Origin of the sequence: Pedobacter suwonensis (assembly GCF_044762335.1) — a bacterium.
GTDB lineage: Bacteria > Bacteroidota > Bacteroidia > Sphingobacteriales > Sphingobacteriaceae > Pedobacter.
In genome coordinates this window covers 1-230,686 of record NZ_JBIWEB010000008.1, presented here as the reverse complement: position 1 = coordinate 230,686, position 230,686 = coordinate 1, and the positions used below count along the sequence as shown (strand labels likewise).

General features: G+C 38.8%; 207 protein-coding genes and 1 riboswitch (1 of these 208 cut by a window edge). Of the genes, 119 read left to right on the top strand and 88 right to left on the bottom strand.

Going from position 1 to position 230,686, the window contains the following annotated elements:
* Nucleotides 1–381, bottom strand: partial view of a TonB-dependent siderophore receptor gene (locus ACIQXP_RS14915; RefSeq protein WP_387505847.1) — the start only. Its footprint begins 2,031 nt before the window's first position; the window shows 381 of its 2,412 coding nt (coding positions 1–381); it begins with the start codon at nucleotides 379–381; the stop codon falls past the left edge of the window.
* 252 nt (nucleotides 382–633) lie between these two features.
* Between ACIQXP_RS14915 and ACIQXP_RS14910 the strand changes: the two genes are divergently transcribed.
* From ACIQXP_RS14910 to ACIQXP_RS14900, 3 genes are read left to right on the top strand one after another with little or no spacing between them, the layout of a single operon-like run.
* The gene (locus ACIQXP_RS14910) at nucleotides 634–1,797 is read left to right on the top strand and encodes a PAS domain-containing sensor histidine kinase (protein ID WP_387505846.1); all 1,164 of its coding nucleotides are present in this window, start codon (nucleotides 634–636) and stop codon (nucleotides 1,795–1,797) included.
* Nucleotides 1,798–1,832: 35 nt separating this feature from the next.
* Complete coding sequence (locus ACIQXP_RS14905) at nucleotides 1,833–3,206, top strand: NAD-dependent succinate-semialdehyde dehydrogenase (RefSeq protein WP_387505845.1); 1,374 nt, start codon at nucleotides 1,833–1,835, stop codon at nucleotides 3,204–3,206.
* 15 nt (nucleotides 3,207–3,221) lie between these two features.
* Nucleotides 3,222–4,151, top strand: coding sequence for an NADP-dependent oxidoreductase (locus tag ACIQXP_RS14900; RefSeq protein ID WP_387505844.1), 930 nt, complete (start codon nucleotides 3,222–3,224; stop codon nucleotides 4,149–4,151).
* A gap of 114 nt (nucleotides 4,152–4,265) precedes the next feature.
* Here the strand turns inward: ACIQXP_RS14900 and ACIQXP_RS14895 are convergent, their stop codons facing one another.
* Entirely contained in the window at nucleotides 4,266–5,207 is a 942-nt protein-coding gene (locus ACIQXP_RS14895) for a cation diffusion facilitator family transporter (protein WP_387505843.1), read from the bottom strand.
* A 265-nt stretch (nucleotides 5,208–5,472) separates the two neighbouring features.
* Complete coding sequence (mgrA, locus tag ACIQXP_RS14890; protein ID WP_387505842.1) at nucleotides 5,473–6,462, bottom strand: L-glyceraldehyde 3-phosphate reductase; 990 nt, start codon at nucleotides 6,460–6,462, stop codon at nucleotides 5,473–5,475.
* A gap of 356 nt (nucleotides 6,463–6,818) precedes the next feature.
* Between mgrA and ACIQXP_RS14885 the strand changes: the two genes are divergently transcribed.
* On the top strand, nucleotides 6,819–7,991 hold the full coding sequence (locus ACIQXP_RS14885) for an aldose epimerase family protein (protein WP_387505841.1): 1,173 nt from the start codon (nucleotides 6,819–6,821) through the stop codon (nucleotides 7,989–7,991).
* A gap of 71 nt (nucleotides 7,992–8,062) precedes the next feature.
* On the opposite strand, the gene ACIQXP_RS14880 is transcribed toward ACIQXP_RS14885, so the two are convergent.
* Nucleotides 8,063–8,725, bottom strand: a complete 663-nt coding sequence (locus ACIQXP_RS14880; protein WP_293741372.1) for an HAD family hydrolase — start codon at nucleotides 8,723–8,725, stop codon at nucleotides 8,063–8,065.
* A gap of 204 nt (nucleotides 8,726–8,929) precedes the next feature.
* On the opposite strand from ACIQXP_RS14880, the gene ACIQXP_RS14875 reads away from it, so the two are divergent.
* Nucleotides 8,930–9,550, top strand: a complete 621-nt coding sequence (locus ACIQXP_RS14875; RefSeq protein WP_387505840.1) for a Crp/Fnr family transcriptional regulator — start codon at nucleotides 8,930–8,932, stop codon at nucleotides 9,548–9,550.
* Nucleotides 9,551–9,553: 3 nt separating this feature from the next.
* On the opposite strand, the gene ACIQXP_RS14870 is transcribed toward ACIQXP_RS14875, so the two are convergent.
* Nucleotides 9,554–10,180: a phosphatase PAP2 family protein gene (locus ACIQXP_RS14870; protein WP_387505839.1), complete on the bottom strand. Its 627-nt coding sequence runs from the start codon at nucleotides 10,178–10,180 to the stop codon at nucleotides 9,554–9,556.
* Between the two features lie 475 nt (nucleotides 10,181–10,655).
* On the opposite strand from ACIQXP_RS14870, the gene ACIQXP_RS14865 reads away from it, so the two are divergent.
* Entirely contained in the window at nucleotides 10,656–10,892 is a 237-nt protein-coding gene (locus tag ACIQXP_RS14865) for a hypothetical protein (protein WP_387505857.1), read from the top strand.
* A 24-nt stretch (nucleotides 10,893–10,916) separates the two neighbouring features.
* Entirely contained in the window at nucleotides 10,917–11,126 is a 210-nt protein-coding gene (locus ACIQXP_RS14860) for a DUF559 domain-containing protein (protein ID WP_387505856.1), read from the top strand.
* Here the strand turns inward: ACIQXP_RS14860 and ACIQXP_RS14855 are convergent, their stop codons facing one another.
* Nucleotides 11,127–11,477 carry a hypothetical protein gene (locus ACIQXP_RS14855; RefSeq protein ID WP_090980053.1) on the bottom strand — a complete coding sequence of 117 codons (351 nt, stop codon included), beginning with the start codon at nucleotides 11,475–11,477 and terminating at the stop codon, nucleotides 11,127–11,129.
* A 616-nt stretch (nucleotides 11,478–12,093) separates the two neighbouring features.
* Between ACIQXP_RS14855 and ACIQXP_RS14850 the strand changes: the two genes are divergently transcribed.
* A complete protein-coding gene (locus tag ACIQXP_RS14850; protein ID WP_293741356.1) occupies nucleotides 12,094–12,786 on the top strand; it encodes a lysoplasmalogenase in 693 nt (230 codons plus the stop codon).
* Nucleotides 12,787–13,086: 300 nt separating this feature from the next.
* On the opposite strand, the gene pbpC is transcribed toward ACIQXP_RS14850, so the two are convergent.
* Entirely contained in the window at nucleotides 13,087–15,459 is a 2,373-nt protein-coding gene (pbpC, locus tag ACIQXP_RS14845) for a penicillin-binding protein 1C (RefSeq protein WP_387505838.1), read from the bottom strand.
* 71 nt (nucleotides 15,460–15,530) lie between these two features.
* Entirely contained in the window at nucleotides 15,531–21,122 is a 5,592-nt protein-coding gene (locus ACIQXP_RS14840) for an alpha-2-macroglobulin family protein (protein WP_387505837.1), read from the bottom strand.
* Between the two features lie 212 nt (nucleotides 21,123–21,334).
* Between ACIQXP_RS14840 and ACIQXP_RS14835 the strand changes: the two genes are divergently transcribed.
* Nucleotides 21,335–21,772: a nuclear transport factor 2 family protein gene (locus ACIQXP_RS14835; RefSeq protein WP_387505836.1), complete on the top strand. Its 438-nt coding sequence runs from the start codon at nucleotides 21,335–21,337 to the stop codon at nucleotides 21,770–21,772.
* Between the two features lie 115 nt (nucleotides 21,773–21,887).
* On the opposite strand, the gene ACIQXP_RS14830 is transcribed toward ACIQXP_RS14835, so the two are convergent.
* Nucleotides 21,888–22,292, bottom strand: a complete 405-nt coding sequence (locus ACIQXP_RS14830) for a hypothetical protein (RefSeq protein WP_293741352.1) — start codon at nucleotides 22,290–22,292, stop codon at nucleotides 21,888–21,890.
* A 67-nt stretch (nucleotides 22,293–22,359) separates the two neighbouring features.
* Entirely contained in the window at nucleotides 22,360–24,924 is a 2,565-nt protein-coding gene (topA, locus tag ACIQXP_RS14825) for a type I DNA topoisomerase (RefSeq protein ID WP_387505835.1), read from the bottom strand.
* Between the two features lie 565 nt (nucleotides 24,925–25,489).
* Between topA and ACIQXP_RS14820 the strand changes: the two genes are divergently transcribed.
* Nucleotides 25,490–26,002: a glutathione peroxidase gene (locus tag ACIQXP_RS14820; RefSeq protein WP_387505834.1), complete on the top strand. Its 513-nt coding sequence runs from the start codon at nucleotides 25,490–25,492 to the stop codon at nucleotides 26,000–26,002.
* 539 nt (nucleotides 26,003–26,541) lie between these two features.
* On the opposite strand, the gene ACIQXP_RS14815 is transcribed toward ACIQXP_RS14820, so the two are convergent.
* Together ACIQXP_RS14815 and ACIQXP_RS14810 are read right to left on the bottom strand one after the other, a co-directional pair.
* Nucleotides 26,542–27,378, bottom strand: coding sequence for an MBL fold metallo-hydrolase (locus ACIQXP_RS14815; RefSeq protein WP_387505833.1), 837 nt, complete (start codon nucleotides 27,376–27,378; stop codon nucleotides 26,542–26,544).
* A 47-nt stretch (nucleotides 27,379–27,425) separates the two neighbouring features.
* Nucleotides 27,426–27,869, bottom strand: coding sequence for a MarR family winged helix-turn-helix transcriptional regulator (locus ACIQXP_RS14810; protein WP_293741348.1), 444 nt, complete (start codon nucleotides 27,867–27,869; stop codon nucleotides 27,426–27,428).
* A gap of 170 nt (nucleotides 27,870–28,039) precedes the next feature.
* Between ACIQXP_RS14810 and ACIQXP_RS14805 the strand changes: the two genes are divergently transcribed.
* Nucleotides 28,040–29,269 carry an MFS transporter gene (locus ACIQXP_RS14805; protein ID WP_387505832.1) on the top strand — a complete coding sequence of 410 codons (1,230 nt, stop codon included), beginning with the start codon at nucleotides 28,040–28,042 and terminating at the stop codon, nucleotides 29,267–29,269.
* A 139-nt stretch (nucleotides 29,270–29,408) separates the two neighbouring features.
* Here ACIQXP_RS14805 and ACIQXP_RS14800 read toward each other — a convergent pair whose 3' ends face one another.
* The gene (locus ACIQXP_RS14800) at nucleotides 29,409–30,425 is read right to left on the bottom strand and encodes a LacI family DNA-binding transcriptional regulator (RefSeq protein WP_293741371.1); all 1,017 of its coding nucleotides are present in this window, start codon (nucleotides 30,423–30,425) and stop codon (nucleotides 29,409–29,411) included.
* Nucleotides 30,426–30,680: 255 nt separating this feature from the next.
* On the opposite strand from ACIQXP_RS14800, the gene ACIQXP_RS14795 reads away from it, so the two are divergent.
* From ACIQXP_RS14795 to ACIQXP_RS14775, 5 genes are all read left to right on the top strand, one after another.
* Nucleotides 30,681–32,510 carry a glycoside hydrolase family 2 protein gene (locus ACIQXP_RS14795; protein WP_167543437.1) on the top strand — a complete coding sequence of 610 codons (1,830 nt, stop codon included), beginning with the start codon at nucleotides 30,681–30,683 and terminating at the stop codon, nucleotides 32,508–32,510.
* 126 nt (nucleotides 32,511–32,636) lie between these two features.
* Nucleotides 32,637–33,809 carry a glycoside hydrolase family 88 protein gene (locus ACIQXP_RS14790; protein WP_387505830.1) on the top strand — a complete coding sequence of 391 codons (1,173 nt, stop codon included), beginning with the start codon at nucleotides 32,637–32,639 and terminating at the stop codon, nucleotides 33,807–33,809.
* A 99-nt stretch (nucleotides 33,810–33,908) separates the two neighbouring features.
* Nucleotides 33,909–34,733, top strand: coding sequence for an SDR family oxidoreductase (locus ACIQXP_RS14785; RefSeq protein ID WP_387505829.1), 825 nt, complete (start codon nucleotides 33,909–33,911; stop codon nucleotides 34,731–34,733).
* Between the two features lie 76 nt (nucleotides 34,734–34,809).
* The gene (gene uxuA, locus ACIQXP_RS14780) at nucleotides 34,810–35,973 is read left to right on the top strand and encodes a mannonate dehydratase (protein WP_293741344.1); all 1,164 of its coding nucleotides are present in this window, start codon (nucleotides 34,810–34,812) and stop codon (nucleotides 35,971–35,973) included.
* A gap of 205 nt (nucleotides 35,974–36,178) precedes the next feature.
* Nucleotides 36,179–36,688 (top strand): YdeI/OmpD-associated family protein, encoded by a 510-nt coding sequence (locus ACIQXP_RS14775; protein WP_387505828.1) that lies wholly within the window; start codon nucleotides 36,179–36,181, stop codon nucleotides 36,686–36,688.
* A 35-nt stretch (nucleotides 36,689–36,723) separates the two neighbouring features.
* Here ACIQXP_RS14775 and ACIQXP_RS14770 read toward each other — a convergent pair whose 3' ends face one another.
* From ACIQXP_RS14770 to ACIQXP_RS14745, 6 genes are all read right to left on the bottom strand, one after another.
* The gene (locus ACIQXP_RS14770) at nucleotides 36,724–37,458 is read right to left on the bottom strand and encodes a polyprenol monophosphomannose synthase (protein WP_293741342.1); all 735 of its coding nucleotides are present in this window, start codon (nucleotides 37,456–37,458) and stop codon (nucleotides 36,724–36,726) included.
* A 445-nt stretch (nucleotides 37,459–37,903) separates the two neighbouring features.
* Nucleotides 37,904–39,385, bottom strand: coding sequence for a peptide MFS transporter (locus ACIQXP_RS14765; protein ID WP_387505827.1), 1,482 nt, complete (start codon nucleotides 39,383–39,385; stop codon nucleotides 37,904–37,906).
* Between the two features lie 64 nt (nucleotides 39,386–39,449).
* Nucleotides 39,450–41,045, bottom strand: coding sequence for a peptide MFS transporter (locus ACIQXP_RS14760; protein WP_293741340.1), 1,596 nt, complete (start codon nucleotides 41,043–41,045; stop codon nucleotides 39,450–39,452).
* A gap of 137 nt (nucleotides 41,046–41,182) precedes the next feature.
* Nucleotides 41,183–42,079: a hypothetical protein gene (locus ACIQXP_RS14755; protein ID WP_293741339.1), complete on the bottom strand. Its 897-nt coding sequence runs from the start codon at nucleotides 42,077–42,079 to the stop codon at nucleotides 41,183–41,185.
* A gap of 30 nt (nucleotides 42,080–42,109) precedes the next feature.
* The gene (locus tag ACIQXP_RS14750; protein ID WP_387505826.1) at nucleotides 42,110–43,285 is read right to left on the bottom strand and encodes an acetyl-CoA C-acyltransferase; all 1,176 of its coding nucleotides are present in this window, start codon (nucleotides 43,283–43,285) and stop codon (nucleotides 42,110–42,112) included.
* Nucleotides 43,286–43,767: 482 nt separating this feature from the next.
* Complete coding sequence (locus ACIQXP_RS14745; RefSeq protein ID WP_387505825.1) at nucleotides 43,768–43,911, bottom strand: hypothetical protein; 144 nt, start codon at nucleotides 43,909–43,911, stop codon at nucleotides 43,768–43,770.
* 97 nt (nucleotides 43,912–44,008) lie between these two features.
* Here ACIQXP_RS14745 and ACIQXP_RS14740 point away from each other — a divergent pair, with 97 nt between their 5' ends.
* The 6 genes from ACIQXP_RS14740 to ACIQXP_RS14715 all read left to right on the top strand — a co-directional run bounded on the left by ACIQXP_RS14740 (nucleotide 44,009) and on the right by ACIQXP_RS14715 (nucleotide 47,170).
* The gene (locus ACIQXP_RS14740; protein WP_387505824.1) at nucleotides 44,009–44,734 is read left to right on the top strand and encodes a lysophospholipid acyltransferase family protein; all 726 of its coding nucleotides are present in this window, start codon (nucleotides 44,009–44,011) and stop codon (nucleotides 44,732–44,734) included.
* A gap of 2 nt (nucleotides 44,735–44,736) precedes the next feature.
* Complete coding sequence (gene gatC, locus ACIQXP_RS14735; protein WP_387505823.1) at nucleotides 44,737–45,027, top strand: Asp-tRNA(Asn)/Glu-tRNA(Gln) amidotransferase subunit GatC; 291 nt, start codon at nucleotides 44,737–44,739, stop codon at nucleotides 45,025–45,027.
* A 125-nt stretch (nucleotides 45,028–45,152) separates the two neighbouring features.
* The gene (locus ACIQXP_RS14730) at nucleotides 45,153–45,911 is read left to right on the top strand and encodes an ABC transporter ATP-binding protein (protein WP_090987605.1); all 759 of its coding nucleotides are present in this window, start codon (nucleotides 45,153–45,155) and stop codon (nucleotides 45,909–45,911) included.
* Nucleotides 45,912–45,983: 72 nt separating this feature from the next.
* Nucleotides 45,984–46,532, top strand: coding sequence for a cob(I)yrinic acid a,c-diamide adenosyltransferase (locus tag ACIQXP_RS14725; RefSeq protein ID WP_293741335.1), 549 nt, complete (start codon nucleotides 45,984–45,986; stop codon nucleotides 46,530–46,532).
* A gap of 85 nt (nucleotides 46,533–46,617) precedes the next feature.
* Entirely contained in the window at nucleotides 46,618–46,839 is a 222-nt protein-coding gene (locus ACIQXP_RS14720) for a DUF2795 domain-containing protein (protein ID WP_010603503.1), read from the top strand.
* Nucleotides 46,840–47,011: 172 nt separating this feature from the next.
* The gene (locus ACIQXP_RS14715) at nucleotides 47,012–47,170 is read left to right on the top strand and encodes a lmo0937 family membrane protein (protein WP_109924584.1); all 159 of its coding nucleotides are present in this window, start codon (nucleotides 47,012–47,014) and stop codon (nucleotides 47,168–47,170) included.
* A 178-nt stretch (nucleotides 47,171–47,348) separates the two neighbouring features.
* Here the strand turns inward: ACIQXP_RS14715 and ACIQXP_RS14710 are convergent, their stop codons facing one another.
* The gene (locus tag ACIQXP_RS14710; protein WP_387505822.1) at nucleotides 47,349–48,014 is read right to left on the bottom strand and encodes a 2-C-methyl-D-erythritol 4-phosphate cytidylyltransferase; all 666 of its coding nucleotides are present in this window, start codon (nucleotides 48,012–48,014) and stop codon (nucleotides 47,349–47,351) included.
* Nucleotides 48,015–48,089: 75 nt separating this feature from the next.
* The gene (gene queA, locus ACIQXP_RS14705; protein ID WP_090987611.1) at nucleotides 48,090–49,139 is read right to left on the bottom strand and encodes a tRNA preQ1(34) S-adenosylmethionine ribosyltransferase-isomerase QueA; all 1,050 of its coding nucleotides are present in this window, start codon (nucleotides 49,137–49,139) and stop codon (nucleotides 48,090–48,092) included.
* A 201-nt stretch (nucleotides 49,140–49,340) separates the two neighbouring features.
* Here queA and ACIQXP_RS14700 point away from each other — a divergent pair, with 201 nt between their 5' ends.
* The 11 genes from ACIQXP_RS14700 (at nucleotide 49,341) to ACIQXP_RS14650 (ending at nucleotide 68,248) form a co-directional block, all read left to right on the top strand.
* A complete protein-coding gene (locus ACIQXP_RS14700; RefSeq protein ID WP_387505821.1) occupies nucleotides 49,341–50,585 on the top strand; it encodes an ABC transporter permease in 1,245 nt (414 codons plus the stop codon).
* Nucleotides 50,586–51,028: 443 nt separating this feature from the next.
* Nucleotides 51,029–53,380 (top strand): TonB-dependent receptor, encoded by a 2,352-nt coding sequence (locus ACIQXP_RS14695; protein WP_387505820.1) that lies wholly within the window; start codon nucleotides 51,029–51,031, stop codon nucleotides 53,378–53,380.
* A 3-nt stretch (nucleotides 53,381–53,383) separates the two neighbouring features.
* Nucleotides 53,384–54,472 carry a PepSY-associated TM helix domain-containing protein gene (locus tag ACIQXP_RS14690; RefSeq protein ID WP_387505819.1) on the top strand — a complete coding sequence of 363 codons (1,089 nt, stop codon included), beginning with the start codon at nucleotides 53,384–53,386 and terminating at the stop codon, nucleotides 54,470–54,472.
* 198 nt (nucleotides 54,473–54,670) lie between these two features.
* Nucleotides 54,671–54,823 carry an Rdx family protein gene (locus tag ACIQXP_RS14685; RefSeq protein WP_387505818.1) on the top strand — a complete coding sequence of 51 codons (153 nt, stop codon included), beginning with the start codon at nucleotides 54,671–54,673 and terminating at the stop codon, nucleotides 54,821–54,823.
* A 251-nt stretch (nucleotides 54,824–55,074) separates the two neighbouring features.
* Entirely contained in the window at nucleotides 55,075–59,067 is a 3,993-nt protein-coding gene (locus ACIQXP_RS14680; RefSeq protein ID WP_293741329.1) for a hybrid sensor histidine kinase/response regulator transcription factor, read from the top strand.
* A gap of 165 nt (nucleotides 59,068–59,232) precedes the next feature.
* A complete protein-coding gene (locus ACIQXP_RS14675; RefSeq protein ID WP_391527782.1) occupies nucleotides 59,233–60,531 on the top strand; it encodes a BNR repeat-containing protein in 1,299 nt (432 codons plus the stop codon).
* 14 nt (nucleotides 60,532–60,545) lie between these two features.
* On the top strand, nucleotides 60,546–62,714 hold the full coding sequence (locus tag ACIQXP_RS14670) for a glycoside hydrolase family 43 protein (protein WP_387505816.1): 2,169 nt from the start codon (nucleotides 60,546–60,548) through the stop codon (nucleotides 62,712–62,714).
* Nucleotides 62,715–62,718: 4 nt separating this feature from the next.
* Nucleotides 62,719–63,843 carry a glycoside hydrolase family 88/105 protein gene (locus tag ACIQXP_RS14665; protein ID WP_387505815.1) on the top strand — a complete coding sequence of 375 codons (1,125 nt, stop codon included), beginning with the start codon at nucleotides 62,719–62,721 and terminating at the stop codon, nucleotides 63,841–63,843.
* 18 nt (nucleotides 63,844–63,861) lie between these two features.
* Nucleotides 63,862–65,109 (top strand): DUF2264 domain-containing protein, encoded by a 1,248-nt coding sequence (locus tag ACIQXP_RS14660; protein WP_387505814.1) that lies wholly within the window; start codon nucleotides 63,862–63,864, stop codon nucleotides 65,107–65,109.
* 71 nt (nucleotides 65,110–65,180) lie between these two features.
* Nucleotides 65,181–66,302 carry a glycoside hydrolase family 43 protein gene (locus tag ACIQXP_RS14655; protein ID WP_387505813.1) on the top strand — a complete coding sequence of 374 codons (1,122 nt, stop codon included), beginning with the start codon at nucleotides 65,181–65,183 and terminating at the stop codon, nucleotides 66,300–66,302.
* Nucleotides 66,303–66,412: 110 nt separating this feature from the next.
* Nucleotides 66,413–68,248 carry a glycoside hydrolase family 35 protein gene (locus tag ACIQXP_RS14650; protein ID WP_387505812.1) on the top strand — a complete coding sequence of 612 codons (1,836 nt, stop codon included), beginning with the start codon at nucleotides 66,413–66,415 and terminating at the stop codon, nucleotides 68,246–68,248.
* A gap of 303 nt (nucleotides 68,249–68,551) precedes the next feature.
* Here ACIQXP_RS14650 and ACIQXP_RS14645 read toward each other — a convergent pair whose 3' ends face one another.
* Nucleotides 68,552–69,082 carry an OmpA family protein gene (locus tag ACIQXP_RS14645; RefSeq protein WP_293741322.1) on the bottom strand — a complete coding sequence of 177 codons (531 nt, stop codon included), beginning with the start codon at nucleotides 69,080–69,082 and terminating at the stop codon, nucleotides 68,552–68,554.
* A 179-nt stretch (nucleotides 69,083–69,261) separates the two neighbouring features.
* On the opposite strand from ACIQXP_RS14645, the gene ACIQXP_RS14640 reads away from it, so the two are divergent.
* Nucleotides 69,262–70,032 (top strand): SDR family NAD(P)-dependent oxidoreductase, encoded by a 771-nt coding sequence (locus tag ACIQXP_RS14640; protein ID WP_293741321.1) that lies wholly within the window; start codon nucleotides 69,262–69,264, stop codon nucleotides 70,030–70,032.
* A 1-nt stretch (nucleotide 70,033) separates the two neighbouring features.
* On the opposite strand, the gene ACIQXP_RS14635 is transcribed toward ACIQXP_RS14640, so the two are convergent.
* Nucleotides 70,034–71,845: a glycoside hydrolase family 15 protein gene (locus tag ACIQXP_RS14635; protein WP_387505811.1), complete on the bottom strand. Its 1,812-nt coding sequence runs from the start codon at nucleotides 71,843–71,845 to the stop codon at nucleotides 70,034–70,036.
* A gap of 90 nt (nucleotides 71,846–71,935) precedes the next feature.
* Nucleotides 71,936–72,634: an NUDIX hydrolase gene (locus tag ACIQXP_RS14630; protein ID WP_293741319.1), complete on the bottom strand. Its 699-nt coding sequence runs from the start codon at nucleotides 72,632–72,634 to the stop codon at nucleotides 71,936–71,938.
* 159 nt (nucleotides 72,635–72,793) lie between these two features.
* Here ACIQXP_RS14630 and ACIQXP_RS14625 point away from each other — a divergent pair, with 159 nt between their 5' ends.
* From ACIQXP_RS14625 to ACIQXP_RS14615, 3 genes are read left to right on the top strand one after another with little or no spacing between them, the layout of a single operon-like run.
* A complete protein-coding gene (locus ACIQXP_RS14625) occupies nucleotides 72,794–73,855 on the top strand; it encodes a UDP-glucose--hexose-1-phosphate uridylyltransferase (RefSeq protein WP_293741318.1) in 1,062 nt (353 codons plus the stop codon).
* 11 nt (nucleotides 73,856–73,866) lie between these two features.
* Nucleotides 73,867–75,018 carry a galactokinase gene (locus tag ACIQXP_RS14620; RefSeq protein WP_293741317.1) on the top strand — a complete coding sequence of 384 codons (1,152 nt, stop codon included), beginning with the start codon at nucleotides 73,867–73,869 and terminating at the stop codon, nucleotides 75,016–75,018.
* A 40-nt stretch (nucleotides 75,019–75,058) separates the two neighbouring features.
* Nucleotides 75,059–76,735, top strand: a complete 1,677-nt coding sequence (locus ACIQXP_RS14615) for a sodium/sugar symporter (RefSeq protein ID WP_090987648.1) — start codon at nucleotides 75,059–75,061, stop codon at nucleotides 76,733–76,735.
* A gap of 230 nt (nucleotides 76,736–76,965) precedes the next feature.
* Here ACIQXP_RS14615 and ACIQXP_RS14610 read toward each other — a convergent pair whose 3' ends face one another.
* Nucleotides 76,966–77,292 carry an RNA recognition motif domain-containing protein gene (locus tag ACIQXP_RS14610; RefSeq protein ID WP_293741316.1) on the bottom strand — a complete coding sequence of 109 codons (327 nt, stop codon included), beginning with the start codon at nucleotides 77,290–77,292 and terminating at the stop codon, nucleotides 76,966–76,968.
* A gap of 220 nt (nucleotides 77,293–77,512) precedes the next feature.
* Between ACIQXP_RS14610 and ACIQXP_RS14605 the strand changes: the two genes are divergently transcribed.
* From ACIQXP_RS14605 to ACIQXP_RS14595, 3 genes are all read left to right on the top strand, one after another.
* Complete coding sequence (locus ACIQXP_RS14605) at nucleotides 77,513–79,495, top strand: sialate O-acetylesterase (RefSeq protein WP_293741315.1); 1,983 nt, start codon at nucleotides 77,513–77,515, stop codon at nucleotides 79,493–79,495.
* A 172-nt stretch (nucleotides 79,496–79,667) separates the two neighbouring features.
* Nucleotides 79,668–82,178: a beta-L-arabinofuranosidase domain-containing protein gene (locus ACIQXP_RS14600; RefSeq protein ID WP_387505810.1), complete on the top strand. Its 2,511-nt coding sequence runs from the start codon at nucleotides 79,668–79,670 to the stop codon at nucleotides 82,176–82,178.
* A 73-nt stretch (nucleotides 82,179–82,251) separates the two neighbouring features.
* Complete coding sequence (locus ACIQXP_RS14595) at nucleotides 82,252–83,115, top strand: OmpA family protein (RefSeq protein WP_090987655.1); 864 nt, start codon at nucleotides 82,252–82,254, stop codon at nucleotides 83,113–83,115.
* A gap of 256 nt (nucleotides 83,116–83,371) precedes the next feature.
* On the opposite strand, the gene ACIQXP_RS14590 is transcribed toward ACIQXP_RS14595, so the two are convergent.
* Nucleotides 83,372–85,225, bottom strand: a complete 1,854-nt coding sequence (locus ACIQXP_RS14590; RefSeq protein ID WP_387505809.1) for a PAS domain-containing sensor histidine kinase — start codon at nucleotides 85,223–85,225, stop codon at nucleotides 83,372–83,374.
* A gap of 626 nt (nucleotides 85,226–85,851) precedes the next feature.
* Between ACIQXP_RS14590 and ACIQXP_RS14585 the strand changes: the two genes are divergently transcribed.
* The 5 genes from ACIQXP_RS14585 to ACIQXP_RS14565 all read left to right on the top strand — a co-directional run bounded on the left by ACIQXP_RS14585 (nucleotide 85,852) and on the right by ACIQXP_RS14565 (nucleotide 90,782).
* Nucleotides 85,852–86,421 carry a UbiX family flavin prenyltransferase gene (locus ACIQXP_RS14585; RefSeq protein WP_293741312.1) on the top strand — a complete coding sequence of 190 codons (570 nt, stop codon included), beginning with the start codon at nucleotides 85,852–85,854 and terminating at the stop codon, nucleotides 86,419–86,421.
* Between the two features lie 47 nt (nucleotides 86,422–86,468).
* Nucleotides 86,469–87,014: a hypothetical protein gene (locus ACIQXP_RS14580; RefSeq protein ID WP_387505808.1), complete on the top strand. Its 546-nt coding sequence runs from the start codon at nucleotides 86,469–86,471 to the stop codon at nucleotides 87,012–87,014.
* 91 nt (nucleotides 87,015–87,105) lie between these two features.
* Entirely contained in the window at nucleotides 87,106–88,428 is a 1,323-nt protein-coding gene (gene mtaB, locus ACIQXP_RS14575; RefSeq protein ID WP_387505807.1) for a tRNA (N(6)-L-threonylcarbamoyladenosine(37)-C(2))-methylthiotransferase MtaB, read from the top strand.
* A 350-nt stretch (nucleotides 88,429–88,778) separates the two neighbouring features.
* Nucleotides 88,779–89,933, top strand: coding sequence for a prolipoprotein diacylglyceryl transferase (locus ACIQXP_RS14570; RefSeq protein WP_293741309.1), 1,155 nt, complete (start codon nucleotides 88,779–88,781; stop codon nucleotides 89,931–89,933).
* Nucleotides 89,934–89,990: 57 nt separating this feature from the next.
* The gene (locus ACIQXP_RS14565) at nucleotides 89,991–90,782 is read left to right on the top strand and encodes an inositol monophosphatase family protein (RefSeq protein WP_293741308.1); all 792 of its coding nucleotides are present in this window, start codon (nucleotides 89,991–89,993) and stop codon (nucleotides 90,780–90,782) included.
* A gap of 371 nt (nucleotides 90,783–91,153) precedes the next feature.
* On the opposite strand, the gene ACIQXP_RS14560 is transcribed toward ACIQXP_RS14565, so the two are convergent.
* The 3 genes from ACIQXP_RS14560 to ACIQXP_RS14550 form a co-directional block, all read right to left on the bottom strand.
* Entirely contained in the window at nucleotides 91,154–91,657 is a 504-nt protein-coding gene (locus tag ACIQXP_RS14560; protein WP_293741307.1) for a hypothetical protein, read from the bottom strand.
* Between the two features lie 139 nt (nucleotides 91,658–91,796).
* A complete protein-coding gene (locus ACIQXP_RS14555; protein WP_090987668.1) occupies nucleotides 91,797–92,504 on the bottom strand; it encodes an LOG family protein in 708 nt (235 codons plus the stop codon).
* A 17-nt stretch (nucleotides 92,505–92,521) separates the two neighbouring features.
* Entirely contained in the window at nucleotides 92,522–94,030 is a 1,509-nt protein-coding gene (locus ACIQXP_RS14550) for a sodium:solute symporter (RefSeq protein ID WP_387505806.1), read from the bottom strand.
* Between the two features lie 183 nt (nucleotides 94,031–94,213).
* Between ACIQXP_RS14550 and recR the strand changes: the two genes are divergently transcribed.
* The 3 genes from recR to ACIQXP_RS14535 all read left to right on the top strand — a co-directional run bounded on the left by recR (nucleotide 94,214) and on the right by ACIQXP_RS14535 (nucleotide 96,790).
* Nucleotides 94,214–94,831, top strand: a complete 618-nt coding sequence (recR, locus tag ACIQXP_RS14545) for a recombination mediator RecR (protein WP_293741305.1) — start codon at nucleotides 94,214–94,216, stop codon at nucleotides 94,829–94,831.
* Between the two features lie 145 nt (nucleotides 94,832–94,976).
* Nucleotides 94,977–95,795, top strand: coding sequence for an SDR family oxidoreductase (locus ACIQXP_RS14540; RefSeq protein WP_293741304.1), 819 nt, complete (start codon nucleotides 94,977–94,979; stop codon nucleotides 95,793–95,795).
* 155 nt (nucleotides 95,796–95,950) lie between these two features.
* A complete protein-coding gene (locus tag ACIQXP_RS14535) occupies nucleotides 95,951–96,790 on the top strand; it encodes an alpha/beta hydrolase (RefSeq protein WP_293741303.1) in 840 nt (279 codons plus the stop codon).
* A 307-nt stretch (nucleotides 96,791–97,097) separates the two neighbouring features.
* On the opposite strand, the gene ACIQXP_RS14530 is transcribed toward ACIQXP_RS14535, so the two are convergent.
* Nucleotides 97,098–98,039 (bottom strand): ion channel, encoded by a 942-nt coding sequence (locus ACIQXP_RS14530; protein WP_293741301.1) that lies wholly within the window; start codon nucleotides 98,037–98,039, stop codon nucleotides 97,098–97,100.
* 284 nt (nucleotides 98,040–98,323) lie between these two features.
* Here ACIQXP_RS14530 and trpD point away from each other — a divergent pair, with 284 nt between their 5' ends.
* The 4 genes from trpD (at nucleotide 98,324) to trpA (ending at nucleotide 102,135) form a co-directional block, all read left to right on the top strand.
* A complete protein-coding gene (gene trpD, locus ACIQXP_RS14525) occupies nucleotides 98,324–99,313 on the top strand; it encodes an anthranilate phosphoribosyltransferase (RefSeq protein ID WP_293741300.1) in 990 nt (329 codons plus the stop codon).
* Complete coding sequence (locus tag ACIQXP_RS14520; RefSeq protein ID WP_293741299.1) at nucleotides 99,307–99,936, top strand: phosphoribosylanthranilate isomerase; 630 nt, start codon at nucleotides 99,307–99,309, stop codon at nucleotides 99,934–99,936. Before trpD ends, ACIQXP_RS14520 begins: the two co-directional genes overlap by 7 nt.
* A 164-nt stretch (nucleotides 99,937–100,100) precedes the next feature.
* Entirely contained in the window at nucleotides 100,101–101,282 is a 1,182-nt protein-coding gene (trpB, locus tag ACIQXP_RS14515) for a tryptophan synthase subunit beta (RefSeq protein WP_208864448.1), read from the top strand.
* An 85-nt stretch (nucleotides 101,283–101,367) separates the two neighbouring features.
* Entirely contained in the window at nucleotides 101,368–102,135 is a 768-nt protein-coding gene (trpA, locus tag ACIQXP_RS14510; RefSeq protein WP_293741298.1) for a tryptophan synthase subunit alpha, read from the top strand.
* Nucleotides 102,136–102,266: 131 nt separating this feature from the next.
* Here trpA and ACIQXP_RS14505 read toward each other — a convergent pair whose 3' ends face one another.
* The 3 genes from ACIQXP_RS14505 to ACIQXP_RS14495 all read right to left on the bottom strand — a co-directional run bounded on the left by ACIQXP_RS14505 (nucleotide 102,267) and on the right by ACIQXP_RS14495 (nucleotide 104,361).
* On the bottom strand, nucleotides 102,267–102,956 hold the full coding sequence (locus ACIQXP_RS14505; RefSeq protein ID WP_293741297.1) for an alpha/beta hydrolase: 690 nt from the start codon (nucleotides 102,954–102,956) through the stop codon (nucleotides 102,267–102,269).
* A complete protein-coding gene (gene ung, locus ACIQXP_RS14500; protein ID WP_387505805.1) occupies nucleotides 102,956–103,636 on the bottom strand; it encodes a uracil-DNA glycosylase in 681 nt (226 codons plus the stop codon). The genes ACIQXP_RS14505 and ung overlap by 1 nt, the downstream gene beginning before the upstream one ends.
* 206 nt (nucleotides 103,637–103,842) lie before the next feature.
* A complete protein-coding gene (locus ACIQXP_RS14495) occupies nucleotides 103,843–104,361 on the bottom strand; it encodes a thioredoxin family protein (protein WP_293741295.1) in 519 nt (172 codons plus the stop codon).
* A gap of 114 nt (nucleotides 104,362–104,475) precedes the next feature.
* On the opposite strand from ACIQXP_RS14495, the gene ACIQXP_RS14490 reads away from it, so the two are divergent.
* Nucleotides 104,476–105,015 carry a hypothetical protein gene (locus ACIQXP_RS14490; RefSeq protein WP_090987690.1) on the top strand — a complete coding sequence of 180 codons (540 nt, stop codon included), beginning with the start codon at nucleotides 104,476–104,478 and terminating at the stop codon, nucleotides 105,013–105,015.
* A 418-nt stretch (nucleotides 105,016–105,433) separates the two neighbouring features.
* Entirely contained in the window at nucleotides 105,434–105,988 is a 555-nt protein-coding gene (locus tag ACIQXP_RS14485) for a pyridoxamine 5'-phosphate oxidase family protein (protein WP_205056040.1), read from the top strand.
* Nucleotides 105,989–106,102: 114 nt separating this feature from the next.
* Here the strand turns inward: ACIQXP_RS14485 and ACIQXP_RS14480 are convergent, their stop codons facing one another.
* From ACIQXP_RS14480 to ACIQXP_RS14460, 5 genes are all read right to left on the bottom strand, one after another.
* The gene (locus ACIQXP_RS14480) at nucleotides 106,103–106,315 is read right to left on the bottom strand and encodes a hypothetical protein (RefSeq protein WP_090496044.1); all 213 of its coding nucleotides are present in this window, start codon (nucleotides 106,313–106,315) and stop codon (nucleotides 106,103–106,105) included.
* A gap of 137 nt (nucleotides 106,316–106,452) precedes the next feature.
* A complete protein-coding gene (lysS, locus tag ACIQXP_RS14475) occupies nucleotides 106,453–108,162 on the bottom strand; it encodes a lysine--tRNA ligase (protein WP_387505804.1) in 1,710 nt (569 codons plus the stop codon).
* A gap of 223 nt (nucleotides 108,163–108,385) precedes the next feature.
* On the bottom strand, nucleotides 108,386–108,784 hold the full coding sequence (locus tag ACIQXP_RS14470) for a VOC family protein (RefSeq protein ID WP_387505803.1): 399 nt from the start codon (nucleotides 108,782–108,784) through the stop codon (nucleotides 108,386–108,388).
* A 67-nt stretch (nucleotides 108,785–108,851) separates the two neighbouring features.
* Nucleotides 108,852–109,487 carry a DUF6597 domain-containing transcriptional factor gene (locus ACIQXP_RS14465; RefSeq protein WP_387505855.1) on the bottom strand — a complete coding sequence of 212 codons (636 nt, stop codon included), beginning with the start codon at nucleotides 109,485–109,487 and terminating at the stop codon, nucleotides 108,852–108,854.
* A gap of 110 nt (nucleotides 109,488–109,597) precedes the next feature.
* Nucleotides 109,598–111,511, bottom strand: a complete 1,914-nt coding sequence (locus tag ACIQXP_RS14460) for an AMP-dependent synthetase/ligase (RefSeq protein WP_387505802.1) — start codon at nucleotides 111,509–111,511, stop codon at nucleotides 109,598–109,600.
* Between the two features lie 291 nt (nucleotides 111,512–111,802).
* Between ACIQXP_RS14460 and ACIQXP_RS14455 the strand changes: the two genes are divergently transcribed.
* Nucleotides 111,803–112,519 carry a hypothetical protein gene (locus ACIQXP_RS14455; RefSeq protein WP_387505801.1) on the top strand — a complete coding sequence of 239 codons (717 nt, stop codon included), beginning with the start codon at nucleotides 111,803–111,805 and terminating at the stop codon, nucleotides 112,517–112,519.
* 54 nt (nucleotides 112,520–112,573) lie between these two features.
* Here the strand turns inward: ACIQXP_RS14455 and ACIQXP_RS14450 are convergent, their stop codons facing one another.
* The 3 genes from ACIQXP_RS14450 to ACIQXP_RS14440 all read right to left on the bottom strand — a co-directional run bounded on the left by ACIQXP_RS14450 (nucleotide 112,574) and on the right by ACIQXP_RS14440 (nucleotide 114,749).
* Nucleotides 112,574–112,900: a HesB/IscA family protein gene (locus ACIQXP_RS14450; RefSeq protein ID WP_090987437.1), complete on the bottom strand. Its 327-nt coding sequence runs from the start codon at nucleotides 112,898–112,900 to the stop codon at nucleotides 112,574–112,576.
* 99 nt (nucleotides 112,901–112,999) lie between these two features.
* Nucleotides 113,000–113,413: a Fe-S cluster assembly scaffold IscU gene (gene iscU / locus ACIQXP_RS14445; RefSeq protein WP_039476200.1), complete on the bottom strand. Its 414-nt coding sequence runs from the start codon at nucleotides 113,411–113,413 to the stop codon at nucleotides 113,000–113,002.
* 124 nt (nucleotides 113,414–113,537) lie between these two features.
* Nucleotides 113,538–114,749 (bottom strand): IscS subfamily cysteine desulfurase, encoded by a 1,212-nt coding sequence (locus ACIQXP_RS14440; RefSeq protein ID WP_090987435.1) that lies wholly within the window; start codon nucleotides 114,747–114,749, stop codon nucleotides 113,538–113,540.
* Nucleotides 114,750–114,866: 117 nt separating this feature from the next.
* On the opposite strand from ACIQXP_RS14440, the gene mce reads away from it, so the two are divergent.
* Together mce and ACIQXP_RS14430 are read left to right on the top strand one after the other, a co-directional pair.
* Complete coding sequence (gene mce / locus ACIQXP_RS14435) at nucleotides 114,867–115,274, top strand: methylmalonyl-CoA epimerase (RefSeq protein ID WP_387505800.1); 408 nt, start codon at nucleotides 114,867–114,869, stop codon at nucleotides 115,272–115,274.
* A 360-nt stretch (nucleotides 115,275–115,634) separates the two neighbouring features.
* The gene (locus ACIQXP_RS14430) at nucleotides 115,635–115,919 is read left to right on the top strand and encodes a hypothetical protein (RefSeq protein WP_145861376.1); all 285 of its coding nucleotides are present in this window, start codon (nucleotides 115,635–115,637) and stop codon (nucleotides 115,917–115,919) included.
* Here ACIQXP_RS14430 and ACIQXP_RS14425 read toward each other — a convergent pair.
* Complete coding sequence (locus ACIQXP_RS14425) at nucleotides 115,916–116,614, bottom strand: hypothetical protein (RefSeq protein WP_387505799.1); 699 nt, start codon at nucleotides 116,612–116,614, stop codon at nucleotides 115,916–115,918. The two genes, ACIQXP_RS14430 and ACIQXP_RS14425, sit on opposite strands and share 4 nt — an antisense overlap.
* Nucleotides 116,615–116,622: 8 nt before the next feature.
* Nucleotides 116,623–116,790, bottom strand: a complete 168-nt coding sequence (locus ACIQXP_RS14420) for a hypothetical protein (protein ID WP_159435299.1) — start codon at nucleotides 116,788–116,790, stop codon at nucleotides 116,623–116,625.
* A gap of 287 nt (nucleotides 116,791–117,077) precedes the next feature.
* On the opposite strand from ACIQXP_RS14420, the gene ACIQXP_RS14415 reads away from it, so the two are divergent.
* From ACIQXP_RS14415 to ACIQXP_RS14390, 6 genes are all read left to right on the top strand, one after another.
* Nucleotides 117,078–117,326, top strand: a complete 249-nt coding sequence (locus tag ACIQXP_RS14415) for a type B 50S ribosomal protein L31 (RefSeq protein WP_025142617.1) — start codon at nucleotides 117,078–117,080, stop codon at nucleotides 117,324–117,326.
* Nucleotides 117,327–117,398: 72 nt separating this feature from the next.
* On the top strand, nucleotides 117,399–118,565 hold the full coding sequence (locus ACIQXP_RS14410; RefSeq protein WP_387505798.1) for a putative sugar nucleotidyl transferase: 1,167 nt from the start codon (nucleotides 117,399–117,401) through the stop codon (nucleotides 118,563–118,565).
* A gap of 48 nt (nucleotides 118,566–118,613) precedes the next feature.
* Complete coding sequence (tpiA, locus tag ACIQXP_RS14405; protein ID WP_387505797.1) at nucleotides 118,614–119,375, top strand: triose-phosphate isomerase; 762 nt, start codon at nucleotides 118,614–118,616, stop codon at nucleotides 119,373–119,375.
* Nucleotides 119,376–120,224 carry a 50S ribosomal protein L11 methyltransferase gene (gene prmA / locus ACIQXP_RS14400; RefSeq protein WP_387505796.1) on the top strand — a complete coding sequence of 283 codons (849 nt, stop codon included), beginning with the start codon at nucleotides 119,376–119,378 and terminating at the stop codon, nucleotides 120,222–120,224.
* A 190-nt stretch (nucleotides 120,225–120,414) separates the two neighbouring features.
* Nucleotides 120,415–121,767: a UDP-N-acetylmuramate--L-alanine ligase gene (locus tag ACIQXP_RS14395; RefSeq protein ID WP_387505795.1), complete on the top strand. Its 1,353-nt coding sequence runs from the start codon at nucleotides 120,415–120,417 to the stop codon at nucleotides 121,765–121,767.
* Nucleotides 121,768–121,839: 72 nt separating this feature from the next.
* Nucleotides 121,840–122,166 carry a helix-turn-helix domain-containing protein gene (locus ACIQXP_RS14390; RefSeq protein WP_387505794.1) on the top strand — a complete coding sequence of 109 codons (327 nt, stop codon included), beginning with the start codon at nucleotides 121,840–121,842 and terminating at the stop codon, nucleotides 122,164–122,166.
* 232 nt (nucleotides 122,167–122,398) lie between these two features.
* Here the strand turns inward: ACIQXP_RS14390 and ACIQXP_RS14385 are convergent, their stop codons facing one another.
* From ACIQXP_RS14385 to ACIQXP_RS14365, 5 genes are all read right to left on the bottom strand, one after another.
* Nucleotides 122,399–123,517: a GNAT family N-acetyltransferase gene (locus tag ACIQXP_RS14385; protein ID WP_134203512.1), complete on the bottom strand. Its 1,119-nt coding sequence runs from the start codon at nucleotides 123,515–123,517 to the stop codon at nucleotides 122,399–122,401.
* Between the two features lie 72 nt (nucleotides 123,518–123,589).
* Nucleotides 123,590–123,781 (bottom strand): hypothetical protein, encoded by a 192-nt coding sequence (locus ACIQXP_RS14380; RefSeq protein WP_090987414.1) that lies wholly within the window; start codon nucleotides 123,779–123,781, stop codon nucleotides 123,590–123,592.
* 78 nt (nucleotides 123,782–123,859) lie between these two features.
* Nucleotides 123,860–124,435 (bottom strand): SMC-Scp complex subunit ScpB, encoded by a 576-nt coding sequence (gene scpB / locus ACIQXP_RS14375; RefSeq protein ID WP_387505793.1) that lies wholly within the window; start codon nucleotides 124,433–124,435, stop codon nucleotides 123,860–123,862.
* A gap of 250 nt (nucleotides 124,436–124,685) precedes the next feature.
* Nucleotides 124,686–127,691, bottom strand: a complete 3,006-nt coding sequence (locus tag ACIQXP_RS14370) for a ligand-binding sensor domain-containing protein (protein WP_387505792.1) — start codon at nucleotides 127,689–127,691, stop codon at nucleotides 124,686–124,688.
* Entirely contained in the window at nucleotides 127,681–128,466 is a 786-nt protein-coding gene (locus ACIQXP_RS14365; protein ID WP_387505791.1) for a LytR/AlgR family response regulator transcription factor, read from the bottom strand. Before ACIQXP_RS14365 ends, ACIQXP_RS14370 begins: the two co-directional genes overlap by 11 nt.
* 125 nt (nucleotides 128,467–128,591) lie before the next feature.
* Between ACIQXP_RS14365 and ACIQXP_RS14360 the strand changes: the two genes are divergently transcribed.
* Nucleotides 128,592–129,326 (top strand): ferritin-like domain-containing protein, encoded by a 735-nt coding sequence (locus ACIQXP_RS14360; RefSeq protein WP_293741279.1) that lies wholly within the window; start codon nucleotides 128,592–128,594, stop codon nucleotides 129,324–129,326.
* A gap of 18 nt (nucleotides 129,327–129,344) precedes the next feature.
* Nucleotides 129,345–130,214, top strand: coding sequence for a ferritin-like domain-containing protein (locus ACIQXP_RS14355; protein ID WP_387505790.1), 870 nt, complete (start codon nucleotides 129,345–129,347; stop codon nucleotides 130,212–130,214).
* Between the two features lie 215 nt (nucleotides 130,215–130,429).
* Here ACIQXP_RS14355 and mqnC read toward each other — a convergent pair whose 3' ends face one another.
* The 3 genes from mqnC to ACIQXP_RS14340 form a co-directional block, all read right to left on the bottom strand.
* Nucleotides 130,430–131,554, bottom strand: coding sequence for a cyclic dehypoxanthinyl futalosine synthase (gene mqnC / locus ACIQXP_RS14350; protein WP_293741277.1), 1,125 nt, complete (start codon nucleotides 131,552–131,554; stop codon nucleotides 130,430–130,432).
* 63 nt (nucleotides 131,555–131,617) lie between these two features.
* Nucleotides 131,618–132,235 carry a hypothetical protein gene (locus ACIQXP_RS14345; protein WP_293741276.1) on the bottom strand — a complete coding sequence of 206 codons (618 nt, stop codon included), beginning with the start codon at nucleotides 132,233–132,235 and terminating at the stop codon, nucleotides 131,618–131,620.
* A 1-nt stretch (nucleotide 132,236) separates the two neighbouring features.
* Nucleotides 132,237–132,620, bottom strand: a complete 384-nt coding sequence (locus ACIQXP_RS14340; protein WP_387505789.1) for a hypothetical protein — start codon at nucleotides 132,618–132,620, stop codon at nucleotides 132,237–132,239.
* A 403-nt stretch (nucleotides 132,621–133,023) separates the two neighbouring features.
* Between ACIQXP_RS14340 and ACIQXP_RS14335 the strand changes: the two genes are divergently transcribed.
* Together ACIQXP_RS14335 and ACIQXP_RS14330 are read left to right on the top strand one after the other, a co-directional pair.
* Complete coding sequence (locus tag ACIQXP_RS14335; protein ID WP_387505788.1) at nucleotides 133,024–134,268, top strand: M16 family metallopeptidase; 1,245 nt, start codon at nucleotides 133,024–133,026, stop codon at nucleotides 134,266–134,268.
* Nucleotides 134,261–135,532, top strand: a complete 1,272-nt coding sequence (locus ACIQXP_RS14330) for a M16 family metallopeptidase (protein ID WP_387505787.1) — start codon at nucleotides 134,261–134,263, stop codon at nucleotides 135,530–135,532. Before ACIQXP_RS14335 ends, ACIQXP_RS14330 begins: the two co-directional genes overlap by 8 nt.
* 142 nt (nucleotides 135,533–135,674) lie before the next feature.
* On the opposite strand, the gene ppnP is transcribed toward ACIQXP_RS14330, so the two are convergent.
* From ppnP to ACIQXP_RS14315, 3 genes are read right to left on the bottom strand one after another with little or no spacing between them, the layout of a single operon-like run.
* Nucleotides 135,675–135,956: a pyrimidine/purine nucleoside phosphorylase gene (gene ppnP / locus ACIQXP_RS14325; protein WP_293741273.1), complete on the bottom strand. Its 282-nt coding sequence runs from the start codon at nucleotides 135,954–135,956 to the stop codon at nucleotides 135,675–135,677.
* A 6-nt stretch (nucleotides 135,957–135,962) separates the two neighbouring features.
* The gene (locus tag ACIQXP_RS14320) at nucleotides 135,963–137,858 is read right to left on the bottom strand and encodes a DUF3857 domain-containing protein (RefSeq protein ID WP_387505786.1); all 1,896 of its coding nucleotides are present in this window, start codon (nucleotides 137,856–137,858) and stop codon (nucleotides 135,963–135,965) included.
* Nucleotides 137,858–139,861: a DUF3857 domain-containing protein gene (locus tag ACIQXP_RS14315; protein WP_387505785.1), complete on the bottom strand. Its 2,004-nt coding sequence runs from the start codon at nucleotides 139,859–139,861 to the stop codon at nucleotides 137,858–137,860. The genes ACIQXP_RS14320 and ACIQXP_RS14315 overlap by 1 nt, the downstream gene beginning before the upstream one ends.
* A 224-nt stretch (nucleotides 139,862–140,085) precedes the next feature.
* Between ACIQXP_RS14315 and guaB the strand changes: the two genes are divergently transcribed.
* The 10 genes from guaB to ACIQXP_RS14265 all read left to right on the top strand — a co-directional run bounded on the left by guaB (nucleotide 140,086) and on the right by ACIQXP_RS14265 (nucleotide 154,249).
* Nucleotides 140,086–141,555, top strand: coding sequence for an IMP dehydrogenase (gene guaB / locus ACIQXP_RS14310; protein WP_387505784.1), 1,470 nt, complete (start codon nucleotides 140,086–140,088; stop codon nucleotides 141,553–141,555).
* A gap of 353 nt (nucleotides 141,556–141,908) precedes the next feature.
* Nucleotides 141,909–144,488, top strand: a complete 2,580-nt coding sequence (locus ACIQXP_RS14305; protein ID WP_387505783.1) for a TonB-dependent receptor — start codon at nucleotides 141,909–141,911, stop codon at nucleotides 144,486–144,488.
* A 326-nt stretch (nucleotides 144,489–144,814) separates the two neighbouring features.
* The gene (locus ACIQXP_RS14300; protein WP_387505782.1) at nucleotides 144,815–145,408 is read left to right on the top strand and encodes an LOG family protein; all 594 of its coding nucleotides are present in this window, start codon (nucleotides 144,815–144,817) and stop codon (nucleotides 145,406–145,408) included.
* 103 nt (nucleotides 145,409–145,511) lie between these two features.
* The gene (locus tag ACIQXP_RS14295; RefSeq protein WP_387505781.1) at nucleotides 145,512–145,973 is read left to right on the top strand and encodes a MaoC family dehydratase; all 462 of its coding nucleotides are present in this window, start codon (nucleotides 145,512–145,514) and stop codon (nucleotides 145,971–145,973) included.
* A 59-nt stretch (nucleotides 145,974–146,032) separates the two neighbouring features.
* Entirely contained in the window at nucleotides 146,033–146,575 is a 543-nt protein-coding gene (locus ACIQXP_RS14290) for a hypothetical protein (RefSeq protein ID WP_387505780.1), read from the top strand.
* 495 nt (nucleotides 146,576–147,070) lie between these two features.
* Nucleotides 147,071–148,699: an acyl-CoA carboxylase subunit beta gene (locus ACIQXP_RS14285; RefSeq protein WP_293741266.1), complete on the top strand. Its 1,629-nt coding sequence runs from the start codon at nucleotides 147,071–147,073 to the stop codon at nucleotides 148,697–148,699.
* A gap of 226 nt (nucleotides 148,700–148,925) precedes the next feature.
* Nucleotides 148,926–149,882: a thioredoxin-disulfide reductase gene (gene trxB / locus ACIQXP_RS14280; RefSeq protein WP_090987376.1), complete on the top strand. Its 957-nt coding sequence runs from the start codon at nucleotides 148,926–148,928 to the stop codon at nucleotides 149,880–149,882.
* Nucleotides 149,883–150,771: 889 nt separating this feature from the next.
* The gene (locus tag ACIQXP_RS14275) at nucleotides 150,772–152,682 is read left to right on the top strand and encodes a beta-N-acetylhexosaminidase (protein WP_387505779.1); all 1,911 of its coding nucleotides are present in this window, start codon (nucleotides 150,772–150,774) and stop codon (nucleotides 152,680–152,682) included.
* A gap of 63 nt (nucleotides 152,683–152,745) precedes the next feature.
* A complete protein-coding gene (locus tag ACIQXP_RS14270; protein WP_387505778.1) occupies nucleotides 152,746–153,339 on the top strand; it encodes a hypothetical protein in 594 nt (197 codons plus the stop codon).
* Nucleotides 153,340–153,868: 529 nt separating this feature from the next.
* Nucleotides 153,869–154,249, top strand: coding sequence for a diacylglycerol kinase family protein (locus ACIQXP_RS14265; RefSeq protein ID WP_387505777.1), 381 nt, complete (start codon nucleotides 153,869–153,871; stop codon nucleotides 154,247–154,249).
* Here ACIQXP_RS14265 and ACIQXP_RS14260 read toward each other — a convergent pair.
* The 3 genes from ACIQXP_RS14260 to ACIQXP_RS14250 form a co-directional block, all read right to left on the bottom strand.
* Nucleotides 154,232–154,804 (bottom strand): DUF922 domain-containing protein, encoded by a 573-nt coding sequence (locus ACIQXP_RS14260; protein WP_391527781.1) that lies wholly within the window; start codon nucleotides 154,802–154,804, stop codon nucleotides 154,232–154,234. The genes ACIQXP_RS14265 and ACIQXP_RS14260 overlap by 18 nt on opposite strands.
* A 105-nt stretch (nucleotides 154,805–154,909) precedes the next feature.
* A complete protein-coding gene (locus ACIQXP_RS14255) occupies nucleotides 154,910–155,509 on the bottom strand; it encodes a hypothetical protein (protein WP_293742342.1) in 600 nt (199 codons plus the stop codon).
* Nucleotides 155,496–155,993, bottom strand: a complete 498-nt coding sequence (locus ACIQXP_RS14250; protein ID WP_039476083.1) for an RNA polymerase sigma factor — start codon at nucleotides 155,991–155,993, stop codon at nucleotides 155,496–155,498. The genes ACIQXP_RS14255 and ACIQXP_RS14250 overlap by 14 nt, the downstream gene beginning before the upstream one ends.
* A 157-nt stretch (nucleotides 155,994–156,150) precedes the next feature.
* Between ACIQXP_RS14250 and ACIQXP_RS14245 the strand changes: the two genes are divergently transcribed.
* The 4 genes from ACIQXP_RS14245 to ACIQXP_RS14230 all read left to right on the top strand — a co-directional run bounded on the left by ACIQXP_RS14245 (nucleotide 156,151) and on the right by ACIQXP_RS14230 (nucleotide 160,170).
* Nucleotides 156,151–157,524, top strand: a complete 1,374-nt coding sequence (locus ACIQXP_RS14245) for a dicarboxylate/amino acid:cation symporter (protein ID WP_387505775.1) — start codon at nucleotides 156,151–156,153, stop codon at nucleotides 157,522–157,524.
* A gap of 116 nt (nucleotides 157,525–157,640) precedes the next feature.
* Nucleotides 157,641–158,141: a hypothetical protein gene (locus ACIQXP_RS14240; RefSeq protein ID WP_293742340.1), complete on the top strand. Its 501-nt coding sequence runs from the start codon at nucleotides 157,641–157,643 to the stop codon at nucleotides 158,139–158,141.
* Nucleotides 158,142–158,308: 167 nt separating this feature from the next.
* Nucleotides 158,309–158,671, top strand: a complete 363-nt coding sequence (locus tag ACIQXP_RS14235) for a BlaI/MecI/CopY family transcriptional regulator (protein ID WP_090987357.1) — start codon at nucleotides 158,309–158,311, stop codon at nucleotides 158,669–158,671.
* A 5-nt stretch (nucleotides 158,672–158,676) separates the two neighbouring features.
* Nucleotides 158,677–160,170, top strand: a complete 1,494-nt coding sequence (locus ACIQXP_RS14230; protein ID WP_387505774.1) for a M56 family metallopeptidase — start codon at nucleotides 158,677–158,679, stop codon at nucleotides 160,168–160,170.
* A 244-nt stretch (nucleotides 160,171–160,414) separates the two neighbouring features.
* On the opposite strand, the gene ACIQXP_RS14225 is transcribed toward ACIQXP_RS14230, so the two are convergent.
* Nucleotides 160,415–163,075, bottom strand: coding sequence for a TonB-dependent receptor (locus ACIQXP_RS14225; protein WP_387505773.1), 2,661 nt, complete (start codon nucleotides 163,073–163,075; stop codon nucleotides 160,415–160,417).
* On the bottom strand, nucleotides 163,072–164,028 hold the full coding sequence (locus ACIQXP_RS14220) for a GLPGLI family protein (RefSeq protein WP_293742337.1): 957 nt from the start codon (nucleotides 164,026–164,028) through the stop codon (nucleotides 163,072–163,074). The genes ACIQXP_RS14225 and ACIQXP_RS14220 overlap by 4 nt, the downstream gene beginning before the upstream one ends.
* A 666-nt stretch (nucleotides 164,029–164,694) precedes the next feature.
* Here ACIQXP_RS14220 and rplU point away from each other — a divergent pair.
* From rplU to ACIQXP_RS14205, 3 genes are all read left to right on the top strand, one after another.
* A complete protein-coding gene (rplU, locus tag ACIQXP_RS14215; RefSeq protein ID WP_039476071.1) occupies nucleotides 164,695–165,006 on the top strand; it encodes a 50S ribosomal protein L21 in 312 nt (103 codons plus the stop codon).
* A 51-nt stretch (nucleotides 165,007–165,057) separates the two neighbouring features.
* Nucleotides 165,058–165,468, top strand: coding sequence for a 50S ribosomal protein L27 (rpmA, locus tag ACIQXP_RS14210; protein WP_293742336.1), 411 nt, complete (start codon nucleotides 165,058–165,060; stop codon nucleotides 165,466–165,468).
* 321 nt (nucleotides 165,469–165,789) lie between these two features.
* Nucleotides 165,790–166,638, top strand: a complete 849-nt coding sequence (locus ACIQXP_RS14205; protein ID WP_387505772.1) for a hypothetical protein — start codon at nucleotides 165,790–165,792, stop codon at nucleotides 166,636–166,638.
* Nucleotides 166,639–166,840: 202 nt separating this feature from the next.
* On the opposite strand, the gene ACIQXP_RS14200 is transcribed toward ACIQXP_RS14205, so the two are convergent.
* The 7 genes from ACIQXP_RS14200 to ACIQXP_RS14170 all read right to left on the bottom strand — a co-directional run bounded on the left by ACIQXP_RS14200 (nucleotide 166,841) and on the right by ACIQXP_RS14170 (nucleotide 175,332).
* Nucleotides 166,841–167,830 carry a polyprenyl synthetase family protein gene (locus tag ACIQXP_RS14200; RefSeq protein WP_387505771.1) on the bottom strand — a complete coding sequence of 330 codons (990 nt, stop codon included), beginning with the start codon at nucleotides 167,828–167,830 and terminating at the stop codon, nucleotides 166,841–166,843.
* Nucleotides 167,831–167,859: 29 nt separating this feature from the next.
* A complete protein-coding gene (rnr, locus tag ACIQXP_RS14195) occupies nucleotides 167,860–169,992 on the bottom strand; it encodes a ribonuclease R (RefSeq protein ID WP_387505770.1) in 2,133 nt (710 codons plus the stop codon).
* 139 nt (nucleotides 169,993–170,131) lie between these two features.
* Nucleotides 170,132–171,166, bottom strand: a complete 1,035-nt coding sequence (locus tag ACIQXP_RS14190) for a sialidase family protein (protein ID WP_293742332.1) — start codon at nucleotides 171,164–171,166, stop codon at nucleotides 170,132–170,134.
* Nucleotides 171,167–171,169: 3 nt separating this feature from the next.
* Nucleotides 171,170–172,876, bottom strand: a complete 1,707-nt coding sequence (locus tag ACIQXP_RS14185; protein ID WP_387505769.1) for an ABC transporter ATP-binding protein — start codon at nucleotides 172,874–172,876, stop codon at nucleotides 171,170–171,172.
* The gene (locus ACIQXP_RS14180) at nucleotides 172,876–173,136 is read right to left on the bottom strand and encodes an Imm32 family immunity protein (protein ID WP_387505768.1); all 261 of its coding nucleotides are present in this window, start codon (nucleotides 173,134–173,136) and stop codon (nucleotides 172,876–172,878) included. The genes ACIQXP_RS14185 and ACIQXP_RS14180 overlap by 1 nt, the downstream gene beginning before the upstream one ends.
* Entirely contained in the window at nucleotides 173,136–173,849 is a 714-nt protein-coding gene (locus ACIQXP_RS14175) for a 3'-5' exonuclease (protein ID WP_387505767.1), read from the bottom strand. The genes ACIQXP_RS14180 and ACIQXP_RS14175 overlap by 1 nt, the downstream gene beginning before the upstream one ends.
* A gap of 286 nt (nucleotides 173,850–174,135) precedes the next feature.
* Nucleotides 174,136–175,332, bottom strand: a complete 1,197-nt coding sequence (locus tag ACIQXP_RS14170) for a pyridoxal phosphate-dependent aminotransferase (RefSeq protein ID WP_387505766.1) — start codon at nucleotides 175,330–175,332, stop codon at nucleotides 174,136–174,138.
* Between the two features lie 113 nt (nucleotides 175,333–175,445).
* Between ACIQXP_RS14170 and ACIQXP_RS14165 the strand changes: the two genes are divergently transcribed.
* Genes ACIQXP_RS14165 through bioA form a run of 3 tightly spaced genes read left to right on the top strand, consistent with a single transcriptional unit; the run spans nucleotide 175,446 to nucleotide 178,173 of the window.
* Complete coding sequence (locus tag ACIQXP_RS14165) at nucleotides 175,446–176,432, top strand: cation diffusion facilitator family transporter (RefSeq protein ID WP_387505765.1); 987 nt, start codon at nucleotides 175,446–175,448, stop codon at nucleotides 176,430–176,432.
* Nucleotides 176,419–176,865 carry an NUDIX domain-containing protein gene (locus ACIQXP_RS14160; RefSeq protein ID WP_387505764.1) on the top strand — a complete coding sequence of 149 codons (447 nt, stop codon included), beginning with the start codon at nucleotides 176,419–176,421 and terminating at the stop codon, nucleotides 176,863–176,865. The genes ACIQXP_RS14165 and ACIQXP_RS14160 overlap by 14 nt, the downstream gene beginning before the upstream one ends.
* A 6-nt stretch (nucleotides 176,866–176,871) precedes the next feature.
* Nucleotides 176,872–178,173 (top strand): adenosylmethionine--8-amino-7-oxononanoate transaminase, encoded by a 1,302-nt coding sequence (gene bioA, locus ACIQXP_RS14155; RefSeq protein ID WP_387505763.1) that lies wholly within the window; start codon nucleotides 176,872–176,874, stop codon nucleotides 178,171–178,173.
* Nucleotides 178,174–178,230: 57 nt separating this feature from the next.
* On the opposite strand, the gene ACIQXP_RS14150 is transcribed toward bioA, so the two are convergent.
* The 6 genes from ACIQXP_RS14150 to ACIQXP_RS14125 form a co-directional block, all read right to left on the bottom strand.
* The gene (locus ACIQXP_RS14150; protein WP_293742324.1) at nucleotides 178,231–178,647 is read right to left on the bottom strand and encodes a VOC family protein; all 417 of its coding nucleotides are present in this window, start codon (nucleotides 178,645–178,647) and stop codon (nucleotides 178,231–178,233) included.
* A 153-nt stretch (nucleotides 178,648–178,800) separates the two neighbouring features.
* Complete coding sequence (locus ACIQXP_RS14145; protein WP_387505762.1) at nucleotides 178,801–179,181, bottom strand: hypothetical protein; 381 nt, start codon at nucleotides 179,179–179,181, stop codon at nucleotides 178,801–178,803.
* A gap of 67 nt (nucleotides 179,182–179,248) precedes the next feature.
* Nucleotides 179,249–180,622, bottom strand: a complete 1,374-nt coding sequence (locus ACIQXP_RS14140; protein WP_387505761.1) for an exonuclease domain-containing protein — start codon at nucleotides 180,620–180,622, stop codon at nucleotides 179,249–179,251.
* Between the two features lie 126 nt (nucleotides 180,623–180,748).
* Nucleotides 180,749–181,378: a hypothetical protein gene (locus tag ACIQXP_RS14135; RefSeq protein ID WP_293742321.1), complete on the bottom strand. Its 630-nt coding sequence runs from the start codon at nucleotides 181,376–181,378 to the stop codon at nucleotides 180,749–180,751.
* 12 nt (nucleotides 181,379–181,390) lie between these two features.
* On the bottom strand, nucleotides 181,391–181,744 hold the full coding sequence (locus ACIQXP_RS14130; RefSeq protein WP_244278888.1) for a response regulator: 354 nt from the start codon (nucleotides 181,742–181,744) through the stop codon (nucleotides 181,391–181,393).
* 124 nt (nucleotides 181,745–181,868) lie between these two features.
* The gene (locus tag ACIQXP_RS14125) at nucleotides 181,869–182,627 is read right to left on the bottom strand and encodes a LytR/AlgR family response regulator transcription factor (protein WP_387505760.1); all 759 of its coding nucleotides are present in this window, start codon (nucleotides 182,625–182,627) and stop codon (nucleotides 181,869–181,871) included.
* 423 nt (nucleotides 182,628–183,050) lie between these two features.
* On the opposite strand from ACIQXP_RS14125, the gene ACIQXP_RS14120 reads away from it, so the two are divergent.
* The 3 genes from ACIQXP_RS14120 to idi are packed head-to-tail and all read left to right on the top strand — an operon-like array spanning nucleotide 183,051 to nucleotide 185,320.
* Nucleotides 183,051–183,944 (top strand): MerR family transcriptional regulator, encoded by an 894-nt coding sequence (locus tag ACIQXP_RS14120; protein ID WP_387505759.1) that lies wholly within the window; start codon nucleotides 183,051–183,053, stop codon nucleotides 183,942–183,944.
* Entirely contained in the window at nucleotides 183,941–184,777 is an 837-nt protein-coding gene (locus ACIQXP_RS14115; RefSeq protein WP_293742318.1) for a phytoene/squalene synthase family protein, read from the top strand. Before ACIQXP_RS14120 ends, ACIQXP_RS14115 begins: the two co-directional genes overlap by 4 nt.
* Complete coding sequence (idi, locus tag ACIQXP_RS14110; protein ID WP_293742317.1) at nucleotides 184,778–185,320, top strand: isopentenyl-diphosphate Delta-isomerase; 543 nt, start codon at nucleotides 184,778–184,780, stop codon at nucleotides 185,318–185,320.
* Nucleotides 185,321–185,523: 203 nt separating this feature from the next.
* Here the strand turns inward: idi and ACIQXP_RS14105 are convergent, their stop codons facing one another.
* The 3 genes from ACIQXP_RS14105 to ACIQXP_RS14095 are packed head-to-tail and all read right to left on the bottom strand — an operon-like array spanning nucleotide 185,524 to nucleotide 186,891.
* A complete protein-coding gene (locus ACIQXP_RS14105) occupies nucleotides 185,524–186,261 on the bottom strand; it encodes a DNA-formamidopyrimidine glycosylase family protein (protein WP_387505758.1) in 738 nt (245 codons plus the stop codon).
* A 1-nt stretch (nucleotide 186,262) separates the two neighbouring features.
* Nucleotides 186,263–186,466, bottom strand: coding sequence for a KTSC domain-containing protein (locus tag ACIQXP_RS14100; protein WP_387505757.1), 204 nt, complete (start codon nucleotides 186,464–186,466; stop codon nucleotides 186,263–186,265).
* A gap of 44 nt (nucleotides 186,467–186,510) precedes the next feature.
* The gene (locus ACIQXP_RS14095; RefSeq protein WP_293742314.1) at nucleotides 186,511–186,891 is read right to left on the bottom strand and encodes a hypothetical protein; all 381 of its coding nucleotides are present in this window, start codon (nucleotides 186,889–186,891) and stop codon (nucleotides 186,511–186,513) included.
* Between the two features lie 112 nt (nucleotides 186,892–187,003).
* Here ACIQXP_RS14095 and ACIQXP_RS14090 point away from each other — a divergent pair, with 112 nt between their 5' ends.
* The 4 genes from ACIQXP_RS14090 to ACIQXP_RS14075 all read left to right on the top strand — a co-directional run bounded on the left by ACIQXP_RS14090 (nucleotide 187,004) and on the right by ACIQXP_RS14075 (nucleotide 190,732).
* The gene (locus ACIQXP_RS14090) at nucleotides 187,004–187,192 is read left to right on the top strand and encodes a hypothetical protein (RefSeq protein ID WP_387505756.1); all 189 of its coding nucleotides are present in this window, start codon (nucleotides 187,004–187,006) and stop codon (nucleotides 187,190–187,192) included.
* A 374-nt stretch (nucleotides 187,193–187,566) separates the two neighbouring features.
* Nucleotides 187,567–188,358 carry a HipA family kinase gene (locus tag ACIQXP_RS14085; protein ID WP_387505755.1) on the top strand — a complete coding sequence of 264 codons (792 nt, stop codon included), beginning with the start codon at nucleotides 187,567–187,569 and terminating at the stop codon, nucleotides 188,356–188,358.
* Nucleotides 188,336–188,719: a DUF3037 domain-containing protein gene (locus ACIQXP_RS14080; protein WP_387505754.1), complete on the top strand. Its 384-nt coding sequence runs from the start codon at nucleotides 188,336–188,338 to the stop codon at nucleotides 188,717–188,719. Before ACIQXP_RS14085 ends, ACIQXP_RS14080 begins: the two co-directional genes overlap by 23 nt.
* A gap of 105 nt (nucleotides 188,720–188,824) precedes the next feature.
* Nucleotides 188,825–190,732 carry an AAA domain-containing protein gene (locus ACIQXP_RS14075; protein ID WP_387505753.1) on the top strand — a complete coding sequence of 636 codons (1,908 nt, stop codon included), beginning with the start codon at nucleotides 188,825–188,827 and terminating at the stop codon, nucleotides 190,730–190,732.
* Between the two features lies 1 nt (nucleotide 190,733).
* Here ACIQXP_RS14075 and ACIQXP_RS14070 read toward each other — a convergent pair whose 3' ends face one another.
* Nucleotides 190,734–192,587, bottom strand: a complete 1,854-nt coding sequence (locus tag ACIQXP_RS14070) for a DNA topoisomerase 3 (protein WP_387505752.1) — start codon at nucleotides 192,585–192,587, stop codon at nucleotides 190,734–190,736.
* 202 nt (nucleotides 192,588–192,789) lie between these two features.
* On the opposite strand from ACIQXP_RS14070, the gene ACIQXP_RS14065 reads away from it, so the two are divergent.
* Nucleotides 192,790–193,242 carry a hypothetical protein gene (locus tag ACIQXP_RS14065; RefSeq protein ID WP_387505751.1) on the top strand — a complete coding sequence of 151 codons (453 nt, stop codon included), beginning with the start codon at nucleotides 192,790–192,792 and terminating at the stop codon, nucleotides 193,240–193,242.
* On the opposite strand, the gene ACIQXP_RS14060 is transcribed toward ACIQXP_RS14065, so the two are convergent.
* The gene (locus tag ACIQXP_RS14060; RefSeq protein ID WP_387505750.1) at nucleotides 193,239–194,024 is read right to left on the bottom strand and encodes a murein L,D-transpeptidase catalytic domain family protein; all 786 of its coding nucleotides are present in this window, start codon (nucleotides 194,022–194,024) and stop codon (nucleotides 193,239–193,241) included. The two genes, ACIQXP_RS14065 and ACIQXP_RS14060, sit on opposite strands and share 4 nt — an antisense overlap.
* Nucleotides 194,025–194,268: 244 nt before the next feature.
* Between ACIQXP_RS14060 and ACIQXP_RS14055 the strand changes: the two genes are divergently transcribed.
* Nucleotides 194,269–194,391, top strand: coding sequence for a hypothetical protein (locus tag ACIQXP_RS14055; RefSeq protein ID WP_262987391.1), 123 nt, complete (start codon nucleotides 194,269–194,271; stop codon nucleotides 194,389–194,391).
* Here ACIQXP_RS14055 and ACIQXP_RS14050 read toward each other — a convergent pair.
* Both ACIQXP_RS14050 and ACIQXP_RS14045 read right to left on the bottom strand, forming a co-directional pair.
* A complete protein-coding gene (locus ACIQXP_RS14050) occupies nucleotides 194,375–196,282 on the bottom strand; it encodes a DUF3857 domain-containing transglutaminase family protein (protein ID WP_387505749.1) in 1,908 nt (635 codons plus the stop codon). The genes ACIQXP_RS14055 and ACIQXP_RS14050 overlap by 17 nt on opposite strands.
* Nucleotide 196,283: 1 nt before the next feature.
* Nucleotides 196,284–198,257, bottom strand: a complete 1,974-nt coding sequence (locus tag ACIQXP_RS14045; protein ID WP_387505748.1) for a transglutaminase family protein — start codon at nucleotides 198,255–198,257, stop codon at nucleotides 196,284–196,286.
* Nucleotides 198,258–198,442: 185 nt separating this feature from the next.
* Here ACIQXP_RS14045 and ACIQXP_RS14040 point away from each other — a divergent pair, with 185 nt between their 5' ends.
* Complete coding sequence (locus ACIQXP_RS14040; RefSeq protein WP_090987285.1) at nucleotides 198,443–199,396, top strand: exonuclease domain-containing protein; 954 nt, start codon at nucleotides 198,443–198,445, stop codon at nucleotides 199,394–199,396.
* 87 nt (nucleotides 199,397–199,483) lie between these two features.
* A complete protein-coding gene (locus tag ACIQXP_RS14035) occupies nucleotides 199,484–201,343 on the top strand; it encodes a M1 family metallopeptidase (RefSeq protein ID WP_387505747.1) in 1,860 nt (619 codons plus the stop codon).
* A gap of 186 nt (nucleotides 201,344–201,529) precedes the next feature.
* Here ACIQXP_RS14035 and queG read toward each other — a convergent pair whose 3' ends face one another.
* Nucleotides 201,530–202,465 (bottom strand): tRNA epoxyqueuosine(34) reductase QueG, encoded by a 936-nt coding sequence (queG, locus tag ACIQXP_RS14030; RefSeq protein ID WP_293742303.1) that lies wholly within the window; start codon nucleotides 202,463–202,465, stop codon nucleotides 201,530–201,532.
* A 137-nt stretch (nucleotides 202,466–202,602) separates the two neighbouring features.
* Here queG and ACIQXP_RS14025 point away from each other — a divergent pair, with 137 nt between their 5' ends.
* Nucleotides 202,603–202,809, top strand: a complete 207-nt coding sequence (locus ACIQXP_RS14025) for a hypothetical protein (RefSeq protein ID WP_090987441.1) — start codon at nucleotides 202,603–202,605, stop codon at nucleotides 202,807–202,809.
* A 79-nt stretch (nucleotides 202,810–202,888) separates the two neighbouring features.
* Here the strand turns inward: ACIQXP_RS14025 and ACIQXP_RS14020 are convergent, their stop codons facing one another.
* The gene (locus tag ACIQXP_RS14020) at nucleotides 202,889–204,397 is read right to left on the bottom strand and encodes a GNAT family N-acetyltransferase (protein WP_387505746.1); all 1,509 of its coding nucleotides are present in this window, start codon (nucleotides 204,395–204,397) and stop codon (nucleotides 202,889–202,891) included.
* Nucleotides 204,398–204,613: 216 nt separating this feature from the next.
* Between ACIQXP_RS14020 and gatB the strand changes: the two genes are divergently transcribed.
* The 5 genes from gatB (at nucleotide 204,614) to ACIQXP_RS13995 (ending at nucleotide 210,803) form a co-directional block, all read left to right on the top strand.
* Complete coding sequence (gatB, locus tag ACIQXP_RS14015) at nucleotides 204,614–206,077, top strand: Asp-tRNA(Asn)/Glu-tRNA(Gln) amidotransferase subunit GatB (RefSeq protein WP_387505745.1); 1,464 nt, start codon at nucleotides 204,614–204,616, stop codon at nucleotides 206,075–206,077.
* The gene (locus tag ACIQXP_RS14010; RefSeq protein ID WP_387505744.1) at nucleotides 206,077–207,189 is read left to right on the top strand and encodes a redoxin domain-containing protein; all 1,113 of its coding nucleotides are present in this window, start codon (nucleotides 206,077–206,079) and stop codon (nucleotides 207,187–207,189) included. The genes gatB and ACIQXP_RS14010 overlap by 1 nt, the downstream gene beginning before the upstream one ends.
* A 103-nt stretch (nucleotides 207,190–207,292) precedes the next feature.
* The gene (locus ACIQXP_RS14005; protein WP_090987272.1) at nucleotides 207,293–207,982 is read left to right on the top strand and encodes a response regulator transcription factor; all 690 of its coding nucleotides are present in this window, start codon (nucleotides 207,293–207,295) and stop codon (nucleotides 207,980–207,982) included.
* A gap of 231 nt (nucleotides 207,983–208,213) precedes the next feature.
* A complete protein-coding gene (locus tag ACIQXP_RS14000; protein ID WP_293742299.1) occupies nucleotides 208,214–208,936 on the top strand; it encodes an RluA family pseudouridine synthase in 723 nt (240 codons plus the stop codon).
* A gap of 76 nt (nucleotides 208,937–209,012) precedes the next feature.
* Nucleotides 209,013–210,803, top strand: coding sequence for a chloride channel protein (locus tag ACIQXP_RS13995; protein ID WP_293742298.1), 1,791 nt, complete (start codon nucleotides 209,013–209,015; stop codon nucleotides 210,801–210,803).
* Nucleotides 210,804–211,006: 203 nt separating this feature from the next.
* Here the strand turns inward: ACIQXP_RS13995 and ACIQXP_RS13990 are convergent, their stop codons facing one another.
* Nucleotides 211,007–212,410 (bottom strand): sigma-54-dependent transcriptional regulator, encoded by a 1,404-nt coding sequence (locus tag ACIQXP_RS13990; protein ID WP_387505743.1) that lies wholly within the window; start codon nucleotides 212,408–212,410, stop codon nucleotides 211,007–211,009.
* Between the two features lie 274 nt (nucleotides 212,411–212,684).
* Nucleotides 212,685–212,879, top strand: a riboswitch (cobalamin riboswitch).
* A gap of 98 nt (nucleotides 212,880–212,977) precedes the next feature.
* Here ACIQXP_RS13990 and ACIQXP_RS13985 point away from each other — a divergent pair.
* The 7 genes from ACIQXP_RS13985 to ACIQXP_RS13955 all read left to right on the top strand — a co-directional run bounded on the left by ACIQXP_RS13985 (nucleotide 212,978) and on the right by ACIQXP_RS13955 (nucleotide 219,014).
* Entirely contained in the window at nucleotides 212,978–214,846 is a 1,869-nt protein-coding gene (locus ACIQXP_RS13985) for a TonB-dependent receptor plug domain-containing protein (RefSeq protein WP_387505742.1), read from the top strand.
* A 40-nt stretch (nucleotides 214,847–214,886) separates the two neighbouring features.
* Entirely contained in the window at nucleotides 214,887–215,477 is a 591-nt protein-coding gene (locus ACIQXP_RS13980) for a DUF6580 family putative transport protein (RefSeq protein WP_387505741.1), read from the top strand.
* A 126-nt stretch (nucleotides 215,478–215,603) separates the two neighbouring features.
* Complete coding sequence (locus ACIQXP_RS13975; RefSeq protein ID WP_387505740.1) at nucleotides 215,604–216,545, top strand: ABC transporter substrate-binding protein; 942 nt, start codon at nucleotides 215,604–215,606, stop codon at nucleotides 216,543–216,545.
* A gap of 7 nt (nucleotides 216,546–216,552) precedes the next feature.
* The gene (locus ACIQXP_RS13970; RefSeq protein WP_387505739.1) at nucleotides 216,553–217,236 is read left to right on the top strand and encodes a Sir2 family NAD-dependent protein deacetylase; all 684 of its coding nucleotides are present in this window, start codon (nucleotides 216,553–216,555) and stop codon (nucleotides 217,234–217,236) included.
* A complete protein-coding gene (locus ACIQXP_RS13965; RefSeq protein ID WP_387505738.1) occupies nucleotides 217,229–217,951 on the top strand; it encodes a Dph6-related ATP pyrophosphatase in 723 nt (240 codons plus the stop codon). Before ACIQXP_RS13970 ends, ACIQXP_RS13965 begins: the two co-directional genes overlap by 8 nt.
* 133 nt (nucleotides 217,952–218,084) lie before the next feature.
* The gene (locus ACIQXP_RS13960; RefSeq protein WP_387505737.1) at nucleotides 218,085–218,576 is read left to right on the top strand and encodes a YMGG-like glycine zipper-containing protein; all 492 of its coding nucleotides are present in this window, start codon (nucleotides 218,085–218,087) and stop codon (nucleotides 218,574–218,576) included.
* A gap of 99 nt (nucleotides 218,577–218,675) precedes the next feature.
* Nucleotides 218,676–219,014 (top strand): Dabb family protein, encoded by a 339-nt coding sequence (locus tag ACIQXP_RS13955; RefSeq protein WP_387505736.1) that lies wholly within the window; start codon nucleotides 218,676–218,678, stop codon nucleotides 219,012–219,014.
* Nucleotides 219,015–219,690: 676 nt separating this feature from the next.
* Here ACIQXP_RS13955 and ACIQXP_RS13950 read toward each other — a convergent pair.
* Together ACIQXP_RS13950 and ACIQXP_RS13945 are read right to left on the bottom strand one after the other, a co-directional pair.
* On the bottom strand, nucleotides 219,691–219,942 hold the full coding sequence (locus tag ACIQXP_RS13950) for a hypothetical protein (protein ID WP_090987251.1): 252 nt from the start codon (nucleotides 219,940–219,942) through the stop codon (nucleotides 219,691–219,693).
* A 16-nt stretch (nucleotides 219,943–219,958) separates the two neighbouring features.
* Nucleotides 219,959–220,648 carry a DUF3291 domain-containing protein gene (locus ACIQXP_RS13945; protein WP_387505735.1) on the bottom strand — a complete coding sequence of 230 codons (690 nt, stop codon included), beginning with the start codon at nucleotides 220,646–220,648 and terminating at the stop codon, nucleotides 219,959–219,961.
* Nucleotides 220,649–220,776: 128 nt separating this feature from the next.
* On the opposite strand from ACIQXP_RS13945, the gene ACIQXP_RS13940 reads away from it, so the two are divergent.
* The 8 genes from ACIQXP_RS13940 (at nucleotide 220,777) to ACIQXP_RS13905 (ending at nucleotide 227,045) form a co-directional block, all read left to right on the top strand.
* Nucleotides 220,777–221,256 carry a GAF domain-containing protein gene (locus ACIQXP_RS13940; protein ID WP_293742288.1) on the top strand — a complete coding sequence of 160 codons (480 nt, stop codon included), beginning with the start codon at nucleotides 220,777–220,779 and terminating at the stop codon, nucleotides 221,254–221,256.
* 13 nt (nucleotides 221,257–221,269) lie between these two features.
* Nucleotides 221,270–221,875, top strand: coding sequence for a DNA-3-methyladenine glycosylase (locus tag ACIQXP_RS13935; protein ID WP_387505734.1), 606 nt, complete (start codon nucleotides 221,270–221,272; stop codon nucleotides 221,873–221,875).
* Nucleotides 221,876–221,929: 54 nt separating this feature from the next.
* Nucleotides 221,930–222,418, top strand: coding sequence for a pyridoxamine 5'-phosphate oxidase family protein (locus tag ACIQXP_RS13930; protein WP_293742286.1), 489 nt, complete (start codon nucleotides 221,930–221,932; stop codon nucleotides 222,416–222,418).
* Between the two features lie 63 nt (nucleotides 222,419–222,481).
* The gene (gene kynU / locus ACIQXP_RS13925; RefSeq protein WP_387505733.1) at nucleotides 222,482–223,771 is read left to right on the top strand and encodes a kynureninase; all 1,290 of its coding nucleotides are present in this window, start codon (nucleotides 222,482–222,484) and stop codon (nucleotides 223,769–223,771) included.
* 12 nt (nucleotides 223,772–223,783) lie between these two features.
* A complete protein-coding gene (locus tag ACIQXP_RS13920) occupies nucleotides 223,784–224,644 on the top strand; it encodes a bestrophin family protein (RefSeq protein ID WP_293742284.1) in 861 nt (286 codons plus the stop codon).
* Nucleotides 224,644–225,546: a histone deacetylase family protein gene (locus ACIQXP_RS13915; RefSeq protein ID WP_293742283.1), complete on the top strand. Its 903-nt coding sequence runs from the start codon at nucleotides 224,644–224,646 to the stop codon at nucleotides 225,544–225,546. Before ACIQXP_RS13920 ends, ACIQXP_RS13915 begins: the two co-directional genes overlap by 1 nt.
* A 41-nt stretch (nucleotides 225,547–225,587) precedes the next feature.
* Complete coding sequence (locus ACIQXP_RS13910) at nucleotides 225,588–226,271, top strand: pseudouridine synthase (protein ID WP_387505732.1); 684 nt, start codon at nucleotides 225,588–225,590, stop codon at nucleotides 226,269–226,271.
* A 39-nt stretch (nucleotides 226,272–226,310) separates the two neighbouring features.
* Nucleotides 226,311–227,045 (top strand): hypothetical protein, encoded by a 735-nt coding sequence (locus ACIQXP_RS13905; protein WP_387505731.1) that lies wholly within the window; start codon nucleotides 226,311–226,313, stop codon nucleotides 227,043–227,045.
* A 183-nt stretch (nucleotides 227,046–227,228) separates the two neighbouring features.
* Here ACIQXP_RS13905 and ACIQXP_RS13900 read toward each other — a convergent pair whose 3' ends face one another.
* The 4 genes from ACIQXP_RS13900 to ACIQXP_RS13885 all read right to left on the bottom strand — a co-directional run bounded on the left by ACIQXP_RS13900 (nucleotide 227,229) and on the right by ACIQXP_RS13885 (nucleotide 230,612).
* Entirely contained in the window at nucleotides 227,229–228,587 is a 1,359-nt protein-coding gene (locus ACIQXP_RS13900; RefSeq protein ID WP_387505730.1) for an MATE family efflux transporter, read from the bottom strand.
* A 282-nt stretch (nucleotides 228,588–228,869) separates the two neighbouring features.
* On the bottom strand, nucleotides 228,870–229,499 hold the full coding sequence (locus ACIQXP_RS13895; RefSeq protein WP_090987228.1) for an AlbA family DNA-binding domain-containing protein: 630 nt from the start codon (nucleotides 229,497–229,499) through the stop codon (nucleotides 228,870–228,872).
* 10 nt (nucleotides 229,500–229,509) lie between these two features.
* The gene (locus tag ACIQXP_RS13890; protein WP_145854248.1) at nucleotides 229,510–229,995 is read right to left on the bottom strand and encodes a DUF4442 domain-containing protein; all 486 of its coding nucleotides are present in this window, start codon (nucleotides 229,993–229,995) and stop codon (nucleotides 229,510–229,512) included.
* A 287-nt stretch (nucleotides 229,996–230,282) separates the two neighbouring features.
* Nucleotides 230,283–230,612 carry a hypothetical protein gene (locus ACIQXP_RS13885; RefSeq protein WP_400453858.1) on the bottom strand — a complete coding sequence of 110 codons (330 nt, stop codon included), beginning with the start codon at nucleotides 230,610–230,612 and terminating at the stop codon, nucleotides 230,283–230,285.
* Nucleotides 230,613–230,686: the final 74 nt, after the last annotated feature.

Here is a 230,686-nt window from a genome sequence, read left to right as displayed (position 1 = left end):
CGGTTTTCTATTGGGAGTTTTATAAGCATTAACCGCTACTTCATCTAATTGTGAAGATGATTCTGCGATGGTGAAATCTGCATTTACGGTTTGACCGGTAGTTACAACAACTGACTTTTCCTGTGCAGAAATGCCTACCGAAGATATCTTGATGATGTACGTTCCAGATGGAACATTCTTGATTGTGAAATTACCTTTTTCGTCAGTTTGAGTGGTTTTACCCGTATTTTTCAAACCAACATTGATGTACGCTGCCGGGATCCCATCGCTGGTTTTGATAAGACCTGCAATTGACCCTGTTTTATCTTGTGCCATAATATTTCCTGTCAAAACCAGAAAAAGGACAATGAAATTTAAAAGAAACGTAAAATTTTTATTCATCTTATTTAGATTGATTCTTATTTGTCGCAAAGAAAACAATTTTGCGGATCAAAATCAAATTATTTTTATTTATTCTAAATAAGATTAATTGAAGTGCTGAACTCCTTTACATGAATTAAAAGCAATGAAAGATTATTAAAATCAACAATTTCGAAGAATAGCCAAACATTTGTGAAGTTAGGCTTGTATCATAACTAGTTCAATTGGTTTATTCAACATATTGTCGTAGCCCGGTTTTAATTTAAAGTATAAATGGAAAGATATTCAAAAGTTTTAAGCAATGACCAGCTTTTAGAGGTTCTTTCTTTATCAAAAGATGCAACAGCCATCTACACATCAGCAGATATTGTAATTGAAATGGCTAATGATGCCATGATTGATTTTTGGGACAAAGACCGTTCTATTATCGGTAAACCACTGGAAGATGCCGTGCCCGAATTAAAGGGGCAACCTTTTATTCATATGCTCAAAAATGTAATGTTAACAGGAGTAACAGATAAAGGTAATGCAATACCGGCTGAAACAATGAGGGACGGGAGGCTTCAAACTGCTTATTATAGCTACGAATACCGCGCAATAAAGGATGAGTCTGGAATTCCCTATTGTATTCTTCATACGGCCAGTGATGTTACCGACATGGTAAAAGCCGAAAACGCCATTAAAGAAACTGAACTACAGCGTGAAGCACTCGATCAGGAACAGATTTTAATCAGCATAAAGGAAGAACAACAAAAAAATGATTTTATCAGCATGGTAAGCCATGAACTGAAAACACCTTTAACTTCCATGAGTGCTTACGTGCAACTGATGCAGAGTAAAAACCTAGCAGATGTTTTTGTGATAAACACATTGGCAAAGGTTCAGAAGCAGATTCGCAAAATGAGTACCCTGATCAGTTCTTTTTTAAATGTATCACGTTTGGAATCGGGAGAAATTCAATTGAATTTGTCGCATTTTGACCTGGATAAGGTAGCCCTGGATGTGATAGAAGACTTAAGATTAATTTATCCCGGTAATCAAATCGATTTTGAAGCAGGAGCGTCTAAATTAATTTACGCCGATAAAGATAAAATTGGTTCTGTTATTTCAAATCTGATCAGCAATGCCGTAAAATATTCAGATTTAAACAGCACGGTTTTAGTTAAATCGGTAATCAGCGACAATGATGTTCAGGTGTCGGTAACTGACTTTGGTATTGGTATACAGGCCCATGATCTGGAAAAACTTTTTGACCGGTTTTATCGTGTTTCAAGCCAGCAGACCAGAACCATTTCGGGATTTGGAATAGGATTGTACCTAAGCGCTGAGATCATTAATTTACATAAAGCTAAAATCTGGGCAGAAAGTGAATATGGCAAAGGTTCTACCTTTCATTTCCGTATTCCATTTGCTTCTCAATCCACTAATCTAAAATAAACAACACAATTAAAATGCTCATTTGTTATTATTAAATGAGCATTTCGTCTATAAACCCCATAAATGGGGCAATCATAAAAAAATACGGGGAAGATACTGATCATTCGATCGGTCAGAAAGTAGATCAGGCGCACCAGGCATGGTTAAACTATAAGGAGACTGATTTCGAAACCCGTTCCGGATTACTGTTGCAGGTTTCAAAACTTTTAAGCGGACGCAAGGATAAGTTAGCCGAACTGATGGCCTTAGAAATGGGCAAACCATTAAAGGATGGTGTGTCCGAAATACTCAAATGTGCCGCCGTTTGCGAATACTACGCTAAAAATGGAGCCGCATTTTTAGCAGATCAGCTCATCGAAACAGATGCGTCCAAAAGTTATGTGAGCTTTCAACCTATCGGTGTGGTACTGGCCATTATGCCCTGGAATTTCCCATTCTGGCAGGTATTTCGCTTTCTTGCTCCCGCCTTAATGGCCGGCAATGCGGGTGTACTAAAACACTCATCGGGTGTTACCGGCTGCGCGCTCGAAATAGAAAGGATAATTGAAGATGCGGGATTTCCGGAACACGTTTTTAAAACGCTGATCTGCGACAGTAAGGCCATTCCGAAAGTAATCGAAAATCCATATATCAAAGCGGTAACATTAACGGGCAGTACTGAAGCAGGCAAAAAAGTAGCGGAACAGGCAGGCAAACTGATAAAAAAAACAGTTTTGGAACTTGGAGGTAGCGATCCGTATATTATTTTGGAAGATGCAGATTTGGAAGAGGCAGCAAAAATATGTGCCGAAGCCAGGTTGATCAACAACGGACAAAGCTGTATTGCCGCTAAACGCTTCATTGTACAAGAATCAGTAAAAGAAAAATTTACACAACTTTTTAAAGTCGAAATGGAAAGCAAAAGAACGGGCGATCCACTATTGGCTGAAACAGATCTTGGTCCAATGGCCAGGGCCGAACTTCGCGATGAGCTGCATCAACAAGTATTAAAAAGCATAGAACAAGGGGCAAAATGTATCCTGGGAGGCGAGATTCCGTCTATTGCTGGTCACCATGCCTATTATCAGCCCACTATTTTAACCCAAGTAAAAAAAGGTGTACTGGCATATGATGAGGAGCTGTTTGGTCCGGTAGCTGCCATCATTGCAGCAAAAGATGCCGATGATGCCATTTATATTGCTAATGATACCAATTTCGGCCTGGGGGCGGCTGTTTTTACTAAAAACAGTGCACTGGCAGAAGATATTGCGCGTAATAAACTGGCGGCAGGCTCCTGTTTCGTAAACCAGGGCGTAAAATCAGATGTTGCTTTGCCTTTCGGTGGTATCAATCAGTCTGGGTACGGCCGCGAGTTGAGTATGTTCGGTATCCATGAGTTTGTGAATATTAAAACAGTATATATCAAGTAATAATAATATCCTAATATGAAAGCAGTTAGAATCCATGAGTATGGCGGTCCGGAAGTGTTATCAATTGATGAAATTCCAATCCCCCAACCAGCTCCCGACGAAGTATTGATCAAAGTGCATTCAACCAGCGTTAATCCGGTTGATTGGAAAATCAGGGAGGGACATCATAAAGATAAATTTCCCGCAAAATTACCTTTAACACTGGGCTGGGACGTTTCCGGTACCGTGGAGGAAGTTGGAGAAAAAGTAAGCGAGTTTAAAAAAGGTGATGAGGTATATGGCAGACCTGATCCAACCAAAAATGGGGCCTATGCCGAGTACATCGTAGTAAAAGCCAATATCATCAGTGTGAAACCGACGAGTATAGGACATGCCGAAGCAGCTGCTGTGCCTTTGGCAGGTTTAACCGCATGGCAGGGTTTATTCGATCATGGTTTGCTAAAAGCCGGACAAAAAGTATTGATACATGCTGCAGCTGGTGGCGTAGGTACGTATGCTGTACAATTTGCAAAATGGAAAGGTGCTTATGTCATCGGTACCGCATCAGATACCAATACCGACTTTTTGAAGTGTTTGGGCGTTGATGAAGTGATAGATTATAAAATGGAAGATTTTGAGTCTGTGGTAAAAGATGTGGATCTTGTTTTGGATACCGTTGGAAAAGAAACGCAGTTCAAATCATTAAATATATTAAAAGAAGGCGGACGCGTAATTACGACTTTAATGCCGGAATTTGTGGCCGAAGCAAAGGATAAAAAAGTTCACCTGATTGGTTTTATGGCACAGTCCATTCCAGCGCAACTGACTGAAATAGCCGGTTTGATAGATTCAGGAAAAGTTAAACCCATTATTGATAAAGTTTTGCCTTTTACCAGTGCAAAACAGGCGCAAATGGAAAGTGAACAAGGACATACAAGAGGAAAAATTGTTTTGCAGGTCATCTAGCATCAATTATAAAGCAGCGCTGCAGTAAAGAGGGGGATTTTTGGATATCAATCAAAGATCTCTCCCTGGCCTGCTAAAACTGACCAGTTCGTTTGCATAGACAATTTAACTGTGTTATTCGAGATGAATATCAGTACTGAAATCATTTTCTGTTACATCAGCAGACTGCGGCTGGATAATCACAAACTTAACGACATTTAATTCTGCTTTAATTTTAGCTCTCAACCTGTCGATTGCATTGGTTAAATCGGTGGTGTTTAATTCTGCATGGAAGGTAAGAATGAGTACCAGTAATACTTCCTTTGGAGATTGATATTGTGATAAAACACTGGTTACGGTAATTACATCAGGATCATTTTCGACCAGTTTTTTAATTTTCTGCTGCGTTTCTGAAGTTAAACCTTCGCCCATGAGTAGACTGCGGCTCTCTCTTGCCAGTATAAACGATACAAAAATCAGAAGTGTGCCCACCAAAACCGAAGCCAGTCCATCTAAAAATGGTAAATTTAAATTGTGGCTAAGTACCATGAAAATAAAAACAATTACCAATCCTAAAACTGCGGCACCATCCTCAAAAAGCACTAAAAAGCCAGATGGATCTTTACTTTTAATGATCGCTTTCCACCAGGGTAAACCTTTGCGCGTTTTATTAAATTCTTTTATCGCAATGATTAGTGAGGTGCCTTCGAAAATAAAGGATAAACCCAATACCACGTAATTCCATGTTGGATTGCCCAAAACCTCCGGGCGGCGGATGTGTGCAATGCCTTGCGAAATTGAAACGACACCGCCTAAACCAAAAATCATAATGGATACAATGAACGACCAGAAATACAGCTCTTTCCCATAACCAAACGGGCGGGATTTATCTGGCGGTTTTACACTTCTTTTTAGCCCATAAAGCAATAAAAGCTGGTTACTGGTATCAACCGTAGAGTGAATGCCTTCTGCAATCATTGAAGAGCTGTTGGTAAACGCTCCAGCTATAAATTTGGTTACGGCGATTAATAAATTAGCTGCTAAGGCACTATAAATAGAATTATTGGCTCTTGCCATAAATTAAGAAATGTAATAGATTCATTTCTTAAACCCATTTAATCTCATTTGGTTTTAGAACAAATGATGAAATTGGGTTAATCCTTATTTCAATCATTGAATGCTCATTTCAATACAATATGTTTAAGATCAGCCTGGCTGATCCGCTATGTGGTTTTTGCCTGTGGGCGTAATGATTTTTAACGTCAACAGTTTTAAGACTTATAGATTCCGTGATGCTCCATCCGATAGCTATAGAATGAAGCATCATGGCTGTTACGAATTTTTAAGCTAAAATCTCGTCAATTAACTTGAGTTCGGCTTCGCTGAAGGCGATATTATCCAATGCTTTAATTGAATCCGTAATCTGTTCCGGTTTACTTGCACCAATGAGTACCGTAGTGATTCGATTATCTTTTAATATAAACGATAAAGCCATATGCGCCAGTTTTTGTCCACGGGATTGTGACAGATCATTTAATCTGGAAATTACCGCCAATTTCTCTGGAGTGATGTTACTTTCTTTCAGGAAAATTCCGCTTGTAGCTACCCTTGAGTCAGATGGGATCCCGTGCAAATATTTATCGGTAAGTAAACCTTGCGCCAATGGCGAAAATGGAATACAACCCACACCATTTTGCGATAAAACATCAAGCAAACCATTTTCAACCCAACGTTCAAACATCGAATATTTGGGTTGGTGGATTAAACAGGGCGTACCGTTATCTTTTAAAATCCTGATTGCTTTTTCGGCTTCTTCAGCCTGATAATTTGAAATACCGACATACAATGCCTTTCCCTGCTGCACCAATAGACTCAAAGCACCCATCGTTTCTTCCAATGGTGTTTCGGGATCTGGACGGTGGTGATAAAAAATATCCACATAGTCCAGCTTCATTCGTTTTAAGCTTTGATCTAAACTGGAAACCAGGTACTTTTTTGAGCCCCAGTCGCCGTACGGACCATCCCACATGGTATATCCGGCTTTACTTGAAATAATCATTTCATCACGATAGCCTTTAAAATTTTCGTGCAGTATTTTCCCGAAAACTTCCTCAGCCGATCCAGGGGGCGGGCCATAATTATTAGCTAAATCGAAATGCGTAATTCCGTTGTTAAAAGCAGTATAGATAAGGTTTTTGCTGTTTTCAAAAACGTTTACATGTCCGAAATTATGCCATAAGCCTAATGATATGAGCGGTAATTTAAGTCCACTCTTTCCGCAACGGCGATATTGCATTTTGTGGTAGCGATCGGTTGAAATAATTTGATTCATGCTTATAATTTGATTGTTGCAATAATAATTAGTTTTGACGGATTTTAGCTGCTGATAGTCAATATATTCTTAGTTTCATACGTAATCATAAGATAAACGAACAGGTTGCAGCTTGTTTTACCGAAATCCAAAAGATGATCGCTTTAATTATAAGGCATAAAATCATTATGAACAGAATCCTTTATTGAAATTCTGATCTCCGAATTGTTCTTCTACATTTTGTAATGGGTATTCTACAAATCGTATCGTTACGTTTTAATGGCGATAATATTTGTTTTTTAATTCATCTAAATCGTTTTATTTGTAAAATTAAGCGATATATTTATAATAAAAATCTAAACCAAGTATTCCAATTTATGAAATTAAAATCATTAGCAGGCCTGTGCGTAACTGCTGCAATCGGATTAGCTTCCTGCCAATCCGGAACCAAAAAATCTTCTTCAGCAGATACTTTGAAAAGTGCCCCTTTAGCAGTTGTAAAATTAGTTGCCGATTCTTTTAAAAAAGAAATTGATGGTAAACAGATTGCCTTGTACATTTTAAAAAATAAAAACGGTGCAGAGGCCGTTTTTACCAATTACGGTGGTCGCCTGGTTAGTTTAACGGTGCCAGATAAAGATGGGAAGCTGGTAGATGTAGTGGTGGGTTTTAAAAGCATTGGCGATTACGAGAAATCAACCGAACCTTATTTTGGTGCAACTATTGGCCGTTACGGTAACCGTATAGCCAAAGGAAAATTTACACTTGAGGGGAAAGGCTATTCGCTTTTTACCAATAACGGACAGAATACCCTCCACGGAGGCAAAAAAGGCTTTCAATATGTTGTTTGGGATGCAAGTCAACCTGTTGCCAATAGGTTGATACTGCATTATCTGTCAAAAGATGGAGAAGAAAATTTTCCAGGTAATTTAGATGTTAAAGTGACCTATACCTTAACAGACGAAAATGAATTGAAGATGGATTATGAAGCTAAAACCGATCAAACTACGGTGGTAAATTTAACCAATCACGCGTTTTTTAATTTAAATGGGGATGGAAGTGGAGAAATTTTAAACCATGAGGTGAAGATTTATGCAGATGAATATACACCTGTTGATTCTACCCTGATCCCGACCGGGAAAATAGAAAAGGTTAAAGGCACACCGTTCGATTTTACCACTGCTACAACTATTGGTGCACGCATAAATGATAAAAACGAGCAGTTAACTTTCGGTAAAGGTTATGATCACAATTATGTGCTTAATAAAACCAAAGCTATGGGCATGTTTCATGCGGCTACGGTAAAAGGAGACCAGTCGGGCATCATTATGGACATTTATACACAGGAGCCAGGTTTGCAATTCTACAGCGGAAATTTTATGCAAAGCAAAAATACCTTTAAAAGTGGTGCTAAAGATGATTTTAGAACGGCAATTGCCATGGAAACACAACACTTTCCAGATTCACCCAACCAACCTGCTTTTCCGTCAACGGTTTTAAAACCAGGCCAGATGTATAAAACAAGCTCTATATACAAATTCAGTAAATAATCTCTTTGCTTATTGATTTAATGAAAAATGATGATGAAACGTGCGGCCTGACTAATTCGGGCCGTATCTTTTTAGAAAAGTTCTTGTAACACGGGGTCAGTATAATCTTCTATAAATGCAATAATGTTATGATAGGCGGAAAACTCTGCTCTGGTGTGCATTGTTGTAAGTACAACACATTTCATTCCGGCATTTTGCGCCGCCTCAACACCTTTCGGTGCATCTTCAAAAACAATACATTGGTTAGCGGCCACACCCAAAATTTCAGCACCTTTGGTAAAGGTTTCAGGATCTGGTTTACTGTTCTCCACATCTTCGGCACTTACAATTGCTTTAAAGTAAGAACGGATATTTAAGTTATCGAGCACAAAGTTGATGTTGAAAGGGATGGCTGCCGAACCGATGGCCATCTGGATACCTGATTGTTGTGCTTTTTCCAAAAAATCGCCCAAACCGGTTATTAATGCCAAATGTGCTCTATACGCGGCCTGATACCTGCGTTCTTTTTCGATGGAAATCTGATCAATTTGTTCCTGGGTGAAATGGCCCACGCCAAATACACGTTCCAGCAAATCCTGGTTTTTGCCATACATCTGTTTCTTAACAGCGTCAAAACTGATGTTGGCACCTAAATCATGTGTAAGAATATCGTGCCAGGCTTTGTTGTGGAAAGCCATATCATTAATCATGGTACCGTTGAGGTCAAAAAGGAAAGCTTTGGGTTTATCGTTCATCATAGCGGCAAAATTATTATAATTTTTATCATTAAGTTAAAAGATACTTTGTCAAAACAAATAACCAAAATATAAATGCCTGAAGCTGTGTCATAATCAACAGATAAGACCATATATTCCTAAATATAATTTTTACTAGTTAGGCGCGTTTTTATCCTTTGGAAATCCTGTGTTCAAATAATAACTTGCACATTTTATAAAACCATGATCGATATGATGACCGATGCCTATGATGAGGGCGATGCTTTTATCAAATATTTAAATGAGCTGCAGCCATTAAGAAAAGAAATAATTGATCGGGTAAAGAAAGAGACATTTAAGATGGTGGTGCGAAAGAATGAAATTTTACCTGAATTAAACTACATTAACGGAGATTGTTTGTTCTTTATCCTTAAAGGATTGGTACGCGCTTTTATATTAGACGAAGGAAAGGACATTACCGCATGGTTAACAGCTGAAAATAACCTGATAGGGCAGATTAGAAATCCCGGGACACTCGTGCCAACCTACCGGGAACAATATCAGGCATTGGAAGATTCTGAACTGCTTATACTTCCTTACCGTTTTATAGATGATCTGTATGTTAAATTTCCTGAAACCAATATTTTGGCCAGAAAATTATTGGCTATACATTATCATACTTCGCAAGAACGGTCTGTTTTATCACGAATTCCTTCGGCTGAAATCAGGTATAAACAATTTCAAACAGGTTTTCCTGCTATAAAATCCAGAGTTCCGCTAAAATTTCTGGCGAGCTATTTAGGCATGCGGATTGAAACTTTAAGCAGGGTAAGGAAGAAAGAAAAACTGCAGGCAAAAGCTTAATCTCTATCCTTTTTTAAAATAGAAGTAGCAAAGCGGGAAAAGGCAGATTAAGCCTAACAGAAAACCACCTACCGTATCTGTAAGCCAATGTGCACCCAGGTAAATTCTGGATGGTGCAATGCCGATCATTAAAAAGGCTGAAATGTAGGTTACGATATTCCGGGTTAGCTTCGGCACATCTTTCAGCGTATTCATCAAAATGATTAAAAACCCAAAAAAGAGTGTGTAAGAAAGTACATGGCCGCTGGGATAACTTTGAAATCGGTTCACTTCAACCAGTCGTACGTAAAATGCAGTTGGACGTGGACGGTTGATTATATTTTTTATACCTAGAATAATTAGTCCCGATAATAAAACAGTCGAAATGAATATTCCTTCCCGTTTATATTGCTGTTGATAAAATACGATTGCCACGATTACTACAGATAGTAATGAGTAGGGGAGTTCGCCAAAAAAGCTGATGGCCAGCATTAATTTATCTAACCAGTCTGCATGGTATTGTTGAATAAACATGGAGGTTTTAATGTCAAAATCAAGTATGGGATGTTTTGCAATAAAGAAGCTTAAACAGGCAAAAGCAGCAATTAACAGGGCAAGTATAAAAATTAGCGTATTTCGTTTTAATGGCATAGTTATAAATTGATCAGGGCCAAAACTATGGATTTTATGCTGATAGCTGCAAAATTTACGGCTTTTAAAATGCTATAATTTAAAAGTAAGGGTTGTGGAAATTCGGTTTCTGTACTTAATAAAATAAAAACCTTAAAATATTCATCAAGAAAATCAGACTATTCATCAAGGAAATACACCTATCTGTATAACAAGTTGGGAGGTGTTGAAATGATTTCCAATCTTCGGGTCAGATAATAAGGATATCTATGCTTATGAGGTTGGCAGGAATATTTTCTGCCAACTGAAAAAGCTCACTTTTCGACAATTTACTCAAATTATACTTTTTGTATTAACGCTTCGGCCCAAGAGCACCTCCTTTAAAAGAGGAGGTGCTTAGGTTGTTCCCGTTTTTTCCATTTACCATCATTTTTAAACAATTCACGGTACTTTGGGTTAACTTAATTATGGAACCCAACCATATAAAGAAGAAGATATTAAAGTTCCGCGCTTTGAAGAAAGTGCGGGTTTTTACACCACCACACAGCGAAGCCAGAACATGTCTGAAATTGAGGCAAAAAATAGTTTGCCGGAGTTAAAACTTCGGAAAGCGCTTTGGGTAAGAAATTTGAGGTTTAGGATCCATCCGAAGAAAATTCACGGCAAACCAGATATCGTGATTAATAAATATAGACTGGCCATATTCGTTGATGGTGATTTTTGGCATGGCTAAAAATGGGATAAAAGGAAAGCCTCCATAAAAACAAATTCGCGTTTTTGGATTCCGAAGATTGAAGGAAATATACAACGCGGCCGACACGTAAATCAGCAGCTCAACGCCAGAGGTTATACGGTAATGCGGTTTTGGGAACATGAGCTTAACGAACATTTAAATACCTGTGTTAACCAGGTTATGCTTTATATCGAGGCTGCTAAAGTGGCAGAAATACCACAAGCTGACGATTGATTATTTTACGACAATCTGTTTTGGATCGGTAACTACTATCTGTTTTTTGCCTTTAAAATCTGAAACCACTCCGGTGACACAAACGTTATTTCCAATAAACATGCTTGCAGGTTCTGAAGGGAATTTACGCTCATCCTCTTTATTGATCACTATAGTGATCAGCTCTTTTGGATAGGCACCTCCCAAATTAATTAAGGTTAATTTATCTAAAGCTTTTGCGCTGTAAACCGAATCGCAGATGGAAACGTTTTTTCCGACATATTGAGCTACATCTTTGGCTAGTATCATCGTTTGGCTTTTTGCATAAAATGCTACTGCAGTTAGCGAAAGAAGGAGAGACAATTTTTTCATAGGTGGGATGATTTAGTGGACAATCAAATGTAGTGAGACATTAAATTAACCAACCAAAGTTAAGGTTGCGTTTGCTAATTATCAATAACTAATGCCAAACAAGCATAAATATTACAGTAATATATTTTTACGCTGATGAAGAAAATTGCTAAGCAAGTATGCCTGACTAAGCATTGTTATATGAATATAGATTAACTAAATGATCTATTCCATTTTTTTATTCTGATTGGCGTAGAATTGGCCTATAACTTTATAAACAACTTAATTACTACAGGCTCAATGATGGTATCGCCAATTAAGTCTGGGTATAGGTCAGCATCTCGCTGAGTTTTTTGAAAACAACTTTGTTTTTTGGATGCAAATATATTTTCGAACATGGGCGTTTTTCTGAATTGCCCGGGAGAATATGGGGTTGGATCCTGTTGCGTTAATTTCATATGTAGTTTTATTAGAACAGAAAGCATGGTAAATTAGATTCGTATATTTCAGGCCGCTTTTTGGTGCTTTGTTGGTCCTGTTTTGAAATTGCCGGTTGGTTATCAAGTAATTTTTATGGCGATCCACTTAATATCCGTAATTTGGTTTTTAAATTTGCAAAAGGCAAATCCCGTCATTGATGAAGACTAAGTTATTTTCTTTTATATTTTTTCTCGTATTCACAATTCAATTATATGCAGAATATACCAATGATATGCTGCTGCGCAATTTTGCCAAGCCGTTAATTGTAGTTGTGCTCTTAGTGTGGCTTTATGTTGGCTCGAATTTAAAAGGACGTTTCCACAAGCGGATTTTTGCAGGATTGATTTTTGCTTGGCTTGGCGATGTGCTGCTGATTTTCCAAAAAGATAAACCGAGTTTTTTTATCTATGGCTTAATCGCTTTTATATTTTGCCACATTTTTTACATCAGGGCATTTACACTTGATCATAAATCTAATCCTAATCACAAAACGCCATATTTTTTATGGGTTGTAGGCGCTTTTGCCATCTTTTGTTCAGGGTTGTTCTTCTACCTGCAGCCTAAACTGGGGCCCATGCAATTCCCCGTTTTAATGTATGCTATCATTGCCACGGTTATGGCCATCATGGCCTTCAATCGATATGGTAAAGTAAACATTTTCAGCTTTAAGCTCATTTTTTATGCGGCATTGTTTTTCTTGCTTTCTGATAGCATTTTGGCGGTTAATAAGTTTAGTCAGCCCATTCCACAAAGCGGAGCATTAATTATGGCAACTTATATGATTGCGCAGTATTTAATGGTGTATGGTACAATTTCGCGTCAGTTGGTAGTTACCAGAACGGAAGTGTAGTAAGCAAAATTTATTTTTTCCAGGGTAAACCAGCTGCTATTTTCATTCTTTAGAATCGTTTGGGTCATTTTCGAATTGGTTTTTCTATTGCTACCCAGGTTTTAAGATTCACAAGCCGCTGTACATCAATATGATAAGGTGGAATAGCCCGGATCCCGACATTCCGTCGGTAGAGGAACGTAAGCAATAGCGGTACTGCAAGCTGCCACGAACACTTAAGGCTCATTTACTAATAAACATTCAAACCCTAAATCATTAATGCATTAATTTATTATTCGGAAAGCAAGACTTGTAAAAATTTTACTTCTTTTCTTTATCTAAAATCGTAAAAGTTTGCACCAGCCGTTCGCCATTTTCATCCACCAATGTCAAAATATGTTTACCGGGCGGCGGATTAATGGCCAATTGATGAAAATTAGTGGTAGTGCTTATATATTCATGATCAATGTGCCAGTATATTTTAGCACCCGGATTTCTGTGCGCTGCATTAATTACGATTTTACCTCTGGTTCCGTCTAGCTCCAATGGGATGTAAACAATTGCATTGTTTTTAGGATAAATGACTTCCATCACACTGTTTCCACCTGAAAGATCACAACCAGCTTTAAAAGGAGGGAGGGATTTATAGCCGCTATTTTTTATTTTGTAATAGTATTCCATAGCCGGTGGTAAAATGAACCAGCTTTTGTGTTGCATCTGAGTGGTACTTTCACAATTGTCGGTAACCCTAAAAGTACCTGTTTGGTCTAAATGAACCAATTTGTGGAAAGGACAAACGGCTGTCTTTTCTCCGGCAACCGGAACAAGTTCCTGAATCACATCAGTACAATATTCTCCTGCTTTATAACCGCTTTGTCTACATATGTTAAGTTTTTTGAGTTTGGTTACAGGTGTTTCGAACCATTTACCATTAGGCAACAATCTAAAAATATCAAAGAGCACTGGCGCAGCCGCTTCTATGCCCACTAATCCTGGCCGGCCCTCACCATCTGCGTTACCTACCCAAACGCATACTACGTAATTTGGCGTCAAGCCTACGGCCCAGGCATCGCGGAAACCAAAACTGGTACCGGTTTTCCAGGCCACCCGTTGCGAAGATGAAAACTGTTCCCATAAGCCTTCATCACCAGGGCGCATTACTTCTTCCATGGCATTAAAGGTAGCCCATATGGCGCCGTGATCTAAAAATGAATTGCGCTGATAGTCTTTTTCCTCTTTAGTTTGATGACTAAAGTAAGTAGCCTGTTTATAATCTTCGGGATTGTAAAGGCCTTTATAGGTGTTAAAATGGTTCAGTGTGCGTACCATACCCATATAGGTGTTGGCCAGATCCCACATCGTAACTTCGCTGCCGCCCAAAATTAGCGACAATCCATAATGATCTGCCGGCTGGTTCAAGGTGCCTATCCCCAATTTCTTTAATTTATCATAAAAGCGTTCATATTTATACTGCTGCAACATTTTTACAGCGGGGATGTTTAAAGAGCGGCTCAGTGCTTTATCTGCAGCAATGGCGCCATCATAACCCAGATCGTAATTTTGTGGTGAATAACCGGCTATTTGAGTAGGGATATCGGGAATTATGGTATGCGGTAATATAAAGCCATCATTAAGCATACTGGCATATAGCAACGGTTTTAAAGTACTACCCGGGCTCCGAAGTGCCTTAATCATGTCTACATGGCTTTGCAACTCAGTATTTTCTGGTTGATATATATTACCTACATAACTCTCCACCTGGCCGGTTCTGGCGTTAAGTACCAAGGCAGAAATATTATTGATATCGTTTGCCCTATAGCGGTTGTTATATCGTTTTAATATGGCATTAACTTTTAGCTGTATGTTTTCATCCAGGGTAGAAGTAATTCTGGTATTTGGGATGTTAAGGTTGACACGTTCTGCTTTAAAGCGGTTTAATAGGTGCGGCGCATTCTGGGGCAGGGGCATAGGTTTGCCCGGAACTGGCTCTAATTTAGATAAATTAGCTGTTGTCTGATCGATATATTTTAACCTGGCAAGCTTATCCAACAGATCATTCCTTTTTTTGACAAGTCTGGTTGAGTTTTTACCGGGATGAACCAATGAGGGACTGTTGGGAAGAACGGCTAAGGTGGCCATCTCACCCCATGAAAGCGTTTTAGCATCGCGGCCGTAATACCGCCAGCTGGCAGCTTCTAAACCTACAACATTACTCCCAAAAGGGGCGTTGGCCGCGTACAGACCTATAATTTCTTCTTTTGAATATCTCATTTCTAAGCGGAAAGCTAAAATGACCTCCAGTAATTTTTGCCAAATGGTCCGGTCTTGTTTACGCGATAACCGGATAACCTGCATGGTTAGCGTACTGCCACCACTTACCACACTTTTTGCGCGCAAGTTTTGCCGCATGGCTCTGCTCATGGCCAATGCATCTACCCCAAAATGGCTATAAAACCGTTTATCTTCAAAAGCAATAATGCAATCCTTAAATTTTACAGGAACACGATCTGCCACCGGGAAACGCCACTGCCCGTCGCTGGCGATTGCAGCACTTAATAAATGCCCATTGCTGGCCTCGATAACATAGGAGGTAGGCGTTTTGAAAAGTTTTGACGGCAAGGAAAAAAGGAAAGCCAAAAGCAGTGTAAAGCAGATAAGATCGGAAATGAGGAAAGCTTTTGGGATTTTGTTCATTTTGTGTAAAAAACCTATCAGGTTTAGAAAACCTGATAGGTTTGAAATTTATTGTTAATTTAGTTTACAACTTATTTCACCACCTGCACCCATTTGCCAGGTTCAGTAGCCGAAATATCATTATTATACATCGCTTCACATTGAACGGCTGACAGATAGTATTTACCCAGGTAAGAAGCATTAAGCAGTACCTTATAAACCAAACTTTCGCCTTCCCTTACATTGAAATAAGTGAAAACACGATCATCTCTGATGTCCTGATAGGTGAAAGGAGATGATGCCAGAATACTTTGGTTATCATTTACACGGGTATTGATGATTTCCCATCCAGAAGGGAAAATCTGCGTTAATGCCATTTGTTCGTAGTAACCCATTCTGCCAGGGTTTTTGATGGTTACTTCGGCATAAAAATCTGTTCCTTGTTTCAGGGTAGTAGGGTCTAAAACTTTTCCGTTTAAACGTTTGTAGTTCACGCTCATTTCTAAAACATCAGGACGGTCAGGTAAAAAGTTATTCTGACCAGCAACTGGTTGTCCTTCTAAAACCAAACGTACAAATAGTACATTATTTCCATTATTGGTAACCGAAGCCGTATTTCCTTTAAAGGTTACCGGTATACTATTGATATATTGCGTAGAGTTTACAGGTGCAGACTTACCATCCAATACATATTGGTATTGCAGCTTACTAGCCGACTGGTTGGATCCGCAGAATTTAGCGATAGCCAATAAACTATAAGCAGTTGTTTGTGTGCTATACCAGGTGTTTTCACCCAGTTTGGCTGCTAAAGGTTGCAATAAACCTGCTGCTTTTGCTTTCTGACCAAGTAGTGTCAACGTTTCTAAAATCATAGCTTCGTCACGCACATCAGAGCCATAAGTTCCTCCCAATTGTTTATAGGGCTGAATGGATGTTTCCAGGCCTTTGATCATATTTTGAGCCACATCATTTTGCCCGGCCAGTTTATAGGCCGCTGCCAAACGCCACTTCGCTGATACAGATAAATATTGGAAAGCTTTCAAACGGTTCATAGCTGCCATCTCTGGTCTTTTAGCCATTGCCAGCACATATAAACGATATGCTTGCGATAAATCGCCGCCATAAAAATTATTGCTGTTTGGCGCCCAGTTTGTAGCCTTTGATTTTTGAAAGCGCAATAACTCATCTAAAAGACCAACGGGTAAGGTATAACCGGCATTTTGTGCTTCAATTAAAAAATGACCGGCATAATTACTTCCCCATTCATCCGATGTACCTTCGCCAGGCCAGTAAGATAAACCGCCGTCAGTCGTTTGGAAACCTTTAAGCCTATTTATTCCAGCTTTGATGTTTTTTTCCGTTTTAGCTTTCTGCTGTTGGTTCAATGGGCTTAACCGATCTAAGAATAACTGAGGGAATATGCCCGAAGTTGTCTGCTCGATACAGCCATGTGGGTATTGAATGAGGTAACTCAATCTTTTGCCCAGGTTAATTGCCGGGATAGAAGATACTTCCAGCGAACCTGAATTGGTACCCGTCATTCCGATTGGTAAATAATTTACAGCCCATTTGGTATGTGGCTGAACGGTTGCAGAAACCACATTGGTTACATATGGGTTTGGATTTCTGATATCCATTTCCACATCATAAACTGTTTTTTCGGCTCCGCTTTGTGCAATTACTTTCACTTTGGCAATACCAACGGTATTTGGTGCTTTTACCTCAAAATAGGCCATTTGTTCACCTGTTTGTTTGTAGTAAAGTTGTTGCTTGTTACTGCTCTGGACAATTAAATTATTGGTCTGCAGTTGTACCGATACATTTTTGAGGTTTTTCTCTGTGGCAAATACGGTTACCGGTAAAGTGAAACTTTCTCCAGGACCAATAACCCTTGGCAGGGTGGCTAAAACCATTAAAGGTTTTTTAACCTGAACTGATTTTTCTGCAAAACCATATGCCGCATCCTGTCCGGCAACTACCATAGCCCTTACGGCGCCAATATATTGTGGCAATTTAAACTTGTGCGTTTTACTTTCGCCTTTACCAATAGCAAATGGCCCCATAAATTTAACCACCGCTTTAAAACGGTTGGCTTTTGCCGGATTTAAATTTTTGTTGATGCTTCCATCACCGCCGATACTTAAAATTCGTTCTAAATTTCCACCCCAGGCGCCAAGAACATAGTCGAATAAATCCCATGTTTTAACCCCTAAACCCTCGCGGGCATAAAACACACCATGTGGATCAGGCGTTTTAAACCGGGTTAAGTCAAGCAAACCTTCATCAACCAGCGCAATGGTATAGGTCATGGCTTTGCCATTCTGTTCACCCACAGTAATGGTATTTTCGGTTTCCGGTTTAATCTTATCTGCCATTTTAATGGTCGGTTTTAAAATCGTTTGCGGATCTTCTATAGCAAGAGGAATAGCGCCATACATTCTGATCGGTAAATCGTTAACCGTCTGTGCGTGTGGTTGCAATAAAGTAATGTTGGCAAAAACATTAGGTGCCATCTCTTTTTCTGCCTTAAATTTAAATTGTGTTTGGCCTGCTTTGGTATCTACCCAGAACGTTTTTAACACATGGCTTCCATTTTCAATTGAAATGAGCGCTCTTCCATTTTTACCTGTTGGTATGGTTAAAGTAATATCCTCTCCAACAGTGAATTTTTCTTTATCAGCGGTGAACGATAACATGGAGGCTTCTGTTGGATTACTGCCTTGTTCTCGCTGTGCCCAACCCGGCCAATCGATATAAACTGATTTTCCGGTAACATGTCCGCCGTTTACATCGCGTACCAGAATCAGATAACGGCCCCATTCCGGTTCATCAACGCGTAAATTCCAGCTTCCTTTTCCATTGAACAAATTTACCTGATGACTTTCAACTAATTTGTTGTATTGATTTTGGGTAAAGTTGGCGTAAGTATACTGGTCATCCTGTTCCCACCACCAGCGCCATTGGGTTTTATATAATTCTACGGTAACCGTTTTGGTTCCAGTCAATAATTTTCCATCGGTATTTACATTAACAATTTCCACTTTATGATCTTTACCTGTAACCAACATACCACTTAGGCGGTCGCCTTTTGCGGTACGGATACCTAAGTAACTGTTGTACACATGATAAGGAATGCTAAAATTATCGATGCTGAAATTACCTCCGGGTTCGAAAACTTTTGTGGTAAAATTTGCCCTTAACACACCAGGCGCGGTATTATTCTCATTCAGGTTGGTGTTGACCTGAGCAGTACCGTTTTGGTTCAAAGTGCCTTCGAAAATTGTTTTTACCTGCGATTCGAAGTTAACCGTTGGATTATCAAAGCTAAAACCATCAAAACCTTTAAATTTGGTTTCGGTAGTATTTAAGTTTACATCAACCTTTGCTCTTAAGTTTTGTGCAACAGCACCAAAAAGCCACCTGGCCGATAGGGTAGCGGCTGATGTTCCTGCACTTAAATATGTTCTGTTGCCAATATTGAAATCAATTTTCAAACGGTTTGGCATTATGGTTTCAATTTTTAAAGTTTTGGTGAATGTAGCACCGCCAGCTTTTACCTTGGCCATCCAGTTTCCTGTTGGTGCAGTACTTTCTGTCGCAGTTTTAAAGGTATAAAACCCATTTAATGGCTTACCATTAATCAACCTTTTGTAAAGCTGACCTTTAGGGTTGTAAAATTCCATTGTTACCGGATAATTGGCCGGCAGTTTTTTGAGTTTATCTTCCAGAACAAAGGAAACAAATAAACTATCTCCCGGTCGCCAGACTCCGCGTTCTCCATAAATGAAACCCTTTAATCCGCTTTGAACAACATCACCACCCACATCGAATCTGCTTAGAGGCAGCGAGCTGCCATCGTCTAATTTAAGGTAGCCACGTTCCGAACCATTTTTGGCAATCAATAAAAAAGGCTGGCGTTTCAGGTCAAACCTGGCGAAGCCATCGCCATCAGTTTTGGTGGTGAAAATAATCTGTTTCTGGTAGTCCATTAATTCCAGATTTACACCACTTAATGGTTTGGCTGTTAATAAATTGGTTGCTACAATCAGCATGCTGTTATCATTACCACGTTTAGCCACCAAACCTATATTTGAAGCAATTAAGTTTCTGCTCGCCCAGCGCTGGCTGGTATAAAATGATGGTGTACATGGATTATCTTTATCATTCCATCTGTAATTAGACGGGTAATAATTGTTGTAACGCTGCCAGAAATCATCATCCTCATCAATTTTTTCACCGTAGCCTTCATAATCACCGTATTCACTTTCTTCGTCACTACCATCGGATTTGTCTTCTCCGGCTTTACAATTGTAGGCATTATACTCCTGTCTGAAGGCAATGGTAACCCTGTACATGGCTCCCGGCTCAGTACGGATCATTTTATCCAGATCAAGTGTAAAACGGTTTTTTTTATGAAGGTTAAGTGCCTTATCTTCATCTAAATGCACCGTTTTCTGCAGGATGGGTTTAGCCACCCGTCGCAACTCGTTACCATCCTTATAACTATTAGTCTGGAAAAACTGGGGGATATTATTTTCATAAATCTTAATCACCGTAACATCAACGGCTTTTAGATTGATCGCTTCAAAAGGTAAAACCAGCTTTCCGGAGTTCGGCAAAATGGCGCCGGCACCTGCAATGGTCACCGCTGGTAATTTATCTTCAAAAACAAGATTCGCCATTTTGCCATCAGACAATTTTTTCCCGTTGATGTTTTCAACCCCGGCGTTTACGTTAAGTGCATAATTGCCTTTCAGCTCTTCTCCAGCATAGACTTTAACCTGACTGGCATCAATGGTATACCTCAAATCACCCAAATTGCCCAGGGTAATCATACCGGTCAAATCCTGACCAACCCCAATCGGTTCAGAAAACTGAACCAGGGCATAATCCTCTTCACCCTGGATAGCCTTCATGTCGAGGATTTCGAATTTGTTGATTGCCGGAACGCGAATTGCTACTTCACCTTTTTGATCTGCATCAATGGCATCACCATCCCATTCTATTTTTAATGTTTGGTCGTTACCTATCTTTTTAATGCTATCAATGGTGAATTTCGAACTATTTTTAGCTGGATCATGTTGCCATTTAATTTTTAATTTCTGATCAAAATCCAGTGAGAGTGTTTTTTCTATTTTACTGGTTTCTTCCACATCAGCAGTAGCCAATTCACCGGTGAGTTTCATGTAATCCAGAGAAGTATTATTCTGAGAAACCAATCCGTTTTGAGAAAGTATTAGCCCTGGAGTGATGACTTTGAATTCGAATTCGAAATCTTCAAGACCTTTTTCTGTATCAGAAACTTCCGAAAGTTTAAAGGTAGCTTCGTAGTTTTTGCCTGGTTTAAGGTTTTCATCAGGTCTGAACTCAACGGTTTGAGGGTCTATCCAATAGGTCTTTCCAGATATGGACGGGGAGAAGTCGAAAAGCTCCCTTGTGTCTGCTTTTCCCAGATCCTGCATACCCGTTGCTGCATTTGCCAGGTGTACGCGGATGAAACTCTTTTTAGAGATGGTACCGGAAGTGTAGGCTTCGATGTATTTTGCGTAAGCCTGGTTTTCTTCGTTGCTTTTCTTTTTTTTATTGAAATAAATAAATACAATTGACGCTATCGAAACAGCAAGCAAGCCAATAAAAATAAATTTCTTTTTTGAGGACGATTGGTAGGTAGATGGTTGTTTCATAAATGAAATTTGTTAAGAGACATGAGATATAATCTTGCGGTTGGAGCAATTGCTATGCCGTAATTAAGCTATTTTGATCGTTAAAACCATATTTCATCAGAAAATTAACTAAATTCAACGTTAAACAGAATAATGTGGAAAATTATAACGAATATGTTGCTCTTGTAAAGGCTTTTGGATATGTTTACAACTTCAACTTTAAATGACCAGGTATGATCAAAAAACTCCTTATTTTTTCGTGTTTACTAATTTCTACAACTTTTTGTTTTGCGCAGAAGACAAATGCAGAAAAGGAAGTTAATAAAGCGGTAGATCAACTTATAAACTTAATGATCCATCCGGATAGCTTAGGCTTAGATAAGTTATTACTTAATAATTTAAGTTATGGTCACTCAAGCGGGAAAGTACAAACTAAGCAAGAGTTTATGCATTCGCTGCTTTCCGGTGAATCTGATTTTTTAGATGATATTGTTCTGGGCGATCCTAAAACAATTATTCAGGGAAATACAGCATTGGTAAGACATAAATTAATGGCTCAAACCAATGATAAGGGCATTAGAGGGAGTGTAAATTTGTACATCCTCCTTATCTGGAGCAAGGAAAAGGCTGGATGGAAGCTGCTTGGAAGGCAAGCGGTTAAGGTACCTTAGTTAAGTCTGAAGTCCTTAGTCCACAGTCTTAAGTCATTTGCTAGCGACTTAAGCTTGTGTAAGACTAATTTTTTAAACTGAATTCGACTCGGGACTCCAAACCCCAAACTCCAAACTATTTAATCATCACCCCAGGCTTGTTAACCAAAGGTATTTTGATCAGGTTGGAATCGATAATGCTTTCAGGCAGAAATATAAATTTTTTATCGTAAATAGTACTGCCGATGTAATAACTTAACCAATATTCGTTGGTTAAGCCAAAAACTTCCGGATCGATGGCTTCTACTCCAGCAAAAGAATTGGCTTCCATATCGCCAATAAAGTGTCTTAACACGGAAGTTTTTACCTGCTTGCCGTCTTTTTCACCATAACCTTTAGAGCTGATCAATACATTGGTTAAGGTCTCGTTTTTAAGATTAACAAGATAAACCGTCCAGTTTTTTACTTCGGGTGTTTCACCCATTAAAACAACGGCCATGGCAATATCTTCAACTATATTTTCAGGTAAATCTGCTTTCAACTGGGTTAACTGTTTAATTATATAATTTATTTTGTATGAGAGAATCCTAAAATCATTTAATCCTGGTCTATTTTTTCTTTGCAACTGCCTTTTTTGCCGGTGCCGCTTTTTTCTTTGCCGGTGCTTTTTTCTTCGTTTCGAAAGCGTTTGGCACTTGTTCCACAATCATTTTCTTAACGGTTTCCAAATCGATATCGGCCAGTTCTTCCGGTGTATATTTTTGCTTGGTTGCCTCATTATTCCGTAATTTAAGCATCTGTTTACCAAAACGGATAAAAGGACCCCAACGGCCATTTTCAATAGAAATTTTTTCGGCATCCCAGGTTTTGATATACCTATTGGCCTCTTTTTCTACTTTTTTGCTAATTAAGGTATTGATATCCTCTTGGGTTAAATTATCAAAATCATATCCTTTTGCAGGGATATTGATAAAGAGATCGTTCCATTTAATAAAGGGACCAAAGCGGCCTTTTCCTTTTGTTACGCCTAAACCTTCGTAAAAAGCAATAGGTGCATCGGCATCCATTTTTTCTTTGATAATTTCAACCGCACGTTCATAAGTTACCGATAGCGGCTCTTCGTTTTTAGGAAGAGAAATAAAGCTTTCGCCCCATTTAACGTATGGACCAAAACGGCCAACCCCAACCATTACCTCTTTGCCTTCAAAATCAGGGAGCTGGAAAGGAAGTTTAAACAGTTCCAGCGCTTCCTCTAAAGTAATGGTTGCGACAGACTGCGTGCGCATTAAACTGGCATATCGAGGCTTTTCCTCATCATCCAATTCTCCGATCTGAACCAAAGGGCCAAATTTTCCAACCTTGGTATATACATTTTTGCCACTTGCCGGATCTACCCCCAATAATCGCTCGCCGGTGGCACGTTCTGCTGTTTCAAGTGTTGTTTCTACCTCACTATGAAAGGGGTTATAAAATGAGTGCAACATTTTGGTCCATTCCTGTAACCCCTGTGCAATCTCATCAAATTCTTTCTCCACCTTTGCTGTGAAGTTGAAGTCGACAATTCCTTTAAAATGCTCCACTAAAAAATCGTTTACTACTTCACCAATATCAGTTGGGAAGAGTTTTGATTTCTCAGCACCGGTAATTTCTGATTTAATTTCTTTTTTTACTTTTCCATCTGCTAAAACAATAGCCGTAAAATTGCGCTTTTTGCCATCTCTATCTTCTTTTACTACATAACCACGGTTTTGTACCGTAGAAATAGTTGGAGCGTAGGTAGATGGACGGCCAATGCCCAGTTCTTCCAGTTTTTTAACCAAGCTGGCCTCAGTATATCTGGCTGGCGGACGGGAATAACGCTCCGTGGCCTGCATTTCTTTTATAAATAATTCCTGCCCTTTTGCTAAAGGAGGTAAAATGGCACCACCTTCTTTTTCTTCGTTTTCATCATCGTCGGTAGATTCCAGGTAAACTTTTAAAAAGCCGTCGAACTTTAATACTTCACCTTCAGCTACCAGGTGTTCTTTTCTGGTTGATGCAGTAATCTGGGCTGTGGTTTTTTCGAATAATGCTTCGCTCATTTGCGATGCAATAGAACGTTTCCAGATCAGATCGTACAAACGCTTTTCTGAAATATCACCATCTACCGTATGTCTGTCGAAATAAGTAGGGCGGATGGCTTCGTGCGCTTCCTGTGCACCTGCCGATTTGGTTTTATATACCCTTGGCTGATGATATTTTTCGCCATAAGCTGATTTAATTTCGGCGGCAGCAGCATTAACAGCAGTTTCTGATAAGTTGACCGAATCTGTTCTCATGTAGGTAATCTTACCGGCCTCATATAATCTTTGCGCTACCTGCATGGTTCGTGCTACCGAAAAACCTAATTTTCTGGAGGCCTCTTGCTGTAGGGTAGAAGTGGTAAATGGAGCTGCAGGATTGCGTTTGGCAGGCTTTGTTTCCAAACTGGTGATATCGAATTTAGCATTTACACAGTCCTGAAGAAACTTTTCTGCCTCAGCCTCCTTTTCAAAACGCTGTGGAAGTTCTGCCTTTACCATTTCTTTTCCTTTTCCGGTTGAGAACTGAGCGGTAATTTTATAGGCAGCAGTAGCATTAAAGTTTAAAACTTCACGCTCTCTATCTACTATTAAACGTACCGCTACCGATTGTACACGGCCTGCAGAAAGTGATGGTTTTACTTTTTTCCATAACACCGGAGAAAGTTCGAAACCCACTAAACGATCTAACACACGGCGTGCCTGTTGAGCGTTTACCAGGTTATAATCAATTCCCCTCGGACTATCAATTGCTTTTAAAATGGCCGGTTTGGTAATTTCATGAAAAACGATACGTTTTGTTTTCTCCACTTTCAGGCCTAAAGTTTCGAATAAGTGCCACGAAATGGCCTCTCCCTCGCGGTCCTCATCGGATGCTAGCCATACCATTTCGGCTTCTTTAGCTAGCTTTTTTAATTCAGAAACCACGTTTTTCTTATCGGCAGGCACCTCATAGGTTTGGGCAAAATTATTCTTGATATCAATCGCCATATCACCTTTAACTAAATCACGGATATGGCCATAGCTAGATTTCACCAGGAAATCTTTACCTAGATAGCCTTCAATAGTTTTAGCTTTTGCGGGTGACTCGACGATTAATAAATTTTTGGCCATGAAATACGTTTTTGTGCAAATAAAGCTATAATTAGGGCACAAATCCAAACCCGATGAGAATTTAATACAAAAAAAATCTCAAATGTTGGTAAAATATATAGGATTATCAGGCGGTTTTAATCTGGTTTTAATTCTTTTTGAAAAGCAGTTTCGTTGGTGGGTAGCTAAGGCTTGCTCCCGCCTGTTGCTTCAAATCTGCAACCGCCATTCCCTGGTCTCCGGGTTATCCGCTTCACTGGTGTTTAGGTGGCCTGGCCTTTACTAATATTGCGGTTTTATCAGCTTTATGCCGAACTAGGATTGCAAAAGATCAATAACCTGTTATTAACTGGTTTGATAATAGCGGAACAGCCCTCTGCGCAGCGGGGAAATAAGCGGTAGCAAGACCAATTACTACACAAGACACCCGCACTTTCATTTCCACACTATTGATAATGTTCGATAATAAAATAGCTCGATAGTGGAAAGAATTTGACGGAATTGGAAGCGGATAAATTAATTTACATGCAAATCACACTTGTAAAAACTATTTGTGGCTATATTCGTATATAAAATTAAAAAAACGATGATCAGCACTATTCTAATCCTATTAAACTTATTGGTGTCGCCACCAAAAAATGTTTACGATTTCAGCTTCAAAACCATTGATGGCAAGGAAATTAAACTTTCTAAATTTAAAGGCAAAAAAATCTTGATTGTTAATACTGCATCTAAATGTGGTTTCACACCGCAGTATGAAGATTTAGAAAAACTTCAGAAACAGTATGGTAAAAAAGTAGTTCTAATCGGTTTCCCTGCAGGTAACTTTGGCGGTCAGGAATTTTCTACCAATGCAGAAATTAAAGAATTTTGTACCGGAAAGTACAATGTTTCCTTTTTGCTGGCCGAAAAAAGCAGCGTTAAAGGCAATGATATTAGTCCATTATTTAAATATTTAACATCTCAGACCAATACCGAAGAGCAGGGCGATATCAAATGGAATTTTGAGAAGTTCTTAATCAATGAAAAAGGTGAATTGGTACACCGTTTCCGTTCAAAAACAAAACCTACTGATGAGGCCCTTACCAAATACCTGTAAAGGATGAAAAATAGATGACGTAAAAGGGAAAGATTGATTTGATCTTTCGCTCAACAAATAATTAAAAGGTAAAGTGGTAAATAGCCATTTTGCCTTTTTTTGTTTATTAACCTAAGTTCAATTACTATTTGCAGCTTCTAGGTGAATATTTGCTTAAGCTGGTGGTCACCCTGATTCGATAACTGTCAGATTTATTTCAGGGGCTTAGCTGCAATTAAAAGCTGACCGCGAGGTAGCTAAAGGGCAATTGAAAACACTGTTTATACTTGTAAAATAAACTCAGCATGAAACCATGGCTAGCCTGGAATGTAACCGGTTAAAAAAAAGAAAGGGGCTTAAATCCATAAGCCCCAAATAAACCAAACAAACTATTTATGAAGTATATATATAACGCCTGCCCGGATAAAAAGTTTTTGAAAAAAATAAATTTATCGACGATTGATTGGTGTCTTATTATTGAATAGTGGTTTGACTATCTAAGATAGTCGAAAACCGTCTAATCATTTATAAAAAAGTGCAGTTGTTTTTGACTCGAGATGCTAAAACAGGTTGAGCTGTGCCGGTTGGTACAGACTTGGATCGAAAGAATAAGGTTCCTGCGTGTTTTGGCTATTGCAAACGTAATAAAGCTCCGTTTCTTCATGTCTTGAAGCTACCTTGATAAAAGTATCGCCTGCTACATTTTTGAAAAGTTTTTCCACAAGGGCTGCATCATTATTGTCTTTTGATAAATGGCTCAATAATAAGTGGCTCATGTAAGGCGCTTTATGGTTGATGAACAGTTCTAAAGCCTGCGCATTGCTGAGGTGTCCGTGGCCGTTTGTAATCCTTCGCTTCAAAAAATAAGGATAGCTACCGTTTTCCAGCATTTGTGCATCATAATTAGCCTCTAAAAAAGCGGCATGGCAATTTTTAAAATGTGCAATCAGGCGATCGCATACCGAGCCTATATCTGTAAAAACACCAACACGTACTTCGTTACATTCAATCGTAAAGCTGTAGGGATCGGCCGCATCGTGGAATTTAGAAAAAGCAGCAACCTTTAAACTGCCGATCTGAATATGTTGCTGGTGCCTAAGGGAAAAGGTGTTGTTCGCGTCGAGCAGAAGCCTGCTGTTTCTTAAAGTTGGTGTACTAATGTAAACGGGGAGTTTGTATTTTTTAGCAAAAACGGCTAAGCCCTTGATGTGATCGCTATGCTCGTGCGAGATAAAGATTGCTTTTACTTTACTTATAGACAGCCCCAAACGGTTCATGCGGATTTCAACCTCTTTGCAGGTCAGGCCAATATCAACCAAAACGGCCTCATGATCATTACCAATGTAGTAACAATTGCCATTGCTGCCCGAATTAATTGAGGTGAAATACAGTGCCATTTAAGGTTGCAAGATAAGGCTTATTTAGCGAACGGGAAAAAGAAAAACTATGTCTTTGCATCATTGTGTTCTACCAGTCGCGAAAGTAATGGCAAGAAAGCCTGTATCAAATTGATTTCTTCTGAAGAAAAGATTTTTTCCATGGTTTGAACCAGCCACTCTTCTTTTATCTTTCGGGTAGCAATAAGATGTTTTTCTCCAAGTTCGGTTAATCCGATAAAAACTTTTCGCTTATCTTCCTCGCTGGGGAATCGTGCTACACATTTGGCATCGAAAAGTCGGTTGATGATCTGAGAAACGGCCTGTTTAGACACCCTTTCCATGTCGGCCAGCTCCGTAGACAGCAATTTGCCATGTTGCTCCAATAGCGACATGGTTAATATTTCTGCATTGCTAAATTCTGAACTTACGTTCTGTTTGCGTAACGCCCTGGTTAAGCGGGTAACCGTGCTTCTTAACTTTGCAGCAATTTCTTGTGTTTGAGTTGGCATTCTATTGGTAAATATACTTTACAAAGATAGCGCTTTATTTTTAATCATAAATGGTGGTGGCTTTTTGTAATGTTTAATTTTTGATTTTAAAATGATAAAAATTGTATTTTTTGGCTTAAGTAATGTTTATGTATTTTGTAACTTTGTAAAGTTACTTTACTATTTTAATCATGAGTATTTTTCGTTCGTTAAGGCATTATAATTACAGGCTGTTCTTTACCGGTCAGGCCATTTCATTAATTGGTACATGGATGCAGCGTGTTGCCATTAGCTGGCTGGTTTACCGTTTAACAGGGTCAGCTTTTTTATTGGGATTGATTACTTTTTTAAGTTTAATTCCTTCTCTGGTGTTGGCGCCCTATGCAGGAAGTTATTTAGACAGGCACAATAAATATAAAATATTGGTGATTACCCAGGTAATTCTGATGTTGCAGGCTGGCGCCCTGGCGTTAATGATCTGGTTTAAAGTGTACGATATGTTCTGGATTGCAGCACTTTCGCTGGTTCAGGGCCTGGTAAATGCTTTTGATGTGACGGCACGCCAATCGTTAATGGTAAATTTAATTGATGATAAAGAAGATTTGCCCAATGCCATTGCGCTCAACTCTTCTATGTTTAATGCGGCCAGGCTAATTGGTCCGGCGCTGGCAGGAGTGATTTTAAGTACCTTAGGAGAGGATATCTGTTTTATCATCAATTTTATCAGTTTTATTGCTGTATTAGCTTGCATGGTGATGATGAAGCTTAAACTTACCGAGCATCAAAAGTCAACGGAAAATATATGGGTTGACCTTAAAAAAGGATATGATTACCTTAAATCATCGCCAGACCTGGCCGCCATGGTATTAACAATGGCTGCATCAAGTTTACTGGTTATCCCTTTTACCACTTTGTTACCCGTTTTTGCAAAAGATATTTTCAGCGGGAATGCTACAACATTTGGCTGGTTCGAAAGTGCTGCCGGATTTGGGGCGTTCTTCGGGGCCATTTATATGGCTACATTAAAAGCAGGTCAGAATCTGCAGAAAATCGTCATGTTGTCGGGTGTTTTGCTGGCTGTTTCCGTTGTGGCACTCGCTATATCGCCATCACTTATTCTCGCATTAGTTTGTACCAGTTTAGCTGCTCTGGGTTTGATGGCCCAAAATTCATCTATTAACACTTATTTGCAAACACATGCCGATGATGCAATGAGGGGAAGGACAATGAGTTACTATATTATGGCTTATCAGGGCGTGTTGCCAATTGGCAGCTTGTTGATGGGTTATCTGGCTCATCTTTTCGGTACGCAGGTAGTGGTTGCTTTTGAAGGAATTGCAGGGCTATTAATTGTTGCGGCATTTGTGTATAACGAGCGGCACAGAAGTCAAGTGAATAGCAGTGCAGTTTCGTTGAATTAGTATTTTTAAGTGGTGTTAGATGTTTCAATCTTACACTTTATAAATAGATCAGGTGTAAAATAAAGCAAAACCAGTCAGATGGTAACATCTGACAGCACAGAAGTTGCGAACAAAACGCAGAATGCCTGTCAACAAATGCTTACCCGTGCACCACTAACTTACAGTCCACCATCACTTTCTGATGGTTTTTCATATCGATTTCTTTATTGATTAACCGGAACAGGAGTTTAATGGCATTTTCACCTACCGATTCGGGATTTTCTTCAATCGAGGCGATAGGGGGCGAATCGAGGTAATTAATAAATGCATTGTTTCCAAAACCTATGCTTTCAATTTTATCAAAGTTAGGATGGTTTGATGATTTAAGGTATTTTATAGCATCAAAAAGAATAGGTTCTTTAAAAGCCACAAGTGCAGTGGGCATATCGTCTGGATCGGCAAATAAATTCTTAATTGCAGCGATGGTATTTTCCCTGTCAAAATCAGTATAAGCAACAAATTTTGCTGAAAAAGCGACATCATTATCTTTTAAGGCATGAATATAGCCATTAAAACGGTCGTGTGTAAAATTGGTCATCTTTGGGCCGCCCAGGTAGGCAATTTTGGTATGCCCCCTGTTGATCAAAAATTTGGTGGCCTCATAGCAACCCTGAAAAGTGTTGCCCAAAACCTTGTGGCAGCTTAAATTAAAGCTCGGGTTGCGTGTGTAATAAACTACCGGAATGCCCATATGTTCAAACTGATTAAGGTGTGCAAAATCCTGTGTTTGTTTCGAAATGGCTACAATCAAACCGTCAACACGACTCCTTAACAGCATATTTGCCGACTGTATCTCCTTTGCCAGCTCATCATGCGATTGACTGATGATCACATTGTATCCATTTTGTGTTGCTACTTGCTCTATGCCATCAATACTTCTGGTGAAAAAATGGTCTAAAAGGTTAGGCAGGACTACTCCAATAATACGTGATTTCTTTTCCTTTAAGTTGATGGCAGATTTATTGGGCGTAAAATGTAGCTCGCGGGCCATTTCCTGAACACGCTGCTTCGTGTATGCATTTATGGTGGGGTAATTATTAAGGGCTTTTGATACCGTAGAAACTGACATCTTTAACTTTTCAGCCAAGAATTTCAGGGTTATGGGTGTATTGTTCATCATCTTTTCCGATAGCTATGCATAATTAAGAAAAAATGCCATTATTTCAAACGTTTGAAATAGGGTTTCAATTTGTTTTTAGCCTGTTTTGGTTCACTTGAAATCAATTAATCTCTTTAGCTTTTCTAAATTCGTTGGTTCAATATAACCAGGCAAAAACATAATAATGCTCAAATTTAGGCCAGTCGAAGCGAAACCGTCCGCAATTAATTGTTAGTTTTGAAACGATCAATTAATCATATTAAAATTTAAGTTATGCTAAAAACAACCTATAGCGTATTTTTAATCTGCTTTTCGCTTCTTTCCTCATTCAGTTACGGTCAGGTTACGGCTATACAGAACATTAAGGGCCGGAAAATACAGAGTCTTAATGGGAAATGGAATTATATTATAGATCCGTACGAAAATGGTTATTACGATTATCGTCATGATCCTTTTGATCAGTCTAAAAGTGGATCAGGAGGTTTTTATGATGATAAAGTGCAGAAAGACAAATCAGAACTGATTGAATATGATTTTGACCATTCGCCACAAATGAACGTTCCCGGCGATTGGAATTCGCAGTCAGAAAAATTAGAACTTTACGAAGGTAATATCTGGCTGCGCAGAAAGTTTGAGGCAAAACCTGAAAAAGGAAAAAAATATTTCGTCTACTTTGGAGCGGTAAACTACGAAGCACATGTTTACCTTAACGGGAAAAAACTTGGCGTGCACAAAGGCGGTTTTACGCCATTCCAGTTTGATGTAACCAATACTTTAAAAACTGGCGAAAACTCCATTGTACTTAAGGTCGATAATATCCGCAGGCAGGATGAAATTCCAACCGTAAATACCGATTGGTGGAATTATGGTGGCATTACCCGAGATGTTTTTTTAGCTGAGTTTCCGGAGCATTTTATCAGTGATTACAAACTGCAGTTGGTAAAGGGAAATAATAACCTTTTAAATTTCTCGGCAAAACTGGCTGATGCAACCGCCGGTCAGGAAATTACGTTGTCCATCCCCGAACTTAAGCTTGAAAGGAAATATAAAACAGATAGTGAAGGTAAAATAGCTGACGAATTTATCTGGAACAATTTAAGTTTATGGTCGCCGGAAACACCGAAATTATATGAGGTAAATATTAAAAGTGATAAAGAAAATATCAATGATAAAATTGGTTTCAGAACCATTCAGGTCAACGGCGATAGCATTCTGCTGAACGGTAAATCTGTTTTTTTAAGAGGGATATCACTCCATGATGAGAATCCGCTTTTAGCCGGGCGTTTACGATCAGAAGGAGATATGCGTATGATGTTACAGTGGGCTAAAGACCTGAATTGTAATTATGTGCGATTAGCGCATTATCCGCATAATGAAGAGATGATCCGCCTTGCTGATGAAATGGGCTTACTGGTTTGGGCCGAAGTGCCTGTTTACTGGACCATCAGCTGGACCAACCCCGCAACCTATGCTAACGCCAAAAAGCAACTGACTGATTTAATTGTACGCGATAAAAACAGGGCAAGTGTAATTGTCTGGTCGATTGGGAATGAAACGCCGCTAAGCGATGCCCGTTTGAGTTTTATGAGCAATTTGGCTGAAGCTGCCCGGGCATTGGATGATACCCGTTTGATTGCCGCTGCTCTAGAGGTACACCGCGAAGGAAATAATATGGTATTAAATGATCCTCTGGGCGAAAAAATAGATCTGGTTAGTTTTAATGAATATGCTGGCTGGTACTCTGGCGGTAACCCATCCGAAATTGTCAAATACAATTTCGATATCAAATATAAAAAGCCGGTTGTGATTTCAGAATTCGGTGGTGGCGCTTTGGCTGGTTTCCATGCCGATGAAAATACCCGCTGGAGTGAAGAATACCAGGAGGCCTTATATAAAAACCAGATAACAATGTTGAGCAAAATCGGTGCCTTGCGCGGCATGACGCCATGGATCTTAACCGATTTCAGGTCGCCACGGAGACAGCACCCGATCTATCAGAATTTTTGGAACCGTAAAGGGTTGATCAGTGAAACAGGTCAGAAAAAGAAAGCATTTTTTGTGCTAAAAGATTTTTACGACCAAATGCAGGTTAAATACAAATAGAACAATAAATAGGTTAAGCAAAATGGTTTTCAGAAAAAGGACGTCAGGTAAAGTTACTTCAAAGAATAAAGTTTGGAAAGGTAACGCTCATTTGACTAGCCGTAACCAAATAAATCTGTTTATCATATGAAGACAAAATTAATCCTGGTAGGAATAAGTATATTGATTGTCAATATGGTAAGGGCACAGAAATTAGATGTAGCTAAAGCCTTTGCATCGGCAGCCCAACAAACCAATGTATTGATCAAAAATGTAGATTCAGCACGCCGCATCAGGCCTGATCTCGTTTCGCCACGTACGGTAGAAAACGGACAGTTTAAAATGGTGGGATCAGGAGACTGGACCAGCGGATTTTTCCCGGCTGAACTCTGGTATTTCTATCAATATACAAAGGACAAAAGATGGCTGCAATTGGCCAGAAAGTATACTGAAGACATCAGGCCGGAGCAGTTTAACAAAGGAACACACGATCTCGGTTTCATGATCTATTGCCCGTTTGGTAATGGCTACCGCTTAACAGGCGATCCGGCTTACAGAGCGGTAATTATCCAGGCCGCAAAATCCTTATCAACCAGGTTTAATGCTACGGCAGGCGTGATCAAATCGTGGGATCATAATGGCGATAAATGGAAATATCCGGTAATTATCGATAACATGATGAACCTTGAACTCTTGTTCGAAGCCACGAGGTTAACGGGCGATTCATCTTTTTACAAAATTGCGGTAACGCATGCCAATACCACTTTAAAAAACCATTTCAGACCTGATTTTAGTTCTTACCACGTTATCGATTACGATACCTTGACAGGTAAAGTGCTTCAGAAAGTAACGGCACAGGGTTATGCAAACGAATCCGCCTGGGCCAGAGGACAGGCATGGGCGTTATATGGTTATACCATGTGTTATCGCGAAACTAAAAATAGGATTTATTTAACTCAGGCCGATGGGATTGCAGATTTTATCCTGAACGATAAAATTACCCCTGTTGACGGAATTCCTTATTGGGATTACAATGATCCGAAAATCCCTGAAACATCAAGAGATGCATCTGCTGCTTCCATTACCGCTTCTGCACTTTATGAGCTGGCAAAGTACAGTGCCCACGCTAAAAAATATAAAGCGGCAGCCGATAAGATCTTAAACTCACTCACTACTAAATACACGGGTAAAATTGGTTCAAACTATGGTTTCATTTTAACCCATAGTACGGGGCATCGTCCGGCCAAGTCCGAAATAGATGTACCGATCAATTATGCCGATTATTATTATCTGGAAGCTTTGCTTAGAAGTAAAAAATAAAATCCAGTCGCGGCGGTGGTTGTTTGAGAGAATGATATATGCTTGTGCAGTATTGAAGAGATAGATCAGAATTGAATATAATATTATAAGACATTAAAGATGATAAAAGAAATTGGAGGCCTGTTCTCATTGGAAAATAAGGTAGTAGTTGTAACCGGGGCTACAGGTGTTTTGGGTGAGGCATTTGTTAATGGTTTGTGCTCAGCCGGAGCCACCATCGTGGTGATCGGGAGAAACGAAGAGGTGGCTAAACAAAGGGTAGCAGAGGTAATTGATACAGGCGGTAAAGCGATTTATATTATTGCCGATGTGCTGGATGAACAGCAACTGATAGATGCGAATACAACAATCATCAAAACATACGGGCGTATAGATGCATTGGTGAATGCAGCAGGTGGTAATATTGCCGAAGCAGTAATCCAGCCCGGAAGCGATATTTTTGACCTTAATATTTCAGCTCTGAAACAGGCATTTGACCTCAATTTATTCGGAACCATTTTGCCTACGCAGATTTTCGGAAGAGAAATCGCAAAAATTGGCGGAAGTATCGTCAATATTTCATCTGTTTCTGCTAATCAGGCCGTTACACGTGTATTGGGTTACTCACTGGCCAAAACTTCAATAGATTGTTTTACCAAATGGATGGCTGTTGAGCTGGCCAACCGTTACCAGGATAAAATCAGGATAAATTCCATTGTACCTGGCTTTTTTATCACCAATCAGAACAGGGCACTATTAACCAATAATGATGGTTCTTTAACCGCAAGGGGGCAGGCCATTATTGCAAAAACCCCATTTAAACGCTTTGGCGCACCCGAAGAGTTAATCGGAGCATTGGTATACCTGCTGAGTGACGCCGCTAAATTTGTGAACGGCGAAAATATTAAAGTAGATGGTGGTTTTACCGCATTCTCCGGCGTTTAAGGAATGGATTTAACCGTGAAAATTTTTAAAATCAGACTCATCAGTGCAATCATATAAATCAGTGTAATTATATATCATGAAAAAATTAGAACAAACCTGGCGTTGGTATGGCCCTAATGATCCGGTTAGCCTGCAAGATGTTAAACAGGCAGGCGCTACAGGAATTGTAACAGCATTACATCATATTCCGCATGGTGAAGTTTGGCCTTTGGAAGATATCCGGGAAAGAAAAGCCATTATTGAGGCTGCAGGTTTAACCTGGTCGGTAGTAGAAAGCGTTCCCGTACACGAAGCCATTAAAACCCGAAGGGCCGATGCCGGGCAGTATATCGAAAATTATAAAAGTTCTTTGCGCAACCTGTCGGCCTGCGGTATTAAGATCGTTTGTTATAATTTCATGCCGGTATTAGATTGGACGCGTACACAGCTCGATCTCGAAATGACTGATGGATCAAAGGCACTTTATTTCAACTGGATCGATCTGGCCATTTTTGATCTCTATATCTTAAAGCGCGAAGGGGCGGAGGCAGATTATTCAAAATCTGTTTTAGATCGGGCTGCCGCTAAATTTGCCAGTTTGACCGAACAGGCTCTGGTTGATCTCCGCATCAATGTGTTAATGGGCATCCCGAACGAAAAAGAAATTGAACTGGAAACCCTGCGCAACAGCATTAACGAATATAAAGCGATTGGAACACAGGGTTTAAAAGAGAATCTGAAGTTTTTCTTATCATCTATTGCAGGGGTTTGTACCGAAGAAGGTATCAAAATGACCATCCATCCGGATGATCCACCTTATGCCATTTTAGGCTTACCAAGAATAGCAAGTACACTCGAAGATTTTAATTACATTATTAAAGAAGTGGACCAGGCTTTTAACGGTGTTTGTTTTTGTACAGGTTCGTTAGGTGCCGGTATGGGGAATAATACCTTAGAAATTTTTAATGCGGTTAAAGAAAGGGTATATTTTGCACATTTGCGTAACGTCAAAAAAGATGAAGACGGCAGTTTTTACGAAGCCGATCATTTAGGTGGTGATGTAAATATGTACGAGATCATGAAAGCGCTCACCGCAGAAAACGCAATACGCGATCAGGCCATCCCTTTCCGCCCAGATCATGGGCACCAGATGTTGGATGACCTGGCCAAAGTAAGCAATCCGGGTTATTCGGCTATAGGGCGATTAAGAGGTCTTGCTGAACTCAGAGGATTAGAGATTGGTGTTACAGGAAACTATTAGTTGAGATCATTGTCGGGGCAGGAACAAAAGCTTGCCCCGACTTTTTAGTAAAGCAATTTCATCGGGTTGTTTATTTTCTTGTCATTCTGATAAGCGGAGTCGGAAGAATCTTTTTGTTTGCGTGCGTTTCCAAACGCGTGCGTTGTAGTTAAACGTATTGTATCGTTAACGGTTTTTTTTCAATAGAATTTCTATATTTAAACTCATGATCCATCTCAAAGCAGAAATAGAACGTTTCGAAACCATGGGTGAAAAGACGGGCTGGAGTTATGTATTTATCCCGGCTGCTTTAGCCAACGGAATTAAACCCAATTGTAAAAAGAGTTTCAGGGTGAAGGGAAAGATAGATCAGTTGGAGATTAACGGTATGGCAGTTCTGCCAATGGGAGAGGGCGATTTTATTATAGCTTTAAAAAGCGATGTACGAAAAAAACTTAAAAAAGAAGCCGGGGCAGTTGTAGAATTATCTTTGGAAGAAGATAAAGATTTTAAAATTGAAATGCCTGAAGATCTTGAAATCTGCCTGTCAGAAGAAGCGCATTTAATCCAAAACTTTTTAAAACAGCCTCAATCGCACCAAAACTATTATATCAATTGGATTAACCAGGCTAAAACAGAAGCTACGCGTACCAAGAGAATAGTAATGACTGTTAAGGCAATGGATAAAGGACAGGATTTTGGTACAATGATACGGGAGTCTAAAGGAAAGTCCTGAATTTGATGCTAAACTCCAAACTTCCAGCTTCAAACTTAAGCTTCCCGACTATAGTTCCTGAACCAACTCGAAACTTTCATCTGGATTACACCTAAAAAAGCCTCCCTAAAAATGCGGGTACTCATTTTTGATGTTCCTTCAGTACGATCGGTAAAGATGATCGGAACTTCAACTACCTTAAAGCCAAATTTAATGGCGGTGAATTTCATTTCGATCTGGAAGGCATAACCTACAAACTTAATCTTGTTTAGTGGGATAGTTTCGAGCACAATCCTGCGGTAACATTTAAAACCGGCAGTAGCATCCTGAATGTTGATCCGGGTAATGATACGTACGTACATGGAAGCAAAATACGACATTAAAACCCTGCCCATTGGCCAGTTTACCACATTCACACCTTTAACATACCTCGAGCCAATGGCTACATCTGCGCCGTTTACACAGGCTTCGCGTAAACGCAGTAAATCTTCAGGGTTATGAGAAAAATCGGCGTCCATTTCAAAAATATAGGCATAATCATGTTGCAATGCCCAATTGAAACCATAAATATATGCGGTGCCTAAACCTTGTTTGCCTGCCCGTTCTTCAATAAATAAGTGCCCCTCGTATTCTCTTTGTAATGATTTTACAATTTCAGCAGTTCCATCAGGAGAACCGTCATCAATAATTAAAAGGTGAAAAGGCTGTGTTAAAGAAAAAACCTTCCTAATGATTTTTTCGATGTTTTCCTTTTCGTTGTAGGTGGGAATGATGACTAAACTATCTGACACGTGTGTTGTGGTTTTTAAATAAAATAAGTTTTGGCCTTTGTTTGGTTTACCGTTTCTTAGCTTTTAACGTGCGAAAGTAAATATTTAATATGAAATCATCATGAATTTTCATGAATTCGGGTGATTTGTCCCCCTCGGTCATTATTCTGAACTTGTCTTAGGAGTTATTTTAATACCATTATTTCTCATAGATTTTAGACTTTATGGTTTCCCGCTAATTTCAGCGGTCTGTTACAGATTAGATTTTACTTGCTAAACCATTGTTTCTAAACCCGATCGTCGTGTAAAGCCCGGAGGCCGAAGTATGAGGACGAGGACTTGAAACAAAGAGCGGGGCATCAGGCCTCCAAGAAATACTGTCCCTTCATTTTCAAATCTCCACATATCTCAATAGACAATCATTTATCGGATAAATTTCTCTACTCTGCTCGAAACGATGTCCTTCTTACCTCACCTCCTGCATTAACTTTTTAACCAGTTGCGAAAAAATAATCAATGCCAAACCCGCAATTAAAGAATATAATGCCAGCGTTTTATAACCTTCGGTATAAGCCATCAATTTAGTGGTTAATGTTGCATTCTCAATACTCGACATTTCTGCACCGAGTTTACCGGCAGCCAATTGCCCGAAAGCACTTGATAAAAACCAAAGTCCCATCATCATGCCGAACATCTTCTTTGGTGATAATTTGGTAATAATCGACATCCCTATTGGTCCCAAACAGAGTTCGCCTAGTGTCAATAATAAATAAGCGAAGGTAAATACGTTCAGTGAGCTAATCCCCTGGGCATTAGCAAAGAATCTGGTGGCGTAAAAGACATAAAAACTTAAAGCCAACAGGAGGAAACCTAATCCAAATTTCACTACCGTATTAGGTTCAATTTTACGCTTATACAGACCGAGCCATAAAATACCTACAACCGGACTGAAAACGATCACAAAAAATGAGTTAACGCTATTGTTTACCACATTCGGATCAATATTAAAGAAGAGGATTTTATGATCCAGGTTATCCTTTGCAAATAACGAAAGCGAACCACCGCTCTGCTCAGATATGGCCATAAAAATGAAGTAACAGAAGATGAATACAAAAGCGGCCAACAATTTATACTGAGCTTTTTTATCTTTTATTTTAAAGGTTTCGTATAAGAAATATACCAGGGCAATAATGCCGATCGTGTACATAAAATAATCAGTAAAATCGGTATTTTTCACCATGATGTAAATCAATGGAATACACAATACCGACCCTACATAAACGGCTGTTTCATACAGCTGCTGTTTTGATTTCTTAAGGTGCAGCAATGGAGAACTACCGATTGGTCCGAGATGTTTTTTAGTAAAAATGAATGTGCCTAAACCAAACATCATCACCAATGCGGCCGATAAGAAACACAAATGCCAGTTGTAATATTTACCAAGGTAGATACACATGGCACCGCCCAGTAAGCCACCAACATTAATACCGGCATAAAAAAGCCCGTAGCCCGCGTCTCTTCGATTGTCTGTCTCATGGTACAATTCGCCAACCATAGATGAAACGTTGGGCTTGAAAAAACCGGTTCCTATAATAGATAAGGTAATGCCTGCATAAAACAGATCGTGGGGAGAGAAAGCCAGGATCAGGTTCCCGATAATCATTAAAGTACCGCCCCAAAACAACGATTTTTTAAAGCCTAAAATCTTATCAGCGAAAATGCCACCTATAAAGGTAAATGCATAAACAAAAGCCTGTATAGCTCCGTACTGCAGGTTAGATTTCTGGTCGCTTAAGCCCAGTTGCTCTACCATGAAGAAAGCCAATACGCCACGCATTCCATAAAAGCAGAAACGCTCCCACATTTCAACTAACGACAAGTGCCAGAGCTGTTTTGGGTATTTGCCTTTAAAATTTTGAATTTCTTCTATTGAAACTGTTTTTTCCATTAAATAGGTTTAAAAATGAAAAGCCCGACAAAGATCGGGCTTTTGAGTAAAAGTATTTTTTTTACTAGTGAACTCCATGCATCCATTTGCGCAACAATGGACTTATGGCGAACATAATAAAGCCTGCTACGATAGGAATGATGGTGAAGATTAAAAAGAAGGTTGAGATGGAATAAGCCGAACTGATTTTATCAATCAGTGATCCGGTGGCACCTGCAAGGTAATTGCCGATGGCGGTACAGGTGAAAAATACACCAAACATTAAACCTACCAAATTAGCCGGTGCAAGTTTACTTACGTAAGATAAACCAACCGGAGAAATGCAAAGTTCGCCAACAGTATGAAAGAAATAAGCGAATACAAGCCAGAACAGACTTACTTGCGCCGATGTAGCTCCCTGTGGGATAGCAGAACCTCCGTAAGCCAGTCCTGCGAAACCAATACCTACGAATATAAGACCAAAACCAAATTTTACAGGACCGCTTGGGTTAAATTTAGTTTCCCAGATTTTAGAAACAATTGGCGCTAAAGAAACGATAAAGAATGAGTTAAGTACGCTGAACCATGACGCAGGTACTTCAGTACTTACCGAACCCAGTTCCCGAGTTACTTTCCAGATAGCTAATACCCAGATAATGGCAAAGCTTAATAAGGTAAATAAAATGGTTGCCGGGTATTTTTTAAATATTTTTCTGGCTAATGAGAATAATACAAAAGTTACGGCTACCAATGGAAATATCGTAAGAACGCTGTCTACCCATTTAAAAGTAGTTGCTGCACCGCCGGTTAAATTTCTAAGTGTATAATCTTTAGCGAAAATAGTCATCGAACCACCGGCTTGTTCGAATACCATCCAGAAGAAAATGGTAAAAACAGATAAGATGGCAATAACCCATAAACGCTGGCTCCTTACTTTTTTCGGAATTTCTTCTACTGTCGGGTCTGCTTTTTCAACTTCTTTTGCTCTATCTACCGAAGCGCCTATTACGCCGAAAATTTTTTGTCCAAAGTAAAATTGCAACATACCGAAGAGCATAAAAATACCGGCAAGACCGAAACCGTAGTGCCAGCCAACTTTTTCGCCAATGTAACCACACATTAACATCCCGATGAAGGCTCCAGAGTTAATACCCATGTAGAAAATGGCATAGGCACTGTCTTTTTTATCGCTGATAGGAGGATAAAGCTTACCTACAATGGAAGAAATATTTGGTTTGAAAAATCCGTTTCCAATAATCAATAATAGCAAGCCGGCATAGAAAAAGTTATTGCTGAAACCTTCAAGTGCCATAGCTGCATGGCCGAGCGTCATAACAAAAGCGCCGATGATAACAGCTTTTCTATAACCTGTAAATCTATCGGCAATTAAACCACCCAATATTGGGGTAAAATATACTAAACCTGTGTAAATGGCATAAAGCTGTAAAGCTTCTGGCCGTGGCCAGCCCCAACCGTTTTTACTCAGGTCACTAATCAGGAAAAGAACCAATATGGCCCGCATACCATAATAGCTAAATCTTTCCCACATCTCGGTGAAAAAGAGTACAAAAAGGCCAACTGGGTGGCTAAATAGTTTTTCTTTGGATACGCCCTGACTTTCTAAATGAAGGTCTAGTTCCTTATCATGGTCTATACTAATGGTTTCATTAGATGCTTGCATAAAACATTTGTTGGTTTTAGTTTATGAATTCAGAATTTGTGTGTTGTTTAAGTTAGTTTAGCAGGGCGCAATATAGTGAGCGATTGGCAAACTCACAAGTTTTTGAGTGAGGAGTAAGGTAAATGATTTGTTAAAAATCAAAACTTCCTGATCGGTTTAATATTTTTCTTTGGGTCTGCATAAAGTGCATCATTCTCGTCCGGATCATTATTGAGCATGATATCTTCCTGCAGCTTTAGTCTTCCGCCTATAATTTTGAAGCCATCAAAAGTACCATCCGACCCATAATACTCAAATTTTCCCTCAATTTCAGGATCAAATGAAGCCAGATGATCAAATACAATCATGCCGGCTTTCATATCTGTTTTTAAGGTCATGGCGTTAGATTTGGCATACTCAAATATTACCCTGTTTTTTCCTTTAAGTGCTTTGCCATCGAAAACAGGCGCCCCAAAGCTAAGCTTGTCTTTGTCAAAAGCAAGAATTTCGATTACTTTCTTTGTAGTCATCTGCGTATTGCCTTTCCATCCCAAAAGGACATAATAAGGCAAACGGCTCCCGCTGGTTACCGGAATAATTTCATAATACCTGGCGCCGAACCATTTCTGGTTGTTGGTAATGCCATTAGGGTCGCTAATATTATCGGTTTGATCAATCAAAGGATAAAGTTTCAACGGTCCGCTCTTGGTGTTCATCTGCACAGCACCATAATAGCGGTACGTACCGTTTTCGAGCAGTACATACCAACTTAAAATCCTAAAAGCCTGATCGGGCGATTGAATTACCGATACATTTTTAAGTGAGTCGAAAGGGTAAGAGAAAGAACGAGGCATTTTTAAAGCCTCCACCAGTGTTTTTACAAAACTGCCATTTGTCTCTAGTTTTTGGGAATCACTTTGCGCAGCAGTAACCCTTGCCGATATTTTAATCAGGCTATCCTGAAACACATTTAATGCGCCCGGGGTTTGCTGCGCCTTTAAGCCCAGGCTTAGTGTTCCGCAGATGAAAAGAATACAAAACCTGATTACTTTCATATCATTAAATGCACAAAACGCTGAAAAAAATTATAGTTTCTCAATAACGATTGCGCTTGCGCCCCCACCACCGTTACAGATTCCTGCCACACCGATTTTGCCGTTATTTTGTGCCAATACCGACAGTAAGGTAACTACAATCCGAGCACCCGATGCACCCAGCGGATGACCCAATGAAACCGCACCTCCATTAACATTAACCTGGTTATCGTTCAATTCTAATAGTTGGTTATTGGCGATGGAAACGACAGAGAAAGCCTCATTGATTTCAAAATAATCTACATCTTTTATATTCACATTGGCTTTGTGTAGAGCCAAGGGAATGGCTTTTGAAGGCGCCGTGGTAAACCATTCTGGTGCTTGTTGTGCATCAGCATAACCTAAAATTTTAGCTAACGGCGTTAAGCCCAGTTCCTTTGCTTTGTCAGCGCTCATCAAAACCAATGCTGCTGCACCATCGTTTAAAGTAGAGGCATTTGCAGCAGTTACCGTTCCATCTTTTTTGAAAACAGGTTTCAGTGAAGGTATTTTATCAAATTTAACCGCTGTAGGTTCATCGTCAGTATTCACCAGGGTAATTTCTCCTTTGCGGTCTTTAACCTCAATGGCCAAAATTTCATCTGCAAATTTACCTGAACGCTGTGCGGCTTGCGCCTTTTTGTACGATTCGATGGCAAAATGATCCTGCGCTTCGCGACTGATTTGGCATTCAGTAGCACAAAGTTCGGCAGCAGAGCCCATATGGTAGTCATTGTATACATCCCAAAGACCATCTTTTACCAAGCCGTCTGTAATCTGTCCGTGGCCCAGGCGATAGCCATTTCTTGCCTTGTCCAGATAATAGGGAACATTACTCATGCTTTCCATGCCACCTGCTACAATAATTTCATTGTCGCCGTTTGCAATATTTTGTGCGGCCAGCATAATGGCTTTGGTGCCGGAAGCACATACTTTATTGATAGTGGTGGAAGGTAAATCTGGTAAGCCGGCAAATTTTGCGGCTTGTGTAGCTGGTGCCTGTCCTAAATTGGCCGACAAAACGTTGCCCATGTATATTTCCTGAATCTGTTCGGGTTTTAATCCGGCTTTTTCAATAGCAGCCTTAATAGCGAAGCCTCCGAGCTGAGTAGCAGAGAATTGAGCCAGTGAGCCTCCAAAACTGCCAATAGGTGTTCGTACAGCTGATACAATTACAACTTCTTTCATGTATAATAAATTTTATGAATTTTTGGTTAGGCCGCTAAGTTAGTCAAACCTTACAGGTTTCCAAAACCTGTATATCTTAAAATAACGTTTGATAGGTGGTTTTAGCATGTAGGTTACTGTAAGATTTGGTGCCATTATGATGTTGGTTAATCAAGTTGTGCCTTTTCGGCGTCGGTTTACTCCCATCCTGATCTAGGAGGGATTCCCATAGGGCGGGGTGGTTGATGGGTTTACTCGAAATAAGTTGGCTTAATACTTAATGTCGTGATATTGGTTCAGCAATTAAGTTTTTTTGGAAATGAACGTTTAGTGCGTTTCGCTTGCTGTAGTCCTGCTGTGCGCTGTAGCCTTCATACTTCGGGGCTGCCGCTGCCATCAGGTTTAATAACCTAGGCTGGCGCTAATTGGAGATCTTCATTCCGGAAGTGATTTATTCCCTTCCTTAATATGGAGGGGTGCCCGTAGGGTGTTTGATTGGTTTATTATAAAGAAGTTGGCTTAATACTTAAATGTAGTGATGTTGGTTCGTCAATTAAGGTTTTTTGGAAATGAACGTTTAATGCGTTTCGCTTGCTATAGTCCTGCTGTGCGCTGTAGCCCTCATACTTCGGGGCTGCCGCTTCCATCAGGTTTAATAATCCAGGCTGGTGCTAATTGGGGGCTTCATTCCAATCTTAACCTTTAGTTTGGAATTTCAAACAATTTTATATTTTTGGGATATCTATGATCAACTTTCTAAGGCAAGTACACCGGATATGGTTTCTATTCTGGATACTGTTTTTCTTCGCGCTTTTTTATCCCTTATATTACGTTACCTCCCGTAATGAGAAATATTATGGCATTCTGAATTTTTTTAGAAAAGCCAACAGCTTTTTATGCAGTCTGTTTTCGGGTGTTTTTTTCCGTTATCAATATCAGGAAAAACTCGACCGCTCAAAAACATATATATACTGTGCCAATCATACTTCTAATCTGGATATCATGATTTTTTGCATCATGGGACATGGTAAATTCCACTTTATGGGTAAAGATGAACTGTTAAACAATCCTGTTTTAAGCATTTTCTTTAAAACCATTGATATATCGGTAAACCGGGATAGTAAGATTTCTGCTTTTAGGGCTTTTAAAAAAGCTGGTGAAAACCTGGAGAAAGGGATGAGCCTGGTTATTTTTCCAGAAGGAAAAATTGATGACCACTATCCACCAAAGTTAGCCGAGTTTAAAAATGGTCCTTTCCGTTTAGCTATCGATAAAAACATCCCCTTGGTACCTGTAAGCATTATCGATGTGTGGAAAATAAACTGGGATGACGGTTCAAAATATGGAAGTAAGCCAGGAATTTGCGATATTTACGTCCACAAACCTATTAGTACATCAACCCTGGCTGATGTTGATGCAGATGTACTGAAAAAAAAGGTTTACAGATTGATAGATAGTAAGTTGAAATAAATATGAATTTAGACGCAAAAACCATTCATAAAATAGCCGATCTGGCCCGAATTCATATTGATGAAAAGCAGGTGGATACATTGATTCCTGAAATGAATAAAATTTTATCGTTTATGGAAAAGTTAAATGAATTAGATACTGCTAACGTAAAACCTTTGGTTTATATGAACGAATCTGTAAATGTTTGGAGAGAGGATATAGTCAAGCAGGAAATTACTACTGCCGATGGTTTGAAAAATGCCGCTAAGCATACCGATCAGTTTTTTATGGTGCCAAAAATTATTGAAAAATAATAATTTTCATCATGCTGTTGTAATAACCAGTGTGATTATTAGGTATCCCTAAAGATTAACATTATGCTTAATTTTTAACCTCTTGTAACATCTTGCCTGCTATGCTTGTCTAAAAAAGAAAAAACATGGAGAAACCACTCATCACGATAAAAGAAATTGGCCGTAAATATGTGATTGGATCTGAAGTGATTCACGCTTTAAAATCAGTTTCTTTAGATATTTACAAAGGTGAATTTGTTGCTTTGATGGGGCCATCTGGTTCTGGAAAATCAACCCTGATGAATATTTTAGGTTGTTTGGACACGCCATCAAGCGGAACATATGTTTTAAACGGAACTAATGTAAGCCAGATGAGTGATGATGCCTTGGCAGAAGTGCGCAACAAGGAAATCGGTTTCGTTTTCCAGACTTTTAATTTATTGCCGCGTTCTACATCTTTAGACAACGTTGCTTTACCTTTGATTTATGCCGGAACCAGTAAAAAGGACCGCGATTCAAGGGCTGCCAAAGCATTAGAAAATGTGGGACTGGGTAACCGTATGGACCATAAACCCAATGAACTTTCTGGCGGTCAACGTCAGCGTGTAGCTGTAGCCAGGGCTTTAATCAATAACCCTTCTATCATCTTGGCCGATGAGCCTACTGGTAACTTAGATACCAAAACTTCCATTGAAATTATGGGGCTTTTAGAAGAAATCCATAGTAAAGGCAATACCATCATTTTGGTTACCCACGAGGAAGATATTGCGCAGCATGCCCACCGTATTGTGCGTATGCGTGATGGTTTGATCGAAAATGATTATTTAAATACAGATATAAAAAATGTATCCCCGCGTTTGCAGGCACTGAAAGAAGCAGGCAGCGATTGGGAAAAAATTAATTGAGGTGTAAGGTAAAAGATTTATGGCGTAAGGTTTTGCCCTCAACCTTCAACCCTACACCCTAAACCTTTTTAAATGAAAATCTACACTAAAACAGGCGATAAGGGCCAAACCTCACTAATTGGTGGTACCCGTGTTCCCAAATATCACTTGCGCATAGAAGTTTATGGAACTGTTGATGAATTAAATTCATATATCGGTTTAATTATGTGTCAGGGCATTGACAACTATGATCAGCAATTACTAAAGGAAATTCAGGACAGGCTATTTACCATTGGAGCTTCATTGGCGGCAGACCCTGACAAATCTAAAATGAAGATTCCAGATCTGCATGATACTGATATTGCCTTATTGGAAAAGGAGATGGATCTGATGAACGAAAATCTGCCTGACTTAAAACACTTTGTTTTGCCGGGTGGAAACACGGTAGTTTCTTACTGCCATATTGCGCGTTGTGTTTGCAGACGAGCTGAACGTTTGGCAGTAGCACTTGCAGAAAATAGCTTTGTAGACGAGCGTATAACCATTTATTTAAATCGTTTAAGTGACTATTTATTTGTTTTGGCACGAAAACTGACAATATATTTTAACGCCGAAGAAAATATTTGGATTCCGAGGGTTTAATAGTGGAAAAATAAGTTTGTTTTGCTCAAAAATTTTGATATAATTTGCGCAATAATAAGAATAGGAATTTAATTGAATTGACGATATGTATTGGACATTAGAACTAGCATCGCACTTGGAAGACGCACCATGGCCTGCAACTAAAGATGAATTAATTGATTATGGTATCCGCTCTGGTGCCCCGGTAGAAGTGATAGAAAATTTACAGGCATTAGAAGACGATGGAGAACCTTACGAAACCATTGAGGAAATTTGGCCGGATTACCCAACCAAAGAAGATTTTTTCTTTAATGAGGATGAGTACTAAAGCTTAATAAAACATAAAAAACCTTTCAGAAGTACTGAAAGGTTTTTTTATGCAGGTTGTTTTTGATATTGTAAATCAATACTATAGCCAAATATTTTACATTTTCTAAACAAAAGCCTAAATAGGGGTGTTAATAAAGCAAAAATATAAACATTGCTAAAAAATTAACACTATGGGAAATTTATTGTACTTAGTCGCAGTAGTATTAGTTATACTATGGGTGATCGGATTTGTATTTCACGGCTTCGGCGACGTTGGTGGTATAATCCACGTTTTATTGGTAATCGCAGTTATTGCTATCTTATTAAAGGTAATTGGTAGGGCAGCTTAAAATAAAGTTGCTACCAAATTCATTCATTAAAGAAGTAGAAAACACTTTCAAATAGATGGATTAAAAAAAGGAGTTTCATATTTGGAATTCCTTTTTTTAATATAATCTTTTGCTAAAATTTAACCCAATTAAAGGAATTTGATTAGGTAAGGCTTATTTTCGAATCAGAATACAGCCTTTAGTTTTTTAGCAACAATTCGGCAAGTTCGAGATCAATAGGGTAAGTGATTTTAATATTAGCTCTTTCTCCTTCAATAATATTAATTTTATGACCAATAGCTTCTACTACACTCGCATCATCGGTAAAATGCGGGTTGAATTCCTGATTGTAAGCCTCTTTAAGGATCTCAAGGCTGAAAGTTTGCGGCGTTTGCACTAAAAAGATCTCATCACGTTTTAAAGCTGATGTTTTTTTGTTTTTAACCAAACGTACGCTATCGCTTGATTGCACTGCCGCAATAACATTGCCTTGTTTTGCAGCTTCTGCATAGCAGCTATCAATCAGTCTTTTTGAAACCAGCGGACGAACAGCGTCATGAATGGCAACGTAGGCCTCTTCTTCAATGCTATAAATGGCATTTTTAACCGAATAAAAGCGTTCTGTGCCGCCGTCAACAATCTGGTGTGGTATATGGAAATTAAATTCTTTGCAGAGTCTGCCCCAGTAAACCTGCTGATCTTTATTTAAAACCAATAAGATCTTAGGTTGAGTATTGCTGGCTGCAAAAGCTTTTATGGTATGCATTAAAACCGGGAGGTTTTTGAGCAGTAGAAATTGTTTTGGGGTTTCTGTTTGCATCCGATTGCCAGAACCGCCTGCTACAATTATAGCGTAATGTTTCATATAAAGAGATGTGAGATGATAGATTTGAGATATGAGACCTGATTTAACTCAAATCTCATATCTCAGTACTCAAATCTATATGATTAGCATGGCATCGCCATAACTGTAAAATTTATATTTTTCCTTTACTGCAACTTCGTATGCATTCATTACATTTTCATACCCTCCAAATGCGCTAACCATCATCAATAAAGTAGATTCTGGCGTATGGAAATTGGTGATCATAGCGTTTGCAATGCTGAAATCGTAAGGAGGAAAGATAAACTTACTGGTCCAATCGTTTGCCGCCTTTAATGTTCTGTTGGCAGAAACAGCAGATTCGATTGCACGCATGGAAGTTGTTCCAACTGCACAGATTTTTTTTCTGTCTTCGATCGCTTTGTTTACAATGTTTGCATCTTTTTGTTCGATGATAAACTGCTCCGAATCCATTTTGTGTTTAGTCAAATCCTCAACCTCAACCGTTCTGAAAGTTCCTAAACCTACGTGTAGAGTTACTTCTGCAAATTCTACTCCTTTAAGTTCAAGACGTTTCATCAGTTCACGGCTGAAGTGTAAACCTGCAGTCGGAGCTGCTACTGCGCCTTCGTGTTTAGCGAAGATAGTTTGGTAACGCTCTTTATCTTCTGCAGTAGCTTTACGTTTAATATATTTAGGAAGTGGGGTTTCGCCTAAAATTTCAACATTTTTTCTGAATTCTTCATCTGTTCCTTCAAATAAGAAACGGATGGTACGCCCACGTGATGTAGTATTATCTACAACCTCGGCAACTAACAGGTCGTCGTCTCCAAAATATAATTTATTGCCTACACGGATTTTTCGTGCCGGATCTACCAGAACATCCCATAAACGTAATTCCTTATTTAATTCACGTAGCAAGAAAACCTCGATAGTAGCACCGGTTTTTTCTTTATTTCCATATAAACGGGCAGGAAAAACCTTGGTATTATTTAATATCATAACGTCTTTGTCATCGAAATAACCTAAAACGTCTTTGAAAATTTTATGCTCAATTTTACCGCTGTCTTTATGTAAAACCATTAAGCGGGCTTCATCGCGTTGTTCTGCCGGATTGTTGGCTACTAAAGATTCAGGTAAGTTGAATTTGAATTGTGATAATTTCATTCTTGATGAATTTTTTGAGGTGCAAAAATACGAATTTAATTTTTCTTTTTCGTATTTTATCAAACGCAATTTATGTATATTATGTTTTGATCATTTTAAATCAAAATATACAGTGCTATCCGCGTATTAATAGACATAAAATTAATTAGTTTTGACCGTGATCTGTAACCTTTTCAAAGGCTTTGCATCTAAACTGTAATTATGATAATCTTTAGGCTAATAGGCGAGAGTTTCCGTTTTGCATTTGATGCATTGCGCCAGAATAAATTACGCACCATGTTATCGCTTCTGGCTATAACGATCGGTATTTTTACCATTATAGCTGTATTTTCTGCGGTAGATACCTTTCGTGGAAAATTGCAGGCCAGTGTAGATAAACTAGGCTCTAACACCATTTATATTCAAAAATGGCCATGGAGTTTTGGTGATAATTATCCCTGGTGGAAATATATGAACCGCCCACAGCCATCTTTGAGAGATTTCGAAGCGCTGCGTGAGCGGATTGAAAATGCTCAGGGCGTTACCTTCGAAATATCGGCTAGTGATAGGGTAATCAAATATAGAAGTAACTCGGTTGAAGGAATTTCGGTTTGGGCGGCATCGCACGATTTTAATAAAACCTGGAATTTCGAGCTTCAGGATGGACGTTATTTTACTGAAAATGAAAGCAGAAACGGATCACCGGTTTGTATTTTAGGTTCTGACATAGCTGACGGACTTTTTAATGGAGATGCAGCAGTGGGTAAGCAGGTCCAGATTTTAGGGAGAAGGTTAAAGGTTATTGGTGTTTTTAAAAAAGAAGGGGAAGATATGTTAGGTACTTCTCTTGATAAAAATGTAAATATTCCCATCACTTTTGCAAAAGGTGTTTTAGATATTCAAAATGAGCGTTATGGACCCCAGATTACCGTTAGGGGTAATGATAATGTGAGTTTAGAAGAAGTTGAAAGTGAATTGAGAGGGTTAATGCGGTCCATCCATAGAATTAAACCAGGCAAGGAAGAAGACTTTGCACTTAATAAAACCACTATTATTTCTAACCAGTTAGATTCGATGTTTAAGATGGTAAATATTGCAGGTTGGGTAATTGGTGGGTTTTCGATTTTGGTTGGGGGGTTCAGCATTGCCAATATCATGTTTGTATCAGTTAAGGAACGTACCAACATTATTGGAATCCAAAAATCGCTGGGTGCAAAAAATTATTTTATCCTGTTGCAATTCATTTTCGAGTCGATCTCGCTTTGTATTTTGGGTGGTTTATTAGGGTTGCTACTGGTTTTTCTGCTTGCTCTGGTCATCGGTGCCGCAACAGATTTTCATATTATATTAGGTCTGAACAATATCGCCTTGGGCATTGGGATATCCATTATTATTGGCACGATATCCGGTTTTTGGCCAGCATATTCAGCATCGAGGCTGGATCCCGTTGAGGCAATCAGAAGCTAGAACAGTTTTCATTTATCATTTGCCGGTTTGCAGTTGAAGTGTCTTATTGTTCATAAATCTTATTGCGGTGGATTGACAGGAGCAAAGCACGAGCGGGGAGGAACAAAGAAGAGAAAGACGAGTAGCTCCGCTGAAGAAATACTGGCGATCATTTTAAAAAATAGATTAAATCGTCACGTGGTCAGTTTGACAAGAAACACTTAAATAAGTGCTCATTTTTATTGGTGTTATATGCTTAACTGTTTGTTTTACAAGTGTTTTTTTAGCACTTAAGTCAAATCATCTTTATCAATCAACACATTTTTTGGATTATCTCTAATAATCAATGTTTATGCCTCGTTGATTCTAAATCGGCGAGATCAAATCAAATTAAAACTCTTTTTTAAATTATTATTTTTAACAAGTCTAAATAATGTTAGATTTGCCGAAATTTCTATAATTCCATGAGGCCACTATATCTAAAATTTTTTGTCACAGCATTTATTTTACTTTTTACGGTTACCTTGTTTGCGCAAGCACAGCAAGGAACCATCAAAGGAAAAATTGTAGATTCGTTAGGGAACGGTATACCTTTCGTCAATGTACTGGTTAAGAAACAAAATCTTAAAACGACTTCTGATAAAAGGGGCGTATTTAAATTGAATGCTGTTTCTGCGGGTAATCAGCAGATTAAAGTATCGATTACAGGTTACAATCTGTTCGAACAAGTAGTGTCCGTTAATGCGAATGATACGGTTTCTGTTACATTTGTTCTAAAAGAACAAGCTGAAGGGCTAAATGATGTAATTGTTTCGGCAAGCAGAAGGCCAGAGTCATTATCACAAACGCCATCATCGGTAACGGTGCTTACAGCAAAAGAACTGAATACACAATCAGCAATTAGCCCAAACTTAGCCAATATACTCTCTTACAGCGTACCCGGATTGGGTTTTTCAACCAATCAAACAGGTAACTCTGGTCAGACTTTGCGTGGTAGAAATGTGTTGGTTTTAATTGATGGTATCCCACAATCAACGCCACTAAGGGCAGGTGGAAGAGATATCCGCAGCATAGATCCTTCTGTTATTGAGCGTGTTGAGGTGATTAAAGGTGCTACCGCGATTTATGGTAATGGTGCAGAAGGTGGTTTGATTAATTATATTACTAAAAAGGCCGACCAGGGAAAATCATTCGGAGGTTATTCTCAGGCCGGAATCACAGGAAACCTAAAAGGTGATAGTACTATTGGTTACCGTTTTTCGCAACAGCTATATGGTAAAACAGGTAAATTTGATTACATAGTAAATGGCATGTTTGAAAAAACCGGTGTTTTCCGTGATGCTGATGGTTTGGTTATTTCGCCGGAATATGGTTTAGGCGAAACCAGATCTTACAATGGTTTTGTAAAATTAGGTTATAACTTCACACCAAAGCAGCGTTTACAGCTCATGTATAATTATTTCAGTTCCAGACAACATTCTAAATACATCACCAAAGAAGGCATTTACGGACAGTCGCCCGCTATTGGGATCTATGGTACAAGATTAGGTGAAGATGAAGGTACAAGATTTAACCATAATGCCAATTTACAATACACCAATCAACAGATTTTTGGTAAAACTGATTTAACAGCCAACCTATATTATCAGGATTTCTATACCATTTATTCTAATTCGGCATCATTTTTCGGTGGCGGCCAATCGGCTATTACTTCTACCAAAAAAGGGGCAAGGGTAAACCTCAACACACCCTTTAATTTAACCGCTCAAGTACCGATGCAGTTAAACTATGGTTTGGATTTAATGAACGATAAAACCGCGCAAAGCTTAACTGATGGTCGGTTATGGGTGCCTGATATGAATATGGTAAATTTTGCACCTTATTTGCAGGCTTCAGCAACATTAATTAATGATTTAACCATAAAAGGAGGCTTAAGGGTAGAAAATATCAACATTGATGTAGACGATTTTAATACCCTGGCTACCGGTGCAAACGGTGCGGGAAGTATAGCGGTACAGGGCGGCAAATTAAACTATAACGCTTTAGTATTTAATGCCGGTGCACGTTATTCAAAATTCAAATTTTTTAATCCTTTTATCAGTTACGCACAGTCGTTTTCGGTATTTGAGTTAGGAAGGGTGTTAAGAGCGGCAAAAAGCAATACTTTATCGCAACTGGAAACCAAACCCATCATCGTCAATAATTATGAGGCCGGTTTTAGCAGTAGTATAGATAAACTGAACTTTAGCGCAGCTTATTACTACAGTACTTCTAAACTGGGTGCCAATCTGTTAGAAGTAAATGGTACTTATATTTCTCAACGGATCCCTGAGCGTGTATACGGCTTTGAAATTCAGGCTGATTATCAATTACTAAAAGAGTTGAGCATTGGTGGTAATTATGCGCAGGTAGAAGGAAAAGGAGATGTAGATAATGATGGTGATTTTAATGGAGAAAAAGATGTGTATTTGAACACCACGCGTATCCCGCCATCAAAAACTACTGTTTATTTAAAATATTCAGGCATTAGAAACTTAAGTTTGGATGTGAACTGGATGCGTGTAGGAAACCGCGACCGTTTTAAAACCAACGCTGCGGGTAAATATTTAATTGGAGAGGGACCGGTAAAAGCATTCAACTTATTTAACGTAGCAGCAGTATACCAGGTTACACAACCATTGAAATTATCTTTAGGCATAGAAAACCTGTTGAATAAAGTTTATTATCCGGCTATTTCTCAGTTTTATGGCAGCAATGTAAATTATGTGCGTGGTAACGGACGCCGGTTTAACTTATCGCTGGGTTACGCTTTTTAAGCAATGAAAAACAGGAAATTTAAAAATACCATCAGGAATATCCACCTCTGGCTCGGCCTGGCAACCGGCCTGGTGGTATTTATTATTAGTGTTACCGGTGCGCTGTATATCTTTGAAGAAGAGATCAGGGATTTTACGCAAAAAGATTTTCGGTACGTAAGGCTTCAGGATAAGCCTTTTGTGGGTTTAGATAAAGTGATTTCAGCATTTGAAAAACTTTCATCTAGAGATGAACTCAGGCTGGTAAGGATAGAAGATGCGCAGCCAAATGCGACAGTGGAAATGACCAGTAAAAAGGGTAAGGTTTACTATTTCAACCCTTATGATGCTACTCTAATCAAAAAAGGAGGAGAAGACTGGCTACAGGTAGTAGAGCATATCCATATTTCGTTGTTATTGGGTAAAACAGGCAAGTTCATCATCCAGTGGTCGGTAGTTATTTTTGTAGTGATGCTCATTACCGGACTGATCCTTTGGTTTCCTGGCCAAATGCGTTTGTTAAAACAATCGTTCACGATTAAAAGAAAAGCTTCATTTAAACGGCTCAATTATGATTTGCATAATGTATTGGGTTTTTATGCATCTTTTGTGCTCTTGATTACCGCTTTAAGTGGTTTGTACTTCGCCTTTAAAGAAGTAAAAAATGCGGCCAGCTTTTTCACCGGGAGTAAGTTGGGGCAGGGCAAAGCGATCGTTTCGGCCAAACCCACAACTATAGATCCTATACCTGTACGCTACAATAAAATATATACCGAGGCCAAACTTAAGTATCCCGGTGCGATATCTACCAGTCTTTCGCTTCGGGGTAAAGGAGAATTAAGGTTAAGGATGATTTATCCGTATCGATGGGCACGCAAGCAAAATACCTTTTTTTATGAGCAAGCTACCGGTAGAATGATCAGGGCCAAACTGTTTAAAGATTATAATGGGGCCGATTTAATAGAGGCCACCAATTACGATCTGCACACGGGAAGGCTTTTTGGTCTTCCACATAAAATTCTTTCGCTTTTAGCGGCGTTGGTTGCAGCCAGTTTACCAATAACGGGATTTATGATCTGGAGGCAAAAACAGAAAAAGCGTAAAAGAAAATAACAACAGCTCGTTTCTAAATGAAGTATAATCCGGTAGGCAGAAACTGGTTGCTTTGCCTAATAATTCGCTGAAAATGATTTAATCATTTTGTCAAAAAAACTTAATCAGGTGTTAAATGAGTCTATGCCTGAAGAATAATGGCGATCATGATCTCTAAAAAAGATTTACCGAAAACCGATTTTTGTTCCATATGTAAGAATGGCAGCCGCACTAGCTACCTTTAAAGGGGCTCAGCTATCGATTTTTGATAGAAAACAAAAACAACGTTTTCCTGAAATAAAAGAATTAAAACAAATCATTCGTGATGAGGTTAATCCCACGAAAAACCTTGGTCATTCTGATGTGAGGTAATTACGGCGTAATCTTTAAAAGCCCCAGATGCTTGATTGTTCATCGAACATAGAAAACACAGGTTAGCCTGGATACTCCTGTATTAATGTATTAAAAATCTTGCGCTTTAAGCTATTTAATACTAAATCATAGCTGCTGATAGTGTGTGAAGAAAATACGTATATTCGTTCCATACCAAATAATACCACAGTACTGTTTTCTCTATGTTACTTCTAAATAAAAAAACTGCCTGCTATATACTTATTTTGTGGATGGCTGCAGGTATTTGTTTTGCCCAGTCTTCAGCTATTCCTTTAACTTACCTGGGAGTAGAAAACGGCTTGTCTAACAATGTGGTAAATTCTTTGTATTTAGATCATTATGGTTTTATGTGGATGGGTACCTATGATGGGTTGAACCGTTATGATGGCTATCACTTTAAAGTTTTCAGAAATGGATGGGAAGATGAACATTCGCTGATCAATAACCATATTACGGTATTAACAGGAGATAGAAAAAACAGGGTATGGGTGGGTACGCAAAAGGGAGTCTCATATTATGATTATGCCGATTCCAAATTTCATCACCTCGTTTATTTGGATAGGGGCAAAAAAAACGAAGTAAGTTATGCCGTCAATTCCATTGCCATAAGTGAGGCTTCAACAGTTTATGTAGCCACCGAGGAAAAGGGCCTGTTTATGCTTAAAAAGAACAGTGGTGCAGCAGAAAGGATCCCGTTTGTTAAAAATTTTGATTTTACGGTAAAAGCGTTGTATCTCGATAAAAATCAAACCCTTTGGCTTTTTATAAAGGATGTTGGCCTTTGTAGATATGATCACGGTCAAAACACCATCCGTTTAGTAACCAATGTCATACGTTCCGTAACTTGTATTACAAAAGGAACCGACCAGATGCTCTGGGTTGGTACAGAACGTGGCCTCTTTCAGTTAGATAAAGCCAAAGGTAGCCTTACCAGGTTTAGCGGGCATTTAAGTGACGAAAATATCATGAGTTTATTGTTGGATGAAAAACAAAAGCTTTGGATTTCAACTGATGGCGGAGGAATTACTATTTACGATACACAAAACCATAAAACGGATTACCTGACTGCAGGAAAAGAAAAAGGTTTGCTCAGCAGTAATTCGGTCGCCCAGGTTTACGAAGACGGGGAATCCAGAAAATGGATTGCAACCTTACGCGGTGGTGTTAATGTTATAGATCCTGAAAATGAACAGTTTACCACGATTAAAAATGATCCGTTAAATAGAAATTCATTAATTAACAACTTTGTACTTTCCTTTAGTGAAGATGAGCATAAAAACATATGGATCGGTACCGATGGAGGTGGCCTGAGCATTTGGGACCAAAAGCAAAATAGATTTATCAATTATACTAAAACGAGCGATCCAAATTCCTTAACCAGTAATTTTATTACCAGTATTTTAAACGACGCAGACCATAATGTATGGGTAGCCAGTTTTAGCGGAGGAATAGACCGTTTTAATAAAGCAACGCAGAAATTTGTTCATTATAATTGTTTTAATACCTACACATGCGTTGATGACATTAACATCTGGAAGCTTTATCAGGACAAGCAACACAATATCTGGGCAGGTACAACGAAGGGCGGTGCATTGTACCGTTACAATAAAAACATCGATAAATTTGAGCTTTTTGATCACAAATTAAAGGATATTCATACCTTGTTCCAGGATTCGAAAGGCAGGCTTTGGGCAGGAAACTATACTGAGCTGATCGAAATTGACCCGATCCACAAAAAACATCGTTATACCAAGATCAACTATGCCATCAGGGCTATTCAGGAAGGATTGAACAATCAACTATGGATCGGTACAGAAGGTGGAGGGTTATTGCTTTTTGATCCGGAAACGAAAAATATAAAGCGATACCTTCAGCGTGATGGATTGCCAGGTAATTCAGTGCTTAATATCCTTCAGGATAATCAAGGTAACTTATGGTGCAGTACTTACAATGGTCTATCCAAATTTGAGATTAAACGCCATAATTTTAAAAATTACTATGCCACTGATGGTTTGCAGAGCAACCAGTTCAACTACAATGCAGCGTTAAAGCTCACCAATGGTAATTTGTTATTTGGTGGGATTGGTGGCTTTAATCTTTTTTCTCCCGATAAAATCAAGAAAAGAAGAAGGATACCTAAAATGGTGCTGACAGATTTTAGGATCAACAATATTTCCCTCGATCAGGATTCTGTCTATAACGATATCTCTATCGTTAATTTAGCCAGTATAGAAATCCCATTTAGTGCTGCTGTCATTTCTGTTGATTATGCGGCCATAGAATTCTCTTTTCAGGATCAAATTTCTTATGCCTACTACCTGGAGGGCTGGGATAGAGACTGGAATTATGTAAATAAATTGAGCACAGCTTATTATTCGAGGTTAAACGAGGGTGAATATAAACTGCACATCAAGAGTACGGATACCGAGGGAGCATGGAGCAACAACGAAAAAATTGTATTGATTAAAATTTTGCCGCCCTTGTACCGCACCTGGTGGGCATATACCATTTACCTCATCATAGGCTCCTCGTTATTTTATCTTTTTCAAACCTATCGCAACCGGCAGAGGAGATTAAAACATGAAGTAGAGCTTACCAACTTTAAAATGGAGCGTGAAAAGGATCTGAATGAGAAAAAGCTGAATTTCTTTACCAATATTTCACACGAACTAAGAACACCTCTAACCTTGATCGTTAATCCGATTAAAGATATTATAAACAAAAAAGAACCGGGACAAGAGCGTAACGACTTAAGCGTAGTTTATCGAAATTCGAGGCGTTTACTAAGCCTGGTAGATCAATTATTACTTTTTAGAAAGACGGAAAGTGAAAATGATGCTTTAAAAATTGTGAAGATTAACCTGGCCAAATTTACAAAGGAAATTTTCCTTTGTTTCAATTATCTGGCCAAGCAGAACCAGATTGAATATAGTTTTGATTGCGAGGAAGAGGAACTGGATATTTATGGGGATAAAGACAAGCTTGAAATTGTTTTTTTTAACTTACTCTCTAATGCATTAAAATTTACGCCTAAAGGTGGATTTGTGAAATTCAGTGTTAAAACTGTTGGCATGCGTGTGCATATCGAAGTGAGCGATAGCGGCCCGGGGATACCTAAACATGTGGGTGAAAAACTGTTCGACAAATTTTATAAGGTAATGTCGAACGAATCACTAAAAATGGGTTTTGGCATCGGACTTTATCTGGCCAAAAACTTTGTAGAACTGCATAAAGGAAAAATTTCGTTTCGCTCCAACCAGGGTTCGGGTACTATATTTTTGATCGATATCCCGTTTGGAGAACCAAATTCACAACATGGTGGTATTTTGCAAAATGAATTAACCTATGTGAATGAACTCATTGCACAGGAAGAAGCAGAGGTAAATGATACCGAGAGCGTTGGTAATCTCGAATTGCTCATTTCTGATCTACATTCAATTCTGGTTGTTGATGATAACCCTGAAATTATTGATTATATCAAACAGATTTTTCAGGATACCTTTAAAATTTACAGAGCCGAAAACGGTACGGAGGGTTTAAAAATTTGTAAAGAGTTTTTACCAGATATCGTGATATCTGACGTAAACATGAGTGGCCTCAACGGTATTGAACTTTGTAAGGCCATCAAAGAAGATTCAGCCTTGAGCCATATTCCTGTAATACTGCTCACCGGCGATCCCAGTCCTGAAGTAAAACTTAAGGGCATTGAAGTGGGGGCTTACGATTTTATTGGTAAACCATTTGACAAGGAGCTTTTTACGGCAAAGATTAAAGGCATTATTAAAAACCGAACCAATCTTCAATCATATTTTTATAACGAAATAACGCTAAAAAGTGATGTTCATAAAGTATCACAGGAAGATAAGGGCTTCCTTCAAAAATGCATCATGATTATAGAAGAAAATTTGATGGAAGACAGTTTCAATGTAAAAACACTTGCATCTGATCTTGGAATGAGCCATTCAAATCTCTATAAAAAGATCAAAGCTACTTCCGGTCAATCCATAAATGGGTTTATCCGCTTTATACGGCTAAGAAAGGCAGCCGAATTGTTAATCAATACCAATCTAAATATTAACGAAGCGGCCTTTAGAGTGGGTATCAATGATAGCAAATATTTCAGGGAGCAGTTTCAGAAATTGTTTAAATTAACACCATCTGAGTTCGTAAAGAAACATCGTAAAAGTTTCCATAAATATTATAATATCAATGGAACAACATAAAAGTTACGTTTTTTTTAGTTAAAAGGGTGTTTAGCTTAAAACGCCCCCTGCAAAATATGATTTAGCCCCCCCTGTTAAGCTTAAAAATTTCGGTACTTCGGGTTTGCCAAACAATAAGAAACCGGTCAATTTAACCTAGTAATGTATCAGTCCTTAATTAAGAGAATGTTTCTGCTTTATGCATTCATCAGCATCGGAATGATGGTTGCTGCGCAGGAAACAAAATTGAGTACTATTGCTGATAATGGCTGGGCAAGTAATTCGGTAAATACAGTGATTTTCAGAAAAAATGCTTTAATCACCTTTAAAGGTATCCAATATGCTGCCTATTATGATCATGAGCAAAATGTAGTATTGGCTGAACGCAAAGTTGGCGCTAGCCAATGGACTGTAGTTACAACACCTTATAAAGGTGATGCGACCGACGCGCATAAATCAATCAGTATCATGGTAGATGGAGACGGTTTTCTTCATATTGCCTGGGGCCAGCATAATAATAGCCTAAATTACGCTAAATCTACTTCAGCAGGTTCGCTAACTTTAGGAAATATGGAAAGAATGCTTTCCTTAAAGGAAAATAAAGTAAGTTATCCGGAATTTTATAAACTAGCTAATGGCGATCTGTTATTTTTTTACCGCGATGGAGGCTCCGGGAACGGAAATTTGATGATTAACCGTTATCACTTAAAGACTAAAAAATGGACACGCGTACAGGACGGAATGATTGATGGAGAAGGACAGCGAAATGCCTATTGGCAGGTTGCGGTAGATCAGGCTGGAACCATCCATTTATCGTGGGTATGGCGCGAAAGCCCGGATGTGGCCAGTAACCACGATTTATGTTATGCTAAATCAACCGATGGCGGCACCACCTGGTTAAAATCTACAGGAGAGAAATACACGCTGCCCATTACAGCAACAAACGCAGAATATACAGTTACGATTCCGCAGAAAAGCGAACTGATTAACCAAACATCAATGTTTGCTGATTCAAAAGGGAAGGTATTCATTGCTGGTTATTGGCGGGGAATGAACGAAACCGGCCCTCAATATCACCTGGTTTTTAAAACAGATTCCAGCTGGAAAGTGAGCAACCTGAATTTTAGAAAAACTACTTTTAGCCTAAGTGGCACCGGTACCAAGGCGATTCCAATTTCTAGACCGCAGATTGTTGTTTGGGATAATGGAAAACATTATGCTGCTGGTTTATTGTTTAGAGATGCCGAACGCCAAAATGTGGCATCTATTGCGTTAAATAACAATCTTGAAGCAGATGACTGGACAATCAAAGACCTTACTCAAACTCCTTTGGGCGATTGGGAGCCTACTTATGACACCGAACTTTGGAAAAACAAAAAGATATTGAGCCTATTTTTACAAAATGTTGTCCAGATAGATGGAGAAGGAAGGGCAGATCGGTTGCCAACCCCGGTGCAGGTATTGGATTGGAAACCTGGAAAATAAATTAATTACACGAAATGAAGTATTCAACAAAATATCGTATTTTTTTATTGCTGATGTTTTTATCAGGCAAAATCATCGCTCAGCCTAAAAAAAATGCCAGTCACCAAACTGGAAACAAAGAAAATATAGCTTACTTATTCACTTACTTTACCGGTAATGCAAAAGGAGAGGAAGCTATTCGTTTCGCAGTAAGTTCAGATGGGTATCACTATAAGGCCTTGAATAAAAATAATCCTGTCATTTCTTCAGAAAAGATCAGCAGCACCGGTGGCGTACGCGATCCGCATATTTTGCGTGGTGAAGATGGCAAAACCTTTTATATGGTAGCCACCGATATGGTTTCTGCCAATGGCTGGGATTCGAACAGGGCAATGGTTTTATTGAAATCAAAAGATTTAATCCACTGGACATCTGCGGTTGTTAATATTCAAAAACGTTTCCCTAATAACCAAAACCTGCTACGTGTTTGGGCACCGCAGACCATTTACGACAAGGCGGCCAAAAAATATATGGTTTATTGGTCGATGAAACATGGCGATGAGCCTGATAAAATTTATTATGCTTATGCCAACGCCGATTTTACCGATCTGGAAACTGCTCCAAAGCAGCTGTTTTTTAGTCCCACCAATGGCTCTTGTATCGATGGAGACATTATTTACGATAAAGGCAAATACAATCTGTTTTTCAAAACGGAAGGAAATGGCAATGGCATTAAAAAGGCAGTTTCAAATAAGCTAACAGAAGGATACGTATTACAGGATAAATACCTGCAGCAAACCAAAGAAGCTGTAGAAGGTGCCGGCGTATTTAAGCTGAACCATAGTGACGTGTATATCCTGATGTACGATGTTTACATGAAGGGACATTATCAGTTTACCAAAAGTAAAGACCTGAACAATTTCACAGTAGTAGACCAGAATGTAACAATGGACTTTCATCCGAGGCATGGTACTGTTTTGCCTATTAATCTGCAAGAGTTAAACCGTCTTCTTAAACAATGGTATACGGTTGAATCTGTGCTACAAACTGCAAAAAATAAGGAAATTAGTAGAAATAATATCGTTATTGACAGTGTAAACCGAAAACTTTATCTGCCTGTAAATGATGGTACAGATTTAAAGGCTTTCGATCCTCAGTTTGATACTTTTGATAAAATCAATATCGTGCCGAAAGGCAAAATAGATTTTTCAAAAGGTCCGGTAGAAATTAAGGTAACTATTCCAGGTCAGCACACTAAAACCTATGCCGTAACTGTTGCCGTGGCAAATAACCCTGTATTAAAAGGCTATTATGCTGATCCTGAAATTTTATATTCCAATAAAACTGCTAAGTATTATCTCTATCCAACCAGTGATGGCTTTAACAATTGGAGCGGTACTTATTTTAAGTGTTTCTCATCAACAGATCTGGTGAACTGGAAAGATGAAGGCAAGATATTAGACCTTGAAACAGATGTATCATGGGCAAAAAGGAACGCCTGGGCACCAACCATTATTGAAAAGAAAGTAAATGGAGCATACAAGTATTTCTATTACTTTTCTGCCGCACAGAAAATTGGCGTCGCAGTTTCCGATAATCCAGCCGGTCCGTTCAAGGATTGTGGAAAAGCGCTGATTGCAAGCAGGCCAAAGGGTGCCAGAGGTGGGCAGGAGATCGATCCCGATGTATTTAATGATCCTAAAACCAACAAAAGTTATTTATATTGGGGAAACGGCTATATGGCAGTTGCGCCCTTAAATGATGATATGATTTCGGTTGATACCAGTGCCGTTAAAATTATAACGCCAGATAATACTTTTAGGGAAGGTACGGAAGTATTTTATCGAAATGGCAAATATTACTTTTTATGGTCTGAAGATGATACCAGAAGCGAAAATTACAGGGTAAGATATGGCTTTTCGGATTCACCGACAGGAAAAATGACCATTCCTGAAAACAATCTGATTTTAGCAAAAGATGTAGCCCAGCAGATTTATGGCACGGGGCATAACAGTGTAATCAAAGTAAATGGCAAAGACGAATGGTATATAGTTTACCACCGCTTTACCCGTCCGAAAGGAATTTCAATGGGAGATGCTGCGGGATTTAACCGTGAAGTTTGCATCGATAAAATGGAGTTTAATGCTGATGGAACCATCAAACCGGTAAAACCAACAGTAGGTGGCATTAAACCAATACGTTAATGGTATGAGATTATATAAAAATTTTTTGTTTATCTTTTTCCTGATCAGCCTGACGGTAAATGCCCAAAATCAACTGTCAAAAGAAGAAGTGCTGGAAGTGATTAACCGCGCAAATACTTATTGGCAACATCACAATAAACCAGAAGTGAGAGCCTTTTGGGATCACGCGGCTTATCATACCGGTAACATGGCGGCCTATGAGGTGACGGGGAATGAAGCCTATCGGAGATATTTGGAAGACTGGGCTGAGTACAACAAATGGATGGGCGCAAAATCGACAGATAAATCCAATTGGAAATATAAATATGGGGAAACAGATGAGTATGTATTATTTGGCGACTGGCAGATTTGCTTTCAAACTTATATTGATTTATACCATTTAAAACCCGAGGAGTATAAAATTGCAAGGGCAAAAGAGGTGATGGAATACGAAATGGCTACACCCAACAATGATTATTGGTGGTGGGCAGATGGTTTGTACATGGTAATGCCGGTGATGACTAAACTTTATAAGGTAACCGGTGATCAAAAATACCTGGATAAACTTTATGAATATTTTATGTACGCCAATAGCATTATGTATGATAAGAAGGAAAAGCTTTATTATCGCGATGCCAAATATGTTTATCCTAAACATAAAACTGTCAATGGTAAAAAAGATTTTTGGGCAAGGGGAGATGGTTGGGTGTTTGCTGGTTTGGCAAAAGTGCTTAAAGATCTGCCCCTTACAGATCCACATCGAAATGAATACCTAAATAAATACCGTAATATGGCTAAAGCGATTGCTAAAAGCCAGCAAACCGAGGGCTACTGGACCAGAAGTATTGTAGATCCGTTACATGCGCCCGGACCTGAAACCAGTGGCACGGCTTTTTTTGCCTATGGGTTATTATGGGGCATCAATAATGGTTATTTAAAGGAGAAAACTTATTTGCCAATAGCGCAGAAAGCCTGGGCATATTTAACTAAAACTGCCCTGCAACCTGATGGTAAATTGGGCTATGTGCAGCCAATAGGAGAAAAGGCCATTCCAGGTCAGGTTGTAGATATCAATTCAACAGCTAATTTCGGTGTAGGTGCATTTTTGTTGGCCGGAAGCGAAATGTACCGCTATCTGTTACACAAGTAATAAATTTTAGGGTTAAAAATGAAAGTTAAAAATATTTTAGTTGCTGCTTTAATGGTTGTTTGGGTTAGTGGGGCTGTTTTTGCACAGAAGAAAAACAGAAATACCAAGGCCACTTCCTTAACAGATCGACAGTTTTGGTTGCAACAGATGGATAAAATGGTGAGACCTGTGCTGTACAATCTGGCTAAAGATAGTTTGCGGATCGCCATGCCGAAGGTTACATCTATTCATATTGATAATAAGGAGCACCGCATTAAAGTACAGTATGTTGAGGTTTTAGGTAGGGTGCTGAGTGGTATTGCACCATGGTTACAGCTAGAAGGAGGTTCGGCAGAAGAGGTGGCGTTAAGAAAACAGTACCGGGAGTGGGCAATAAAAGGATTAAAAAATGCATTGGATTCGAATGCCAGAGATTTCATGACCTTCGATATTGGCGGACAACAACTGGTAGATGCATCTTATATCGCACTTGCTTTGGTTCGTGCGCCCTGGTTATGGGAAAACCTGGATAAGAAAAATCAGGAGCTGATGATGCAATCTATCGTTACGACGAGAAGATTTAAACCCGTTTTTTCCAACTGGTTGCTGTTTTCGGCGATGAATGAAGCCTTTTTAGCCAGATTTGGTTACAGTTGGGATCCTATGCGCGTTGATTACGCTTTGCAACAAATGGAACAGTGGTACACCGGTGACGGCATGTACACCGATGGAACAAATTTCGCCTTCGATTATTACAATAGTTACGTTATCCATCCCTATCTGGCTATTTTGGCCAACATTATTGGTACCAGAACGAACAGCTATAAAGATATGTTTGAAAAGATTAAGAAACGCAATGAGCGTTATGCCGTCATTCAGGAAAGATTAATCAATACCGATGGTAGCTATCCGGCTACCGGTCGATCTATCATCTACAGGGGAGCTGCATTTCACCACCTGGCTGACATGACCTGGAGGAAAGCACTGCCTAAACAGTTAAGTCCGGCTCAGGTACGCTGTGCACTGACAGCTGTAATCAGAAAAACTTTGGAAAGCCCCTCAACCTATAAAAATGGCTGGTTAACGATAGGTTTATATGGCGATCAACCCAATCTCGGTGATTTTTACAACAACCAGGGCAGTCCGTATATTGCATCAAATATCTTTTTGCCTTTAGGTTTGCCAGCGTCCGATCCTTTTTGGGCTAACCCGGCAGAGAAATGGAGTGCGCAAAAGATCTGGAGCGGCGAGAATTTCGAGAACGACCATAGCGTCAGTTTAAAATAGACAACACTTTAACACACAAATAGAAAACAGGGAATAGCCCTCTTGGTAACATTAAAAATTAGTTGATTAAAATGATGAACAAAAGAATCAGTTTCGTTTTAGGTTTTATCGCCTTTGGTCTGAGCTTAAGCAATTATGTTTCTGCACAGCAAACCTATACTTCTTTTACCCCTGGTAAAATTTGGAAAGATAATAAGGGCGTGCACATCAATGCCCACGGAGGTGGTATTGTAGAGTATAGGGGCGTATATTATTGGTTTGGGGAACATAAAGTAGAAGGAGAAATCGGAAATACGGCACAAGTAGGTGTACATTGTTATTCATCAAAAGATTTATATAACTGGAAAGATGAAGGTATCGCATTGCCGGTTTCTGACGATTTGACAAGTGATATAGCCAAAGGCTGTATTCTGGAAAGACCAAAGGTGGTGTACAATAAGAAAACTAAAAAGTTTGTCATGTGGTTTCACCTGGAACTTTTGGGTAAAGGTTATGCAGCAGCCAGATCGGGCGTAGCTGTTTCCGATCGTCCTACAGGGCCATATACTTTTATCAAGAGCTACAGGCCAAATCCTGGCAAAATGCCTTTTTATGCCGCAGGCACAGATGTAAAAGATATGGTAAACTGCCAGAAACCAGCCAATGAAAGTGATGGCTTTTTCTGCAGGGATTTTCCTGGCGGACAGATGGCAAGGGATATGACTGTTTTCGTGGACGATGATGGAAAGGCCTATCATGTATTTTCTTCAGAAGAGAACCTGACATTGCACTTAGCTGAATTGACGCCCGATTATTTAGGACATACCGGAAAATTTATCAGAATTTATGTGGGGCATCAAACTGAGGCACCAGCTTTATTCAAGAAAAATGGAAAATATTATATGATTGGTTCAGGCTGTACAGGTTGGGCACCAAACGCGGCAAGGTGGTTTGAAGCAAGCGACATTTGGGGACCATGGAAGTATATGGGAAATCCCTGCCAGGGGGAAGGTGCTAATATAACCTTTGGCGGACAGAGTACCCATGTTTTACCGGCGCCCGGAAAAAAAGGAGAATTTATTTTTATGGCAGATAAATGGACACCCAAAAATGCAATTGATGGACGTTATTTGTGGTTGCCAATTAAATTTGATAAAGATAAAATTTCAATAAACTGGGCAGACGAATGGGATCTGAACGTTTTTAAAAAGTAGAAAAACCAAATTTTTTATATAAACCAGATGATTGGATTGCACAGAAATGTGTAAAATAGAACTTTTTTGTCTAAAATTCCGGTCATCTCTAAACAAACTTTAACAAAAAAATGAAAGCAAAATTACTATGGCTGGTGGCGCTATGTTGCTCCTTATCGGCTTTTGCGCAGCAAGCTAAACATACGTTTAAGCTGGGAGAAAAAGAGTTTTTATTGGATGGAAAACCTTTTCAGATTATATCTGGTGAGATGCACTACCCTCGTGTGCCGAAAGAAGCATGGCGGGCACGTATGAAAATGGCAAAAGCCATGGGCCTAAATACCATTGGAACCTATGTGTTCTGGAATTTGCATGAACCACAAAAAGGTAAGTTCGATTTTTCAGGTAATAACAATATTGCAGAGTTTGTGAAAATTGCCCAGCAAGAAGGGTTATGGGTTATCTTACGACCTAGTCCTTACGTTTGTGCAGAATGGGAATTTGGTGGTTATCCTTATTGGTTGCAAACTGAAAAAGGTCTTGTAGTAAGAAGTACTGAGAAGCAATATCTTGATGAGTATAAAAAATACATTATCGAAGTTGGTAAACAATTGGCACCATTACAAATTAACCATGGTGGTAATATTATCATGGTGCAGGTAGAGAATGAATATGGTTCTTATGCTGCCGATAAAAACTATTTAGATATCAACCGGAAAATGTTTATAGAAGCAGGCTTTGATGGTTTACTTTACACCTGCGATCCTGCTGCAGATGTAAAGGATGGACATTTAGATGGATTACTGCCTGCACTGAACGGAATCGATAATCCGTCTAAAATCAGACAGCTGGTAAATGAAAATCACGGTGGCAAAGGCCCGTATTTTATTGCTGAATGGTATCCTGCATGGTTTGATTGGTGGGGAACCCCTCACCATACTGTTCCGGCTGAACAATATACCCAAAAGTTAGATTCTGTTTTAGCAGCAGGTATTTCCATCAACATGTATATGTTCCATGGTGGCACTACCCGCGATTTTATGAATGGTGCTAACTATAAAGACACTTCACCTTATGAGCCACAAATTAGTAGTTATGATTACGATGCGCCTTTAAATGAAGCTGGAAATGTGACTGAAAAATTTAAGGCATTTAGAAGTGTGATCGAAAAACACCTTCCTGCAGGACAAAGTTTACCGCCGGTTCCAACTGCAAAACCGAGCATGGCTATTGCACCTTTTAAATTGCATACTAAAGTAGCTTTGTTTAATGCCCTGCCTAAAGCCGTAAAAAATAGCACCCCATTAACTTTCGAAGATCTGAGCCAGGATTATGGTTACGTATTATACCGCACTACCATTAAAGGAGGTAGAAAAGGTGATTTGCAGCTTAAACAATTGCGAGATTATGCACTTGTTTTTGTTAACCAGAAAAGAGTGGGTATTTTAGACCGTAGGCTAAACCAGAATACCTTATCGCTAGACCTTCCGGCAGGAGAGGTGCAACTGGATATTTTTGTGGAGAACATGGGACGTATAAATTTTGGAAAGTATCTGCTTGAAAACAAAAAGGGCATTACAGAACAGGTTAGTTTCGATGGTAGCGAGATTAAAAACTGGTCTATGTATGGCTTTCCTTTTAGCAACGATTGCATAGCTACAACAGGTCAGGCAAAAGCAAACGGATATGGGCCAACTCTACAGAAAGGATCTTTTCAGATTTCAACGGTAGCCGATACTTATTTAGATATGACCGATTGGGGCAAGGGCGTGGTTTGGGTTAACGGACATAACCTAGGAAAGTATTGGGCAATTGGTCCGCAACAGACGCTCTATATCCCGCAGGAATGGTTAAAAAAAGGTAAAAACGAGATTTCGGTTTTAGAACTGATCAAACCTGATCAGAATACTTTAAAAGCGATTGATCAGCCGATTTTAAATACGCTTAAAAAAATTAATCTGGATTAGGCACCTATAAATTCATTAATTCGTAGTGTATCGAAAAGCAAGCACGGATTAATGAATAGAAAATGAATCTCCGAACCATGCTATAGTCTCTACCCTGACCTCGTTTCAGGGTCTTTAAAAAAAGTCTCTGACCCGCTTTGATCGTCTGATTGATCTAAACTTATAAGTTAGGAAATCCATAGAGACGCTATGCTTAACTCTACTGGCAGTCACCAGAAAAAAGTTCATGAAAATGACTGCCTGTAAATAGAAAAGGGCCATGGAAACTTAACCATGGCCCTTTTCGTATTTGATGTTTAATAACTATTTCTGAACCTTTATTTCGGTTCTTCTGTTCAGTATCCTGCCTTCTTCGCTGTTATTGTTGCTGATGGGATTTTTTTCGCCATGGCCAACAACAGTAAAGTTATTTCCATTTAAACCAGCATTTATAAAGTACGATTTTACGGCATTTGCACGGTCTACAGAAAGTTGCATGTTATGTTCGGGTGTACCTTCAGCAGATGAATAGCCATTGAGGATAAATTTCGTATCCGGCGATTTTTTCATCTCTGTAACCGCTTTATCTAAAATAGGGAATGATGATGTTTTAAGTACGAATGAGTTAAACTCGAATTGAATGTTATCTAAATTAAAATTTGGTTTTTCAACCGGTTCCGGAGTTTCTTCTTTCTCGACAGCAGGCGCTGGTTTTTCCGCTTCCACTGGTGGCGCTGCTTTTTCAACCGGTTTCGGAGCAGGCTTTGCAGCCAGTTTCTTTGTTTTACAAGAATACATAGTAAGCGTAAACAACGCCAAAAGCGTGGTAAATAAAAGGTTTTTGGTAATGTTCATGTTTTAAGATTAATTTATGTTTATTGTGTGTTTGTTGCCCAAACATACTAATAAATGATTATAGCTATAACGATGTTTTTCCAAAGAGCTTATATTTCATCTGTTAATCATATTAATTTACTTACATGTTACGCAAACATATTTATCGCTAATTCCTTTATCTATTATAACCTGCTATTATGGACCGTTTTAAAAACAAAATCGCTTTAATTACCGGAAGCAGCCAGGGAATTGGCGCTGCATGTGCCTTAAGATTGGCCAAAGATGGCTGTGATATTATATTGAACGGACATAAGTTTGATGAAAGGGGAGAGAAGCTTATTGCAGATATAAAGGATTTAGGCAGAAGGGTAACTTTTTTAGAAGCTGATTTAAGTAAAGCAAATGCAGCCACCAAGTTGATCAACGATGCTGTAGAGGTATTTGGCCATTTAGATATTTTGGTCAATAACGCAGGCGTAGAAAAAAATTCCTGTTTTTGGGAGGTTACAGAAGAGGATTATGATCTGATCATGAATACAAATTTGAAAGGTGTTTTTTTTAGCATCCAGTCATTTGTAAACTACTGCAGAAAAAATAAAGTATCAGGAACTGTAATCAACATGAGCTCTGTACACGAAGAAATCGCATTTCCAAATTTTGCTGCCTATTGTGCCAGTAAAGGTGGTTTAATGATGCTCACCAGAAATCTCGCTTCAGAATTAGCACAGTTTAAAATCAGGATCAATAATGTGGCGCCCGGCGCGGTTGCAACACCAATTAACCGGGATTTATTAGACAATAAGGAACAACTGGAAAAAGTGCTTCAAAATATTCCATTAAAACGAATGGGTAAACCAGAGGAGGTGGCAGCCGTGGTTGCTTTCCTTGCTTCTGATGATGCCACTTACGTAACCGGATCAACTTATTATGTCGATGGTGGATTGACCTATCATTACGAAGAGCAATAGGCTAATCCGTTTTGCGGCTCAGTTGTTTATTAAGCTCTACAGCTGCGCTGATTAAAGCCAGGTGTGTAAAGGCCTGTGGGAAATTGCCCAGGTGTTCGCCTTTTTGCCCCAATTCTTCGCTAAAGAGGAAAAGATGGTTGGAATAACCGATCATCTTTTCAAAATTTTCAACCGCACGTTCCAATTCTCCACTTTTAGCCAATGCTTCAATAAACCAGAAAGAACACATGTTAAAAGTGCCTTCTTCGCCCTGTAGTCCGTCTATTTTAGTCATGCCATTTTTATATCGGTAAACCAATACATCCAGCAGTAATTCTTTATCAATTGCTTTCATGGTCGAAAGCCAGCGTGGTTCCAACGGTGAAATGAAATGTGTTAACGGCATCAATAAGGCACTGGCATCTACGTGGGTAGCGCCTTTATACTGAACCCATGCCCCTAACTTTTCATTCCAGAAATTGTGATAAATGTCTTTATAAATTTCGCTGCGGATACCGTGCCATTCCTGCTCCGGGTAGGGAAACGATCGGTTTTCGGCAATTTTAATTGCCCTATCCATTGCTACCCAGCACATTAAACGTGTGTGAAGGAACTCCTTTTTCTCATTCCTGATTTCCCAGATGCCGTGATCAGGTTTTTTCCATTGCTTGATTACACACTGAACCTGTTTTTCGATCAATTTCCAGAATTCGTAGGTAATTGGTTTATGTGATTTATTGTAAATGTAAACCGTATCAATCAGTTCTCCATAAATATCAATCTGTAACTGACTTGCTGCTTCATTGCCAATTCGTACGGGCTTCGACGAGCGGTAACCTTCAAACTGACCGGCTTCTATTTCTTTTATTTTCGTATTGCCATCAATCTGATATACCAGTTGCAGGTCTATCTTCTGGCAAAGGTTAAATATCCAGTCTATAAATGCAGTAGCCTCATCAAAAAAGCCCAGCCTTAAAAATGCATACATGGTAAAAGCGGCATCCCTGATCCAGGTAAAACGGTAATCCCAGTTACGGTTTCCACCGATCGTTTCAGGCAGTCCAAAAGTAGGTGCGGCCACTACCGAACCAAATTCTGCCGATGTAAGCAACTTTAGGGTAATTGCCGATCTTTTTATAATTTCATCATAACGTCCTTGATAGGAGGTTTGACTGATCCATTCACGCCAGTAATCAACGGTTTTGCGATAACCATGTGCTTTATAATGGGCCAAATCAGCGGCAACTTTATCATCCTGAATAATTTCCATAATGATGTGCGCCGTTTCCGATTCCTTTAGGGTAAATTCAGCATAGCCAGTACCTTTTTTGATATGTAACGGCACATCCGCTTTTAGTTTTAAGGTTAGTTTTTCAGTTTCGGAAAAAAATACCAGTTCATCATTTTCATGCCAAACCGTATGTTCACTCATCATGTAGCCAAAAGCCGGTACACAGAAAACCTTAAAAGTGATATCGCCTCTGATGGATTTGATCTGCCGTACAATAGCGCTGGGAAAATCAGTTTCCTTCGATACCGGCATGTAATCGCTAAGCTCTGCGATGCCTTGTTCGGCGAAAAAACGGGTAAGCAGCACTGCCGTTCCCGGTAAATAAAGTTGTTTGCTGGTAAAGTTTTTAAGCTGTGGTTCAACCGAGAAATAACCTCCTTTTTCCGAATCGAGCATCGAGGCAAAAACGGTGGGAGAATCGAATTTTGGTGCGCACAAAAAATCTATTGAGCCATTTAGCGAAACCAGCGCTATAGTTTTAAGGTTGCCGATAACGCCATAGTTTTCTATTGGCTGGAAAGGTCGTTTTCTGTGCTTTGCCATATTTAAGGTATAATTTACCTAAGCAAAGGAATAAGGGTTGGTTTTTGTTTTATCGCCGTGATAATAGGCATTACAAAATGCAAAAATAAGCTACACCTTTAAGTTTGGTACCAGGCTCAAAAAGGCCTGTGCATTGGCGGCATACTTTTTCTTATCTAACTTGAAATAGAATGCGCCTTTTTTGGAACCCGTTCTATCTTTCTCTGCCAGCTTGATCAATAATCCCGTAGAAGTAATTTTCCGGCTGAAATTCCTCGTATCTATTTTAGTATCATTTACTTCTTCAAAAAGGATGTGCAGCTGTGGAATGGTGAATTTTTTAGGCAACATTTCGAACAGTATAGGGTGTAAGGCCGCTTTGTACCTTAACTTTTTACGGGCATCAGCAACCATTTGGTTATGGTCGAAAATAAGTTTGGGCCTATCGTTGATTAAAAACCATTCGGCCTCATAATCGTCGTTTAATTGCGCCTCATATTTGTGGATGTCAATAAGCGCAAAATAGCCGACAGAAAGTGTTCTTTCAATCGGGTCACGAAGAGGTTCTCCGTAAATCTGCATCTGCTCCAGGTAAACACCTTCTAAACCTGTCATTTTTTTAAGTACCCGGTTTGCTGCATCATCCGGGCTTTCACTAGGCCCCACGAAACCACCCATCAAACTCCACTTGTTGATCTCGGGTTCTAGGCCACGTTTTACCAACAGAATTTTAAGGTGTTCTCCATCAAATCCAAACACGATGCAATCAACAGCTACAAGATAATGCGGCTGCCTGGAATATTCAATCATTTTTTATTAAGGTTTAAAGGGCTTAATATGTTCAAATTTTTACGAAAATAAAAATTATTATTAATTGTCGTTTTGACAATTAATAATAATTTTATAATTTGGCGCCTTGGATAAGAAGGCCATGTGGCCTTCTTTTTTCTAAACAGTTGAAAATATAAAATGAACCAAACATTCGAACTTGACAATAATCCGCATACCCGGCTCAACATATTAACCGGTGAGTGGGTTTTGGTATCACCGCATCGCACTAAGAGGCCATGGCAAGGTAAAGTTGAAGACATTACCCCAGATAACCGCCCGGAATATGATCCAAAATGTTATCTATGCCCTGGAAACGGAAGGGCAGACGGAGATAGCAACCCATCCTATACAGATAGCTTTGTTTTTAACAATGATTTTGCCGCTCTGTTGGAAGATACACCAGCCGGAAAAATGAACGAAGACGATTTGTTGGTAGCCAACAACCAACGCGGGCTGTGCAGGGTAATCAGCTTTAGCCCTAAGCATAATCTAACTCTTCCCGAGATGAGTGTAGAAGCCATAACCGCTGTAGTTAATGTTTGGCAGCAGGAGTTTAACAGCCTGGCTGGCAACGAGTGGATTAAATACATTCAGATTTTTGAGAATAAGGGTGAAATAATGGGCTGTAGTAATCCACATCCCCATGGTCAGATCTGGTCGTTGGGCGATGTACCGATGGAAATTGCCAAGGAAACCGATCGTCAGAAAACTTATTATGCCATCCATAGAAGAAGTTTACTTGCTGATTATTTAAAGCTGGAGCAAAAGAAAAACGAACGCATCATATTTGAAAATGATCATTTTGCAGTACTGGTACCTTTCTGGGCAGTCTGGCCTTACGAAACCATGATCATCAGCAAACGGCATGTAGGAAGCATTAAACTTTTCTCTGCTGCAGAAAAGAAATCGTTAGCCGAGGCCATTAAAATCCTTACAACCAAATACGATAACCTTTTCGAAACTTCTTTCCCATACTCGGCAGGTATGCACCAGGCACCTGTAAATCATGGAGATTATCCGGAGTGGCATTGGCATATGCATTTTTATCCACCTTTGTTGCGCTCAGCATCGGTTAAAAAATTTATGGTAGGTTATGAGATGCTTGCCAACCCTCAGCGCGATATTACGCCCGAGTTTGCAGCAAATCGGCTTAAAGAAATGTCTACTATACACTATAAAACCAGCAAGGCTGAAGATTAAAATTTTAATAAATGAATGCACAAGATTTAAGAAGTACATTTAAAAGACTTTTCAATGCCGAACCCATTTTGGTTCGCTCGCCGGGAAGGATTAACATTATTGGCGAACATACCGATTATAACGGTGGTTTTGTAATGCCTGCTGCTATTGATAAGGCTATCTATGTTGCCATATCGAAACGAGAGGATGACGAAATTCATTTATTTTCAGAAAGTTACCAGCAGTTTGATATATCATCCATAAAGAATTTACAGAAATCAGAAAATAGCTGGGCAAACTATATTTTAGGTGTAGCCGATCAGCTAAAAGAAAGAGGGTATGCTTTAGGAGGTTTTAATTTTTATATTGATGGTGATGTACCGTTGGGTGCAGGCTTATCGTCATCAGCAGCTGTGGAGTGTGCAACAGGTTTTGCGCTCGATCAGCTTTTTTCTCTTGAGGTTCCAAAACTGGATATCGCTTTGGTTGCACAAAAAGCCGAACAGACTTTTGCTGGTGTTAACTGTGGGATTATGGATCAATTTGCCTCTGTATTTGGCCAAAAAGATCAGGCCATCATGCTCGATTGCCGAACAATGCAACACAGCTACATTCCGCTGAAGTTAGATGGTTATAAACTTTTACTTTTAAATACTAATGTAAAACATGCGCTTGCCGATTCAGCCTACAACAAAAGAAGGGCACAATGCGAGCAAGGTGTAGCCTGGATAAAAGAGCATTACCCTAACGTAAATACGTTACGAGACGTAACTCTTGAAATGCTGGAAGCGCATGTAAAACCAAAAGATGAAGAAGTGTTTACAAAATGCAGTTTTGTAGTTAAAGAAATCGGGCGTTTACTTACCGCGGCTGAGCAACTTGTAAATGGTAATCTGCACGGTTTGGGGCATCTGATGTTCGAAACCCACGAAGGTTTAAGCAAAGATTATGAAGTAAGCTGTAAGGAATTGGATTTTTTAGTGGCGGAGGTTAAACCGCTGGATGAAGTGTTAGGTGCCAGAATGATGGGCGGTGGCTTTGGTGGTTGTACCATTAATATCGTTAAAGAAGAGAAAATAGCAGATTTGATCGAAGAACTGTCTTCTAAATATTTATTGCAATTCGGCCTCAAGCTGGATGCTTATATTGTTCAAACCGATAATGGAACCAGTTTATTCAATTAAAAACTAAATAACCCAACTGGGATATTAACCCAATAAATCAATGAAAAACAATTTATTAGATACGAAGGATTACATTGTCTTTGCAATTTACTTCGTTATTGTGGCTGCTTACGGGCTTTATATTTACAACAAGAAAAAGTCAGAATCTACCGGTTCTAAAGATTATTTTCTTGCTGAAGGTTCTTTAACCTGGTGGGCAATTGGCGCTTCCTTAATTGCATCGAACATTTCCGCAGAGCAGTTTATCGGGATGAGTGGCTCAGGTTTTAAAATGGGATTGGCCATTGCCACCTATGAATGGATGGGAGCGCTAACCTTGGTGGTTGTAGCTGTATTTTTTATACCGGTTTATTTGAAAAATAAGATAGCCACCATGCCGCAGTTTTTGCACCAACGTTATAATGGCACTGTTGCGATGATTATGGCCGTTTTCTGGTTATTGCTGTATGTTGTGGTAAACTTAACTTCTATTCTCTATCTGGGGGCCCTCGCCGTAAGCAGTATTTCTGGTTTCGACCTGAGATTCTGTATGTATGCCATTGCCGTTTTTGCTATCATTATTACCCTCGGCGGGATGAAAGTAATCGGTTACACGGATGTAATTCAGGTATTTTTCCTGATTTTAGGTGGTTTGGCAACAACGTATCTGGCATTGAACCTGGTTTCCACACACTATGGTACAAGCGGCGTATTTGAAGGTTATAGCTTAATGACGACTAAGGCTTCTGAGCATTTTCACATGATTTTTAAGCCAGATAACGAAAATTACATCAACTTGCCTGGGTTAAGTGTATTGATTGGGGGTATGTGGATCGTAAACCTGAATTACTGGGGCTGCAACCAGTACATCACACAGCGTGCATTGGGTGCCAATTTAGAAACTGCCCGCGGCGGTCTTCTTTTTGCTGCTTTCTTAAAATTGCTTATGCCTATCATTGTGGTATTGCCTGGTATAGCCGCCTATGTGCTATATAAAGACGGCGTGTTCCAATCTGAAATGATTCAAGGTGGTTCTGTTGTCCCTGATCGTGCTTATCCGGTATTGTTGAACTTGTTACCTGCGGGATTAAAAGGACTTTCTTTTGCTGCGCTAACCGCTGCTGTTGTAGCCTCACTGGCAGGAAAAGCAAATAGCATTGCCACCATTTTTACTTTAGATATCTACAAAAAAGTATTAAAAACAGATGCCTCTGAGAAAAATTTAGTTACAACAGGCAAGATTTCTATTATTGTAGCCATGATTCTCGGTGTATTGATTGCGCCTCATTTGGGAATAGATAAGAAAGGTGGTTTTGAATATATTCAGGAATATACCGGGTTTGTATCTCCGGGTATTTTTGCCATGTTTATTTTAGGCTTCTTTTGGAAAAGGACTACATCAGCAGCCGCATTATTTGCTACAATAGGCGGTTTCGGTTTATCAGTTTTACTTAAATTCTTACCAATAGTAACCGATCTGTCCTGGTTAGCTGGAATGGGTTTTTCTGTCAAAAACGCAGATGGTGTATACGAAATTCCGTTTTTAGACCGGATGGGCTTTGTATTTGTATTCTGTATCATCGGTATGGTGATCATTAGTTTGGTAAGCAATAAAGCTAAGGCCGAAGCTAAAGGATTGGCCATTGATGCTAAAATGTTTAAAACAAGCCGAGGTTTTGCGGTTGGTGCTTTAATCATTATCGGGCTATTGGTTGCGCTGTACAGCGTATACTGGTAGCGATTAGTTGTTGACCTTGACAATTTTAATGTGCGTAATGCCTTAAGATTGTCAAGGTTATCCACTTATCAGGACATCTTGTTCTGGTAAATCTCCTGCTAAATTGATCAGGATCTTTCCTCTAAGTCTGCCCGGTTGAAGCTAATGATTTGATCGTTATATTTTTCGCTTCCTGTTTAAAAAAGCTTTTGAAGTTTTATTGGAATAGATATAAAATAGCAACGAGATCATTAACGTTGTAACCTTGGTCTTTTACTCTTAAAATTGGGGTTTGGGTTAGGATTTGTTTTTGGCTTTGGTGTTTTAGCACCACTTTCATCCTCAGATATTTTAACAGTAATTACATTACCTTTAAAAGTTTCTCCATTTAAGGTAGATACGATATTTTTGGCATCAGCAAGACTGTAAATTTCCAGAAATGCATAGCCTTTACATTTTCCCGTAGCCCTGTCACGAACTACTTTAATTGTTTCAACCCTACCATGAAGGCTAACCCAAATTGCCAAATCCATTTCTTGGATATTGTCAGGAAGGCCGCCTATGAAAATCTTAACCATTAATCTCTTATTTTAGGGAACACTTAGGGCTTTACTATTAAAAGCTACATTGTTCTTTTAGGCTTGCAAAATAGGTAAAATGATGCGCTTACCCAAACTAAATTTTACCAATTTTGCCCAATTTTATGATAACTTTTTGGTGAAGAGTGACTAAAAATATTGATGTTAACTGAGATAAAACGTACATTAGCTTTCTAATGACCAAAAAACAGTTCAAAATATGAGCACCCGCAAGCTAAGCATCCTAATCCTCATTTCATCACTACTTTTCATATCACCATTTACACAAGCAAAAATATCATTGCCTTCGGTTTTTAGTGATAATATGGTTTTACAGCAGAAAACAAATGCCGCAATTTGGGGCAAAGCAGATGCAGGTAAAGCTGTTAAAGTAATGGTTTCATGGAACAAAATTAATTATGGCGCTATTGCCGATTCCAATGGAAATTGGAAACTTAAAGTAGCAACACCAAGTTACGGTGGTCCGTATACCATCACCATATCAGATGGAGAGTTATTGGTACTCAATAATGTATTAATTGGCGACGTGTGGATCTGCTCCGGGCAATCGAACATGGAAATGCCGCTGGCAGGTTGGGGCAAAATCTTCAATAGTGAAAAAGAAATTGCAGCAGCAAACTATCCCTACATCCGTTTACTGCAGGCAGAACATGTTACCAGTAACTTTCCGCTTAACGATGCTAAAGTGGCTTTTGGCGGCTGGCAGGAATGTAGCCCCAAATATATTGCCGGATTTTCTTCTACCGCATACTTTTTCGCCCGCGAAGTGTATCAAAAAACTAAAATTCCTATCGGCCTGATCCATACTTCATGGGGGGGAACAGTGGCAGAGGCCTGGACGAGTGCTGAATCGCTAAAAAAGATGTCAGATTTTTCTGCAGCAGTTGATCAGATACAGAAAATGGCTAAAAACACATCGTCAACTTCTTACGAAGATAAATTGTTGAAATGGGTGAAAATTACTACTGATAAAGATTCAGGTAATCAAAATGGGACGATGAAATGGGCATTACCGACGAGTGATAGCTGGAAAAATATGACGTTGCCAACCTTATGGGAAGATGCCGCACTTAAAGATTTCGATGGAGTAGTTTGGTTTACAAAAAAGGTTACCATCCCCGAAAACTGGAAAACAAAAGGAGCAAAACTTAATTTGGGCACTGTTGATGATAACGATGTTACGTTTATTAACGGTGTGAAAATTGGTGAAACTGCAGGATATAACGTTGAAAGAACTTATGTTATACCTCTTGATTTGCTCAAAGCGGGTGAAAACATCATTACTGTGAGGGTTTTTGATAGTGGCGGCGGTGGCGGATTATATGGTAATGCCAATGATTTAAATTTAACAAATGGAGCGGAGAAGATTTCGTTGGCCGGCGAATGGAAATATAAAATAGGTTTGAACTTTAAAAATATTGAGCCTAAGCCATATGAAGAGAATGGTCCTAACCGACCAACTGTTTTGTATAACGCCATGATCCATCCTTACTTACAATTTTCCATCAAAGGAGCGATCTGGTATCAGGGCGAATCAAACGCCGATAGAGCTTACCAATACCGCACGTTATTTCCAACGATGATTAAAGATTGGAGACAGAAATGGGGACAGGGCGATTTTCCGTTCTATTTTGTACAGCTGGCTAATTATATGCAAATCGATCAAAAACCAACAGCTTCTTCATGGGCCGAATTAAGGGAGGCACAGCAAAAAACACTGTCTTTGCCAAATACAGGCATGGCCACGATTATTGATATTGGAGATGCAAAAGATATCCACCCTAAAAATAAACAGGAGGTAGGCAGGAGGCTGGCTTTAATTGCCCTGGCTAAAACATATGGACAAAAAATAAATTATTCTGGCCCTATTTACCAGTCAAATAAAATTGAAGGAAAACAGATCATATTATCGTTTGGCAATAGCCAAAATGGATTAAAAACAGCAGATGGAGCAGCGCCAACTGGTTTTGCAATCGCTGGCGCAGATCAGAAATTTTACTGGGCCAAAGCAAGTATTAAAGGGAACCAGATTATCGTCAGTAACGATCAGGTAGCAAATCCCGTTGCCGTTCGTTATGCATGGGGAAACAATCCCGTATGTAACCTGGTGAGTAATGATGGTTTACCCGCATCGCCATTTAGAACAGATACCTGGCCTGGGATTACCTTTGGCAAAAAATAAATTTAAAAAAGCGTTTTTGAATAACCCCAACAATTTATCTCGTATAAGTTGTCGGGGTTAAATTATCGGATTACCTGCATTAATAGGTTCCTCATATTTTTTACTAAATCGTTTTATTAGTTGTACAGATTTGTTAGTTTTACTTTATAAATTTCTAACCAATTACCTTTTTATGACTAAAATAATATTCTCCTTATGTGTGCTGCTGGCTGGCTTATCAATTAGATACACAAGGGCACAAAGCTTAACTGAATTTAATAAAGCACCATTAAAACAGCAGGTTTATGTGCAATTGCCCTTAGGCAGTATCAAGGCGAAGGGTTGGTTGTTAAAGCAGCTGGAGCAACAAAGGGATGGTGCAACAGGCATGGCCGAAGAGCTGTATCCGGAAAAAGACAATCTGGGCAAAAATACCGATTGGTTAGGCGGGGAGGGTAGCAGCTGGGAGCGCGTACCTTATTACGTTAAAGGCCTGGTCGCGCTGGCCTATACTTTAGATGATCCCATGCTAAAAGCGAAAGCGCAAAAGTATATCGATTGGACATTGAACAACCAGCAGGCTAATGGATTATTTGGTCCTCCTAAAATGAAAGACTGGTGGCCACGTATGCCAATGATGTATGCATTGCAAAGTTATTATGAGGCCACCAATGATAAAAGGGTTATTCCTTTCCTTTCAAAGTACTTTCAATATGAACTGGATCACCTCGATGTCAATCCTTTAAGTGAGTGGGCTAAAGCAAGGGCAGGTGATAACATGGAAATTGCCATTTGGCTTTACAATAAAACCGGCGAAAATTATTTGTTAAAGCTTGTAGAAAAGTTAAAACAACAGGCTTACCCATGGATCGATATTTACGCCAACAACGGATTTTACTTTTTTGGAGACGATTTTCAGCCAAAACATATGGTTAATGTGGCGCAGGCGTTAAAATTCCCCGTAGTTTACGCCCAGCTTCAAGATTCGCCCGGTAACCTTCAGGCCTTTTCTAAAGGCATCACTCATATTATGCGCGACCACGGTCAGCCAGAAGGTTTAGGTTCTGGAACAGAATTTTTGGCGGGTACCAGTAGCATTGAAGGTGTAGAAACCTGTACCGTGGTAGAATGGATGCAGAGTTTAGAAACAGCAGCCAGGATTATTCACGAAGTAAAAATTGGCGATCAGTTAGAAAAAGTAGCTTTCAATGCTTTGCCAGCTCAGTTTAGCCGGGATTTTAAAAACCATTCTTATTATACCTTGCCCAACCAGGTGCAGAGTATCCATGGAGAGCATGGCTTTAATCAGGATTATAGCACAGGCATCGTTTCGAGCCCATATTCAGGCTTCGGCTGCTGCCGCTATAATATGCACATGGGCTGGCCTTATTATGTGAAAAATAGTGTGGTGGCTACGCCAGAGAAAGGCCTGGCCGTGATTACCTATGGACCAATGGAAATAGAAACTGTAGTTGCCGAGAACAAAAAGATTAAAATTACCGAAGAAACCAATTATCCATTCGGAGAACAGATCAGACTAAACCTAGGACTTGCTGCTCCTGTATCTTTTCCATTGATATTAAGAATACCGGCATGGAGTCTTAAGCCGAGCGTTAAGTTAAACGGAGTGATGTTAAAGGGGGTAAAGGCCGGAGAAATGTTTACCATAAGCCGCAAATGGGAAAATAAAGATCAACTGGAACTTAACTTTCCAATGGAAATCATTACCAGCAAACAGGTCAATAATTCTGTAAGTGTGGAGCGTGGCCCGATTGTTTATGCCTTAGAAATTAAGGCCGAAAACAGGGTAACAAAAACGCACGCTGTTGCAGGCTTTACCGATTATGAGATCCATCCAAAATCGGCATGGAATTATGGCTTAATGATTGATAAAAATGGTCTAAACCAGGCCAGTTTGCTCAGATCAAAAATGCCGGAAAATCCTTTTATAGCAGCATATGCACCGCTTAAATTAAAGGTTTTGGCGAAAAAGATTCCCTCATGGGGCTTAGATTACAATAAGGTTGCTGCTTTTGATGTGCCCTATAGTCCGATTGCGTCTGTAGCAAAGCCAGAGGAAATTGTATTGGTGCCTTACGGTTCAGAAAATATCCGTTTAAGTTGTTTTCCCGTAATCGGTCAAACCAAAATGATAAATAGAACCTTAGTTGAGAATTTTGATCAGGGGATGGCCAGCAATTGGGTTTTTTATGGCGGTGGCTGGTTTTGGAAAGATGGTAAAATGAACGTTTCTTCCAATCCTGGTTCTGGTGGTTTTGGTATAAATGGGTCTAAATACGTAGCCAATGGTACAGACTTTAATGATTTTATTTATCAGGCAGAGGTTAAGATCGATACCAAAGGTGATGCCGGGTTAATGTTCAGGGTGGCTAAACCTGCCATTGGTCCGGATGCTTACCAGGGCTATTATGTAGGTTTAGATCAGGTTAATGGGACCATAGTGCTCGGAAAAGCAGACGGGCAAAAATGGACGGTAATAGGTTCAAAAAAATACCCTGTTGAGACGAATAAAGTGTATATCTTAAAGATAATGGCTAAGGGTTCTAAATTCGATGTTTTTATAGACGGATCTGCCAGGCCTGTACTTTCGGCATCAGACAGCCAATATCAGTCTGGAAGTATAGGATTAAGAACATATAAGGCATTGGCAAGCTTTGATTCGGTAAAAATTAACATCATTTAACGTCAGTTCATGACCCCTTAAAACATTACGGCAAGAAATTTGCTGATGCAGTAATAATAAATAAAGTAATATTATGAAATTATACAAATCAATTCCCATAATGCTCTTTACCCTGGCGCTTGCTGCAGGTTGTGTGAGCAATAAAAAATATGCCGAGCTTCAGGATACTTATTCGAAGTTAAGAGAGAGAAATCAGGAACTTAGCAATAAATACCAGGATAGTCAGCGCGAACTTAGCGGAAGTACGAGCAGGGTTAGAAGTTTGGAAGAACAGATTGCATCAGAAAAGGCTAACGTAGCGGCATTACAGGAGGCACTGAACAAATGTTTAAATTCCAGCAGCCAAGGGAATGTAAATATTTCAAAACTGGTTGATGAAATTAATAGTTCGAACAAATACATCAAACAACTGGTAAACGCCAAAAATAAGAGCGATTCCCTTAATATGGTATTAACCAATAACCTGACGCGTTCGCTGAGTCGTGAAGAATTGGGAGATGTTGATGTACAGGTGCTTAAAGGCGTGGTATATATTTCTTTGGCTGACAATATGTTATATAAATCCGGTAGCTATGAAGTATCAGATAAAGCCGGCGAGACATTGAGTAAAATTGCCAAGATCATTAAAGATTACGATACTTATGATGTACTGATAGAAGGTAATACAGACAATGTACCTATTTCTCAGCCTAATATACGAAACAACTGGGATTTGAGTGCTTTACGTGCTTCATCTGTAGTGCAGGTATTACAGAACAAATATGCAGTAGACCCCAAGCGTTTAACTGCGGGCGGACGTGGAGAGTTTAACCCAATTGCAGATAATGCAACCGCTGGTGGGAAAGCAAAAAACAGACGTACACAAATTATCATCACGCCTAAACTGGACCAGTTTATGGATCTGATCGGGAAAGCGCCTGAGCAATCTCAAAAATAGTGCATAACTAATCGAAATTATAAAGGGTTGAAATTAAATTTTCAGCCCTTTTTTGATTTCAAAGTTTTTATTCCCTTTCGATGCTCTTTTGCGCTTATAAGCGCCAGAATTTACTAGTTTGTTCAACAATAGCTGTTAAGTACTTACAATACCTTTAAAAATGTTTTGATATTGAATGGCAAGAGCATGTTTTGTAATGAGCAACTGAAGAAATAGAGATTAACATATTCAATCATATCTTCAGAAAGGTGTGAGTTCATTGCTCAGTTGAAAAAGGTAAACTGAAATAAAATATAGAACCTTTTCCTACTTTACTTTCTACCCATATTTTTCCATTATGCCTTTCAATTACTTCAGCACAAATATATAAGCCTACCCCAAAGCCTGCAATGGTTTTGGTATCATGACTTTCTACGCGATAAAAACGGTCAAAAAGCCGCGGTAGATCATTTTCTCTAATGCCCAGACCCTCATCTTCTACACTTACAACTGCATAATCGTTTTGTATTTCACATTTTATTGCAATCAGCGATTCTTTTCTGGAATATTTTAGCGCGTTGCCAATCAGGTTGTTCACAACACTTCCGATTTTTTCCATATCGGCATGTACAATCAATTCTTCCGGGCCAAGTACCTGGATAAAATGGCTACGCGAAACCATCCTGGTTTCTTCAGCAATGGTCTTAACCAGCGCAGTAAGATTAAAATTTGTTTTGTTCAATAATATTTTACCGGATTCTAGTAAGGAAACATTCAGAAAACCATCAATCATTATCGACATTTTTTTCAATTGAATATTTATCTTATCAAGTATTTGAGCAGAGAAAACATTATCTGTTTGTTTAGATTTGTATTGTAAAAGCTGTACGTACGCGCTTAAAGAAGTTAAGGGTGTTTTAAGCTCATGACTAGCCATACTGATAAAGTCATTTTTTCTTATTTCATCCTGTTTGTGTTCTGTAATATCCAGAATTGCCCCCGCGATATAAATAGCCGTTCCATCTTCGTTGTAATAAGCCTTTCCCGCAGTTCGTATCCATTTGCGCTTTTCATTAACGCCTTTAAGGTTAATCTGATATTCAATATTAAAGGCATCGCGGTTGTGTAGTGCGCGTATTATACCCCGGGTTAGATGCCCCATATCTTCCTGGCAGATCATGGATTTGGCCTTCTCGATATCTAATCTGTTATGCTCAATTTCATAGATCTGTTGTGCCCTTTCAGATAATAGCACCTGCTTGTTTGATAGGTCGATATTCCATGATCCCATTTTAGAGGCATCCATGGCTATTTTTAAAATGTCTTTCGCTTTAAGAAGTTCTTTTTTAAAATTTACCTGTTCGGTAATATCTTTAATAATCAACAAGATGCTGGTTACTTCGTTTTTATCATTCTTTAAGGGCTCATAAAGCGCAATAAAATACCCATCTGAAACCGGAGTGGAGAGTTTCAGTTCATTGATTGTTAGTGTTTGCTTGTTTTTGAAAATGTCTTTTACACGTTTTACCAGCGCCTGTTGGGTTTGAAATTCCGGTCTTGCATCTTCCAAAGATATTCCGATAACCTCTTTTCTACTCTTGCCCCAGAGTTTTAATATATTATCATTCGCATACTCCGTAATAAGTTCGGGTCCCTTCAAAACACACATGCCTAACGGCGCTTGCTCAAAAAAGCCCCTAAAACGCATTTCACTTTCCGAAAGCTCAAGCAAAATATGCTCCAGGTCGTTCTCGTTCACCGGGATTTCCTTTAATGAGCAAATGAGGTATTCAACAGGGCGGTTGCTTTGTAATACCGGCGAGAATTCGAGTTCCCATTTTACATGCGGGGAGTTGGAATAGATAGGATGAACGGTCAGGCTTTGCCTGGTTTTGAGCTCACTTACGCTTTGAACTGTTTTAATCAGCGTTGTTCTTTCATCATCAGACAGGAGGTCAGGGATAATATCGATATTATAGGATTCTGACTTCCCGCCAACACACGTTATTAAAGCCTGGTAAGCATCATTATGTTCTACCACTACTAATACCGGCTTAATTTTAAAAATGACTACAGGGTTTGTAGCATGTTTCAATAATGCCTTTAAAAATGGCGAAGCTAAATCTATCATAAATCTGAGATGACACTTTCTCAAATATAACCGTTAAACACTAAATTCCAATCGATTCACATATCTTTATCATATTTGATACGATATGGTATTAAATATAAGATATTGATATTTATTTACAGAGAATTTAATAACCTATACTGGGGAATTATACTACGGTAGTTTACACTGGATTAAAGAAAACCCCAGTAACTTAAGTTTTGAAGAGTCAGCTTATTGAAATTTTGATCGGCAGCAGGTTAGGTCAACATCAAAAAAATGTAAATTCAGGAATAGAAAATCTTCTTACTCATTATTTCTTGAAACACTAATGATTATGATTGTATTTTTTATACTACAAAATTATTGTCAATTATTATGAAAAAAGTGTCTTTTTAAGTTGTTAAAAGGTTTTTAAGTAAATTTATTTAAAATTATTATCCTGTAAATCAGTTGTTTGTGATTAAATTTAAAGCTAATTGGCTGATTTAAACGATTTCGCGTTTCTTGTTTATATTTTTTTAAAAAATTATATATATTTGTTCTTACCCTTTCGAGGGTATGTTTTTCATAGGTAGATGTAGGGTCAGAACATTGTTCTGGCCCTTTTTTGTTTTAATCAATTTAGATAAACTACTTTTGTGGTTATGATGAAAAAGAAAGTAATTGTTGCCGTTACAGGTGCCAGCGGTTCGATATATGCAAAGGTCTTGTTTGATCAGTTGCTGAAATTAAGAGACCAGATAGAGGCAGTAGGCATAGTGATGAGTGATAATGCAAAGGCAGTTTGGCAATTCGAGCTGGGAAATCAGGATTATAACCAGTTTACAGCGTTTACCTTTTATAACAAAAATGATTTTAATGCACCTTTTGCTTCAGGATCGGCTAAATATGATACCATGATAATCGTCCCTTGCTCAATGGGTACCTTGGGCAGGATAGCGCATGGAATATCTAATGACTTAATTTCCAGAGCGGCAGATGTAGTGTTAAAAGAACGCAGAAAATTAATAGCTGTAGTAAGAGATACCCCATTTAGCCTGATTCACATTAACAATATGAAAATGGTTACTGAAGCTGGAGGTATTATTTGTCCGGCTAACCCATCATTTTACAGTTTACCCCAAACGATAGAAGAGGTTGCCGGAACGGTAGTGAGTAGGGTATTGGATTTGGCGGGTTTCGAGCAGGAAAGCTACCGGTGGCAGGAGAAATAGTTGGTGTTTTGCCGGCGTTTAAATATTTTAGGCTGATTTAAATTAATATGATGAAACTATTTTTACGCTCTATGTTGTTCTGCATAGCTTTATGTGCTTTTTTTTCTCGCGTCAATGCACAGGAAGATTTTATCATTACCTTAAAAAACGATACAATTCTAGGCAGTATAAAGCCAGGATTATTGTCTCAATACATCCTTGAATCAAATGGCGGGGAAAATATCAGCTTTTCTCCCGAAACTGTAAATGGGTATTATTTATTCAAAAAGAAACAAAAATTCATTTCAAATAATATTCCTAAAAGCGAGAAACGGTATTTTTTACGAGTCCTGGAAGCAGGAAAAATTAATCTTTATGAGCATAAGGTAAGAACGCCAGAGGGAGTTTGGATTATTACCTGGTTTGCAAGTAAAGAAGGTGGTGGATGGGTAGATATTATTACTGATAGAATATTTGCTAAAATTAAATTACGAAAAGATATTTTTGCCGAGTTGATCGGTGATAACAAAGGTTTAAATGAATCTTTTCAAGAAGAGAAAAAATATAATTTTGATATCGTTAGAAAATATGTGGTGAATTACAATAATCAGTAGTCTATGTTAGCTATGATCTAGTCTGTAATTTGTCAGTTCTCAAAACTCAAAACCAACAACTCCGAACAAATTTCCTATCTTTGCAGCTTCAATGAAAAAGGTCGCATTTTATACATTAGGTTGTAAACTCAATTTCTCTGAGACTTCAACCATCGGTCGCTTGTTTACCGATGCCGGTTATGCTGTGGTAGAATTTCAGGACCAGGCTGATGTTTATGTAATCAATACCTGTTCTGTAACTGAGCATGCGGATAAAAAATGCCGTAAAGTTGTTAAAGAGGCTTTAAAGTATTCGCCAAATGCCTTTGTAACCATTGTAGGTTGTTATGCCCAGTTAAAACCTCAGGAAATTGCCGAAATAGAAGGCGTTGACATGGTTTTAGGTGCGGCCGAAAAATTCAGAATTGTTGAATACATTACTGATTTAACAAAACAGCCAAAAGCGCTTGTTCGTCAGCAGAATATAGAGAAAGTTAATCACAACTTTATTGCATCCTATTCAATTGGCGATAGAACGCGTACTTTTTTAAAAGTGCAGGATGGTTGCGATTATCCGTGTACTTATTGTACCATTCCTTTAGCACGCGGTGCAAGCCGTAGCGATACCATTGAAAATGTGGTAAACCGTGCTAAAATGATTGCCGAAAGCGGTGTTAAAGAAATTGTATTAACGGGTGTAAATCTTGGCGATTTCGGAATCAGAAACGGGAAACGCGAAGACAAGTTTTTCGACCTGGTTAAGGCCCTGGATGAAGTGGAAGGAATTGAAAGAATTAGGATATCTTCTATTGAACCAAATTTATTAAGCAACGAAATTATAGAATTTGTAGCCACTTCAAAAAGGTTTGTTCCGCATTTTCATATTCCTTTACAGTCTGGCTCTGACAAAATTTTGGGATTAATGCGCCGCCGTTATCGGAGTGATCTGTATGTAGAACGTGTTGCTAAAATTAAGGAGGTAATGCCAAACTGTTGTATTGGTGTGGATGTAATTGTAGGATTCCCCGGCGAAACGAAAGAAGATTTTTTGGATACCTATCAATTTTTAAATCAACTCGATATTTCTTATCTGCATGTATTTACTTATTCTGAACGTGAGCTGACAGCAGCGGCCGAAATGAAAGGCGTTGTAGCCGGAAGTGAACGGAATGAACGCAGTAAAATGCTTCATATTTTATCTGATAAAAAACGTAGGGCTTTCTACGAATCGCAAATTGGTAATGAAGGAGAGGTACTTTTTGAAGCAGATCAGAAATCTGGTTACATGCACGGTTTTACCAAAAATTATGTAAAAGTGCGGGCAAAATACGATCCGGTTATGGTAAACGAATTGAAAGCGGTCAAGCTTTTAGGGATTACTGCCGACGGAGAAGTGGAAGTAGCCGAACTGGAAAACACTTACGCGCACCATTAGTTTAGTCCTAAGTCCTAAGTCCTAAGTCCTAAGTCCTAAGTCCTAAGTCCTTAGTCTGAAGTTTTCTGTTAAATATCCTTTATTGTCATTCTGAACGCAGTGAAGAATCTTTTAAATGAACGATGTAAAAGATAAGATTTATGAATCGTTAATTTCTTAGCTTTCGTCTTCGGACATCTGACTTTCCACTTCGGTCTTTTCGCTTGGGTCTTTCCGCTTCTGTCTTCGGACACCTGACTTTCTGACTTTCTGACTTCTGACTTTCTGACTTCTGACTTTCCACTTCGGTCTTTCAGCTTTGGTCTTTCAGCTTTGGTCTTTCTTTCCTATCTTCGCAACAAAATATTTCTATGTTTCCTACCGTTTCACATTTTTTAGAATACCTTTTCGGCATTAATTTACCGCTTCCATTTAATACATTCGGTGTTTTTGTGGCGCTCGCGTTTGTTGCCGGTTACTGGGCTTTTACCAAAGAGCTTAAACGTAAAGAAGCATTAGGCATACTCCATCCAATTAAAAAGACCATTATAGTGGGTAAGCCCGCAACCACGTCAGAATTGATTATGAACGGGCTTTTTGGCTTTGTTATCGGTTACAAGCTGGTTTACGCGTTGCTGAACTATAAACTTTTTGTAAATGATGCCCAGTCGGTTTTAATGTCGACCCAGGGAAATATAATTGGTGGTTTGTTTTTTGCTGGTTTATTTGCTTACTGGGATTATACTGAAAAGAATAAGCATAAATTAGATAAACCAAAAGAAACACAGGTAATCATCCACCCATATCAGATCATGAGTAACCTGATTGTATGGGCGGCTATCTGGGGATTTTTAGGAGCAAAATTTTTTGATAATCTGGAATATTGGGATGATTTTGTTCAACATCCTATAGAACGCTTATTATCGTTTAGCGGTTTAACTTTTTATGGAGGCTTAATCTGCGGTGGTGCAGCGGTATTGATCATTGCGAAGCGAAATGGCATTAAACCCTTACATATGTTGGACGTAGGTGGACCCGGCATGATGCTGGCTTATGCAGTTGGTCGTATTGGCTGCCATATGGCGGGTGATGGCGACTGGGGCATTGTAAATCCTAACCCGAAACCGTTCTCCTGGCTGCCGGATTGGTTATGGTCTTACAAATATCCAAACAATGTGGTAGGCGAGGGTATTCCCATTCCAGGCTGTACCGGTAAGTTTTGTAACGAATTGGCACAAGGCGTGTATCCGACACCACTTTACGAAGTGATTATATGTTTAATCCTTTTCGCCTTTCTATGGAGTATAAGGGATAAAATAAAAGCGCCTGGTTTAATGTTTGGTATTTACATGATCTTAAACGGAGTAGAACGTTTTTGTATTGAGTTGATTCGTGTAAACTCCAAGTACCATGTTTTTGGCTTACCGCCATTTACGCAGGCAGAAATGATTTCAACTTTTCTGGTTTTGGGTGGCATTGCCCTCAGTGTTTATGCATTACGCAATAAGAACAAACTGGCTCAATAAGAACCTGATAAATTCAATTAAAATACAACAACAACCTCATACTGTTGTTTAATAATTATGAATTACGAATTACTGTGCAATAAAGTGATCTCGATTGTTAAGCTTACCGGAAATTTTATCCGCAAAGAAGCTATGCAGTTTGATGTTCAGAAAATAGAATACAAAGGATTAAATGATATGGTTTCTTATGTTGATAAAACAGCAGAGCAGAAACTTGTTCAAAATCTGGAAAAATTAATTCCTGATGCAGGTTTTATTACCGAAGAAAAAACCATTAACCGCATTGGGAAAACCTATACCTGGATCATTGATCCCTTAGATGGTACAACGAACTTTATTCATGGCATCCCGGCCTATGGTATTAGTGTAGCGCTTTATGAAGATGGGCTACCTGCAATAGGTGTGGTTTACGAGTTAAATCGGGGAGAGATGTTTTATTCTTACAAAGGTGGACCTGCTCTGATGAATAAAAAGGAAATTAGGGTTTCCGGCAATCCAGATTTAAAATCAAGCCTGCTGGCTACAGGTTTTCCATATTATCAGTTTGATAAACAAGAGAAATATTTAAAATTATTAGCTGAAATGATGCAGAAAAGCCATGGAGTGCGTAGGATTGGTGCGGCAGCTATAGACCTGGTATATACTGCCTGCGGACGTTTCGATGCCTTTTTTGAATATAATTTGCAGCAATGGGATTTTGCAGCCGGGTGTTTCATTGTTCAGCAAGCTGGCGGAGAAGTGTACGATTTCTCGGGAGGCAATGACTACTTTGAGAAAAGAGAAATTTTAGCCACCAATGGAAAACTAACTGCTGAAATGCTTGAAGCGATAAAAAGATATTTTAAATAGGCCGTAACCTTGATTGGAAAGTTATCGAATTTTACTGTAATACACTTAGGTTCGCTTCAAGATCAATATTGAAAGTTAAACGACGACCGGTTTTTAAAAACTAAAAGATAAATGCCTGTCAATACTTCGGTGATAACCCATTAATCAGGTATGTGGGTTGATATTCCTGGAAGAATAAAGTCGATATAACTACTGATATTTTTGAAATATAACTTGATCAAATTCAGTACAATATAAAGCATTTTTGAAACAAAAATAAGGAAGGTTGTTTAGTAAAAACTTTATTAATATGGTGTTAATTTTCTGATAATTAATAGTATATAATCTTTATTTAGCGTGCTTGTTCAGTCCGAAAAATTTCATTAAAAATCCTAGTGATGACGAAGTGTTGACGTCGTAATGATCGGAACGATGCAGGCGATCAGAATAAAGAGCTGCCTGTTGTAAACCTGTTTAATAAATAAACCCGCAATCATCAGTAATTTATTATCCGTATCTGAAGATATTACCCCACTATTGTTACTACAAACGTACATAATGTGTTCATCCTGATAATTACTTACGGTCCATTGTGATTTCCAGATGCCTGTTGATTTCCATTCATACTGTTTTCCGTTTGTCAGGCTGATTAATGCTTTTGATTTCCAGCTATCGTACGTAATAACAGCGATCACTTCACTCGTTTTCCGGTCGATTACCTTCGTGCTTGATTGCCAGAATCCCTCACTTACAAACTGATAATTTTGATCTTCAAATACACTTTCAGCACTGCTCGTCCACATCCCAAAAGTTATGGCCCCTTTCTGAAGCCCATCTGCAAAGAGTTTAAAATTTCCATTAAACCAATCGCTCTTCCAGTTGATCAATTTTGACATTTTATTGTGTTTTATTTTAGATGCAGGAGGTTTAGAGTTGTTACATAAAAAAAGTGCCTATTGTTGGTAAGCACTTTTTCAGTTGGCAGTTGGTAGTTTTCAGTTGGCAGTTAACCAATTGTGACGGTTTACCAATACATTAGAAATTCGGTTTAAGTACATATTTATCGTAAAAACGGAAAATATGTTCTGCAGCCTCTTCGGCAGTATCAACCAGTCTGAACAGGTTTAAATCCTCTTCATGGATATTATGCTCTTTTTGTAACATGGTTCCCTTAATCCAGTCGATTAGTCCGCCCCAATAATCAACGCCTACCAGTACAATCGGGAAACGGGCAATCTTGCCGGTCTGGATCAGGGTTAGGGCTTCAAATAACTCATCCATAGTGCCAAAACCACCTGGTAATACCACAAAACCCTGGCTATATTTCATAAACATTACTTTGCGTACAAAGAAATAATCAAACTCCAGTAATTTATTATGATCAATATATTTATTATGGAATTGCTCAAATGGTAATTCTATGTTCAAACCTACCGATTTACCGCCATTGGTATGGGCACCTTTGTTACCAGCTTCCATAATGCCAGGTCCACCACCCGTAATTACACCATAACCTCTATCAGTTAATAATTTACCACACTGTTCTGCCAGTTGATAGTAACGGTTTGTTTGAGCCGTACGCGCAGAGCCATAAATGGTAACGCATGGACCAATTTTAGCTAGTTTCTCAAAGCCATCTACAAATTCGGCCATGATTTTAAAAATTTGCCATGAATCGGTTACTTTGATTTCCTGCCAGTCTTTGTTCTCAAAAGCACTTCTAATTTTTTCTTCACTCGTCATATACTGTTATTCTAATATTAAAATCTGGTCTGTGCATCAGTTTTTTTGCTGATGAATAACAAACCTATAAATGTGATTAAACCGTTGATTAAAATCAGTTCAACACTAAAAACATATCCTCCTAATATTTCAGCAGAATTGCTTGCAAGCAAGTAACATAAAAAAGGTGATATTAAGCAAACTATTGGCACTAATTTATCATGCAGACCGCGTTTTTTTACAAAAAGCCCAAAACTATATAAGCCCAAAAGCGGTCCGTAGGTATAAGAAGCAATGGTGAAAATTAAACTCACAACTGATGAACTGTTCAACGCATTGATTACAATAATCACCAGGAACATCAAAACAGAAAAAACAATGTGTACCGTATGGCGTTTTTTTACAGCATTTTCGGCATTTACATTTTCTGCTTTAGCCATGCCCAGAAAGTCTACGCAGAACGAAGTGGTTAAAGCCGTTAGCGCCGAATCTGTTGTGGCAAAGGTGGCTGCGGTTAAGCCCAGCATAAAAATAATAGCCGGAACGGAGCCTAAGTTGTTCAATGCGATTTCGGGGAACAATAAATCCGTACGAGGTTTACCTGTAACGTGATCTAAAGGAATATCAATACCATTTTTACTCGCATAGATATATAATAATGCACCGACACTTAAGAAGAAAATATTTAAGATGACAAACACGCCGGTAAAGGTGAACATATTTTTTTTCGCTTCCTGGATGGTGCCCATACTCAGGTTTTTCTGCATCAGGTCCTGATCAAGGCCTGTCATGGCAATGGTTACAAAAATACCACCGATAAACTGTTTGCTGAAATAGAACTTGTTGATGAGGAAATCATCGAAGAAGAATATTTTAGAATAGCTGCTGTTTTTTACAGTTTCAAATGCCTGTGGAATATTGAAATCAAGACTGTTACATATAAAATAAATGGTTAGAAAAACCGAAAGTACAAGAAAGAAGGTCTGCAATGTATCAGTAATAATAATGGTTTTTAATCCACCTTTAAATGTATAAGACCATATCAACGCCAACGAAATGAGGACCGTTAACCAGAATGGAACACCGTAGCTGTCGAAAATAAAACGTTGCAATACGATTACGACGAGGTATAGTCGGGTTGCTGATCCTAAAGTTCGGCTCAAAAGAAATATTGAGGCAGCTGTTTTGTAGCTGTAATGGCCTAATCTCTTCTCAATATAACCATAAATAGAGGTTAAGTTCATGCGATAATAAAGCGGCAGTAAAACGGTAGCTATAATGATAAAACCAACCGCATTACCCAGCACAAACTGAAAATATTGAAACTGGTTTCCGCTAGGTGCGCCAACTTCTCCTGGTACCGAAATAAAGGTAACACCCGATAGTGCTGTTCCAATCATGCCGAATGCCACCAGGTACCATTTAGAATTTCTGTTGGCAACAAAGAAGGTGCTGTTGTCTGAGGATTTTTGAGAGGTTACAAACGAAATGATAATCAGTAGCAGAAAGTAGCCAATTAGAAAACACAAGAGAATGGTTGGTGACATATTTTTGATTTAAGCTGATAAATGTAAAGAAAACTATCAAATCAAGCAATATGTTATTAGTCCCGAGTCGGAAGTCAGAAGTCCGAAGCCAAAGTGCATGATAGCCATTTGCTGTTTTCAGTTGGCAATTTGCAGTTACCATTCACTATTGAACCAATGAACCTTTTTATCTATTTTTGCATTATGAATTTTTCATCCAAACTGCTTGAAGATGCGGTAAACGAATTCTCAAAACTTCCTGGTGTAGGGCAAAAGACAGCTTTACGTTTGGTATTACATCTTTTAAATAAGGAGCAGGAGGAGGTAAATCAGTTTGGTAATACGTTTATAAAACTTAAACAACAGATTAAACACTGCAGTACCTGCCATAATATTTCCGATTACTCAATTTGTGAAATCTGTACATCGCATAAACGAGATAAAGAAACCATTTGTGTGGTAGAAGACACGCGTGATGTAATGGCTATTGAAAATACGGGACAATATTTCGGGGTTTACCATGTTTTAGGCGGTTTAATTTCGCCAATGGATGGAATAGGGCCTTCTGATCTGTTTATTGATGGTTTGGTGGCCAGGATGACGGCAGGAGGGATCAAAGAAGTGATTTTGGCGCTCAGTCCGAATATGGAAGGCGATACCACCTTGTTCTACCTCTATAAAAGGTTGAAAGAATTTAATGTACCGGTAACCACGATTGCACGTGGAATTGCTTTCGGAGGCGAGCTAGAATATGCCGATGAAATTACCTTGGGCCGATCGATCATTACCCGCGTACCTTACGAAACTGCAATGATGAAATAATTAGCATTAGGTATAAAGTAGCAGGCATCAGGTATAAAATCACAGATTGGGACTTATCATTTACCTGTTTCTTGATACCCGATACTTAATACCCGATACTTACTACTCTTACTCAATACTTACTACTTAATACTCACTACTACAAATGAACCTAAAGAATAAAGTAATTATCATTACCGGGGCGTCAAGCGGAATTGGAAAAGCCTGCGCGGAAGAATTTGCCAGGCGTGGTGCCAATCTTGTTTTAGCTGCCCGTCAATACGTTACCCTTTGCGAAATTACTGCTGACTTAGAGAAAAAATATGGCATCAGAGCGGTTGCGGTACAAGCCGATGTGAGTAAAGAGGACGATTGCGAACTCATCATAAAACAAACCCTGGTTTCTTTTCAGAGAATTGATATTCTGATAAATAATGCCGGATTATCGATGCGAGCCCTGTTTAACGATCTGGATTTATCAGTGCTTAAAAACCTGATGGATGTAAACTTTTGGGGAACAGTATATTGTACCAAATACGCACTTCCTGAAATTTTAAAAACAAAGGGAACAGTGGTGGGCGTATCGTCTATTGCAGGTTACCGTGGTTTGCCGGGCCGTACAGGTTATTCGGCTTCTAAATTTGCCATGAATGGTTTTATGGAGTCTTTACGTACCGAATTGCTCAAAACCGGAGTGAATGTGATGGTGGCTTGTCCAGGGTTTACGGCTTCGAATATCCGGGTAACGGCCTTATCCAAAGATGGCGCAGCACACGGTGAAACCAGTATGGATGAAGGTAAAATGATGACATCGGAAGAAGTGGCCGGCATAATTGCCGATGGCATTGAACAGCGAAAACGCACTTTGGTGATGACCAGACAAGGCAAACTGGCCGTATGGATGAACAAACTGTTTCCGGCTTTCGTAGATAAAAAGGTATTTGATTTGTTTGCGAAAGAAAAGAATCCGTTGATAACAAGGTAGATGGATGATGGGTAGAAGGTGAAAGGATTAAGGCGTGAGGTTCAAGCGCCAAAGTTAATCATATTTTGATACTCGATACTTTTTACCTACTACTCCCTTCAGAAATCCACACCTGCAACTATTTCGTTTATTAAATGTTGAGTTGGAAAACCTTTATGATGTACAAACACGTTGTTTTATTAATGCTCTTGTTTCAAACGTTACTTTCTGCTGCACAAGTTAAAAAGGTAAAAAATATTAATTATGCCGGCAACACCGATGAAGCCAATACGCTGAATATTTTTTATAAAAACGATAGTATCAAAAATAAACCCGTTTTAGTTTTTATTCATGGTGGCTCGTGGAGTAGTGGTAAAAAAGAAACGTATTGGTGGATGGGTAGGAATTTCGCACGCAAAGGTGTAGTTACGGTCATTATCAATTATCCCTTGGCACCGAATGTTCAGTATGGAGAGATGGGCAATGATTGTGCTCTAGCTGTAAAATGGGTTAAAGAACATATTGCTGATTTTACCGGAAGTGCAGAGCAGATTTTTGTAATGGGACATTCTGCAGGGGCGCATCTGGCTGAACTGATCAATGCAGATCCTAAATATTTCAATAAGGCTGGGATAGCTAATCCAATTAAAGGTGTAATCCTGAATGATCCCTTCGGACTGGATATGGAAGAATATTTAACCACAGCCGAAAAAGACCATTTTTATTTCGATTTCATCCGGACCTTTACGGAACGGCCTGCGGTTTGGAAAAGTGCTTCGCCCTTAGCTTATGTGAACAATATTAAAAATCCGCATTTACTCTTTTATGGTAGTAAAACATATGGTGCCATTAAATTACAAACGCCGAGGTTATATGAAAAGCTTAAGGCGAACCATGTGCCTGTAGAGATAAAAGAAATTAAGGGCAAAAGCCATGTACCTATGATCAGTCAGATGATTTTTGGCAGCAATCGCTTATACAAAGATATTTTAGAATTTATACAAAGGACATCATAAGATTTGTCAACTTCCTTGTCTCTTTGCTATTAAAGTTGTCAGTATGGGGCTTTTGGAAAGATGACTTTTAAAACGGAGTGGTTATTTATTGTACCAACCCAACCCACCTAAACCTGGCAGCAGCGGAAATCCTTTTTGTTTGCAGAAACCCGAATTTCCTGTCGTCTGCAGCCTATGCAAGAGATTCGTGCTTCAGTATGATGGCTACGCAACAAAAAGATTGCAGCGTATGGCGGGGCTATCATAACCGATTGGCACCGTACCTGCTTTCCAAAAAAGAAAAGAATCTTTTAACCAAAAGAGACCGTTACACCGTTCGCGTAATCTTATCCAACTTACTATAATCCATTACAATTTTACCTTCCTCATTATGGTAATGCATTTTTTCAAACTTTGCATCCATTTCTATATCCTCATCCTGATAGCTCGTGCGAGTATGAATCGTTTGGGAAAATGTATCATCAAATGCCTTAAGCATAACGAAAACTTCGACCTCTGCCTGTTGTAATTCCGTTAACGATTTTTCGTATAAAGGACTGTCTTCTGTAATAGGGTGTACTAAAGTCCAGTTTAATGACAGGATGCCGATTTTATCACGTTCCAACGCCAAAGGGTAAAACCTTCGGATATGTTTGCCATCAACGGTTTCATTGTACGACATCACCATCTGTACCTCCACCTCAATGAGCTGATTACGGCGTAAGTTAACCAAACGGCACATTAAACCATGGCCTTTTTCATAAGGTGCGATTACCATTTTTTTACTGAAATTTACTTTTGAGGTAGGTCTGCTAAAACGGCCATATAACAAACCTGTTGCCAATGCAAAAGCAAGCAGGCCCAGCATACTTTCGAAAGCAGCCAGAATACTCGTAATAAACCCCTGAGGAGAAATATGGCCATAACCCACCGTAGAAATCGTTTGAGCAGAAAAGAAAAAGGCATCAAAAAACTGATCGCGCAGCGTTAAACCTTTAGCGCCTTCCAAATTCTCGATTCCAACAACATTATATAATACCGCAAATATGGTATTCACAATAAGGTAGGCAATCAGAATAACGAAGAAAAACCTTGGCCAGCTCATGGTGACGAGGCGGGTGTAGGTATCATCGAACTTAAACCAGGGCAGGCCCGTACGCTCAATATTCGCAGAACCATCCGGGTTTAGCATGCGCTGATTTTTCGTTACCGGATTGGATCCGAAACCCAGATCATCATTAAACTGTACTTTTCTTTTAAAGAAAACCATATATTTTAGAAAGATTTTGGAATATTAAAAAACTATGTCAATATTTGCTTTATACAAACATGATCATTAAAAACTTAAATAACAATTGGTGGTGGCATAACGAAATTCGTTAGGCAGATTCTATTGTTATATATTTTAAAATATTTTAAACACAACGAAGAGGATTGCCTGAAAAGCAATCCTTTTTTTATGCAGTTTTTTTAAACGTCGCCATGGTTCGTGTCACCACGAACCTGAATAAACATTAAATGGTTTGTGAAGACACAACCAGCGGAATACAAAACATGAAAAAGATATTAAACCATTTATTTGAGAACAAGAACTTTAGCAGGGAAGAGGCAAAGAACATTTTAATTTCCATTTCAGAAGGTGCATTTAATTCTTCGCAAATTGCTGCTTTTATTACGGCTTATGCCATGCGGAACATTACCGTGCAGGAACTGCAGGGCTTTAGAGATGCCATGCTGGATATGTGCCTAAAGGTAGATCTTTCTGGTTATAATCTCATTGATCTTTGTGGTACAGGAGGTGATGGCAAAGACACTTTTAATATTTCCACCTTATCATCATTTGTAGTAGCGGGGGCGGGGTATCATGTAGCCAAGCATGGTAACTATGGGGTTTCTTCGGGCTGCGGATCATCAAATGTAATGGAATACCTGGGCTATAGCTTTACCAACGATGAAGCTACTTTAAAGCGCAATCTTGATGCTGCGGGAATTTGCTTTTTGCACGCACCGCTGTTTAACCCAGCCATGAAAATTGTAGCACCGATCCGTAAAGAGCTTGGGGTAAAAACATTTTTTAATATGTTGGGACCTATGGTTAATCCCGGGCAGCCTAAATACCAGATGGTAGGTGTTTTTAGTTTAGAACTGGCCCGTTTATATGCTTATTTATACCAGGATACCGATAAAAGTTATACCATTGTGCATGCACTGGAGGGCTATGATGAAGTTTCACTTACCTGCGATGTGAAAACTTTTTCGAATAAGGGAGAGCAGATTTTAACACTCAACGATATGGGATTTGAAAAAGTAAACGTAAATGCCATTAAAGGAGGTGATGCGGTAGCATCATCGGCTAAAATATTTATGGATGTGCTTAATGGCGAGGCGACTGATGTGCAGACCAATGTAGTATTGTGCAACGCGGCATTGGCCATCCGGACTATCAAACCAGAAATGTCTTTTGCAGATTGTTTTTATGAAGCAGAAGAATCGCTCATGAACAAAAAAGCTTTGCACAGTTTTAAACAATTACTGGCATGCTAAGGTTAAAAATTTGTGGAATGCGCTTGGCCGCGAATATTGCTGCGGTAGCCGAGTTGCAGCCAGATTACATGGGCTTTATCTTTTATGAAAAATCACCAAGATTGATCAGTGAGGTTTCGGCAGAACTGATCAGATACATTCCTGCTCAAATTAAAACTGCTGGAGTTTTTGTGAACGAGGATCTAGGAAAGGTAAAAGAAAAAATAAACACATTGAACTTAAAGGCTGTTCAGTTACATGGAGGCGAATCTTCCGAATATTGTGGCGCATTAAAATTAAGTTTTCCCACTGTAGAAGTGATTAAGGCTTTTGGGGTAGACGAAGATTTTGACTTTTCAGCTTTGGAAGCTTATTTAGGTACAATTGATTATTTCTTGTTCGACACCAAAACAAAATTACATGGTGGATCCGGAAAAACATTTAATTGGTCTGTTTTGGACCGATACACTTATACCAAACCCTATTTTTTAAGCGGTGGAATTGATTTGGAACATACCGCTGCCATTAAAAAACTAAACGATGATCGTTTATATGCGTTAGATATTAACAGCCGTTTCGAAACAGAACCAGGTGTGAAAGATGCAGAAAAGATTAAAGAATTTATAAAAGAAATGAATAAGTAGAATATCATGTTACGATTTTAGCTGGAGATAGATCATCATTCGAGCGCAGCCGAGAAATCTACAATGTAAAATATAGATCTCTCTCCCGAACGTTCGGGATTGCACTTCAGTCGGGATGACGGCTACCTTAACGGCTATAAGTATGACATACAGTTGATAATATTATGAAATACAAAGTAAACGAAAAAGGATATTACGGAGATTTTGGAGGTGCGTACATTCCCGAAATGCTTTATCCGAATGTAGAAGAACTGCGTCAGAATTATTTAAAGATCATTGCTGATCCTGATTTCCAGAAGGAATTTCATCAGCTGTTGAAAGACTACGTTGGACGCCCTTCGCCATTGTATCTGGCTAAAAGGTATTCGGAAAGGTATGGAGTCAATATCTTCTTAAAAAGGGAAGACTTAAATCATACCGGAGCGCATAAAATCAACAATACCATCGGGCAGATTTTACTTGCTGAAAAATTAGGTAAAAAACGGATTATTGCCGAAACAGGTGCTGGTCAGCATGGGGTAGCCACAGCAACGGTGTGTGCACTGCGTAACCTGGAGTGCGTGATTTATATGGGTGAAGTGGATATTGAGCGCCAGGCGCCAAATGTGGCCCGTATGAAAATGTTGGGTGCAAAGGTAGTTCCGGCAAGTTCGGGCAGTAAAACTTTGAAAGATGCGACCAATGAAGCCATGCGCGACTGGATCAATAATCCTGTGGATACACATTACATTATCGGTTCAGTTGTTGGTCCACACCCTTATCCAGATATGGTGGCGATTTTCCAATCGATCATCTCTGAAGAGACAAAAAAACAACTGTTGGCGCAAACGGGTAACGATCAGCCTGATTATGTTTTAGCCTGTGTGGGCGGAGGCAGTAATGCCATGGGCATGTTCTACCATTTTATGGATGATGAAAATGTAAAGCTGATCGCTGTTGAAGCAGCAGGTAAAGGTGTATCAAGCGGATTTTCGGCAGCCACAACCTACTTAGGCAACGAAGGCGTTTTACACGGCAGTAGAAGTATTTTAATGCAAACACCAGATGGTCAGGTGGTAGAGCCTCATTCGGTTTCTGCAGGATTGGATTATCCGGGCATTGGCCCACAACATGCACATTTATTCAAAACCGGTCGCGGGCAGTATGTTTCCATTACTGACGAGGAAAGTCTTGAGGCAGGTTTATTGTGTACCAAACTGGAAGGCATTATTCCGGCGATAGAAAGTGCGCATGCGCTGGCTTATTTAGAAAAAATGCAATTCAAAGGTGGCGAAAATGTAGTGGTTTGCCTTTCAGGTCGCGGCGATAAGGATCTGGATACTTATATTAAATATTTTAATCTATAGATAGATTTGAGACGTGAGATATGAGGCAGTAGATTTCCTTGCCCGGTCATCATCTCACATCTCCAATCTCACATCTCAAAAGAAAATGAACAGAATTAAACAACTCTTCCAGGAGAAGAAAAATATATTATCAATTTATTATACTGCCGGTTATCCTAATACTGGCGATACCATTCAGATTGCGGAAGCATTGCAAAAATCAGGCGCAGATATTCTGGAAATTGGTTTTCCTTATTCGGACCCTGTTGCCGATGGACCGGTAATCCAGGCGAGTAGCAAGCAATCTTTAGATCAGGGTATGACACTTAAACTGCTTTTCGAACAGCTGAAAGAATTACGTAAAAACGTAACCATCCCGGTTTTATTAATGGGCTACGTAAATCCGGTTTTGCAGTTTGGCGTAGAAAAATTTTGCGAGGCTTGTGCTGAAGTAGGAGTAGATGGCTGTATCGTGCCAGACTTGCCGATGGTGGAGTATGAGGAGTTTTATAAAGATTGCTTCGAAAAACATAACCTGGCCAATGTATTTTTGATTACTCCTCAAACTGCTGAAGAGCGTATTCGTAAAATAGATGGTTTAACCAATGGATTTATTTATCTGTTATCGTCGTCGGCTACGACAGGTAAAAACTTAGAAGTGGGTAATACTACCGAAGCTTATTTTAGCCGTATCAAAGCAATGGACCTTAAAAATCCAACCATGATCGGCTTCGGGATCAGCGATAAACAAACTTTTGATAAGGCTTGTTCTTATGCCAATGGTGCCATTATCGGTACGGCTTTCGTTAAAGCCATATCCGAAGGAAATTTAGAAGAAAGCATCAGTAATTTTATGAAAAAATTTAAGGATTAAATTTTTATTTCATTAATGATCGTCATCTGATCGAGCATATGCAGTTTAAAAATCGAACATGGATTTTTACCTGACAATATTTCAAAGCTGACGATCATTTTAATGGCCACCATTGTTTACTTCAGATTAAGCTAATAGTTTTTAGCCAATTGAGTAAGATTTTCTGTTCCATTATTCAATATCAGTTGATCAATAATCCCTGAGATCTGCTTCGCATTTTGATAAACCATGAAGTGAGTTCCATAGTTGATCACGAAATCTGGTTTCGCTATTTTGGAATATAGAATTTTATCTTGTGTACCGTGAATATGGTAAATCCTTTCTGGTACAGTTTTGTTTCTCCAACTTAAAATGCTTCCAATTGCCCACTTTAGAAAATTAGGATCGGTATCTTTTATAATCCTATTCAGTAATATTTTCTCATTTGACGATTTTGTACCGAAAAAATAGTGCTGTGTAAGTTTGTTCGATGCTTTTAGAAATTTAGCTGGAATAAATTTTAGTAGTTTCAGTTTTCCGGCAAAGCGGTATAATCCTGGCAGATGGCTGCTTAACACCGTGCTTGAAATAATAATTGTTGCTACAGGTTTTAATCGTTTGGCCATTTCTACTGCAATCATTCCACCAAAAGATACGCCTACCAGAGCAAATGGCCGGCTGGTATCGATAATTTGGCTAAGGCGTTCAGCATAAGCTTCAAGTGACTCATTTTTATGAGGATCTATCCAGTCAATATGGATAACTGTGATCTTTTCACTCAGCTTTAATCGGGAAAAAATCCTTTGATCAGCACCGAGGCCGCTAATGAAATACGTATTCATTAAGCTGGTAAATTCCAGTCAATTGGTTTAAGGTTGTTTTGCACCAATAACTGATTTGCCTTCGAAAAATGTTTCGATCCGAAGAAGCCATTGTATGCAGAAAATGGTGATGGGTGAGCTGCAGTCAAAACATAATGCTTTTGCTGATCGATTAAAGCCGCCTTTTGCTGCGCATATTTACCCCACAATAAAAATACAATATGTTCTCGCTTTTGAGATAAAGCCTTAATAATTTCATCCGTAAAATTTTCCCATCCCTGGTTTTGGTGTGAGCCGGCTTCTGAAGCACGAACGGTTAAAGTGGCATTTAATAGCAGTACACCTTGTTCTGCCCAGTGCGTTAAGTAACCGTGATTTGGCGTTTTAAAACCTTCAATATCAGTTTCCAGTTCTTTGTATATATTTTTTAATGAGGGCGGGACTGCAACACCACGTTGCACAGAAAAAGAAAGGCCATGCGCCTGGCCAACCCCATGGTAAGGATCCTGACCTAAAATCACCACTTTAACCTCATCAAATGGAGTAGTATTCAATGCATTGAATATGTCTGCACCCTTTGGATAAATAGTTGCACCTCTTTGCTTCTCCTCCTGTAAAAAAGCTTTCAGTTTTATCATATAGTCTTTTTCAAATTCTTCTTCTAAAACGGCTAACCATCCTGGTTCTAATGCTGCTGACATAATGCTGATGTATATATTAATGTAAGATGTATGAGGTAAAATGGATTTGGGGTAATGTCTGTAAACGAATTTTAGTCAATGGTTTGATAGATTATAGTTGATCGTTAGTGTTGATAAACATAAGCCAATAGGTTATCGATTATCAAACATTTGGGCGATGATAAATATCAAACTATGAACCTCGAACCAAAAAATGCTTTAAAAGTTTAAGACTTTTTCTGGTATATGGCCAATAAATCTCCTTCAAGCGTAGTTTTAGGCCCTTCGGTAATCCGTCCTAATTCTTTACCTTTTTTATCAAAAACAATGAAAGTTGGCACTCTTACAATATCCAATCCATTCAGTATGCCATTTTCAGCCTTTTTGTTTCCATCAACTGCGATAATTTCTACATTTTTCTCTTTAAACTGCAGGGCGTCTAAAATTTTAAGAAAGTTTGGTACATTAGCCTTGCTGTCGCCACACCATGTTCCTAAAACAATCTTGATTTTTTCATTCTTGATCAGCTTTTTCAGTTCGATCATTGTTGCTGCATCTGGCACATATGCTGCGTAAAGCGGATCGTACATTTCCTTAAATTCAGGGAAAGTGGTAATGCCCTCGCGCGTGCAGGCATTGATTAATATATCTTTGTTGTGTACTTCGTCGTGTATTTTCTTGTTCAGGTCTTGTGCAGAAACGTTCATTGCAAATATGATTAGGGTTATGGAGAAGAAGATTTTCATAGTTAGTATATGTTTTTTTGAGCTTTTAAATTTTTATTGAAATTATTGTTTTAAAATCTAATTTGTGCCATTTAAACACGATATTTGCAAAAAAAAATAATTAGGATAAAATTTATGCCAAATATCATCAGATTAATTGCGGGGTTTGCTTTACTGGGTGGCGCAGTAGCTTTATTTATTTTCGGTTTCTGGCCATGGGGTATTATTGCCATTTTATTGGGGATAATTGTACTGATAACTTATTTCTTTAATGAAAACATGCTTTTAGCACAATGGTTTCTTAGAAAAGATAACATGCCCAAAGCAAAAATGTTTTTAGACCGTATTACCAATTATGAAACGCAGTTGATTAAAGTTCAGCACGGTTATTATAATTTGTTGATCGGGTTAATTGAAAGCAGAACAGCGCCTATGCAGAGTGAGAAGTATTTCAAGAAATCGCTTGCATTGGGTATGCAGATGGATCATAATATTGCTTTGGCAAAATTAAGTTTAGCAGGTATTGCAATGGCTAAACGTAATAAACGCGAAGCAACGATGTACCTGGCAGAAGCTAAAAAAGCAGATAAGAATAAATTGCTTGCCGATCAGATTAAACAAATGAAAGATCAGATGGGTATGATGGACAAACAGCAGCAAGTTCGTTACAGATAGTATTGATCACATCTCTTTATAAAGCCATTTCAAATTGAGATGGCTTTTTTATTGGATTAAATCTTAATGTACTTGGTTTTTTGCATAGATTTTCTACGCTATGATAACAATGTTGTTTTTAGGAAGTGAGCGTTTAATGGTTCTTGGCAGCTTGCAGCCCCGCTTTCGCTTATAGTCCTCTCCCGATGGAATGTCAGGATCCGGGCTATTCCGCTCTATTCGATTAGGAATAAGGGCTTTTGTGCTAGGCAACCCCTAAAATAAAATAACGTGCTAATGCGGATGCGGTTAGCAATTGTTGTAAGACTGCTTTATCGTTCCTTCTCGCAATGCAGACTTTTTACAAAGGATTATCATTACGCATAAAATCAAAACCAAATTCTACTTTCCATTGTAGTTTATATAAAATTTAAATACTATGGCAACATCACAAGAGGGGAGTACAAACAATACTCAGGAAGAAAATAATATCCAGGATTTGGGCGGTAAAGAAGCTGTTGAAAAACTGAGAACATTAGCCGAAAAAGCTGAAAGCTGCTTTTTTTGTACCAATATTAAAACAGGCGTACCTTTATCAGTAAGGCCAATGGCCATTCAGCAGATTGATGACGAAGGTAATATCTGGTTTATGAGTATGAAAGACAGTCATAAAAATGAAGAGATTTCTGCCGATCCTTTCACACATTTATTGTTTCAGGCAGGTGCCCATTCCGGTTTCGTCAATATTTATGGTATTTCAGAAATCAGCAGAGATCAGGCCAAAATCGATGAACTTTGGAGTCCGTTTATTAAAACCTGGTTTCAAGGCGGGAAAGATGATCCGAACATCACGTTGATCAAAGTGATTCCATCAGAAGGCTATTATTGGGATACCAAGCACGGAACAGCCGTTGCATTTTTGAAAATGGCAGCATCCGTAATTACCGGAAAAACGATGGATGATTCTGTAGAAGGAACGTTGGATATTGATTAGAGAGGTTAACTGTTTAAAATGATAAGGCCAATCGTTATGCTGAGTTCATTTCAGCATCGATCTCATAGACCCTGAAATAAATCCGATAATTATCGGATCAGGGTGACGTAAAAGCTACTTATCTCCTAAATAATCAAAACCTTCGAAGTCTTCTCTTTGCGCTCTCTTGCTTAAGATATCATCTTCTTCAGCTTGTACTCTTGAGAAGAACAAAGCTTCGGCCTGGATCCTTTTTATTAATTGGCGAACCAATGTTAAATCGAAAGCATCTTTGCTCAATTTGATGCAATATTCTCTTTCGTTGATTTCTAAACTTGACGTATTCATATGGCAAATGATTTTTAATTATCGATTGCTGTAAATATAGAAAAGGCTTGCTAAACAATTGTTAGCAAGCCTTTTAAGTTTATGTTACGTTTTTGTTAAAAATCGGCAGATATATTACCTGTAGATTAACAAATGAACTATTTATATGAGAGGAATAAGCCATCGTCTGTTTTAGACACTTTTAAAATGCCCTTACCAGTTAATGCTTTGAGGGTAGTATCCCATTTTTTATTGCTCCAGTCGGTTAGTTTTGCTTTTACATCCGCTAAAGGGTATTGTTCACCTTCAGCAATTAAAGCACATAGCTCAGTTTCTTCCGGAGTCATTTCAATTTTCTTTTTTTCCGGACGCATCTGTGGGAAGAAAAGAACCTCCTGAATGGTACTTTGGTTGGTCATTAACATAACCAAACGATCGATACCAATACCTAAACCTGATGTTGGCGGCATACCATATTCTAAAGCGCGCACAAAATCATCATCCATCGCCATCGCTTCATCATCACCACGCGCAGCTAATTTTAACTGATCTTCCAAACGTTCTTTCTGGTCAATCGGATCATTTAATTCCGAATAGGCATTGGCAATTTCCTTACCATTCACAAACAGTTCAAAACGCTCTACCAAACCTTCGGCAGTACGGTGTTTTTTAGCCAGCGGTGTCATTTCGATCGGGTAATCGGTAATGTAGGTGGGCTGGATTAAATTCGCTTCAACTTTGGCTCCGAAAATTTCATCGATTAACTTACCTCGGCCCATGGTATCATCAATTTCTATATCCAGATTTCTGCAGGTTTGTGCAATTTCATCCTCGGTCATTGCAGAAACATCTATTCCTGTATATTTCTGGATGGATTCGTACATGGTCAGTTTTTCGTAAGGTCCTTCGAAGTTAATTTCGTTAGCACCAACTTTTACCACAGCAGAACCTGTTGTTGCAACAGCTACTTTTTCTAAGCATTCTTCCACCATTGCCATCATCCAGATATAATCTTTATAGGCAACATAAATTTCCATTGAGGTAAATTCAGGGTTATGGGTACGGTCCATTCCTTCATTGCGGAACATTTTACCAAACTCATACACACCGTCGAAACCAGCAACGATCAGTCTTTTCAAATAAAGCTCATTTGCAATGCGCAAATAAAGCGGCATATCTAAAGTATTGTGGTGTGTAGCAAACGGACGTGCCGCTGCACCACCATGAATGGGTTGTAGGATAGGGGTTTCCACTTCCATCCAGCCCTGGTTATCGAAATAACTGCGCATGGTGTTAATTACCTTGCTGCGTTTGATGAAAATCTGTTTGTAATCAGGATTTACTGTTAAATCCACATAACGCATACGGTAGCGCAATTCGGGATTGGTAAATCCATCATATACGTTTCCTTCATCATCACGTTTTACGATTGGTAGTGGGCGTAATGACTTAGAAAGTACCTTAAATTCAGTTACATGAATAGAAATTTCACCTGTTTGTGTAGTAAATACATATCCTTTAACCCCAATGAAATCGCCGATATCTAAAAGTTTTTTAAATACCGTGTTGTATAGTGTTTTATCTTCGCCAGGACAAAGTTCATCACGCTTTAAGTAGATCTGAATCCTCCCGGTAGCATCCTGTAACTCCGTAAAGGATGCAGCACCCATAATATTCCGGCTCATAATTCTTCCGGCCAATACTACTGTCTTGTATGCTGTCTTATCTACTTCATAATTAGCTAATATATCTGCTGCGTAAGCATTTACTTCATAAGCTTCTGCAGGATATGGCTCAATGCCTAATGCACGTAATTGTTTTAGCGACTCACGTCGTAATTGCTCTTGTTCTGATAATCCTATACTCATTTCGGGTATTTTTTGCAAAAGTAAGAATTTGCAATGTGTTTATTATTGTAATGGAGATCATTTCAAACGTCATTTTTTGAAAAGACACCTTGGTGCAAAGATAAGAAAGGGATTGTAATTAATAAATGCTTTATATGATATAAAAATCCCAAAGGCGGCTTTAGGTCTTTGTTACTGCACTTATTGCAATGGGCAAAGAGCATCTAAACACATTTCATCATGCTTATGCATCAGGCATAGGTGAGCAGATTTCAATTAAAAATCCATTAATGTCTTGAATATAGGCTACAGCCTGCCCCCATGGTTTTATTTTCATTTTCTCAAGGGGAATAGCGCCGAGTTCTACCGCTTGTGTAAAAACCATTTCTACATTTTCAGTTGTAAAGCCTAACTCTATACCGAAGGGTTTTTGGCCCTTGATGCTTTGCTGAAAGCCACCCGGTAAGTTGGAGTTTGCGAGTTTTACATCAGCAAATGATATTGCTGTATCCCCACTAAGCAGTTCTCCATAATCGTTTTCAGGGGTTATGAATTTCCGCTTCAAGCCAAATGCCTTTTCATAAAATTCGATCGATTCAGTCACGTTTTTAACGTAGAGTATTGTGTAACTAAATTTTACCATGATTTTTTTTTTTTTTTTCAAAGATACTTCCTGTCTAAGAATTGACTTTGGAAAAATGCGACAAAATCTATAGTTTGGAAGGAGCTGATCCTGTAAACCTTTTTATTTCCTTTGTGAGATGGGCATGATCGTAGTACCCGGATTCGAAAGCTATTTCAGCTAAGCATTTACGTGAAGTATTATTTTTAATTATCCGGTTGGCAAACCGGTAGCGAACGACGCTTATAAAATCTTTAGGACTTACGCCAACCAAATTTTTAAAATTTCTTTCTAATTGCCTGGGCGATGTAAAGTATTTCTTTGCAAGTTCACCGACTTTTAACTGGCCATTTAGTTCCTCAATATCTTTAATTATCGGCAAAATCGAATATTTGGGCGGAGAGAGCTTACGAAGAAAAAAACGATCGAGATAGGCTGAAGTATTTTTATCAATAGCGTGAACTAAAGGCAGATCCATATTTTCAAGTTCAATACTTTGATTAGTAAATTCGTGTAATGAAGAAAGTTTAAAAAAACAGGAAAGTGCTGCCGGTTTAAATCGAATACCCAGAATTTTTGATTTACCTATGGTCTGATATTCTTTAAAATGCATCATCATGCCGATAAGATAAGTAGTTTCACTTTTCATCAATACGCTTCCCGTTTCGGTTCGGTAATCATCCTCAATATTGAAGATAATATCTACACATCCATCAGGTAGAATTTTGGTTCTGTGAAGCGCATTTCAGTAATTTCTGATATCCAATAGGCATCTATATAGTGCTTTAAGGCCGGATGCGGCTGTATTTCAAAGTAGCCCATTAAGTTTACAGGTTACTCCGCTTCCACACCTTCCTCATACATTTCTTCAATCGCCTCTGCATATTTCTTTTCTACAATCCGGCGTTTAACTTTCATAGTAGGGGTGATTTCTCCTTCATCAATATTGAAAGGGTTGCGCTTGATCTTAAAGTTTTTAATGCGTTCAAATTTGGCCAGTTCGTTGGATATTTTTTTGATGTCCTGCTCCATCCAGGCTATAATTTCGGGATTGCTGATAAAAGGATCGGCTTCTTCAAAAAATGAAGGTTTAAGTTTAAAGGTCTCTTCTAAAGTTTCCCTATTTGGGATAATGATCGCCGTAATAAACTCTCTTTTATCTCCAATCAAAAAGAGTTGATCAATTTTTGGGCTTTTTAAATAAATATTTTCTACCGGAGTAGGATATACGTTTTTGCCGTAGGCATTTACGATCATATTTTTCAAACGGTCCGTGATCTGAAGATTACCCTTATAAAACCGGCCAATATCACCCGTATGGAACCACATATCCTTATCTATGGCTTCGGCTGTTTCGGCAGGTTTATTAAAATAACCTTTCATTACGCAGTGCCCACGTACAATTACTTCACCCTCTGCACATTCAAAATCTTCGCTAAAAGTATGGTGGGTTTGAATGCTGATCATTTCTTTACGCTCTACATCCTGTATACCTACTTCAATCCCTGGAATAACACGTCCAACGGTACCATATACCTGTCTGTGGTATTCAGTAACCGACATTACCGGCGAAGTTTCGGTTAAACCAAAACCCTCTAATATCTTAATGCCGAGATCGCCAAAAAACTCACCCACATTTTTAGGGAGTGCAGCCCCGCCCGAAATCATAAATTTTAAACGGCCACCCGTTTTTTCCTTAATCTTGCTGAATACCAGTTTCTCTGCAATTCCTTTTTTTGCTGATAGGATCAAACCTGGGTTTTCACCGGCCTCTTTTGTTAGCCTGTACTTATTGCCAATTTCCAGTGCCCAGGTAAATATTTTCGCTTTTGTGCCGCCGCCTGCAGTACCACCTTTAATTGCTTTGTCATGTATGCGTTCCAATAATCGCGGCACACAACTCATTACGGTAGGACGAACTTCGCCCATGTTTTTGGCCAATAACTCTAAACTTTGTGCAAACGCTATTTTACAGCCCTGGGCGCAGCAAACATGGTAAGTTGCGGTACGTTCGAAAACGTGCGATAACGGTAAGAAAGAAAGAAAGGTTTCAGTTTGATCGATTACCGGAATCTGCTGCAAACACACCTCTACGTTTTTTACAAAATTATAGTGGGTAAGCATCACACCCTTCGGAGTTCCTGTTGTTCCAGAAGTATAAATTAATGAGGAAACATCCTGCGGAAGTACAAGGCTCCTGCATTGGTCAATTTCGGCCCTTTCGGCTGCCGTAATTTGATGTTTAAGCGCTAAGATATCAGAAAAAGCAATTACTTCTACATTTACATCTGCCGGTATCGTAACCTTTTCAAAATCTTTGAAAGCAGGAATGATATATTTTAATTCTTTACAATTTGCCGCAACTTTTAAAACCTTGCGGTAAAGAAAATTATTCCCAACCAGAATAGCTTTTATGCCCGAATCGTTAATAATATAGGCTACTTCCTGTTCGGAAAGTGTTGGATAAATAGAGACATTAATTACCCCAATTTGCTGAATACCCTGGTCATAATAGACATATTCCGGAGAATTCTCAATCATTAAACCCAAACGATCGCCTTTTTTAATCCCTTTTTCAAGAAAAAATGCAGAAACTGCATCCGCTCGTTTTAAAGTATCTTCATAAGAAATTTCTGCCCATTCTGCTCCCTGTTTGTGGATTAAGAAGGTTTCCTGAGGTTTGTGGATATTTTTAACAACATTCCGCAATAAGGTTGGAACAGTTGAAAATTCGTTTATTAATGGCATGCTCGTAATTGGTTCGCTGATAATAATTAACAATTATAATGCTTTTTGGTTTAATAATGGCAACTGTATCATCAACCTGCCCCAAAATTTTTTTTAAAATAAAATTTAATAGCCTGTAAAATATCGTCAGAAAAACGGACACTGGCTTCGTTGAAAAGCTGATGTAAATACCTGATTTTAGGTAGATGAATATAGTGGTTTCCCGTTATTTTTAATGCAGGGTTGCCAAATTATTGGTTATGGCATTACAGTTGCAAATCTGCATTTCAGAACTCAAAAATTAAAAATTGTATGATGAAAAAACCAATAAAAAGATTAACTATGGTAGTTAAAGGATGTGCATTTGCTTTAATAGTAGGTTTGGTGTTGCAACTTACGGCTTGCTCTAAAAATAACGATATTAACCCGAGCGATGAAGAGATCTTAAGCAAAAAAATTGAGGATATTATTCCGCAAAAGTATGTGGATAGCTTGACCAAATTAGGTTTTACCATAAATAAGGGTACTACGCCCCCAAATATTGATGGCGCATACTTATTTAAGCCTTTTACCATAAAAAGCAGTAACATACCCAACGATCCCTATCAGCCAGGATATGTGCTTAATGATGGGGTAATTAAACTTTATGAGCAAAGTACTACTGATTTCAGCATTAAAATGTTAGGGAAAAACTTTATTGGTGCAGCAGATACCAGTGTGGTAACTGCCATTAGTGGAGGTGGAAATAAATTTACCGTTTACGGGAAGGTGAAAGCTTACAGAAACGGTGGATATAGTTTTTACGCTTTTTTAATGTCAGGAGAAAAAGATGGCAATAACATTAAAAGCGGAATTGCGGGGATCATAAACATCGACGATTCTCATGCCGGATTTGGTACCATTGCAGAGGGACAAGGCAGGGTTGCATTTGATGGTGACTATACTTCTGAACCTACAGACTTCAGTAGCAAAATGGCCGTGATTACCGAAAGAGGTATCATGAGCAATAAACCATTCCAACTCAAATAACAAAAAAAAGTGGCTCGGAAAATCTCCAAAGCCGCTTTCTTTTTAATTCTAATTTTATACAGAGAAACTCTCTCCACAACCGCAGGTACGACTTGCATTTGGATTTACAAAATTGAAACCCTTTCCGTTCAAACCGTCGGTAAAATCTAATTCAGTTCCGGCCAAGTATAGGAAAGATTTCATATCTAAAGCAATTTTAATTCCTTTATCTTCAAAAAACTGATCCCCTTTTTGTTCCTCGTTATCGAAATCTAAATTGTATGATAAACCAGAGCAACCGCCACCTTTTACTGAAACACGTAAAAAGTAATCAGAACCCATTTCCGAATCCTGCATTAAGTGCTCAATTTTGTCTTTTGCCTTATCTGTTATTGTAATCATAGTAATAAAGATTTGTGATTTAAGAGATGAAATTTGAGAAGTATTTGTGCGCCTAAGTTAGCTGGCCTCACATCTCAAATCTATTGTCTCACATCTAGTCTAGTGGTGTGATTTTTCCAGCGCAATCGCTTCTAAGCCATTTTTAACACGGTAGTCGTTGATGGCAGATTTAATTGCATCCTCTGCCAATACTGAACAGTGGATTTTTACTGGTGGTAATGCCAATTCTTCCACAATGTCCATGTTATCAATAGCCAATGCCTCATCAATTGTTTTTCCTTTTAACCATTCTGTTGCTAAAGATGAAGAAGCAATAGCCGAACCGCAACCAAATGTTTTAAATTTAGCATCGGTAATAACGTTGTCTTCTCCAACCTCAATTTGCAAGCGCATTACGTCGCCACACTCAGGTGCACCAACTAACCCGGTGCCTACAAATTTACTGTCTTTATTTAAAGTACCTACATTACGCGGGTTATTGTAATGATCAATTACTTTTTCTGAATATGCCATGTTTTCTATTTATTAAGCCTCCTTTCGGAGCAAATTTTTAAATTATCTGTTTGGCGTTAGGCGTTCTGCGTATGGCAGTAGGCGTCTAACGTTCCACCTTTAACCTTCAAGCCTTCAACCTTTCTTAGTGTTCTGCCCACTCAATTTTGCTCAAATCGATTCCTTCCTTGAACATTTCCCAAAGTGGAGAAAGTTCTCTCAGGTGATTAACCGCTTTTTGAGTTACTTCAATGGCCTGGTCTATCTCTTCTTCAGTAGTAAACCTTCCTAAACCGTAACGGATAGAAGAGTGTGCGAGATCATCAGATAAACCTAAGCTTTTCAATACATATGATGGTTCTAAAGATGCTGAAGTACAAGCTGATCCTGAAGATACTGCCAAATCACTCATCGCCATCATTAAACCTTCACCCTCGACATATTTGAAAGAAATATTAGCTACATGTGGCAAACGGTGTTGTGTGTTACCATTAACATAGCTTTCTTCCATTTGGCTTAAAGTAGATTCTAATTTATCGCGCAAAGCTGATAAACGGATGGCCTCGCTTTCCATTTCTAACCGGCAAAGTTCACAAGCTTTACCTAAGCCTACAATACCAGGAACGTTTAAGGTACCTGAACGCATACCGCGCTCGTGGCCACCGCCATCCATTTGGGCAGTAACTTTAACCCTTGGGTTTTTACGGCGAACATAAAGTGCACCAACACCTTTCGGACCGTACATTTTGTGTGCAGAGAAAGCCATTAAGTCAATGCCATCAGCATTTACATCAACCGGAATTTTACCGACTGCCTGTGTAGCATCAGTCATAAATAAAGCACCATGTTTATGTGCAATGGCTGCAATTTCTTTAACGGGCTGAATTACACCAATTTCATTATTGCCATACATAATTGAAACTAAAATCGTTTCAGGAGTCATGGCCGCTTCCAGTTCAGCTAGATCAATTAAACCGTCTTCTTTAACACCTAGATAAGTAACGCGTGCGCCATTTTTTTCTAAGTGTTTACAGGTATCTAAAACTGCTTTATGTTCAGTAACTGCAGTAATAATGTGGTTACCTTTTTCTTTATACATTTCAAATACACCTTTAATCGCCAGGTTATCGGCTTCAGTAGCACCTGATGTAAAAATAATTTCTTTTTCAGTACAGCCGATTAATTTGGCTACCTCCTCGCGGGCATAATCTACGCCCTCTTCAGCCACCCATCCAAAAGCGTGGTTACGGCTTGCGGCGTTTCCAAATTTTTCAGTAAAGTAAGGTAGCATGGCTTCCAGCACACGTGGATCTAACGGTGTTGTAGCATTATTATCTAAATATATCGGCTGTTTCATCTCTATTCTGTTAATTATAATACAAAGATACGAAAAAACTTATTTAACAATTATAAATAATAGCTATGAGCTTATAGAGAAAAGCTGCATTTTTACATTAACATAACCTTATACCCTATGAAAAAGATAGAACACATCGGTATCGCGGTAAAAGACCTTAACCGTTCCATAGCCATATACGAGAAACTGCTCAATACCGATTGTTATAAAACCGAACAGGTGGCATCCGAACTGGTCAATACCGCTTTCTTTAAAACCGGCGAGAATAAGGTAGAGTTGCTTCAGGCTACTGCACCAGATAGCGCAATCGCTAAATTTATTGAAAAAAAGGGGGAGGGGATTCATCATATCGCTTTCCTGGTTGATGATATCATGGCAGAAATGGAAAGACTTCATAAAGAAGGTTTTGTGTTGCTCAATGATTCTCCGAAAAAGGGTGCAGACAATAAAATGGTGTGTTTTGTTCATCCAAAAGATACCAATGGTGTTTTGATTGAAATTTGCCAGGAAATTAAATGGGTGTAAGGGATGGAAGATGGGAGAGGTAAAATGGGAGATGGGTAATTTTTGAGATCCGTCATCCTCGCGCATGCGGGGATCTTAAAGCAGTTGGCAAGCCTTTTTTTTGAAAACGAATGGTTCCGTATTCCATAGCACCTGCAGTCCTGCTAACCGCTGTAGTCCCGATGAAACCTGTGAAACAAGCAAGCACACAATAAAAAACAAAATAAATAGTGCTTAAATCGGGAGCTGACGCTTTTATCAGGTTTATTTAATGTTGGACTGTGGTTCTTCGGAAAATGCAAATTGCCTAAGCCCAATATGAACAACTTCTATGCTAACAAACTTTAATTTTGAAATCCTGCAAGCTTAAAATCCTGTTCCATGTCACTAATTAACATCATCAGCAAAGATTTCGATATCCCGGATCAACTTGCTGAAAATCAACTGCGCGTACTTCTCATTGACGCTTTTGCCTATCTCATTGATAACGATTTTCCTAAACTGATCCAGATTTTATATAAAGCCGATGTAGACCAGTATAAATTAAAGGAGCTGTTGGAGACGGTGGAAGGTTCAAGTTCAGCTGAAGTAATTGCTGATGCCTATATCGCCCGGCAAATGGCCAAAATAGAAACCTGGAAAAAATATAGTCCGAAGAAAGATTAGGTGGCTTCTTCCTGTACAGGATTAAAGCGGTTATACATATCCATATCAAAAAACGAAACTGAGTTAATCTTATCTGCTTTTAGCACGAGATCGGTTTTCAGTTCGTCGGTATTTGCTACAGAGCCGTCCTCGATATAGCTGGCATAAACTGTTAAATACTGCGTGGTAAAGACGAGTTCCTTGTCATCAGTTCTGCGGTAACCACTAAATGCAGGGGTAATGCGTATATAACTGGTGGTAAAGGGCTTTGGTAATTCTTTTACCCATCCGATGTCGAATTTCCCGCTGTCCATAGTGAACTGTAAAAGATGGGCATCGAAAAAAGATGAACTTAATAGTAATTCAAATTCATTTCCTGAAGTAGCTATTGCCCTCTTTATGGCTTTAAGGCGATTAATGAAGAGATTAGCAATTTCTGTTGCCGCAACCGCAACAAATAATGAGAGACTGGTCGTGCCGAAATAAGGCGTGTGTATCGGAAGTGATTTGCTGAGGTATTCAATCATTTCGGGCCAGATGGCAATGAAGATTGCCCTTATTATAAAACATGCGCCAAGCAGTAAAATACCTGCAAAGGCGGCGTTCAGTAATATTCGTTGGCTTTCCAGCCGGTATTGTACATACCGAAGGTATCTGAACCGGATTAATATATAGTAGCCGCCTACCAGAGGGAATAAAAGTAGGTTAAATGGCATTTAAAAGGTTATTTTTTGCTTTTATCCTTTTCTATTTTTTTAAAGATATTTGATTGCATCAATGCGCTTACCATTTCAATCACCCTTGGTTGTGCAAAAAAATCAGGACTTTTAATATAGAGCTTCCCGCTGCTGTTGGCATGGATAATGCCATCTAATTCGCCGTGTTTTCTCATATATCAAACTTACATAAAATTTTAAATATCTGGAAAACAATATTCAGCTTAAAAAGTTTAATTTTGCCAAACCGGGCCATCTGTATGTTTTCACACTTCCGCAAGCAGAAGAAAGATATAATTTAAAATTCTTTATTTAGGCTTGTAAATCAAAAATAAAATTAGGATATTTGCATCCTCTAAAATAGAGGTAGAAAGACTAATAGGAAATGTCATAAGCGTTGTTGCCAGCAAATTGCAAGAATGTTCTTGATGCTTTCACACAAATAACTAAAAATAATATTCAAATGAAAAAAGATTTGCACCCAACAAGCTACAGACCAGTTGTTTTTAAAGATATGTCTAACGAATATGCTTTCTTAACAAAATCTTGTGTAGATACTAAAGAAACAATTAAATGGGAAGATGGTAATGAGTATCCGCTTTATAAATTAGAGATTTCTCACACTTCACACCCTTTTTATACTGGTAAAATGAAATTGGTTGATACAGCAGGACGTATCGATAAATTTAAAAACCGTTACGCTAAGAAATAATTCTAGCGACAAAAAGCATTTTTTGAAGTCCCTTTGCCAAAAGCATCGGGACTTTTTTTATTTTTGCTGCTTATGACAATCAATCTATTTGATGATGCTTCCTGGATGTTCTTACGTCCACTTACGTTTACCAGACCTGTGGCCGATTTACGCATTGGTATTTTAACCATTGCCGAGAAATGGGCAAAACATTTAAAAGCTGATTTTGGCTTTCACACTCAGGATCACCTTTCTGTAAAATTTGCACCAAAGCCTAATCCCGATTTATGTATAAATGGTTCTGTTTGCCCTGACGAAGCCTTGCTTGATGCTATTTCAAGACTTAAAGCGGGAGAAGCACTTTATCAAAACGATGTTTTTATAGCCTACATTGCTGATCAGTACTCTCTTGAAGCGATTAAGTCGCTCAAGCAAATTGAATACTCCGGAGATTTTACACGTATTGTTTATCCGGAACATATTTTTGGAAATAACCCTTCAGAGATCAGAAAAGATTTTAAATTGTTAACCGAAGGACGCAGCTCTGCAAAACTAAGTAGTACCAATCAGTTACTGGGCGATGATATTTTCCTGGAGGAAGGTGCAAAGGCAGAGTGCAGCGTGTTTAATACTACTTATGGACCAGTTTACATCGGTAAAAATGCCGAGGTTTGGGAAGGCTCTTTAATCAGGGGATCTTTTGCTCTTTGTGAAAATTCATCCATAAAAATGGGCGCGAAGATCTATTCGGGTACTACAATTGGTCCCAATAGCCGTGCAGGTGGCGAAATTAACAACGCCGTAATCTGGGGTAACTCGGCAAAGGGTCACGAAGGATATCTGGGCAATTCGGTAATGGGCGAGTGGTGTAATATCGGCGCAGATACCAATAATTCGAATTTAAAAAATAATTATGCAGAGGTAAAACTTTATGATTACGAAACTCGGAAAATGCGCAACACCAGCCTCCAATTTTGTGGACTGATCATGGCCGACCACGCTAAAGCAGGTATTAATACCATGTTCAATACCGGTAGTGTGGTAGGCGTTGGAGCCAATGTTTTTGGAGGTGGTTTTCCGCCAAATAACATACCTGATTTTAGTTGGGGCGGTGCGGCTGGTTTCGACATTTATAAGCTGCATAAAATGTTCGAAACTACCGAAAAGGTATTTGCAAGAAAAAATATGGCCTTTAATGAGGTAGAAAAAAACATGCTCACCCGGATATTTGAATTAACCGAATCGTATAGGCGATTTTAATATAAAACCTGATCTTAAAAAGGTCAACCAACCATTAAATAATATAAAATGAGAAAAAAGATTGTTGCCGGTAACTGGAAAATGAACCTGGATTATAACGAAGGCGTTTCGTTGTTCAGCGAAATCGTAAACATGGTTAAAGATGAGCGTAAAGGCGATCAACTGGCCATCATTTGTTCGCCATTTATTCATTTAAACAGCCTGGCAAAATTGGGTGGTAACGATGTTAAAATTGGCGCTCAAAATATCAGCGATAAGGAAAGTGGAGCCTATACGGGTGAAACTTCGGCCAAAATGGTGAAATCTGTAGGTGCAGAATATGTGATTTTGGGTCACTCAGAACGCAGACAATATTTTGCTGAAAGCGATGCTTTACTGGCAGAAAAAACTAAAATTGCTTTAGCCAATGGCTTAACGCCGATTTTTTGCATTGGCGAAACTTTGGATGAGCGTAACAACGGTAGTTATTATGAAGTATTGAAAAAGCAACTGGTAGAAGGGCTTTTTGGTTTAACTGAAGAAGATTTCAAAAAAATCGTGATCGCTTACGAACCGGTTTGGGCTATCGGAACGGGGTTGACTGCATCACCAGAACAGGCACAGGATATCCACGCTTTTATCCGCAGTGAGATTGAAGCGAATTATGGTTTTAATATAGCCGATGATACCACTATCTTATATGGTGGCAGTTGTAATCCGGGTAATGCCGCGAGCTTATTTGCACAAAAAGATATTGATGGTGGCCTAATCGGTGGAGCATCATTAAAATCACGCGATTTTACAGATATTATTAAAGCATTAAATAGCTAGATGCAATACATAAAAGCAATATTTACTTTCAAAAGTATCGAAGATTATCAACAGGATCTGCTTATCAGTGATCTTGCTGACCTGGGCTTCGATACTTTTGAAGATAGTGAGGCTGGTTTTACGGCTTTCGTTATTAAAGATAATTTTAACGAGCAGGAATTAAAAGATCTATTGGGCAATTACAGTGAGGAATTTGCGGCAGAATACACTTTAGAAGACGTTGCCGACGAAAACTGGAATGCTGAATGGGAGAAGAATTTTAGCCCGCTGGTTATTGATGATGTGTGTTACGTGAGAGCGACGTTTCATGAGCCACAACCTTCATACCCTTACGAAATCGTAATTGATCCTAAAATGGCTTTCGGCACTGGCCATCATCAAACCACCACCATGATGATGCAGTATATCCTGTCTGCCGATTTGAAGGATAAACAGATTCTGGATATGGGTTGCGGAACCGGAATTTTAGCTGTTCTGGCTGCAAAATTAGGGGCTAAAAGTTTAATGGCCATCGATTACGATGATATCTGTTATGAGAGTACGGTAGAAAATGCTGCGCTTAATGAAGTAAATAATTTACAGGCACTTTGTGGTAGTAAAGAAGTCATTCCGGATGATGAATATGATGTTGTTTTTGCCAACATTAATAGGAATATATTATTAGATCAAATCCACCGTTATGCTGAGGTTTTAAAACCTGAAGGCAAAATTTTTTTCAGTGGCTTTTATCTGGATCCTGATTTGGCGATGATTACTGCCGAATGTGCTAAATATGGCATTAAATACGTTGATCATAAACAAAACGGTGATTGGGTAGCGGCACAATTTGAGAAAAAGGTGGCAGGGTAGAGGGTTTAAGGTAGGTTGAAGGTAGAAGGTTTAAGGTTTAAGGTGGAAGACCGAGCGGTTAAGGTATTTAAGTGCTTGTTCTTCATTTTGTATCTTACATCGTTTGTCTCATATCTCATTTTCTTGTCTAACATCTCATATCTAGCGTCTCAAATCTCACATTTAGCATCTCAGATCTAAAACAAAAAATATGCGTATACATTTTATAGCGATTGGTGGGAGTGCCATGCACAACCTGGCCATTGCCCTACATAAAAAAGGTTATCAGATTTCAGGTTCAGACGATGTGATTTTCGAACCTGCAAAATCGCGTTTGGATAAATATGGTTTACTGCCAGCTGAAATGGGATGGAATGAAAATCGCATTTCTAACGAGCTGGATGCGGTAATATTGGGTATGCATGCCCGTATTGATAATCCGGAATTATTGAAGGCACAGGAATTGGGTGTTAAAATCTATTCTTATCCTGAATATATTTACGAGCAGAGTAAGAATAAACTGCGTGTAGTAATTGGTGGTAGTCATGGTAAAACAACCATTACCAGCATGATTTTACATGTACTAAATTACTATAAGCGTGATTTTGATTATCTGGTCGGCGCGCAGCTTGCCGGTTTCGAAACCATGGTTAAAGTAACCGAAGAAGCTCCGGTGATGATTATTGAAGGCGATGAATACTTATCTTCGCCGATTGACAGACGACCGAAATTTCACCTGTATAAAGCAAATGTTGCGGTAATTAGCGGAATTGCCTGGGATCACATCAATGTTTTTCCAACCTATGCCGATTATACGTTGCAATTTGAAAAGTTTATTGATTCAATAGAAACAAAGGGCACGTTGATTTACTGTAAGGCAGATGCAGATTTGAATGAGATTGTGTCAAAATCAAAAGCTGATGTGACCAGGATCGGTTATGCTATCCCTGAACATGAAATCAGGAACGGAATCACTTACCTGCTTCCGGAAGAGACGGCATTGAAGATTTTTGGTGATCACAACCTCATGAACCTGAATGCCGCCAAATTGGTATGTAAACAATTAGCTATCGGTGAAAACGATTTTGATACGGCCATTGCATCATTTACCGGGGCTGCTAAACGTTTAGAGGTCATTTCGGCTGATGTATCAACCAATGTTTATAAAGACTTTGCACATTCACCGTCAAAACTAAAAGCGACTATTGATGCTGTTAAAGCCCAATTTAACAGCCGTAAATTAGTAGCTTGTATAGAATTGCATACTTTTAGCAGTTTAAACAAAGATTTCCTGAAAGAATATAAAGGTGCGATGGATAAAGCCGATGAGGCCATTGTATTTATTGACATTAAATCTTTCGAACAAAAGCGAATGGAGCCTTTTTCTGAAGACGATGTGCAAAAGGCCTTCGCCAATCCAAAATTGAAGTTTTTTAATGACGCGTCAAAGCTTAAAGATTATTTGTTGAGCTTAAATTACAAAAATGGCAATTTGTTAATGATGAGCTCTGGTAATTATGCGGGTTTCGATTTGCCGGAACTTGCGGCCATTATAAGGAAGTGAGATTCTAGACATGAGATTTGAGAGGGATATTTTCTCAAATCTCACTTCTCAAATCCCATATCTAATTAAATTATGAAAAGTATTGGAGATCATATCAAACAAAGTAGATTGTTACTGGGAATAAGTCAGGCCGATGCGGCTAAAAAATTGAATATTTCCACTCCTGCTTTTTGTAAAATCGAAACGGGCCAGACCGATCTCAATATCTCGCGTTTACTCCAGATTTCTAAAATATTCAAAGTTCCGGTAATACAATTGATTACAGGGCAATCAGCATCATCGGAATCCGACTCCTCAAAAGAACTCATTGCGCTTAAAAAAGAACTGATCGAAAAGGAAGAAGAAATTAATAAACTCCGCAAAAAGGTGATTGATTTATACGATAAGCTTGGGATTTAAATATTGTTAATTGCCATGATGATGTTCAGCACAATAAAATATAGTCCTCTTTTGCAATGAGGATTAGAGAATATGCATTTATAATTCGAATAAAATGGCTTAATGCTAACGGCGATACAATTGCCATTCTCTATCATCCGCGTTACAAACGCGGACGATGGAATGAATGAGTATCAATTATAAAAAAGGCTCGTGGAGACATGAACCTTGTCAGGTATCGAATCTGTTAAGTTTAAAATATCTTCCGCATTGTTAAGTGCTTTTTTCCAAATGTTGCGCCCGTAGCTTTATGGATGGCAATCATCTGTTCATTAAAATCGCCTACCCAACTCAATTCAAGCTCTTTGTACTGGTTTTTAGGTAATACATATTCGCCTAAACGGATAAAAAGTACCGATTCTAAACCGTGTTTTTGGAATTTAGGTTTAGTGCCCATTACAATTGCCCTCATGCGCGTAACGCCCACCCAACGGCGGTAGGCAAACTTTAATTTTTCAATTAAACCCAGTTTCCCGTTAAAACCTTTGATCATCTGGTTTGCATCAGGAATCAACACGACAAATGATGCCGGTTCGCCGTTGAAGTAAGCAAACTGAATCAGGTGTTCATCCATAATGGGTTCCATACTTTTAAAACTCTCTTCGAGGGTTTCTCTTTTAATGGGAACGAAGTTTTCAAAATTCTGCCAGCCATCATTGTAAATTTCCATTAAATCATTGATGTATTTGCTTGAATTGGATTTGCTGAAATATTCGAAGGTATAACCAGGTTTATTTCTTACCCAGTTGGCAATTTTTGTAAAACGTTCCGGAAAGGGTATGGTCAGATTAATATGATTGGTCAATTGCTCATATTCTGTAACAAAACCATATTTCTCGAAAAATTTATGATAATAGGGGAAATTATAGTTCATGCCGAAAGATGGGGGGGTAAAGCCTTCAACCAATAGTCCCCAGAAACTATCGTTTTCACCAAAATTAATCGGACCATCCATCGCTTTCATTCCATTTTCGGTTAACCAGTTTTTGGCGGTATCGAATAAAAGAAATGCAGCTTTTTCATCATCAATACATTCAAAAAAACCCATTCCACCTGTTGGCTGGTCATAATGGTATGCTTTTTTCTCATTTATAAAAGCTGCTACACGCCCAATCAGTTTTCCTGCATCATCCTTTAATACCCAACGTGTGCATTTTCCATGTGCAAAAAAAGTGTTTTTTTCAGGGTTAAAAACATTTTCAACTTCGCTATCCAGAGGACAGATCCAGTTTTTATCGTTTTTATATAAGATTTTAGGTGTGTTTAGAAAGTCTTTTTTTAATGATGAATTGCTTACGGATATAACTTGCATGGGCAGATTTTAAAATTAAAAAGCATCCTACCAAGCGGGCGGATGCTTTTTCAAATATATGTTTTTTAAATATTAATAATCGTCGTCGTCATCGTCAAAATTGTCGAAGTTGTCCAGATCATCTAATGGCAAGTCGAAATCATCATCGTCATCATCCTGAGGCTTCTTTTTTGTTGTTTGAATATCGTCATCTTCAAAATCATCATCTTCGTCTGCCTGTTTTTTGGCAGTCGGTTTAGTTGGGAGTTTCTTTGGCGCTGTCATAACACAAAAATAAAAATTGCTTTTATAGTTTAAAAATACAAAAAAACTTTTTTTAATAACAATCTGTGAATAAATAAATTAATTTATTTGCTCTACATTTTCTCCTACAGAATTTTCCTCTTTAACGATATCTTTTAACTGTGGAAGCTGGTTTAAGCTGTTTAAGCCAAAGTAATCCATAAACAATGTACTGGTACGGTAGAGGATAGGTCGGCCAGGGGTTTCTGCTTTTCCATCAATACTGATCAGTTCTTTCTCAAGCAGGCGTTGTACCGAATAATCAGAGTTTACGCCTCTTATCTGTTCAATTTCCAACTTGGTTATGGGCTGCCGGTAGGCAATAATGGCTAGTGTTTCCATCGCAGCCTGACTTAATTTTTTCTTGGAGCGATGTAACTGCAGTTGATTTACCGTTTCATGATAATTTTTTTTGGTTAAAAACTGGTAGCCATTGTTTAAAAATACCAATTCGATTGCCAAATCATCCTGGCTATACTTTTCCTTAATCTGCTCTATGCTTTCGAAAACTTGTTCTTCAATAAACTCTTCATTAAAAACTGCATTTAAGGCAAGTATGATTTCTTGCTTACTGATGCTTTGGCTGGAAGAAAATATAAGCGCTTCAATGTGTCTGGTGATATTATGATTGGGCATATACAAAAATAAAATTTTCGACATAAAAAAAGCGGTCTCGCTTTTAAAAACAAGACCGCTTTCAACACACAAATGAAACCTGAATTAAGATATAGTTTTAGGTTAGGTTATTAAATATCTATATCAATTCTATAAGAACGTCTTTGATAAACACTATCGTTTATTTCTAACACAAGTTTAAGGCTAAACCAGGTTCGATCAAGATTCTATTTAGTAAGTGGTATTAATAATTGAGTAAACGGTAAATTGTTTATTTTAACGGTATAGAAATGGAGACGGTGGTACCATTTGTGGTATTTTGTCGTACGTTTAGGTGTATAGGTTTTGCTCCAATCTGACCTAAAAGATGTAACCTTTCTTTGGTAAGCTGCATACCTTTACTAATATGTGTCTCCTTTTTGTCTTTTAAGGAGTTTTCTATCCCGATGCCATCGTCTATAATTTCAATATTAAGATAGAATTCATCCATCAGTTTAATGTTAATCATGATTTTGCCACCAGTTTCTTTTGGCATAATGCCATGCCATATGGCATTTTCAACATATGGTTGCAACAACATAGACGGAATAAACGTTTCCTCTCTGTCTATATCGTCATCTAAATTAAAAATATAGTCTAATTTGTCACCAAACCGGTTCTTCTCCAGTTTGAGGTAGAGGTTTAAGTATTCTAATTCTTCTTCCAGTGAGATATAACTCTTGGTACAGATCTCCAGGTTTTTTCTGATCAGTCTGGCAAATCCCGTTAAAACCTTATTGGCAGACGCTGTGTTTTGCGTGTTAATATAATGCTGGATGGAGTTCATTACATTAAATACAAAATGGGGATTCATCATTGCCTGCAGTGCCTGCTGTTCTAACATCAGCACTTTGTTTTTTAACAACAATTGTGCTTGTTCCTTGTCCTTTTGCTTGCGGGTGATATAAACAGCCACTTTATAAAAGATATAAGCCACAAGCAATATTAAAATGGATAAAAACCATAGGCTTTGCCAAAAGTGACTTTTAATGGTAAAGGCAATTTTTGCAGATTCACCCCAACTACCGTTTTGGCTTTTTGCACTTACCTCAAACACATAATCGCCTGATTGCAGTGATGAAAAATCCAAACGCCTCGTTCGGGTTTCTATCCAGGCCGAATTTTCATTTAAACGGTACCGGTAGGTAATATCACTGGTGGTAAAATCAACGGCGCTAAAGGTAAAGAGTATGGTATTATTACCCGTTTCGAAAGTAAAATTATCCTGATCAACAGGTAAACGTTCGTTATCTTTAATGATAGAAGTAACATATACCTTAGGAAGGTTTTTAATAATGTTTTTATTGTTGTATTTAAACAGAATCAGCCCTTTGTTTGTAGCAAAATAAGCCGTGCTGTCATCAATATACAAACTGTTTATATCATCACTTAACAGGTCTTTTCCATAGTCGAAATTGGCTACATTAAGTTCATTCGGGTAATTGGCTATTTTGTTAACGCCTTTGTTGGTTAATACCCATATTTCATTGTTTTTGATGAATATTTTTGTGCAGATATTATTGGTTAAGCCGTCTTTTTGAGTAATTTGTCTGGTAATCTGTTTATTCTTATAAAAAATTAAACCATAACCATCGGTAGCCAGAATCAATGTTCCATCGGCAAGCTGCTGGATATCATTGATCCTTTTGGTTAGCAGGGGGTGGTTCTCATAGTGTTTAACCAGTTTTCCTTTCGAAAATTGAGAAAGTCCGTTAACATTTGAAAACCACAAATTGCCTTCACGATCATAAAAAACGTGATAGGACCTATCTTTAAAAAAATCCTCCTTTTCGCGATATTTTGCAGCATTAAACTCAAGTTTACTGGTTCTGTCTGATAAGAAAACAACACCTGATGATAGCGCCAGGGCAAGATGATTATTGTTTTCAGCAACGCTAAAGTGTTTGATCACAAACATCGAATTATTTGATTCCTTCAAATAACTTACATCGCTACTGCTGTTGTAAATATTTTTGAAAACACCCATTCCATAATCAGACGCGAAATAGATGGCTTGGTCTTTAGGGTCGAAAGTTAGCTGCTTAATGGTTTTGTATTTTTTAAAATCATCTAACCCAATTTCATCAACCTGATAATTGTTGATGCTCAGCACGTCTATTACCGCATCATCCGTACCCAACCACAGTCTGTTTTTCCCGTCTTTGGTGATGCTTTTAATTACATTGCTACTCAGGCCAGATTCTGCATCAATAATCGATAAGCGGTTATTCATGTTCGGCAGCATGTATATGCCCTGATTGGTAGCAAACCACATGTTCTGGTTATTATCTTTAATTACCTGGTTAACCGGAATATCCTGCAGATACTGCACCGTTTTTCCGCTTTTATCAAGCGCAAAAGCGCCATTGGCGTTTGACAGCCAAACCTCTTTGCTGCTAACGTCGTAATAAAAATATCCCGACATGTTTTTGATCAGGTTTTGCGGGATGGAAATAAGCTCGTTGATGATTCCGTGCCGGTATTGTTTTAATCCACCATTATCAAGATAGAATAAAGATCTGTTGCTGCTATTGGCAGCTGTCATATAAGAAATGGGTTGTACTTTTGACTTTTTCAGGATGAATGTTTTTCCATTAAATTGTTGTACACTTAAATCGCTATGTGCAAATATGTTACCTTGTTCATCTTCATGAATAAAAGCATTGATAAATTTGTCCTTTTGATTTGGAGAGATATATTTTCTAATGGTCTTACCATCCCAGCACACAATCAGGTTGGCGTTTGTTCCGAGCCAGATCCGCCCTGATTGATCAATTAAAAAGGAAACAATTACGGTATTAAAGTTGAGTTTTTTAAGGAGTTCATCGTTGTTCTGGTTGTAAAACTTTCCTTCTTTTAAATAGCTGAGCTGACCGTTAAGTGCAAAAAACCATAAACGGCCTTCGTTATCTTCTTTCATCTGCAGGATCTGCGTATCTGGCAAACCATCTTCAATAGTGAAATTCTGAAAGTTTGTTCCGTCAAAACGGCTCAATCCATTATCGGTGGCAATCCATATAAAACCTTTTTTATCCTGTAAAATGTAATAACAGTTATTGCTGGCAAGCCCGTTTTTAGTGTTATAATGGGGGAGATAAGTGGTCTGCGAAAAAAGTTTTTGAGGTACGATAAAACCCAGGATCAGAAATAAAAAAGCAATAAAAAAACTGCTGAAGCTAAACTTCAGAATAGCTTTTTGAGCTAGTTGTTTTCCTTTTATATACGGACTAATGATCACTATTTGCTTTGGTAAATAACTTTATTTTTTCAAAAAAATCGCTTGCTCTTCGCCTCGAAATGTTGATGCTTTGACCGTTTTTAAGGAAAACCTGTAGTCCGTTTTTCGAATTATATTCCTTTAAGTGATTAAGGTTGATAATGCTTGATTTGTGTATCCTGACAAACTGATCAGTTGGCAGTAATTCTTCGAACTCCCTTAAAACCTTGGAAACAGTGATTTTTTCGTGGTTGTTTAGGTGTACAATAGAATAATTACTGTCGGCTTCAATATAAATAATATCATCAATATCAATCATTTTAAAACCCTGTCCGTAAGGAAGGGTTAGTTTCCTGATCTCTGATCTCGAACTTAAACTGGAAGCCAGATTGTTTATTCGTTCATCATTCTCATTCTGGCTTTTAAATAATTTGATGTGTTGTGAAACTTTGTCTACTGCTGTTTTAAGTTCATCAATATCAATTGGTTTTAACAGGTAATCGAGCGCATTTGCCTTTATTGCTTTTAATGCATATTGATCATAGGCGGTAGTAAATATTATGGCAGCATTGTGTTTTTGTGCATCGGCCACCAATTCAAAACCATTTCCGCCAGGCATGGCAATATCCAAAAAGATCAGATCAATAGGGTGATGGTCTAAAATCTCTTTTGCCTCGTTTACAGATCTTGCTATACCGGTAATTTCTACCTGCTGACAATTCTGTTGCAGTAAAAAAAATAATGACGATCGTGCAAACTCCTCATCATCAACAATAATGGCCTTTAGTGTAGTCATAGCTATAGGTTGGTGAATGTATTAAAATGGTCTTATAAAAAAAAATGCAAATCGAAAAAACCAGTATCCAAATTGTCACGTATGTATCATCAAACGTATTCAAAACCACTAAAACATAGATGACTATGAAAAACAATGAACTAGAAACAAAAAGCGAGCTTCAGGAGAAAAGTTTGTTTGACAAAGCTGTGGGCAGAAGATCTTTTCTGCAGTATGCAGGTGCAGGTGCTGCCGGCATTGCTTTAGTAGCTGCAGGCTGTAGTAAAGACCGCGGTTATGATAACCCAACAATGAATGGTGCAACACTGGATTTTAAAGATGATAATGGTGTATTGAATTATGCTTATGCTTTGGAGCAACTAGAAGCGGCATTTTACATTAAGGTTGCTAATAGCAATACCCAATTTACAGGAACAAATGCTGCCGCAAAAAAAGCGTATTTCCAGGATATTCAGTTTCATGAGATAGCGCATAGGGAGTTTTTTAAAGCTGCTTTAGGAACTGCAGCTATAGGAAGTTTAGAAGTAGATTTTTCATCAATTGATTTTACTAGTGAAGCTAGCGTTTTAGCTACTGCGATGGCTTTTGAAGATTTAGGCGTTGCTGCTTACAATGGTGCCGGCCCAAGATTAAAAAATGGCACATTTCTATTGTTAGCAGGTAAAATTGTTTCAGTTGAGGCCCGTCACGCGGCTTATGTTCGTGATATGGTTTCAAACGGATCATTTGCAGATCTTAATAGCCTTGCTTCACTGGGAGCCAATAATGCAGGTGGCTTAGATGCAGCCTTAACACCAGATAAAGTTTTGGCTGCTGCTTCAAAATATATCAAAACCAAAATTAATGTTATCAATCTTTAAAATTTTAAACTAGAAATCATGAATATCGTAAATATATTAGAAGAAATTGAAAAAGTTGATGGTGAGGTTTATGAGCGTTTAAACCCGAGAAGAGCTGCCATGAAAAGCTTTTTTAACATCGGTAAGAAAATCTCATTGGCTGCTATGCCACTGGCTTTGGGTTCTATGTTTCAAAAAGCATACGGACAATCCACTTTACCATCAGGTGTTGCTGACGTTTTAAATTTCGCTCTGGCTTTAGAGTATTTAGAATATCATTTTTACAATCACGCATTGTTAGGTACTGATGTTACTTTCACTTATCCAACAGCAGCAGCTAAAACAGCAATTACTACCATTCGCGACCATGAGAAGGCGCACGTTGATTTATTGGTAGGCGCTTTAGGAAGTTCCGCACGTACACCAATTGCCTATGCAGATACCGATTTTAGGGCGGGTGGTACATTCGCGAATGTATACACGGATTATACTACATTCCTAGCTGTAGCACAAGGCTTTGAAGACACCGGTGTTAGGGCATACAAAGGCCAGGCGGCCAATTTAATGGCTGCTCCGGGGGTATTGCAAACTGCACTTCAGATCCATTCTGTTGAAGCACGTCATGCTTCTCACATCCGTCAAATGCGTACAGCTGCTGGCTCTACCGTTTATAAACCTTGGGTTAGCCTTGGTGCTTCCGGACAGGCAAATGATTCAGGTGTAGCAGCTGTTGATGCTGTTTATGCCGGTGAAGATTTAACCGTGCAGGCTGGAGCAAATATTGTCGGTATTGGTGGTTTCTCAGGTATTACCAAGGCAGCTGCTGTTGAAAGCTTTGATGAACCTTTAGATAAGGCGAGTGTGGTAACGATTGCCAACCTGTTTTTACAGCCTGGTAAAAGATTGTAGTACACTAAAATATTGACATTATTAATTAGGTAATGTTTCGTTTAAGGTGGGGAGGTAGAACTTTGGTTTTACTTCCCTTTGTTTTATCAGTGTTTTCGAGATTTAAGATCGATGTGAAATTAGAAATACCACACCAGAATCTCATTAAAATTAATGCTATTGATCATAGAAAGATGAATCTTGCAATCAACCATTTCCCATCTGACCTTACATTTTTAATAAGTAATCACCTGCTCTTCCAAATGCTCTGGCAAATCCCTGTAATTATACTTTTGGCCACGTAATTGTGGCTCAAAACCTGCAGCCTTAATGGATTGCTGGATACCATTTGCTGTGAAACGATGTGGTGCACCAGCTGCTGATACTACGTTTTCTTCAATCATGATCGATCCAAAATCATTTGCTCCTGCATGAAGGCATAATTGGGCAGTCGTTTTTCCAACGGTTAGCCAACTGGCCTGGATGTTTTTAATATTTGGCAGCATAATGCGGCTCAGGGCAATCATCCGGATATATTCATCGGCGGTTACTGTATTGCTGATACCACGCAGTCTTTTTAATAAAGTGCCGTCATCCTGGAATGGCCAGGGAATAAAGGCCAGAAATCCATTCGCATCTGCAGGTTTTTCGCTTTGTACCTGACGGATCCATACCAAATGTTCGAAACGCTCTTCGATGGTTTCTACATGGCCGAACATCATGGTTGCTGAAGTGGTGATATCCAACTGGTGACAGGCACGCATTACATCTAGCCATTCTTGCCCGCCGCATTTACCTTTGGAAATTAACCGTCTAACTCGATCGTTTAGAATTTCGGCACCGGCTCCCGGTAGTGAATCCATCCCGGCTTCTTTGAGTGTTTTCAATACTTCAGTATGCGTGATGCCTTCGAGCTTTGCGACGTGGGCAATTTCTGGCGGCCCTAAGGCATGAAGTTTTAAATCGGGGTATAACTCCTTTAACTTTTTGAATAGATCGGCATAAAAAGCCAAGCCCAGATCAGGGTGATGACCGCCCTGCAATAATAACTGATCTCCGCCTAAACGGAAAGTTTCTTCAATTTTAACCTTATAGGTCTCAATGTCGGTAATATAACTTTCTTCGTGACCAGGCCTGCGGAAGAAATTGCAAAATTTACAGTTTGCAATACAAACATTGGTAGTATTTACATTACGGTCGATCTGCCAGGTTACTTTACCGCTAGGGACTTGAATTTTTCTTAGCTCATTAGCTACAAACATCAATGATGCAGTATCGGCATTATGGTATAAGTATACACCTTCTTCTTGCGTTAAAAAATCAAAATGTAGCGCCCGCTGTAGTAAATCGGCTGTATTCATAAAGCAAAAATACTCGAAATAAGCATCACTATAATCACAGTTTTATAAAAAAACAGTGTATTGTTAATTATTTTTTGTGGTATCAGCTTTACGTTTAAACAGGTTTAGCAAATCATTTCCCTGTTTTTTTATTTCCTCTAAACGCTTTTTAGTACTGTCATTAACCTTTTTTAAGCCTTCGTTAGCTTTTACAACATTATTTTTAATCGTAGTTTGACCAACCGCAACTGCATCTGAAACTTGTTTAACCTTACTTTCACCAGTTGCAATGGCGCCTATTACCTGTTTCACCTTTTTATCAGCATTAACCCTGGTACTATCAATAAACTTTCCGGCCGTAGTGGCCACAGTGGTTGTGTCATTAACGGGTTTACCCAAAGAAGTATTTGCTTTGGCAAGCAATTGATCATCTTCTGCTTTTACAATGCCCCCATTTGCAGTATAATAGGTTTTACTGTTTAAATAATTGGTTTTGGCGGTTTCCAACTGTATTTTTGCGGCTGCTATTCTTGCGTTATCCTTACTTGCTACTGCTGCATCGTAATTCAATTGTGCATCGGTTAATGCGAGCGCCGCTGTTTCATATGATTTAGTAAAATCAATTTTTTCTTCCTTTTTTATAGCTGTGTTGCAGGCAGCTAAACCAAAGGTTAACAAACAGATTATAATGATATTTTTCATATTATTTCGACGTAGTAAATTGGTCAACTATTTTCTTTAAAGAAGTGGTTTCCTGTTCTTCAGTAATGTTCCCGCCGAGCCTCTCAACTTCTAAATTGTTAATACTTTTAGCAAATTCTAAATATTTTAAGTACCGGTTAAGAATCTCAATTTTCGTTCCATTGTTGTTCTGTTCGGTATTGCTTAGGTTTTTAACAAAGGTTTCCATATTGTCTATACAAACAATATAAGCTTGAAAAGCATTTGGTGTAAAGTAGTCGTTAACCAAACTATTTGTTGCGAGTTGGGGATATAACTTAGGTAGTTCAACAGGCGTTTTCTTTAGGGTTTCGGTTAGATTAAGTCCGGCATTGGAAGTATTTAAATACATTCCTTTTGTTTTCATCTGGCAGTTTTCTATTGCCAGATTAGTGGTGTTCAACAATTTAATTAAGTTGTTTTTTTGTCGATGTTATCCAGAAAAGTATTAACCGCCAGGGCAATAAACAATCCTGTAAAGGTGGATATTAATGAGATAACAAAACTAAACGTATCATTATTGTTTTTGCGCCAATTGCTTTCCCTCCTAAAGTTGAGTAAAAAAAGACTTGTTGCCACTAAAACGAGCGCGATTATAGCATAGGTGAGCATATTTCTTTTGGTTTTATTTTTGTAAAATTATATAATTACAGGTAATAAAAAAATTACAAATTTGTTTGCAGAATTTTAAGAAAAAAATTCCCTCGTGTTTGACAGATTAATTGATTAAACAATTTAGCAATTCAACAATTCAATTATCTTTGTCACTTATGGTAGATTTTAATCGTTTTACACTTGCCAATGGGTTAAAAGTTTTGGTGCATGAAGATGCAACAACGCCAATGGCAGTTTTAAATATTTTATATGATGTTGGTGCCCGGGATGAGGACCCCGAAAAAACGGGTTTTGCTCATCTATTCGAGCACCTAATGTTTGGTGGATCGATAAACATTCCCAGTTATGACGAACCTTTACAACGGGTAGGGGGAGAGAACAACGCTTTTACGAGTAACGATATTACCAATTATTACATCACTTTGCCAGCAGAAAATATCGAAACTGCTTTTTGGTTAGAGAGCGATCGGATGCTGAGCCTGGCTTTCTCTGAAAAAAGCCTGGATACCCAGCGAAATGTGGTAAGTGAAGAATTTAAACAGCGTTATCTTAACCAGCCTTATGGCGATGTTTGGTTAAAATTACGTCCGCTGGCTTATCAGAAGCATGCTTACCGTTGGGCAACGATAGGTAAAGAGCTTTCGCACATTGAAAATGCCACAATGGATGACGTAAAATCATTTTTTAAGAAACATTATACGCCGCAAAACGCCATTTTAGTTGTTGGCGGAAATGTGAAAACAGCAGATGTAAAAAAACTGGCCGAAAAATGGTTCGAACCGATTCCTGCGGGTGAGAAATATAACCGGAATTTAATTCAGGAAGATCCGCAAACCGAAGCCAGAAAAGAAACAGTTAAGGCTAACGTCCCTTTAAATGCGATTTACATGGCTTTTAAAATGCCAGGACGATTAAGCGGGGATTATTACGCTTTTGATTTATTGTCAGATATTTTATCGCGGGGCCAGTCTTCGCGTTTATACAATAGCCTCTTAAAGGAACAGCAACTTTTTAGCGATATCAATGCTTACATTTCAAGCAGTTTGGATCCGGGGCTTTTTATTATAGAGGGTAAACTGGTGAAGGGTATAACAGTAGAAGCGGCAGAAAAAGCCATCTGGGCTGAACTTGAGAAGTTAAAAACCGAACTTGTTTCGGAAACGGAGTTAACTAAAGTGAAAAATAAGGTAGAATCGGTACTTGTTTTTTCTGAGATGAACCTGTTGGATAAAGCAATGAATCTGGCTTACTATGAGCTGTTGGGCGATGCCGCTATATTGAACAGTGAAACCGAAGAGTTCCTAAAAGTAAACGCAGAAGATATCAAACGGATATCAAACGAAACTTTTAATCCTAAATCATCATCTACTTTATATTATTTAACCGAAGAAAATGCTTAACAGACAACAGGCACCTGATTTCAAGCAGGTATCTACCATAAAATTTATCCATCCGCAAAAACAGGTATTGGATAATGGTGTACCCGTTTATACGATTTATTCCGGAGAACAGGATTTGGTACGGATTGAGTTTATTTTTGATAATGTAAACTGGAACCTGGAAAAACCATTGCAGGCCATTGCGGTAAGCGCATTAATTAACAACGGAACAAATCAATTATCCGCAAAGGAAATAGCCGAAAAAATTGATTTTTACGGTGCATTTTTTCAAACAGAATATGTCCAGGATCAATCTTCGGTAACATTGTACACGTTGAATAAACATTTGCATTCGGTATTACCGGTTGTGAAAGATGTTTTATCAGAAAGCCAGTTTCCACAACATGAACTTGATATTTATATCCAGAACCAGAAGCAGAAGTTACAGGTTAACCTGAAAAAGAATGATATTCTTTCGAGAAAGGAATTTGCCAATGCTTTGTTTGGCGATACCGCTTATGGCGTCAATATCAAAGCAGCCCATTACGATGCCTTAAAACGTGAAGATTTGCTTGATTATTTTAAGGCTGCTTATGCTCCGAACAACTGCACCATAGTGATATCAGGTAAGTTCGATGATGCTGGATTTAAGTTTTTAAATGATTTTTTTGGCCGCGATTGGGAAAAAAGTGATGCCATAAAAAATACCTTTAGTTTTACAGCCAGTGAAAAAAAAGTGCTTTATACCGAAAAGCCAGATGCATTACAATCGGCTATCCGAATAGGCCAGTTGGCTATAAACCGCAAACATGAGGATTTTTGCGGGCTTCAGGTGCTAAACACAATTTTAGGCGGGTATTTTGGTTCACGTTTAATGAACAACATCCGCGAAGATAAAGGTTATACTTACGGAATCGGTTCTGGTATTTCTTCACTACAGCAGGCAGGTTATCTGTTTATTGCAACCGAAGTGGGTGCAGATGTATGTTCAGCAGCACTAACAGAAATTTACAAAGAGATCGAGTTATTGAAAAATGAACCCGTTGGAGCAGAAGAACTGGATCTGGTTCGGAACTACATGCTGGGATCGATGTTGGGCAGCCTGGAGAACGTTTTTTCACATGCCGACAAATTCAAGAATATTTATTTTGCAGGACTTGATTATGATTATTATACCAAATATATCGAAAAAGTGAAGACAATCACTGCTGAAGAGCTGTTGGTAATGGCTAATAAATACCTTACTACAGAAAATTTTATAGAAGTTGTGATCGGGAAGAAGTAAGCGGAAATTAAGCAATTGGGGTCGTCATTTCGAGCGAAGTGCAATGAAGTCGAGAACCACGAAGTGCTCAGCGAAGCTAAATCTATCGATATAGATCTCTCAAATCCACTGCGTTTCGGTCGAAAGGACGACTTTTTTAAATTTATCTATATTGGCACAGATAAGCGGTTTTCACAGCCGCTTTTACTTTAAATGATGAATTTGCAGGAATCTCGAATTGGTTTCCCGCAGCAATATTTATCCATTCAGTGGCATCTGGTAAAAGAGCCTGCAGTTGGCCCTCTATCACATGCATCACTTCTCTTTGAGCAGTACCGAAGGTATATTCTCCCGGATTGATCACACCAATGGTCGATTTTCCTTCAGTAGTTTCATAGCCTAACGATTTAACGTTGCCATTAAAATATTGGTTTTCAGTAATCATTGCAATTTATAAGGTTTTAGTCAAAATAGCTTTTTGTTTATCAGCCTGGTAAATCTTTTTATAAAAATCTACGTATTCGCCATATTTTTCTGGCGGATACTTTTTATTGTTCATGGTTTGCGTTCGGCTGTAAACGATCATATTATCCTTAATACTAAATTTCGCAGTGTACGATCCAAATTCAGAGTTGATCGTGATGTCTTTCGGAATAAATTCTACCTGGTATCCTTTTGGTAAGATGTAATTAATTTCGTCATCATCATGATAACTGAATGGAACAGCGAAGTATGTTTTTCTTCCTTCTACTTTAAGCGGAACGCTCTCGCGGCGGTTAATCTGGTTAACCAACAAAAACAGCTTATCTCCACCTTTGGTTAATAAGGGGTTGGTTTTAAAGTTAATTTCCTCAGTAAGTACCGGAACCGTTTTATCTGGCTGCATATACTTGTAGCTAATAAGTTCTGCTACCGGAATAGAACTGTTTTCAATTATTTTTTTGCGGAGATCAACAGGTTCCATCAATGTCAACGAAAAATTTTCTTCAAACTGTGCGTTACCATAGGTAGCCTTAATTTCGGAGGTAGCTGTACCGTCTTCTGCCAGCGTAATTTTGGTTTTTCGGTTCTGATAATTTTCTTTGGCATGGTAAGCCGGGGTATGCACAATCTTTCCTCCATCCTCGGTCACCATCAGTACATTCCTGTCAGAGTTGCCGTAGCCGATAAATCCCATGGGTTTAAATTGACTGGTGCATTCTAAAAATGTCGTGTCTTTTTCAAGTGGAACGCATAAAATCATATGGTTTGCCTGACCCATGCTGGAGTAATTCAGATTTAAACTAGGCATATCGTTTCCGATCACAATTAAATTGGAGGCGATTCCTGCTTCGTTTAACAAAGCCTTCATATAATTGGAAAGCGCTTTACAATCGCCGTAATTTACCTGCGCAACCTTTTCGGCTAAAATTGGTCTAAATCCACCGATTCCTAATTGCACACTAACATAACGGGTATTTTGCTGCAGGTGGTGGTATAAAATTTTGATCTTTTCTTTTGGCGTTTTAGCATCTTTGATCAGGTTCTGCACCATCAATCTTGTTGCTTCGGGAAGTTTATTTCCTCCCTGATTTAAATTGAAAATCCATGAACCAAAATTTTTCCAGTTATCAAAATTTCCCATCGAGCCATCGAATTCAAACTCATTAGGAGAAGCTTTAACCCATGAAGAAACATTATCAAGGCCCGTACTCAGAGGCTCCTCAGTAACTGCAGCAACATTGGCACTTTTCCATCTGTACTGCAATTTTTCACCGTTAATTACCGAGTCTGTCGGTAAATTTGAGCTGGTAATGTACTTCATCTTGTAATTTTTTGCCTTTTGAATTGTGTAGGCAGATTTTTCAACCGATATGCCAAAACCTTTAAGGTCGCGCCATGGCGGGAAAGAAAGCAATCCGTTATAGTCCTGGCTGAAGCTATATTCTATAGTATAAGGATAGGTTATACTGACAAATTTTAAAAGCTTAAGCCTGTTGTCTTCGAAAATCGAAAAGTTCGAAATCAGGCTTTGGTCTTTAATGTCTGAACTTCTATAGTCTTTTACTTTTTTTCCTGCAGCATCGTAAAGCGCAGCCTTGATGTTATATATATTGCTGAATTTATCGTAAACTTCAGCCATTTCACCATATGGTTCGCCGGCTTTATTCATAATGGTTATGGCTACTTTATAATCCATTTTTGCCGCGCCCAGTCCTTTAACATCGAAAAAGGATTCTTCGTTTCTTACTACGGCTACAGCATCATGTTTCAGGCTTTCAGAAATTTTCGCCACATCGTAATCCGTCTGCGCAAATGTGGTATTAATAGACGCAACAGCGAATAGCAAACTTAAATAATACTTCATTATACTTTCTTTTTAAATACGATTTGTTCGGCCTGCTTTTCAACCACAGCTTTAAATAATGCTTGCAGATCGAAATATTCTTCTGATGTGTAAAGCGATTTATTCAGGCTGATGGAACTTTTTACCATCAGGGTTTTACCTTCTATTACATAATTAATGGCAAAGGTACCCTTGTCTTCCTGAAGTTTATAAATGCCTCCTTTAGGAAGTTTATCTATTTCATAATCATCAGGGAATTTTACCGTAATGCGGTAGTTTTCTTTAAATGGGTAGGCAAAATCAACTGGAAATTTGCGTTGCTCCAGCTTAAATAAATTCTCCTTTGTTCTTTCAAATAGCAGGGGGGTAAAATACACCAGGTTGCCAGCTTCTTCAACGTTATCTTCAATCACAACGTCCATGCTTTCGGTTAATAATTCATCCGGATTATCCAGATTATCGATCTTATATGACGATATTTCGAGCCCGGTTTTATCTTTTTTGAAGTCTTTAATAAACTCAGCCTCGTTATTTGTTTTTCTATATCTATTTCGAAGACTTAGTGCTGCATAACCTTTTGAATATTGGCTGATCTGTCCGCTTAACTTATGGTCTTTGTCTAAAACCATACTATATACAAATATTTTTTCGCTGGAAACACTTGGCTCTGTGGAAAGCCAGTTGCCTGATGTGTTTTTTAAATCGATATAAAATCCCTGGTGACTCAAATTTTCGTAGTCTAGCATACCAGCCGGCAGATCCTTGTCTGTCGCATCCAGAAAATACAGGCTATTCTGTATCTGCGTAACCGCTATTACGTTGTTGAATGCCGATACCAATGGATAACCCGGATGTTCGCCGTTTTCTCTTGTACTGAGGAGGACAGGGAAGGCCTCAATCCTGGCTTCTTTTAATAAACTTAACAGGGCAAGGTTAATATCTGCAGACGAGCCTGTTTTCTTTTCGAAAATACTTTTTGGGTTGGTTTCGCTGGCATACTTTGAGTATTGCTTATCCCATTTTAAATTATTTTTAACATAATTCAGAATGAGTTTCACTGCGGAAAGGGTATCTTTTTCACCTTTCAGGATACCTGGCAGTACTGATTTGGCATAACCGTTTTTGTTAATAAAGCCACCAAAATTTTCATCTTCAGCTAAGCCTTTAATGATCTTTGGCCAGGAGCCGTTAAAATCCTGATACATTTCACCCGGAAATTGGGTGCCACGAAGTTCAAATTCTATTTTGGGTGTATAATCATCCATTGTGGTTACATATGGTTCCTCTTTTAGGGCCGGTACATTTGCAGCACAATATTTATCGTAAGCGGCATTCGAAGTTAAACCCGGAATGTAGGAGGTGTTTACGGTTTCATGCACCGGATGATCGATTTGGTAGTATCCGCTCACATTGTTTTTGTATACAAAGTATTCTGGTATTCTAACATTGTACTCAGACCACAGTGTAGGAACAGTGGATTGGAATTTCCATCCGCGTAAAGTAAATGTGAAGTCGGATTTGATTTTATACTTGAACTCAATAATAGATCCTTCCTTTACATTGGGCAATGCGAATTTTTTGATTATATAATTTTTGTTGAATGCCTCGGTAAACTTGGCATCTTTATTTAGTTTGCTGGTAATTATTTTGCCATCAACCATATTATAGGTCGCAGCATCCATAAAACTGAGGTCTTCCTTTGCAGAATTACTGCTTTTATAAAGTTCAACATTGAAGTTAGCCAGATCATAGCCGTTTTTATTTAGAATTTTATAACGGATGTGTCGTTCAAAAACATAAATAAAACCGCCGTTATTGCTATATTCGAAATAGCAATCGCCAACATCAAACAGCTTTATTGCGGAGGCTGAAGAGTCTTGACCCGAAGCTTTTACTTCGAATTCTGCCGGTGCAATTTTACCAAACTTGAATTCTCTTTTTACGGGTGGATTGTTTTGGGCATAAAGGGTACTCACTCCAAAGCATAGCATTAGAGTCAGAAATCTGAGAGCATTTTTCTGCATGTATAAAATTAGTTTTTTGGTTGGTGCAATTATATCATAATTATCCGAATTATTTAAAATTTTTTCGGTGCCAATCAGACTAAATCAGCCGCATCATTCTCGTTAATCTGATTGATGTAATTGTCAGAAGAACTCAATATTTAAGCATTTTTAACTTTACGCTTTAATTTCCGTTCGATTTTCGTATCTTTGCCTGGCAAATAATAAATCCTAATTTATTTGCTATGCAACTCGATTCCACAAAGTTTATTGCCACAGGTTTAACGTATGATGATGTACTATTGGTACCCGCATACTCTGAAATTCTGCCCCGTGAAGTAAATACAACCACTTTTCTAACAAAAAAAATCAAACTTAATGTTCCATTGATTTCTGCTGCGATGGATACCGTAACCGAAGCTGAACTGGCCATTGCCATTGCGCAGAATGGCGGAATAGGCATGTTACACAAAAACATGACGATCGATAGACAGGCTGCCGAAGTACGCAAGGTTAAGCGTTCGGAAAGCGGTATGATCAAAGATCCCGTAACTTTATTGGAAACAGCTGTGGTTGCTGATGCCTTCAAGATCATGAAGGAGCATAAAATAGGCGGTATTCCGGTGGTAAGTAGCGATAATAAACTGGTTGGCATCATCACAAACAGGGACTTACGTTTCCAAAAGGATATGAAGCGGCCAATTTCTGAAGTAATGACCAAAGAAAATTTAATCATTGCTCCGGAAGGAACTACCTTGGTTCAGGCAGAGGAAATTCTTCAGAACCATAAAATTGAGAAACTTCCAGTTGTGAGCAAAGATGGTTACTTAAGCGGATTAATTACCTTTAAGGATATTTCAAAAGTTAAAAATTACCCGGTAGCCTGTAAAGATGAACATGGCCGTTTGAGAGTAGGCGCTGCTGTGGGTGTAACTGCTGATACTTTACAAAGGGTTGATGCTTTGGTGCATGCTGGTGTTGATGTCATTACGATCGATACAGCTCATGGCCATACCAAAGGGGTAGTAGATAAATTAAAAGAAGTTAAGGCAAAGTATCCTGATTTACAGGTGATTGTCGGTAATATTGCTACAGGTACAGCTGCCAAGTTTTTAGCAGATGCCGGTGCAGATGCCGTTAAGGTTGGTATTGGTCCCGGTTCTATCTGTACCACCAGGATCATTGCCGGAGTTGGTGTTCCTCAATTATATGCTGTTTATGAATGTGCCAAAGCGCTAAAAGGGACAGGGGTGCCTGTTATTGCAGATGGTGGAATTAAACATACAGGAGATATTGCAAAAGCAATTGCTTCAGGTGCAAGCACCGTGATGGCAGGTTCTTTATTCGCAGGAGTAGAAGAATCGCCAGGTGAAACCATTATTTACGAAGGGCGTAAATTTAAATCATATCGTGGAATGGGTTCGATTGAAGCAATGGAGCAAGGTTCTAAAGACCGTTATTTCCAGGATGTGGAAGATGACATTAAGAAACTGGTTCCTGAAGGTATTGTTGGTCGCGTACCGTTTAAAGGCACCCTTGCTGAAGTAATGTACCAATATATTGGTGGTTTACGGGCAAGTATGGGCTATTGTGGAGCAGCCAATATTGAAGCCTTACAGGAAGCGCAGTTTGTACAGATTACCGCTGCAGGCATGCGCGAAAGTCACCCGCATGATATCACCATTACCAAAGAAGCACCTAATTATACCAGGTAAGGTTAAGGAAGAAAGGTAAGAGGGGAGAAGGCTTAAGGTGATATTTACTCAACCTTCCTGATAGTAAAGAAATGGGGCATCGGTTTACGATAGCCCCATTTTTGTTTTAACAGAATTTGAAGGTTTTTAAAACCCATCAGGAATAGCTCCATTCTATTAAAAATCACGAAATAAAATTTGGCAGTTGATATTTTTTAATATATTTGCCTACTAAATCTATAGATTTTGTATAATAATATGAAGATCAGTCAAAAAACGTGTTTGCATAGCTGTTGTAGCCTTCTGGAATTATTAGTCAACATTCGCAAGTACCTTATTAATCAATAATGCTTAAACCAACCATTCACACCATTATGAACAAAACTTTACTTTTTTTATTTTCATTTTTAATCTCGGCGGGATTTGCTTTTGCCCAAAGTCCGGTTACCGGAATTATTAAAACAACTAACGGTACTACTATCCCCAACGCAACGATAAAGGTAAGGGGAACCAACCAGGCTGTGGCAGCCGATGAAAACGGCGCTTTTAGCATCAATGTAAAACAGGAAACACCTTTCTACCTTCAGGTCAGCGCTGTAGGTTATAAACCACAGGATTTTCAGATACTAAAAGTTGAGGATACGCCAATAGAATTGGTTTTGGTGGAAAATGCATTGCTTGATGAAATTGTGGTAACCTCCAGAAGGCGTTCGGAGGTTTTACAGGATGTACCGATCCCAATTACCGTTATTGGTGGACGTTCAGCCGAAAATGCAGGTGCATTTAACGTGAACCGTTTAAAGGAATTGGTCCCTTCGGTACAGTTGTACGCCTCGAATGCGAGGAACACTACCCTAAATATCAGAGGTTTAGGTTCCACCTTTGGTTTAACCAATGATGGTATCGATCCTGGTGTAGGTTTTTATGTAGACGGCGTTTATCATGCCCGGCCGGCCGCAACTTCTACCGATTTTCTTGATATTGATCAGATCGAAATTTTACGTGGTCCTCAAGGTACCTTATTTGGCAAAAATACCACGGCTGGTGCTTTTAACATCACCACGAGCAAACCCACTTTAACGCCAAGCGCAAAAATAGAATTGAGTGTCGGGAATTACAATTTTATTCAGGCCAAAACATCAGTTTCTGGTGCGCTGGCAAAAGATCTTGCTGCAAAAATTTCAATTTCTGGTACGCAACGTGATGGTACCATCTGGAATACCAGGGAAGAACGCAGGTATAGCGGACAGAACAACCTCGGACTGAAAAGTCAGTTATATTATACCCCTTCCGAAAAATTGCAGGTGTTGTTAAGTGGCGATGTAAGCATTCAGCATCCGGCAGGTTACCCATTGGTAATTGCCGGCGTTACCACAACCGAAAGAAGTGCATACCGCCAATATGCCAGAATTATTTCTGATTTGGGCTATCAACAACCTAAAATAGATCCTTTTTCAAGAGAAATCAATACCAATACGCCCTGGAGACATAACCAATCCATCGGCGGGATCTCGTTAAATATTGATTATAAAATTGGGAATGGAACACTTACATCAACTACGGCCTGGCGATTCTGGAACTGGGATCCCACCAACGACAGGGATTTTTCTGAGGTGGCAGCATTGACCAAATCGCAGGGCAATTCACGTCACGATCAATACTCTCAGGAAGTCAGGTACGCAGGCAATATTACCGAGAAATTAAGTGGGGTAGTGGGCGTTTATTTTCTGGGTCAGAATTTAAAAGGTTTGGCACAAACAGAAGAAGTAGGTAAAGATCAATGGCGTTTTGTACAAACCAGCAATACCGGTAGTCAGGCTTTATACTCCACACCGGGTTTATTGGACGGTTTTGGTATTAAAACCAACTCTGTTATAAAATCGTTAAGTGCGGCAGTTTTTGCGCAGGTTGACTGGGAGGTTTTAAAAAACCTTCATGTATTGCCAGGTTTAAGGTATACCTATGATAAAAAAGATGTTGATTATGATCGGGTAACGTATGGAGGTTTACAAACCACCGATGCGACATTATTAGCACTCAAAGCAGCCGTATATGCCAATCAGCAGTTCTCTACTAAGGTAGATAACAACAATTTATCTGGTAACTTCACCGTTTCTTATCGCCCAACCCATAACTTAAATGTTTACGGAACTTTTTCTACCGCTTACAAACCGGTGGGTGTCAACGTAGGCGGTTTGCCAACTACTTCAACGGGAGCAGCAGACTTATCTGTAGCTGTTGTTAAACCGGAATACGTTCAGCATTATGAGCTTGGTGCGAAAACGAAGCCGCTCAAAGGTGCCATTGTCAATATCAGTTTATTTAATACGGACATTAAAGATTATCAGACCAATGTGCAATCGCCACAGCTGGGCGTAAACAGAGGTTATTTATCAAATGCCGAAAAGGTGAGGGTAAAAGGCCTGGAAATAGACGGTACTTATCAATTGGAACGTTTTTTAACTTTAAATGCTGCCCTGGCCTATCTTGATGGTAAATACGTAAGATTTACCAATGCACCGCTACCATTAGAAGAAACCGGACATACCGAGGTGATCAACGGCGTGGCTACCCAGGTTGCCTTTAAAGATGCTTCCGGCGGTAGGTTGCCTGGTATCTCCAAATGGAATATCTCAGGCGGTTCAGAGTTGAGTACACCTGGTAATCTGTCCACCAGAGCGGGACGCTATTTCATCGCCGGTGATGCGAGTTACCGTTCAGAATATTCTTCAAATCCTACCCCATCAAGCGTACTGCTTGTTAAAGGTTACGCTTTATTTAATGCCAGGCTGGGCTTCAAATCCGATAAGTTTTCTTTGTTTGTTTGGAGCAGAAACATCGCCAATAAAAATTATTATGAGCAGTTACAGGCTGCAGCAGGAAACTCCGGTTTATACGCCGGTGTATTGGGCGATCCGAGAACTTACGGTGGAACAATCCGTTATGCATTCTAATTAATTTTTTCTCTCTTATATTTGGTTAGCAGGGAGTGGTGTAATGCCACTCCTTTTTTATTGGAATAAATAACTGCTTAACTATTTGAGTGCTCAATTTTGTTTGAAAAGCGATGACAGTATTTCATGTTAAATTCAGTTCTGCTTTCCGTTTCGAGTTCTCGCTGCGTGGGTTTTCTCTCCAATCAGCTTTATGTAGCAAAACCAATGGTCTTGCGGAAAAAATCTGATAGCAACTTAATATTTTACATGCTGCTAAAAGTTTGTGCAGAATAAAAATTTATTGAAAGCAGATAAAATCTTAACTTCGGTAAATTTTTTAAAGAATGAATAAGCTTAATTCCGTTTGTGTGTACTGCGGCTCAAACTTTAATGGCGATGCAACTTTGCGTGATGCAATAAAGCAGTTGGCAGAAACACTGGTAAAACAACAGATCAGATTGGTTTATGGAGGAGGAAGTGTTGGTGTAATGGGACTAATAGCCAATGATGTGCTGGAATTGGGTGGCCTGGTTACAGGGGTAATTCCTCAATTTTTAATGGATAAGGAAGTTGGACACCAGGGTTTAACAGAAATGCTGGTCACCGAAAATATGCACCAGCGAAAACAGAAAATGGCTGATTTGAGCGATGGTTTTATAATATTACCTGGTGGATTTGGTACATTGGAGGAATTTTTTGAAGTATTAACCTGGTTACAGCTCGGTCTGCACCATAAACCGATCGGTGTATTGAATGTGGATGGTTTTTACGATCCCTTGTTTGCCCAAATGGATATAATGGTGAAAAGTAAATTTCTGAAGCCAGCCAATCGGGATTTAGTATTTAATGAATCCGAAGCCGAAACTTTAATTAATAAAATGGATGATTTTTCAGCTATTCCAGATGAGGTCTGGTTCAGAGAAAGAAATTTGAGTTAGGAGAAGTATCGAGTAGAAAGTATTAAGTAGGGAGCATCAAGTAAGACTAAGAAATTATCAATCCGCCATATGCAAAACGCCTGGCGCCAAACATACATACCAAATGCAAATTATCACGTCGCACGCAGAATTTGAACAATACCTGGGCAAAGAATTAGGAGTTTCTTCGTGGCATTCCATTACACAAGAACAGATTAACAAATTTGCCGATGCCACATTAGATCATCAGTGGATTCATGTTGATGAGGAAAGAGCACAAAATGAAGGCCCGTTTAAGGCAACTATAGCGCATGGTTATTTAACGCTTTCATTAATCCCGTATCTATGGAAAGAAATTGTTGATATCCAGAACTTAAAAATGGAGATCAATTATGGGATAGAAAGTTTAAGATTTGCACAGGCCGTAACCGTAAACAGTAAAGTAAGATTAAAAGCTAAACTGGCTTCAATTATCAATCTCCGTGGTGTAACCAAAGTTAATATGGCTATCGAAATGGAAATTGAAGACCAGAAAAAACCTGCATTTAGCGGAGAGGTCGTTTTCTTGTATCATTTTATAAGCTAATTATTGATTGCGGGGCGTATTGTTTATATTTAAAGGTTAAATAAGAAACAGATTCGCTTATGATCCAAAGCAAGAAATCCTTGGGCTACATTTTTATTAGCCTGATTATCCTGTCCTGTCAAACCAATAAAGAGCAGCAATTGGCAGCTGATTCCTATTTGCCGATGCAGATTGGTAATTTATGGTACATGAATGCGCAATCCTATACCGAAATTCAGGATACCGTTCGGATTAATAATAAGCTTTTTTATAAGTTCTATTCTTTGGTAGGAGGCGATGCAGTCAGCACCGTCTACTTAAGGATAGATGAGCATAACAGATTGATCGAGGGCTATCCCTATAGTCCTTTGAAAACATACACCAGAGCTGATTTTTCTGCAAAGAAAGGTGATAAGTTTTTCACCACAGGTGAAAAAGATGAAAATGATAACGAAGTTACTGTAGTTCAAAAATCAGATCAAGAAATCACTTTCTCGTTTGATCCGATTTATCATCCGAATTTAAAAGGCCACCCTACACAGGTAAAATATATAAAAGGTAAAGGCTGGGCCGATCAGTACCAGAAACTCAAGATTAATGGTGTGGTTTATCAGAATAAGTAAGACAATTAAACACAGAGTCTAGTGGTATATATCGAGGTGAATAGATAAGGGTTTAACTCGTTATAAAGCAGATATTTATAAAGTTTATCAAGTACTGAAAATATGGGATTAGGCTAATTCCAACGTTGTTTTCTCTGTGCTTTTTCTTTGTGCCCTCTGTGTTTAAAAACTTAGCTTTCGATTAAGAAACTTTGCGCGCTTTGCGGTAAAAGCGACCAAAGCACAGACAATACTGAGATGATAAACTCAACTTTGTTTGCTTTGCTGTTAAGAGACTTAGCAAACTTTGCGGTATAAGCCATGGAAGCACGGAAAATACTAAGATACTAAACCCAACGTTGTTTCCTCTGTGCTTTTCTCTTTGATCTCTGTGTTTAAAACACATCAAGTATTCTTAAGTTGAAAAAATAGCGTCCTTTGTAGTTAAACCAGGTGCTAGACCAGAAACCATTTTGGTCAATACCATTTTTCTAAAATTAAATTTAAATTGCCTCCATGAATATCGAATTCAATAAAAACGAGGATGTAAATAAGCAGTTGGTGTACGAACTGAAAACCAGACTTAAAAAAGTATACCAGGGCGGTGGCGAAAAAAATGCTGCAAAACAAAAAGAAAAGGGTAAGCTGCTGGCCCGTGAGCGGATTGCCTATTTGATTGATGAAGATTCTGATTTTTTAGAAGTTGGAGCCTTTACTGCTGACGGCATGTACAACGAGCAGGGGGGATGCCCTTCGGCTGGCGTGGTGTGTGGCATTGGTTATGTGAGTGGACGGCAATGTATGATTGTGGCTAATGATGCGACCGTAAAAGCAGGTGCCTGGTTTCCAATGACCGCTAAAAAGAATCTTCGTGCGCAGGAAATTGCCATGGAAAACCGCTTGCCGGTAATTTATTTGGTTGACAGTGCTGGCGTTTACCTGCCCATGCAAGATGAAATTTTTCCCGATAAAGAGCATTTCGGCAGGATGTTCCGCAACAATGCCATCATGTCTTCAGAAGGTATTGTACAGATTTCGGCCATTATGGGGGCTTGTGTTGCAGGAGGTGCCTATTTACCCATCATGAGCGATGAAGCCATGATTGTAGATAAAACTGGTTCTGTGTTTTTAGCGGGATCCTATCTCGTTAAATCGGCCATAGGAGAAGAAGTAGATAATGAAACTTTAGGCGGTGCAACTACACACTGCGAAATTTCAGGTGTTACCGATTACAAACATCCCAACGATCAGGCCTGTTTAGATAGCATTAAAAACATCATGAGTATGCTGGGGGCTCCTCAAAATGCTGGTTTCGATCGTATTGCTCCAGTTAAACCAAAAGAAAGAGAAGAGGAATTGTACGGCATCTTCCCCGAAAACCGAGATAAACCTTACGAAATGATGGATATTATTAACCGCTTGGTTGATGGATCCGAATTCGAAGAATATAAGAAAGGCTACGGACAAAGTATTGTTTGTGGTTTAGGCCGTATCGATGGCTGGGCCGTAGGTATTGTGGCCAATCAGCGTAAAGTGGTGAAATCGAAAAAAGGAGAGATGCAGTTCGGCGGGGTAATCTATTCGGATAGTGCCGATAAGGCAAGCCGTTTTATCATGAATTGTAACCAGAAAAAAATCCCTTTGGTTTTTCTGCAGGATGTGACTGGTTTTATGGTAGGCAGTCGCTCTGAACATGGCGGTATCATTAAAGACGGGGCCAAAATGGTTAATGCCGTTGCCAATTCGGTAGTGCCTAAATTTACAATCGTGTTGGGCAATTCTTATGGTGCCGGCAATTATGCCATGTGCGGTAAAGCCTATGATCCGCGTTTAATTTACGCATGGCCTACCGCAAAAATTGCCGTGATGGGAGGCTCACAGGCCGCTAAAACCCTTTTGCAAATTCAGGAAGCATCTTTAAAAGCTAAAGGCGAATTGATTACGCCAGAAAAACAAGCTGAGCTGTTGAAAGAGATAACCGATAAATATGATAGCCAGACTACGCCTTACTATGCTGCTTCGCGACTTTGGGTTGACGGCATTATCGATCCACTTGAAACTAGAAAGGTCATTTCGATGGGCATTGAGGCAGCCAATCAATCACCGATTACCAAAAAGTTTAGTGTTGGGGTGATACAGACTTAGTTCATGATCGACTTTTTTAACCACAAAGAGCGCAAAGAAAAGGCGCAGAGAAACACAAAGCTGGGCGATTTATTTCATTGTGTAAAACCAAGCTACTATGCCCCATGCACCATGCTAAATATCTGGCATGTTAATAAGTAAACTATGTTGACAATGTGCGCTTGTTAACAATTATTTAAAGCATTAAATTTGCGCAACGATTAATGAATTTCAAACATATTATATAATGTCACAAGAAAACGAACACGTTCAGTGTTTAATTATAGGTTCAGGTCCTGCAGGTTATACTGCTGCAATTTATGCTGCCAGAGCTGATTTAAAACCAATCATGTATACTGGTATGCAGGCTGGCGGACAGCTTACGCAAACTACAGATGTAGAAAATTTTCCTGGCTACCCGCAAGGAATTATGGGGCCTGAAATGATGGAAGATTTCCGTAAGCAAGCCGAACGTTTCGGAACCGATATCCGTTTCGGTTATGTAAGTTCGGTAGATTTCTCTTCAACCCCTCATAAAGTGGTAGTTGACGAAATTAAAACCATTACTGCTGATACTGTAATTATTGCAACAGGTGCTACCGCAAAATGGTTGGGTTTACCGAGCGAGCAACAATACAACGGTTTTGGTGTTTCTGCCTGTGCCGTTTGCGATGGTTTCTTCTTCAAAGGTCAGGATGTAGCCATTGTAGGTGCCGGTGATACCGCTGCAGAAGAAGCAACTTACCTAGCCAAACTTTGTAAAACAGTGCATTTGCTGGTTCGCCGCGATGAATTCAGGGCATCAAAAGCAATGGTTAGCCGCGTATTAGCTACTCCTAATATTATTGTACACTACAATACCGAAACGCAGGAAATTTTGGGTAACGGTAAAAATGTAACAGCAGTAAAAGTAATCAATAACAAAACAGGTGTTGAATCTGATATTGCTGTTGAAGGTTTCTTTGTGGCTATTGGCCATAAACCGAACACAGATATTTTTAAAGGACAACTTGATATGGATGAAACCGGTTACTTGACCACTAAACCAGGTTCTACTTTAACCAATATCGAAGGTGTGTTTGCTTGTGGTGATGTGCAGGACATGTACTACAGACAAGCAGTAACTGCTGCAGGTTCTGGTTGTATGGCTGCACTTGATGCCGAAAGGTATTTGGCCGCTAAAGAGCATCCCGTAGAAGCTTAAGCGTAATTTCAAAATATTTTAAAAGAGAGAAATCAGCAATGGTTTCTCTTTTTTATATAGCGTCTTCATCTCGAGCGAAGTGCAAAGTAGTCAAGAGATCTGTTAAAGCAAATTTTATTTGATAAAAACCTCCATCTTTTGGAAAGCAATTGCAGTAGCACTTTTTTAAGTTCGTCCTGCTTTACATTTCAAGTCCGCACTCGTACCTCGCTTGCGTGCTTTTCATTTCAATCAGGTTTAATTATTTAGGTTCTTGCAACTATTAAGGATTGAATAGCATAGTGCCCATGGTTTCTTCTGCACATTGCAAACCCAAATAGGTTAACCAGCCTCGCCACCTAACTTTAAAATAAAATTGTCATCTCGACTGAAACGCAGTGAAATGGGGGGATCTATCACTAGGATTTCTCTTTTTTACTATTGGTTTTTTTGGAAAGCAATTGCAGTAGCACTTTTTTAAGTTCGTCCTGCTTTACATTTCAAGTCCGCACTCGTACCTCGCTTGCGTGCTTTTCATTTCAATCAGGTTTAATTATTTAGGTTCTTGCAACTATTAAGGGTTGAATAGCATAGTGCCCATGGTTTCTTTTGCACATTGCAAACCCAAATAGGTTAACCAGCCTTGCCACCTAAATTTAAAATAAAATCGTCATCTCGACTGAAACGCAGCGGAATGGAGAGATCTACTCGCAAGAAACTTTACAATATAGATTTCTCGGTCGCGTTGCACTGCGCTCGTATGACGGCCTCCTAAGATAAGATTTATATGTCTTATGCATCAAAGTCAAACGGTTGATCTGAATTGTAACAAGAATGTGGGATTTGTAATTTCTCCATAATCTCTATCTTGGTTCAAATAATTAGTTTAAGCTATAAATCAATACAAAAAATGAACAAAGCATTATCGGTTTTTATTGGAGTATTAATCAGTACAGGTGCATTTGCGCAGCGTGATCCTAATATGGGCATCATACCTGCACCGGTAGCCATTACGAGGGCAAGCGGAAATTTTGAATTGGATAAAACCACAGTTTTAGTCAATCAAAGCATTGATGGAGCAAAGATGGCTGATTTATTAAATGCTTTTGTGGTGAACAAGGCAGGCTTCGCCCTGCGCGAAACTAAAATTACCCAACCTAACCAAAAGGCCATTATTTTGACATCAGTAGGTGCGGATCAATTGCCATCTGAAGGGTATACCATTAAAGTTACCCCGAAACAGATTGTTTTAACCGGAAAAGGTGCGGGGTTGTTTTATGCCGTTCAATCGGCTATGCAGATGATGCCAGATAAAGCTGCCGATAAAATTACCATTCCTGCGGTTAGTATCAATGACTATCCACGTTTTGCCTATCGCGGAACCATGCTGGACGTAAGTCGTCATTTTTTTCCGATTTCTTTTATCAAAAAATATATTGATCAGCTGGCTTATTATAAAATCAATACTTTTCACTGGCATTTAACCGATGATCAGGGCTGGAGATTGGAAATAAAAAAATATCCTAAACTCACCGAAATCGGTTCATCGCGTAATGGTACCATCATTGGAAATTATCCGGGTAATGGAAATTACCTGATGCCGGTGAAAGGTTTCTACACACAGGAAGAAGCCAAAGAAATTGTTAGATATGCCGCTGCTAAATACATCACCGTAATCCCCGAAATTGAATTGCCTGGTCACGCATCTGCCGCTATTGCTTCATACCCGGAATTGAGCTGTTTCCCTGATCGTGATACTTTTATCAGCGATAAAACGCCTTGGGCAGGTAGTCGAAAAGGCAAGCAAGTACAGCAAACCTGGGGCGTTTTTGATGATATTTTCGTCCCATCGGCTAATACTTTTACGATGCTGAATAATATCCTTGATGAAGTAATCGATATTTTTCCTTCAAAATATATCCATATCGGTGGCGATGAAGCACCAAAAACCTATTGGAAAGAATCGCCGTTTTGCCAGGCTTTAATGAAAGAAAAAGGCTTGAAGGACGAGCATGAATTACAAAGCTATTTTATTCAGACAATAGAGAAACATGTAAATGGCAGAGGCCGATCTATTATTGGCTGGGATGAGATTTTAGAAGGAGGTTTGGCACCAAATGCTACAGTAATGAGCTGGAGGGGTGAAGACGGCGGTATTGCTGCCGCACAGCAAAATCATGATGTAATCATGACACCGGGTTCAATGGGCTTGTATATTGATCATAAACAATCTAATTCGCCTGATGAGCCGGTTACCATTGGTGGTTTTGCGCCGTACCAAAAAATATATGCTTATGATCCGATTCCAAAAGTGCTTACTGCCGATCAGCGAAAATATATTAAAGGCGTACAGGCCAATATGTGGACAGAGTATATTAAAACTACTGCAAAAGCCGAAAATCATGCTTTCCCACGCCTATTGGCTTTAGCAGAAATTGCGTGGTCGCCGGTTGAGCGCAAAGATTTAAAAAACTTTAGCGAAGAGCGTTTACCGGTGCATTTGGCCCGCCTGGGTAAAATGGGGATCAACTTTTGGGTACCAACTCCAATTGGCTTAAGTGATCAACCTCTAACGGGAGGTGAATTTACCATTGATTTAAAAGCACCGGTTTTAGGAAGCAAAATTTATTATTCAATTGATCTATCGCGCCCTTCGGAAAACGCTTTTTTATACAATGGTCCTGTAAAAATTACGGTTCCTAAAGGCGAGAAGAGGGTTTTGAAAACCATTGTTATTGCCCCAAGCGGTAGAAGAAGTGTAACTACCGAAACAATTTTAAATAATGGTGCCCCTGAAGTTAAAGCAGAGGCGAAGAAATAAAAATAAATTGCTTTGATAGGCTAAAATCATTAATTTGGGACAACCAAAATATCCCAAACTAGAATGAAATTACAGAAATATACATTACAGCATCTCCTGTGCATTACGGGGATGCTGTTTTGTTTAGCATGCAGCGAAGAGAAGCCAAAAGAAATCAGAACTGAAACCGTAAAAGTGCAAAATCCTTTTCGTTTTTATAAGGATATTGAAGTAAAACCCGGATTAAATTTTGAAATTGTCAGCTGGGGCAAGGGTGTCGATTCTATTGGCGGTTACCAGATTTTAATGTCTGATTCGATCCATAATCATTACCGGTCGGCAGCTGTTGATCGCAAAGGTATTATTACCGACGCCTGGAATATGGATTTGGATAACGATGGAAATCCGGAATTATATATACAGCTGTTGAGCAAAAAAACAGTTTCCGATCTCAATGTATTTGAATATGCGGGCGGCGATTTTAATAAAATCAGTTTTCCTTCGTTAAACGCCGGTCAAAAGAAAGGCTATAGAGGAGATGATAAATTTTTTATCAAAAATGGTGACCTTTTTCGTTCGTTTCCTGTAAAGGACAGCGCAGATAGTACTAAAACCATCACTAACACTTACCAGTACAGGTTAAGCGGTAATAGTTTTTCAACGAGCGAGGTGAAGTAGGGTAGAAGGTGGAAGGTATAAAGGTGGATGCTGCATAGCGTGATGTGTATGGCATGGCGACAAATTCTAACCAGTTAATCGTCATTTCGACTGAAGCTTACCGATTTTTCATCGGTAGCGAAATGGAGAAATCTTTTAAATTTGATTTCAATAAGTTGTTACAAAGATCTCTTCTCGCCTGTACGTGCAGGCACTTTGCTTTGCTGCGGTCGAGATGAAGGCTTTTCGCGCTCGATGTTATCCTGAGAGATAATTTATTGTATAAAAATCAATAGGATTGACAGATGATTTAGTAAATTTAAAGGCTAGGAGTCATTGTCCTTGTGAGAAGGCTTTTTCAGCCTACAGCTTACACCAACCTTTCGGGGAAGCAATCTTAAAACGATCGCTACTAGCGTACGCATTAAAATTGCCTCGTGCATCGCAATGATGATTTTTCTTATTAAAGGCTATTATTGGTAAATTATTTCTGCATCAATTTATACTGAGAGATCCTGAAATAAATTCAGGATGACGAATTTCAAAAATAATGAACAACCAAAAATTTTCCATTATTGATCGTGTTAAAAGCTTTAAATATGCTTTTCAGGGCTTAAAACTCTTTATTGTTAATGATCATAATGGTAGGATTCATCTTTTTGCAGCAGTTATTGCTATTGGCCTTTCTTTTTACCTTAAACTTTCTGCTTTAGAATGGATCTCCATTTTGGGGGTTATCTCGGCCGTTATTGTTGCCGAAATTTTAAATGCTGCCATTGAAAAGCTTGCTGATGTGGTTTCGCCGGGTTTTCATCCTAAAATTAAAATCGTAAAAGACCTGGCCGCTGCTGCGGTTTTGGTTGCTGCATGTTTAGCTTTAGCCGTTGGGGGCATTATATTTATCCCGAAATTATTATTTCTGCAGCGCTAATGTAGCCGTTCTGGATTCCTCCATTTTATCCTCAATAATCCGGTCCCAGCGGGCCTGCATTTTGTGGTTGCTGCCATGTTCGGTTTCCTCATCGTAATTATGTTGCATGGTGTCGAAATAACTGCTGATCTGGTTGGCCAGTTCGGCTATCTGGGCTTTATAGTTGCTAACGGAATAATTCCGGTTTTTTAGCACCCTTTCAGCTTCAGAGAGCAAAATGTATTGAATATTTACATGTCCCTGTTCGTGGTGCAACAAGCTCGCCCTTACTTCAGGATCTTTAATCTTATCCCACTTTACCCAGGAACGGTTTTTATCAATCCGCACTTCATTTTTAAGCTTAATCACTACACGGTTTCGGTATATAGTACTGTTGTAACTATATTCCCAGGTCATGGCCGTTAAGGCAATAAATGGCGAACTTTCATCAGCTTTGCCTTTAAAATAAGTTTCCCAGTTCAGTTGTACGGGCTGGGTAAAATCCTGTTTAAAAGCAAAAGAGAAAGGCAGTAACAGCAATAATAATATCGGAATGATCAGTTTTTTCAATGCCATAATTTTTTCAACGGTATCACAGCCTGATTTTTCATTGCCATTCAGGCCAATCAAATCATCAGGATTTGTGTGTCAAATTTTACTACGAAAAAACCGTGCCTAAAATTATTCGGGAGTAGAAATCTGGCCGCTAATACGCTCGAATTTTTCGATTAGCAAGGCAATCCGCTCTTTTTCTCTTTTTATTACAGCTTTGCGTAAAATGGTTGAGCAGAAAATAATCCACAATGCTGTTAAACCAACGGCAACCACTTTCTGTATGGTGCTAAAGTATGCCAGTATTTCTACAAAATAAAATATTAAACCCAAAGAAAGGGCTATGGCATAAAACCAGTAAAGTGAGTTGTATAGTTTGTAACGATTTAACTGATAGGTTTTTAAGGTGTGCAGAAATTCATTCGGATGGGCGGTGAAATCATTTTTGGCAATTAAACGGTAATCCCGGTAAAGGATTAAGGTATACACACCAATGGCAATAATGGTAATGCTGATCCCTACGTGCGTGGTCCACGATTCGAAATGGAAAAATATCCATAGGGCAGCAATGGCGATGAAAGACAGCAGCATACCCCCAATGTTTAAGGCCGATTTCAGCTTTAATCCATTTACTTCTTTCTTCGCTTGTTGTAACATTTCATCAGCAGAAACCTTAACTTCTACCTCGTGTTTTTGCCACAACTCCTGTATTTGATCAAACGCTTGCATACTGGCTATATAATTCTGTTAATTTTTGTTTAATACGATGAATTTTTACCCTTAAGTTGCCTTCACTAATACCTGAAATGTCGGCAATTTCGTGATATGGCAGTTCATCCAGTACCATGGTAATAATTAAACGGTCATTCTCCTCAAGTTTAGAAATACATTTATAAAGCAAGGCTACCTGTTCGTTTTTCTCCGAAAATTCTTCCACTTTATTTTCGATAATGTTATCCGTTAACTCATCTTTTGCCTGTCTCTTTTCCGATCTCAGGTAAGTTAAACAGGTATTTACCGCGATACGATAAATCCACGTTGAAATCAAAGATTTATTGCGGAATTTATCCAGGTTTTGCCAGACCTTTAAAAAAGTTTCCTGTAGAAGATCATTTGCGGCATCGGTATCGCCGGTATAACCATAACATAAATGGAATATTTTTTTGGAATTCGAATCGAAGATCTGCTTGAATAACTTGTCTTTTTGTTCCATTTAGGGGCTGTCGTTGCGTTTTAGATGTTGATACACATTTTTTGTTACACAGGAATTCCAAAATAATATATTTTTGAAGCCTCCTGATATCAAAATTGGTTACAAGCCGTAAATATCGTAGTTTTACCGAATTAAGTTGCCACAAACTTTTTTATTCATGAAGAAAAACAGACTCACGCTTTTTATTTTTATAGCGCTGATTGCAGGAATTGCATTGGGGTATTTTTTAAACGTAAATGCTATTAATGTTTACAACCAGAACATAATGAATGCTGATGCCAGGGTTAAAAGCATAGAAGTTAATATTGCAAAATCAACTGATACCACGAGCGCGGTTTATACCCAGCTTAAAGCAGATAAAAAGGCTGCCGCTAAAATCAAAAAAGAAAACGAGACCATCAGGGAGAAAAAACTGGAGTTTTTTACCCTGTTAAGTGACATTTTTCTACGCCTGATTAAAATGATTGTTGCCCCGCTAGTATTTACTACCCTGGTTGTTGGAGTAGCAAAAGTAGGCGATATCAAAGCTGTTGGCCGTATCGGAGGTAAAACATTGGGTTGGTTTTTAACCATGTCGTTAATGTCGCTCGTGTTAGGGATGATCCTGGTTAATTTGTTTGAACCTGGTAAGTACATGAAATTATCATTACCCGATCATCTGGTTGATACCGGGATCCAGAAGGCAGCCATGAGTGTTAAGGATTTTATAGCGCATGTATTTCCGAAAAGTATTGCCGAATCAATGGCTACCAACGAGATTTTACAGATTGTAGTATTCTCTTTGTTTTTTGGGGTGGCTACAGCAGCTATTGGTGATATGGGACAGATTGTAATCAAAGCTTTTGATGCCATTGCTCACGTGATCCTGAAGATGACAGGCTATGTAATGAACTTTGCCCCACTTGCCGTATTTGGCGCCATGACGGCTATTATTGCCAAACAGGGTTTAAGTGTGCTGAATACTTACGCCATTTTTATTGGCGAATTTTACTTTGGTTTAATCATTTTATGGGGAGTATTGATCTTTCTGGGTTTCCTGATATTGAAAAAACGGATTTTCCGTTTGGTAAACGATATGAAAGAACCTGCCCTTTTAGCTTTTAGCACGGCTAGCAGCGAAGCAGCCTATCCCAAAACAATGATGCTTTTGGAGCGTTTCGGCTGCAAGGATAAAATTGTAAGTTTCGTGCTGCCTTTGGGTTATTCATTCAATTTAGATGGATCGATGATGTATATGACCTTTGCTTCGTTATTTATAGCCCAGGCTTATGGCATTCATTTAAGTTTTGAACAACAAATTTCGATGCTATTGATTTTGATGTTAACCAGTAAAGGGATTGCAGGCGTACCAAGAGCATCTCTGGTTGTAATCGCTGGTACCATTGCCAGTTTTAATATTCCTGAAGCAGGTTTGGCATTGTTAATCGGTATTGATCCGCTACTGGATATGGGCCGTTCGGCAACCAATGTAGTGGGGAACAGTATTGCAACGGCTGTAGTAAGTAAATGGGAAGGGGAGTTGAAGGAGTAGGTAGTCCGGAGTCCAGAGTCCAGAGTCTTTAGTCCTGAGTCTTTTTAAACTTTCAATTATTTAATAATGCGCTAATTCAATCATTCAAAATTCAATCATTCAAAATTCAATAAAAAGTGTCAAGTAGAGGAAAAAAAATATTCTTAGCCATTACGATTATCGTTCCGATGATCATTTATTGTTACATCTATTATAAACCGATTATCCAGAATGCACCTTTCCGGAAAAAGGATTTTGTATCAATGGAATACAAATGGGGCATTAAAGATACCTTAGAAAATCACTATAACTCGGCCACTGGCGAGTATCAGTATGTAACCGGGGCCGATTCGGTAATTAGGAAAAAAATCTTTTTAAAAAACGACGATATTCTTTACATGCACAGTAAAGCTAATGAAATCGGACTTTGGAATTTTCCGGATACCATAGGTAGGAAAAGTGAGAAATCCATGGCAGTGCCACGTTACGATATTTTGTTTAAATACAAGGAAAAAACAAAACATGTAGTGATTTACGGCGATTTTGATGGTAATCCCAAATTGTTGGATGCTGCCGTACAAATGCGAAAAGTTATAGATCAAACATTGTTACAGGCCGAAAAAAGAAGCGCTAAGTAATCTTTACTCGGGAGTCCTAAGTCCTGAGTCCTGAGTCGGGAGTCCTGAGTCGAAAGCCGAAGAAGAAAAAACATTCATTTGTTATCATAAATAAAGACCTTGATCTAAGCAGATTAAGGTCTTTATTATTTAAGATGTTTTCGTATATTTACGATATATTCGTAAGTATGGAAAAATTAACATTGCAGGAAGAAGAAGCGATGCTGGCTGTTTGGCAGGTTGGAAAAGGTTTTATTAAAGATTTTATGGATGTGCTGCCCGAACCTAAACCACCATATACCACTTTGGCATCGACTATCAAAAATCTTGAACGTAAAGGATATCTGGTAAGTGAAAGGTTTGCAAATGCGAACCGTTACAGTGCAAAGGTTAAAGAAATAGAGTATAAAAAGCGTTTTATGAGCGGTTTTGTTAATAATTATTTTCAAAGTTCGTACAAAGAACTGGTTGCTTTTTTTGCTAAGGACAAAAAGATCAGCGCCGAAGAACTTAAAGAGATTATAAATTTAATTGAGCACCCTGAAAAGTAGAGGCTATGCCACATTTCTTTCTCATTTTGTTTAAAATTAACCTCGTGCTGATTTTGTTTTCGGCTACTTATTACCTGGTGTTGCGGAGGTTAACATTCTATTCTCTAAACAGGACATTTCTTTTGTTTGGAATTATTTTTTCTTCTGCTTATCCTTTTATTAACCTGACTGATTTTTTGGCCGGACATCAATCTGTGCCCGCCTTTGTTCCCGGGCTGAACCAACAGGTAAGCCAGCTGGTAAAACAGGATGCCGTTCCTCTATTGTGGCAGGTGCTTACGATATGCTTTTATGTTGGTCTGGTGCTTATGGCATTGCGCTTACTGGTGCAGTTTATTTCGCTGTACCGCATGCATCAAAATTCTTCGCCCGATAAGCTAAATCAGTATCAGGTAAGGATTTTAGCGGATGAGGTAAGTCCTTTTAGTTTCTGGCAAACCATTTATATCAATCCGGGACTTCATAAGCAGGAAGATCTTCCTAATATATTGGCCCATGAGAAAGTCCATGTGGAGCAATGGCATACAGTTGATATTATTCTGGCTGAAATTTGTGTGGTTTTTTACTGGTTCAATCCCGGCGTTTGGATGATGAAAAAAGCCGTGCGCGAAAACCTTGAGTTTATTACCGATGCCCGCATTCTAAAAAAAGGAATAGATAAAAAAGCTTATCAGTATAGTTTGCTGGATGTAGGTAACTTACAGGCTTCAGTTGCCATTGTGAATAATTTCAGCTTGTCTGATCTAAAAAAGAGGATCATGATGATGAATGCCAAACGGTCATCAAAATTAAATTTAACACGCTATATGCTTGCTTTACCGGTTTTGCTGTGCATTTCACTTGCCTTTACCATTGATAAAAAAGCGGTAGAGAAAAGTTTATCCCCTTTAACCAAAGCGGTAGTTAATGTGATGCCGCATCAGCAGCCTGAAGCTGTTGTGGAAGCAGGAATAAAATCAAAAATTAATAAAAAAAGAGAGGTTATGTCGCGGGTGGTAGATAAAACAGATACCGCTGACAGATTTACCTTTGTTCTGAAACGGAATAGTAATGGTTTGGATTCCGCACAGCAAGATGTAGTGGCCGCGATTCAAAAAAAGGTTGACAATTTTAAATTCCATTTTAAAACAGACGGTAGCTCAAACAAACGAATTTTGGTCAAACAGTTCAACTTTACAGATTCAGTTCCAGCTAACGAAAGAATTGAACAGATTATGCTCGCTGAACAGGCAAAAGGTGGCTTTGGAAATGTTGCAGGTACCAAAGGAAAAAAAGTTACAGCCATTTTTATCATGAAATCTACTGTCAATACCAAAGAGAACAGCGAAGCATTAAAAGATAAACCTGGTGCAAAAGAATCTTCGGTCACCAGTATGGGTTATTACCTGAACGGAAATAAAGTGAGTAAAGAAGCGATTGATCAATTAAATCCCGATATGATTATGGATCTGAAAATGGATCAGAAAGGGCAGTTTATCCAGATCAATACGAAGCATTAATCGAGTTTTTTTCGCGGATCAAACGGATTGTAAGGATAAAGACAGTTCGTAAACAACGATCTGTGTTAATCATATTAACCAGCGGGAGACCGTGCGCTGCAGCAAAAAAGCATTCGTAACAGGTTTTTTTACCGCAGATCAAAGGGAGTTTGCAGATCAGGAGAGTTCTTATAGCAACAGTCTGTGTTAATCATCTCAAATCAGCGGGAGATCATGCGCTGCAGTACTTCCCGCTAATTAATTCTTAAAAATTAAACGTCGCCTTGAGCATGGCTACCCGCCCGGGGATAATATAAGTTCCGGTAGTTAAGGCGTTGGCCGAAAGGTAAATGGCGTCAAACCTTTTAATATTGGTGAGGTTAGTGATCCCAAATTCAATATCAGTCTTCATTTTTAACCATTTGTAACGCAGGTTCGCATCCGCAAAAATGTATTTCAAATCAGGTTGTGATGATTGCCTGGTGAAAAGGTGTTCAGCAGAGAGGTTTACGTACAGATTTTTAATTGTGGTAATCGCTAAAGCAGACTGTTGCCTCAATTGTTTAATATTCGTTTTTATCCCGTTAGCTACTATGGCTTTATTATCGATTATGGCAAAATTGGCTGCGTAAGACCAGTTAATGAAGTCGCTCAGCTTGGCTTCAATCCCAACTTTGTAAGCTATGGTTTGCGTGTTAAACGGTAAAAGTGCATTGTTCTGTAGCTGACTATATCTGCTTTTAGAATAACTGACACCGGCATTTACGGTACTTTTTAGGGTAAACAGGTATTTGCTGGCATTTGCTGCAAGGTAGAAGTTACGGATATGGTTATTTAATGGCAGTACAATTTTCTGCTGAATGTTGTTGCTCAGGTTGAAGGCCGAAATGGTGTTCAACTCAGTGTCGCTATAATTGGCCGTTAAATTCGCGAACAACATTTGCATGGCCTTTCTAAAGTTGAAACCGGCGCCTATGTTATGTGTTTGGGATTCGGTAATTGGTGCATCGTTTGAAAATAATGAACGGTAGTTCTTTAAAATCGTACCACGGTATACGTCGCTAATATTTCCCAGGTCGTTTCTGAAGCTATAGTTTGCCGTTACATAATTTTCGGTACTGGTTTCGTATTTTAGGTTAAACGAAGGGTTTATGAATAGTTTATTCAGGTTATTATGCAATTGGTTAGCGGTATCACTGTAGTCAATGTAGTTGTAGCTTAATGGTAAGCTTAAACCAGCCTTTAATTTATCATTGGTATACTCGTAAGTGGCTTCAGTGTAAAGTTTGGTTTTAAACCAGCCAAGTTCGTTTACCGTATTTCCTGTAACGGGTGCCGTTTGCTGATTGTTTTGCGTGCGGTATAGCACTGAATTAAGCTGCTGTTGCTGCACATTAAAGCCTGCTTTGTAGGTTTGTACGAAATTGTTTTTTACAAAAGCGAATGACACATAGTTATTGGTGTACCAGGTTGGTAGTTTGATCTGTTGTGTTAAATCAAGATAACTGTTTCCATTATTTAAAATATCAGGGTTTAGCCCGGGTGTAATATTTAGGATTTCGGGTTGAGTAGTATGGTTTAAATAGGAGTAGAGATTGATTACATCCTCTGATTTTAACTTTTTCCGGTAATTAAATTCGTTCGATAAGTCGAAAGTTTTCTGTTTAAGAATCTGGTTGGCTGCTACGTTATTAATTATCAAATCCGATGTGGTTTTGAAAGGGGTATATTCCAATACCAGATTGTTATTCAGATAGTATCGTTCCGCATTGCCATTCAGGTTAAACTGCGCCCTGAGTTTTTGTGGATTAATGGCATTGTTTTGTGTTTCGGCATAACGTATGGTTTGACCGGGAAGGTAAGTCTCCGAAAATTTATTGTATTCCTGACGTCTTTGGTCGTATAGATAGGAGATATTGGCCCTTAACTGGAGGTCTGGATTGAACTTGTATAAATTGTTAAGGTTAATCAGGCCAGCTTTGTTAAACAGATATCTGCTTTGTGGCAGGGATGGTACCCCGGCAGCGCCTGTGGATAGCAGTCCGTTTGGTTTATCGTTATCCAGTTTTTTTGCATAATCAGAAAAATTATGTGCAATAAGGTCGTTACCCGGATCAATGCCGATATTGTTTCCTTTTATGTTGTTGATAAATTTTAGCTTTTTATTAAACAACATGGCGTTTAGGTTTTCATCAAATCGATTGGGGATGCCGGCACCAACAGTGGCATCTCCCATCATTTTAAGCTTAGCTTCATCTTTGATCACCAGGTTTAAGGCAACATCATCACTCATATTATTTTTGCGCATCATTTTAATAGGTTGATCGTTCTGAATAACCTGGACCTTATCAACTGCTCCATGCGGAATGCTTTTGGTGCCTATATTGTACTTATCATCTAATAGATTATCCCCATCCACATATAGGTTAGATATCGATTTTCCATTGTAGGTGATCTTGCCATCCTCAGCCACCTCAACGCCTGGCATTTTTTTTAATACATCGCCAATACTCCTGTCTTGCTTATCGGCAAAGTCAGCCGTGCGGTAATTTAAAGTATCGCCCCTGGATGTCAATGATGGTCTGTTTTTAACAGTTACCGTTTCCAGCGTGGTTTCGCTGGGTTGTAAAATCACCTCGTAATTTTTAGCAACATCGGTTACGGTAGTCACCATCTTTTTAAAACCAATGCTCGAAGCTTCAAGTTGGTAACCTGCAATGGCTTCGTTTTTGAGTTCAATGGTAAAGGCGCCATTTTTATTCGTTCTGGTAAAATTGATGATGTTACCGCCGGCATCTTTTAAGGTAACGTTAACGGATTCAATACCTTTGCCAATGGCGTCTTTTACCAATCCTTTAAGCGGCCTTTGTGCAGCAACAGAAAGCGCCGCCAGCAAGAGCCAGCAGCTTAAAATGAACTTTCTCATTTTTTATCTTCAATTTCTATCGGATTATTGATTTCAGCTTTATTTGCAGTTTTGCTTGCAGGGCGTGGCGCCTGATTGGTTTTGAATGAACCTTGCATTCCATTTGCAGCCATTTGGGCCTGCATAAAACCTTGCGGATCTTTATCGCGTGCTGTTTTAAGTTTATCGAGTTCTTTTCTTGTGGTTTTTATTGCATTTGTTGGTAATTTAATTTCAGACCCAAGATAACTGGTGCTAATATCCATACCCATAATCTTTACCGAACTCACCCCGCCACTTGGGGCTGCAATTTTAACCTCTCCATCTGGATTGTCTGTAGCATTTGTTTCCTTTACATTTTCAAGTCCGGCAAATTCAAATTTCACTTCTTTTTTATCATCGTAAGCTTCTATAATTAAACCAGGTAAACCATTTAATTTCCATGGACCGCTTTGAAGCGGAATATCGGTTGCAAACCAGGCTATCCAGTTGCGGCCTTTAAAATGTGTAGTTGCTTTCTGACAGGCAATTCCCGAAAAGCTCATCGTATCTTTTAATATCTTCCAGCTAATGGTTGGAGCAGGTTCTTCAATTAGGTAATTGTTAAATACGCGCTCTTTGGTAATCATTTTATGTTCATTTGCAAAAAAGAAATAGTCTTCCTGGGTAAGTGGTGCCTTCGTTTCACTTTTTACTTCAATTTTCACGTTTCCATTACCTGCCTGGTTTTTCATTTGCTCCATGATCTGCATTTGCATGTTCTTTGCCTGGTTCATTTTATCGTAACTGGTAAATACAGATGCATTTTTACCGGTTACAAGCAGCATATTTTCTACTTTGGGTTTATCTTTCTGTGTCGTATCGGTTATGTGTGTAAAAGTGTAGCGCACCCTGGCCAAAGCTTTGTCTGGTTCCTGAGCCTTTGCTGATAGTAAAATGACTGTAGCCAGGCAAGAAGTAAAAATTCGTTTCATGATATGGTTATTTAGTTATCTATTTAATTTTCGTAAATCTACGAATTTTTCGTAATTAGAAAAATGTTTTAACATTTTTTAACGGGGAGGGAGGGGGTAAAATGGAAGACGGATGATGGAAAATGGAAGATGTAAAAATGGAAGATGGAAAATTGGGAAGGAGAGGGTACGTATTTTTTCGCCGGGAAGAATAGACACCTACATTTTGATATGTCATTTGAGTGGAGTTGGAACCGACAGAAATAATATTTGGAAATGAGCGTTCGGTGTTTCTTGGCGGCTTGCGGCCCCGCTTTCGCTTATAGTCCTCACTGCGCTCCGGGCTATTCCGCTCGATCGGGTTTAGAAACAAAGCTTGTTTGCCCTGGAACTTTACAAACGAGGGTATTCCCATTATTGATGATAAGCATCGCTGAAAAAGCGAAGGCCTCTCATTACTATGGTGTGTGTAGACAAAGCGTGTGCAGGATGCGAGAAAGGAACTAAAATGCGTATATTGGCGCTTTAAAAAAAAATAACCGTGTGGGTAAACGAATCAGGAATTTGTGGTTGAAATGAGGGGAATGTTTTGACGAAAAATATTTTCGATATCTGTTTGTGTGTTAATTGAATTTATTCTATATTTGCACCTCGTTAAATAAAAATTAAAAAACTAATATTTAAACAATGTACGCAATAGTAAATATAGCAGGGCAGCAATTTAAAGTTGCTAAAGACCAGCACCTTTTTGTACACAGATTACAAGGAGATGAAGGCGCTAGTATTGAATTTGATAATGTATTGTTGGTTGATAACGGTGGTGCAATTACTGTAGGTGCTCCTGCAGTTAAAGGTGCTAAAGTTTCAGCTAAGATCGTATCTCATTTAAAAGGTGATAAAGTAATCGTTTTCCACAAAAAACGTAGAAAAGGTTACAAAAAGAAAAATGGTCACCGCCAGTTTTTCACTAAGATTCAGATCTCTGACATCACGTTATAATTAATTGTTAACCCAATAATCCGCTTTTAGCGGGTTACAAAATATAAAATCATGGCACACAAAAAAGGAGCCGGTAGTTCGAAAAACGGACGTGAATCGCACAGTAAGCGTTTAGGTATTAAAGTTTTCGGTGGTCAGTTAGCTGTTGCAGGAAACATTTTGGTACGTCAACGCGGCACAAAACACCATCCTGATAAAGGCGTGGGTATTGGTAAAGACCATACTTTATTTGCTTTAGTTGATGGTACTGTTGTTTTCAAAAAGAAACAAGATAACAAATCATATGTTTCTATTCTTCCTATAACTGATGCGGAGATCGAAGCAGCAATTGCTAAGCCAGCTGCTAAAAAAGCAACTGCAGAAAATGAAGTTGTAGCTGAAGCCGCACCAGCAAAAAAAGCACCTGCGAAAAAAGCAGCTAAAAAAGACGAAGCTACTGAAGAAGCTGCAGCTGCAGAATAATTAGTACGAAATGAAAATAGAAAGGGTTCTGATGCAATCAGGACCCTTTTTTGTTGTAGCTAAAACTACAGTTGTGAACTGGCTTTCTCAGTCAGCACAGCAACTGAAAGCTGATTGATTAACCTTATCCTAAAATCACAAGATTAAGATTGTTTTGTCGTTCCTTGTTGAAATAACGGGATTTTCTTTTGCTGATTTATCCTTCGTTTAACTGACGTCAAACCTCGGACTGCCGCCGCCGCTGAATTGTTAAACCCTGTTAAATAACAAAAATTAACATTTCAGACTTTTAGATTTGGGTATTGATTTAAAACCAAACCCATGACTCTGAAGCAGATATCCTTATTAATTCCATTACTTATTTCAAGCACTTTCCTGTATGCGCAAGATATAGAAGAAAATATGCGCATGGTAAAGCCTTTTAAGGCAGACGGTGTATCGAACGAATGGAATGAACCACTTAACCAGTATAACGATGCTACACGGCTGGCTTTTGCGCTCGCTAATGATGACCAGAATCTTTACATTATTATCGAATCTCTGGATCCGCAAACTACGTTCAGTGTATTGAGCGGATGCATTACCTTAAACATTAGTACAGCAGGCAAAAAGAAGGATGGAATTCAGTTAACCTTTCCGCTGATGGAAAGACCACATGAGGTTAACGATGTAAATATGTCCCCAAATAATATAGCGCAACCTAAAGGAGATATGGGAGTGCCGCAGGATCCTTTAACAATGAATAAAAGCATCCGTGTTTCTGGGTTCAAAAACATTGTCGATGGTGATTTATCTGCAGAGAACCAGAGTGGGATTAAAACTGGTATGAGTATACGCCCCAATAAAGACCTGATTTACGAACTCTGTATTCCGCTGGCACAACTGTGCGTAAATGTCGAGGCAAAAAAGCCATTGGTTTATCACATTAAAATTAACCAGCCCGATAGAACTGCTATGCATCAATCAGGCAGGCAGGAAAATGGGGGCAGAGCAGACGGTTTTTCGGGTGGAAAAGGCATGGGTGGAATGGGCAGTGGACGCGGTGGTATGGGTGGAGGAAGATCAGGAGGGCGGATGAGCCGTAGCCGTGGCCAAGGGCTGCAGGAAGACGCTGGAATTACGGCTAAACAGTCTGATTTTTGGATTAAGTATAAATTGGTTAAAGCTTAGGCACAAAGCCATCTTAATGCGAACCCTGGTGATGGCTGCCGTTTAAGATGGCTTCATATTTGGATCTTTAATCGGTATCGGCTTCGATGCGATCCGGGGCAACGAAGCCGGGAGTTTGAACGGGAAAAATCTTTCCCGACTTCACGACAGTAGCGTGCTTCAGTCTGTATGACGCTTTCTCAAATCGATTAAGCTCGCTTTTCTAATACTCCCTGGCCATTAACTGGTGAGTAAGTGTCAACAGGCCGGCTTTTCTTTCATCGCTCACATTGATCTGTGCAAATAAGGCCAAGGCTTTATCCCGGTAATGGTTCATGTGTTCTTTGGCTATTTGCTGTATATCCAGGGTATCGTAAACTGCCCTAACGGTTTCTACCTTTTCTTGTGCATTAAATGCTTTAGCATTGGTCCACGTATTCAATGTAGCTTTGTGGTCGCCTTCAGCAAGTTCAAGAGCTTTTAGCAATAAGAAAGTTTTTTTATTGGCAATAATATCGCCACCAACCTGTTTGCCAAACTTTTCAGGATCGGCATAAACATCTAAAATATCATCCTGCAGTTGAAAGGCAATACCTATGTTTTCACCAAATTGTTCAATGAGGTCGGCATCTTTTGCCGGTGCACCGGCAATTATTGCTCCTAATTTAAGTGCTCCTCCCAGAAGTACGGCTGTTTTAAGTCTGATCATGTTGATATACTCCGCAATACTTACATCATCACGTCCTTCAAATTCCATATCCAGCTGTTGTCCCTCGCAAACGCCTTGTGCAGTACTATTAAAAGTATCAAGTGAATCTTTCAAAAAAACTGGATTTACTTTCGCCAGGTTTTTATTGGCTTCTACCATCATCACGTCACCGCTTAAGATAGCCACATTAGTGCTCCACTTTTCGTGTACGGTTGCCTGGCCTCTGCGTAATGGTGCATTATCCATGATATCATCATGTACCAGGGTGAAATTATGGAAAATTTCGATGGCCATGGCAGCATGGACAGATTCATTGGCATCTGTACCAAACAATTCAGTAGCCATAAGTACCAACAGGGGCCTTACGCGTTTGCCGCCGAGGTTAATAATGTAACTGATTGGATCGTAAAGTTGTTTCGGGTAACCTGGTAAATTTAAATTTTGTATTGCGGTATCTAAAATCTGCTGTAATTGTTCTGTAGTATGCATGTTCTGTTTCAACATTGTGTTTCGGGCACAAATGTCTTAATTTTTTAATCAGGAATTAGGGTGAAATCGATCTGACGTTTAGAAAGGTCAACTTTTTTTACACGGATCATTACTTCATCACCCAGTTGATATTTTTTCTTTTTTCTTTGGCCAACAATACAATAGTTTTTTTCGTCTAGCACATAGAAATCATCAGATATATCGCGTAAACGGATCATACCTTCGCATTTATTCTCTTCAATTTCTACATACATGCCCCATTCGGTAACGCCAGAAATAACACCTTTGTATTCGGTACCGATATTGTTTTCTAAAAATTCGGCTTGTTTATACTTAATTGATGCTCTTTCAGCTTCAGCCGCCCGTTTTTCCATTGCCGAAGAATGTACAGAAGCAACTTCATAAAATTCCATATCGGCCGATTTGCCCCCATCTAAATAGGTTTGCAGTAAACGGTGGGCCATTACATCAGGATAACGGCGGATTGGCGAGGTAAAATGTGTATAATAATCAAAAGCCAAACCATAATGACTTGTTTTTTTTGTGGTATAAATGGCTTTGGCCATAGAACGGATGGCCAGTGAGGTTAAAATATTCTGCTCTTTTTTGCCTTCAACATCGGCCATTAAATGGTTGAGTGATTTGGCAATTTCCTTATCAGATTTGGTGTTGATTCTGTAACCAAAACGGGAAGCAAAGTTGGCAAAAGTTTCAAGGGTTTCCATATTTGGCGAATCGTGTACCCGGTAAACAAAAGTTAATTTTTGCTTACCCTTACTTTTTTTGGCAATAAATTCAGCTACTTTGCGGTTGGCCAAAAGCATGTAATCTTCGATCAATTTGTGGGCATCTTTGCGTTCTTTAACGTAAACGCCTATAGGTTTACCCGCTTCATCGAGTTTAAATTTAACTTCGGTGCTTTCAAAGCTGATGGCACCATTTTTAAACTTGCGGTCGCGCAGGATGTAAGCCAGCTCGTTCAGTTTTTGTATTTCGGTTGCGTAATCGCCGGTTTTATTTTCAATTACTTCCTGTGCTTCCTCGTAGGTAAATCTGCGATCGGAGTGGATTACGGTGCGGCCATACCATTCGTTTTGGATGTTTGCCTGCTCATCGAGTTCAAAAACTGCAGCAAAGCACAATTTATCTTCGTGCGGACGAAGCGAGCATACGCCGTTACTTAAACGCTCAGGCAGCATTGGGATTACACGATCGACCAGGTAAACCGAAGTCGCGCGGCTGTAAGCTTCTTTATCAAGTTCAGTTCCCTGGAGAACATAATGTGAAACATCGGCAATGTGGATCCCGATTTCATGGTTTCCATTTGCTAATTTCTGGTAAGAAATGGCATCGTCAAAATCCTTTGCGTCAGCCGGGTCGATAGTGAAAGTTAACACCTTTCTAAAATCTTTGCGTTTAGCAATCTCAGCAGCAGAAATTTCTTCCGGAATGGCATTGGCTTCTTTTTCTACCTGTGCAGGAAACTCGAGCGGAAACCCATATTGAGCCAGGATGGCGTTCATTTCGGTGTTGTTTTCACCTTGGTTGCCCAGCACATGTTTTACAATACCTACCGGATTTTTAGCGCTTTCTGGCCAGTCGGATAATGTTACCAATACTCGTTGGCCGCTTTTTGCGCCATGCGTATCAGCCAGTGGCACAAAAATATCATGCATCATTTTTTTATCATCGGCAATGACGAATGCAAAGTGATCTGATATTTTAATCACGCCTGTAAAGTCTGATTTTGCTCTTTTAATGATTTCGACAACCTCGCCATCATTTTTCCGGCCACGCTTTTTGGCAAAAACATAAGCTTTTACGGTATCGCCATGCAGCGCATTTTTAAGCTTGCGGGGAGCGACAAAAATATCTTTTTCAAACTCGTCTTCAGGAACGATATAAGCTGAACCATCAGCCGTCATATCTACGGTGCCAATAATAAAGTTCTGAAGTTCTTTAAGTTTAAATTTACCTTTTTGTGGTTCCAGGAAAATGCCGTCATTTTTTCCTTCTTTTAATATCTCTAAAATCGTTTCTCTTGATTCCTGATCATTTAGGTTCAATTTGGCCGAAACCTGTTTATAATTGAGCAACTGATTATTGTTTTTTTCAAAAATATCACTAACCAATTGATTCAGAACCAATTTTATATTTGCCGATTTTTTCTTTGCCATACGCTAAACTGAATTTATCGAAGATACAGAAAAGATAGGGAAGTGGCAGGATTTGACGTGTAAAATGTAGGTAAGGGGGGTGAGATGTGAGGTGTGAGATGTGAGATTGGAGATCTGAGATGTGAGATGAAGATTCCAACTATGATTTTGTTAATTTAAGTTCAACATAGGTAACGTTTTTACGCTCAGCTGTATAACTGATATGTACGTTTCCGTTTTGATCCTGAATAATGGCTGGGTAGCTATATTCGCCTTTCAAATGGTTTTCGAGGGTGTACATATCTTTCCAGTTTTTACCATCGTTTGATATGGCCAGCTTTAATACTGAGCGGCCTTCCCACCAGTTTTTACCTGCGGTTAATGGATTATAAACCAGCAATTGATGGCCGTCTTTCAAAGTTACCGCATCGCTGCCCGAATTGGGATTAGGCAGTTGGGTAGGTTTTAATTTTGACCAGGTTTCTCCATGATCTGCAGACCAGCTTTCTACAATCACATTTTGGCGACTCCTGCAAAGTAATTGTAGTTTTCCATTGGGGTATGTAAGAATGGAGGGCTGGATAACGCCAAAGGTATCGCAGTTGATCTGAATCTTTTGCCAGTTTTTGCCATTTGCATCCGATTTTTCGATATGGATATGCCATTTTTTTTCATCCTGACTTTCGGTGCTTGATGGATAGAGGATGGTTCCGTTTGCCAGTTGGATGGGTTTGTTTTTGATAGGTCCCAGGAAATTTTCAGGTAATTTTTTAGCTTCAGACCAGCTTTTACCATTGTTGGCAGACGTTTTATATTCGGCCCGCCAGGTACGGGGATTTAAGCCTACTTTGTAATGTAAAAATAAGATGCCGTTTTTTGCTTTAAAAAGAACCGGATTCCAGCAGGCTAAACGGCTGGTGTCATTTTGTATCCCATTGGCAATTTCAATAGGCTGGCTCCATTCGGTGCCGTCTTTTACTGCCGACCAAATAACCACGTCTTCGCTTCCTTCATGTTTGCCTCCAAACCATGCAGCCATAATTTTTCCGTTTCCCAGATCAACCAGTGTTGAAGCATGGCAGGCTTCGAAAGGCACCTGCTTAAAAATAGGGCCTGATTGTATTATTTCTATTTTTTGCGCGTAGGTTGCTATGTAGAGCAGCAGTATAACATTAACAGAAAAAATTCTTTGCATAATTTATGGTTGGCCGGGAATAGCGGCGATAAGTTTCCGGGTATATTCGGCCTTAGGGGCATTAAACAGTTCTTCAGGGAAGCCTTCTTCTTCAATTTTACCTTTATTCATCACTAAAATCCGGTCAGAAATATGCTTGATTACCGCCAGGTCATGCGAAATGAAAATGTAAGTGAGGCCAAACTCTTCCTGTAAGGACCTGATGAGGTTGAGTACCTGCGCCTGAACAGATACATCAAGCGCTGATACAGATTCATCGCAAATGATAAATTTAGGCTGTAATGCCAAAGCCCGGGCAATAACCACGCGTTGCCGCTGGCCTCCGCTAAACTCGTGTGGGTAGCGGTTAAAATGCCCGGCCTTTAAACCAACTTTCTCTAAAAGTTCTATTACTTTTTGTTTGCGTTCGGTATCATTTTGATAAAGCCGGTGTACCTGCAAGGGTTCCATTATGGATTGTCCGACGCTTAATTTAGGGTTTAACGAAGAGTAGGGATCCTGAAAAATAATTTGGATATCCTTTCTGAGTTTTCGCAATTCATTTTTGCCCAGGTGTGTTATGTCTTCTCCGTTAAATATAACGGAACCCGAAGTTGGCTGGATTAACCTGAGGATAGTGCGCCCCAGCGTAGTTTTCCCGCAACCCGATTCGCCTACAAGGCCCAAGGTTTCTCCGGGAAAGACATCAAAATAAATTCCGTCTACCGCTTTAACATAATCGCTAACTTTACCGAATAATCCATTGCTGACAGGATACCAGGTGCAGAGATCTTTAATTTGCAGCAATGGTTTTCGTCGGTACAAGGTTTGCCTTCTTGTTGCAATTTCTGTTTCTGTTAACTGGTTTGAAGCCAGCAGGTACGCAGGTATATCTCTGGTTTCGCTATTTAAAAAATCAGCTACGACCGGTAATTTTTTTAATTGTAAATTCGGCGAGGGCCTGCAGGCCAATAAACCTTTGGTATAAGGGTGTTGCGGATTTTCGAACACCGATTTTGCTGGTCCCTGTTCTACAATTTCGCCTTTATACATCACGGCCACTTGGTCGGCAATTTCATTTACTACACCTAGATCGTGCGAAATAAAGATCATGGCCATGTTGCGCTCCGTTTTGAGCTTAAGAAGCAATTGTAAAATCGTTTTCTGAACGGTTACATCCAAGGCAGTAGTTGGCTCGTCGGCAATGAGTAGTTTCGGGTTGCAGCTCAAGGCCATAGCAATCATCACCCGCTGCTTCTGTCCGCCTGAGATCTGGTGCGGATAACTGTGAAATATTTTTTCCGGCCGCGGAAGCTGCACTTCGTTAAACAGGGCAATGGTCTGTTTTTTTGCTTCGGCCTTATCTACCTTTTGGTGCAGGATAATGGCTTCGGCCACCTGATCGCCGCAAGTAAAAACAGGATTAAGGGAGGTCATGGGTTCCTGAAAAATCATCGAAATCTGATTCCCCCTGATTTGCCTGATCTCGTTAGCATTTAAGTTAAGCAGGCTGATGTCTTCAAATTCGATATCACCCGTGATTTTTGCCAGTCCTTCATCATGTAAACGCATAATGGAAAATGACGTAACCGATTTGCCGGAGCCCGATTCGCCTACTATACCCAAAACAGTACCTTTTTTAACATTAAAACTTACAGTTTTAACGGCATTGAACCAGCTTTTATCTTCCTGGTTGTAGAAATTGATATTTAAATTTTTAACGTTTAGCATTAAATCTTACTGATTACAATTTCTTTTGAACCTGACTTTAAACTATTGTGTTCATCTAAATGATAATGGCAACTGGCGGGAGTTTCGGCATGTGCCAGAAAAAGCAGCTGTTTTGCCAAAGAAATTAAGCCAGCATGGCTTCCTGAGATCATAATCTGATCATTCAGAACTTCGCTTTTAATTATAAATCCATCTTCCCAGATCGAAACAGCACCCTTTTCTTGAGCGTATTCGGGAATGTTTATTTTTAATTCTGCCATCAGGTTACAATGGTAATATTTTCTTCCGGAATTATATCCATCCCTTTAAATTTTAACAGTACTTGTGCGGTAGTAATTACATCTTTCTGGCAATAGGTCACAATCCGGGGCAGGTTTTTTTCTTCATAATATACCTGTTTTACCTGACTGCCGTTAATGTCATCTTTTGGCGTTGGGATATCGAGAATGGCAGCAAGCAGGTTAAGCGAGGTGAAATGTTTGTAGTCGCCAAATTTCCAGAGTTCCATGGTGTCAACATGATTAACTTCCCATGGTTTTCTACCCGATAATTCCAGCTGTGCAGGAATTTCTATCTGGTTGATTAAAAGCCTGCGGCACAGGTACGGAAAATCAAACTCCTTTCCGTTATGGGCGCAGAACATCAGGTTAGGTGTCTGCTTATAAAGCAGCGCTGCAAATTCAGAAAGTATTAGATGTTCATCATGTCCCGAAAAGGATTTGATGCGCAGTTTGTGCTTGTTTTCCTCAAGGTAGAAAATGCCCAGACTGACGCAGATAATTTTACCAAATTCAGCCATAATACCTGCACGGTCGTAAAAGTCTTCAGCACTTTGCTCGCCATTGCGTTGATAATGCGTTTTTTGTTCCCAAAGTTCTTGAAGATGGGGTGGTACCTCCTGAAAAGAAGCATATTGCGGAACGGTTTCAATATCAAGCACCATTACCTGGCTCAGATCTAGCGTTTTTAACATATAAACAGTTTTCAGTTAACAATTTACAGTTTTCTGTTTATAATTAAAGCAGGTGGAAAATATTTTATCAGATTTCAATAGGTTTAATAGCAAAATCAAACAATTTTTGACAGATATTATGATGCTACGATAAAAAATTGTGGGCTGCTAGAAAGGTGATGGCACATTATTCGAATAATCTCAAACTCACTTAACGGCCAAAAATCGTATAATACGTTTATAAATAAAGGCCGTACAATAAGTTTTATCGTACGGCCTTTATGTTTTTAACCAAATCTATGGTGAATTAGGCTAATTTACCTAAAGCTTCCTTAATTCTCCTTAAAGCTTCAACCAAACTTTCATCTGAAGCGGCATAAGATAAACGGATGTAATTATTGTTGCCAAAAGAATCGCCACCTACAGTTGCCACGTGACCAACGTTTAATAAATATAAAGCTAAGTCTGAAGAATCTTTGATGACATTTCCGTCAGCATCTTTTTTACCAAAAAAAGAACTGATTTCAGGAAAAAAGTAAAAAGCCCCATCGGGAAGATTAGTTTTTACACCCGGAATATCATTTAACAGGTTGTAAACCAATTCTCTGCGGCGCAAAAATGCCTCTTTCATTTCCAGAACACTCGCTAAGCCTTGCTCGTAAGCTACAATTCCGGCCCTTTGCGCAATGGAACATGTACCCGAAGTGGTTTGTCCCTGTAATTTATCATTCGCAGCAGCAATCTCCTTATTTGCTGCAATATAACCTAACCTCCAGCCCGTCATGGCAAAAGCTTTAGAGAAACCATTAACAATAATTACGCGGTCTTTGATGCTATCGAACTGCGCAATAGACTCGTGTTTATCTATAAAGTTGATATGCTCGTAAATCTCATCAGAAAGGATGTAAATGTTGGGATGTTTTTCGAAAACAGCTACCAATGCCGCTAATTCTTCTTTGCTGTAAACCGATCCTGTTGGATTACATGGCGAAGAAAACATAAATAATTTCGATTTCGGTGTAATAGCCGCTTCCAGTTGTGCAGGCGTAATTTTAAAATCACTCTCTATATCTGTATCTATGAAAACAGATTTTCCTTCTGCCAGGGTAACCATTTCCGAATAAGAAACCCAGTAAGGCGTTGGGATAATGACTTCATCGTCCGGATCGATCAAGGTGAGAATAACATTTGATAAAGATTGTTTTGCACCTGTTGAAACAACGATCTGCGAAATATCATAATCCAGGTTGTTTTCTGTTTTCAGCTTGTTAACAATGGCCTGGCGTAGTTCCGGATAACCTGGTACTGGCGAATAACGGGTATAATTTTCGTCCAATGCTTGTTTAGCAGCATTTTTTACGTGATCTGGCGTGTTAAAATCGGGTTCACCAACACTTAAACTGATTATATTAATGCCCTTTGAAGCAAGTTCGCGACCAAGTTTGGTCATTTTAAGGGTTGCAGATTCTGATAGACTGTTGATTCTTTTAGATAAGGTGCTCATGGTTAATTACTTTGACCGCAAATATATAAACCAAATATTATTCTGCACTAAAAAAGACGCAGTTTTTCTCATTTAATTTATCCGATAAGCGTATTTTTGAAAAAAATATTCGTGTGTCGGTAAAAAAGAAAGCAATAATAATCTCCCTTGTTGTGAGCGTGGTGCTAATGTTGGCCAAGTTTGTTGCGTATTTTATTACAGGTTCAAATGCGATTTTAACCGATGCTGCAGAGAGTATTGTAAATGTAATTGCCGGTAGTTTCGCCTTTTATAGCATTTACCTAAGTACGCGGCCGCGCGACGAAAACCATCCTTACGGACATGGAAAAGTAGAATTTTTTTCTGCTTTTGTTGAAGGAATCCTTATTCTGATTGCGGGAGTAGTGATTATTTTTAAATCATCGTACAACCTTATTTATCCTCATGTAGTGGGGGAACTGTTAACCGGAATGTTGATAATTGGAATTACCGGGGTAATTAATATGATTGTAGGTCTATACCTGATCAATGTAGGTAAAGATCAGCATTCAATTACTTTGCAGGCTGATGGGCGACATTTATTAACTGATACTTATACCAGTGTAGGGATTGTACTGGGCTTGATTTTAATTCAGCTGACAAATATAATTTGGCTGGATAGCTTCCTTTCTGTTTTGGTCGGCTTTTATATCATTTATTCGGGTTATACGCTTACCCGCGGTTCGGTAGGAGGCTTAATGGATGAAAGTGATTTTAAACTGGTTGAAGAAGTAGTGGAAGTGCTGCAAAAAAACAGGCATAATCCATGGATTGATGTGCACAACCTGCGCACACAGCAGTATGGACCTGAATTCCATATCGATTGCCACGTAACATTGCCTTATTATTTCGATTTAAACCAGGTTCACCGTGAAATTTCTCAGATCGATGAATTAATTAATTCTAACGGTGTACGTAAAGCTGAACTGTTTATCCATGCCGACCCTTGTTTGCCTGAATGTTGCCATTACTGCCACATGAGCGAATGCCAGGTGAGGGTAGAGGCTTTCAAAAAAGAAATTGTTTGGACACCTGAAATCGTAATCAAAAACAAAAAACATTTCGATAATGAGCTACTTTAATGTCCGTGTTTACGGGCTCTTGATTAACCATCATAACGAGGTTTTAGTAAGTGACGAGGAGGAATATGGAATCCGTTTCAGTAAATTCCCAGGTGGCGGTTTAGAATTGGGTGAAGGTTTGATTGATGGATTAAAGCGCGAATTTATGGAAGAGTGCCAGGCTGAAATAGAGGTATTATCACATTTTTACACGACAGATTTTTACGAAAAATCATCGTTTAATGATAGCCAGGTGATCAGTGTATACTATCTGGTTAGGGAAAAAGCACCACTGCAGTTAGCATTTAAACAAACCATTTACGATTTTGATGGAGAGGGGGAGATCCTTCAGGCTTTCAGATGGGTAAAAATTGATGATTTAAATCTCGATGACATCACCTTTAAAACAGATAAAACTGTAGCTCAGCTTCTAAAAAATCAATATAAATCATAAATTCTGATGTCCGATATCTCCAAAACCCAAACGCCAAACTCCGAACTTAATTTAACTGAGCGCGATAAAAAGGTTATCTGGCATCCTTATACCCAGATGAAAAACGCCTTACCGCATATTCCGATTGTGCGTGGAGAGGGCGTTTATGTTTTTGATGAAAACGGCAAAAGGTATATTGATGCGGTTTCATCATGGTGGGTGAATATCCATGGCCACGCACACCCTCATATTGCAAAAAAGGTAGCCGAACAGCTTTCGGTACTTGAGCATGTAATTTTTGCAGGCTTTACGCACGAACCGGCCGTATTGCTCGCTGAAAGGCTATTGCCCATATTACCAGGTAAACAAGAAAAAGTTTTTTATACTGATAACGGTTCAACAGCGGTTGAGGTAGCTTTGAAAATGTGTTTGCAATATTGGGACAATAAGGGGAAGCCTAAAACCCGGATTCTGGCTTTTAAAAATGCCTATCACGGAGATACTTTTGGCGCCATGTCTGTTAGCGGGCGCAGTATTTTTACAGATGCTTTTAATAGTTTGTTGTTTGATGTAGATTTCATCGATCTGCCTAGTGAAGATAATATCTCATATCTAACTTCTTACATTTCAGATCTTACCGATACAGCATGTTTCATTTTTGAACCCTTAATTTTAGGTTCTGGCGGTATGCTGATGTATGAAGCAAAATATCTTGATGGACTAATCGCTGCCTGTAAGCAAGCAGGTATTTTGATCATTGCTGACGAGGTAATGACTGGTTTCGGCCGGACTGGAAGCTACTTTGCCTGCGATAAACTAAGCAATAAGCCCGATATTGTTTGTTTAAGTAAAGGTTTAACAGGTGGAACTATGCCATTGGGAATCACAACCTGTACCAATGAAATATATGAAGCTTTTTTAAGTGATGATAAATTAAAAACGCTTTACCACGGACACTCCTTTACTGCAAACCCGATTGCTTGCGTTGCTTCGTTAGCAAGTTTAGATATTCTGCTGCAAGATGAAACAATGGCTAACATTAAAAGGGTAGAAGCCAAACATGCCCTGTTCTTACAAGATATAAAGGCGCATCCTAAAGTTAAAGCGGTGAGGCAAACGGGAACCATTATTGCCATTGAATGGGAAACTGGAAATGAAACTTCTTATTTAAGTAATCTTCGTAACCTGTTGTATACGTACTTTTTAGAAAGAGGAATTATATTGAGGCCATTAGGGAATATTATTTATATTCTTGCCCCTTATATCATTAGTGATGAAGATCTTGATTATATCTATGCAAATATAAAAACTGCCTTAGAAGAAGTGTAAATATCCTGAGTCGAGTGAGATGCTACTACCACTTATCAGTTTTCTACGAAAAGAAAACTAACCCAAAGGCATTTTGCTCATGTCCATGTAAAGAATATTCCATCTTTGACCATCCAGATCAACAAAACCACAACCGTACATCCAGCCATCTTTGTAACCAGGTTCTCCATACAGTGTGCCACCGGCATCCACCACTTTTTGAGCAAGGCTATCTACCTCTTCCGGACTTTCTGCATCGAAAGAAAATAGCACTTCGCCTCCATTACGTCTATCGGCAATGTTCATACCTATAAAACTCTCATACAGATTTTCCTCGAAAAGCATGATTGCAAAGTTGCTTTCTCCTACTAAAAGGCAGGCCGAATCCTCCCGGGCGCCATATTGCAGGTTAAGGTTGAAGCCTAAAGCTTTAAAAAATGCCTTAGATTTATTGATATCCTTTACCGGAAGGTTGATCCATAGTGATTTTGTCATAACGTTTTATTTTGTTGTGGTAAATATAGGTAAGCAATAGATAGGACTAGCTTGCTAAAAGCGAAAATTTAGAGGGTTGTTTGAGACAATTAGTGTTTCCCTGTTTTATTCATCAATAGTAATTAAATTATAAGTAATGATTTACGACGAAATTTAATAGCTATTGAAAATGCGCTTCGGCAACTGCTCGCCTATTTGTAATGTTAATAATGATAATTTTTCGTTACTATCATGAAAATAGAGCGTGTTCGACTCTAATCTAAATGGAAGCTCTTCAGGCATATCAAAGTGATATTGAGCGTTAACTTTTTTACTTGAATTATAAAATATCAGCTTGCTCTTTCCGTGGTATACAATAGCAGCCCTTAATCTCCTAAATTCTGTAACAACATAAAATCTAACCTTACCACCTTTATCTGATATTTTTCCAAGATAAGTCGACTTTAAATCGCCTCCTTTAAATTTTTTAAAGAGACTTTTTCCGATATTTTGCTGATTCAAATCAATATTTGGGCTATCGTTACTCTGACCCAAACACCACGATGAGATTAGTGATAATAGTAAAATTGAAATAACCTTAAGTAGCACTGGAATTATGTTTTTACAATTTATACAATTTCTGCGGGTTTTGCTCTGCGTAATTTAGAATTAAGTTTAAAATGTAACTGTTGGATTGATAGGTAGCTAAATCATTTTTAATTGGCGCTAATCCATCTGATAAATAATTTTGATCCGTAAAGTAACCCATGCCATAAAATTTCCCGTTTTCTACTACCAAACAACTGAATTCATCTTCCTTTCTTCCGTCATCTACCAATGCAAAGCTCGGTTGCTGTTTTTGAACATCCATTAAGGCCGCATTTAGTTTTTTGTTGTAAACACTCACCGTTTCTATTCCACTGCATGCACCAAAACATTGTCCATTCTCATGCGCGTAACATTTGGTTGCTGTTTTCTGCAGATAGCAGAGCTTGGCACAAAGCTGGTATTTATCAATCAAATGATTTAAAAAGTTATAACCTTCCAGTAAACTGTTAAAACTTTGCAGGGCATTATTGTTCTTTTTGTGTTTATCAATTGCTAAGCGCAGATAGCCGTTTTGGTCTTCGAAAACGTATAAGTCATACTTATGTTCATAACGTTTCATTGCCCGGTTGTTTTCAGGCCAGAGACGTCTGATTTCATTTGCTTCTAAAATCAGGGCCATCAGTTCGGTTCCACACGTTACATAATCTACATGATGGATGTTACGCAGGAATTCCTGACGCTGCCGATTGGGGGTATTACCGGTAAAGTGACTGGTTACACGTTTCTTAAGATTTTTTGCTTTTCCAACATAAATAATTTTGCCTTTATTATCCTTGAAATAATAAACGCCAGGCTGGTTGGGCAGTTTCAGGATAGACGCTTTATCTAAATGAGGAGGTAAAACCTGCTCTTTCGATGTTTTTTTCAGCATTTCTGCGATGACGCCCTCCTGGTCGTACTCCAGTAATAAATTGAACAGGATACTGGTTGCATCTGCATCTCCTGCAGCACGATGCCGGTTTTGAATGGGGATCTGTAAGGCTGTACAAAGCTTTCCAAGGCTATAAGACGATTTCCCCGGAATTAATTTTCTGCTTAATCTTACGGTACACAGCTTTTTGCATTGTAAATCATATCCTGAAGCTGCCAGATGATGCTTTAAAAAGGAATAGTCGAAATTTACATTGTGCGCCACAAAAACCTTATTACTTAAGAGTTGATAAATCTGTAGTGCAACTTCGTCAAATGTTGGGGCGTCCATCAACATGTCATCATCAATTCCGGTAAGTGCCGTAATGTGCGCAGGTATTGGCTGCCTGGGATTAATCAGCGTAGTATAAGATTCAACGATTTCGTTACCATCATGAATGTTAATGGCAACTTCGGTAATGCCATTTGCCGAGGCATGACCACCAGTGGTTTCAATATCTACTACTGCGTATAACATTAAAATAATTTGAATTACAAACTTATGCTAAAATAATTAGTATAAAAAATATTTTGATTATTTCTTTAGCACAAAAAAAGCGGTTACCTGTTTAACGTAACCGCTTCCGTAGTTGTATATAATTTTTTATTTAAATTTATTAAGCAATTTGCTTAAATTAGGTTTAATACCCACAGAGATGGGTACAGTATTAAAAGTCCTGTTCTGTATTTTACTAAAACCATACATGTAGCCGGCTTCAACAAACAAGTTGGCACCTCCAATATTGTACTCTATACCTGCACCACCTTCAGCAATCCCTAAACCATTAGATTTATTATTTTGTATAACCTGTAAGCTTGATGAATTAACTGTTGCCTGAGGAGTCAGGATAAACCCACCACCTGCACCGGCAAAACCATAAAATGCCCATTTGTTAACGATTTTACGGTAACCCAAGGCTACGTTTAACAGATAGGTAGTTGCTCTTCCTTTCTGTAAGGTATAATTGTAACCCTCATCTGGGGTAATCTGATTAAAAGTGAAAGCATGTAAGCTTACTTTTGGATAAAGGAACAAACCCTGATTACCCAAACCTAAATTCAGGCCTAACGAAGTTGAGAATTTTGGTTTAAAATAATCTGAGGTCTCGCCCACAGGGAATGCAAATCCGATTCCGCTCATGGAATACAGTTTATCCGGCCTGCTTTGTGCCATGATCCTGGGTGAAGCCATGATCAATAGTAGTAGAAGGGTTGGAAGTAGTTTTAAGCTCATAGTTTAATTTTTTTAATTTTCCATTAATGCACCTACTTTTCGAAGTAAATCTGTGATGTTGAAGGGTTTTTCCAAATAATCATCGGGATGGTATTTTTGTGATGCAATATAATTTTCATCATACCTGGCCGATGCCATAATAATAGGTATGCCAGCTGTTTCAGGGTTTAACCTTAATTCCTTAAACACAGCTCGGCCATCCATTCCATTCAACATGATGTCCAGAATAATCAGATCGGGCCTGAAATCTTTAATGGTTTTAAAAATATACCTTGGAGAAAGTAATGGGTAAACCTTATAATGTTCGGTCTCTAATACCTCCTGGAAAACTTCTAATACATCTGGATCATCATCCACAACCAACACTCTTTTCAAAACAGATAAAATCAATTAAATAGTAAAATAGTTTATCCTAATACAAAGTTTTGGACGTAATGTTTCAATCCTGCATCAAAATGTGTTGCAGGTGTTGATAGCAGACGGTTGAATGCTACATCAGGGTGTTTGGATGAGCACCTTTCTGTAAAGAATTCTGTTCGATAAATTTCGAAAAAAGTTCTACATAAGTTTGTGAAACAGTGAAAGATGTCTCACCCGAAAGGAATATTTTGTCATCAAGAACACTTTTAATGTATTGCTTTGCAATCACCACCGTTGGAGTGATCTGAATAAATGCAGGATTCTCCTTTAGCATCTTAAGCGTTTTCGTGAAGTTATATTTCGAACTCAGGAAAGCATTTTTTGTGGTTTTAAATTGAATGTCTTCGCCTATTTCTTCAATAGCAATCAGCTCATTCAAATCTATCCTTACCAGGTCGCCATTTTCTCCCTTTAGCGGTATATAGAAAAAATGTTCATCTAAAATAGAAAAAGGATGTCTGGTTCTTGTCCCGGTGGGATAAAGGTTGTTTATCGTTTTGGCCAGATGTATAATAGAGTAGGGCTTAAGCAAATAAGCATCTGCCTGTACCTTAAAGGCATCGAGTGCATACCTGGTATGTGCTGTGGTAAAAACCAGATAATTTGTTTTTTGCCTTAATAAGCCGGCCAGTTCGATTCCGGAAAGCGAAGGCATTTCAACGTCCATAAAAATAATGTCGACCGGGTTGGACGTTGTTATTTCTGAAAGGGCTTGAAGCGGTTCGGTAAAGGTTTTGATGAGCTTTAAGTCAGGAAGTTTTTCCATATATGTCACCAAGCTCTCCAAGGAATGAGGGTCATCATCAATCGCAATGCAACTTATCGACATTTTTTATAGGTTAGTTGGTGCAAATTACAATTTCATTAAATAAAACAAAAGAAAAACACGTTGTGGAAGTATTTTTTTATGTATTTGCAAAGTTGATATTCTTTTAAACCGTATATATCTATTATAGGGCCTCATGATTTGCCCTTATCTAGCGTTCATATTACTTTTGAAGTTCATCACCTTTTGTAATTCGATCTTCTGCCTGTGATTTTTTCAGGTTACAAATGGTACTGTCAGGTATACAACAGATAAGAAGCTTACTTATTAATGTATGAAATTCCAGAATTCAGGATGCTGCAAATGTAATTTTTTAAATAGGTCATCTTTGGGACCTTAAGTTTAAGGCTAATTTACTGTATATTTAATCAAAAACTTTTTTACCTGCTTTTTGTTTAAGTTTTTATTGTATATATTTAAACAAAAATGACCTACTCTATAGCAGATCTTGAGCAGCTGTCCGGCATCCATTCTCATACCATCAGGATCTGGGAGCAACGTTACCATGCGCTGAGTCCATCGAGATCTCAAGGCAACACGCGTTTATACGATGATCAGCAGCTTCGGAAACTGTTAAATATTGTAAGTTTAAATAAAAGCGGTTTAAAAATTTCAAAAATATGCAGTCTTTCGGATAGCGAAATGGATAAACTGCTTGATGAACAGTTCAATTATTCTCCCGGCGATAAACAAGACGACTATTATGTTGCACAATTGATTAAATATGGACTGGCTTTTGATGAACACACTTTTAATGAGCTAATCGACCAAAGTATTAATCAATTTGGACTTTCTAACTGCTACCGGAAAATAATCTATCCTTTATTATTACGCTTAGGGTTGATGTGGCGAAAAGATGATATCTGCCCTGCACATGAACACTTTTTATCCAATATTATCCGCCAAAAAATATTTACCCATATTAACAATCTTCCTTTAATGGAAAATTCCGGGCAAAGCTGGCTGCTTTTTTTACCTGAAAATGAGGACCACGATATCGGACTGCTTTTTGCCAGCTACATGCTGAGGATGCAACATCATCACGTAATTTATTTAGGTAGCAGAGTTCCGCTGGATTCGATTAAGCGCATATTTTCGACGTTGAATGTAGGGCACGTTATGCTTTTTATGATCAAATCGAGGCTAGCGCCTGCGGCACAACAGTACATCGATCAACTGTCTGAAATATGCTCGGACACAAAAATCCATCTCGCCGGGAATAGTGAGGTGATTGGTAAGCTTGACCATATCGATCACATCAATTGGATTAAAACGCTTGATGAATTTGAAAAAACAATAGAATTACCCTCACATACATGAAAGAAATCTTCGATCAATTATCTGGCAATTGCAGCCGGCTTACCACTAAGTTATACAGCACAAGCTTTTCTTATGGTATTTATTTTCTCGGCAAAGAAATTCGCCAACCCATACATGCTATCTACGGCTTCGTACGTTTGGCAGATGAAATTGTAGACAGCTTTCATCAATATGACAAGAAATTTTTACTGGAAAAATTTAAGGAGGATACTTTTGAAGCCATTAACCTGGGCATTAGCTTAAATCCTATCCTGAATTCATTTCAAAAGGTTGTCAATCAGTATCAGATAGATGAAGAGCTGATTATTCTTTTTCTCAGAAGTATGGAGATGGACCTGTCCACACAAAAATATACTCCCGAACTTTATAACGACTATATTTTGGGTTCGGCAGAGGTAGTTGGGTTGATGTGCTTAAAAGTTTTTACGTATGGAAGTGATGTCGATTACGAATATCTTAAACCGTATGCCATGAAGCTGGGTTCTGCGTTTCAAAAAGTTAATTTTTTGAGGGATGTTAAAGCTGATCATCAAACACTTAGCCGGAATTATTTTCCAAATGTGAACTTAGCTGTATTCTGCGATCAACAAAAACAGGAAATTGAAGAAGATATTGAAAAGGAATTTTCCATTGCACTAACCGGTATCAAACTGCTGCCTGCCTCTTCCAGAAACGGGGTCTATTTATCCTATATCTACTATAAAAAGTTATTCGCTAAGATAAAGCGCTTAAGTGCAGAGAAGATTATGACCGAACGGATCAGGATTTCGAATACCCGTAAGGTTGGGCTGATGTTTGATTCGCTGATCCGCAATAAGCTAAATGTAATTTAAATGGAAGAACAAGTTATTCTCGTAGATGAGGAGGATGTGCCGAAAGGGCAGATGGATAAAATGGAAGCCCACGAAAAAGGTTTGTTGCACCGTGCCTTTTCCGTTTTTATTTTTAATTCCAAACTCGAATTGTTACTGCAGCAAAGAGCTATGAGTAAATATCACTCGAGGGGCTTGTGGACGAATACCTGTTGCAGCCATCCGAGAATCGGCGAAAGTAATATGCAGGCCGCTAAAAGGAGGTTAATGGAAGAAATGGGGATGGATTGCGAATTAAATTACCTGTTTAAATTTGCCTATAGAGCGACATTCGAAAACGGGTTAACTGAACATGAGATCGATCATGTGTTTTTTGGTATGAGCGACAAATTACCGGTGATCAATCGTGAGGAAGTGGAAGCCTTTAAGTATGTTGACCTGGATACCTTATCGCAGGATATCGCGCTTAATCCCGACGCTTACACCCCCTGGCTGAGGATCTGTTTGAACGAAGTAATCGCACACGCATCAACTGCACAAATAAAAAACGGGCATACAGCCTAAGCCATATACCCGTATCTAAATTAACGCTCTCGAGGACAAATATAAGGCTAGTTTGGAAAACTCCAAAAATTATTTTAAATAAAACATTTCTTTTACTTTAAGATTATAATTATTGTTATGAGTGGGCGTCTGCTAAATTTAATCCACTGATATTTAATATTTTAAGTTTTTTGCGTGACAAAGAATATTTATAGGTTTTTGTATTAACTATAAATTTTTTGACATTTTTTGCAAAAGTAAGTCTGGCGGTGTGTTTTGCCCAACTCTTTTTTATCGATTTTATGTTTAAGAGGACACACTTTCTGGTTATATACCTCCCAATGTTTACTTAACGTATTTTCCTTTTTCCATTTTAAAAAATCGAAACTATAATTCCTGGCCTCGGTAACCAATGCCTTTAATTTTACAGGCGACAGGTCTTCAACCTTATTTAGTGGATGTATGCGGGTACGGTATAAAACTTCATTTTTGATAATGTTGCCTACTCCGCTGAAAATTTGCTGGTCGAGCAATACGTCGCAAACCATTGCCTGAGGTATGTCCTTCAGTTTTTTAATCGCTGCATCGCTATTCCATTCATCAGCCATTACGTCGTTTTCCCAGGAGTAATGTTCTTTGACGTTTCCTTCCAAAAGGTCAACTTTGCAGGTATAAAAGTTTAATTCATCTTTTTTGAAAACGATGCCCAGTTTTAAAGGTGTTTTTTTCCTGGCATTAATAAGATAGCTGCCGAAAAGCATGAAATGGATCCGGATGGTAAAATCCTTGAAACAGATCAAAAAGTGTTTTCCCCAGCTTTTAAAATCCTCAACCTTTTGACGGAGTAATTTATCCTTATCAAAATTGTTTACATTACCCGTTACTTCAAGCACCTCGGGCTTGCCCAACTGTAACTCTTGTATTAAATCTTTTAAAATTACGATTGATGGACCTTCGGGCATATTACGTTTCTTCTATTTTTTGAAATTTAAATTTATCTTTAATATTGCTATTAAAATATCGCCCTTTTGATCCTGACGCCTTTAACATCTTGTAAATATTTTCAGGAACATTTTTGTATAGATAAACCATATCGGTCACAAAAATGATTTTTAAGGTTTTTGTAAATTCATCATAACTGAAATACTTAATTACTGATGATGGCATAACAATAGGTTATGATTTCAAAACATCAGTAATTAGAATTGGTTTCAGTCATTTTTTAGTGTTAATTCCTCTTTCTGAACTTTTATTTTTTCTTTTTTCAGATCGATGCGGATAATGTTATACAAGCTCATGTAAACATTTGCTATCCATACGGTGGAGAAAAACGCGATGATATAACCTCGCCAGTCCGGATAAATTAAGGTAAACCTGGTGATGAAAAGCAAGATCAAGGTTACATAGTGGCTAAAACAGTATTCACAGGTAAAAACATAAAAAAACTTCCTTTTTAACAGTTTATTGCAGTTTTTAGAACGGTCTACACAAAATTCACGGGCTTCTCTGAAAATCTCTTCCTTTGTAACTGTCCAGGCGATGCAGGCTACGGGCAAAGCCATAAAAAAAAGATAATACAGGTGTGTTTCCATAGTAATTAAATCAAGATATAGATACAACCTTAATCCCTCGAAAATGTTTAATTAAGCCGTAAACATTTTAATTGTCCGTATGTTAATTAAAATATAACTAATTAACAATGTTATGGAAAGATCAGAAATCATATCTCTACTTGAGGTAATCAATCAACAGGTTAGTTCTTCGGTTTTGGGTGGGATGGAAGAAGAATATGAAGAATTGGAACGTATGGGGTTAATTAAGATTAATCGCGAATCGGTACAATGGTCATCTGCTATAACGCCAGCAGGCATCGCTTATTTAGGTCATGATTGATGCGGTTATTTGATGCCGAAAATTGTTTGTCAGTCTGATTATAGCCGAAGGCATTTTGAGCTAAATTCTTGACCATATAAAAGAGATAAAGTCTTTAAGCCTTTTGTGATTATATACTTTAAGTGATCAGGAATCAGTTTAATTTTATTTTAATAACATTCTTATTGTAATTTCTACTATTGCCCAATGCCCTCAATATTGATCAATAGCATTGAGATTCAACAAAACCTTTTTATTTTAACAATTGATCTGCAAACTTGCTACCGAGATCTTGCCTATTAAACTTTAAACGATTAATTGTTGAAATTCTAGTAGTTTTGCGGTTAGTTTAGATTGTGCCGCAAAAAATCATAACGGCGTTTCTAGCTGCAGATATGAACGATTTACAACTTAGAACGGTAAATGTAACCAGATACGTTACGCCATTGCGAGAAGGTGGGTCCCTGCCTGCCATTGCAGAGGCTGATGATCATTTTTTATACGTACTGAAATTTAGAGGGGCAGGACAGGGCCCCCGGGCTTTAATTGCCGAATTGATTGGTGGCGAAATTGCCCGCTATTTAGGATTGCGCGTACCTGAGTTGGTTTTTGCCAATTTAGACGAAGCTTTTGGGAGAACTGAGCCCGACGAGGAAATTCAGGATCTGCTTAAGGCCAGTGTAGGGTTAAATCTGGCGTTGCATTATTTATCGGGAGCGATAACATTCGATCCAACCGTAACTACGGTTGATGCCAAACTTGCTTCGCAAATTGTTTGGCTTGATTGTTTTTTAACCAATATGGACCGCACCTGCCGAAATACCAATATGTTACTTTGGCACAAAGAACTGTGGTTAATAGACCATGGTGCTGCGTTATATTTTCATCATTCATGGCAAAATTGGGAAGAACAGGCAATTAAGCCTTTCTCTTTGGTAAAAGATCATGTATTGTTGCCATGGGCATCTGAATTGGAAAGTGTAAATAAAGAATTCAGCAAATTACTTAATCCCGAAAAGATCGCATCAGTGATTAACCTGATCCCTGACGACTGGCTGGAAGGTGAAACCAGCTTTGACAGCAAAACAGCTCATCGCGAGGCCTATAAAAATTTCCTTACAAACAGATTGGCACATTCTGATATATTTTTAAAAGAAGCACAGCATGCAAGAGAAATTCTTATTTGAGTACGCTGTGATTCGCGTAATGCCAAGGGTAGAACGTGAGGAATTTATAAATGTGGGTATTATTTTGTTTTGTGCCAGGCAGAAGTTTCTGAAAAGTATTTTTTCTCTTGATGAGAAAAAAATAAAGGCCTTTTCTGCAGAAACAGATTTAAACGAACTTACCTTAAACTTGTGTGCATTCGAAAGAATAAGTTTGGCGGCGGAGGGTTCTGGTCCAATTGGTCAATATGATCAGGCTTCCCGTTTTAGATGGCTTACGGCAACCAGAAGTACAGTAGTACAGTGCTCAAAAGTGCACCCTGGTTTTTGCGATGATCCCGAACAGACCTTGTTAAGGTTACACCAGGAGCTGGTTTTATAGCGTTATGCGCGTGGCGCCGGGCACATAGCGTTAAATTTACTTTAAACAATCCATCATTTTAGCAATCGCATAATACAACAGTTAACCCTTTAAACCACTTTCTCCTTGCCGAAAGAATATTTTAAAAATCTTCAGGATCTTCTTGATACCGAACGTAAAGAAGATTTACAATCGTATTTAAAACTTACCGACAACACTTCGCCTGCCGATAGGCGGGCTTTAGGCTTAACCTGGTACCCGATTGCCATCAGAAATACGGAAGTTGGCCGTGGTGATTATTTAACGGTTGAGCTGGAAAGAACTACCCATCAGGATTTTTCTCATCAGTTCCGTTTTGGTGCTGCTGTGGTATTATTTTCAAATCATGATGCCAAAGAAAATCGGCTGGAAGGGATTATCAATCATCAAAGTAGCAGCAGGATGAAAATCAGCTTCCGTGTTGATGAACTGCCGGATTGGACGAGAGATGGCAAATTGGGTGTAGATCTGCTTTTTGATAACAACAGCTATGATGAGATGCAACGGGCACTTAAGCAAGCTTCAAACTTAGCCGAAAATGATGCAGAAAATAAACTGATCCGTATTTTAACAGCAGGAGAGAAACCGTCGTTTCGGGGAGAAGAGAAGTTTGTTATTCCAAATACGCTAAACGATTCACAGCAATTGGCCGTGAATAAAATTATTGCAGCTGATCATCTGGCTATAGTTCATGGCCCGCCAGGTACGGGAAAAACTACTACGTTGGTGCATGCTATAAAATCATTGTTGAAGCATCACGATCAAAAAATGCTCGTGGTAGCACCAAGTAATACCGCTGTTGATTTACTTACGGAGAAGTTGGCTGCCGAAGGACTAAAAGTAATCCGGGTAGGAAATCCTGCAAGGGTGTCAGAGAAATTAATGGCAGCTACGCTTGATCATCAGATGGCCGATCATCCGGAGATGAAAACCATTAAAGCCTTAAAGAAACAGGCGAGTGAGTACAAAAATATGGCGCACAAATATAAGCGGAGTTTTGGTAAAGCAGAACGCGATCAACGTAAAGCCTTGTTTGATGAAGCACATAAAATCGGAAGAGAAGTAGAAAAAACAGAGCAATACATGATGGATAATCTGTTTAGCAAAGCACAGATTATTACCGCTACTTTAGTAGGTGCTAACCATTATACCGTCCGGAATTTAAAGTATAATACCATCGTAATTGATGAGGCCGGGCAGGCTTTGGAACCGGCTTGCTGGATACCGATTTTAAAGGCGCAAAAAATTATTTTGGCCGGAGATCATTTTCAGCTTTCGCCAACTATTAAATCAAATGAAGCTGCCAGAAACGGCTTAAGCAATACTTTATTAGAAAAAGTAGTAAATCTTCATCCAGAATCTGTTGTATTATTGAATACACAATACAGAATGAATACTGCTATAATGGGTTATTCATCGCAGGTGTTTTACAAAAATGCGCTAAAGGCTCATCAGTCCGTTGCAGACCGCTTATTATTTTTGGGCGATGAACCGATCCAGTTTATTGATACGGCAGGTTGTAGCTACGATGAAAAATCAGACGGAACGAGCACGACCAATCCTGATGAAGCCGGGTTTTTGGTTAAACATCTCATACACCTTATTGCTGATTTAGTTAGCAAAAATGAAAGCTTTCCTTCAATTGCCATTGTATCACCTTATAAACAACAGGTTCAACTATTGAACGCCCTGGTTGAAGAAAGTGAAGCATTGATTCCCTATCGCGACAAAATTGCGGTAAACACCATTGACAGTTTTCAGGGACAGGAGCGGGACGTAGTTTATATCAGTCTGACCAGAAGTAACAGCGATGGAAACATCGGCTTCTTATCGGACACACGTAGAATGAATGTGGCCATGACCAGGGCGAGGAAAAAACTGGTTGTAATTGGCGATAGCGCTACCTTATCGAAATCTGCTTTTTATGCTGATTTTATCCGCTACGCGGAACAACTGGATGCTTATCATAGTGCCTGGGAGTTTATGGACTTATGAGCTAAACTTTTTCCATCTTCTTTTCTTCCTCGAGCTTGCCTGATATGCTGGCGCCTGCAATTAAAAGTTCATGTGTAATGGTTTTGGTGTATTCAGTAATTTCAGATTTAAAATCTTTTACTGATGAACCTGAACGGATTTCTTCCAGTCTCTTTTCCCATTGTCCTGTAAGTTCTGCCTGTGCAATTTGTTTATCTTTTACTACTTCGTAAACCGCCAGGCCTTTATTGGTGGGTACAAGATTCCTTTTTTCCCTGGTAATGTATTCTCTGGTAATTAAAGTTTCTATAATAGATGCACGTGTTGCCGGTGTACCTAAACCACTATCTTTCATGGCATAACGCAATTCCTCATCTTCAATTTCTTTGCCGCACGTTTCCAGTGCTTTTAATAACGAAGCCTCATTATACATGGGCTTAGGCTTGGTTTGTTTTTCTAAAAGAGATTTTTCAGTGATAGGCAATTGTTCGCCAACCGCCACCTTTGGCAATGCGGCATTGTCTTCATCCTTTTTATCATCTTCAGGGTCGTTAAAAACGGCACGCCAGCCTGCAGAACGGATTACCGTTCCATTAGCTACAAAAGTAACACCTGATTGAATGGTTATTTTGGTTAATTCCTTCATGCATTCCTGATGAAATGACTCAATCATACGGCCAACAACCATATCGTATATCGCCTGTTTATCCGAACTCAATCCGTAGGCCTGTTCGCCGGTCGGCAGAATGGCATGGTGATCGGTTACTTTTTTGGCATTCACACTCCGCTTATTAAGGGTTACCGTTTGTAAAAACTGCGCTTGTTTTCCAAAATCAGGATGACTGGTAAATTTTGCAATCAGATCCGGAACACCGGCAAAAATATCATCACCGATATAGCGCGATCCGGTACGGGGGTAAGAAACCAGTTTACTCTCATACAGGTTCTGTAAAATACTAAGTGTCTGGTCGGCGGTATATCCTTTTTTCTTATTGGCTTCCTGCTGCAGACTGCTTAAGTCATGCAGTAGTGGAGGAGGTTCTTTCCTTGGTTTCGCTTCTACAGCCGTAATATTTCCACCAGTTGGAAAGCCGGAAGCCACATCTTCTACCAGGGCAAATAATTTTTCAGCCTCTTCCTTTTCCTTGTAGTTAGCGGTTGATATGGCTTTAAAAACCTGTTCATCTTTGGCCAGCAAAATACTGATCTGATAATAGGTTTGAGGAACGAAATTTTTAATCTCTAAAAAACGCGCACAGATCATCGCCAGGGTAGGTGTTTGTACCCTTCCTAAGGAAAGAACTGTTCTGTTGCCTGCAGATATGCTGAGTGCCTGCGTGGCATTCATGCCCACCAGCCAGTCAGACTCCGAACGGCAATGGGCAGAATTAAATAAGGTATCATAATCGGTTCCAGGTTTTAAATTCCTGAATCCATCTTTTATGGCTTCATCGGTTTGTGAAGAGATCCAGAGGCGTTTAAATGGTTTTTTGCATTTCAGGTAATAATAAATGTACCTGAAAATCAATTCACCCTCGCGCCCCGCATCCGTTGCTACGATAATTTCACTCGCTTCATCAAAAAGTTTTTTGATCGTTTCCAATTGTTTGCGTACCGCAGGATCTTCCACAAAACCATCTTTTGTTTTAATCTTTCTGACGGCGAGTTTAAACTTCTGTGGAAGCATGGGCAGATGTTGCTTCCGCCAGCCAATAAAACCATAATCCTGAGGAGGAGCCAATTGCAATAAATGCCCGAATGCCCAGGTAAAAGAATATCCTTTACCTTCAATGTATCCATCTTTTCTGGTGGTTGCTCCGAAAACTTTAGCAAGTTCACGACCAACAGAAGGCTTTTCTGCAATTACAATCTTCATGAATGGGCTTATCTTTTCAAACCCCAAAGATGATTAAAATATCGGCAATAGCTTAAAAAAATTACTCACAATGCCTTTTAATAAACCTTTTTGTAAACAATTACCAGATAAGTTTGTCCATCAGTTGGATCGGCGGTTTTTATACCGGGTTGATTAACAATTCGGTAATATGTCTATCTAACCTTCACAATTATTTTAATGAATGGATAAAATTTACCAACTGAAAGAAAAACAAATTAAAGTGGGACTTGAGCCAAAACTAATCCGGGTGTACAGTAATGCACAACTCTGGTCTTATCTTGAAGGAACAGCAGTTGTCAGGCTTGAACGGTTTGAAGTTCTGGTCAATACCATTAAAGCTGATTATGAACAATTTTTTGGAAAGAAACTCGCAATATCAAATGCCTCGCTTATTGTAGAGATTCTTGTACATGTATATTGCGACTATTTGGGATTACACTTTAACCGGATTGTAGGGATAAAATGGATTCAGGTGATTGTTAAAAAATTACTCAAACGCGCTGAGGTTGTAGATTGCGGCGAAAAAGGTGTTGATGGGAACCGTTGGGTTTGGGATTTGCTTGCAGGCAGCCAATCACTTTTTATCAAAATTTTTCCAAAAAAGCTAAACGCCAAAAACATTAAACGTCATTAATCTGTCTTTGAGGCAAAAACCCGCGATTGGTTTAAAGCCACACTTGCCGCAAGCGTTTCGTTTAAAAAAGAAGAATAATATAACTGGTTTGAGTTATTGATAAAAAGCACTGTATGGTCTGAAATGGTGTCAATGATGTCATCTGCCAGTTTAGCCGGAACAGCAGGGCAGCCCTGACTTCTGCCCAGTCTTCCCAATTCGTCTATGCTTTTCTGACTCACATAACTGGCACCGTGCACCACAATCGATCTTTCCCTGGCATTGTTGTTAAAATCTTGATCCATTCCGTCTAATTTAAGCGAACGGCCATGTTTGCCATAATATATCTCACCTGTTAAATAGAAACCCAGGCTGCTTTGATTTGAATTTATCTTATTCGAGAATGATGAAGGTTTATCACCACCGCTGTTTTGCCCGTGTGCTACCCAGGTATTTAGAATCAACTTTCTATCAGCTAAATCAATAATGTATAGGCGTTTTCTGGTACTTTCCTGATCAAAATCGGCAATGGTTAAAATGGATCTGGCATTTACCAGGCCGGAATATTTCATGTTGTAAAAACCGGTTAATGCTTTTTCGAAAACTTGCTGAGTTAATCCCACAGCATCTAAATGAATTTCGTGGTATATACTGGAAACGAGTTGGCTGTAAAGACTATCTGCCGCTATATTTTTAATTACATCGTGTTGTGTTTCTTGACGATCTATTGCTTTCCAGCTTGTTCCGATAATGCTCATGACCATTAAAAAAGCCGTAGCAAAGCGCATGACATACTTCTTCATTCAGTTTGGTTTAGTTTGATTCAGCATTATCTATACGATGATATTATATAAATATTGCCTGCATTTAGTTTGTAATGCTAATATACATTATGTTTTAAAAAATATTGGCCATATCCCAATAGCTTTTTTGAATATTTTGAAGTTTTTTATGGTTTTGAAAGGAGCTTTTGAGATAGCGAGAAACTAAAATATATCTTTTGTTCTAAATCTATTTGCCTATTTTTGCCGCACAAAATAAATGAGCATGCCAAACAACGAAAATGATTATTCTTTCTGGACGAAGTACAAGAAATTTGCCACGACAGAGATTTTGATGTACCTGATCATGATCATCGGTATTGGACTCGGGATTATTTTTTTAAGCTAATGGCTAATTTTAGATAATCGGCAGCATTTACGTCGTTTATAAATTTCGAAAATTCAGCATACCGTTCTGCTGGGAATGTCCCATCGTTTAAAATAAATTTTCGGTAATAGGTTAACTTATTTCCTTCTACACTCGCTTTGCAGGTGTACTCGCCAAATGCATTTTTAAAGGTTTTATTTTGCCCGGTTATTAATTCTGAATCTACATTATCAGGCAGCGTATAAACAATAGTGTCCTCATCAGTATAACCACGGTTGATATAAACAGGTAATGTCCTGTTTTTTACTTCGGGGACTGATCGTTTTACGTTGAAGGCATTAAGCTGTAAAAACATCTTATTCCCGTTTACAGGAGCATAATTTCTGATATTGACGGTGATATCTTCTACCAGTTTAGGCTTGATGTCCTTTTTTTGAACGAATGAAACCGTTTCAAAATCGATATTATCAATATTATAAGTCTCTTTTAATAACTTATGCTGTTCTGTTATCGGTTTATCGATCAGGCGTTCCTGGTTTTCATATTGTGAGCCCGTGTAAGCGGTATACATTTTGCCAGCTATGCTTCCGTCTGCTTGTAGTGTTAACTCAGCCTTGCGTATCTGCAGGTTTTCATCTGTAGTCAGTTTTGGGGTACGCAATAATTTTCCGCCATCTGCTGTGCAGGCCAATACCAGTCTGTCATCAGTAAAATCACTTAAATAACCAAATGGGATCTTTTGGCTGGTGCATTCCAGCCAGGTGGTATCACCATCTAACGGCATGCAGAGAATAATATGATTGCCCTGATCCATACTGGCATATGATGGGTTCATGCTCTTCTTTTCAGAACCAGCTGATACCACACAGTAATAAGATGTTATGTTTACAGCCTGGAGTAAACTTTGCATGTAATTGACCAGGGCTTTACAATCGCCATAACCCAGTCGGTCTACCTCGCTTGCTGAAACGGGCTGAAAACCACCAATACCAATCTGGACGCTGATATACCTGGTTTTATCCTGTAAATACTGATAAATTTTACGCGCTTTATCTTTGTCTGTTTTTTCGTTTTTTACCAGTTCTTTGATCATCTCAATGGTAGAGGCAGGCAAAGCTTTACGGGCTACCAGTAAGTCGTCATAAATCCATTTGCCCAGCTCTTTCCAATCGGTATAAATGCCTTTATGATTGTAATAATAAAACGCTTTTGGGGCAATCTGTATGTTGGTAAAATAGGTATCCCGTGCCGGACTGTAGGGTTCGGGTTTAACAGCTAAAATGTTATTCACTTTCCAAACAGATTTTCGCTGCTTCTCATCTGTTGTAACTTCTGGTTTTCCGGTATAATTTTGCGTTTTTATTCTAACGTCGTCCGTTGGCTTGCAGATAAAGGTGTAAGTACTTTTTTCCACCGAAACGTCATCTGCGGGTTTAGGTGTCCAATCAGGGATGATTAGATTTTGCTTATTTCTGATCTCATAATGATATACAAGCGTATAAGGATACTCAGTTACCGATGGTAGATAGTGTTTAACACGGCTATCAACAAAAAGCGAAAACCCATCTGCGGCGCTTATGTCTGCAAAATCATTTTGAGAGAATTTATGCGTCAGTTTGCCAACACTGTTGTAAACTTCTCCCTTGATGCTTTTAATCGAAATATTTTTATCGTAGAAGATTACTAAACGTGCCTGAGCCTCACCATTTTGGTTAAAAACAGTAATTGCCTTTTTCACATTTAGTAAAACGTTATCAGGCGAACGCATGTCGACAGTTGTTTCCTCATTACGGATACAGGCATTGGCTCGGTTACGGAGATTTGATGGAATTAAATCAACATCGTAGTTATCTTGTGCAAAACTTGCAACAGAAACTAAAAATAAGGCAAGAATGGTAAATAATAACCTCATTTTAATTTGTCTTTTTTAATAAACACTCTGTTTTTTGGTTTTGAATAATTTTGCTGTAAAATTCTTTTAGGAAAAGATATTCTTCGGGCTGATAAATAGCGTTGTTGAACTGCAAAATCTGGTTCATTGAAATGGTATTATCATCCAGAGCGGTTTGCAACAAATACTTTCCGCCCGCATTAGGTAAAGCGATGGCCATATCTTTCGGTTTTTCCAGTAACAGGTATTTTTCGGGTAAAAGCACGTTAATGGTAATGCGCTCATCAGACGCTGCACCTAAATCAACAGGGTAGGTACGCTCGTTCAAATTAAATGGATTTTTTGAGATGGTATGGATAAAAAAAGGGCTAAAATAGAACTGATCTTTATTTGTGCCATCGTTTATGGTGAGTTCTACCTCATATTTCTCTTCCAGAGAATTCTCAACACTATCCAGATTTGAAATTTGATGATCCAATATTTTTATTCTGGTTAATCGCTCATCAAGTTTCTCTACATATTCATCGGGAGAACTGTGTTGAAGGATTTCTTTCCGCTTTCCATATGCCGCATAACCCGTTGTATAGGTGGTTAAAGTACCGATAATTTTTCCATCAACGGTCATCTTTCCGGTCATGATGTAACTGGTTGTCGATTTTTGACTCGCAATTAAATCGATCCAATAAGATGGTTTTTTTAAGTTGATTACACGTCCCTGGTCATTTATGCAGCGTAGTGGTAGTAAACCGAAAGGCAGTAGTGGTTCTGTAGCATCCAGTAAATAACTTTTATCGGCAATATTTACTTTGGCAATCAAATAGTTAAAATCGCTCATTACAGGGTAAAGCTTGTTTACCGTTCCATTATCACGGGTTGATAGAATTACGGCTTCAGCATCCAAACCGGCAGCAGAAAGTGCTGCAATTAAGCTCAGGTTAACATCCGCTACATTGCCCGATCTGCTATCCAGTGCTTTTTTGATGTTATCTTCTGAGTACTTTCCGTAGTAATTATTCCACTTGATCTGCTTTTTGATATAATTATAAACGGACTTCGCTTTATCTAAATCTGATGAACTTCCTTTTGTGATTTCCGGGATAAGATCTTTAAAAACATCTTTTCTTTTCATCTGGCTGCCCAGTGTTTTATAAGATGACAGCTCGAAATCAATATCTTTCCAGGTTTTGGTATAGGACGTTTTACTGCCGTCTAAGTTCTGAACATCAGAAAGTTCAAAATAAATCGCCGATTTGAAGTTACTGGGTGCGGTCATATTATCTTCTTCGATAAAAGCCGGAATATTCTTCATCGTGTAATTGATTTTGGAACAATCAATCGGTACGGCCGATAGCCTTAAACATCCCCTGCTGATTTCAGCTTTTTGATCCGTCAGTTTCTGAAAACCACGTAACGATACATTGTAATTATAAATGCCGGGAATATAAACCAGATACTCACTTATGACCTTCGGAATATTGCTCTGAAATTCCCATGTTCTGAAATTAAATAAGTTGGGCGATTTTAATTTATAACTGTATTCAATAACCGATCCTTCTTTAAGGTTTGGAAGTGTAAACTTGGTCAGTCTGGTATATTTAGACCTGTTCTCGACAAAAATGGCTTTTTTATCCATAATTGTTTCGGTATAATCATTACCGATATGATTAAAAGTAGATGCCTTTATTTCACTGATCGTTTCCTCGCGAGATTCATCTTTATAGGTTGGAATAACAATATTGGCCTCTTTAAAGCCTTCCTTGTTAAAGATTTTGATTTTTACATGGTGTTCAAAAACCAGTTCTAAACTTCCTGTAGCATCATCTTGCTGGATTGAGGCGGTGCCGAATTCTTTTAAAACGATGGCATTGGCATTACTGTCTAATTTTTTTTTGTCGAATTCGTAATCGTCGTAGGTAATAGAACCGAAGGTAAAGTTTTGTGCCTGAGTAGTTAGTGATAGAAAAAAAAGGGGTAACAGGGCGAAGATTTTATTCATTTGAGCGTGTGTAAATTGCCGCAAGTTAATGTTAGTAACGAATATTCTAAAATAATTTGACAATTAAATTTATAAATTAATAAAGGTGTTTTACAGAACTAATGAAACCTTTTTAGCACTTTTGAAAAAAAAGAATTTTGACATTCCGATCCAAATCTAATGTCGCTAATCTCACATCTTAAGAAATGAAATTAAATTTAAAGCGCCCTTTAGCATTTTTTGATTTAGAAGCTACTGGAGTTAATGTTGGAGCTGACAGAATCGTTGAAATAGCGGTTTTAAAAGCGATGCCAGATGGTTCTGAAATTGTTAAAACCTGGCGCGTCAATCCAGAAATGCCCATTCCTTTGCAAACTTCGTTAATACACGGTATTTATGATGAAGACGTTGCAGACAAACCTACCTTTAAAACCCTGGCAGCAGAAATTGCAGCATTTATTGGTGATAGTGACCTGGCCGGATACAATTCAAATAAATTTGATATCCCCATGCTTTTGGAGGAATTTTTAAGGGCGGAAATAGATTTCGACATGAGCAACCGTAAATTTGTTGATGTACAGAATATTTTCCACCAGATGGAGCAACGTACCTTAAAAGCAGCCTATAAATTTTATTGCCAGGAAGATTTAATTAATGCCCATGCGGCTGAAGCTGATGTGATTGCCACCTACAAAGTTCTGCTCGGTCAGCTTGAAATGTACAAAGAAACTGAGTTTGAGAATAAACAAGGTGTAAAATGTATTCCGGTGGTAAACGACGTAGATGCACTGCATATTTTTACCAATATCAATAAACCTGTAGATTTTGCCGGTCGTTTGGTTTACAATGATAAGGATGAGGTTTGTTTTAACTTTGGTAAACACAAGGGTAAAACCACTGCGCAGGTATTTTCAGTAGAACCTAGTTATTATGCCTGGATGAAAAATGGCGATTTCCCTTTATATACAAAGAAGAAATTAGACGAGGAGTGGGCAAAATTCAATGCAAAGAAAAATGAGAACAGGCCGGCAAAACCTCAGCATAACGCGCCCGCAAATAAACCGCAATATCAACAGAAACCTCAGCCAAAGCCCGAAAAACCTGCTCAACCAATTAATTCGGATATGCTGGAGCAGTTAAAAATGAAGTTCGGCAAGTAATAATTAGTTGGTGAATCGTTTAATTGTTTAAAATGGTTAATTGAAGTTAAACGCTATGCGCGCTGCGCTCAGCCCTAAGCTCAAAAGATGAAATCTATAAAAATATTTGGCCTTTTATTCTGTACTGCAATCTATGTCAGTGCGCAGACTACCTTACCGATAGCGCCCGTTTTTCAAAAGGCTTATCAGAAAGAAACCAGAAATGTAAATGGCAGGCCTGGCAAAAATTACTGGCAAAATACCGCCAGATACGATTTAAATATAAATTTTAATCCAGCCAGCAGGTTGTTGAAAGGAAAGGTTCAGGTAACGTATACTAACAATAGTCCGGATACGCTGAAAGAGATCTGGTTTAAATTATACCCAAATTTATATAAAAAGGGAACGCCAAGGAAATCTAAACTGGCAGCCTCTGATCTTGGCGACGGTGTGGCAATAGAAAAAATGGTAGCAAACGGAAAAACCGTTACTGATTTTACGATCGATGGAACAAATATGACCGTTAATGTTCCTGCAGTTATACCAGGCAAAACCGTTAATTTCGCAATTGATTATAGTTATTTCCTAAATAAAGGATCACATGTTCGTACAGGTCAGGTAGATGATGGTTCATATTTTATTGCCTATTTTTTTCCCCGTATTGCGGTTTATGATGATATTGATGGCTGGAATAAATTTCCGTATACGGGTGCTGAGGAATTTTATAACGACTTTGATCAGTTTAATGCTTCTATTACTGTTCCGGGAACTTATGGGGTATGGGCAACCGGCGATCTGAAAAATCCTTCAGAAGTTTTTCAGAAAGATATCGTTTCGAGGATGTTAACTGCAGAAAAAAATGATGCTGTAATTGATGTGATTACCGATAAGGATCTGGCAGATAAAAGAGTGACCAAACCCAATGCATTTAATACCTTTAAGTTTGAAGCTAAACATGTAACTGATTTTGTATTTGCTTTGAGCGACCATTACTTATGGAAATCGAGCAGTTTGGTGGTTGATCCTAAAACAAAAAGGAGAACACGGGTAGATGCGGTTTTTAACCCCAGACATAAGGATTATTATGAGGTGATAGATTTTGCGCGTAAGACGGTAGAGGCCATGAGTTATACTTTTCCTAAATGGCCTTTTCCTTACAACCATGAAACGATATTTGATGGTTTGGACCAGATGGAATATCCGATGATGGTAAATGACAATCCGGTAGATAACAGGGTTGATGCCATTACTTTAACTGATCATGAAATCTTCCATACCATGTTTCCGTTTTATATGGGCATAAACGAAACCAAGTATGGTTGGATGGATGAGGGCTGGGCAACTATTGGTGAATGGTTAATATCACCAATGATTGATTCTACCATTGTGGATGAATATGGCGTGCAGCCTACCGCTTCATCTTCTGGTGGTAAAGATGATACACCAATTATGACTTTAACACCCGACTTAAAAGGATCGGGATCTTTCACCAATTCGTATCCAAAACCGGGTTTAGCTTATTTATATATCAAAGATTATCTGGGTGATGAACTGTTTACCAAAGCTTTGCACACTTACATTCAAAACTGGAACGGCAAACACCCAATGCCCTATGATTTCTTTAACAGCATAAATACAGGCAGTGGGAAAAATTTAAACTGGTTTTGGAAGGCCTGGTTTTTTGAAGATGGCGTAACCGATATGGCCATTAAAGCGGTAGATAAAACTTCAGCCGGATATACAGTAACTGTTGAAAATAAAAGTGTTAAGCCATTGCCTGTCGATTTAACGCTGACCTTTGAAGATGGTACTACGGAAAAAAGTCACAGCACGATTGGTGTATGGGAAAAAGGCGACCGGCTGGTAAAAATTGAAGTGAAGACTAACAAAAAATTATCGAAAATAGTGATGGGAAATCCACACACGCCCGATAAGACAAAAAGTGACAATAGTTTTTCGGTGAGATAGATAAATGCCAGTGAAGTCATGTTTTTTGGTTAATCTGCTTATTTTATCTTTACATGCTTAATGCGGCAAAGTATTACAGCGATCGTCATCCTTGACTTGTTTCAGGATTTATTTAACCAATTATTAAATGGATGTTGAAATAAATTCAGCATGACGCTCATATTAATTATATGCCAACAAACGTGCTTATTCAGGTTTCAAAAAATCGATATTTCTTTTCAAACCTGTAAACTTGGTACGCTTAACTGGCGAGCCTTTAAAAACCTTTTTAAAAACATCTTCCGTAATTTCCATCAGGTCTTTGGTATTCAAATCCAGTAAGCCATTCGCTGGCTTAAAGGCATCTTCATTGTGCGCTTTAGAAAAACGGTTCCATGGGCAAACATCCTGGCAAATATCACAGCCAAACATCCAGTTGCTCATCTTATCTTTAAATTCATTTGGAATTTCGTTTTTAAGCTCAATGGTGAGATAAGAAATGCATTTAGATCCATCTACCACCTGTGGTGCAATGATGGCATCAGTAGGGCAGGCATCTAAACAGCGGGTACAGCTCCCACAATAATCAGCCTGGTAAGGATGATCATAACCCAATTCGAGGTCGACTATCAATTCTGCCAAAAAGAAAAAAGAACCATCTGTTTTACTAATGAGGTTGGAATTTTTACCGATCCAGCCAATGCCCGATTTTTTTGCCCAGGCACGGTCTAAAACCGGGGCAGAATCTACAAATGCCCTTCCTGAAACTTCTCCGATATTTTCTTCAATAAAATAGGTGAGTTCCTTTAATTTTTCTTTGATAACCGTGTGGTAATCCTGCCCGTAAGCATATTTAGAAATTTTTGGTGCGTTCGGGTCAGACTGTTCTTCTTCCGTATAATAGTTTAATGATAAGGAAATTACAGACTTAGCGCCTTCAACCAGCAATCTCGGGTCGAGGCGTTTATCGAAATAATTTTCCATGTATTTCATTTCACCGTGGTGGTTCTGATTAAGCCATTTTTCCAGTCGCGGCGCTTCCTCTTCAAGAAATTCGGCTTTGGCAATACCACAAGATAGAAAGCCCAAACGGAGGGCTTCTTCTTTAATCAGCTGGCTATATTTTGCTTCATTGTTATACACCGATTTGCAAAGATAAGGCTTAGGATTTAAAACATTTTCAATAATCGCTTGTTCTACATGCAGAAACTAAATTAATTAATTATGGTTCATCCTTGGCAGGTAAAAACCAAAAAAGGAGAGCTTTCAGGAAATTAACTATGGAAAATATAGATCCACAACATACGGAATCAGGAGCAGCTCCCAAACCGATAGAAAAAGATTACGAAAATCACAAAGAAGATCCAGGACCGGCACAACCCGCGGTTACCGAAAGAGACGAAAATGGTGCCGGCCAGGCATTAAAATGGGTGATACCAATAGCGGTAATTATTGGCCTGATCATATGGTTTGTGATGAGAAAATAATTAGCTTTAGGTTAAAAACAGAAATGCCGGTACATTAATTTGACCGGCATTTTTTATAATTGTTGTTATTGTATAGTATTTACTTCAAAAGTTTTACCTGATAAAGGTCTTTTCGTCTGTCTTTCAGTACTTTAACCGTTCCGTAATGATGCAGTTCATCTAGTAAATGCAAGTCAACATCTACCACGAGTACCATCTCTGTATTTTGTGTGGCTTCTGCTTTGATGGCGTTGGTTGGAAAAGCGAAGTCAGACGGGGTAAAAACTGCAGATTGGGCAAACTGGATATCCATATTGTTTACTTTGGGTAAATTCCCCACGCAACCTGCAATCGCCACGTAACACTCATTTTCTATTGCCCTGGCCTGCGCACAATGTCTCACACGCGTATAACCATTTTGGGTATCAGTTAAAAATGGCACAAATAAAATCTGCATGCCCTGTTCGGCATAAATGCGGCCTAATTCGGGGAATTCTACATCATAACAGATCAAAATACCCACTTTACCGCAATCAGTATCAAAAACCTGTACTTTATCGCCACCAATCATGCCGTAATACTTTTGCTCATTCGGGGTAATATGAATTTTTCTGTATTCATCTATTTTACCTGTACGATGGCAGAGGTAAGTGGCATTATATAGTTTGCCGTCTTCAATAAGCGGCATACTGCCCGTAATAATATTGGTATTATAGCTCAATGAATATTCATGCATTTTCTGTACAATCTCTTCCGTTTTTTCGGCAAGCTTGCGCATGGCCTCAATTTCAGGTAAATGATTGTAGGGTTGGAGCAGGGGGGTGTTAAATAGCTCAGGGAACATTACGAAATCTGATTTGTACCCGCTCAAAGCATCCACGAAAAACTCTACCTGTTCGTAAAACGCTTCCATATTAGGGAATAAACGCATTTCCCATTGTACCAAACCTAAGCGAATGGTCATAGCCGAACGGGCTGAAGCATCAACACCCTGATAGTAAATGTTATTCCACTCAATCAGGGTGGCATATTCTTTCGATTCTTTGTCACCGGGCAAATAGTTCTTTAATACTTTTCTAACGTGAAAATCATTGGAAATCTGAAAGGTAAGCGTTGGATCATAAATTTCCTTTGATTTAACCTTATCTATATATTGCCTCGGACTTAACTTTTCTGCAAATTGATGGTAACCAGGGATCCGCCCGCCGGCAATAATACTTTTAAGATTGAGGCTTTCGCAGAGTTCTTTTCTTGCTTCATATAATCTTCTTCCTAAACGCAATCCCCGGTATTCGGGGTGTACAAAAATTTCGATGCCATAAAGTGTATCGCCATTTGGATCGTGTGTGGTAAAAGAATAATCACCGGTAATCAGTTTATAGGTATGCCGGTCTCCATATTCATCATAATTTACAATAATGGCCAATGAACAGGCTACAACTCTATCGTCAACAGCAATACAGAGCTGCCCTTCAGGGAAAATATTTAAAAGTTTTGCGATGCTTGATTTTGGCCAGATAGAGCCGCCCATACTGTCGTAAGCCTGTACCATTGATTCCTTGAGGTCGGCATAGTCTTCGAGCGTTATTTTGCGTAATTCAATATTCATACAGTTTGATTTGTATTAATGAACACAAAAAAGGCTTAAATGTTCAGATTGATTTTGTTTTCTCAAATTGCGGCGGAAAGAATTCCTGAAAAATTCTACATCAAGCCTCTTTAACGAAAAACTAAATTATGACTATATTTGGCACATATTAACCATCGCTAAAGCGGTGTCAGCTGTAAAACTTTGGTTATAACTTATCATATTAAGAAGCTTTAGATGCCTTTACAAGAAACAAGCCCCCAAACTGCTTTCGAACTCGTTTCTGGATTAGAAATCCACGTCCAGTTGAATACAAACACGAAAATATTTTCTGCTGACAGTGCATCTTTCGGGGCTTCACCTAATCAAAACATATCTGCAGTTTCGCTGGCATTACCCGGGGCCTTACCCAAGTTGAACAAAGAGGTCGTGGCAAAAGCGATCCGTATTGGCTTAGCTTTAAATTGTACCATCAACCAGATCAACCATTTCGACAGAAAAAACTATTTCTATGCCGATTTGCCAAAAGGATACCAGATTACTCAAGATAATCAACCGATCTGCGTAAATGGCTTTTTAGAACTTGAATTGAGTAATGGTACCAGGAAAAAAGTAGGTATCAATCGAATCCACCTGGAAGAAGACGCCGGCAAAAGCATTCACGATCAGGATGATAATTATTCTTTGGTTGATCTGAACCGGGCAGGGGTACCGCTGATCGAGATTGTAACTGAACCCGATATCCGGAGTTCAGAAGAAGCTTCCGTTTTGTTGAGTGAAATCAGGAAACTGGTCAGGCATTTAGATGTAAGCGACGGCAATATGGAGGAAGGTAGTTTGCGTTGCGATGCCAATATTTCGATACGCCCAAAAGGTACCAGTGAATTTGGAACACGGTGTGAGGTTAAGAACTTAAACTCCATGCGCAACGTGCGGAGAGCAATGGATTTTGAATTTGGCCGCCAGGTAGAAGTGATCAGTAACGGAGGAATAATTATTCAGAGCACTTTAAATTTTGATGCCGACAAAGGAACCACCGCCCCGATGCGGACCAAAGAAGAAGCCAATGATTACCGTTATTTTTCAGATCCCGATCTCCAGCCCATTTATGTTTCTGATGATTGGCTGGACGAAATTAAATCTTTGATGCCACCGTTACCCAATAAAATTTCACAACAGATGGTTGCTGATTTTGGGATCAGTAAAGCCGATGCGGCACTTTTTGCTGAAGATTTAGGTCTGTTAAATTACTTTAACCAAGCTCAATCAACCGTTGAAAACAAAAAAAGTTTAATAAACTGGTTAATCGGCCCAATCAGAGCGGTTTTAAATGAAAAAGGGATTACTATAGCTGATTTCAGGGTGAATCCGGCTCAGCTGGCAGAAGCGATCAACCTGGTAGATGATAAAAAAATAACGCAGCAGATTGCGATACAACAATTATTGCCAGCTGTTGAATTAGCTGATGATGCAAAAGTTATTGATCTGGCACAATCATTAAACCTGTTGATTTCTGAAAACGGAGATGAATTGAATACATTTATTGATGAAGTGTTAAATAAATATCCACAACAGGTGGATGCGTACAAGAAAGGGAAAAAAGGCGTTTTAGGTTTATTCGTAGGCGATGTGATGAAACTGGCCAAAGGAAAAGCTGATGCTAAAAAATTAAATGAATTAATACTTGAAAAACTGAAATAATGAGAATAAAACAATTGAGCCTGCTCATGCTGATCGCGATTGCTTTCATGGCATGCAAATCTAAAGATAGCTTTACAATTGACGGGAAGTTCCAGAATCCGGGCACAGAAAAGAAAGTATTTTTGTACGGTATGCAAAATAGTAATATGGTTGCAATCGATTCAACCAATCTATCAGAGAAAGGTGAATTTAAATTCATTCGCAAAACGCCATCTGTTGATTTCTTCAGGGTGTCTGTAGGTAACCATGAGTTCATGTTAATTGCAAAAAACGGCGATGAAATTAAGTTGGAAGCAGATTTGGCTGATAAAAATATGGCTTATAAAATTTCAGGGGCAAATGAGGTAGAAAAATTGTCGGAACTAAATGCCATTAGAAACAATTTTGCCAAACAGGTTGAAAAGTTACAGGCAGATTTTGAAGCAAAAGTAGCAACACAACCTCAAAATAGGGCAGCCGTGTTAGAATCGATGAAACCACAATACGAATCTTACATTAATCAATTGAATACACAGATCATAAAATTTGCAAAAGATAATAAAGGTACGCTAGCCAGTTTTTATGCCATGAATACTTTGAGTCCGCAGGAGTTTGAAGCTGAATTGGTGCAATTTGCCGATGAGGTAAAAGATGAGATTAAAGGTAATGCTACGGTAGATGCTTTTGTAAAACAGATGGCACTTTTAAAATCCGTTCAGGTAGGGCAGGTTGCACCTGCATTTACCATCAATACAGCGGATAATAAGGCGGTAAGCTTATCAGATTACAAAGGGAAATACGTATTGATCGACTTTTGGGCATCATGGTGCCAGCCTTGCCGCCAGGAAAACCCAAATGTAGTTAAGGTTTACAATAAGTATAAAAATAAGAACTTTGATATCATTGGTATCTCACTTGATACTGACAAAGCTGCGTGGTTAGGTGCGGTAAAAGCAGACGGATTAACCTGGACACACGTTTCGGAACTAAAAGATTTTAATGGCGAAACGGTAAAAAAATACCAGGTGCAGGCCATACCAACTTCCTACCTGGTTGATCCTTCAGGAAAAATAGTGGCTAAAAACCTGCGTGGAGAGGAACTGGATGCATTTTTAGCCAAAACGTTACGTTAAAACTAATTCCATGTTAAACTAATTTAAGTAATTAACAATTTCTTAACTTAGGCTTAACTAAATATTGCATCATGGATACTACTTTCGTAACAAATATTTAACTATGAACAACGCAGGTCAGAAAATATTAATTGTTGATGATGAACCAGATATTCTGGAGCTTATTGAATATAATCTTAAAAAAGAAGGTTATCAGGTTTTCACAGCTACCAATGGCCAGGAGGGAATTACTGTTGCGAAGAAAGTACATCCGGATTTGATCATTCTGGATATCATGATGCCTAAAATGGATGGCATTGAGGCTTGCCGTTTAATGCGCGCCATACCTGAATTTAAAAACACATTTATGGTTTTCTTAACCGCCCGAAGTGAGGAATATTCAGAAATTGCCGGTTTTAATGTGGGTGCCGACGATTACATCGCAAAACCGATTAAACCACGTGCTTTAGTTAGCCGGATCAACGCGATTTTAAGAAGAAATGCCGGCACAGAAGAAGTATCTGAAAACAAACTGGAAATTGGCGATTTAGTAATCGACCGCGAAGCTTATCTGGTTTTTCAGGGTGGTAATAAAGTGATATTGGCCAAAAAAGAGTTTGAACTTTTATATTTATTGGCTTCAAAACCTGGTAAGGTGTATACCCGTGAATCCATTCTAAAAAATATCTGGGAAGACTCTGTTGTGGTAACCAACAGGACAATTGATGTGCATATCCGTAAGTTGAGGGAAAAATTAGGTGAAACTTATGTTTCAACTGTAAAAGGTGTAGGTTATAAGTTTGAGCTTTCTTAAATTATTAAATTTAAAGATATTAAGCCGTTCTGATCAACATTCAGGGCGGCTTTTTTATCTACTTAAAATCTTCAATCAGATCCTGAAACAAGTTTAGGATGAAGGTAAAAAAATCGTCATGTTGAATTCATTTAAACAACTTTGTTCATAAAGACCCTGAAATAAATTCAGGGTGACGAGCGCCTTAAAAAATAAATCGTATTTTTGCGCTTCATTAAATTACTGCACAGTTTGAAGTTTCCAAATTTTAAAGACCTTATTCTTTTTGAAGACAACGATTTTATCGTGATCAATAAACCACCTTTTTTAGCCTCACTTGATGAACGCGGTGGATCTGGAGAGACCAACGTGTTGCGTTTAGCCAAACAATACAGCGATGACGCCCAGGTTTGTCACCGTTTGGATAAAGAAACTTCTGGTGCATTGATTATTGCCAAAAATCCGGAAGGTTACCGCCATGTTTCTATGCAATTCGAAAGAAGAAAGGTAAATAAAACTTACCATGCGGTGGTAGACGGACACGTTATTTTCGATCAGTTAATGGTTGATCTGCCAATCCTGAACGATGGCAATAAAAATGTAACCATTGATAGGGCGGAAGGTAAACGAGCTGAAACTATTTTCGACTCGTTAAAATACTATAAACACTATACGTTGGTAGAATGTAAACCCATTACCGGTCGTATGCACCAGATCCGTATCCACCTGGCCACTCAAAGAGCAGCCATTGTAGGTGATGAGATGTACAAAGGTAAACCTGTTTTTCTTTCTTCAATTAAGAGAGGTTATAAATTAACCAAAGGTGAAGAGGAACAACCCATTATGAAACGTTTCGCGTTACATGCCAGGCATTTGGTATTTAAAGGATTAGATGACCAGGACATTGTGATAGATGCTCCTTATCCAAAAGATTTTGCAACCTTAATTAAGTTATTGGATAAATTTGATGCGTAAAAGGAGTCTTTAAATTGACTGCTGTCTTTGTTTTTCTTACTTTTGGGCATCCGCCCTCTATCTAAAAAACAATAGAATGTACATCAGATTCGTAAATTACCTTGATAAGATAAACCAGTACAGGAAATCTAAAATATCAAACCGTAATTTCTTAGTTATTCTCGCCATAATTGTTGGAATTTTAGCCGGATTGGCTGCCGCTGTTCTAAAAAGTTTAACCCACCATATCGAAGAATTTCTGCAATCGGATTGGCACTGGAAATATAAATATTACCTGTACTTTATATTTCCGATGATCGGTATTTTCTTTACAGTTTTATACATCAAATACTTTATCCGCAAATCGAAATTTGAAACCGGGTTAACGCCTTTGCTTTATTCGATTTCCAAAAAGTCGAGTAAAGTAGAGGCTCACAACATTTATTCGCAGATTATTACTGCAGCAGTAACAGTTGGTTTTGGCGGTTCAACAGGTCTGGAAGCCCCTATTGTAACCAGTGGATCAGCAATTGGCTCTAATATTGGTCGCATATTAGGCTTGTCTTATCGCGAAATTACTATGTTGGTAGCCTGTGGTGCTGCAGCGGGCATTGCAGGTGCCTTTAATAGCCCGGTGGCGGGCATTGTGTTTGCTATCGAAATTTTATTGCCAGAGTTTACTATTCCTGCATTTATACCACTGCTATTATCAGCGGCAACTGCAGCCGTAGTGGCGAGGTTATTTTACACTCAACAACTTTTCTTTCTGGTTACCGAAGGATGGAAGGTTGACGCCTTGTTTTATTACGTCATATTGGCCTGCTTTATTGGTTTGTTTTCTATTTATTTTACAAAAGCAAACTATGCCGTAAAGGGCCTGTTTTACAAAATCAAACATCCTTATACAAAAGTAATTGTAGGCGGTTTAATGTTGGGCGCCCTGGTTTTTCTGTTCCCAACATTATATGGTGAGGGGTATATCACTATAAAAGGATTGTTAAAAGGTGACTATCAGACCGTTATCAATAATAGTATTTTTGCCGATTATAGTTCGATTTCGGCTGTGGTCGTACTGTTCACGATTGTAACCATTTTCATGAAATCAATCGCTACGCTGGTTACTTTAGGTGCCGGTGGTAACGGTGGTACTTTTGCGCCCAGTTTAATTATGGGTGGTTTAATCGGGTTTATATTTGCTTACGTGGTTAACCTTTCAGGGATAGCACAGCTAAACGTATCTAACTTTATTGTAGCTGGTATGGCCGCCGCCCTGGGTTCTATTATGCATGCTCCTTTGACAGGTATTTTTCTGATTGCAGAAATTACAGGAGGATACGTACTAATGGTGCCATTGATGATTACTACTGCTATTTCTTATGCCATCAACCGTAGCTCGCAAAAACATTCGATTTACACCAAAGCACTGGCTGATAAAGGAGAGCTACTGTCTCATGAAGATAAGGATACCACTGTTCTGAACCAGATGAAGCTAAAATACCTGATTGAGAAAAGTTATCCTCAGTTGCAGATGAACGATCTGATTTCGTTGAAGATGAACGAAATTATGCAATCGCACAAAAATGTGATTGCTGTTACGGATGAGTTGGGAGATTTTAAAGGGATCATTTATATTGAAGAACTTTTTAACGAAATGGTTAATCATCCCGAAAAGGAAAATCTGAAAGCATCTCATCTGGTACAAACTGCACCAAATACCATTACCGAAAATGACGGTCTGAAAACAGTTTTGGAAAAAATGGAGCAGGAAAATGTATGGATTTTGCCCGTGCTAACCATAAAGAACCAATATTTAGGCTTTGTTTCTAAAACAGCAATCTTTAACAAATACAGGGCATTGCTGATGAGACAGAATGATTATATGGGTTGAGTGAGGTTTTAACGTTCAAAAGTTGAAATGTTGTAAAGTTCAGTGCTAAAGAAAGATTTTAACGTTTCAAAATTCAAGATTAGCTTTGTAATTTGGCATTTTGCTCTTTTACCATTCAACCTTAAACCTTTCGATTTAAAAAAAGGTTGGAATATTGTTAGGAAAACCTTCGAACATTCCAACCTTCAAACTTTTCAACTATCTTATTCTGCTCTTTTCAAACCAAACTTTTCTATTTTACTATATAAATGGCTTCTTTGAATATCAATTTCATCAGCTGTTTTTGATACATTCCAGTTATTTTTTTCCAGCTTGAACTTGATGAATTCTCTTTCTGCGTAATCTTTATAATCCTGGAAATTATTGAACGAATCGAAAGAAGAAGCGAGGCCGGTACCTCCGGCAGCCGCAATCTGCGTACTGGTTGCAGCACCGATGTTTGTACCACCCCCCGGATTAGCAAAGGCACGGACATCATTTTCGGTAATAACCTTGTCGCTTAAAATAATCAGGCGTTCAATCATATTGTGCAGCTCGCGTACGTTACCTGTCCATGGTAAAGCTTGCAGGGCCAGCATTCCGCCTTCATTTATTTTTTTTACAGGCATTCCATAATCGCTGCAAATGCTTTCTAAAAAGCTTTGGGCAATAACGGGGATATCATCCGTACGTTCAGTTAAATGCGGCACATGGATATTAATTACATTTAAGCGGTGATACAAGTCCATACGGAAGTTACCATCCTCAATTTCTTTCAATAAATCTTTATTGGTTGCAGCTAAAACACGAACGTTTACATCAATTTCTTTTTCGCCACCCACACGTGTAATTTTATGCTCTTGTAAAGCACGTAAAACCTTTGCCTGAGCAGAGAGGCTCATATCGCCAATTTCATCTAAGAATAACGTTCCACCGTTGGCCAGTTCAAATTTACCGATGCGCTGCTTAACCGCAGAAGTAAAAGAACCTTTTTCATGTCCAAACAGCTCACTTTCTATCAGTTCTGATGGGATAGCCGCACAGTTTACCTCAATTAGCGGACTGTCGGCGCGATTCGATTTTTCGTGCAGCCAACGGGCTACCAACTCTTTACCACTACCATTAGCACCGGTAATCAATACGCGGGCTTCGGTTGGCGCAACACGTTCAATGGTCTCCTTAATTTTAGAAATACTTTCCGATTCACCTAAAATTTCCCGGGTTTTACTGGCTTTACGTTTTAGGACCTTGGTTTCGGTAACCAAATTTCCACGGTCTAAACCATTTCGTACGGTAATTAACAAGCGATTTAAATCAGGTGGTTTCGAAATAAAATCGAAAGCGCCTTTTTTGCTGGCTTCAATGGCAGTCTCAACTGTGCCGTGACCAGATATCATAATAAAAGGCAGATCTGGTTTAATGATCTGTGCCTGCTCCAGCACTTCCATACCATCCATCTTATTCATTTTGATATCGCAAAGAACCAAATCGAAATTTCCTTTTTTGATCATTTCGAGGCCGTCGATACCATTATCTATATCTTCAACATCGTAATTTTCATACTCCAGAATTTCACGTAAGGTACTCCTTATTGCCCGCTCATCATCAATTATTAATAATTTAGCCATTAGAGATGTATTCTTTAATTTTTATAAACGCGAATATATTGTTTTTTAATTAATGTATAGTTTTTTATACAATAATAGGCTATAAAACCTAAATTGAGCTGAAAAGTTTTAATCTCATCAGAAATAATCTTCAAAATATTTATTCCCGTCGGTAATGCATATTTCCTGAACATTAATTTAACTTCTAAAAACGACTTTTCATTCAGCAAACACAAGGTTAATTGTTAGTTAAAATAGTATTTATACACCCATTTTGCATATTGGTTAATTTTATTACTTTTGCGGCGCTTTTGGTTCCCGGTCTTACGCCCAGGATTAAAAGGGAATACAGTGTAAATCTGTAACTGTCCCGCAGCTGTAAGCTCCTTAACGGATTTTCAATCAATTTGCCACTGTCCCGATATGTAGGGATGGGAAGGCCGGAAAACCGGGAGTAAGTCAGAAGACCTGCCTTGAGCGATTAATTTCATAGCTTTCGGGGATTGAAGCTAGGATTGAGATATCAACGTTGTTCGTATTTTCATTTCCTTTTCTGATCTGTTGGCTGTGGGCAAAACTCACAATCAAATGAACAAAAAATTTATGCTAACTGTAGCCGGGCTAGGGCTCGCACAGTTAATGATCGGCCAGGTGGCCAATGCGCAAACTCAAGATAGTTTGCAGCTCAAAGATGTTGTCATTTCTGCAACCAAAAACGACCAGAAACAATCACAGACCGGAAAAGTGGTCACCATTATCAGCCGGGAAGTGTTGGAACGCAGTAATGGTAAATCATTGCCGGAACTGATTAGCGAACAGGCCGGAATTATTGTGGCGGGAGCAAGCAGCAACCCAGGATTAAACAAATCGATTTTTTTTAGGGGTGCAGGAAGTGCTTATTCAATAGTTTTAATTGATGGTATCGTGCAGAACGATCCTTCAGGAAATGGAGGTGCTTTCGATTTAAGGTTGATTTCTATTGATCAGATCGATCACATTGAAATTTTAAGAGGCGGTCAGTCTACCATTTATGGTTCTGATGCTGTTGCAGGGGTAATCAATATCATTACCAAAAAAGGTGGCCCAAAAGGAAATACCATTTACGGTGTGGCCAGTGCAGGCAGTTATGAAACCTATAAAGGAACCATTGGGTTAAACGGTGGCGTGGAAGGCTTTTCTTACAATATTAACTATACCCATCATAAGACGGATGGAATTTCTGAAGCAGCTAATCCAAATGGAAATACATCCGTATTTGATAAAGATGGTTTTAAAACCGACGCCCTGAATGCAAACTTCGGAATCAAATTGGATAATCATTTTTCTATAAATCCATTTGTACGTTACTATTATGGCAATTACCAGTTCGATGGAGGTGCCTTTACGGATGCGGACAATTATTCTGTTCTGAAAAACTTTGCTACTGGTACCAATGCTAAATATGAGTTTGCTACCGGTAAAGTAACGTTAAACTACAGCTTTGAAAGCACCAGGAATGATGCGCACAGCCAGTATCCAAGCCTAAATGAAGGCAGGGCATCGTTATTGGATTTATTCTACAACCAGAAATTGGGCAGTAAACTGGATTTATTGTTGGGGATAGATAACCGTGTGATGAAATTATCATCAGCCACGAATAAACCCGAAACCAATATTTTTGCTGCTTATGGATCGTTATTCTTACACGATTTAAGTGTATTTAACCTGGAAGTAGGCGGACGTTATAACAAACACGAACAATATGGCGAAAATTATACTTATTCAGTTACCCCAAGCATCAATATCATCAAGGAAATAAAACTATTCGGAACAGTTTCAACAGCATTTAAAGTACCTACGTTAAACATGCTTTTTGGTCAGTTTGGCGCTAACCTGGCTTTAAAACCAGAAAAATCTCAGAATTATGAAGCTGGAATTAACCTTAGCTTTGCAGATGATCAGTTCAGCTTACGCCTTGCTGGTTATAAACGTGATTTAACCGATGCAATCATTTATGCTTACCCTAACGGATACATAAACCAGGTAAGTCAGAAAACCAAAGGCTTTGAGATTGAACCGGCTGCTAAATTCAGTGTGTTTAATATCAACGGTTATTATGCTTATGTAGAAGGTAATGAGTTCAACTTTGTGGATAATGCCATTGCCAACTATCTTTTCCGCAGACCAAAGCATACATTTGGTATCACGGCAGGTGCACAGGCTACCCGTAATTTATATGTGAGCGCTAATTTCCGCTATTTCGGTAAACGTACTGACGGTAATTTTGCGACTTATACTGTTGATAATCTACCTGCTTATCAATTGTTAAATGCCTATGCAGAATATGCATTAGCTAAAAAACGTGTAAAACTGTTTTTCGATGCAAAAAATATCCTGAATAAAAACTACAACGAGATTATTGGTTACAATAGTTTAGGTTTCAACTTTAATACAGGGGTAATTTTTAATATACACTAATAAAATTTACATTTGCACCTTAAATAATAACCAAAATAAAATGGCTCATTTAAAATTTAATCCCCGCACTTTAATATTGCTGTTGATGATCCTTGCCATAACGGCTTTCCGTTTGCTGGTCACATTCAACTCTGATGAATTACAGTTTGCCAATTTTTCATCAATCGGAGCGGTGGCTTTGTTTGGGGGCGCCTATTTTAAAGATCACCTAAAAGCTTTCGCTTTTCCTATACTGAGTTTGTTTTTAAGCGATTTCATTTTGTCAATCACTATTTTTAGTAAATACAGTAACGGTTTTCTTTACGAAGGCTGGTATTGGACATACATTGCATTTGCTTTAATGGTGTTGGTAGGCAGAATGCTGCTTAAGAAAATAAATGTGGTAAATTTATTGGCTTCAACATTGAGCATTGTGCTAATTCACTGGTTGGTTACTGACTTAGGTGTTTGGATTAACAATCCTGCATATACCCAGGATTTAGCTGGTTACTGGAGCTGCCTGGTAAAAGCTATTCCATTCGAAATCAGATTTTTAGAAGGAACAGTAATTTATGGTGCTTTACTTTTTGGAGCTTTTGAGATCTTAAAAGCAAAATATCCGTTATTAAAATTGCAAATGCAAAAGTCATAGTAATTGATTTGGTAGCTCAGCAACCAATCGAAAAATAAACAGAAATCCTCTTTTGATTTAATTCAGAAGGGGATTTTTTTTATCTTAGATAGCTAATTGCATTTTACCTTTTACATCTTACATTAAATGAAAGTCGTTTCCTTTTTACCCGCCGCTACGAAAATGATTTATGATATGGGCCTTCAGGATTACCTGTATGGGGTAACCTTTGAATGCCCGAAAGAGGCGGCCGAACAACCGAAAATCGTAAGGTGTATTTTGGAAGGTAAAAACTATTCCAGTGTAGAAATCGACAGGATTTTTTCGGCTTCCAAAGCGCAGGGCAAAAGTCTTTATTGGGTAGACGATGCCCTTTTAGAAAGCATAGCACCCGATGTCGTTTTTACACAGGACATCTGCGAAGTTTGTAACATCGACACGGTTTGTACCGAAACGGCTGTAATGAAACTGACTAAGCAGCCAACTCTGGTTCCGCTTTCGCCAAATAATCTGCAGGATGTTTTCGAATGTGCGGTTACCATTGCCAGGGCTTTGGGAAAGGAAGAAGTTGCTTTTAGTTATCTGGCAGGTCTACAGCAGAGAACCGATCAGATTCTGGATCGGCTACGTGCAAATAAATCACCATTAAAACGGGTGATGCTGATGGAATGGATCGAACCGATCTATAATTGCGGACATTGGATTCCTTTTCAGATTGCTGCAGCCGGTGGTGTTGATATGCTTTCGAACCCTGCGGGAGACTCAATTGTTACACCATGGGAAAAAATATTAAAATACAATCCCGAGGTTCTGGTAATTGCCCCATGTGGTTTCGACCAAAAAAGAAGCCTGGAAGAAATGGCAATCCTTACATCAAAACCAAATTGGAATAATCTGGATGCAGTAAAAAACAACCAGGTTTACATTGCCGATTTTGACATGTTCACTCAGCCAAGTATTGGTACTTTGGTTGAGGGTATTGAGGCTCTAGCTTGTATGTTTCATCCTGAAATTTTTAAGGCTGATAAAAATATTGCAGATAAATTTATTAATTACGCCCGACTTGTTCGATCGTCACAATCTGTTTAATCATTATATGGGGTTAGTCGTATTAACAGGAGCAGGAATCAGTGCCGAAAGTGGATTAAAAACCTTTAGGGATGCCGACGGTTTATGGGAAGGTTATAATATATATGATGTAGCAACGCCCGAGGCCTGGGAAAGAAATCCGGAATTGGTGCAGGAATTTTATAACGAAAGAAGAAAGCAGGTTTTAGCGGCAAAGCCCAACCGTGCACACCAGTTGCTGGCCGAACTCGAAAACGAATTTGATGTTGAAATCATTACCCAGAATATCGACGATCTGCATGAAAGAGCGGGTTCAACCAAGGTTACTCACCTCCATGGCGTGATTACCCGATCGCAGTCCGACCTTAAACCTCATTTAACCTATCCCGTTACAGGTTCGGAAATAAAAATGGGCGAATTGTGCGAATTCGGGTCACAATTGCGGCCCCATGTTGTGTGGTTTGGTGAAGCTGTACCGATGATTGAGGTTGCAGCTAAAATTTGCGGGAAGGCTGATTTGTTTGTGCTGATCGGCACTTCATTAGCGGTTTATCCTGCAGCCGGACTTATCGATTTCGTACCGGGTCAAGTCAAAAAATATATCATCGATCCCAGAACCCCGGACGTGAAGCGCTATCAAAACGTGATAACCATTGAACAAAATGCGGTGAACGGAATGGAGCAGCTAAAAAGCATTTTAAAAAATGGATAAAAAAATCTGCATTTTTAACTGGAGTGGTGGTAAAGATAGTACGCTCGGATTACATTACGCTCTCCAGGATCCAACGCTCGATATCCGTTATCTGGTTACCACCGTCACAGAGCAATATAATCGAGTGTCAATGCATGGAGTAAGGGAAAATTTGCTCATTAAGCAGGCTGAAAGTATTGGCATTCCTTTATATCAGATCCGTTTGGGTGAAATGCCGGATATGGAAACTTACGACAATACCATGCGTATTCATCTGGACAAATTTAAATCAGAAGGAATTTCATATGCTATTTTCGGAGATATTTTTCTCGAAGATCTGCGTAAATACCGGGAAAGCAGGCTGTCTGAAATTGGCATGAAGGCCATATTTCCACTTTGGCATAGGGATACCAGAGCTTTGATCAGCGAATTTATCAATCTGAACTATAAAACCGTCATTGTCTGTACCCAGCATAATCTAAAAGACCTATGTGGGAAAATAATTACTGAAGACTTAATTGATCAGCTCCCGCCGGAAATTGATCCCTGTGGCGAAAACGGTGAGTTTCATACTTTTGCCTTTGAGGGCCCAATCTTTAAAGCAAAAGTTGATTTTTCCGTTGGTGAACAGGTATTCAGGACATACAATTCACCTGGAAAAACTACGTCAGTGGATAATGATTCTTGTGCCAAACCTACACTTTCAGGCTTTTGGTATGTCGATCTGGTTGACTAATTTTTTGATTTGCAAAACATTTTGGCATCATTTTTTCTTTAGTAGTGATAATTAACTAAATCATATATCACAAATGAAACTCGTGTTAGTGAGGTTAGGTAACTAAACGATGGTCATACTAAAATTAAAAATTATGAAAAGGATATTGGTAGTAATCGCATTAAGTTCTGTTATGTTTGCTTGTAATAACAAAGCAAAAGAAGAAGCTGCATTGAAACAGCAGGAAGCAGAAAAACAATTAGCCATTAAAGCCGTAAGAGATAGCTTACGCCTGGACAGCTTTAAAAAAGCTGAGGTGGCCAGGGTAGAAAAAGAGAAAGAAGCCCAACACCAGGCAGAATTAGCAGCCGCGAGAAGATCAGGTACAAGCGCGAGAAGATCATATGCTAGTTCTGGCGGAAGCTCAACCAGTGCTTATGGCGGTACGCAGCCAACTGCGAAGAAAAAAGGCTGGAGTGATGCAGCTAAGGGTGCTGTAATTGGAGGTGCTGCTGGTGCAGTTGGTGGTGCTTTAATTGATAAGAAAAAAGGAAGAGGTGCTATTATTGGTGGTTTGGTTGGTGCTGGCGGTGGTTACCTGATTGGTAGAGGTGAAGATAAAAAATCTGGACGAGTACAAAACTAAGGAGATTTCAATCATATTTGAAAGCGTTGCGATTCAAAATCGTAACGCTTTTTTTGTACACCAACAAATCATTTCTATATTGCAAAAAATAAATTCTTTATGACAGAACATACTACTTCAGATAAAGGTCAGATTCAACATTTTGTGATGTTTTGGTTAAAACCACAATTAACCAAAAACGAAATTGCCGATTTTGCTAATTTTTTCGAAAGCTTAAAGCCAATCAAATACATTAAAACATTAAGTTATGGGCTTGCGGCCAATACACCGGTACGTCCGGTTACAGATAACTCTTTTACTTATTCACTTACCATTACCTTTGCGAACATTGCAGATCATAATGCCTACCAGGAGGATAAAATACATTTAGATGCGGTAGAAAAATTTTCTGAAAACTGGTACAGGGTAGTGGTTCATGATACGGTAGTTTCTGTTTAAAACCCATGTTTTCTCTCTGTTCCAACCGATAAATCTACAGTTCAACCGCAGATAGACACAGATTTGTTGATGTATAACTTGGCTGTACCTTGAAGTCAGGTTTAGAAAAACAAAAAATCTAATGAGACAAGTACAGGTTGATTGTCATTTCGACTGAAACGCATCGAAACGGCTGCCCGTGCATGCTTCAGGCACTGCGGTCGAAAGGACGATCGGTGCTGTAGGACAATCCCAACGGTCGTCAATCCTGAACTTGTTTCAGGATCTTTAGACTAAAGTAACCGATTACCGATGGTGATAGAGGAGAGGCTTGATCAAGGCTCCGGTTACTTCATTTTACAAGTCGAGATTTTGACGGCAGTGGAAAAATTTATCAAGTAGATTTTCTCCGTTCCGTTGCACTCCAGTCGATGACCTATACATCGTTTTTTTGAAAGATTTAATGCTTATTTCAACCCAAAATCGCTAAACCTCCCATTTATTTGGTTAAATCAAATGCCAAATTATATTTTTTTAATAGACTCAAAATTCAGCATATCAATTATTTACATGAATTTATCTTAATAAAGACTGTCGATAATAACTCCGTTTAGTTGAAAAAATATATAAGAATTCAGAATATTATTTTGTGTTTTAATATAATACGCTGAATATCAGTATATTAAAGTAGTTATTTTTAATATTGATGCCTGTTGTAAGCTGCAGTAAAATCAGAACGCATCGATTTGAAGCGGGCAATAACGGTCTGGATAAATTCTTCATCAATAATTTCAAAAACATCATTTACGCCACCGCCACTCAGGTCTAGTTCAGCAAGTTTATAACTTTGCTCAAAAGTACCCTGTTCAAATTTTACAATGTATTTTTGGTTCATTGAAAAAATGGTGATCTTACATTCCGGATGCGGAAGTTCTGCTACAACTCTCATTTAGGATATATTTTATTTATAATTCAACTGATGTGCCGTTAAGTGTTCCCCAGCTATCAATAATGGAGAAACGGGCAAAAAGTTCTTCTTTGTACCATTTTCTGGCTCTGGTAAGCTTAATCACATCGGCATGGTCGAAAGTTTTATAGGCATAGTTTTTTACACTCTCCGCATCGTGCCATATCGAGAAGGTGGCCTGGTCAAAAAATGGATTTTCTCCCATACCTGCAGATAGGACAAATCCTGGTGCCGTACGCATCGCATCTGCCGCCCTTTTAATATTATGCCTGAACTCTTTTAGTCGGTTAAATTTAATTGCAGCCCTGGTGATCACAGCAATTTTCCCAGAGGAAACTTTGTATGTCTTATCAACTTTAAAAGGTTGTCTTTTCGACCATAAGCCATGACTTGTTAAAGGATTGAGTAAGATGGTAAAACTTTCAATTGCGAAAAAATTAAACCATTTCATCACTATAGAGTTGTGGTTAAAATGATCATAATCTTTACGGTCATTCCAGGTCGTTAATACAGCCCAATGCTTGTAATCCGGAGATAAGTCGACTCTCGCATCTTTGCCACTTCCCATTAATTTCCAAAAACTACACTTTTTATTTAGCCATAAGGGTAGCCTTAAAACCGCCATTCCTATAAATGCGAAGGGGATAGTTAGGCCACGGAATTTAGTAATGGTTAAGGCTACGATCATAATAAGCGGTTAAGGGATCAAAACTAAGCATTTTCAGGATAGGTTCTCATTCAAATTTTTGTCATTAAAAACTGTGCTGTCTTAAAACTCGCATTACATTATTAACTTTGAATTTATAAATTAAACAAATGGCAGAAGATTTAGTTATAACAAGAGATGCCTCTAAAGAAGCGCAGTATCAATCCATCATCCCTCAAATTAAAGCGCTATTATATGGTGAAACAGATTTTGTTGCCAATATGGCAAATGTTGCCGCTGCACTTAAAGAACAGTTTGGTTGGTTTTGGGTCGGCTTTTACCAGGTAAAAAACGATGAGCTTGTTCTTGGACCCTTTCAGGGGCCTGTTGCTTGCACAAGAATAAAAAAGGGTAAGGGCGTTTGTGGTACTTCCTGGGCTGAAGCCCAAACCATTATTGTGCCAGATGTAGAAGAATTTCCTGGCCACATTGCTTGTGCATCAGCCTCAAAATCTGAAATCGTTCTGCCGCTGATTGTTAACGGTGAAGTAATCGGAGTGCTAGATATCGATAGTGAAGTATTGAATAAGTTTGATGAAACAGATCAACTTTATTTAGAGAATGTTATTGCGATTTTATTAAACAGATAATTTAGATTAAGCATTGAAATTAAGTCCTGAATATTATCGGAATGAGGATGTAGTGAGTCTTGCGAAAGATTTACTGGGTAAGGTACTCTATACCAAAATTGGTGAAGAAATTACTGCTGGTATCATTGTAGAAACAGAGGCTTATTTCGGGGTAAAAGATAAAGCATCTCATGCATATGGCGGTCGCCGTACCCACCGCACTGAAACCATGTATGGTGAAGGCGGTGTTGCTTACGTATATCTCTGTTATGGTATGCATCATCTTTTCAATGTGGTTACTTCAGTTAAAGACGACCCGCATGCGGTTTTGATCAGGGGGATAGAACCAATTCTGGGATTAGAAATTATAGAACAGCGAAGGAATATGTCTCGTTTAAAAGGTGCTATTTCCGCCGGACCCGGTTCGGCAGCAAAGGCATTGGGGATCGATAAGACTTTTAATGCCAAAAATCTTTCCGATGAGGAAATCTGGATTGAGGACCATGGTATCTGGTATGCAGAAGAAGATATTGCAGCAACACCACGTGTTGGCATCGCCTATGCCAAAGAGCATGCATTACTACCATGGCGATTTTTTGTAAAAGGCAATAAATATGTAAGTAAACCGAATAAGGTTTAATTTATAGAAACCTTTTAAGGCGCTTGCTGTTTTTCTCTATAAACAATCAAAAACATGAAAAACGAGAAAAATATAGCCATCTTAAAAGAGATGGCAGAAAGTGTAAGAACCTGTATGTTTACTACCTTTTCTTCAAGCGATGAATTTGGAAGCAGGCCAATGGGTACTGCGAAAATTGAAGACGATGGCACCCTGTGGTTTTACACCAACGAATACTCCTTGAAATCGAAAGAAATTTCAAAAGAAAATAATGTATTGCTGGCTTATAGCGATCCTTCTAAAAATACTTATTTAACGGTAAAAGGTAAAGCTGAACTTGTAGACGATAAAGTACGTAAAGAGGCTTATTTTTCTCCATTTGTAAAAGCCTGGTTTCCTGATGGCGTTGAAGATCCGAGATTAATTCTGATAAAGGTTACCCCTGAAGAAGCAGAATACTGGGATTCATCTTCGTCAAAAATTGTGGTGTTATTCAGTATTTTGAAAGCGGTAGTTACAGGAGATACGCCAGATTTGGGTAAACATGATACCATGAAATTCTAAGAAATTTAAAAGAATTGAAAGGCAGGATTGGAAACAATACCTGCTTTTTTGTAATATTGGCTGATGAATTTCGAAAACACACTATCGTTTGCCCAATTACAGGATGAGGCTGATCAGCTTCATCACTTCAGGTCTCAGTTCTTATTTCCAAAACATAATGATAAAGATTTTATCTACCTGTGTGGCAATTCATTAGGTCTTCAGCCTAAAGTGGCGGAAGAAGTCCTGAAGGGACAACTTAGCAATTGGGCCAACTACGCCGTTGAAGGTTGGTTTGATGGAAACGAGCCCTGGATGTTCTACCACAAGGCGCTTAAAAAGTTAATGGCTCCGATTGTTGGTGCGTTACCCTCTGAGGTTTGTCCGATGAATACCCTGACTGTAAACCTTCATTTGTTAATGGTCAGCTTTTATCAGCCCAAAGGCAAACGATTTAAAATCATTATGGAGGGAGGTGCTTTTCCATCCGATCAATATGCAATAGAAAGTCAGGTGAAGTTTCATGGTTTTGATCCTAAAGAAGCGATTATAGAGGTTTTTCCTAAAGAGGGCGAGGAAATACTCCATACCGAAGATATCATAGCTAAAATCAACGAAAATGATTCTGAAATTGCTTTGGTTTTGTTTGGCGGAATAAATTACTACACAGGGCAATGGTATGATATGGAAGCCATTACCAAAGCAGGACATGAAATAGGCGCAGTAGTAGGCTGGGATCTGGCGCATGCTGCAGGTAACGTCCCTGTACAATTGCACAACTGGGATGTTGATTTTGCGTGCTGGTGTTCGTACAAATACCAGAATTCAGGTCCGGGTGGAATAAGCGGAATTTTTGTTCATGAAAAACATTTTGGCAACTCCGAACTAAACCGGTTTGCGGGATGGTGGGGCTATCAGGAAAGTAAGCGTTTTAAAATGGAAAAAGGCTTTGTTCCGGAAGCCGGGGCAGACGGGTGGCAGGTAAGCTGTACGCAGGTAATGCCGATGGCATTATATCATGCTTCACTTCAGATTTTTGAAAAAGCAGGATTCATTGAGCCCTTAAGAAAAAAAAGTATCACTTTAACTAAATATTTGGAATTTATTATAAATCAAGTAAATAAGGAATTAGGATTTGAGCAGTACAAAATTATTACGCCAAAAAATCCTATGGATAGAGGAGCGCAGTTATCCATTATTGCACAGCGCAATGGTAAAGCGATTTTTGATGGTTTAATGGCGAATCAAGTCCTTGGCGATTGGCGCGAACCTGATGTAATCCGTTTAAGTGCTGTGCCGCTTTATAATTCTTATGAAGATGTTTATTTGGCAGGGCAAGCGTTATTAAAAGTCAGTAAAGATATTTTAACGTAGAAAAGAAAAACAATGATTAACTATAACCCTAAAGACTGGAGTACGTTCATTTTCCATATCGATAAAAGTGACACTTTTAGAAAACTTTGGCCTTTAATGCTTGGCGTAGCTGTATTTTCGGGGCTGGTTGCCTATGCCGAACTGAATTACTTTCAGCTTTCTAAAACGAGCAATGTAACCAATATTGGCATGATGCATAGTTTATTGGGTTTTGTGTTGTCGCTTTTACTGGTGTTCAGAACAAATACGGCTTATGACAGGTGGTGGGAAGGCCGGAAATTGCTTGGGTCATTAACCAACGTGAGCCGTAACCTAGCTATAAAGATTAAAGCACTTAAACTGACAGATGAGGATGTTCGCTTTTTTGAATACGGCATCCCCAAATATGCTTTTGCATTAAAAGAACATTTAAGAGAAAAGATGTATTTTGGTAAGAATAGCTTGCTCATTGAAGTTGAAGAAGGTAAACACATCCCAAACCAGATAGCAGGCAGTTTAACCAACAGATTCTATGGACTGCTGGACAAGGGGGCGATTTCGCAGGAACAGTTTATTGTTCTTTCCAGTGACTTTAATCAGTTCACCGATATCTGTGGTGCCTGCGAAAGAATTAAAAATACGCCAATCCCGTTTTCTTATAGTGCATTTATTAAAAAGTTTATTTTTGTTTATGTGATTACTTTACCCTTTGGCTGGGTGTTCAGTTTAGGTTACTTTGTGGTGCCAATTGTTCCTTTTATCCTCTATGTATTAGCTAGTTTAGAGCTGATAGCTGAAGAAATAGAAAACCCCTTTGGTTACGATGCGAATGATCTTCCGGTGGATCAGATCTGTACCAATATCGAAAAACATGTAGGAGAAATTCTAGGCTAATGATCAGTATTGCCTGGCATCCGCTATACGCCCATCCTTTACCTGAGGGGCACCGTTTTCCGATGCTGAAATATGAACTGATACCGGGGCAGCTTTTACATGAGGGAACTATAACGTCTCAGAATTTATTTAGTCCAGAACCCGTTTCGGAAGAGATTATTCTCCTCTCTCATGAAAAAGCATATTGGGAACAACTGAGGGACTTAACACTTTCTGCTAAAGATCAAAGGCGGATTGGATTCCCGTTAAATGCGCAGCTTTTAGAGCGTGAGCTAAGGATTACACAGGGCACAATTGACGGAGTTCATTTCGCAATTGATAATGGTATTGCCTTTAATGTTGCAGGTGGCACCCATCATGCAGGAAGCAATTGGGGTGAGGGTTTTTGTTTGCTAAACGATCAGGCTATCGCTGCTAATTATCTGTTAAATAAAAAATTAATTAATCGTATATTAATAATTGATTTAGATGTACATCAGGGAAATGGTACGGCCGAGATTCTCCAATATGAGCCGAGGGCATTTACTTTCTCCATGCATGGCAAGAAGAATTTTCCGTTTAAAAAAGAAGTTTCAAATCTTGATGTCCCTTTAGATGATGGAATAGCTGATGATGAATACCTGTCCATATTAAATGTCAATCTGAAGAAGGCTTTTGAGATGGCCAAACCTGATTTCGTATTTTATCTATCGGGAGTGGATGTGCTTTCAACAGATAAGTTGGGTAAACTGGCTTTAAGCAAAGCAGCATGCAAAGAACGTGACAGGATGGTGCTTCAGGCCTGTAAAGATAAAAATCTGCCTTTGCAGGTAAGCATGGGCGGAGGCTACTCGGCAGATATCAAGGATATTGTAGATGCACATTGCAATACCTATCGTCTTGCTTTTGATTTATTTGGATGAGCGTTTTTGCAAAGACATAATATCATTATCTTCGCGCCTATATGTTGGAGATTATTTATCAGGACGAAAATCTAATTGCGATTAACAAACCTCATGGCCTGTTGGTGCACCAGTCTTCCATCGCCAGAGACGCGACAGAATTTGCCCTGCAATTGTTAAGAGATCAGGTAGGAAAGCATGTTAGTCCCGTACATAGGCTAGACAGAAAAACCAGCGGTATATTGTTGTTTGCTTTTGATAAGGAGTCTGAAATTGCTATGCATCAGCAATTTATGAATGCTGAAACCGATAAGAAATATTTGGCCATTCTGCGTGGTTTTACACCCGATCAGATGGAAATTGATTATCCTTTAGCCAAAGAAAACGGAACCATGCAGGAGGCTTTAACGTCATTTCATACACTTCAGAGAGCGGAGGTTGCGGTAGCTTTTGGTAAACATCCAACCTCCCGGTATTCACTGGTAGAAGCCACACCTAAAACCGGACGGATGCATCAATTGAGGAGACATTTTAGCCATATTTTACATCCGATTATTGGCGACAGGACACATGGTTGTAACAAACAGAACAAATTTTTTAAAGAACAGTGGGATATGACGACCATGTTGTTACATGCATCAGAGTTAACCTTCGTTCATCCAGCTACAAAAGAAAAAATCCATTTAAAAGCCGGTTTACATGACGAGTTTAAAAGAGTGATGGATTTCATGAAAATGGAACTTTAGCACAATTTTTAACACCAAAATCTGTTTATATAAACATCTATGATCAAATACCTACGTTTTACACTCCCAGTTTTAGTGCTTTTTGCAGCCAGTTGTTCTTCCGTATATATGCCGAACGTTCCAAATACGCCCATGTTAAGTAAACAGGGTGAATTTAGTGGTGGTGCGCACATCTCATTAAAAGGCAATGCCAGCGTTAATGGTGCTTATGCCGTTTCTGATCATATAGGCGTGCTTTTTAGCGGCTCAAGGATGAACAGTGAAAGAAAAACCAAAGATTTCGGGCACAAACTGATTGAAATCGGAGGAGGTTATTTTGATACTTTTGGACCGGATGATAACCGCATTATCGAAATTTATGCGGGTGTAGGAAAAGGTTGGAGCGATATTACATTCCGTGATTATAAAAACGATATCCTCACCAGTTCTGAACTGCAGGATGTAGATTACAGGAAAACATTTTTACAGGTAAACTACAGTTCAAAAAAGAAAAATAATTTACGTTTGTTTGGAACCGATTTTCCCATTAACTATGGCACTGCTTTAAGAATCAGCCATGTTAAAATGGACCGTTTCTTTTTAAATGGTGTAGTGCAGCCTAAAGAAGATAATATTTTCTTTGAGCCGGTATTCTTTACCCGCATGGCGCTCAGCAAAACTTTTCAGCTACAATATACCACCAGCAGTAATATTGGCTTAAAAAGCCGTAAATATATGTCTGCCGGTAATTCTATCTTTACCATTGGGGTTGTGGTAAATGTAGGAGGAAAATAGTACCAGTTGTCATTCTGAGCGCAGCGAAGAATCCGTAACCTATAAGCACTTAACACTTAGAAACGTCGTCATTGCGAGGAGGAACGACGAAGCAATCTTACCTGCAGGTAATTCCGTACGATAAAGATTGCTTCGTCGGCGAGAAAAGCTTTCTCGCAATGACGATTATATCAGCTTATGCTACTATCTAGCCGCTAACCTTTTCGTCTTACTCTGAAATCTCAAAAACAACAGGATAGAGGCTGTGAGCAAACCCAGCGTTAACCCATACCAGATTCCGTTAACGCCTAAGTCAAAATGAAAGCCCAATACATAACCGATGGGGATTCCAACTACCCAATAGGCTAAAAAGGTAATTAAGGTTGGCATGTTAACATCGCCCATGCCACGTAAAACACCTAGTCCGACCACTTGCGTGCCATCAAACAGTTGAAAAAAGCCTGCAATAATTAACAGTTGTGCGGCAATAGGAATTACTGTTGCATCTTCGGTATAGATGAAAGGCATTAGGTTGTTGGCCAGTACAAAAATAACCGCAGTGCACGACATAAAAAGCAATATTACATGATAGCTGGCAATGGCTGATTTCCGTAAATCGTTAAAATTATTTTTACCAAAGTTATTTCCTGTTTTGATAGTCGCTGCCGATGCCACACCACTGGCAATCATGTAGGTCATTGCCGCTAAACTAATCGCGATTTGGTGTGCGGCCTGTTCTATCGCTCCGATGGTACCGATTAATACCGCAGCACCGCTAAAAGCACTGATTTCGAAAGAATACTGCATGGCTACCGGCATTCCGATTTTGGCAATCTTAATTGCCCTCATTTTATCAAAAAATGTTACTTTAAAACTGGTTAGGTATTTTTTAAAATGCTTTGAGCGCAAAACGTAAAAGCACATCACGGTAGCCATCAAAATCCTGTCTATCAAAGTACTTAAACCTACACCGCTAACACCCATAGATTTGATGCCGAACATACCTTTCACGAAGATGATTCCTAAAATAATATTAAGGGCATTTCCCCAGATCGAAACAAACATGGCTTGTTTGGTAAAGCCTAAACCTTCGGCAAATTGCTTAAATGTCTGGAAAATCAACAATGGGATAATCGAAACAGATAAAAGATTGAGATAAGGTTTTGCATAGCGTACTACCTCGGGTGTCTGGTCCAGGCGATCAATAACAAAAAATATCCCCAGTTGCACCAGCACATATAATAATATGCCAACACAAATGTTGATGATCAAACTGTTTGACAAAAGCTTCCCGCATTCATCATAATGTTGCCGGCCGTTTTCCTGTGCAATAAGCGGGGTTAAACCATAGGAGATGCCCAGACCAATTACGAGAATGAGCATAAAGATACTGTTTACCAGCGAAACAGCAGCTAACTGAATGGTATCGGTAAAATGACCCACAATAATGCTATCGGCCATGTGCACCAATGTATGGCCAACCTGCGAGCCCACAATTGGCAAGGCCAAATGAAGATTTTCTTTATAATAGGGCTTATACCGGTTGTAAATTTTAGAAAACATGAGTTTGCAAAGATCGGTTTTTTAAACCTCATAAAATAGGGATGTAGAAAAGTTAATATATATTGTCCAACCTGGTGACTCAAGCACTTCGAATTTGGAAATTTAGAGAGATAGATTTTTCTTCCGAATTTTCTGGATTGTGCTTATTTACAATACTTAGCAAGCGGAATCGTCATTCCCAACTCGATTGGGAATCTTAATGCAATAAGCTTAAAGATTAAGATTCCCACCTGCGCTGGAATGGTAACTAACCTAATTAAATCAACTTATAGCCATACTTAACTACCGCACGGCCGTGAAATACTCTTCCTTTTCGGTGGTATGCGATTTGATTACGTTGGTTAAAATTAAATTAACCAGTACTTTCTGGGCCTTGCGGTACGAACTGCGCAACAGTTTGCTAAATTCTTTCAGGGTTATCTTTCCATTTTGCTCTAGGTATTCGAGCAATTTTTTTTCATTATCAGAATAGGAGATGAGCACACCATTGTTTTTGTCCTCCTGTTTAAGCACTTCAAGAATAATCCGGCTGGCTAAAACGCTTTTATCATCAATGCGGATATAAGCCCACCATTTCTTTTGATGATCAAGTGCATAGTGCGGTTTAGTATCACTTTCAGGAATTTCAACCACCAAAACCAGCTTATCATCTACGTAAATCTCTTCAAAATGAGGTTCAATAGCCGGTTTGCAGAACTGATGTGCAGCAGTTAAAATCATGTATTTCTCTTCTTCTTCAGATTTCACTCCCTTAATGGATCCGTTGTCTGCAATGCCAATTAATAATTTGCCACCTTTATTATTGGCAAAAGCAACCAAACTCTTGGCTATTTTTTCGGTACTCGTAATGGTTTTTTTGAAATCCAGCATCACGCCCTCACCCTGCAAAATTAAATTCTTAATACTCGGCATAATCTAAAAATTAGTAAGCAACTCTTGGTGTTTCGCCCTGGTGCAGGTTTCTGATGTACACTTCATTCATTACGGTTGCACACAATTCGCCTTTTTTATTGGTGATCTCCATAGGGTAGGCCTTTACAAACTTTCCAATGGTTCTTAAAGCATGCTCAGCTTCATTAAGCATGTCATCAGTTACTGTTATAGTGAAATATAAAGTAGAACGTCCGGGTTTTAAATATTGTATAGAGGCACTCTTAAGCCAAACCCGGACTTTAAATCCGCGACGCTGCATCAGCTGATCAAATAAAAGCGCGTAAAATGGATCTGTAGCTGCGTAAATAGTTCCTCCAAAAATAGAACCGTTGTAATTTTTATTCAGAAAACTCTTGCTCAGTTTAACTGTGCAGCTTCTAAAGTCATTGTCAAATTTCTGAACCCAAATGCGTTGAAAAAATAGGGGTGGATAAAAACGCATTACCCATTTAAGGGTGTTTTGAGAAATAATCATATTTACTAATATCAGAAAGTTTTATCACCTTTTAAAGTTTTACCGATCTTGTTTTAGTCATATTTTTTCTGAAATAACAGATTGCCTGCTTATGGTATCCCGATCAAGGGTTTTTGTTAAACAGCTGTTTCTATAGCAGCTTAGCTTAAGGTTAAACAGTATTTAGGGAAAGAATATACCGAAATGCATGATGATATTATCTCGAAAATTAAAAATTACAACAAGTACCGTTTGATCTTCTTCGTTAACGTTCAATAGCTGGTGTTTATTTGCGAAAATATTATCCTTTATCGGATAATATTTAAAACCAAATGATTGTAAGGTTGTTTTGGATGATAGATAACATTAAAAACTATGAAAAAGATAATTTTAAGTCTTGCTTTTGCTGGTTCTCTTATGATAGCCACATCAGCATGCAATTCGTCAAAAAACATGGCTGGTTCTTCAGACAGTACAACAACGGATTCGACAACAACGGCGCCAATGGATACAACATCCAAATCAATGCCAGACACGACAACAAAAATGCCCCCTGACACGACAAAACAAAATCCTCCTATGTAGGATCTCAAAGAGGGTGTCCAAAAAGTATGGATACCCTCTTGTTGTTTTCCCATTAATTGATTAAATTAATGGTGCTAATGAAAACAAGATCAAATTTACATTTTAAAGCCTTAACCTCCCAGCAGGT

Excerpts from the sequence above, each read along its gene's own strand:
- ACIQXP_RS14910 (WP_387505846.1), top strand. The coding sequence starts at position 634 with ATGGAAAGATATTCAAAAGTTTTAAGCAATGACCAGCTTTTAGAGGTT.
- ACIQXP_RS14905 (WP_387505845.1), top strand. The coding sequence starts at position 1,833 with ATGAGCATTTCGTCTATAAACCCCATAAATGGGGCAATCATAAAAAAA.
- ACIQXP_RS14900 (WP_387505844.1), top strand. The coding sequence starts at position 3,222 with ATGAAAGCAGTTAGAATCCATGAGTATGGCGGTCCGGAAGTGTTATCA.
- ACIQXP_RS14895 (WP_387505843.1), bottom strand. The coding sequence starts at position 5,207 with ATGGCAAGAGCCAATAATTCTATTTATAGTGCCTTAGCAGCTAATTTA.
- mgrA (WP_387505842.1), bottom strand. The coding sequence starts at position 6,462 with ATGAATCAAATTATTTCAACCGATCGCTACCACAAAATGCAATATCGC.
- ACIQXP_RS14885 (WP_387505841.1), top strand. The coding sequence starts at position 6,819 with ATGAAATTAAAATCATTAGCAGGCCTGTGCGTAACTGCTGCAATCGGA.
- ACIQXP_RS14880 (WP_293741372.1), bottom strand. The coding sequence starts at position 8,725 with ATGAACGATAAACCCAAAGCTTTCCTTTTTGACCTCAACGGTACCATG.
- ACIQXP_RS14875 (WP_387505840.1), top strand. The coding sequence starts at position 8,930 with ATGATCGATATGATGACCGATGCCTATGATGAGGGCGATGCTTTTATC.
- ACIQXP_RS14870 (WP_387505839.1), bottom strand. The coding sequence starts at position 10,180 with ATGCCATTAAAACGAAATACGCTAATTTTTATACTTGCCCTGTTAATT.
- ACIQXP_RS14855 (WP_090980053.1), bottom strand. The coding sequence starts at position 11,477 with ATGAAAAAATTGTCTCTCCTTCTTTCGCTAACTGCAGTAGCATTTTAT.
- ACIQXP_RS14850 (WP_293741356.1), top strand. The coding sequence starts at position 12,094 with ATGAAGACTAAGTTATTTTCTTTTATATTTTTTCTCGTATTCACAATT.
- pbpC (WP_387505838.1), bottom strand. The coding sequence starts at position 15,459 with ATGAACAAAATCCCAAAAGCTTTCCTCATTTCCGATCTTATCTGCTTT.
- ACIQXP_RS14840 (WP_387505837.1), bottom strand. The coding sequence starts at position 21,122 with ATGAAACAACCATCTACCTACCAATCGTCCTCAAAAAAGAAATTTATT.
- ACIQXP_RS14835 (WP_387505836.1), top strand. The coding sequence starts at position 21,335 with ATGATCAAAAAACTCCTTATTTTTTCGTGTTTACTAATTTCTACAACT.
- topA (WP_387505835.1), bottom strand. The coding sequence starts at position 24,924 with ATGGCCAAAAATTTATTAATCGTCGAGTCACCCGCAAAAGCTAAAACT.
- ACIQXP_RS14820 (WP_387505834.1), top strand. The coding sequence starts at position 25,490 with ATGATCAGCACTATTCTAATCCTATTAAACTTATTGGTGTCGCCACCA.
- ACIQXP_RS14815 (WP_387505833.1), bottom strand. The coding sequence starts at position 27,378 with ATGGCACTGTATTTCACCTCAATTAATTCGGGCAGCAATGGCAATTGT.
- ACIQXP_RS14810 (WP_293741348.1), bottom strand. The coding sequence starts at position 27,869 with ATGCCAACTCAAACACAAGAAATTGCTGCAAAGTTAAGAAGCACGGTT.
- ACIQXP_RS14805 (WP_387505832.1), top strand. The coding sequence starts at position 28,040 with ATGAGTATTTTTCGTTCGTTAAGGCATTATAATTACAGGCTGTTCTTT.
- ACIQXP_RS14800 (WP_293741371.1), bottom strand. The coding sequence starts at position 30,425 with ATGAACAATACACCCATAACCCTGAAATTCTTGGCTGAAAAGTTAAAG.
- ACIQXP_RS14795 (WP_167543437.1), top strand. The coding sequence starts at position 30,681 with ATGCTAAAAACAACCTATAGCGTATTTTTAATCTGCTTTTCGCTTCTT.
- ACIQXP_RS14790 (WP_387505830.1), top strand. The coding sequence starts at position 32,637 with ATGAAGACAAAATTAATCCTGGTAGGAATAAGTATATTGATTGTCAAT.
- ACIQXP_RS14785 (WP_387505829.1), top strand. The coding sequence starts at position 33,909 with ATGATAAAAGAAATTGGAGGCCTGTTCTCATTGGAAAATAAGGTAGTA.
- uxuA (WP_293741344.1), top strand. The coding sequence starts at position 34,810 with ATGAAAAAATTAGAACAAACCTGGCGTTGGTATGGCCCTAATGATCCG.
- ACIQXP_RS14775 (WP_387505828.1), top strand. The coding sequence starts at position 36,179 with ATGATCCATCTCAAAGCAGAAATAGAACGTTTCGAAACCATGGGTGAA.
- ACIQXP_RS14765 (WP_387505827.1), bottom strand. The coding sequence starts at position 39,385 with ATGGAAAAAACAGTTTCAATAGAAGAAATTCAAAATTTTAAAGGCAAA.
- ACIQXP_RS14760 (WP_293741340.1), bottom strand. The coding sequence starts at position 41,045 with ATGCAAGCATCTAATGAAACCATTAGTATAGACCATGATAAGGAACTA.
- ACIQXP_RS14755 (WP_293741339.1), bottom strand. The coding sequence starts at position 42,079 with ATGAAAGTAATCAGGTTTTGTATTCTTTTCATCTGCGGAACACTAAGC.
- ACIQXP_RS14750 (WP_387505826.1), bottom strand. The coding sequence starts at position 43,285 with ATGAAAGAAGTTGTAATTGTATCAGCTGTACGAACACCTATTGGCAGT.
- ACIQXP_RS14745 (WP_387505825.1), bottom strand. The coding sequence starts at position 43,911 with ATGGAAGCGGCAGCCCCGAAGTATGAGGGCTACAGCGCACAGCAGGAC.
- ACIQXP_RS14740 (WP_387505824.1), top strand. The coding sequence starts at position 44,009 with ATGATCAACTTTCTAAGGCAAGTACACCGGATATGGTTTCTATTCTGG.
- gatC (WP_387505823.1), top strand. The coding sequence starts at position 44,737 with ATGAATTTAGACGCAAAAACCATTCATAAAATAGCCGATCTGGCCCGA.
- ACIQXP_RS14730 (WP_090987605.1), top strand. The coding sequence starts at position 45,153 with ATGGAGAAACCACTCATCACGATAAAAGAAATTGGCCGTAAATATGTG.
- ACIQXP_RS14725 (WP_293741335.1), top strand. The coding sequence starts at position 45,984 with ATGAAAATCTACACTAAAACAGGCGATAAGGGCCAAACCTCACTAATT.
- ACIQXP_RS14720 (WP_010603503.1), top strand. The coding sequence starts at position 46,618 with ATGTATTGGACATTAGAACTAGCATCGCACTTGGAAGACGCACCATGG.
- ACIQXP_RS14715 (WP_109924584.1), top strand. The coding sequence starts at position 47,012 with ATGGGAAATTTATTGTACTTAGTCGCAGTAGTATTAGTTATACTATGG.
- ACIQXP_RS14710 (WP_387505822.1), bottom strand. The coding sequence starts at position 48,014 with ATGAAACATTACGCTATAATTGTAGCAGGCGGTTCTGGCAATCGGATG.
- queA (WP_090987611.1), bottom strand. The coding sequence starts at position 49,139 with ATGAAATTATCACAATTCAAATTCAACTTACCTGAATCTTTAGTAGCC.
- ACIQXP_RS14700 (WP_387505821.1), top strand. The coding sequence starts at position 49,341 with ATGATAATCTTTAGGCTAATAGGCGAGAGTTTCCGTTTTGCATTTGAT.
- ACIQXP_RS14695 (WP_387505820.1), top strand. The coding sequence starts at position 51,029 with ATGAGGCCACTATATCTAAAATTTTTTGTCACAGCATTTATTTTACTT.
- ACIQXP_RS14690 (WP_387505819.1), top strand. The coding sequence starts at position 53,384 with ATGAAAAACAGGAAATTTAAAAATACCATCAGGAATATCCACCTCTGG.
- ACIQXP_RS14685 (WP_387505818.1), top strand. The coding sequence starts at position 54,671 with ATGGCAGCCGCACTAGCTACCTTTAAAGGGGCTCAGCTATCGATTTTT.
- ACIQXP_RS14680 (WP_293741329.1), top strand. The coding sequence starts at position 55,075 with ATGGCTGCAGGTATTTGTTTTGCCCAGTCTTCAGCTATTCCTTTAACT.
- ACIQXP_RS14675 (WP_391527782.1), top strand. The coding sequence starts at position 59,233 with ATGTTTCTGCTTTATGCATTCATCAGCATCGGAATGATGGTTGCTGCG.
- ACIQXP_RS14670 (WP_387505816.1), top strand. The coding sequence starts at position 60,546 with ATGAAGTATTCAACAAAATATCGTATTTTTTTATTGCTGATGTTTTTA.
- ACIQXP_RS14665 (WP_387505815.1), top strand. The coding sequence starts at position 62,719 with ATGAGATTATATAAAAATTTTTTGTTTATCTTTTTCCTGATCAGCCTG.
- ACIQXP_RS14660 (WP_387505814.1), top strand. The coding sequence starts at position 63,862 with ATGAAAGTTAAAAATATTTTAGTTGCTGCTTTAATGGTTGTTTGGGTT.
- ACIQXP_RS14655 (WP_387505813.1), top strand. The coding sequence starts at position 65,181 with ATGATGAACAAAAGAATCAGTTTCGTTTTAGGTTTTATCGCCTTTGGT.
- ACIQXP_RS14650 (WP_387505812.1), top strand. The coding sequence starts at position 66,413 with ATGAAAGCAAAATTACTATGGCTGGTGGCGCTATGTTGCTCCTTATCG.
- ACIQXP_RS14645 (WP_293741322.1), bottom strand. The coding sequence starts at position 69,082 with ATGAACATTACCAAAAACCTTTTATTTACCACGCTTTTGGCGTTGTTT.
- ACIQXP_RS14640 (WP_293741321.1), top strand. The coding sequence starts at position 69,262 with ATGGACCGTTTTAAAAACAAAATCGCTTTAATTACCGGAAGCAGCCAG.
- ACIQXP_RS14635 (WP_387505811.1), bottom strand. The coding sequence starts at position 71,845 with ATGGCAAAGCACAGAAAACGACCTTTCCAGCCAATAGAAAACTATGGC.
- ACIQXP_RS14630 (WP_293741319.1), bottom strand. The coding sequence starts at position 72,634 with ATGATTGAATATTCCAGGCAGCCGCATTATCTTGTAGCTGTTGATTGC.
- ACIQXP_RS14625 (WP_293741318.1), top strand. The coding sequence starts at position 72,794 with ATGAACCAAACATTCGAACTTGACAATAATCCGCATACCCGGCTCAAC.
- ACIQXP_RS14620 (WP_293741317.1), top strand. The coding sequence starts at position 73,867 with ATGAATGCACAAGATTTAAGAAGTACATTTAAAAGACTTTTCAATGCC.
- ACIQXP_RS14615 (WP_090987648.1), top strand. The coding sequence starts at position 75,059 with ATGAAAAACAATTTATTAGATACGAAGGATTACATTGTCTTTGCAATT.
- ACIQXP_RS14610 (WP_293741316.1), bottom strand. The coding sequence starts at position 77,292 with ATGGTTAAGATTTTCATAGGCGGCCTTCCTGACAATATCCAAGAAATG.
- ACIQXP_RS14605 (WP_293741315.1), top strand. The coding sequence starts at position 77,513 with ATGAGCACCCGCAAGCTAAGCATCCTAATCCTCATTTCATCACTACTT.
- ACIQXP_RS14600 (WP_387505810.1), top strand. The coding sequence starts at position 79,668 with ATGACTAAAATAATATTCTCCTTATGTGTGCTGCTGGCTGGCTTATCA.
- ACIQXP_RS14595 (WP_090987655.1), top strand. The coding sequence starts at position 82,252 with ATGAAATTATACAAATCAATTCCCATAATGCTCTTTACCCTGGCGCTT.
- ACIQXP_RS14590 (WP_387505809.1), bottom strand. The coding sequence starts at position 85,225 with ATGATAGATTTAGCTTCGCCATTTTTAAAGGCATTATTGAAACATGCT.
- ACIQXP_RS14585 (WP_293741312.1), top strand. The coding sequence starts at position 85,852 with ATGATGAAAAAGAAAGTAATTGTTGCCGTTACAGGTGCCAGCGGTTCG.
- ACIQXP_RS14580 (WP_387505808.1), top strand. The coding sequence starts at position 86,469 with ATGATGAAACTATTTTTACGCTCTATGTTGTTCTGCATAGCTTTATGT.
- mtaB (WP_387505807.1), top strand. The coding sequence starts at position 87,106 with ATGAAAAAGGTCGCATTTTATACATTAGGTTGTAAACTCAATTTCTCT.
- ACIQXP_RS14570 (WP_293741309.1), top strand. The coding sequence starts at position 88,779 with ATGTTTCCTACCGTTTCACATTTTTTAGAATACCTTTTCGGCATTAAT.
- ACIQXP_RS14565 (WP_293741308.1), top strand. The coding sequence starts at position 89,991 with ATGAATTACGAATTACTGTGCAATAAAGTGATCTCGATTGTTAAGCTT.
- ACIQXP_RS14560 (WP_293741307.1), bottom strand. The coding sequence starts at position 91,657 with ATGTCAAAATTGATCAACTGGAAGAGCGATTGGTTTAATGGAAATTTT.
- ACIQXP_RS14555 (WP_090987668.1), bottom strand. The coding sequence starts at position 92,504 with ATGACGAGTGAAGAAAAAATTAGAAGTGCTTTTGAGAACAAAGACTGG.
- ACIQXP_RS14550 (WP_387505806.1), bottom strand. The coding sequence starts at position 94,030 with ATGTCACCAACCATTCTCTTGTGTTTTCTAATTGGCTACTTTCTGCTA.
- recR (WP_293741305.1), top strand. The coding sequence starts at position 94,214 with ATGAATTTTTCATCCAAACTGCTTGAAGATGCGGTAAACGAATTCTCA.
- ACIQXP_RS14540 (WP_293741304.1), top strand. The coding sequence starts at position 94,977 with ATGAACCTAAAGAATAAAGTAATTATCATTACCGGGGCGTCAAGCGGA.
- ACIQXP_RS14535 (WP_293741303.1), top strand. The coding sequence starts at position 95,951 with ATGATGTACAAACACGTTGTTTTATTAATGCTCTTGTTTCAAACGTTA.
- ACIQXP_RS14530 (WP_293741301.1), bottom strand. The coding sequence starts at position 98,039 with ATGGTTTTCTTTAAAAGAAAAGTACAGTTTAATGATGATCTGGGTTTC.
- trpD (WP_293741300.1), top strand. The coding sequence starts at position 98,324 with ATGAAAAAGATATTAAACCATTTATTTGAGAACAAGAACTTTAGCAGG.
- ACIQXP_RS14520 (WP_293741299.1), top strand. The coding sequence starts at position 99,307 with ATGCTAAGGTTAAAAATTTGTGGAATGCGCTTGGCCGCGAATATTGCT.
- trpB (WP_208864448.1), top strand. The coding sequence starts at position 100,101 with ATGAAATACAAAGTAAACGAAAAAGGATATTACGGAGATTTTGGAGGT.
- trpA (WP_293741298.1), top strand. The coding sequence starts at position 101,368 with ATGAACAGAATTAAACAACTCTTCCAGGAGAAGAAAAATATATTATCA.
- ACIQXP_RS14505 (WP_293741297.1), bottom strand. The coding sequence starts at position 102,956 with ATGAATACGTATTTCATTAGCGGCCTCGGTGCTGATCAAAGGATTTTT.
- ung (WP_387505805.1), bottom strand. The coding sequence starts at position 103,636 with ATGTCAGCAGCATTAGAACCAGGATGGTTAGCCGTTTTAGAAGAAGAA.
- ACIQXP_RS14495 (WP_293741295.1), bottom strand. The coding sequence starts at position 104,361 with ATGAAAATCTTCTTCTCCATAACCCTAATCATATTTGCAATGAACGTT.
- ACIQXP_RS14490 (WP_090987690.1), top strand. The coding sequence starts at position 104,476 with ATGCCAAATATCATCAGATTAATTGCGGGGTTTGCTTTACTGGGTGGC.
- ACIQXP_RS14485 (WP_205056040.1), top strand. The coding sequence starts at position 105,434 with ATGGCAACATCACAAGAGGGGAGTACAAACAATACTCAGGAAGAAAAT.
- ACIQXP_RS14480 (WP_090496044.1), bottom strand. The coding sequence starts at position 106,315 with ATGAATACGTCAAGTTTAGAAATCAACGAAAGAGAATATTGCATCAAA.
- lysS (WP_387505804.1), bottom strand. The coding sequence starts at position 108,162 with ATGAGTATAGGATTATCAGAACAAGAGCAATTACGACGTGAGTCGCTA.
- ACIQXP_RS14470 (WP_387505803.1), bottom strand. The coding sequence starts at position 108,784 with ATGGTAAAATTTAGTTACACAATACTCTACGTTAAAAACGTGACTGAA.
- ACIQXP_RS14460 (WP_387505802.1), bottom strand. The coding sequence starts at position 111,511 with ATGCCATTAATAAACGAATTTTCAACTGTTCCAACCTTATTGCGGAAT.
- ACIQXP_RS14455 (WP_387505801.1), top strand. The coding sequence starts at position 111,803 with ATGATGAAAAAACCAATAAAAAGATTAACTATGGTAGTTAAAGGATGT.
- ACIQXP_RS14450 (WP_090987437.1), bottom strand. The coding sequence starts at position 112,900 with ATGATTACAATAACAGATAAGGCAAAAGACAAAATTGAGCACTTAATG.
- iscU (WP_039476200.1), bottom strand. The coding sequence starts at position 113,413 with ATGGCATATTCAGAAAAAGTAATTGATCATTACAATAACCCGCGTAAT.
- ACIQXP_RS14440 (WP_090987435.1), bottom strand. The coding sequence starts at position 114,749 with ATGAAACAGCCGATATATTTAGATAATAATGCTACAACACCGTTAGAT.
- mce (WP_387505800.1), top strand. The coding sequence starts at position 114,867 with ATGAAAAAGATAGAACACATCGGTATCGCGGTAAAAGACCTTAACCGT.
- ACIQXP_RS14430 (WP_145861376.1), top strand. The coding sequence starts at position 115,635 with ATGTCACTAATTAACATCATCAGCAAAGATTTCGATATCCCGGATCAA.
- ACIQXP_RS14425 (WP_387505799.1), bottom strand. The coding sequence starts at position 116,614 with ATGCCATTTAACCTACTTTTATTCCCTCTGGTAGGCGGCTACTATATA.
- ACIQXP_RS14420 (WP_159435299.1), bottom strand. The coding sequence starts at position 116,790 with ATGAGAAAACACGGCGAATTAGATGGCATTATCCATGCCAACAGCAGC.
- ACIQXP_RS14415 (WP_025142617.1), top strand. The coding sequence starts at position 117,078 with ATGAAAAAAGATTTGCACCCAACAAGCTACAGACCAGTTGTTTTTAAA.
- ACIQXP_RS14410 (WP_387505798.1), top strand. The coding sequence starts at position 117,399 with ATGACAATCAATCTATTTGATGATGCTTCCTGGATGTTCTTACGTCCA.
- tpiA (WP_387505797.1), top strand. The coding sequence starts at position 118,614 with ATGAGAAAAAAGATTGTTGCCGGTAACTGGAAAATGAACCTGGATTAT.
- prmA (WP_387505796.1), top strand. The coding sequence starts at position 119,376 with ATGCAATACATAAAAGCAATATTTACTTTCAAAAGTATCGAAGATTAT.
- ACIQXP_RS14395 (WP_387505795.1), top strand. The coding sequence starts at position 120,415 with ATGCGTATACATTTTATAGCGATTGGTGGGAGTGCCATGCACAACCTG.
- ACIQXP_RS14390 (WP_387505794.1), top strand. The coding sequence starts at position 121,840 with ATGAAAAGTATTGGAGATCATATCAAACAAAGTAGATTGTTACTGGGA.
- ACIQXP_RS14385 (WP_134203512.1), bottom strand. The coding sequence starts at position 123,517 with ATGCAAGTTATATCCGTAAGCAATTCATCATTAAAAAAAGACTTTCTA.
- ACIQXP_RS14380 (WP_090987414.1), bottom strand. The coding sequence starts at position 123,781 with ATGACAGCGCCAAAGAAACTCCCAACTAAACCGACTGCCAAAAAACAG.
- scpB (WP_387505793.1), bottom strand. The coding sequence starts at position 124,435 with ATGCCCAATCATAATATCACCAGACACATTGAAGCGCTTATATTTTCT.
- ACIQXP_RS14365 (WP_387505791.1), bottom strand. The coding sequence starts at position 128,466 with ATGACTACACTAAAGGCCATTATTGTTGATGATGAGGAGTTTGCACGA.
- ACIQXP_RS14360 (WP_293741279.1), top strand. The coding sequence starts at position 128,592 with ATGAAAAACAATGAACTAGAAACAAAAAGCGAGCTTCAGGAGAAAAGT.
- ACIQXP_RS14355 (WP_387505790.1), top strand. The coding sequence starts at position 129,345 with ATGAATATCGTAAATATATTAGAAGAAATTGAAAAAGTTGATGGTGAG.
- mqnC (WP_293741277.1), bottom strand. The coding sequence starts at position 131,554 with ATGAATACAGCCGATTTACTACAGCGGGCGCTACATTTTGATTTTTTA.
- ACIQXP_RS14345 (WP_293741276.1), bottom strand. The coding sequence starts at position 132,235 with ATGAAAAATATCATTATAATCTGTTTGTTAACCTTTGGTTTAGCTGCC.
- ACIQXP_RS14340 (WP_387505789.1), bottom strand. The coding sequence starts at position 132,620 with ATGAAAACAAAAGGAATGTATTTAAATACTTCCAATGCCGGACTTAAT.
- ACIQXP_RS14335 (WP_387505788.1), top strand. The coding sequence starts at position 133,024 with ATGGTAGATTTTAATCGTTTTACACTTGCCAATGGGTTAAAAGTTTTG.
- ACIQXP_RS14330 (WP_387505787.1), top strand. The coding sequence starts at position 134,261 with ATGCTTAACAGACAACAGGCACCTGATTTCAAGCAGGTATCTACCATA.
- ppnP (WP_293741273.1), bottom strand. The coding sequence starts at position 135,956 with ATGATTACTGAAAACCAATATTTTAATGGCAACGTTAAATCGTTAGGC.
- ACIQXP_RS14320 (WP_387505786.1), bottom strand. The coding sequence starts at position 137,858 with ATGAAGTATTATTTAAGTTTGCTATTCGCTGTTGCGTCTATTAATACC.
- ACIQXP_RS14315 (WP_387505785.1), bottom strand. The coding sequence starts at position 139,861 with ATGCAGAAAAATGCTCTCAGATTTCTGACTCTAATGCTATGCTTTGGA.
- guaB (WP_387505784.1), top strand. The coding sequence starts at position 140,086 with ATGCAACTCGATTCCACAAAGTTTATTGCCACAGGTTTAACGTATGAT.
- ACIQXP_RS14305 (WP_387505783.1), top strand. The coding sequence starts at position 141,909 with ATGAACAAAACTTTACTTTTTTTATTTTCATTTTTAATCTCGGCGGGA.
- ACIQXP_RS14300 (WP_387505782.1), top strand. The coding sequence starts at position 144,815 with ATGAATAAGCTTAATTCCGTTTGTGTGTACTGCGGCTCAAACTTTAAT.
- ACIQXP_RS14295 (WP_387505781.1), top strand. The coding sequence starts at position 145,512 with ATGCAAATTATCACGTCGCACGCAGAATTTGAACAATACCTGGGCAAA.
- ACIQXP_RS14290 (WP_387505780.1), top strand. The coding sequence starts at position 146,033 with ATGATCCAAAGCAAGAAATCCTTGGGCTACATTTTTATTAGCCTGATT.
- ACIQXP_RS14285 (WP_293741266.1), top strand. The coding sequence starts at position 147,071 with ATGAATATCGAATTCAATAAAAACGAGGATGTAAATAAGCAGTTGGTG.
- trxB (WP_090987376.1), top strand. The coding sequence starts at position 148,926 with ATGTCACAAGAAAACGAACACGTTCAGTGTTTAATTATAGGTTCAGGT.
- ACIQXP_RS14275 (WP_387505779.1), top strand. The coding sequence starts at position 150,772 with ATGAACAAAGCATTATCGGTTTTTATTGGAGTATTAATCAGTACAGGT.
- ACIQXP_RS14270 (WP_387505778.1), top strand. The coding sequence starts at position 152,746 with ATGAAATTACAGAAATATACATTACAGCATCTCCTGTGCATTACGGGG.
- ACIQXP_RS14265 (WP_387505777.1), top strand. The coding sequence starts at position 153,869 with ATGAACAACCAAAAATTTTCCATTATTGATCGTGTTAAAAGCTTTAAA.
- ACIQXP_RS14260 (WP_391527781.1), bottom strand. The coding sequence starts at position 154,804 with ATGGCATTGAAAAAACTGATCATTCCGATATTATTATTGCTGTTACTG.
- ACIQXP_RS14255 (WP_293742342.1), bottom strand. The coding sequence starts at position 155,509 with ATGCAAGCGTTTGATCAAATACAGGAGTTGTGGCAAAAACACGAGGTA.
- ACIQXP_RS14250 (WP_039476083.1), bottom strand. The coding sequence starts at position 155,993 with ATGGAACAAAAAGACAAGTTATTCAAGCAGATCTTCGATTCGAATTCC.
- ACIQXP_RS14245 (WP_387505775.1), top strand. The coding sequence starts at position 156,151 with ATGAAGAAAAACAGACTCACGCTTTTTATTTTTATAGCGCTGATTGCA.
- ACIQXP_RS14235 (WP_090987357.1), top strand. The coding sequence starts at position 158,309 with ATGGAAAAATTAACATTGCAGGAAGAAGAAGCGATGCTGGCTGTTTGG.
- ACIQXP_RS14230 (WP_387505774.1), top strand. The coding sequence starts at position 158,677 with ATGCCACATTTCTTTCTCATTTTGTTTAAAATTAACCTCGTGCTGATT.
- ACIQXP_RS14225 (WP_387505773.1), bottom strand. The coding sequence starts at position 163,075 with ATGAGAAAGTTCATTTTAAGCTGCTGGCTCTTGCTGGCGGCGCTTTCT.
- ACIQXP_RS14220 (WP_293742337.1), bottom strand. The coding sequence starts at position 164,028 with ATGAAACGAATTTTTACTTCTTGCCTGGCTACAGTCATTTTACTATCA.
- rplU (WP_039476071.1), top strand. The coding sequence starts at position 164,695 with ATGTACGCAATAGTAAATATAGCAGGGCAGCAATTTAAAGTTGCTAAA.
- rpmA (WP_293742336.1), top strand. The coding sequence starts at position 165,058 with ATGGCACACAAAAAAGGAGCCGGTAGTTCGAAAAACGGACGTGAATCG.
- ACIQXP_RS14205 (WP_387505772.1), top strand. The coding sequence starts at position 165,790 with ATGACTCTGAAGCAGATATCCTTATTAATTCCATTACTTATTTCAAGC.
- ACIQXP_RS14200 (WP_387505771.1), bottom strand. The coding sequence starts at position 167,830 with ATGTTGAAACAGAACATGCATACTACAGAACAATTACAGCAGATTTTA.
- rnr (WP_387505770.1), bottom strand. The coding sequence starts at position 169,992 with ATGGCAAAGAAAAAATCGGCAAATATAAAATTGGTTCTGAATCAATTG.
- ACIQXP_RS14190 (WP_293742332.1), bottom strand. The coding sequence starts at position 171,166 with ATGCAAAGAATTTTTTCTGTTAATGTTATACTGCTGCTCTACATAGCA.
- ACIQXP_RS14185 (WP_387505769.1), bottom strand. The coding sequence starts at position 172,876 with ATGCTAAACGTTAAAAATTTAAATATCAATTTCTACAACCAGGAAGAT.
- ACIQXP_RS14180 (WP_387505768.1), bottom strand. The coding sequence starts at position 173,136 with ATGGCAGAATTAAAAATAAACATTCCCGAATACGCTCAAGAAAAGGGT.
- ACIQXP_RS14175 (WP_387505767.1), bottom strand. The coding sequence starts at position 173,849 with ATGTTAAAAACGCTAGATCTGAGCCAGGTAATGGTGCTTGATATTGAA.
- ACIQXP_RS14170 (WP_387505766.1), bottom strand. The coding sequence starts at position 175,332 with ATGAGCACCTTATCTAAAAGAATCAACAGTCTATCAGAATCTGCAACC.
- ACIQXP_RS14160 (WP_387505764.1), top strand. The coding sequence starts at position 176,419 with ATGAGCTACTTTAATGTCCGTGTTTACGGGCTCTTGATTAACCATCAT.
- bioA (WP_387505763.1), top strand. The coding sequence starts at position 176,872 with ATGTCCGATATCTCCAAAACCCAAACGCCAAACTCCGAACTTAATTTA.
- ACIQXP_RS14150 (WP_293742324.1), bottom strand. The coding sequence starts at position 178,647 with ATGACAAAATCACTATGGATCAACCTTCCGGTAAAGGATATCAATAAA.
- ACIQXP_RS14140 (WP_387505761.1), bottom strand. The coding sequence starts at position 180,622 with ATGTTATACGCAGTAGTAGATATTGAAACCACTGGTGGTCATGCCTCG.
- ACIQXP_RS14135 (WP_293742321.1), bottom strand. The coding sequence starts at position 181,378 with ATGAGCTTAAAACTACTTCCAACCCTTCTACTACTATTGATCATGGCT.
- ACIQXP_RS14125 (WP_387505760.1), bottom strand. The coding sequence starts at position 182,627 with ATGTCGATAAGTTGCATTGCGATTGATGATGACCCTCATTCCTTGGAG.
- ACIQXP_RS14120 (WP_387505759.1), top strand. The coding sequence starts at position 183,051 with ATGACCTACTCTATAGCAGATCTTGAGCAGCTGTCCGGCATCCATTCT.
- ACIQXP_RS14115 (WP_293742318.1), top strand. The coding sequence starts at position 183,941 with ATGAAAGAAATCTTCGATCAATTATCTGGCAATTGCAGCCGGCTTACC.
- idi (WP_293742317.1), top strand. The coding sequence starts at position 184,778 with ATGGAAGAACAAGTTATTCTCGTAGATGAGGAGGATGTGCCGAAAGGG.
- ACIQXP_RS14105 (WP_387505758.1), bottom strand. The coding sequence starts at position 186,261 with ATGCCCGAAGGTCCATCAATCGTAATTTTAAAAGATTTAATACAAGAG.
- ACIQXP_RS14100 (WP_387505757.1), bottom strand. The coding sequence starts at position 186,466 with ATGCCATCATCAGTAATTAAGTATTTCAGTTATGATGAATTTACAAAA.
- ACIQXP_RS14095 (WP_293742314.1), bottom strand. The coding sequence starts at position 186,891 with ATGGAAACACACCTGTATTATCTTTTTTTTATGGCTTTGCCCGTAGCC.
- ACIQXP_RS14090 (WP_387505756.1), top strand. The coding sequence starts at position 187,004 with ATGGAAAGATCAGAAATCATATCTCTACTTGAGGTAATCAATCAACAG.
- ACIQXP_RS14085 (WP_387505755.1), top strand. The coding sequence starts at position 187,567 with ATGAACGATTTACAACTTAGAACGGTAAATGTAACCAGATACGTTACG.
- ACIQXP_RS14080 (WP_387505754.1), top strand. The coding sequence starts at position 188,336 with ATGCAAGAGAAATTCTTATTTGAGTACGCTGTGATTCGCGTAATGCCA.
- ACIQXP_RS14070 (WP_387505752.1), bottom strand. The coding sequence starts at position 192,587 with ATGAAGATTGTAATTGCAGAAAAGCCTTCTGTTGGTCGTGAACTTGCT.
- ACIQXP_RS14065 (WP_387505751.1), top strand. The coding sequence starts at position 192,790 with ATGGATAAAATTTACCAACTGAAAGAAAAACAAATTAAAGTGGGACTT.
- ACIQXP_RS14060 (WP_387505750.1), bottom strand. The coding sequence starts at position 194,024 with ATGAAGAAGTATGTCATGCGCTTTGCTACGGCTTTTTTAATGGTCATG.
- ACIQXP_RS14055 (WP_262987391.1), top strand. The coding sequence starts at position 194,269 with ATGCCAAACAACGAAAATGATTATTCTTTCTGGACGAAGTACAAGAAA.
- ACIQXP_RS14050 (WP_387505749.1), bottom strand. The coding sequence starts at position 196,282 with ATGAGGTTATTATTTACCATTCTTGCCTTATTTTTAGTTTCTGTTGCA.
- ACIQXP_RS14045 (WP_387505748.1), bottom strand. The coding sequence starts at position 198,257 with ATGAATAAAATCTTCGCCCTGTTACCCCTTTTTTTTCTATCACTAACT.
- ACIQXP_RS14040 (WP_090987285.1), top strand. The coding sequence starts at position 198,443 with ATGAAATTAAATTTAAAGCGCCCTTTAGCATTTTTTGATTTAGAAGCT.
- ACIQXP_RS14035 (WP_387505747.1), top strand. The coding sequence starts at position 199,484 with ATGAAATCTATAAAAATATTTGGCCTTTTATTCTGTACTGCAATCTAT.
- ACIQXP_RS14025 (WP_090987441.1), top strand. The coding sequence starts at position 202,603 with ATGGAAAATATAGATCCACAACATACGGAATCAGGAGCAGCTCCCAAA.
- ACIQXP_RS14020 (WP_387505746.1), bottom strand. The coding sequence starts at position 204,397 with ATGAATATTGAATTACGCAAAATAACGCTCGAAGACTATGCCGACCTC.
- gatB (WP_387505745.1), top strand. The coding sequence starts at position 204,614 with ATGCCTTTACAAGAAACAAGCCCCCAAACTGCTTTCGAACTCGTTTCT.
- ACIQXP_RS14010 (WP_387505744.1), top strand. The coding sequence starts at position 206,077 with ATGAGAATAAAACAATTGAGCCTGCTCATGCTGATCGCGATTGCTTTC.
- ACIQXP_RS14005 (WP_090987272.1), top strand. The coding sequence starts at position 207,293 with ATGAACAACGCAGGTCAGAAAATATTAATTGTTGATGATGAACCAGAT.
- ACIQXP_RS13995 (WP_293742298.1), top strand. The coding sequence starts at position 209,013 with ATGTACATCAGATTCGTAAATTACCTTGATAAGATAAACCAGTACAGG.
- ACIQXP_RS13990 (WP_387505743.1), bottom strand. The coding sequence starts at position 212,410 with ATGGCTAAATTATTAATAATTGATGATGAGCGGGCAATAAGGAGTACC.
- ACIQXP_RS13985 (WP_387505742.1), top strand. The coding sequence starts at position 212,978 with ATGAACAAAAAATTTATGCTAACTGTAGCCGGGCTAGGGCTCGCACAG.
- ACIQXP_RS13980 (WP_387505741.1), top strand. The coding sequence starts at position 214,887 with ATGGCTCATTTAAAATTTAATCCCCGCACTTTAATATTGCTGTTGATG.
- ACIQXP_RS13975 (WP_387505740.1), top strand. The coding sequence starts at position 215,604 with ATGAAAGTCGTTTCCTTTTTACCCGCCGCTACGAAAATGATTTATGAT.
- ACIQXP_RS13970 (WP_387505739.1), top strand. The coding sequence starts at position 216,553 with ATGGGGTTAGTCGTATTAACAGGAGCAGGAATCAGTGCCGAAAGTGGA.
- ACIQXP_RS13965 (WP_387505738.1), top strand. The coding sequence starts at position 217,229 with ATGGATAAAAAAATCTGCATTTTTAACTGGAGTGGTGGTAAAGATAGT.
- ACIQXP_RS13960 (WP_387505737.1), top strand. The coding sequence starts at position 218,085 with ATGAAAAGGATATTGGTAGTAATCGCATTAAGTTCTGTTATGTTTGCT.
- ACIQXP_RS13955 (WP_387505736.1), top strand. The coding sequence starts at position 218,676 with ATGACAGAACATACTACTTCAGATAAAGGTCAGATTCAACATTTTGTG.
- ACIQXP_RS13950 (WP_090987251.1), bottom strand. The coding sequence starts at position 219,942 with ATGAGAGTTGTAGCAGAACTTCCGCATCCGGAATGTAAGATCACCATT.
- ACIQXP_RS13945 (WP_387505735.1), bottom strand. The coding sequence starts at position 220,648 with ATGATCGTAGCCTTAACCATTACTAAATTCCGTGGCCTAACTATCCCC.
- ACIQXP_RS13940 (WP_293742288.1), top strand. The coding sequence starts at position 220,777 with ATGGCAGAAGATTTAGTTATAACAAGAGATGCCTCTAAAGAAGCGCAG.
- ACIQXP_RS13930 (WP_293742286.1), top strand. The coding sequence starts at position 221,930 with ATGAAAAACGAGAAAAATATAGCCATCTTAAAAGAGATGGCAGAAAGT.
- kynU (WP_387505733.1), top strand. The coding sequence starts at position 222,482 with ATGAATTTCGAAAACACACTATCGTTTGCCCAATTACAGGATGAGGCT.
- ACIQXP_RS13920 (WP_293742284.1), top strand. The coding sequence starts at position 223,784 with ATGATTAACTATAACCCTAAAGACTGGAGTACGTTCATTTTCCATATC.
- ACIQXP_RS13915 (WP_293742283.1), top strand. The coding sequence starts at position 224,644 with ATGATCAGTATTGCCTGGCATCCGCTATACGCCCATCCTTTACCTGAG.
- ACIQXP_RS13910 (WP_387505732.1), top strand. The coding sequence starts at position 225,588 with ATGTTGGAGATTATTTATCAGGACGAAAATCTAATTGCGATTAACAAA.
- ACIQXP_RS13905 (WP_387505731.1), top strand. The coding sequence starts at position 226,311 with ATGATCAAATACCTACGTTTTACACTCCCAGTTTTAGTGCTTTTTGCA.
- ACIQXP_RS13900 (WP_387505730.1), bottom strand. The coding sequence starts at position 228,587 with ATGTTTTCTAAAATTTACAACCGGTATAAGCCCTATTATAAAGAAAAT.
- ACIQXP_RS13895 (WP_090987228.1), bottom strand. The coding sequence starts at position 229,499 with ATGCCGAGTATTAAGAATTTAATTTTGCAGGGTGAGGGCGTGATGCTG.
- ACIQXP_RS13890 (WP_145854248.1), bottom strand. The coding sequence starts at position 229,995 with ATGATTATTTCTCAAAACACCCTTAAATGGGTAATGCGTTTTTATCCA.
- ACIQXP_RS13885 (WP_400453858.1), bottom strand. The coding sequence starts at position 230,612 with ATGGGAAAACAACAAGAGGGTATCCATACTTTTTGGACACCCTCTTTG.